The organism is Streptomyces sp. NPDC097640 (assembly GCF_040302705.1).
GTDB lineage: Bacteria > Actinomycetota > Actinomycetes > Streptomycetales > Streptomycetaceae > Streptomyces.
In genome coordinates, this window is the sequence record NZ_JBEOSB010000008.1 from 123,311 (window position 1) to 345,590 (window position 222,280).

At 71.9% G+C, this 222,280-nt stretch carries 206 protein-coding genes, 2 tRNA genes, 5 pseudogenes and 1 riboswitch (1 of these 214 only partly in view); of the genes and pseudogenes, 111 read left to right on the forward strand and 102 right to left on the reverse strand.

The features are described from left to right. Positions 1-307: 307 nt before the first annotated feature. The gene (locus tag ABTY62_RS14425) at positions 308-847 is read right to left on the reverse strand and encodes a hypothetical protein (RefSeq protein ID WP_352129734.1); all 540 of its coding nucleotides are present in this window, start codon (positions 845-847) and stop codon (positions 308-310) included. 102 nt (positions 848-949) lie between these two features. On the opposite strand from ABTY62_RS14425, the gene ABTY62_RS14430 reads away from it, so the two are divergent. Further along, the gene (locus tag ABTY62_RS14430; RefSeq protein WP_352129735.1) at positions 950-1,894 is read left to right on the forward strand and encodes a DMT family transporter; all 945 of its coding nucleotides are present in this window, start codon (positions 950-952) and stop codon (positions 1,892-1,894) included. Positions 1,895-1,921: 27 nt separating this feature from the next. Here the strand turns inward: ABTY62_RS14430 and corA are convergent, their stop codons facing one another. Beyond that, entirely contained in the window at positions 1,922-3,022 is a 1,101-nt protein-coding gene (gene corA / locus ABTY62_RS14435) for a magnesium/cobalt transporter CorA (protein WP_352129736.1), read from the reverse strand. A 472-nt stretch (positions 3,023-3,494) separates the two neighbouring features. Here corA and ABTY62_RS14440 point away from each other — a divergent pair, with 472 nt between their 5' ends. The 3 genes from ABTY62_RS14440 (at position 3,495) to ABTY62_RS14450 (ending at position 5,838) form a co-directional block, all read left to right on the forward strand. Beyond that, positions 3,495-4,100: a suppressor of fused domain protein gene (locus ABTY62_RS14440; protein WP_352129737.1), complete on the forward strand. Its 606-nt coding sequence runs from the start codon at positions 3,495-3,497 to the stop codon at positions 4,098-4,100. Between the two features lie 117 nt (positions 4,101-4,217). After that, entirely contained in the window at positions 4,218-4,856 is a 639-nt protein-coding gene (locus ABTY62_RS14445) for a DUF6758 family protein (RefSeq protein ID WP_043486859.1), read from the forward strand. Between the two features lie 70 nt (positions 4,857-4,926). After that, complete coding sequence (locus ABTY62_RS14450) at positions 4,927-5,838, forward strand: PHP domain-containing protein (RefSeq protein WP_352129738.1); 912 nt, start codon at positions 4,927-4,929, stop codon at positions 5,836-5,838. A gap of 87 nt (positions 5,839-5,925) precedes the next feature. On the opposite strand, the gene ABTY62_RS14455 is transcribed toward ABTY62_RS14450, so the two are convergent. Then, complete coding sequence (locus ABTY62_RS14455; RefSeq protein ID WP_014176661.1) at positions 5,926-6,078, reverse strand: DUF8834 family protein; 153 nt, start codon at positions 6,076-6,078, stop codon at positions 5,926-5,928. Between the two features lie 207 nt (positions 6,079-6,285). On the opposite strand from ABTY62_RS14455, the gene ABTY62_RS14460 reads away from it, so the two are divergent. Next, the gene (locus tag ABTY62_RS14460; protein ID WP_352129739.1) at positions 6,286-7,221 is read left to right on the forward strand and encodes an NYN domain-containing protein; all 936 of its coding nucleotides are present in this window, start codon (positions 6,286-6,288) and stop codon (positions 7,219-7,221) included. 29 nt (positions 7,222-7,250) lie between these two features. On the opposite strand, the gene ABTY62_RS14465 is transcribed toward ABTY62_RS14460, so the two are convergent. Further along, positions 7,251-8,144 (reverse strand): alpha/beta fold hydrolase, encoded by an 894-nt coding sequence (locus tag ABTY62_RS14465; RefSeq protein WP_352129740.1) that lies wholly within the window; start codon positions 8,142-8,144, stop codon positions 7,251-7,253. 152 nt (positions 8,145-8,296) lie between these two features. Beyond that, complete coding sequence (locus tag ABTY62_RS14470) at positions 8,297-10,054, reverse strand: DEAD/DEAH box helicase (RefSeq protein ID WP_352129741.1); 1,758 nt, start codon at positions 10,052-10,054, stop codon at positions 8,297-8,299. Between the two features lie 455 nt (positions 10,055-10,509). Here ABTY62_RS14470 and ABTY62_RS14475 point away from each other — a divergent pair, with 455 nt between their 5' ends. Further along, the gene (locus ABTY62_RS14475; RefSeq protein WP_352129928.1) at positions 10,510-11,289 is read left to right on the forward strand and encodes a ferritin-like fold-containing protein; all 780 of its coding nucleotides are present in this window, start codon (positions 10,510-10,512) and stop codon (positions 11,287-11,289) included. A 106-nt stretch (positions 11,290-11,395) separates the two neighbouring features. Here the strand turns inward: ABTY62_RS14475 and ABTY62_RS14480 are convergent, their stop codons facing one another. The 4 genes from ABTY62_RS14480 to ABTY62_RS14495 all read right to left on the reverse strand — a co-directional run bounded on the left by ABTY62_RS14480 (position 11,396) and on the right by ABTY62_RS14495 (position 13,264). Next, positions 11,396-11,662 carry a hypothetical protein gene (locus ABTY62_RS14480; protein ID WP_311727660.1) on the reverse strand — a complete coding sequence of 89 codons (267 nt, stop codon included), beginning with the start codon at positions 11,660-11,662 and terminating at the stop codon, positions 11,396-11,398. Between the two features lie 210 nt (positions 11,663-11,872). Next, a complete protein-coding gene (locus tag ABTY62_RS14485) occupies positions 11,873-12,100 on the reverse strand; it encodes a DUF3107 domain-containing protein (RefSeq protein WP_311727661.1) in 228 nt (75 codons plus the stop codon). Between the two features lie 156 nt (positions 12,101-12,256). Next, on the reverse strand, positions 12,257-12,898 hold the full coding sequence (locus ABTY62_RS14490) for a TetR/AcrR family transcriptional regulator (protein ID WP_311727662.1): 642 nt from the start codon (positions 12,896-12,898) through the stop codon (positions 12,257-12,259). A gap of 135 nt (positions 12,899-13,033) precedes the next feature. Then, positions 13,034-13,264: an Rv3202a family protein gene (locus tag ABTY62_RS14495; RefSeq protein ID WP_352129742.1), complete on the reverse strand. Its 231-nt coding sequence runs from the start codon at positions 13,262-13,264 to the stop codon at positions 13,034-13,036. Between the two features lie 210 nt (positions 13,265-13,474). Here ABTY62_RS14495 and ABTY62_RS14500 point away from each other — a divergent pair, with 210 nt between their 5' ends. The 6 genes from ABTY62_RS14500 to moeZ all read left to right on the forward strand — a co-directional run bounded on the left by ABTY62_RS14500 (position 13,475) and on the right by moeZ (position 21,825). Beyond that, a complete protein-coding gene (locus ABTY62_RS14500) occupies positions 13,475-14,551 on the forward strand; it encodes an alpha/beta fold hydrolase (protein WP_352129743.1) in 1,077 nt (358 codons plus the stop codon). Continuing rightward, positions 14,535-16,052, forward strand: a complete 1,518-nt coding sequence (locus ABTY62_RS14505) for a DUF3152 domain-containing protein (protein ID WP_502997460.1) — start codon at positions 14,535-14,537, stop codon at positions 16,050-16,052. The genes ABTY62_RS14500 and ABTY62_RS14505 overlap by 17 nt, the downstream gene beginning before the upstream one ends. Positions 16,053-16,273: 221 nt before the next feature. Then, the gene (locus tag ABTY62_RS14510) at positions 16,274-18,154 is read left to right on the forward strand and encodes a DUF3492 domain-containing protein (protein WP_352129744.1); all 1,881 of its coding nucleotides are present in this window, start codon (positions 16,274-16,276) and stop codon (positions 18,152-18,154) included. Next, on the forward strand, positions 18,151-19,503 hold the full coding sequence (locus ABTY62_RS14515; protein WP_352129745.1) for a hypothetical protein: 1,353 nt from the start codon (positions 18,151-18,153) through the stop codon (positions 19,501-19,503). Before ABTY62_RS14510 ends, ABTY62_RS14515 begins: the two co-directional genes overlap by 4 nt. Positions 19,504-19,548: 45 nt before the next feature. Continuing rightward, positions 19,549-20,517: an SDR family oxidoreductase gene (locus ABTY62_RS14520; RefSeq protein WP_352129746.1), complete on the forward strand. Its 969-nt coding sequence runs from the start codon at positions 19,549-19,551 to the stop codon at positions 20,515-20,517. Positions 20,518-20,646: 129 nt separating this feature from the next. Continuing rightward, positions 20,647-21,825, forward strand: a complete 1,179-nt coding sequence (moeZ, locus tag ABTY62_RS14525) for an adenylyltransferase/sulfurtransferase MoeZ (protein ID WP_311727668.1) — start codon at positions 20,647-20,649, stop codon at positions 21,823-21,825. Between the two features lie 80 nt (positions 21,826-21,905). Here moeZ and ABTY62_RS14530 read toward each other — a convergent pair whose 3' ends face one another. From ABTY62_RS14530 to ABTY62_RS14540, 3 genes are all read right to left on the reverse strand, one after another. Then, the gene (locus ABTY62_RS14530) at positions 21,906-23,519 is read right to left on the reverse strand and encodes an alpha/beta hydrolase (RefSeq protein ID WP_352129747.1); all 1,614 of its coding nucleotides are present in this window, start codon (positions 23,517-23,519) and stop codon (positions 21,906-21,908) included. Between the two features lie 109 nt (positions 23,520-23,628). Next, complete coding sequence (locus ABTY62_RS14535) at positions 23,629-25,149, reverse strand: alpha/beta hydrolase (RefSeq protein ID WP_352129748.1); 1,521 nt, start codon at positions 25,147-25,149, stop codon at positions 23,629-23,631. A 118-nt stretch (positions 25,150-25,267) separates the two neighbouring features. Further along, positions 25,268-28,162, reverse strand: coding sequence for a flippase-like domain-containing protein (locus ABTY62_RS14540; RefSeq protein ID WP_502997461.1), 2,895 nt, complete (start codon positions 28,160-28,162; stop codon positions 25,268-25,270). A 185-nt stretch (positions 28,163-28,347) separates the two neighbouring features. On the opposite strand from ABTY62_RS14540, the gene ABTY62_RS14545 reads away from it, so the two are divergent. From ABTY62_RS14545 to nudC, 5 genes are all read left to right on the forward strand, one after another. Further along, the gene (locus ABTY62_RS14545; protein WP_352129749.1) at positions 28,348-28,740 is read left to right on the forward strand and encodes an MGMT family protein; all 393 of its coding nucleotides are present in this window, start codon (positions 28,348-28,350) and stop codon (positions 28,738-28,740) included. A gap of 156 nt (positions 28,741-28,896) precedes the next feature. Next, complete coding sequence (locus tag ABTY62_RS14550) at positions 28,897-32,646, forward strand: ATP-dependent helicase (RefSeq protein WP_502997462.1); 3,750 nt, start codon at positions 28,897-28,899, stop codon at positions 32,644-32,646. Positions 32,647-32,818: 172 nt separating this feature from the next. After that, positions 32,819-36,394 (forward strand): ATP-dependent helicase, encoded by a 3,576-nt coding sequence (locus tag ABTY62_RS14555; protein WP_352129750.1) that lies wholly within the window; start codon positions 32,819-32,821, stop codon positions 36,392-36,394. 62 nt (positions 36,395-36,456) lie between these two features. Then, positions 36,457-37,860 (forward strand): dipeptidase, encoded by a 1,404-nt coding sequence (locus ABTY62_RS14560; RefSeq protein WP_352129751.1) that lies wholly within the window; start codon positions 36,457-36,459, stop codon positions 37,858-37,860. Positions 37,861-37,911: 51 nt separating this feature from the next. Further along, the gene (gene nudC, locus ABTY62_RS14565) at positions 37,912-38,847 is read left to right on the forward strand and encodes an NAD(+) diphosphatase (protein ID WP_311729736.1); all 936 of its coding nucleotides are present in this window, start codon (positions 37,912-37,914) and stop codon (positions 38,845-38,847) included. 69 nt (positions 38,848-38,916) lie between these two features. On the opposite strand, the gene ABTY62_RS14570 is transcribed toward nudC, so the two are convergent. Continuing rightward, positions 38,917-39,159, reverse strand: a complete 243-nt coding sequence (locus ABTY62_RS14570) for a mycoredoxin (protein ID WP_352129752.1) — start codon at positions 39,157-39,159, stop codon at positions 38,917-38,919. Positions 39,160-39,374: 215 nt separating this feature from the next. Between ABTY62_RS14570 and ABTY62_RS14575 the strand changes: the two genes are divergently transcribed. The 4 genes from ABTY62_RS14575 to ABTY62_RS14590 all read left to right on the forward strand — a co-directional run bounded on the left by ABTY62_RS14575 (position 39,375) and on the right by ABTY62_RS14590 (position 42,864). Then, positions 39,375-41,651 (forward strand): ATP-dependent DNA helicase UvrD2, encoded by a 2,277-nt coding sequence (locus ABTY62_RS14575; protein WP_352129753.1) that lies wholly within the window; start codon positions 39,375-39,377, stop codon positions 41,649-41,651. A 159-nt stretch (positions 41,652-41,810) separates the two neighbouring features. Further along, the gene (locus ABTY62_RS14580; RefSeq protein WP_311729739.1) at positions 41,811-42,080 is read left to right on the forward strand and encodes a hypothetical protein; all 270 of its coding nucleotides are present in this window, start codon (positions 41,811-41,813) and stop codon (positions 42,078-42,080) included. Positions 42,081-42,196: 116 nt separating this feature from the next. Then, a complete protein-coding gene (locus tag ABTY62_RS14585) occupies positions 42,197-42,559 on the forward strand; it encodes a WhiB family transcriptional regulator (RefSeq protein WP_043486847.1) in 363 nt (120 codons plus the stop codon). Then, positions 42,556-42,864 (forward strand): putative WhiB-interacting protein, encoded by a 309-nt coding sequence (locus ABTY62_RS14590; RefSeq protein ID WP_352129754.1) that lies wholly within the window; start codon positions 42,556-42,558, stop codon positions 42,862-42,864. The genes ABTY62_RS14585 and ABTY62_RS14590 overlap by 4 nt, the downstream gene beginning before the upstream one ends. A gap of 72 nt (positions 42,865-42,936) precedes the next feature. Here ABTY62_RS14590 and ABTY62_RS14595 read toward each other — a convergent pair whose 3' ends face one another. Both ABTY62_RS14595 and ABTY62_RS14600 read right to left on the reverse strand, forming a co-directional pair. Then, on the reverse strand, positions 42,937-44,424 hold the full coding sequence (locus tag ABTY62_RS14595) for an ABC1 kinase family protein (protein WP_352129755.1): 1,488 nt from the start codon (positions 44,422-44,424) through the stop codon (positions 42,937-42,939). Positions 44,425-44,500: 76 nt separating this feature from the next. Further along, entirely contained in the window at positions 44,501-45,643 is a 1,143-nt protein-coding gene (locus ABTY62_RS14600) for a ThiF family adenylyltransferase (RefSeq protein ID WP_352129932.1), read from the reverse strand. 189 nt (positions 45,644-45,832) lie between these two features. Between ABTY62_RS14600 and ABTY62_RS14605 the strand changes: the two genes are divergently transcribed. The 4 genes from ABTY62_RS14605 to ABTY62_RS14620 all read left to right on the forward strand — a co-directional run bounded on the left by ABTY62_RS14605 (position 45,833) and on the right by ABTY62_RS14620 (position 49,725). After that, positions 45,833-46,447, forward strand: a complete 615-nt coding sequence (locus ABTY62_RS14605; RefSeq protein ID WP_352129756.1) for a M48 metallopeptidase family protein — start codon at positions 45,833-45,835, stop codon at positions 46,445-46,447. Between the two features lie 107 nt (positions 46,448-46,554). Further along, positions 46,555-48,255, forward strand: a complete 1,701-nt coding sequence (locus ABTY62_RS14610; protein WP_352129757.1) for a TerD family protein — start codon at positions 46,555-46,557, stop codon at positions 48,253-48,255. Positions 48,256-48,265: 10 nt separating this feature from the next. Continuing rightward, positions 48,266-48,949 (forward strand): AIM24 family protein, encoded by a 684-nt coding sequence (locus ABTY62_RS14615; protein ID WP_311729744.1) that lies wholly within the window; start codon positions 48,266-48,268, stop codon positions 48,947-48,949. 17 nt (positions 48,950-48,966) lie between these two features. Beyond that, positions 48,967-49,725, forward strand: a complete 759-nt coding sequence (locus ABTY62_RS14620; protein WP_352129758.1) for an AIM24 family protein — start codon at positions 48,967-48,969, stop codon at positions 49,723-49,725. Positions 49,726-49,812: 87 nt separating this feature from the next. Here ABTY62_RS14620 and ABTY62_RS14625 read toward each other — a convergent pair whose 3' ends face one another. Both ABTY62_RS14625 and ABTY62_RS14630 read right to left on the reverse strand, forming a co-directional pair. Beyond that, a complete protein-coding gene (locus ABTY62_RS14625) occupies positions 49,813-50,340 on the reverse strand; it encodes an NUDIX hydrolase (RefSeq protein WP_352129759.1) in 528 nt (175 codons plus the stop codon). Beyond that, entirely contained in the window at positions 50,337-51,797 is a 1,461-nt protein-coding gene (locus ABTY62_RS14630) for a zinc-dependent metalloprotease (protein WP_352129760.1), read from the reverse strand. Before ABTY62_RS14630 ends, ABTY62_RS14625 begins: the two co-directional genes overlap by 4 nt. A gap of 190 nt (positions 51,798-51,987) precedes the next feature. On the opposite strand from ABTY62_RS14630, the gene ABTY62_RS14635 reads away from it, so the two are divergent. The 4 genes from ABTY62_RS14635 (at position 51,988) to ABTY62_RS14650 (ending at position 55,268) form a co-directional block, all read left to right on the forward strand. Then, positions 51,988-53,121, forward strand: a complete 1,134-nt coding sequence (locus ABTY62_RS14635) for an SDR family oxidoreductase (RefSeq protein ID WP_385348433.1) — start codon at positions 51,988-51,990, stop codon at positions 53,119-53,121. A 74-nt stretch (positions 53,122-53,195) separates the two neighbouring features. Continuing rightward, positions 53,196-53,654 carry a molybdenum cofactor biosynthesis protein MoaE gene (locus tag ABTY62_RS14640; RefSeq protein ID WP_352129761.1) on the forward strand — a complete coding sequence of 153 codons (459 nt, stop codon included), beginning with the start codon at positions 53,196-53,198 and terminating at the stop codon, positions 53,652-53,654. A 276-nt stretch (positions 53,655-53,930) separates the two neighbouring features. Next, positions 53,931-54,101 carry a hypothetical protein gene (locus ABTY62_RS14645; RefSeq protein ID WP_311729750.1) on the forward strand — a complete coding sequence of 57 codons (171 nt, stop codon included), beginning with the start codon at positions 53,931-53,933 and terminating at the stop codon, positions 54,099-54,101. A 78-nt stretch (positions 54,102-54,179) separates the two neighbouring features. Then, a complete protein-coding gene (locus ABTY62_RS14650; RefSeq protein WP_352129762.1) occupies positions 54,180-55,268 on the forward strand; it encodes a YlbL family protein in 1,089 nt (362 codons plus the stop codon). Positions 55,269-55,345: 77 nt separating this feature from the next. Here the strand turns inward: ABTY62_RS14650 and ABTY62_RS14655 are convergent, their stop codons facing one another. Next, positions 55,346-55,912, reverse strand: coding sequence for a PPA1309 family protein (locus ABTY62_RS14655; RefSeq protein WP_352129763.1), 567 nt, complete (start codon positions 55,910-55,912; stop codon positions 55,346-55,348). A 133-nt stretch (positions 55,913-56,045) separates the two neighbouring features. Between ABTY62_RS14655 and ABTY62_RS14660 the strand changes: the two genes are divergently transcribed. The 4 genes from ABTY62_RS14660 (at position 56,046) to ABTY62_RS14675 (ending at position 61,340) form a co-directional block, all read left to right on the forward strand. Continuing rightward, entirely contained in the window at positions 56,046-59,036 is a 2,991-nt protein-coding gene (locus ABTY62_RS14660; protein WP_352129933.1) for a UPF0182 family membrane protein, read from the forward strand. Between the two features lie 75 nt (positions 59,037-59,111). Further along, positions 59,112-59,185 (forward strand) — tRNA-Met (locus ABTY62_RS14665). 182 nt (positions 59,186-59,367) lie between these two features. Further along, positions 59,368-61,158, forward strand: coding sequence for a tetratricopeptide repeat protein (locus tag ABTY62_RS14670; RefSeq protein ID WP_352129764.1), 1,791 nt, complete (start codon positions 59,368-59,370; stop codon positions 61,156-61,158). A gap of 105 nt (positions 61,159-61,263) precedes the next feature. Beyond that, positions 61,264-61,340, forward strand: a tRNA-Met gene (locus tag ABTY62_RS14675). Between the two features lie 96 nt (positions 61,341-61,436). On the opposite strand, the gene ABTY62_RS14680 is transcribed toward ABTY62_RS14675, so the two are convergent. The 3 genes from ABTY62_RS14680 to hisN all read right to left on the reverse strand — a co-directional run bounded on the left by ABTY62_RS14680 (position 61,437) and on the right by hisN (position 63,406). Next, positions 61,437-61,853, reverse strand: a complete 417-nt coding sequence (locus ABTY62_RS14680; protein WP_352129765.1) for a Fur family transcriptional regulator — start codon at positions 61,851-61,853, stop codon at positions 61,437-61,439. Between the two features lie 114 nt (positions 61,854-61,967). Beyond that, on the reverse strand, positions 61,968-62,369 hold the full coding sequence (locus ABTY62_RS14685) for a CBS domain-containing protein (protein ID WP_311729855.1): 402 nt from the start codon (positions 62,367-62,369) through the stop codon (positions 61,968-61,970). 242 nt (positions 62,370-62,611) lie between these two features. Next, positions 62,612-63,406 carry a histidinol-phosphatase gene (hisN, locus tag ABTY62_RS14690; RefSeq protein ID WP_352129766.1) on the reverse strand — a complete coding sequence of 265 codons (795 nt, stop codon included), beginning with the start codon at positions 63,404-63,406 and terminating at the stop codon, positions 62,612-62,614. A 156-nt stretch (positions 63,407-63,562) separates the two neighbouring features. Between hisN and ABTY62_RS14695 the strand changes: the two genes are divergently transcribed. After that, a complete protein-coding gene (locus ABTY62_RS14695) occupies positions 63,563-64,186 on the forward strand; it encodes a TetR/AcrR family transcriptional regulator (protein ID WP_352129767.1) in 624 nt (207 codons plus the stop codon). A gap of 204 nt (positions 64,187-64,390) precedes the next feature. On the opposite strand, the gene ABTY62_RS14700 is transcribed toward ABTY62_RS14695, so the two are convergent. The 4 genes from ABTY62_RS14700 to ABTY62_RS14715 all read right to left on the reverse strand — a co-directional run bounded on the left by ABTY62_RS14700 (position 64,391) and on the right by ABTY62_RS14715 (position 68,126). Next, entirely contained in the window at positions 64,391-64,714 is a 324-nt protein-coding gene (locus ABTY62_RS14700) for a DMT family transporter (RefSeq protein ID WP_311729757.1), read from the reverse strand. Between the two features lie 138 nt (positions 64,715-64,852). Then, complete coding sequence (rsgA, locus tag ABTY62_RS14705; protein WP_352129768.1) at positions 64,853-65,860, reverse strand: ribosome small subunit-dependent GTPase A; 1,008 nt, start codon at positions 65,858-65,860, stop codon at positions 64,853-64,855. 12 nt (positions 65,861-65,872) lie between these two features. Beyond that, positions 65,873-67,258, reverse strand: coding sequence for a 3-phosphoshikimate 1-carboxyvinyltransferase (gene aroA, locus ABTY62_RS14710; protein WP_352129769.1), 1,386 nt, complete (start codon positions 67,256-67,258; stop codon positions 65,873-65,875). 154 nt (positions 67,259-67,412) lie between these two features. Next, the gene (locus ABTY62_RS14715; protein WP_352129770.1) at positions 67,413-68,126 is read right to left on the reverse strand and encodes a M50 family metallopeptidase; all 714 of its coding nucleotides are present in this window, start codon (positions 68,124-68,126) and stop codon (positions 67,413-67,415) included. Positions 68,127-68,245: 119 nt separating this feature from the next. On the opposite strand from ABTY62_RS14715, the gene ABTY62_RS14720 reads away from it, so the two are divergent. From ABTY62_RS14720 to def, 8 genes are all read left to right on the forward strand, one after another. After that, complete coding sequence (locus tag ABTY62_RS14720) at positions 68,246-69,079, forward strand: SOS response-associated peptidase (RefSeq protein ID WP_352129771.1); 834 nt, start codon at positions 68,246-68,248, stop codon at positions 69,077-69,079. 168 nt (positions 69,080-69,247) lie between these two features. Then, a complete protein-coding gene (locus ABTY62_RS14725; RefSeq protein WP_352129934.1) occupies positions 69,248-69,886 on the forward strand; it encodes an alpha/beta hydrolase family protein in 639 nt (212 codons plus the stop codon). 306 nt (positions 69,887-70,192) lie between these two features. Further along, positions 70,193-70,882, forward strand: a complete 690-nt coding sequence (locus tag ABTY62_RS14730; RefSeq protein WP_311729762.1) for a sigma-70 family RNA polymerase sigma factor — start codon at positions 70,193-70,195, stop codon at positions 70,880-70,882. After that, the gene (rsrA, locus tag ABTY62_RS14735) at positions 70,879-71,196 is read left to right on the forward strand and encodes a mycothiol system anti-sigma-R factor (RefSeq protein WP_089504922.1); all 318 of its coding nucleotides are present in this window, start codon (positions 70,879-70,881) and stop codon (positions 71,194-71,196) included. The genes ABTY62_RS14730 and rsrA overlap by 4 nt, the downstream gene beginning before the upstream one ends. Before the next feature lie 348 nt (positions 71,197-71,544). Further along, positions 71,545-72,999: an HD-GYP domain-containing protein gene (locus tag ABTY62_RS14740; protein WP_352129772.1), complete on the forward strand. Its 1,455-nt coding sequence runs from the start codon at positions 71,545-71,547 to the stop codon at positions 72,997-72,999. Continuing rightward, positions 72,996-74,606 carry an HD-GYP domain-containing protein gene (locus ABTY62_RS14745; RefSeq protein ID WP_352129773.1) on the forward strand — a complete coding sequence of 537 codons (1,611 nt, stop codon included), beginning with the start codon at positions 72,996-72,998 and terminating at the stop codon, positions 74,604-74,606. The genes ABTY62_RS14740 and ABTY62_RS14745 overlap by 4 nt, the downstream gene beginning before the upstream one ends. A 219-nt stretch (positions 74,607-74,825) precedes the next feature. After that, entirely contained in the window at positions 74,826-75,812 is a 987-nt protein-coding gene (locus tag ABTY62_RS14750; protein ID WP_043486837.1) for a tetratricopeptide repeat protein, read from the forward strand. Between the two features lie 96 nt (positions 75,813-75,908). Continuing rightward, a complete protein-coding gene (gene def / locus ABTY62_RS14755; RefSeq protein ID WP_311729765.1) occupies positions 75,909-76,538 on the forward strand; it encodes a peptide deformylase in 630 nt (209 codons plus the stop codon). Between the two features lie 86 nt (positions 76,539-76,624). Here the strand turns inward: def and ABTY62_RS14760 are convergent, their stop codons facing one another. The 4 genes from ABTY62_RS14760 to ABTY62_RS14775 all read right to left on the reverse strand — a co-directional run bounded on the left by ABTY62_RS14760 (position 76,625) and on the right by ABTY62_RS14775 (position 83,219). Continuing rightward, complete coding sequence (locus ABTY62_RS14760; RefSeq protein ID WP_352129935.1) at positions 76,625-77,581, reverse strand: ribonucleotide-diphosphate reductase subunit beta; 957 nt, start codon at positions 77,579-77,581, stop codon at positions 76,625-76,627. 62 nt (positions 77,582-77,643) lie between these two features. Then, positions 77,644-80,043 carry a ribonucleoside-diphosphate reductase subunit alpha gene (locus ABTY62_RS14765; RefSeq protein ID WP_352129774.1) on the reverse strand — a complete coding sequence of 800 codons (2,400 nt, stop codon included), beginning with the start codon at positions 80,041-80,043 and terminating at the stop codon, positions 77,644-77,646. A 124-nt stretch (positions 80,044-80,167) separates the two neighbouring features. Further along, positions 80,168-80,290: riboswitch (cobalamin riboswitch) on the reverse strand. 310 nt (positions 80,291-80,600) lie between these two features. Next, complete coding sequence (locus ABTY62_RS14770) at positions 80,601-82,079, reverse strand: FGGY family carbohydrate kinase (RefSeq protein ID WP_352129775.1); 1,479 nt, start codon at positions 82,077-82,079, stop codon at positions 80,601-80,603. Positions 82,080-82,169: 90 nt separating this feature from the next. After that, entirely contained in the window at positions 82,170-83,219 is a 1,050-nt protein-coding gene (locus ABTY62_RS14775; protein ID WP_352129776.1) for a 2-hydroxyacid dehydrogenase, read from the reverse strand. A 109-nt stretch (positions 83,220-83,328) separates the two neighbouring features. Between ABTY62_RS14775 and ABTY62_RS14780 the strand changes: the two genes are divergently transcribed. The 5 genes from ABTY62_RS14780 (at position 83,329) to ABTY62_RS14800 (ending at position 88,348) form a co-directional block, all read left to right on the forward strand. Further along, positions 83,329-84,018 carry a histidine phosphatase family protein gene (locus tag ABTY62_RS14780; RefSeq protein ID WP_352129777.1) on the forward strand — a complete coding sequence of 230 codons (690 nt, stop codon included), beginning with the start codon at positions 83,329-83,331 and terminating at the stop codon, positions 84,016-84,018. Then, positions 84,015-84,815 carry a DeoR/GlpR family DNA-binding transcription regulator gene (locus ABTY62_RS14785; protein ID WP_352129778.1) on the forward strand — a complete coding sequence of 267 codons (801 nt, stop codon included), beginning with the start codon at positions 84,015-84,017 and terminating at the stop codon, positions 84,813-84,815. Before ABTY62_RS14780 ends, ABTY62_RS14785 begins: the two co-directional genes overlap by 4 nt. A gap of 129 nt (positions 84,816-84,944) precedes the next feature. Further along, positions 84,945-86,399, forward strand: coding sequence for an FGGY-family carbohydrate kinase (locus tag ABTY62_RS14790; protein ID WP_352129779.1), 1,455 nt, complete (start codon positions 84,945-84,947; stop codon positions 86,397-86,399). A gap of 174 nt (positions 86,400-86,573) precedes the next feature. Further along, the gene (locus ABTY62_RS14795; protein WP_352129780.1) at positions 86,574-87,851 is read left to right on the forward strand and encodes an alginate lyase family protein; all 1,278 of its coding nucleotides are present in this window, start codon (positions 86,574-86,576) and stop codon (positions 87,849-87,851) included. Between the two features lie 101 nt (positions 87,852-87,952). Further along, a complete protein-coding gene (locus ABTY62_RS14800; RefSeq protein WP_352129781.1) occupies positions 87,953-88,348 on the forward strand; it encodes a hypothetical protein in 396 nt (131 codons plus the stop codon). Between the two features lie 82 nt (positions 88,349-88,430). Here ABTY62_RS14800 and ABTY62_RS14805 read toward each other — a convergent pair whose 3' ends face one another. Further along, on the reverse strand, positions 88,431-88,931 hold the full coding sequence (locus ABTY62_RS14805; RefSeq protein ID WP_352129782.1) for a GNAT family N-acetyltransferase: 501 nt from the start codon (positions 88,929-88,931) through the stop codon (positions 88,431-88,433). 23 nt (positions 88,932-88,954) lie between these two features. After that, positions 88,955-89,557: a sigma-70 family RNA polymerase sigma factor gene (locus ABTY62_RS14810; protein ID WP_352129783.1), complete on the reverse strand. Its 603-nt coding sequence runs from the start codon at positions 89,555-89,557 to the stop codon at positions 88,955-88,957. A 78-nt stretch (positions 89,558-89,635) separates the two neighbouring features. On the opposite strand from ABTY62_RS14810, the gene ABTY62_RS14815 reads away from it, so the two are divergent. Continuing rightward, entirely contained in the window at positions 89,636-90,463 is an 828-nt protein-coding gene (locus ABTY62_RS14815; protein ID WP_352129784.1) for an alpha/beta fold hydrolase, read from the forward strand. Positions 90,464-90,478: 15 nt separating this feature from the next. On the opposite strand, the gene ABTY62_RS14820 is transcribed toward ABTY62_RS14815, so the two are convergent. The 5 genes from ABTY62_RS14820 to ABTY62_RS14840 form a co-directional block, all read right to left on the reverse strand. Continuing rightward, positions 90,479-90,979, reverse strand: a complete 501-nt coding sequence (locus ABTY62_RS14820) for a hypothetical protein (protein ID WP_352129785.1) — start codon at positions 90,977-90,979, stop codon at positions 90,479-90,481. Beyond that, positions 90,963-91,454 carry an RNA polymerase sigma factor gene (locus ABTY62_RS14825; RefSeq protein WP_352129786.1) on the reverse strand — a complete coding sequence of 164 codons (492 nt, stop codon included), beginning with the start codon at positions 91,452-91,454 and terminating at the stop codon, positions 90,963-90,965. The genes ABTY62_RS14820 and ABTY62_RS14825 overlap by 17 nt, the downstream gene beginning before the upstream one ends. 90 nt (positions 91,455-91,544) lie before the next feature. Beyond that, positions 91,545-92,201, reverse strand: coding sequence for a class F sortase (locus tag ABTY62_RS14830; RefSeq protein WP_352129787.1), 657 nt, complete (start codon positions 92,199-92,201; stop codon positions 91,545-91,547). Then, complete coding sequence (locus ABTY62_RS14835; protein WP_352129788.1) at positions 92,198-92,584, reverse strand: sortase-dependent protein; 387 nt, start codon at positions 92,582-92,584, stop codon at positions 92,198-92,200. Before ABTY62_RS14835 ends, ABTY62_RS14830 begins: the two co-directional genes overlap by 4 nt. 772 nt (positions 92,585-93,356) lie before the next feature. Then, on the reverse strand, positions 93,357-93,734 hold the full coding sequence (locus ABTY62_RS14840) for a winged helix-turn-helix transcriptional regulator (protein WP_352129789.1): 378 nt from the start codon (positions 93,732-93,734) through the stop codon (positions 93,357-93,359). A gap of 208 nt (positions 93,735-93,942) precedes the next feature. Between ABTY62_RS14840 and ABTY62_RS14845 the strand changes: the two genes are divergently transcribed. From ABTY62_RS14845 to ABTY62_RS14870, 6 genes and pseudogenes are all read left to right on the forward strand, one after another. Next, complete coding sequence (locus ABTY62_RS14845; RefSeq protein ID WP_352129790.1) at positions 93,943-94,674, forward strand: SDR family NAD(P)-dependent oxidoreductase; 732 nt, start codon at positions 93,943-93,945, stop codon at positions 94,672-94,674. Positions 94,675-94,930: 256 nt separating this feature from the next. After that, positions 94,931-95,761, forward strand: a complete 831-nt coding sequence (locus ABTY62_RS14850; RefSeq protein ID WP_352129791.1) for an alpha/beta fold hydrolase — start codon at positions 94,931-94,933, stop codon at positions 95,759-95,761. A 71-nt stretch (positions 95,762-95,832) separates the two neighbouring features. Further along, complete coding sequence (locus ABTY62_RS14855) at positions 95,833-96,300, forward strand: cupin domain-containing protein (RefSeq protein ID WP_352129792.1); 468 nt, start codon at positions 95,833-95,835, stop codon at positions 96,298-96,300. 146 nt (positions 96,301-96,446) lie between these two features. Continuing rightward, positions 96,447-96,845 (forward strand): ArsR/SmtB family transcription factor, encoded by a 399-nt coding sequence (locus tag ABTY62_RS14860; protein ID WP_352129793.1) that lies wholly within the window; start codon positions 96,447-96,449, stop codon positions 96,843-96,845. Beyond that, a complete protein-coding gene (locus tag ABTY62_RS14865; protein ID WP_502997463.1) occupies positions 96,727-97,596 on the forward strand; it encodes an aquaporin in 870 nt (289 codons plus the stop codon). The genes ABTY62_RS14860 and ABTY62_RS14865 overlap by 119 nt, the downstream gene beginning before the upstream one ends. Next, a pseudogene (locus ABTY62_RS14870) lies at positions 97,596-98,019 on the forward strand (arsenate reductase ArsC). The gene ABTY62_RS14865 and the pseudogene ABTY62_RS14870 overlap by 1 nt, the downstream one beginning before the upstream one ends. A 6-nt stretch (positions 98,020-98,025) precedes the next feature. On the opposite strand, the gene ABTY62_RS14875 reads toward ABTY62_RS14870, so the two are convergent. Continuing rightward, the gene (locus ABTY62_RS14875; RefSeq protein ID WP_352129795.1) at positions 98,026-98,226 is read right to left on the reverse strand and encodes a DUF397 domain-containing protein; all 201 of its coding nucleotides are present in this window, start codon (positions 98,224-98,226) and stop codon (positions 98,026-98,028) included. Position 98,227: 1 nt separating this feature from the next. After that, a complete protein-coding gene (locus ABTY62_RS14880; RefSeq protein WP_502997464.1) occupies positions 98,228-99,088 on the reverse strand; it encodes a helix-turn-helix domain-containing protein in 861 nt (286 codons plus the stop codon). A 151-nt stretch (positions 99,089-99,239) separates the two neighbouring features. On the opposite strand from ABTY62_RS14880, the gene ABTY62_RS14885 reads away from it, so the two are divergent. Further along, on the forward strand, positions 99,240-99,749 hold the full coding sequence (locus tag ABTY62_RS14885; RefSeq protein WP_352129796.1) for an ATP-binding protein: 510 nt from the start codon (positions 99,240-99,242) through the stop codon (positions 99,747-99,749). A gap of 864 nt (positions 99,750-100,613) precedes the next feature. On the opposite strand, the gene ABTY62_RS14890 is transcribed toward ABTY62_RS14885, so the two are convergent. Then, the gene (locus ABTY62_RS14890; protein WP_352129797.1) at positions 100,614-101,381 is read right to left on the reverse strand and encodes an MBL fold metallo-hydrolase; all 768 of its coding nucleotides are present in this window, start codon (positions 101,379-101,381) and stop codon (positions 100,614-100,616) included. 74 nt (positions 101,382-101,455) lie between these two features. Beyond that, positions 101,456-101,878, reverse strand: a complete 423-nt coding sequence (locus ABTY62_RS14895) for a winged helix-turn-helix transcriptional regulator (RefSeq protein ID WP_352129798.1) — start codon at positions 101,876-101,878, stop codon at positions 101,456-101,458. A gap of 86 nt (positions 101,879-101,964) precedes the next feature. On the opposite strand from ABTY62_RS14895, the gene ABTY62_RS14900 reads away from it, so the two are divergent. Further along, entirely contained in the window at positions 101,965-102,780 is an 816-nt protein-coding gene (locus ABTY62_RS14900) for an NAD(P)H-binding protein (protein WP_352129799.1), read from the forward strand. A 60-nt stretch (positions 102,781-102,840) separates the two neighbouring features. Here ABTY62_RS14900 and ABTY62_RS14905 read toward each other — a convergent pair whose 3' ends face one another. After that, positions 102,841-104,394 carry a DHA2 family efflux MFS transporter permease subunit gene (locus tag ABTY62_RS14905; protein WP_352129800.1) on the reverse strand — a complete coding sequence of 518 codons (1,554 nt, stop codon included), beginning with the start codon at positions 104,392-104,394 and terminating at the stop codon, positions 102,841-102,843. A 109-nt stretch (positions 104,395-104,503) separates the two neighbouring features. Here ABTY62_RS14905 and ABTY62_RS14910 point away from each other — a divergent pair, with 109 nt between their 5' ends. Next, complete coding sequence (locus ABTY62_RS14910) at positions 104,504-105,169, forward strand: TetR/AcrR family transcriptional regulator (protein ID WP_352129801.1); 666 nt, start codon at positions 104,504-104,506, stop codon at positions 105,167-105,169. 90 nt (positions 105,170-105,259) lie between these two features. Here the strand turns inward: ABTY62_RS14910 and mctP are convergent, their stop codons facing one another. The 3 genes from mctP to ABTY62_RS14925 all read right to left on the reverse strand — a co-directional run bounded on the left by mctP (position 105,260) and on the right by ABTY62_RS14925 (position 108,213). Next, positions 105,260-106,894 (reverse strand): monocarboxylate uptake permease MctP, encoded by a 1,635-nt coding sequence (mctP, locus tag ABTY62_RS14915; protein ID WP_352129802.1) that lies wholly within the window; start codon positions 106,892-106,894, stop codon positions 105,260-105,262. Then, positions 106,891-107,172, reverse strand: coding sequence for a DUF3311 domain-containing protein (locus ABTY62_RS14920; protein ID WP_352129803.1), 282 nt, complete (start codon positions 107,170-107,172; stop codon positions 106,891-106,893). The genes mctP and ABTY62_RS14920 overlap by 4 nt, the downstream gene beginning before the upstream one ends. Positions 107,173-107,373: 201 nt before the next feature. Next, on the reverse strand, positions 107,374-108,213 hold the full coding sequence (locus tag ABTY62_RS14925; RefSeq protein ID WP_352129937.1) for a GntR family transcriptional regulator: 840 nt from the start codon (positions 108,211-108,213) through the stop codon (positions 107,374-107,376). A 239-nt stretch (positions 108,214-108,452) separates the two neighbouring features. Between ABTY62_RS14925 and ABTY62_RS14930 the strand changes: the two genes are divergently transcribed. The 6 genes from ABTY62_RS14930 (at position 108,453) to ABTY62_RS14955 (ending at position 116,238) form a co-directional block, all read left to right on the forward strand. Continuing rightward, positions 108,453-109,724: an extracellular solute-binding protein gene (locus tag ABTY62_RS14930; protein WP_352129804.1), complete on the forward strand. Its 1,272-nt coding sequence runs from the start codon at positions 108,453-108,455 to the stop codon at positions 109,722-109,724. A gap of 5 nt (positions 109,725-109,729) precedes the next feature. After that, positions 109,730-110,746, forward strand: a complete 1,017-nt coding sequence (locus tag ABTY62_RS14935; RefSeq protein WP_352129805.1) for a carbohydrate ABC transporter permease — start codon at positions 109,730-109,732, stop codon at positions 110,744-110,746. Beyond that, a complete protein-coding gene (locus ABTY62_RS14940; protein ID WP_352129806.1) occupies positions 110,743-111,573 on the forward strand; it encodes a carbohydrate ABC transporter permease in 831 nt (276 codons plus the stop codon). The genes ABTY62_RS14935 and ABTY62_RS14940 overlap by 4 nt, the downstream gene beginning before the upstream one ends. A gap of 8 nt (positions 111,574-111,581) precedes the next feature. Beyond that, positions 111,582-113,135 (forward strand): glycoside hydrolase family 3 protein, encoded by a 1,554-nt coding sequence (locus ABTY62_RS14945; RefSeq protein ID WP_352129807.1) that lies wholly within the window; start codon positions 111,582-111,584, stop codon positions 113,133-113,135. 65 nt (positions 113,136-113,200) lie between these two features. Continuing rightward, complete coding sequence (locus ABTY62_RS14950; protein WP_352129808.1) at positions 113,201-114,271, forward strand: SIS domain-containing protein; 1,071 nt, start codon at positions 113,201-113,203, stop codon at positions 114,269-114,271. Positions 114,272-114,768: 497 nt separating this feature from the next. Continuing rightward, positions 114,769-116,238, forward strand: coding sequence for a sensor histidine kinase (locus ABTY62_RS14955; RefSeq protein ID WP_352129938.1), 1,470 nt, complete (start codon positions 114,769-114,771; stop codon positions 116,236-116,238). 195 nt (positions 116,239-116,433) lie between these two features. Here ABTY62_RS14955 and ABTY62_RS14960 read toward each other — a convergent pair whose 3' ends face one another. Together ABTY62_RS14960 and ABTY62_RS14965 are read right to left on the reverse strand one after the other, a co-directional pair. Further along, positions 116,434-116,691, reverse strand: a complete 258-nt coding sequence (locus ABTY62_RS14960) for a WhiB family transcriptional regulator (RefSeq protein ID WP_003953983.1) — start codon at positions 116,689-116,691, stop codon at positions 116,434-116,436. 318 nt (positions 116,692-117,009) lie between these two features. Continuing rightward, on the reverse strand, positions 117,010-117,978 hold the full coding sequence (locus tag ABTY62_RS14965) for a diacylglycerol/lipid kinase family protein (protein ID WP_311729804.1): 969 nt from the start codon (positions 117,976-117,978) through the stop codon (positions 117,010-117,012). Positions 117,979-118,128: 150 nt separating this feature from the next. Between ABTY62_RS14965 and ABTY62_RS14970 the strand changes: the two genes are divergently transcribed. Continuing rightward, positions 118,129-118,605 (forward strand): hypothetical protein, encoded by a 477-nt coding sequence (locus ABTY62_RS14970; RefSeq protein ID WP_502997465.1) that lies wholly within the window; start codon positions 118,129-118,131, stop codon positions 118,603-118,605. Positions 118,606-118,629: 24 nt separating this feature from the next. On the opposite strand, the gene ABTY62_RS14975 is transcribed toward ABTY62_RS14970, so the two are convergent. The 3 genes from ABTY62_RS14975 to ABTY62_RS14985 form a co-directional block, all read right to left on the reverse strand. Further along, positions 118,630-119,514 (reverse strand): RNA polymerase sigma factor SigF, encoded by an 885-nt coding sequence (locus ABTY62_RS14975; RefSeq protein WP_502997466.1) that lies wholly within the window; start codon positions 119,512-119,514, stop codon positions 118,630-118,632. Between the two features lie 40 nt (positions 119,515-119,554). Continuing rightward, complete coding sequence (locus ABTY62_RS14980; protein WP_089511125.1) at positions 119,555-119,968, reverse strand: ATP-binding protein; 414 nt, start codon at positions 119,966-119,968, stop codon at positions 119,555-119,557. A gap of 383 nt (positions 119,969-120,351) precedes the next feature. Continuing rightward, positions 120,352-120,612, reverse strand: coding sequence for a UBP-type zinc finger domain-containing protein (locus ABTY62_RS14985; RefSeq protein WP_352129810.1), 261 nt, complete (start codon positions 120,610-120,612; stop codon positions 120,352-120,354). Between the two features lie 44 nt (positions 120,613-120,656). Between ABTY62_RS14985 and ABTY62_RS14990 the strand changes: the two genes are divergently transcribed. Next, positions 120,657-122,261 carry a Na+/H+ antiporter gene (locus ABTY62_RS14990; protein ID WP_352129811.1) on the forward strand — a complete coding sequence of 535 codons (1,605 nt, stop codon included), beginning with the start codon at positions 120,657-120,659 and terminating at the stop codon, positions 122,259-122,261. Positions 122,262-122,292: 31 nt separating this feature from the next. Here the strand turns inward: ABTY62_RS14990 and ABTY62_RS14995 are convergent, their stop codons facing one another. Further along, positions 122,293-122,883, reverse strand: coding sequence for an N-acetylmuramoyl-L-alanine amidase (locus ABTY62_RS14995; protein WP_352129812.1), 591 nt, complete (start codon positions 122,881-122,883; stop codon positions 122,293-122,295). A 166-nt stretch (positions 122,884-123,049) separates the two neighbouring features. Between ABTY62_RS14995 and ABTY62_RS15000 the strand changes: the two genes are divergently transcribed. From ABTY62_RS15000 to ABTY62_RS15010, 3 genes are all read left to right on the forward strand, one after another. After that, positions 123,050-123,961: a glutaminase gene (locus ABTY62_RS15000; RefSeq protein WP_352129940.1), complete on the forward strand. Its 912-nt coding sequence runs from the start codon at positions 123,050-123,052 to the stop codon at positions 123,959-123,961. A gap of 78 nt (positions 123,962-124,039) precedes the next feature. Next, entirely contained in the window at positions 124,040-124,264 is a 225-nt protein-coding gene (locus ABTY62_RS15005) for a hypothetical protein (RefSeq protein ID WP_311729809.1), read from the forward strand. After that, complete coding sequence (locus ABTY62_RS15010) at positions 124,261-125,031, forward strand: DUF6597 domain-containing transcriptional factor (RefSeq protein WP_352129813.1); 771 nt, start codon at positions 124,261-124,263, stop codon at positions 125,029-125,031. Before ABTY62_RS15005 ends, ABTY62_RS15010 begins: the two co-directional genes overlap by 4 nt. Positions 125,032-125,079: 48 nt before the next feature. Here ABTY62_RS15010 and ABTY62_RS15015 read toward each other — a convergent pair whose 3' ends face one another. Continuing rightward, the gene (locus tag ABTY62_RS15015) at positions 125,080-125,484 is read right to left on the reverse strand and encodes a VOC family protein (RefSeq protein ID WP_352129814.1); all 405 of its coding nucleotides are present in this window, start codon (positions 125,482-125,484) and stop codon (positions 125,080-125,082) included. A gap of 68 nt (positions 125,485-125,552) precedes the next feature. Next, a complete protein-coding gene (locus ABTY62_RS15020) occupies positions 125,553-126,509 on the reverse strand; it encodes a beta-ketoacyl-ACP synthase III (protein ID WP_352129815.1) in 957 nt (318 codons plus the stop codon). A 326-nt stretch (positions 126,510-126,835) separates the two neighbouring features. Between ABTY62_RS15020 and ABTY62_RS15025 the strand changes: the two genes are divergently transcribed. The 3 genes from ABTY62_RS15025 (at position 126,836) to ABTY62_RS15035 (ending at position 129,175) form a co-directional block, all read left to right on the forward strand. Then, complete coding sequence (locus tag ABTY62_RS15025) at positions 126,836-127,999, forward strand: DUF2330 domain-containing protein (RefSeq protein ID WP_352129941.1); 1,164 nt, start codon at positions 126,836-126,838, stop codon at positions 127,997-127,999. 137 nt (positions 128,000-128,136) lie between these two features. Continuing rightward, entirely contained in the window at positions 128,137-128,529 is a 393-nt protein-coding gene (locus ABTY62_RS15030; protein WP_311729813.1) for an STAS domain-containing protein, read from the forward strand. A 229-nt stretch (positions 128,530-128,758) separates the two neighbouring features. Then, positions 128,759-129,175: an anti-sigma factor antagonist gene (locus ABTY62_RS15035; RefSeq protein ID WP_352129816.1), complete on the forward strand. Its 417-nt coding sequence runs from the start codon at positions 128,759-128,761 to the stop codon at positions 129,173-129,175. Between the two features lie 23 nt (positions 129,176-129,198). On the opposite strand, the gene ABTY62_RS15040 is transcribed toward ABTY62_RS15035, so the two are convergent. Together ABTY62_RS15040 and snpA are read right to left on the reverse strand one after the other, a co-directional pair. Further along, positions 129,199-129,417, reverse strand: coding sequence for a hypothetical protein (locus tag ABTY62_RS15040; RefSeq protein WP_352129817.1), 219 nt, complete (start codon positions 129,415-129,417; stop codon positions 129,199-129,201). Positions 129,418-129,572: 155 nt separating this feature from the next. After that, positions 129,573-130,235, reverse strand: a complete 663-nt coding sequence (gene snpA, locus ABTY62_RS15045) for a snapalysin (protein ID WP_352129818.1) — start codon at positions 130,233-130,235, stop codon at positions 129,573-129,575. A 289-nt stretch (positions 130,236-130,524) separates the two neighbouring features. Between snpA and ABTY62_RS15050 the strand changes: the two genes are divergently transcribed. Next, positions 130,525-131,523, forward strand: coding sequence for a LysR family transcriptional regulator (locus tag ABTY62_RS15050; protein ID WP_352129819.1), 999 nt, complete (start codon positions 130,525-130,527; stop codon positions 131,521-131,523). 46 nt (positions 131,524-131,569) lie between these two features. Here the strand turns inward: ABTY62_RS15050 and ABTY62_RS15055 are convergent, their stop codons facing one another. Further along, positions 131,570-134,104 (reverse strand): SpoIIE family protein phosphatase, encoded by a 2,535-nt coding sequence (locus ABTY62_RS15055; RefSeq protein WP_352129820.1) that lies wholly within the window; start codon positions 134,102-134,104, stop codon positions 131,570-131,572. A gap of 444 nt (positions 134,105-134,548) precedes the next feature. On the opposite strand from ABTY62_RS15055, the gene ABTY62_RS15060 reads away from it, so the two are divergent. Beyond that, entirely contained in the window at positions 134,549-135,487 is a 939-nt protein-coding gene (locus ABTY62_RS15060) for a nitroreductase/quinone reductase family protein (RefSeq protein ID WP_352129821.1), read from the forward strand. A 62-nt stretch (positions 135,488-135,549) separates the two neighbouring features. On the opposite strand, the gene ABTY62_RS15065 is transcribed toward ABTY62_RS15060, so the two are convergent. Next, entirely contained in the window at positions 135,550-136,212 is a 663-nt protein-coding gene (locus tag ABTY62_RS15065) for a dihydrofolate reductase family protein (RefSeq protein ID WP_352129822.1), read from the reverse strand. 106 nt (positions 136,213-136,318) lie between these two features. On the opposite strand from ABTY62_RS15065, the gene ABTY62_RS15070 reads away from it, so the two are divergent. Beyond that, entirely contained in the window at positions 136,319-137,146 is an 828-nt protein-coding gene (locus tag ABTY62_RS15070) for a COG4705 family protein (RefSeq protein WP_352129823.1), read from the forward strand. A 166-nt stretch (positions 137,147-137,312) separates the two neighbouring features. Next, a complete protein-coding gene (locus ABTY62_RS15075; RefSeq protein WP_352129824.1) occupies positions 137,313-138,233 on the forward strand; it encodes a COG4705 family protein in 921 nt (306 codons plus the stop codon). On the opposite strand, the gene ABTY62_RS15080 is transcribed toward ABTY62_RS15075, so the two are convergent. From ABTY62_RS15080 to sodN, 3 genes are all read right to left on the reverse strand, one after another. Further along, the gene (locus tag ABTY62_RS15080; RefSeq protein WP_352129825.1) at positions 138,214-139,617 is read right to left on the reverse strand and encodes a sensor histidine kinase; all 1,404 of its coding nucleotides are present in this window, start codon (positions 139,615-139,617) and stop codon (positions 138,214-138,216) included. The two genes, ABTY62_RS15075 and ABTY62_RS15080, sit on opposite strands and share 20 nt — an antisense overlap. Further along, positions 139,614-140,276 (reverse strand): response regulator transcription factor, encoded by a 663-nt coding sequence (locus ABTY62_RS15085; protein WP_352129826.1) that lies wholly within the window; start codon positions 140,274-140,276, stop codon positions 139,614-139,616. The genes ABTY62_RS15080 and ABTY62_RS15085 overlap by 4 nt, the downstream gene beginning before the upstream one ends. 207 nt (positions 140,277-140,483) lie before the next feature. Beyond that, the gene (gene sodN / locus ABTY62_RS15090; protein WP_311729825.1) at positions 140,484-140,879 is read right to left on the reverse strand and encodes a superoxide dismutase, Ni; all 396 of its coding nucleotides are present in this window, start codon (positions 140,877-140,879) and stop codon (positions 140,484-140,486) included. A gap of 246 nt (positions 140,880-141,125) precedes the next feature. Here sodN and ABTY62_RS47505 point away from each other — a divergent pair. Beyond that, positions 141,126-141,296: pseudogene (locus ABTY62_RS47505) on the forward strand (S24 family peptidase); the annotation flags it as partial. A 98-nt stretch (positions 141,297-141,394) separates the two neighbouring features. Here ABTY62_RS47505 and ABTY62_RS15100 read toward each other — a convergent pair. Further along, positions 141,395-142,087 carry a CGNR zinc finger domain-containing protein gene (locus ABTY62_RS15100; RefSeq protein WP_352129827.1) on the reverse strand — a complete coding sequence of 231 codons (693 nt, stop codon included), beginning with the start codon at positions 142,085-142,087 and terminating at the stop codon, positions 141,395-141,397. Positions 142,088-142,175: 88 nt separating this feature from the next. Here ABTY62_RS15100 and ABTY62_RS15105 point away from each other — a divergent pair, with 88 nt between their 5' ends. Next, positions 142,176-142,964, forward strand: coding sequence for a class I SAM-dependent methyltransferase (locus ABTY62_RS15105; protein WP_352129828.1), 789 nt, complete (start codon positions 142,176-142,178; stop codon positions 142,962-142,964). Positions 142,965-143,059: 95 nt separating this feature from the next. Here the strand turns inward: ABTY62_RS15105 and ABTY62_RS15110 are convergent, their stop codons facing one another. From ABTY62_RS15110 to ABTY62_RS15120, 3 genes are read right to left on the reverse strand one after another with little or no spacing between them, the layout of a single operon-like run. Next, positions 143,060-143,812, reverse strand: a complete 753-nt coding sequence (locus ABTY62_RS15110; RefSeq protein WP_352129942.1) for an amino acid ABC transporter ATP-binding protein — start codon at positions 143,810-143,812, stop codon at positions 143,060-143,062. A 5-nt stretch (positions 143,813-143,817) separates the two neighbouring features. Continuing rightward, the gene (locus ABTY62_RS15115) at positions 143,818-144,768 is read right to left on the reverse strand and encodes an amino acid ABC transporter permease (RefSeq protein WP_352129829.1); all 951 of its coding nucleotides are present in this window, start codon (positions 144,766-144,768) and stop codon (positions 143,818-143,820) included. Between the two features lie 45 nt (positions 144,769-144,813). Beyond that, positions 144,814-145,776 (reverse strand): ABC transporter substrate-binding protein, encoded by a 963-nt coding sequence (locus ABTY62_RS15120; RefSeq protein WP_352129830.1) that lies wholly within the window; start codon positions 145,774-145,776, stop codon positions 144,814-144,816. A gap of 531 nt (positions 145,777-146,307) precedes the next feature. Here ABTY62_RS15120 and ABTY62_RS15125 point away from each other — a divergent pair. Together ABTY62_RS15125 and ABTY62_RS15130 are read left to right on the forward strand one after the other, a co-directional pair. After that, positions 146,308-147,540 carry an NAD(P)-dependent malic enzyme gene (locus tag ABTY62_RS15125; protein ID WP_352129831.1) on the forward strand — a complete coding sequence of 411 codons (1,233 nt, stop codon included), beginning with the start codon at positions 146,308-146,310 and terminating at the stop codon, positions 147,538-147,540. Between the two features lie 140 nt (positions 147,541-147,680). Beyond that, entirely contained in the window at positions 147,681-148,643 is a 963-nt protein-coding gene (locus ABTY62_RS15130; protein WP_311729831.1) for a zinc-binding dehydrogenase, read from the forward strand. Positions 148,644-148,681: 38 nt separating this feature from the next. On the opposite strand, the gene ABTY62_RS15135 is transcribed toward ABTY62_RS15130, so the two are convergent. The 4 genes and pseudogenes from ABTY62_RS15135 to ABTY62_RS15150 form a co-directional block, all read right to left on the reverse strand. Further along, the gene (locus tag ABTY62_RS15135) at positions 148,682-149,398 is read right to left on the reverse strand and encodes an antibiotic biosynthesis monooxygenase (RefSeq protein ID WP_352129832.1); all 717 of its coding nucleotides are present in this window, start codon (positions 149,396-149,398) and stop codon (positions 148,682-148,684) included. Between the two features lie 90 nt (positions 149,399-149,488). Then, positions 149,489-150,268: pseudogene (locus tag ABTY62_RS47510) on the reverse strand (SCO6745 family protein). A 173-nt stretch (positions 150,269-150,441) separates the two neighbouring features. Beyond that, the gene (locus ABTY62_RS15145) at positions 150,442-151,515 is read right to left on the reverse strand and encodes a PadR family transcriptional regulator (RefSeq protein WP_352129834.1); all 1,074 of its coding nucleotides are present in this window, start codon (positions 151,513-151,515) and stop codon (positions 150,442-150,444) included. After that, positions 151,515-152,399, reverse strand: a complete 885-nt coding sequence (locus ABTY62_RS15150) for a DUF4097 family beta strand repeat-containing protein (RefSeq protein ID WP_352129835.1) — start codon at positions 152,397-152,399, stop codon at positions 151,515-151,517. Before ABTY62_RS15150 ends, ABTY62_RS15145 begins: the two co-directional genes overlap by 1 nt. Positions 152,400-152,716: 317 nt before the next feature. On the opposite strand from ABTY62_RS15150, the gene ABTY62_RS15155 reads away from it, so the two are divergent. From ABTY62_RS15155 to ABTY62_RS15165, 3 genes are read left to right on the forward strand one after another with little or no spacing between them, the layout of a single operon-like run. Further along, on the forward strand, positions 152,717-155,551 hold the full coding sequence (locus tag ABTY62_RS15155) for an AMP-binding protein (RefSeq protein WP_352129836.1): 2,835 nt from the start codon (positions 152,717-152,719) through the stop codon (positions 155,549-155,551). Positions 155,552-155,608: 57 nt separating this feature from the next. Further along, the gene (locus tag ABTY62_RS15160; protein ID WP_352129837.1) at positions 155,609-156,553 is read left to right on the forward strand and encodes an NAD-dependent epimerase/dehydratase family protein; all 945 of its coding nucleotides are present in this window, start codon (positions 155,609-155,611) and stop codon (positions 156,551-156,553) included. A 43-nt stretch (positions 156,554-156,596) separates the two neighbouring features. Beyond that, positions 156,597-156,995 (forward strand): nuclear transport factor 2 family protein, encoded by a 399-nt coding sequence (locus ABTY62_RS15165; protein ID WP_352129838.1) that lies wholly within the window; start codon positions 156,597-156,599, stop codon positions 156,993-156,995. Positions 156,996-157,055: 60 nt separating this feature from the next. Here ABTY62_RS15165 and ABTY62_RS15170 read toward each other — a convergent pair whose 3' ends face one another. Beyond that, positions 157,056-157,679: a malonic semialdehyde reductase gene (locus ABTY62_RS15170; protein ID WP_352129839.1), complete on the reverse strand. Its 624-nt coding sequence runs from the start codon at positions 157,677-157,679 to the stop codon at positions 157,056-157,058. Positions 157,680-157,816: 137 nt separating this feature from the next. Here ABTY62_RS15170 and ABTY62_RS15175 point away from each other — a divergent pair, with 137 nt between their 5' ends. The 3 genes from ABTY62_RS15175 to ABTY62_RS15185 all read left to right on the forward strand — a co-directional run bounded on the left by ABTY62_RS15175 (position 157,817) and on the right by ABTY62_RS15185 (position 161,734). Continuing rightward, positions 157,817-158,500 carry a TetR/AcrR family transcriptional regulator gene (locus ABTY62_RS15175; RefSeq protein ID WP_352129840.1) on the forward strand — a complete coding sequence of 228 codons (684 nt, stop codon included), beginning with the start codon at positions 157,817-157,819 and terminating at the stop codon, positions 158,498-158,500. Between the two features lie 23 nt (positions 158,501-158,523). Further along, positions 158,524-159,339, forward strand: a complete 816-nt coding sequence (locus tag ABTY62_RS15180; protein WP_352129841.1) for an AfsR/SARP family transcriptional regulator — start codon at positions 158,524-158,526, stop codon at positions 159,337-159,339. Positions 159,340-159,571: 232 nt separating this feature from the next. After that, on the forward strand, positions 159,572-161,734 hold the full coding sequence (locus ABTY62_RS15185) for a DUF6571 family protein (RefSeq protein WP_352129842.1): 2,163 nt from the start codon (positions 159,572-159,574) through the stop codon (positions 161,732-161,734). A 63-nt stretch (positions 161,735-161,797) separates the two neighbouring features. Here the strand turns inward: ABTY62_RS15185 and ABTY62_RS15190 are convergent, their stop codons facing one another. Then, on the reverse strand, positions 161,798-161,980 hold the full coding sequence (locus ABTY62_RS15190) for a DUF6104 family protein (protein WP_014176503.1): 183 nt from the start codon (positions 161,978-161,980) through the stop codon (positions 161,798-161,800). Positions 161,981-162,108: 128 nt separating this feature from the next. Between ABTY62_RS15190 and ABTY62_RS15195 the strand changes: the two genes are divergently transcribed. Further along, positions 162,109-163,170: a methyltransferase domain-containing protein gene (locus ABTY62_RS15195; RefSeq protein ID WP_352129843.1), complete on the forward strand. Its 1,062-nt coding sequence runs from the start codon at positions 162,109-162,111 to the stop codon at positions 163,168-163,170. A gap of 1 nt (position 163,171) precedes the next feature. Here the strand turns inward: ABTY62_RS15195 and ABTY62_RS15200 are convergent, their stop codons facing one another. After that, positions 163,172-163,774 carry a hypothetical protein gene (locus ABTY62_RS15200; protein ID WP_352129844.1) on the reverse strand — a complete coding sequence of 201 codons (603 nt, stop codon included), beginning with the start codon at positions 163,772-163,774 and terminating at the stop codon, positions 163,172-163,174. 172 nt (positions 163,775-163,946) lie between these two features. On the opposite strand from ABTY62_RS15200, the gene ABTY62_RS15205 reads away from it, so the two are divergent. Together ABTY62_RS15205 and ABTY62_RS15210 are read left to right on the forward strand one after the other, a co-directional pair. Then, positions 163,947-164,417, forward strand: a complete 471-nt coding sequence (locus ABTY62_RS15205; RefSeq protein WP_352129845.1) for a Pycsar system effector family protein — start codon at positions 163,947-163,949, stop codon at positions 164,415-164,417. A 90-nt stretch (positions 164,418-164,507) separates the two neighbouring features. After that, entirely contained in the window at positions 164,508-165,368 is an 861-nt protein-coding gene (locus tag ABTY62_RS15210; protein WP_352129943.1) for an alpha/beta fold hydrolase, read from the forward strand. A gap of 34 nt (positions 165,369-165,402) precedes the next feature. Here ABTY62_RS15210 and ABTY62_RS15215 read toward each other — a convergent pair whose 3' ends face one another. Genes ABTY62_RS15215 through ABTY62_RS15225 form a run of 3 tightly spaced genes read right to left on the reverse strand, consistent with a single transcriptional unit; the run spans position 165,403 to position 167,448 of the window. Further along, positions 165,403-166,254, reverse strand: a complete 852-nt coding sequence (locus ABTY62_RS15215) for an SDR family NAD(P)-dependent oxidoreductase (RefSeq protein WP_352129846.1) — start codon at positions 166,252-166,254, stop codon at positions 165,403-165,405. Positions 166,255-166,285: 31 nt separating this feature from the next. Further along, the gene (locus ABTY62_RS15220) at positions 166,286-167,089 is read right to left on the reverse strand and encodes an NAD-dependent epimerase/dehydratase family protein (RefSeq protein WP_352129847.1); all 804 of its coding nucleotides are present in this window, start codon (positions 167,087-167,089) and stop codon (positions 166,286-166,288) included. Beyond that, positions 167,089-167,448 (reverse strand): DUF6204 family protein, encoded by a 360-nt coding sequence (locus tag ABTY62_RS15225; RefSeq protein ID WP_352129848.1) that lies wholly within the window; start codon positions 167,446-167,448, stop codon positions 167,089-167,091. Before ABTY62_RS15225 ends, ABTY62_RS15220 begins: the two co-directional genes overlap by 1 nt. A 64-nt stretch (positions 167,449-167,512) precedes the next feature. On the opposite strand from ABTY62_RS15225, the gene ABTY62_RS15230 reads away from it, so the two are divergent. The 3 genes from ABTY62_RS15230 (at position 167,513) to ABTY62_RS15240 (ending at position 170,809) form a co-directional block, all read left to right on the forward strand. Further along, positions 167,513-168,331, forward strand: a complete 819-nt coding sequence (locus tag ABTY62_RS15230; protein ID WP_352129849.1) for a DUF4037 domain-containing protein — start codon at positions 167,513-167,515, stop codon at positions 168,329-168,331. Positions 168,332-168,388: 57 nt separating this feature from the next. Then, on the forward strand, positions 168,389-169,105 hold the full coding sequence (locus tag ABTY62_RS15235; RefSeq protein WP_352129850.1) for a bleomycin resistance protein: 717 nt from the start codon (positions 168,389-168,391) through the stop codon (positions 169,103-169,105). 168 nt (positions 169,106-169,273) lie between these two features. Beyond that, positions 169,274-170,809, forward strand: a complete 1,536-nt coding sequence (locus ABTY62_RS15240; protein ID WP_352129851.1) for an alpha/beta hydrolase — start codon at positions 169,274-169,276, stop codon at positions 170,807-170,809. 73 nt (positions 170,810-170,882) lie between these two features. On the opposite strand, the gene ABTY62_RS15245 is transcribed toward ABTY62_RS15240, so the two are convergent. Then, a complete protein-coding gene (locus tag ABTY62_RS15245) occupies positions 170,883-171,032 on the reverse strand; it encodes a hypothetical protein (RefSeq protein ID WP_352129852.1) in 150 nt (49 codons plus the stop codon). A gap of 64 nt (positions 171,033-171,096) precedes the next feature. On the opposite strand from ABTY62_RS15245, the gene ABTY62_RS15250 reads away from it, so the two are divergent. Next, positions 171,097-171,582 (forward strand): hypothetical protein, encoded by a 486-nt coding sequence (locus ABTY62_RS15250; RefSeq protein WP_352129853.1) that lies wholly within the window; start codon positions 171,097-171,099, stop codon positions 171,580-171,582. Between the two features lie 118 nt (positions 171,583-171,700). Here ABTY62_RS15250 and ABTY62_RS15255 read toward each other — a convergent pair whose 3' ends face one another. Further along, complete coding sequence (locus ABTY62_RS15255) at positions 171,701-172,471, reverse strand: transposase (protein WP_352129854.1); 771 nt, start codon at positions 172,469-172,471, stop codon at positions 171,701-171,703. Between the two features lie 112 nt (positions 172,472-172,583). Here ABTY62_RS15255 and ABTY62_RS15260 point away from each other — a divergent pair, with 112 nt between their 5' ends. Both ABTY62_RS15260 and ABTY62_RS15265 read left to right on the forward strand, forming a co-directional pair. Then, positions 172,584-173,297, forward strand: a complete 714-nt coding sequence (locus ABTY62_RS15260) for an SAVMC3_10250 family protein (protein ID WP_352129855.1) — start codon at positions 172,584-172,586, stop codon at positions 173,295-173,297. A gap of 143 nt (positions 173,298-173,440) precedes the next feature. Further along, positions 173,441-173,838: pseudogene (locus tag ABTY62_RS15265) on the forward strand (transposase); the annotation flags it as partial. Between the two features lie 66 nt (positions 173,839-173,904). Here the strand turns inward: ABTY62_RS15265 and ABTY62_RS15270 are convergent. Both ABTY62_RS15270 and ABTY62_RS15275 read right to left on the reverse strand, forming a co-directional pair. Next, positions 173,905-174,114: pseudogene (locus ABTY62_RS15270) on the reverse strand (helix-turn-helix domain-containing protein); the annotation flags it as partial. A 55-nt stretch (positions 174,115-174,169) separates the two neighbouring features. Continuing rightward, on the reverse strand, positions 174,170-174,613 hold the full coding sequence (locus tag ABTY62_RS15275) for a nuclear transport factor 2 family protein (protein ID WP_352129856.1): 444 nt from the start codon (positions 174,611-174,613) through the stop codon (positions 174,170-174,172). A gap of 148 nt (positions 174,614-174,761) precedes the next feature. Between ABTY62_RS15275 and ABTY62_RS15280 the strand changes: the two genes are divergently transcribed. Beyond that, a complete protein-coding gene (locus ABTY62_RS15280; protein WP_352129857.1) occupies positions 174,762-175,205 on the forward strand; it encodes a hypothetical protein in 444 nt (147 codons plus the stop codon). Positions 175,206-175,433: 228 nt separating this feature from the next. Beyond that, positions 175,434-175,988, forward strand: coding sequence for an SUKH-4 family immunity protein (locus ABTY62_RS15285; protein WP_352129858.1), 555 nt, complete (start codon positions 175,434-175,436; stop codon positions 175,986-175,988). Here ABTY62_RS15285 and ABTY62_RS15290 read toward each other — a convergent pair. From ABTY62_RS15290 to ABTY62_RS15305, 4 genes are all read right to left on the reverse strand, one after another. After that, positions 175,960-176,184, reverse strand: a complete 225-nt coding sequence (locus ABTY62_RS15290; RefSeq protein ID WP_352129859.1) for a hypothetical protein — start codon at positions 176,182-176,184, stop codon at positions 175,960-175,962. The two genes, ABTY62_RS15285 and ABTY62_RS15290, sit on opposite strands and share 29 nt — an antisense overlap. A gap of 139 nt (positions 176,185-176,323) precedes the next feature. Next, entirely contained in the window at positions 176,324-178,414 is a 2,091-nt protein-coding gene (locus ABTY62_RS15295; RefSeq protein WP_352129860.1) for a tetratricopeptide repeat protein, read from the reverse strand. After that, complete coding sequence (locus ABTY62_RS15300; RefSeq protein ID WP_352129861.1) at positions 178,411-178,821, reverse strand: hypothetical protein; 411 nt, start codon at positions 178,819-178,821, stop codon at positions 178,411-178,413. The genes ABTY62_RS15295 and ABTY62_RS15300 overlap by 4 nt, the downstream gene beginning before the upstream one ends. A gap of 135 nt (positions 178,822-178,956) precedes the next feature. Beyond that, positions 178,957-179,805, reverse strand: a complete 849-nt coding sequence (locus ABTY62_RS15305; RefSeq protein ID WP_352129862.1) for a helix-turn-helix domain-containing protein — start codon at positions 179,803-179,805, stop codon at positions 178,957-178,959. Positions 179,806-180,351: 546 nt separating this feature from the next. Between ABTY62_RS15305 and ABTY62_RS15310 the strand changes: the two genes are divergently transcribed. Continuing rightward, entirely contained in the window at positions 180,352-181,491 is a 1,140-nt protein-coding gene (locus ABTY62_RS15310; protein ID WP_352129863.1) for a methyltransferase domain-containing protein, read from the forward strand. Positions 181,492-181,582: 91 nt separating this feature from the next. Here the strand turns inward: ABTY62_RS15310 and ABTY62_RS15315 are convergent, their stop codons facing one another. Continuing rightward, positions 181,583-181,798, reverse strand: coding sequence for a DUF397 domain-containing protein (locus ABTY62_RS15315; RefSeq protein WP_352129864.1), 216 nt, complete (start codon positions 181,796-181,798; stop codon positions 181,583-181,585). Between the two features lie 277 nt (positions 181,799-182,075). Here ABTY62_RS15315 and ABTY62_RS15320 point away from each other — a divergent pair, with 277 nt between their 5' ends. Next, a complete protein-coding gene (locus tag ABTY62_RS15320) occupies positions 182,076-182,591 on the forward strand; it encodes a cupin domain-containing protein (protein ID WP_352129865.1) in 516 nt (171 codons plus the stop codon). Positions 182,592-182,667: 76 nt separating this feature from the next. After that, a complete protein-coding gene (locus ABTY62_RS15325) occupies positions 182,668-183,036 on the forward strand; it encodes a hypothetical protein (RefSeq protein WP_352129866.1) in 369 nt (122 codons plus the stop codon). 50 nt (positions 183,037-183,086) lie between these two features. Here ABTY62_RS15325 and ABTY62_RS15330 read toward each other — a convergent pair whose 3' ends face one another. Next, entirely contained in the window at positions 183,087-183,284 is a 198-nt protein-coding gene (locus ABTY62_RS15330; RefSeq protein WP_311728903.1) for an antitoxin, read from the reverse strand. A 321-nt stretch (positions 183,285-183,605) separates the two neighbouring features. Here ABTY62_RS15330 and fxsT point away from each other — a divergent pair, with 321 nt between their 5' ends. Continuing rightward, positions 183,606-187,439, forward strand: coding sequence for an FxSxx-COOH system tetratricopeptide repeat protein (gene fxsT, locus ABTY62_RS15335; RefSeq protein ID WP_352129867.1), 3,834 nt, complete (start codon positions 183,606-183,608; stop codon positions 187,437-187,439). Positions 187,440-187,534: 95 nt separating this feature from the next. Here fxsT and ABTY62_RS15340 read toward each other — a convergent pair whose 3' ends face one another. The 4 genes from ABTY62_RS15340 to ABTY62_RS15355 form a co-directional block, all read right to left on the reverse strand. Continuing rightward, positions 187,535-191,353: a multifunctional oxoglutarate decarboxylase/oxoglutarate dehydrogenase thiamine pyrophosphate-binding subunit/dihydrolipoyllysine-residue succinyltransferase subunit gene (locus tag ABTY62_RS15340; RefSeq protein ID WP_352129868.1), complete on the reverse strand. Its 3,819-nt coding sequence runs from the start codon at positions 191,351-191,353 to the stop codon at positions 187,535-187,537. A gap of 294 nt (positions 191,354-191,647) precedes the next feature. Beyond that, positions 191,648-192,901, reverse strand: coding sequence for a sensor histidine kinase (locus ABTY62_RS15345; protein ID WP_352129869.1), 1,254 nt, complete (start codon positions 192,899-192,901; stop codon positions 191,648-191,650). Continuing rightward, complete coding sequence (locus ABTY62_RS15350) at positions 192,898-193,638, reverse strand: response regulator transcription factor (RefSeq protein ID WP_311728899.1); 741 nt, start codon at positions 193,636-193,638, stop codon at positions 192,898-192,900. The genes ABTY62_RS15345 and ABTY62_RS15350 overlap by 4 nt, the downstream gene beginning before the upstream one ends. Before the next feature lie 100 nt (positions 193,639-193,738). Then, positions 193,739-194,482, reverse strand: a complete 744-nt coding sequence (locus ABTY62_RS15355) for a spermidine synthase family protein (protein ID WP_352129870.1) — start codon at positions 194,480-194,482, stop codon at positions 193,739-193,741. Positions 194,483-194,664: 182 nt separating this feature from the next. Between ABTY62_RS15355 and ABTY62_RS15360 the strand changes: the two genes are divergently transcribed. After that, positions 194,665-195,528: a rhomboid-like protein gene (locus ABTY62_RS15360; RefSeq protein WP_352129871.1), complete on the forward strand. Its 864-nt coding sequence runs from the start codon at positions 194,665-194,667 to the stop codon at positions 195,526-195,528. Here the strand turns inward: ABTY62_RS15360 and ABTY62_RS15365 are convergent. The 5 genes from ABTY62_RS15365 to ABTY62_RS15385 are packed head-to-tail and all read right to left on the reverse strand — an operon-like array spanning position 195,480 to position 199,750. Continuing rightward, entirely contained in the window at positions 195,480-196,091 is a 612-nt protein-coding gene (locus tag ABTY62_RS15365) for a hypothetical protein (RefSeq protein ID WP_352129872.1), read from the reverse strand. The two genes, ABTY62_RS15360 and ABTY62_RS15365, sit on opposite strands and share 49 nt — an antisense overlap. Further along, complete coding sequence (locus tag ABTY62_RS15370) at positions 196,088-197,395, reverse strand: hypothetical protein (RefSeq protein WP_352129873.1); 1,308 nt, start codon at positions 197,393-197,395, stop codon at positions 196,088-196,090. The genes ABTY62_RS15365 and ABTY62_RS15370 overlap by 4 nt, the downstream gene beginning before the upstream one ends. Then, positions 197,392-198,222, reverse strand: a complete 831-nt coding sequence (locus tag ABTY62_RS15375; protein WP_352129874.1) for an ABC transporter ATP-binding protein — start codon at positions 198,220-198,222, stop codon at positions 197,392-197,394. The genes ABTY62_RS15370 and ABTY62_RS15375 overlap by 4 nt, the downstream gene beginning before the upstream one ends. Beyond that, positions 198,219-199,154 carry a zf-HC2 domain-containing protein gene (locus ABTY62_RS15380; protein ID WP_352129875.1) on the reverse strand — a complete coding sequence of 312 codons (936 nt, stop codon included), beginning with the start codon at positions 199,152-199,154 and terminating at the stop codon, positions 198,219-198,221. The genes ABTY62_RS15375 and ABTY62_RS15380 overlap by 4 nt, the downstream gene beginning before the upstream one ends. Then, a complete protein-coding gene (locus ABTY62_RS15385) occupies positions 199,151-199,750 on the reverse strand; it encodes an RNA polymerase sigma factor (protein ID WP_352129876.1) in 600 nt (199 codons plus the stop codon). The genes ABTY62_RS15380 and ABTY62_RS15385 overlap by 4 nt, the downstream gene beginning before the upstream one ends. A 738-nt stretch (positions 199,751-200,488) precedes the next feature. On the opposite strand from ABTY62_RS15385, the gene ABTY62_RS15390 reads away from it, so the two are divergent. Beyond that, positions 200,489-203,554 carry a LuxR C-terminal-related transcriptional regulator gene (locus ABTY62_RS15390; protein WP_352129944.1) on the forward strand — a complete coding sequence of 1,022 codons (3,066 nt, stop codon included), beginning with the start codon at positions 200,489-200,491 and terminating at the stop codon, positions 203,552-203,554. After that, on the forward strand, positions 203,551-204,279 hold the full coding sequence (queC, locus tag ABTY62_RS15395) for a 7-cyano-7-deazaguanine synthase QueC (protein ID WP_352129877.1): 729 nt from the start codon (positions 203,551-203,553) through the stop codon (positions 204,277-204,279). Before ABTY62_RS15390 ends, queC begins: the two co-directional genes overlap by 4 nt. Before the next feature lie 56 nt (positions 204,280-204,335). On the opposite strand, the gene ABTY62_RS15400 is transcribed toward queC, so the two are convergent. The 8 genes from ABTY62_RS15400 to ABTY62_RS15435 all read right to left on the reverse strand — a co-directional run bounded on the left by ABTY62_RS15400 (position 204,336) and on the right by ABTY62_RS15435 (position 210,873). Further along, positions 204,336-205,004, reverse strand: a complete 669-nt coding sequence (locus ABTY62_RS15400) for an HAD family hydrolase (protein ID WP_352129878.1) — start codon at positions 205,002-205,004, stop codon at positions 204,336-204,338. Beyond that, complete coding sequence (locus ABTY62_RS15405; protein ID WP_352129879.1) at positions 205,001-205,528, reverse strand: phosphoribosyltransferase; 528 nt, start codon at positions 205,526-205,528, stop codon at positions 205,001-205,003. Before ABTY62_RS15405 ends, ABTY62_RS15400 begins: the two co-directional genes overlap by 4 nt. After that, positions 205,525-206,544 (reverse strand): adenylosuccinate synthetase, encoded by a 1,020-nt coding sequence (locus tag ABTY62_RS15410; RefSeq protein ID WP_352129880.1) that lies wholly within the window; start codon positions 206,542-206,544, stop codon positions 205,525-205,527. The genes ABTY62_RS15405 and ABTY62_RS15410 overlap by 4 nt, the downstream gene beginning before the upstream one ends. Continuing rightward, on the reverse strand, positions 206,541-207,914 hold the full coding sequence (purB, locus tag ABTY62_RS15415; RefSeq protein ID WP_352129881.1) for an adenylosuccinate lyase: 1,374 nt from the start codon (positions 207,912-207,914) through the stop codon (positions 206,541-206,543). The genes ABTY62_RS15410 and purB overlap by 4 nt, the downstream gene beginning before the upstream one ends. Then, positions 207,911-209,074 (reverse strand): IMP dehydrogenase, encoded by a 1,164-nt coding sequence (gene guaB, locus ABTY62_RS15420; protein ID WP_352129882.1) that lies wholly within the window; start codon positions 209,072-209,074, stop codon positions 207,911-207,913. The genes purB and guaB overlap by 4 nt, the downstream gene beginning before the upstream one ends. A gap of 54 nt (positions 209,075-209,128) precedes the next feature. Continuing rightward, positions 209,129-209,725 carry a GTP cyclohydrolase I gene (gene folE, locus ABTY62_RS15425; RefSeq protein ID WP_352129883.1) on the reverse strand — a complete coding sequence of 199 codons (597 nt, stop codon included), beginning with the start codon at positions 209,723-209,725 and terminating at the stop codon, positions 209,129-209,131. A gap of 1 nt (position 209,726) precedes the next feature. Then, entirely contained in the window at positions 209,727-210,407 is a 681-nt protein-coding gene (locus tag ABTY62_RS15430) for a 7-carboxy-7-deazaguanine synthase QueE (protein WP_352129945.1), read from the reverse strand. A 100-nt stretch (positions 210,408-210,507) separates the two neighbouring features. Further along, positions 210,508-210,873 carry a 6-pyruvoyl trahydropterin synthase family protein gene (locus ABTY62_RS15435; protein WP_311728883.1) on the reverse strand — a complete coding sequence of 122 codons (366 nt, stop codon included), beginning with the start codon at positions 210,871-210,873 and terminating at the stop codon, positions 210,508-210,510. A 218-nt stretch (positions 210,874-211,091) separates the two neighbouring features. On the opposite strand from ABTY62_RS15435, the gene lon reads away from it, so the two are divergent. Together lon and ABTY62_RS15445 are read left to right on the forward strand one after the other, a co-directional pair. After that, positions 211,092-213,512, forward strand: a complete 2,421-nt coding sequence (gene lon, locus ABTY62_RS15440; RefSeq protein ID WP_352129884.1) for an endopeptidase La — start codon at positions 211,092-211,094, stop codon at positions 213,510-213,512. A gap of 132 nt (positions 213,513-213,644) precedes the next feature. After that, the gene (locus ABTY62_RS15445) at positions 213,645-214,235 is read left to right on the forward strand and encodes a Uma2 family endonuclease (RefSeq protein ID WP_352129885.1); all 591 of its coding nucleotides are present in this window, start codon (positions 213,645-213,647) and stop codon (positions 214,233-214,235) included. A 92-nt stretch (positions 214,236-214,327) separates the two neighbouring features. Here the strand turns inward: ABTY62_RS15445 and ABTY62_RS15450 are convergent, their stop codons facing one another. Beyond that, a complete protein-coding gene (locus tag ABTY62_RS15450; RefSeq protein ID WP_352129886.1) occupies positions 214,328-215,167 on the reverse strand; it encodes a lysozyme in 840 nt (279 codons plus the stop codon). Between the two features lie 275 nt (positions 215,168-215,442). Here ABTY62_RS15450 and ABTY62_RS15455 point away from each other — a divergent pair, with 275 nt between their 5' ends. Then, positions 215,443-215,925, forward strand: coding sequence for a MarR family winged helix-turn-helix transcriptional regulator (locus ABTY62_RS15455; protein WP_311728880.1), 483 nt, complete (start codon positions 215,443-215,445; stop codon positions 215,923-215,925). A gap of 117 nt (positions 215,926-216,042) precedes the next feature. Here ABTY62_RS15455 and ABTY62_RS15460 read toward each other — a convergent pair whose 3' ends face one another. Beyond that, positions 216,043-216,816 carry a hypothetical protein gene (locus ABTY62_RS15460; RefSeq protein WP_352129887.1) on the reverse strand — a complete coding sequence of 258 codons (774 nt, stop codon included), beginning with the start codon at positions 216,814-216,816 and terminating at the stop codon, positions 216,043-216,045. Between the two features lie 359 nt (positions 216,817-217,175). Between ABTY62_RS15460 and ABTY62_RS15465 the strand changes: the two genes are divergently transcribed. The 5 genes in view from ABTY62_RS15465 to ABTY62_RS15485 are tightly spaced (at most 13 nt apart) and all read left to right on the forward strand, a layout consistent with a single transcriptional unit that may run on beyond the window. Beyond that, on the forward strand, positions 217,176-220,349 hold the full coding sequence (locus tag ABTY62_RS15465) for a sensor histidine kinase (protein ID WP_352129888.1): 3,174 nt from the start codon (positions 217,176-217,178) through the stop codon (positions 220,347-220,349). After that, entirely contained in the window at positions 220,346-220,840 is a 495-nt protein-coding gene (locus ABTY62_RS15470) for a roadblock/LC7 domain-containing protein (RefSeq protein ID WP_352129889.1), read from the forward strand. The genes ABTY62_RS15465 and ABTY62_RS15470 overlap by 4 nt, the downstream gene beginning before the upstream one ends. Continuing rightward, positions 220,837-221,214, forward strand: coding sequence for a DUF742 domain-containing protein (locus ABTY62_RS15475; protein ID WP_311728876.1), 378 nt, complete (start codon positions 220,837-220,839; stop codon positions 221,212-221,214). Before ABTY62_RS15470 ends, ABTY62_RS15475 begins: the two co-directional genes overlap by 4 nt. Before the next feature lie 4 nt (positions 221,215-221,218). Continuing rightward, a complete protein-coding gene (locus ABTY62_RS15480; RefSeq protein ID WP_311728875.1) occupies positions 221,219-221,845 on the forward strand; it encodes a GTP-binding protein in 627 nt (208 codons plus the stop codon). Positions 221,846-221,858: 13 nt separating this feature from the next. Beyond that, positions 221,859-222,280, forward strand: partial view of a styrene monooxygenase/indole monooxygenase family protein gene (locus ABTY62_RS15485; RefSeq protein WP_352129890.1) — the beginning only. 943 nt of this gene lie beyond the right edge of the window; the window shows 422 of its 1,365 coding nt (coding positions 1-422); the start codon lies at positions 221,859-221,861; the stop codon falls past the right edge of the window.

A 222,280-nucleotide genomic window follows, 5' to 3' on the forward strand; every position in this document is an offset into this window, starting at 1 on the left:
AGGCCCCGCGGTGGAGGCCCCGCGGTGGAGGCCCCGCGGTGGAGGCCCCGCGGTGGAGGCCCCGCGGTGGAGGCCCCGCGGTGGAGGCCCCGCGGTGGAGGCCCCGCGGCGGAGTCCCGCAGCGGAGTCCTGCGTGCTGGCGCCGCGTGCGCTGGCGCCCAGCATGGTGGTGCCCCGCGTGCTGGCGCCCAGCGCGGTGGCGCCCCGCGTGCTGGACCGGTGCGCTGGAGCGCCGTTGGGCTGGAGTTTCGTGCGGCGGGGCCGGGCCCGGGCGGGGGAGTCGGGTGTGACGCGAATCGACGGGGGCTCAGGCGCGCTTGCGGGTGCGGGGGCGGCGGGTCAGGAGTTTGGGGAGCGCGGCGGGCATCGGGCGGCGGGTAGTGGCCGGGCTCGGGGGCGGCGTCGCGGCCAGGGAGCCGGACGGCGGCTCCACCAGCGGGCCCGGAGCCGGTTCCAGGCGCAGCACCCGGCACTCACGGGCCCAGCGCTCGGCGATCCGCTCGGCGTCCGGCGCGTTCAGCCGCTTGCCCTTGAGCTCCTCGACGGCGGCCGTCCATGCCTCGCCGCCGGGCGCCAGCTCGGCCACCCGGGCGGGCCAGGCGACGAGCCGTCCGCCCTTGTCCTTGCTGCGCACGGTGACGGTGGCGGCGCCCCCGTCCACCAGACCGAGGCCGCTCAGGGGCTGCTCCCCGGGGCCGTCCCCGACCAGACACACCGCGCCCTCGTGCCACACGTGCCACAGCGCGCGCTCGGTGTCCCGGGCGCCGTCCGCGCCCCGGACCCAGATGAGGGCGGACTTCTTGGCCGCCTCCTCGATGAGGGCGCGGTCCATCGGGGTCTGCGTCATGCCGACAGCCTATGACCACCCCCGACGGCCGCCGGACGGACGGCCGTCCCAGCACGTGGGCCGACAGTTTCGAAGCGGACCCATGCCCCTTACCCTGAGGCGGTGTCCAGCGCCAGTTCCAGCCGCACCGGAGCCGCCACCCGTGCCGGGTCGGCCGCTGAGCCCGTCGCTCACCGCGCTGCCCCACTCGATGTGGCGCTGCTGGCGCTCGCCGTCGTCTCGGTCTCGTCCTCGGCGCCGCTGGTCGCCGCGACGGCGGCTCCGGCCCTCGCCGTCGCGTTCTGGCGCAATGCCATGGCCGTCGGTGTGCTCACCCCCTTCGCGGCGCTGCGCCATCGCCGGGAGCTGCGCGGGATGGGGCGCGGCGGGGTGCTGCTGTCCGTGGGGGCGGGGGCGCTGCTGGCGCTGCACTTCGGGACGTGGCTGCCCAGCCTGCACATGACCTCCGTCGCCTCGTCGACCGCGCTGGTCACCACGACCCCGATCTGGACCGCGCTGCTGCTGCGGCTGCGCGGGCAGCGCCCGCCGGCCCTGGCCTGGGCGGGCATGGCGGTCGCCATGCTCGGCGTGCTGCTGCTGACCGGGGTCGACCTGGCGCTGTCCCCCCGCGCGCTCGCGGGCGACGCGCTCGCGCTGGTGGGCGGCATCGCGGGCGCGGGGTATGTGGTGCTCGGCGCGGAGGTGCGGCGGACGGTGAGCACCACGGCGTACACCTATGTCTGTTACGGCACCACCAGCGTGCTCCTGCTGCTCACCTGCCTGGCCTCCGGCACGGCCCTGGGCGGCTACAGCGGCGCGACGTGGCTGAAGCTGGCCGTGCTGACGGTCACCGCCCAGCTGCTGGGCCACTCGCTCATCAACCGCGTGGTCAAGGGCCTGGGGCCGTCCATCACCTCGACCGCGCTGCTGCTCGAGACGCCGGGCGCGGCGCTGATCGCCGCCCTCTGGCTGGGCCAGACGCCCGAGGCGGTCGCCTACCCGGCGCTCGCGGTGATCCTGATCGGCCTCGCGCTGGTGATCCTGGCCGACCGCAGGAAGCCCGGCTGAGGGCAGGGCTGCCGGGCCGCGGACAGGTCAGAGCCAGCCGTTGCGCTTGAAGCCGCGGTGGATCGTGACACAGATCGCGACCGTGACGACGAGCACCGCCGGGTAGCCGAACTTCCAGCGCAGCTCCGGCATGTAGTCGAAGTTCATGCCGTAGATCCCGGCGATCATCGTGGGCACGGCGAAGATCGCCGCCCAGGAGGTGATCTTGCGCATGTCCTCGTTCTGGGCGACCGTGGCCTGCGCCAGGTTCGCCTGGAGGATCGAGTTGAGCAGGTCGTCGAAGGCCAGCACCTGCTCGTTGACCCGGGCCAGGTGGTCCGCGACATCCCGGAAGTACTTCTGGATGTCCGGGTCCACCACCCGCATCGGCCGCTCGCTGAGCAGTTGCATCGGCCGCAGCAGCGGCGAGACGGCCCGCTTGAACTCCAGCACCTCGCGCTTGAGCTGGTAGATCTGCCCCGCATCGCCGCCCCGCCGGGAGCTGGCCGCCGAGAAGACGTCGATCTCGACCTCGTCGATGTCGTCCTGGACCGCGTCGGCGACCGCGAGATAGCCGTCCACGACCTGGTCGGCGATCGCGTGCAGCACCGCAGAGGGGCCCTTGGCGAGCAGCTCGGGGTCCTCCTGGAGGCGGTGGCGCAGCGCGCGCAGCGAGCCCTGGCCGCCGTGCCGGACGGTCACGATGAAGTTCCGGCCGGTGAAGCACATCACCTCGCCGGTCTCGACGACCTCGCTGGTGGCGGTGAGCTCCGCGTGTTCGACGTAGTGGATCGTCTTGAAGACGGTGAACAGGGAGTCGTCGTACCGCTCCAGCTTCGGCCGCTGGTGCGCCTGGACCGCGTCCTCCACGGCCAGCGGGTGCAGCCCGAACTCCTGCGCGATGCCGGCGAACTCGCGCTCGGTGGGCTCGTGCAGCCCGATCCAGGCGAAGCCGCCCTCGGCGCGCACCCGCTTCATGGCCTCGGCCGGGGAGCAGTGGTCGCTGACCCGCCGCCCCTCGCGGTAGACGGCGCAGTCGATCACCGCGCTGGAGACGGACGGGTCGCGGGTGGTGTCGTAGTTGCTGGTGGCGCGGGTGCGGCGCAGGGCGGGGCGGACGGCTGCGCGCAGGTCGCGGATCATCGACATGACGGGCTCCTTCACAAGCGGGCCGTCAGCGGCGGGCGCGCGGCGCAGCGCGGCCCGGAAGGTGGACGTACGGGCTTCGGTGGCCGTACGTCCGCAAAGCGGGCGGCGCTCCGTGCGATGGCGCTGACGGAAGTTCGCGGAAAATCGCGGAGACGCGATAAAGAAAGGGGCAAAGCGTTACGAAGGCGCTCTACCGTCACGTGCCCTGGATGCGAAATCACTTCACGTGTTTCACCGCGAGGCGGTGGGGTACGGAAGGTTTCAGATCACCAACAGACGCATACCAAGGGGAAGAGGACGGGAGAACTGTCGGTACTGCACGGTCGACTCGGATCCACCGCAGCCCCACCTCCTCCAGCCGGTCCCCCTTGAGGGATGACGTGTAACACCCTGGGCAGGCGTCAAGGCTATCAGCCGCCTGAAGCGTTCAGCCGTCGCTTTGCCTGTTCGATACGCGATCTATGCTCGCCGCATGTCAGACGTTCTTCAGCTGGTCGAGGCCCGGTTGCGTACGGCGCTGGGCGAACCCGACGCCCGCGCGGCCGTGACCTTCGTCGGCACGGACCGCATCGAGGTGCTCCGCTTCCGGGACGGGGACGTCGTCCGCTACGCCACGCTCGGCATGTCCGACCGGCCGATGGCCGACCCCACCGCCGTCCTCGCCGACCCGCTGCGCGGCCCGCGCGCCGAGCTGGTGCTGACGGTGCGGACCGGCGAGGACGCCGGCCCCGGGCTGCCCGTGCTCGACGAGGTGCTCCGCCCGCTGGCGGTCCTCGCCGCCTCCCCTCAGGTCGAGGGGGTGGTGGTGACGCCGGGCGCCTCGCTCGACCTGGGCGGGCCGCTGTGGCCGGGGGCGCCCTTCAGCTCCGTACTCGTGGCCGAACCCGGCGGGCTGGTCGAGGACGTGGAGCTGGACCTGCCGAGGGACCCGGTCCGGTTTCTGCCGCTGCTGCCCATGACCGGGAACGAGGCGGCCTGGAAGCGGGTGCACGGGGCTGGGGCGCTCCAGGACCGCTGGCTCAGGCACGGCACGGATCTGCGGGACCCGGCCCGCTCCGCGGTGCCGCTGGCGAGCTGAGGGACACGCCGGTCTGTCCTGGGCCGGGCCCCGGTCGATCCGGGCGCGTCCACGCGTCGCATCCGGACGGGTGATCGTCCTTGACGTGGCGGTTTCCGGGGAGGACCGTGGGGCCCTATGAGGGGCGAACCCAGTTGCCCGAAGTGCGGTGGCCGGGTGCGGGCGCCCGGTCTCTTCGCCGACTCCTGGCAGTGCGGGGTGCATGGCACGGTGCACCCCCTCCAGCCGGTCGTCCCGCCGAGCGTCGAAGCACTCGTGGTGGTGACCAACCGTGCCCGGGTGCCCGTGTGGATGCCGTGGCCGCTGCCGGTGGGCTGGCTGTTCACCGGTGTCGCGTGCGCGGGCGACGACCGCAGCGGCGGCCGGGCCACCGCCGTCGCCTGCTCAGGACCCGGCCCGCTGGGCGGGCCCGGGGAGCTGCTGCTGGTCGCGGAGGAGCTGGGGGTGGGGCTCGGGGCGCGCTACGCCGGGATCCGCGGCCCTGACCCGGGGCCGGGGATGCGGGTCGACCGCGCGCCGCAGGTCAAGGTGTTGGCCGCGGGGCGGCCCACCCCGCTGTGGCTGGTCGAGGGCACGCCGGACGACCGCGCGGTGTTCGCGGGCGAGGCGTGCGGGCTGTGGCTGTGGGCGATCGTCTGGCCCGAGCAGACCGGTCTGATGATGTACGACGAGATGGTGCTCACCGATCTGCGGGACGCCGGGGCCGAGGTGGACCTGGTGCCGTGCGGGGCGCTCTCGCCGCGGATCCTGGGCTGATCATCCCGGTCGCGGCCGGTTACCCTGGAGCGTCCGCTCCGTTCCACCGCCGTAGCCGGGAGTCCGCGTCGTGCGCATCGATCTGCACACCCACTCCACCGCGTCCGACGGCACCGACACCCCCGCCGAGCTGGTGCGCAATGCCGCCGCGGCCGGGCTGGACGTCGTCGCGCTCACCGACCACGACACGGTCGGCGGATACGAGGCGGCGAAGCGGGCGCTGCGCAGTTGTTCATCGGGGTTGACCCTGGTGACCGGCGCCGAGCTGTCGTGCCGGCTGGCGCTCCCGCCGTCCGGCGGAGGCTCGGGCGCTTCGGAGGACGGCGCGGCGGGCGTGAGCCTGCACATGCTGGCGTATCTCTTCGACCCGGCCGAGCCGGAGCTGGCGCGCGAGCGCGAGCTCGTCCGCGACGACCGGGTGCCACGCGCCCGCGGGATGGTCGACAAGCTGCGCGAGCTGGGCGTGCCGATCACCTGGGAGCAGGTGGCGCGGATCGCCGGTGACGGGGCCGTGGGGCGGCCGCATGTGGCCACCGCGATGGTCGACCTGGGTGTCGTCGAAAGCGTCTCGGACGCGTTTACGCCGCAGTGGCTCGCCAACGGCGGCCGGGCCTACGTCGAGAAGCACGAGCTCGACCCGTTCGACGCGATCCGGCTGGTCAAGGCGGCCGGCGGGGTGACCGTCTTCGCGCATCCGCTGGCCCTCAAGCGCGGGCTGTGCGTGCCCGAGAGCGCGATCGCCGAGCTCGCCGCCGCGGGTCTCGACGGCATCGAGGTGGACCACATGGACCACGACGAGCCCACGCGCGCGCGGCTGCGCGCCCTCGCCGCCGACCTCGGACTGCTCACCACGGGCTCCAGCGACTACCACGGCAGCCGTAAGACCTGTCGTCTCGGTGAGTACACGACGGATCCGGAGATCTACGGAGAGATCGCCCGCCGGGCGACCGGGGCGTCCCCGGTGCCGGGCACGGCGGGCTGAGCCCGGCACCGGGCCGGTCCGGACGCACAAGCGCCCCCGTGCGACGAGGCACAGGGGCGCTGAAAGCTGCGTACTACATGCGGGGCGTTACCGGGCTGAACTTTCGGCGGGGCGGATGTAGATGCGCTGACCGATTGCGGCGGCCTGCTGCACGATCCGGTTGACGGAGGCGGCGTCTACAACGGTGCTGTCCACGGCGGTGCCGTCGACGTCGTCAAGGCGCATGATCTCGAAGCGCATGGCTTCTCCCTTCGTCTGATCCTCCTGAGGAGAACTGTGATGATGAACGGACGCCGGCGGCGTCTCTGCCGTGAGCGTCTGTACGGTTCAACAGAGGGTCTACGGAAAACATTCCCTACGCTAAAGAAAATTTTCGGGAGCCTAATTACCGTCTCGTACCAGGTCCGGTTGTGTCCCTAGCGCGCTGGCCCGGACAATGAAGCGCGTATGAGTGACGTCACGCCTGCGGGCCAACCAGACCTCGCCTCGATCGTCTCGGGCATTGAGCGCACCAACGAGCTGTTGCAGCGTGTGCTCGCCGAGGTCGCGACCACACCCTCCACCCACGCGATATTCGTGGACGCCGGCTACGTCTACGCGGCAGCCGGCCGACTGGTCGCCGGGACCGAGGACCGCAGAGCCTTCGAGCTCGACGCCGAGGGGCTCATCGAGGCGTTCATCGACAAGGCCCGCACGATCTTCCCGGACAGCAGACTCCTGCGCGTCTACTGGTACGACGGCGCCCGGCGCCGTATCCACACCTCCGAGCAGCAGGGCATCGCCGAGCTGCCCGACGTCAAGGTCCGGCTCGGCAACCTCAACGCCAACAACCAGCAGAAGGGCGTCGACTCGCTCATCCGCACCGACCTGGAGTCCCTCGCCCGGCACCGCGCCATCGGCGACGCGGCGCTGATCGGCGGGGACGAGGACCTGGTCTCCGCGGTCGAGTCGGCGCAGGGGTACGGCGCGCGGGTGCACCTGTGGGGCATCGAGGCCGTCGAGGGGCGCAACCAGGCCGAGCCGCTGCTGTGGGAGGTCGACAGCCAGCGCACCTTCGACCTCGACTTCTGCAAGCCGTACGTCACCCGCCGCCCCATGGGCTTCGAGCCGTACGGGGCCGGCGACCCGGTCCCGGGCGGCCCCGCCCCCAGCCGCGACGATGTGCGCTTCGTCGGGGCGCAGATCGCCGCGCGATGGCTGTCCTCGCGCGGCCGGGAGTCACTCGCCGAGCTGCTGCCCGGCCACCCCTATCTGCCGGGCTCGGTCGACCAGGAGCTGCTGATCGACGCGGAGGCGCTGCTGCGGCTGTCGCTGCGTACGCACGCCGATCTGCGCCGGGCGCTGCGGGACGGCTTCTGGGAGCACCTACAGGCCCAGTACTGAACCCAGTACTGAAGGCCCGGCGCCGGGGGTCAGCCCTGGCGGGGTGCGACGCCGCACCAGAAGTCGATCAGTGCCTCGGCGGTGGGACGCGGTCGCTCGGCGTTGGGGGAGTGCCCCGCGCCCTGGATCACGGTGCGGCGGGCGGCCAGCCGCTCGGCCATCCCGTCCATCAGCGACACCGGCCAGGCGTCGTCCACCACCCCCGACAGCACATGCTTGGGCAGCGTCACCGCGGCCAGCTCCGCGACCCGGTCCGGCTCCCGGTTCAGCTGCCGCCCGGTGGCCATCAGCTGCTCGGGCACGGTGCCGAGCCAGCGCTGATGCAGAAACTCCTCGATGCCGGGCGGCGTCGTCTCCTCGGGCGCCTCCTGCGGGTCCAGCTCGCGCATCGCCCGCCAGACGCTCTCCATGTCGGTCACGGACAGCGCGTCGATCAGCAGCTTGGTGCGGGCCTGCTGCGGCTCGGAGATGGCGGCCGGGCCCGAGGACATCAGCGTCAGCGAGGCGAAGGCACCCGGGTCCAGCAGCACGGCGGCCCGTACGATCAGCCCGCCCAGGGAATGCCCGAGCACATGCGGCGGAGCGGGGTCCCCGGCGGCGTCGGCGTCGGAGTTCAGCGCGGCCGCCTGCGCCAGTACGTCCCGGGCCAGCTCCGGCTGCGCGTACGCCGCCTCGTCCCGCGGCCCCTCGCTCTCGTGCTGCCCCCGCCCGTCCAGCGCGACCGCCCGGAACCCGGCGCGGGCCAGCGGCTCCAGCAGCGCGATGAAGTCCTCCTTGCTGCCGGTGAACCCGGGCACCAGCAGCACCGTGCCGCGCGGCGCCCCCTCGGGGCGCGCGTCGTGTACGGCGAACTCGCCGCGCGCGGTGCGAAGGCGGTACGCGCGGGCGCACCCGGGCAGCGTGAGGAACGGCGGCCTGCTCATGCGCCGAGGCTAGCGCGTACACGGAAAATCCCGGCCAACCCACCGTGACGAGTACCCCGTGCCGCGGGCCGCTCGAGGGCCCGGCCGGGGGACACCGAAGGGCCCGGTCCGCGGGGAGCGGACCGGGCCCTTCGGCGGTTGAGCGGGTGCCGTCAGCTCGCCTCTGTGGCCTCGGCGGTTTCGGCGGCCTTGGAGGCCGCGCCGCGGGTGCGGCGACGGCGGCGGGCCGGCTGGGGCTCGCCTTCCTCGGCTGCTGCCGGGGACGCCTCGGCCTCGGCGGACGGGGCCGCCGCTGCCGCTTCCGTGGCCTTGGCGGCCGTGGTGGAGCGGGTGCGGCGACGGCGCGGCTTGGCGGGGGCCTCGGCGGGCTCGGCGGCCGCCTCCGCGCCCGGCTGGGCCGGCGCGGTGTCGGCGACGGCCGTGTCCGGGCCCTCGGCCGTGGCCACGCCTGCCTCGGCCGTCTCGGCCGCCTTGGCCGTGACCCCGGCGCGGGTACGGCGACGGCGGCGCGGCTGCCTCGGCTCGGCCGGCGCGGTCTCGGCGTCGGCGGGGGACTCGACCGCCGCGGTGTCCACGGCCGTCTCGCCCGTCGTCCCGTCGACCGCGACGCCGCCGCGCAGCCGGCGCCGCTGGCGCGGCGTGCGGGTGCGGGCGGGGCGCTCCTCGACGGGCGCCGCCGAGCGGCGGCCACCGCGGCCGCCCCGGGGTCCGCGGGCGCCGGTCTCGCCGAGGTCTTCGATCTCCTCGGCGTCCAGGCCCGCCCGGGTGCGCTCGGCGCGCGGCAGGACACCGGTGGTGCCCTCCGGGATGTTCAGCAGCTCAAACAGGTGCTCGGAGGTGGAGTAGGTCTCCTCCGGCTCGTTGAAGGGCAGGTCCAGCGCCTTGTTGATCAGCTGCCAGCGCGGGATGTCGTCCCAGTCGACGAGGGTGATGGCGGTGCCCGAGGCGCCCGCGCGGCCGGTGCGGCCGATGCGGTGCAGATACGTCTTCTCGTCCTCGGGGGACTGGTAATTGATCACATGCGTGACGCCCTCGACGTCGATGCCGCGCGCGGCGACGTCGGTGGCCACCAGCACATCGACCTTGCCGTTGCGGAAGGCGCGCAGCGCCTGCTCGCGCGCCCCCTGGCCGAGGTCGCCGTGGACCGCGCCGGAGGCGAAGCCGCGGCGGGACAGCTGGTCGGCGATGTCGGCGGCGGTCCGCTTCGTACGGCAGAAGATCATGACGAGGCCGCGGCCCTCGGCCTGGAGCACACGCGCCACGACCTCGGGCTTGTCCAGGGAGTGGGCGCGGAACACATGCTGCGTGATGTTCGCGACGGTCGCGCCCTCGTCGTCCGGCGCGGTGGCGCGGATGTGGGTGGGCTGCGACATGTAGCGCCGGGCCAGCGAGATGACCTGGCCCGGCATGGTCGCCGAGAAGAGCATCGTCTGGCGCTTGGCGGGCAGCATCTGGATGATCTTCTCGACGTCGGGCAGGAAGCCCAGGTCGAGCATCTCATCGGCCTCGTCGAGGACGAGGGACTTCACGGCGGAGAGCCGCAGCTTCTTCTGGCCGGCCAGGTCGAGCAGCCGGCCGGGGGTGCCGACCACCACGTCGACGCCCTTCTTCAGGGCCTCGACCTGCGGTTCGTAGGCCCGGCCGCCGTAGATCGACAGGACGCGCACGGCGCGCACCTTGCCGGCGGTGAGCAGGTCGTTGGTGACCTGCTGGCAGAGCTCGCGGGTGGGGACGACCACGAGCGCCTGCGGGGCGTCGGTCAGCAGCTCGGGCGCGGCCCGGCCCGCCTCGACGTCCGCGGGGACGGTGACGCGCTCCAGCAGCGGGAGGCCGAAGCCCAGCGTCTTGCCGGTGCCGGTCTTGGCCTGGCCGATGACATCGGAGCCCGAGAGGGCCACCGGGAGCGTCATCTCTTGGATGGGGAACGGGGACGTGATGCCGACGGCCTCGAGGGCCTCGGCCGTCTCGGGGAGGATCCCGAGTTCTCGGAAAGTGGTCAGGATGCTTGCCTCTTCTGTGAGACGCGGCGTGAGGCGGCGAAGGGGGTCGCACGGCGCCCCGAGTACAACCGGCCTTGGGGTGGCCGGTCCGGCGCGGGACCACTGCCCTCGCTCGAGCGCTCATACCGCGAGCGGGTCCCTCCTGCCGTGCGCACGATTCCATGCGCGCCGCGCGGAGGGCGGTCGGTTTGGAGCCGATCGGGCCACCGACCGGGCATCCGTATTCGTGGAACGACCCGCCGATACTCGACGGGCGCCAATAGCACTGTACCCCGAGAGCGCGCATCTGTGACCGGGATGCCGGTTCCGCCCTGTGGTCGGCCATGGCTGACCAGGGCCTTCCCAGGGGCGCTCAGCGGGCTATTGTGCGCTGCATGGAGACGTCTGACACACCGGATAACGCCCCCGCCGCCGGGGAGACCGCAGAGGGACACACCGGCGAGGAGCCCACCGGGATCGCCGCCCAGGACTGGGATCGGGCCGCCGCCCACCCGCAGTACCGGGCCGCCGTCGTGGATCTGCTCGGCGCCCTCGCCTACGGCGAGCTGGCCGCCTTCGAGCGCCTGGCCGAGGACGCCAAGCTGGCGCCGACGCTGGAGGACAAGGCGGAGCTGGCGAAGATGGCGTCCGCCGAGTTCCACCACTTCCAGCAGCTCAGGGACCGGCTGGCGGAGGTGGGCGAGCAGCCGACGGCGGCCATGGAGCCCTTCGCGGCGGCGCTGGACGGGTTCCACCGCCAGACCGCTCCGTCGGACTGGCTGGAGGGCCTGGTCAAGGCGTACGTCGGCGACTCGATCGCCAGCGACTTCTACCGCGAGGTGGCGGCCCGGCTGGACTCGGACACCCGAGGGCTGGTGCTGAGCGTGCTCGACGACACCGGCCACGCCACGTTCGCGGTGGAGAAGGTGCGGGCGGCCATCGAGGCGGACCCGCGGGTCGGCGGGCGGCTGGCGCTGTGGGCGCGGCGGCTGATGGGCGAGGCGCTGTCGCAGGCGCAGCGCGTGGTCGCGGAGCGGGACGCGCTGTCCACCATGCTGGTCGGCGGGGTGGCGGACGGCTTCGACCTGGCGGAGGTCGGCCGGATGTTCTCCCGGATCACCGAGGCGCACACCAAGCGGATGGCCGCGCTGGGCCTGGCCTCCTGAGCCGGCGGACGGAACGGCAGCGGCGGCCCGTGCCCCAGGGGGGTGCGGGCCGCCGCTCATGTCGGACGGATGGGCCGGTGGACGTGGTGTGCCGCGCGGCCGGGTCTCAGGCCGGGGCGGAGCGGCGCAGCCCGCTCGCCGGGCGGACCAGCAGCGACAGCAGCGCCACCGCGAAGCCGAGCGCGACGATCAGCACCGTCGCCGTGTGGCCCGCGCCCAGCACGGCGTGGGCGAGCAGGGCGCCGAGCAGTGCGGCGCCGGGGCCGGTGGACAGCAACAGACGCCTGGAATGGAACCTCCGGGGCTGCCATCGGCCCGCCCCGTAAGCGATGGCGAGACCGATCAGTACGGAGGCGAGCGCTTCCAAGATCATGGTGCGTCCTTCCCGTGGGCGGGGATCGGGACCGGGGCCCGGGGTCACATCGGTCCGTGCCCTGGTCGAGGCCGTCCTACCCCCGGCCGGGGGTAGGCAACCCTGTCGGCCCGAGCCGCACCCGAAGGTGGCCTTCCGCACGGAAAGCGGCGGGGCCCGGTGAGGTTTCCCCACCGGGCCCCGCCGCTGTTGGCGCGGACGCTCGGACGCTCAGAGCGCGCTGAAGCCGACCTTGCGGGCGGTCGGCTCGCCGATCTCGACGTACGCCAGCCGGTCGGACGGGACCAGGACCTTGCGGCCGTGGTCGTCCACCAGGGTCAGCAGCTGCGCCTTGCCGGCGAGCGCCTCGGCCACCGCGCGCTCGACCTCCTCGGCGGTCTGCCCGCTCTCCAAGACGATCTCGCGGGGCGCGTGCAGCACGCCGATCTTGACCTCCACGGCTTTGTCCCTCCGACGGTCAGTTGGGTGCGCGGCCAGCCGCGCCGTACGCAGCACACATTAGCCCGGTGCGGAGACCGAGCGGGCCGCCCGGGCGCACGCCCGCAGCGAACACGCGCGGCCGTCCGCGGGGAATACGCGGCGGGGCCGTGCCGTTCAGTGGCCGCCTTCGGTCCCGTGCAGAGGGAAGCCCGCGATGCCCCGCCAGGCCAGCGAGGTGAGCAGCTGCACCGCCGTGTCGCGCGGGACGGAGCTCTCGCTGGAGAGCCAGTAGCGCGCGACCACCTGCGAGACCCCGCCGAGGCCGACCGCCAGCAGCATCGACTCGTCCTGCGACAGCCCGGTGTCCTCGGCGATCACCTCGCTGATCGCCTCGGCGCACTGGAGCGCGACCCGGTCCACGCGCTCGCGCACGGCCGGCTCGTTGGTCAGGTCGGACTCGAAGACGAGGCGGAAGGCGCCGCCCTCGTTCTCGACATACGCGAAGTAGGCGTCCATGGTGGCGGCGACCCGCTGCTTGTTCTCGGTCGTCGACGCCAGCGCGGTGCGCACCGCCTGGAGCAGCGCCTCGCAGTGCTGGTCCAGCAGGGCCAGATAGAGGTCGAGCTTGCCGGGGAAGTGCTGGTAGAGCACGGGCTTGCTGACCCCGGCGCGCTCGGCGATGTCGTCCATGGCCGCCGCGTGATAGCCCTGTGCGACAAAGACCTCCTGGGCGGCCCCCAGGAGCTGATTCCGTCGGGCTCGGCGCGGCAGGCGCGTGCCACGCGGGCGCGCCTCGGTCTGCTCGATGGCTGTCACGCCGCCTCCCAAATGAGTGTTCCGTACACGGTGTCCACCGCGCCGCCATCGTACTTTTGGGTAACAGGCCGGCGCGCGGTCCGTACGGAGAATTTCACGGACCGGACTCCATGAAAAGCTGACAAATGGCGCAGGTCATTGATAGTCGTCCTCGTTCACCTCGACGACCCGGGTCTGTTCCACCCGGTCCGCCTCGTTCGCCTCCACCAGTCTGTCGGTGATCCGGGGCGGAGGCTCGTCCCGGTGCGGAAGGAGATCGTGGCGCTGCTCCGCGGCGTCCACTTCCGGCGCCTCGACGTCCTCCACGGCGGATTCGGTGACGTCGGTTTCCTCGAAGGTCTCGGGGTCGCTGGGGTCGACGGACATCTCTCCCCTTCCCTGGGGCGCGTTCTCCTGGGGCGTTCCTGAGTTCCTGCGTTCCCCGGGTCCCCGGATCCGGGCGCCTGTCCCGCCCGCTTCCGGCCCGGGTGATCGTCCCTGTGTATTACGAGCCTAGGAGAGCTCACTTTCGGACGCTACGCGGCCTGTGAGGCCGAACACAGAGCTCCGTACGTGATCGTCTCGTAACATTGCCGCATGTCTTCGACCGAGCAGCCGGATGCCCGCACTGTTTCCGCGGTCCCGCCCGCCCGGCCCGTTCGTGTCGGAGCGGGGGAGAAGCTGCGCACCGCGCGCCTCCCCGGCCTCACTCTCACCGTACGGTCGCGTCCGCCGGTGCGGGACGGCCTGCCGCCGGCGCTGTATGTGCACGGGCTCGGCGGCTCCTCGATGAACTGGTCGCTCCTGATGGAGCCGCTCGCCGACCTGGTGGACGGGGAAGCCCTGGACCTGCCCGGCTTCGGCGACTCCCCGCCGCCGGACGACGGCGACTACTCCATAGCCGGCCACGCCCGCGCCGTGGTCCGCTATCTCGACGCGAGCGGGCGCGGGCCCGTCCATCTGATCGGCAATTCGCTGGGCGGCGCGGTCACCACCCGGGTCGCCGCGCTGCGGCCGGATCTGGTGCGCACGCTCACCCTCGTCTCGCCCGCGCTGCCCGAGCTGCCCCCGCAGCGCACCGCGGTCCCCACCGCGCTGCTCGCGATCCCCGGCGTCACCCAGCTGTTCACCCGGCTGACCAAGGACTGGGACGCTGAGCGCCGCACCCGCGAGGTCATGGCGCTCACCTACGGCAACCCGTCGCGGGTCGGCCCGGAGCACTTCGCGATGGCGGTGGAGGAGTTCGAGCGGCGGCTCGCCCTCCCGTACTTCTGGGACGCGCTGTCCCGTTCGGCGCGCGGCCTCGTCGATTCGTACACCCTCGGCGGCCAGCACTCGATGTGGCGCCAGGCCGAGCGGGTGCTGGCGCCGACGCTGCTGGTCTACGGCATGCGTGATCAGCTGGTGTCCTACCGGATGGCGGGGCGGGCCGGCGCGGCCTTCCGCGACTCGCGGCTGTTGACGCTGGTGGACGCGGGGCACGTGGCGATGATGGAGTGTCCCGAGGCAGTGGCGCGGGGGATCCGCGAGCTGCTCGACGATGTGACAGGCAGAGAACCCAGAGAAGTCAGAGAAGGCCTGGAGGGCCGGGAGGACGGCGGCCGCCGGGGCGACCCGGGAGAGCCGGCCACCCCGGTGCCGGGCGCGGACGGGAGCGGTGCGGCGCGTGGGTAAACACAGCGCACGTGGCAGCCAGGAGGGCCGCGACCGCCCGTCCGGGCAGGCGGGCCCGGGCTCGGCCTCCGGCGGCGGGCGCGGCCCCGGCGCCGGTCCCGGCTTCGTGGAGTACACGGCCTCCGGCGCGGCTCCGGGCACCGGCCGCAGACGGCGGGTGGCGCCGGGGACCGGCGCGGACCCCGGGGTGACCCCGCCGCAGGGCGTGCCGCGGATGCGTCCGCAGGGGCCCGCGGTGCCGCGGGCCAGGGGCGGGCACCCGGAGCACCGCGAGCCGGGCGGCGGCTGGGGCGCCCTGGGCGCGCCGAGCGGGCCCGGCGGCCAGATGGGCCCCGGCGGTCCGATGGGCCCCGGCGGTCCGGCGCGGCGCGGCGGCGGTCCCGGTGGTGTGCCGGGCGGGGCGCGGGCGTCCTTCGGGGCGCGGACCGCGGGCCCGCCGGCGGGTGCGGCGGCGGGTGGCCTGATGCCCGGCCCGCGCAAGGAGTTCGTGGACGCGTTCGACACGGCCGACGCCCTCGACTGCGACGGCGAGGACGTGTTCGCGGCGGGCGCCCCGGGAGCGGAGCGGAGACCGCGCCGCACCGACGTCGGCGGCGGCGCCGAGCCCGATGCCGACGACGGCGCGGAGGACGAGCCTCAGGACGTGGGCGGCAAGGGCGGCAAGGGGCGGACGTTCACCGGCGTCGCCGCCGCGGCCGTGACCACCGTGCTGGCGGTCGTGGTCGCCGGGCAGGTGGCCAACGGGCCGCAGGACGGCGGCAACACCGCACGGGCCCAAGGCGGCGCGGAGCGCACCGACGCCGCGGGCGACCGCGACGACGGGCGGGCCGGGCGGGCGGCGCCCTCCACCGCCACCCCGAGCCCGAAGGCCACCTCGTACGACGCGCTGATGGCGCGGCAGTTCCCGCTGGACCCGAAGCTGAGCGGGTCCGGGGCGTTCACCACGGTCCCCGGGCAGGACAAGGGGACCGGCCGGGGCCGGGTGTGGCGCTACCGCGTGGACGTGGAGAAGGGCCTGCCGCTGGACGGCGAGCTGTTCGCGAAGGCCGTGCACAAGACGCTCAACGACGACCGCAGTTGGGCACACGCCGGGATGCGCTCCTTCGACCGGGTCTCCTCGGGCCGGGCCGACTTCGTGATCACGCTGGCGAGCCCCGGCACCACCGCGGACTGGTGTCTGAAATCCGGCCTTGACACCACCCAGGACAACGTCTCCTGTGACTCCGCCTCCACCGAGCGCGTCATGATCAACGCCTATCGGTGGGCGCAGGGCGCGAAGACCTTCGGCGACGACAAGATGCACGCCTACCGGCAGATGCTCATCAACCACGAGGTGGGCCACCGGCTCGGCCACAACCACGAGGCATGCTCCCGGCAGGGCGCGCTGGCGCCGGTGATGATGCAGCAGACCAAGTTCCTGTCCACGGACGGGGTCACCTGTCGGCCGAACGCCTGGCCGTACCCCGCCGGCGCCTCGGGCGGCGGCACCGCGAACCGGTAGCGGCGGGCCGGCGAACCCGGCCCGGCCCCGCCCCCGGCTGACGCATCGCCGCCGAGCGGCATTTGACAACGCCTGACGTCAGGGAAGGTCACGGGCGTTCACCCCTTCCGGTGGTGCGACGGACAACCGTCCGCCGCACCACCACCCCTCCCGCATAACGTGCTCCCGCTGCCGGACGGCGGCGCGACGGCTTGCCGACATGGGAGATCGGGGGTGCGCTCATGCGCGTGGGACTGCTCACGGAGGGTGGATATCCGTACGCGGGCGGTGAGGCGGGGCTGTGGTGCGACCGGCTGGTGCGGGGGCTCGCCCAGCACGAGTTCGAGGTCTACGCGCTCAGCCGCGGCGCCCGCCAGGCGGCGGGGGGCTTCATGGAGCTGCCCGACTCGGTGCGGCGGGTCCGTACGGCGCCGCTGTGGGGGGAGCGCCGGGACGGGGGGTCCTACGGGCGGCGCGAGCGGCGGCGGTTCGCCGAGTGCTTCGGGGAGCTGGCGGCGGCCATCAGCGCGCCGGGCGGGCCCGGCAGCGCGGGCGGTCCCGACGCCCCTGACGGTCCCGGCGTCTCCGGGGCCGCCACAGGCCAGGCGGACCGTTTCGCCAGCGGCCTGTACGGGCTCGCCGAGCTGGCCCGGGAGCGCGGCGGGCTGCCCGCCGCGCTCCGCTCCGAGACGGCCGTGCGCGCCCTGGAGCGGGCCTGCCACACCCCCGGTGCGCTCCAGGGCGCGCACCGGGCCCGGGTCGCCGACCTGCTGACCGTGGCCGGAGCGCTGGAGCGCGCGCTGCGCCCGCTGTCGCTCGACTGGTACGGCGACGGGTCCGCTCCGGCCGGGGCGGGGGCGGACGCGGGCCTGTCCGGGGTGGATCTGTGCCACGCCGCCTCGGCGGGCCCGGCCGCGCTCCCGGGGCTGCTGGCCGGGCGCTTCTTCGGCACCCCCCTCCTGATCACCGAGTACGGCGTCCGGCTGCGCGAGTACTACCTGGCGACCGCGGCCCGCCCCGCCGCGCCCCGAGGCGCGGCCCTCTCCGGGCCGGTGCGGACGCTGCTCGCCTCGTTCCAGGGCCGGCTGGCCGCCGAGGCGTACGCCCGCGCCGCGCTGATCACCCCCGGCAACGCCCATGCGCGCCGCTGGCAGGAGCGCTGCGGCGCCGCCCCGGAGCGGCTGCGCACCGTCTACCCGGGCATGGACGCCGGCCGCTTCGCCGAGGTCGGCGAGCGCGGCACGGGCACGGAATCAGGCGGGGGCCGGAGCGGGGGCGCCGGCCGCGGCGCCGACGACGGCTGGACGCTGGTGTGGCTGGGCCGCCTCGAACCCGCCAAGGACGTCGTGGCGCTGCTGCACGCCTTCGCGCAGGTGCGGCGGGCGGTGCCCCGGGCGCGGCTGCGCCTCGTCGAGACCGGGCCCGCCGCCCCCACCGTCGGCGGCTACCCGGCCCACTGCCGCGCCCTCGCCGCCCACCTCTTCCCCGACGAGGCCGCGGACGCCCACACGGTCGGCGACAACCCCGTCTCCTTCGAGCGCCTCGGCGACCCGGAGCTGCCGACCGCGGCGGACGCCTACGCGGCGGGCAGCGTCGTGGTGCTGTCCAGCGTCGTCGAGGGCTTCCCGGTCGGGCTGGTGGAGGCCATGTTCTGCGGGCGCGCCACGGCGTCGACCGACGTCGGCGCGGTGTGCGAGGTCATCGGCGGCACCGGCCTGGTGGTGCCGCCGCGCAATCCGCGGGCGCTCGGCGACGCCTGCCTGGAGCTTCTCGCCGACCCCGCCCGCCGGGAGCGCCTGGGCGCCGCGGCGCGCGCCCGTGCGCTGGAGCTCTTCACCGCCGAGCAGAACGTGGCGGCGTTCCGCGGCATCTATCTGGAGCTGATGTCGCACTGCCCGGTGCGCCGTGAGGAGTTCGGCCCGGACGGCGAGCCCGTGCCCTTCGCCCGCCCGGCCGAGGCCCATATCCCCGGCCGCTGGGCGGCCGTCCGCCGCCCCGGCCCCGCGCCCGAGGACCACATCCCCAGCTGGGCCGCCGCACGGCCCGGCACCGACACAGGACCCGGACCCGAGCCCCTGGGCGTGGGCCCGTGCGCCCCCCTGCCGGGGGAGGCGCGCCCATGACCCGGCCGGGCCCCGCCGCCCCGGGGGACGTCCCGCGGCCGTCGGACGCCGCTGCCGAGGCGGCCCCCCACCTTTCCGGGGACGCCGCGCCCGTCGGCCGGGGGTCGGCGGATCCGGTGCGGGCGTTGATACACCGTCACCACGAGCTGTGCGCGTACGCCGTCGACCCGCTGGAGATCGCCGCCGGTCTGGAGGCCCACGGCGTGACGGACCGCACCGCCGCCCGCTTCCGCCACCGCGACGTCTTCTCGCTCGCCGAGGAGCTGTACGCGCGCGTCCCCCGCGAAGACCGCGAAGACGATGTTCCAGGTGTCCCAGGTGTCCCAGGCGTCCCAGGAGCCCCGGGCGCCCCGGGCGGCCCGGCGGCCGCGCCGCCGCGCGGGCGGGCCTGCGGCGGGCCGGCGCTGGGCGCGCTGCACCTGGTGCCCGGTGTGCTCGGCGCGGCGGTCGTCGTCTGGCTCGCCAGGGCGCAGGACGCGGCGCCGGGGGCGCGGGTGGCCGCCGGGGCCGGTGGGGCGGTGCTGGCGGGGGCCGCGCTGTGGCTGTGCCTGGCGCGCGGGCCGCTGAAGGCGCGGGGCGGCGGGTTCGCCGGGCGGCCGGCCGGGCTGCTCCGCGCCGGCTGGCTCGTCGCGTACGCCCTCTGCGGCGACTGGCTGCTGGCCGGGGTGCGCACCGGTGTGTGGCGGCCCTACGGCACCGCGCCCGCCGACTGGCCCCTCGCCGCGGAGGCGGTTGTCGTCCTCGCCCTCGCCGTCGCGCCCGCCGCGTGGTGCGCGCGCTGGTTCGCGCGGCGGGCACGCCGGAGGCTGGCGGCCAGCCGTGGGCTCGAGGAGTTCGCGGCGGGGGCGCGGCCGCTGCTCGCGGGCACGGTGGCGCTGTTCCTCTGCGCCCTGCCGCCCCTGGTGTTCGCGGTCCGGCTCGCGCTGCCGCTGCCCGGCCGCCCGCCCGGGGACGTCCCGGCGGCGGAGGCGGCCGCCGCGTCCGACAGCGCTGTGGTGACCGTGTGCGTCCTGCTGTTCGTCGCCCGGCTGCTCGCCGTCCACGGCTTCCGCGGGGCCGCGGCCGCCGGCACCGCCGTGGCCTGTGCGGCCGAGGCGGCGGTGCTGGCCGGTGCCGCGGCCGGCCGGCTGCCGGGCGGCGGGCGGTTCGCCGAGGCGGCGGCGCGGGTCTCGGCTGCCTGCGCACCCGCCACCGTCCCGGCCGTGATCTGCGGCGCCACCGCCCTCGCGCTGCTGGCGTACGCGTTCGCCGCGCTCTCACGCGCCTCGGCCCACCCCCCGTACGCCCCCGCCTCCGACGTTTCCGAACTCGCCGCCCCCCTCCGCCCCACCACCACAAGGAGCACATGACATGCGCGACGACATGACCGACCCACAGCCCCGGGAGCGTGGCCGATGAGAGTTCTGCTGCTCGGCTCCGGGGGTTATCTCGGCCGCTATGTCGCCGAACACCTGCTCGCCGACCCCGCCGTCCAGCTCACCGCGCTCGGCCGGGGCGACGACGCGGATGTGCGGTTCGACCTGTCCACCGGCAGCCCCGGCGCGCTGACCCGCTTCCTCAACGCCGTCCACCCCGGAGTGGTGATCAACTGCGCGGGCGCGACCCGCGGCGGGGCGCGCGAGCTGACCCGGCACAACACCGTGGCCGTCGCCACGATCTGCGAGTCGCTGCGCCGCAGCGGCTGCGGCGCCCGCCTGGTCCAGCTCGGCTGTTCCGCCGAGTACGGGCCGTCCCAGCCGGGCTCGTCGACGGCCGAGGACGCGGTGCCGCGCCCCGGCGGCCCGTACGGGGTGAGCAAGCTGGCCGCGACCGAGCTGGTGCTGGGGTCCGGCCTGGACGCGGTGGTGCTGCGCGTCTTCTCGCCGGTCGGGCCCGGCACCCCGGCCGGTTCGCCGCTGGGCCGGCTGGCCGAGGCGATGCGCCGCGCCATGCAGGCCGGGGACGGCGAGCTGAAGCTGAGCGGCCTCGGGGTGCAGCGGGACTTCGTGGACGTACGGGACGTGGCGCGGGCGGTGCACGCGGCCTCGCTCTCGGCCGCGCAGGGGGTCGTCAACATCGGCACCGGGCGGGCCGTCCGGCTGCGCGACGCGGCCGCGGTGCTCGCCCGGGTGGCGGGCTACGGCGGCACCCTGCACGAGATCGACGGCCCGCCCGGCCGCGGGCCGCTGCACCACATCCCCGCGGCGGGCCCGGCCGGGCCCGGGGCCGAGCATGTGGGCGGCGGGTATCCGTACCCGGACGGCTGCGGCAGCTGGCAGCAGGCGGATGTGCGCACCGCGCGGGACCGGCTCGGCTGGCGCTCCAGGATCGGTCTGGAGGAGTCGCTGGCCGACATCTGGATGGAGGCGGCGTGCCGCATCTGACGGCCGGCGGCGCTGCCCGGGTGCTGGGACGGGTCCGTCTCGCGGACCGGACCGCCCGTCTCGGAATGAGATGGGCCATGGCAGTGTTACGAGGAGAAGAACCCTGCTCCCACTCATTACGGAGTCCCCGTGTCGCTGCCACCCCTGGTCGAGCCGGCCGCCGAGCTCACCGTCGACGAGGTCCGCAGGTATTCGCGCCATCTGATCATCCCTGATGTGGGGATGGACGGGCAGAAGCGGCTGAAGAACGCCAAGGTGCTGTGTGTGGGCGCGGGCGGTCTCGGCTCGCCCGCGCTGATGTACCTCGCCGCCGCCGGTGTCGGCACCCTCGGCATCGTGGAGTTCGACGAGGTCGACGAGTCCAATCTGCAGCGCCAGATCATCCACAGCCAGGCGGACATCGGCCGCTCCAAGGCGGAGTCCGCGCGCGACTCGGTGCTCGGCATCAACCCGTATGTGAAGGTCGTGCTGCACGAGGAGCGCCTCGAGGCCGACAACGTGATGGAGATCTTCTCCCAGTACGACCTGATCGTGGACGGCACCGACAACTTCGCCACCCGCTATCTGGTCAACGACGCGTGCGTGCTGCTGAACAAGCCGTATGTGTGGGGGTCGATCTACCGCTTCGACGGCCAGGCGTCGGTCTTCTGGTCCGAGCACGGTCCCTGCTACCGCTGCCTCTACCCGGAGCCCCCGCCGCCCGGCATGGTCCCTTCCTGCGCCGAGGGCGGCGTGCTCGGCGTGCTGTGCGCCTCCATCGGCTCGATCCAGGTCACCGAGGCCATCAAGGTGCTCACCGGCACCGGCGAGCCGCTGGTCGGCCGCCTGATGATCTACGACGCCCTGGAGATGACCTACCGCCAGGTCAAGGTCCGCAAGGACCCCGACTGCGCGGTCTGCGGCGAGAACCCCACCGTCACCGAGCTCATCGACTACGAGGCCTTCTGCGGCGTCGTGTCGGAGGAGGCCCAGGAGGCGGCGGCCGGCTCGACGATCACTCCCAAGCAGCTCAAGGAGTGGATCGACGACGGCGAGAACATCGACATCATCGATGTCCGCGAGCCGAACGAGTACGAGATCGTCTCGATCCCCGGCGCCCGGCTGATCCCGAAGAACGAGTTCCTGATGGGCAGCGCCCTCCAGGACCTGCCGCAGGACAAGAAGATCGTCTTGCATTGCAAGACGGGTGTCCGATCGGCGGAAGTCCTGGCCGTCCTGAAGTCCGCGGGCTTCGCGGACGCGGTCCATGTGGGCGGCGGCGTCATCGGCTGGGTCCACCAGATCGAGCCCGAGAAGCCCGTCTACTGACCCGAGGCCGACCCGAGGCTTTTGTGCCACAGGGGCCCGCACCGTCGAGGACGGTGGGGGCCCCTCCCTGTGCACAGGCGCTACGAGCAGACCTTGCCGTCCGCCGGCACCTTCCCGTTCAGCAGGTAGTCGTTCACGGTCTTCGTGGTGCACGTGTTGCCGCCGCCGCCGTTGTACGCGCCGTGGCCCTCGCCCTTGTTGGTGAGCTCCACGCCGACGCCCTTGCCCAGCTCCTGGACCATCTTCCGGGCGCCCTCGTACGGCGTGGCCGGGTCACCGGTGTTGCCCACGACGAGGATCGGAGCCGAGCCCGGGGCGCTGACCTCGGGGTGCTCGGTCTTGCCCGTCACCGGCCAGTCCATGCACGAGAGCATGCCCCAGGCCAGGAACTCGCCGAAGACCGGGGAGGCCTTGCGGTACTCGGGCAGCTTCGCCTTCACATCGGCGACCGTGTAGCGCTGCTTGTCGTCCGCACAGTTGATCGCGACGTTGGCGGCGTTGATGTTGCTGTAGCCGCCGTTCTCGTCGCGGCCGGCCATGGAGTCCGACAGCAGGAGCAGCATGTTGCCCTGCTTGGCCTGGAGGGCCTCGGTCAGCCCCAGCGTCAGGTACTGCCAGGTGTCCTTGCTGTACAGCGCGGCGGCGATGCCGCCCACGGCCTGGTCCTGGGTGAGCTTACGGCCGCTCCTGGTGGGCAGCGGCTGCTTGTCGAGCCTGGCCAGCAGCGCGGTGATCGTCTTCTCGGCCTGGTCGGGGTCGTCGCCGACCGGACAGGCGAGCCCCTTCTTGGCGCAGTCCTTCAGGTAGTTGTCCAGGGCGAGCTGGAACCCCTTCGCCTGGCCGAGGTTGCTCCGCTCCGGGTCCTCGGTCGGGTCGACCACGGCGTCGAAGACGGCGCGCCCCACGTTCTTGGGGTAGAGGTGGGCGTAGACGCCGCCCAGCTCGGTGCCGTAGGAGATGCCGAAGTAGTGCAGCTTCTTGTCGCCGAGCACCTCCCGCATCAGATCCATGTCGCGGGCCGCGCTGACGGTGTCCACATGCGGGAGCACCTTGGCGGAGTTCTTCTCGCACGCGGCTATGAAGTTCTTCTGCTCCGCCGTCGCGGCCGCCGTCTCGGCGGCGTCGTCGGGCGAGCCGTCCACGGCGTCGGAGGCGTCGAGTTCCTTGTCGCTCAGGCACTTCACGCCCGCGCTCTCCCCGACCCCGCGCGGGTCGAAGCTCACCAGGTCGTAGCGGGTGCCCAGGCGTTCGTAGTCGGCGGCGAAGCCGGGGAGGGTGGAGACCCCGGAGCCGCCGGGGCCGCCGAAGTTGAAGATGAGCGAGCCGATCCGCTTGCCCGGATCGGTGGCCTTGGAACGGATCAGGGCGAGGTCGATCGTCTCGCCCTCGGGCTTGGCGTAGTCCAGCGGGGCGCGCAGGGTGGCGCACTGCCAGTCGCTGCCCGGGGCCTCGCCGCTGCCCTGCATGGTGGTCGGTGCGGGGCAGGACTTCCAGTTCAGCTTCTGTCCGGTGAGCGAGGTGGGCAGGCCGGAGGCGGATGGTCCGTCGGACGACGAGGAGGGAGCGGAGGAGGCATTGTCCTTGCTGTTCTCGCCGCCGTTGTCGTCGTTGCAGCCGGCGACGGCGGTGAGTGCGACCACGACGGTCGCGCAGACCAGTGCCCTGGCCCGTATGGTGCGTATGGAACTCGACATAGCCGAGGATCCTATGAGCACGATATGACCTGGAAGGTTCAGGTCCCTTCTCGATTCGGTCACAGGTTCCGGAACGTCGGGTGCGGATTCCGGTACGGAACCGGGCCCGCTAGCCACAGACCTTGCCGTTCGCCGGCACCTTGCCGCGCAGCAGATAGTCGTTGACCGTACGGCGCACACAGGCGTTGCCGCTGTCGTACGCGCCGTGCCCCTCGCCCCGGTACGTCAGCTCCACCCCGACGCCGGGGCCCAGCTCCTGGGCCATCTTGCGGGCGCCCGCGTACGGCGTGGCCGGGTCGCCGGTGTTGCCGACGACCAGGATCGGCGCGGCGCCCGGGGCGCTGACGTCCGGGGTGCGCCAGGCGCCGTGCACCGGCCAGTCGGAGCACTGGGTGAGACCCCAGGCCAGGGAGTCGCCGAAGACCGGGGACGCCTTGCGGAACTCGGCCAGCCTCGCCTTCACATCGGCGACCGTGTAGCGCTGTTTGAAGTCGGCGCAGGTGATGGCGGCGAGCGAGGACTGAAGGGTGCTGTAGCGGCCGTCCGGGCTGCGGCCGTTCATGGCGTCGCCGAGGGCCAGCAGGATCTTGCCGTCGCCCTGTTCGGCGTCCGCCATGCCCTCGGTGAGGTACGGCCAGAAGTCGCGCGAGTACAGCGACTGCGCGATGCCCCCGCCGGCCAGCGACTCGGTCAGCTTGCGCCCGCCGATGCCGGGCAGCGGGCGCTGGTCGAGCTTCTTCAGCAGCCCGCGGATCTCCGCCTGGGTGGGGCAGCTGGAGCCGCCGCCGCCGCTGCCGCCGGCGCACGCCTTCATGTAGTCGCCCAGCGCCAGCTGAAAGCCCTTCGCCTGGCCGAGGGCGCCCTGCTCGGGGTTCTGCGTCGGGTCGACCACGCCGTCGAAGAGCGCGCGCCCCACCTTCTTGGGGAACAGATGGGCGTAGACGCCGCCCAGTTCGGTGCCGTACGAGACGCCGAAGTAGTGCAGCTTCTTGTCGCCGAGGACGCTGCGCATGAGATCCATGTCACGGGCCGCGTTGGCGGTGCCGACATACGGAAGCACTTTTCCGGAGCGCTTCTCACAGGCCGCGGCGAAATTCTTGCCGCGGCCTACAAGGGCGTTCACTTCCGTCTTGTCGTCCGGGGTCGAGTCGGCCGCGAAGAAGGCGTCGAGCTGCTTGTCGCTCAGACATCTCACCCCGCTGCTGAGACCGACCCCGCGCGGATCGAAGCTGACCAGGTCATAGCGGGTGCGCAGCTCCTTGTAGCCCCTCGCGAAAGCGGGCAGGGCCGCGACGCCGGAGCCCCCGGGGCCGCCGAAGTTGAAGATGAGCGAACCGATGCGGCGGCGCTGGTCGGTGGCCCTGGCGCGGATCATGGCGATGCCGAGGGTCTCCCCGTGCGGCTTGCGGTAGTCCAGCGGGACGTGGAGCGTCGCGCACTCCCACTGCTTGCCGGGGGCCTTGGTGGTGGCCCCGTCCTCGCTGTTGTCGGGGGCGTGACAGGTGGACCACTTCAGCTTCTGGTGGGCCGAGGTGTCCGGCCGCTCGTCGCCGCTCGTTCCGCAGCCCACGGCGGCGGCCAGCAGCAGGGCAACGGCGGCCGGCGCACTGGCGCGTACGGGTCGGGACACGGCGCTCTCCGGGGGTGGGGGCGTGGTGCCATCCTCCGGCGCGCCCGGGCCCGGCGCGCGCGGTGCGGGCGTACGGGTGATCCGTGCCCGGGCGCTGAAGGGCTCCGTGCCCGGGCCCCTACAGGGCCTCTTTGCGGGTGAGGTGGGTGAAGGCCAGCCAGCCCGGCAGCACCGGCAGCCAGAAGACCATCAGCCGGAAGAGGAGCACCGCGGGCGCGGCGATCTCGTACGGCAGCCCGGCCAGCGTCAGACCCGCGATCAGCGCCGCCTCGACGGCCCCCACGCCGCCCGGGGTGGGCGCCGCCGACCCGATGGCGTTGCCCGCCAGGAAGACCACCGCGATGCTCGCGTAGCTCATGTCGCCGCCGAACGCCCGGATCGAGGAGTCGAGGCAGAGCACGTTGGCCGCGGTCAGCAGCAGCATCCCGCCGATCCCGGCCAGCAGCTTCCTGGGCCGCTGGAGCACGTCCAGCATGCGCGGGACGACGCCCGCGAACAGGGACCGCAGGCGGGTGGACACAAACTTCCGCAGCACCGGGATCGCGGCCACCACGAGCGCGAGCACCGCGGCCGTCAGCAGCCCGGCGATCACCGTGCGGGACGGTGAGAGGGTCGGGGTGCGCTCGGTCCCGGTGATGTAGCCGAAGGCCAGCAGCAGCAGGATGTGGCTGGCGAGGCCGAACAGCTGGGACGCGCCGACGCTGGCCACCGCCAGCCCGGGCCGCACCCCGGCGCGCTGGAGGAAGCGGGCGTTGAGCGCGACCCCGCCGACCGCGGCGGGCGCCACCAGCTTCACGAACGACGCGGCGACCTGCGCCAGCACGGTGCGGCCGAACGGCACCTTCTCCGGCACGAAGCCGAGCAGGGCCAGCGCCGCCGCGATGTACGTCAGCGCCGAGGACAGCAGGGCGGCGATCACCCAGATCCAGTTGGCCTCGCCGACCACCGTGCCCAGCTTGATGTGGGTGAACTGGGACAGCAGGAAGTACGCGGCGAAGGCGCCCGCGCAGAAGCTGACCAGCGTGCGCGGCTTGATGCGCTCCAGCCGCACCGGCTCTATCGGCGCCTGCGGCCTGATCAGCAGCACCTGGCGGCGGATCTGGGAGAGCAGATCCTCCTCCCTGGCCACCTCCACGGCCTCGTCGATCGCCCGCTTCTCGGCCTGCTTCTCGGCCTTGAGCGCCTTGCGGTCGACCGCCGCCGTGTCCACCCGGCGCCCCGCCTCCTCGGCGGGGACGGCCTTGGCCGCCTCCTCGGCCTGCTTCGCCTCCTTGGCCTCCTTCGCGGCGCGCGAGGCCTCCACGACGGCTTCCCGGTAGCGCTGGGCGCGCTCGCGCGCCAGCTGGCGCAGCGTCGCGCGGGTGCTGCGGTGGAGGGCGAGGGGCTGGAGCAGCGGAAGGCTGTCGGCGACCGCGTCCGGGCCGAGGACCGCGACCGCGGCGGCGACGGACCGCTCCGCGCCGACCCGCAGGCCGAAGGTGGTGAGCAGCTGCGCGACGTCCATCCGCAGCACCACGTCGCCCGCCGCGATCTCGCCGCCGCGCAGATCGGTCAGCACGATGGTGCCGGAGCGGTCCACCAGCAGCGCGTCGCCGTCCAGCCGGCGGTGGGCGATGCGGCGCGACTGGAGGGCCTGGACCTGGCGCCAGGCCCCGGCCATCAGCTCGTCGGTGACCGCCGCGTCGGGCAGCGCGTTGAGCGGGCGGCCGCCGATGTGTTCGTAGACCAGCATCACGGCGTCCGGGCCGAGCTCGGAGGTGGCGATCAGCTTCGGCGCGTTGGCGCCGGCCGCGATGGCCGCGTAGGACAGCAGCGCCTCCTGTTCGAGGGCTTGGCGCAGCGACTGGAGGCTGCGCGGCGGGGTGATGGTGCGCAGCGTCAGCCGCTGCCAGAGGCGGTAGAAGAAGCCCTGGGCCTGCTGCTCGCGGTCCACGACGGTGACGTCCAGCGGCGGGCCGTCCTCGAGGGTGACCAGATAGCGGCGGCCCCGGTCGTTGTGGTTCCCGTGCTCGCCGTCGGCGGAGTCCTCATACCGCAGCGCGCTGACCGGCGCGAAGCCGACCCGGCGCAGCCCGGCGAGCAGATGCTGGCCGGTGGGGCGCACGTTCGGGGAGCCGACGGCGTACAGCGTGCCGTAGGCCACGGTCCAGCCGATCAGCACCGTGATGATGATCGAGAACGGTGTGGTGTAGCCGCCCACCAGCACCGCGAAGGCGTCGAGCAGCAGCACGAACCACATGGCCACCCGCCAGCGCGGGCGGCGGGCCATGCCGACGGCCGTCATATAGGCGATGACGGGTGCGAGATAGCCGTGGACGGGGTCGCTGAGGGTGCCGCCGGGCGCGGGCTGGGTGAGTGCCTCGCGGATCGAGTCGGGGGCGCCGCGGGCCACCCACAGATCGGTGGCCAGGGACACGCCATGGGCGAGGACGGCGGCCAGCACGCCGTCGGCGATCCGCAGCCCGTCGCGTTTGATCAGCCGCTCGATGGCGAAGGCCATCGGGAGGAGGAGCACCGCGACGCTGGCCGCCAGGCCCGCGAAGTCGATCAGCAGCGTGGGCGCCTGGTTGGCGCCGTGGCCGATGTCCTTCTCCAGGCCGGCGGTGGTGCCGTGGGCGAAGGCCGCGACGGCCAGCACGACGCCGATGCCCAGCATCCCGAGCAGCAGCCGCATCAGGTCGAAGGGGCGGTGGACCCGGGCGGGGAGCAGCGGCTCGTCGCCCGACACGCGGTCGACGGGCGGCTGGGGGTTGTCGCAGTCGTGCATCTCGGAGGTCTTGTCGCCGGTCTCGCGAGCTTCAGGAGCCTCAGGGGTCTCGGGAGCCTCAGGGGCGGACGGCTCCGGCTCGGGCGCCTCGGGCCGTGACGCTTCGTGGTCGGACGTCTCTGGCTTCGGCTCTCGCTTCGAGGGCTCTCGCTTCTTGGCGCGGGGCAGCGCCTTGGGGGAGCGGGCCTCCCCTTCCGGAGGCTGCGCACCCTGCTGCTCGGCCGTCTCTTCTTGATCTCGTATCACCAGTCACCGCCCGGAAGATGGTGGCATGCCCGGGCTGAGCAGGTGGGCATCAGGGTGCATATCGGGGACGTGAAATTCGGATGGTACGTCGCGTATGGGGTTTGCGCACGCTTGATGGCCGGGTCGGGGGAGAACGCTGTGGAACACCGGCGGGGCTGTCGGTGGGGTGCGGCAGGATGTACCGGATGAGCCGGATTCCCGATCAGAGCGGTGAGCACGCCGAGGGCGAGCGGACGGGGGACGCGCACCAGCTGCCCGACTACGCGGAGCGAGTGCTGGAGGTCGCCGAGCTGATTCCGCCCGGCCGGGTGATGACCTATGGCGATGTTGCCGAATGGCTGGACGAGGGTGGCCCGCGGCAGGTCGGCCGCGTCATGGCGCTCTACGGCGGCGCCGTGCCCTGGTGGCGCGTGGTGCGCGCGGACGGCGCGCTGCTGCCCGGCCATGAGCTGCGGGCGCTCGGCCACTACCGGCAGGAGGGCACGCCGCTGCGCGAGGCGGCGCGCTCGGCCGAGGGCCATCTGCCGCGCATCGACATGGCCCGGGCCCGCTGGGACGGCGGGGCCGGTGCGGACTGACCCCGGGCCGCACGTCCGCCGGCCGCCTGGCCGGCGGGGCCCATGCCGAAGCGGCGCGGCGCGCCCGCGGCCGTATCCACAGCCATTCGGGTGACGCCCCGCGTCACATGAGAGGCTGTGCCGCACCCAGCACACCCACCAGGACCGGCGATCCACGTGAGCTCCTCCTCCTCGTCCGTTCCGCGCCAGCGGCAGGCCCGACAGCCGTCCTCACGGCAGCCGTCCCCGGGCACGTACCGGCTGGTCCGCACCCGGCCGGACCCGGTGGCGCCGCCTGCGCTGGACGCACGGCAGCGCGCCGTGGTCGACCACCCCGGCGGCCCGCTGCTGGTGCTGGCCGGTCCGGGCACGGGGAAGACGACGACGCTGGTGGAGGCGGTGACCGAGCGGGTGCGGGGCGGTGCGGACCCCGAGCGGATCCTCGTGCTCACCTTCAGCCGCAAGGCGGCGGTCGAGCTGCGCGATCGGATGGCGGCGCGCCTGGGGGGCGCCCGCGGACCGCAGGCCACGACCTTCCACTCTTTCTGTTATGCCCTGGTCCGCGCCTACCAGGACATGGACATTTTCGCCGATCCGATGCGTTTGCTGTCGGGTCCCGAGCAGGACGTCGTGGTCCGCGAGCTGCTCGCCGGCCAGGCGGAGCTGGAGCGCGAGGGGCGCGCCGCAGTCCGCTGGCCGGACGAGCTGCGCGCCTGCCTGACCACCCGCGGCTTCGCCGACGAGGTGCGCGCGGTGCTCGCGCGCAGCCGGGAGCTGGGGCTCGACCCCGGCGCGCTGGGGGACTTCGCGGCGCGCCAGGGGCGGCCGGACTGGCGCGCGGCGGCGGCCTTCCTCGCCGAGTACCTGGATGTGCTGGACGCGCAGGGGGTGCTGGACTACGCGGAGCTGGTGCACCGGGCCGTGCTGCTCGCCGAGGGCCCCGGCGCGGCGGCGGAGCTGGCCGCGCGCTACGACGCCGTCTTCGTCGACGAGTACCAGGACACGGACGTGGCCCAGCTGCGGCTGCTGCGCGCGCTGGCGGGCGGCGGCAGGACGCTGGTCGCCTTCGGCGACCCGGACCAGTCGATCTACGCCTTCCGCGGCGCCGACGTGGGCGGCATCCTCGACTTCCCCCACAGCTTCCCGCGGCGGGACGGCCGGCCGGCCCCCGTCGGGGTCCTCACCACCTCCCGCCGCTCCGGCGCTGCGCTGCTCGCGGCCACCCGCCTGATCACCCACCGGATGCCGCTGACCCGCCTCCCGGCGGCCGCGGTGCGCGCCCACCGGGAGCTCGCGCCCGCCCGCGCGGGCGGCCGCGTGGAGGCGTACACGTATCCGACCGCGGGCTCCGAGCTCGACAACATCGCCGACATCCTGCGCCGCGCCCATCTGGAGGACGGCGTTCCGTGGCGCGAGATGGCCGTGCTGGTGCGCGCCGGAGGCCGCTCGCTCCCCGGCGTCCGCCGCGCCCTGACCTCGGCGGGCGTGCCCGTGGAGGTCGACGGCGACGACATCCCCCTGCGCCACGAGCCCGCGGTGGCCCCCCTCCTCACCGCCCTGCGCGCCGCCGCGACGGCCGCGCTGCGGGGGCCCATGGGGCGGGGCGGGCCCATGGCGGCTCGCCGCCACGGGCCCGCCGGGCCCGCAGGAGCGCCGGCTTCCCCCGCCCCGGGCGAGGCCGAGGCCGCGGACGCGGCCGGTGCTGCACGGGGCCTCGCGCCTGGCGACCTCGGGCTGACCGACGCCGCGGTGGTCGACCTTGCCTACTCGGAGGCCGCCCCGGCGGATGTCGCCCCGGTCGATTCCGGTCCGGCGGAGGCCGGAGGAAGGGTGCGCGCGGCCGGCCCGTCGCCCGAGCCGACGGCTGGCGGCCGAGCGTCCGAAGAGCTCGCAGGGGCGGCGGCTTCCCCCGGCGAGACCGCGGACGCGGCCGGTGCCGCCGGCCCGGGGTTGGCCGACGCGGCCGTGCCCGGCGCGGACGCGGGCGCGCCGTCTGCCGGGGGGCCGGGCGCTGGTGGGCGTCCCGGGGCCGCGGGCGGCGCCGGGAACGCCGCCGGTCTCGACGTCGAGACCGCGCTCACCCTGCTCACCTCGCCCCTCGGGGGCATGGACGCGGCCGATCTTCGGCGGCTGGGCCGGGCCCTGCGGGAGGAGGAGCGGGCCGCGGGGCGGGGGGTGCCGCGCCCCTCCGACGTCCTGCTCGCCGAGGCGCTCGCCGAGCCCGAGCGGCTGGTCGCGCACGACCCGGCGTACGCGCGCGGCGCGCAGCGGCTCGGCCTGCTGCTGGGCAAGGCGCGCGAACTGCTCGCGGGCGGCGGCACCGCGGAGCAGGCGCTGTGGGAGCTGTGGGACGGCACGCCCTGGCCGCAGCGGCTGGAGCGGGCCGCCCACCGCGGCGGCGCCGCCGGGCGCAACGCGGACCGCGACCTGGACGCGGTGTGCGCGCTGTTCGAGACCGCCGCGCGCGCGGAGGAGCGCGTCGGCGGCCGCGGCGCGCTCAACTTCCTGGAGGAGATCGACGCACAGGACATCGCGGCCGACACCCTCTCCCGCCGTCTGGTCCGCCCCGACGCCGTACGGCTGATGACCGCGCACCGCTCCAAGGGCCTGGAGTGGCGGCTGGTCGTGGTGGCGGGGTTGCAGGAGGGGCTCTGGCCCGATCTGCGGCGCCGTGGCTCGCTGCTGGAGGCGGACCGGATCGGCCGGGACGGGCTGGCCGAGCCGCTGCCCGCGGGGGCGCTGCTGGCCGAGGAGCGGCGGCTGTTCTACGTCGCGGCGACGCGGGCCAAGGAGCGGCTCGTGGTCACGGCCGTCAGGGCCGCCGCGGAGGACGGGGACCAGCCCTCCCGGTTCCTGGCCGAGCTGGGCGTCGAGCCGGTGGACGTCACGCAGCGCCCGCGCCGCCCGCTGTCGGTCGCGGCGCTGGTCGCCGAGTTGCGCGCCACCACCGTCGACCCGGCGGCCCCCGACGCCCTGCGGGACGCCGCCGCGCGCCGCCTCGCGCGGCTGGCGGCGCTGCGCGACGAAGACGGTCAGCCGCTCGTCCCTTCGGCGCACCCCTACCGCTGGTGGGGGCTGTACGAGCCGACGCACAGCGAGGTGCCGCTGCGCGACCGCGACCGCCCCGTGGCGCTGTCCGGCAGCGCGCTCGACCAGCTGGTCAACACCTGCTCGCTCCAGTGGTTCCTGGGCCGGGAGGTGAAGGCCGACACCCCGGCGACGGCCGCCCAGGGCTTCGGCAACGTCGTCCACGTCCTGGCCGACGAGGTGGCGTCCGGCCGCACCCCGGCCGATCTCGCGGTCCTCATGGAGCGGCTGGACTCCGTATGGGAGGCGCTGGCCTTCGACGCGCCCTGGAAGTCGCGGCAGGAGAAGGAGCAGGCGCGGGGGGCGCTCGAACGCTTTCTGCGCTGGCATGTGATGGAGCGCGGCGGCCGCACCCCGGTGGCCACGGAGCACGAGTTCGACGTCACCTTGGAGGCGGACGCCTATCTGGTGCGGATCCGCGGCAGCATGGACCGGGTCGAGGCGGACGGGGAAGGCCGCGCCTATGTTGTCGACTTCAAGACGGGCAAGCAGTCGGTGACCCGTGACGCCGTCGCCCACCATCCCCAGCTGGCCGTGTACCAGCTGGCGGTGCGGGAGGGCGCGGTCGACGGCCTGTTCGCGGATGGCCGCCCCGAGCCGGGCGGCGCGGAGCTCGTACAGCTGCGGCAGGGCGCGGCCCGTAAGGAGGGCGGGGACACCGCGCCCAAAGTGCAGGCGCAGGAGCCGTTGCAGGGGGAGTGGGTGGGCGAGCTGCTGGCCGCGGCGGCCGGGCGCGTCCTCGACGAGCGCTTCTCCCCGAGCGCGGGCGACCACTGCAACCGCTGCTCGTTCCGCGGGGCGTGCAGCGCGCGGGCGGAGGGGCGGCACGTCGTGGAGTGAGTGAGTGAGTGAGTGAGCGCGCGAGCGATGTGGCGTTCGCTACACCGGTTCTGATTGATTCTGGTTGCTGCCGATTGATGCCGATCGGTCCCGTCCGCTGGGGCCCGCGTACGGACCGGCGCCGACCTCGGTGTTGACGTCGGTGTCAGCGGGCGCGGATAGCCTCACTGGAATGTCCGCCCGCATCACCGACCCCGAGCAGCTCAAGGAGCTCCTCGGTATTCCGTTCACCCCGGAGCAGATCGCGTGCATCACCGCGCCCCCCGCCCCTCAGGTGATCGTGGCCGGAGCGGGCTCGGGCAAGACCACGGTGATGGCCGCGCGGGTGGTGTGGCTGGTGGGCACCGGGCAGGTCGCCCCGGAGCAGGTGCTCGGCCTCACGTTCACCAACAAGGCGGCCGGGGAACTGTCGGAGCGGGTGCGGAAGGCGCTGGTCAATGCGGGGGTGACGGACCCGGAGCCGGTGCCGCCGGGGGCCGCGCGGAGCGCCGGGGCCGAAACCACCGCGGGCGAGCCGCACATCTCCACCTACCACGCCTTCGCCGGGCAGCTGCTCAAGGAGCACGGGCTGCGCATCGGCCTCGAACCGGGCGCCCGGCTGCTCGCCGACGCCACCCGCTTCCAGCTCGCCGCGCGCGTGCTGCGCACCGCCCCTGGGCCGTTCCCGGCCCTCACCCGCCCCTTCGCCGACCTGGTCACGGATCTGCTCGCGCTCGACGCCGAGCTGGCCGAACACCTCGTCCCCGCCGAGCGGCTGCGCGCGTACGACACCGAGCTGCTGCGCACCCTCGACGGGGTGAAGCTGACCAACGCCGAGCTGCGCAAGGTGCCCGAGGCCGCCCACGCCCGCCTCGAACTCCTGCGCCTCGTCGAGACGTACCGGGCGGACAAGCGCGGTCGCGATCTGCTGGACTTCGGCGACCAGATCGCGCTCTCCGCCACCCTGGCCGGCACCCGCCCGGAGGTCGGCCGGATCCTGCGCGAGCAGTTCGCGGTCGTCCTCCTGGACGAATACCAGGACACCTCGGTCGCCCAGCGCCTGCTGCTCTCCGGCCTCTTCGGCGGCGGCACCGGCCACGCCGTCACCGCCGTCGGCGACCCCTGCCAGGCCATCTACGGCTGGCGCGGCGCGTCCGTGGCCAACCTCGACGACTTCCCCGAGCACTTCCCGCACGCCGACGGCAGCCCCGCGCGCCGCTTCGCGCTGAGCGAGAACCGCCGCAGCGGCGGCCGCCTCCTGGACCTCGCCAACGGGCTCGCCGCGCCCCTGCGCGCCATGCACGAGGGCGTCGAGGCGCTGCGCCCCGCCCCCGGCGCCGAGCGGGACGGCGTGGTGCGCTGCGCGCTGCTGCCCACCCACGCCGAGGAGCTGACCTGGCTCGCCGACTCCATCGCCCACCTGGTGCGCACCGGCACCCCGCCCGGCGAGATCGCGGTGCTGTGCCGTACGGCCGGCGACTTCGCCCGGATCCAGGGCGCCCTGGTGGAGCGGGAGGTCCCGGTGGAGGTCGTCGGCCTCTCCGGGCTGCTGCACCTCCCCGAGGTCGCCGACCTGGTGGCCGTCTGCGAGGTGCTCCAGGACCCGGGCGCCAACGCCGCTCTGGTGCGCCTGCTGACCGGCCCCCGCTGGCGGATCGGCCCCCGCGACCTGGCGCTGCTCGGCCGCCGCGCCCGCGCGCTCGTACGGTACGGGGCGGCGGGGCCGACGGCAGACGCAGATGGGGGCGAGGACTCCGACCGCCGGCTCGCCGAGGCCGTCGAGGGTGTGGACCCCGCCGAGATCGTCTCGCTCGCCGACGCCCTGGACACCTTCCTCACCCCGGACGGCCCGGACGACGGGCTGCCGTTCTCGGCCGAGGCCCGGATCCGCTTCGCCCGCCTCGCCGCCGAACTGCGCGAGCTGCGCCGCTCGCTGGGCGACCCTCTGATGGACGTGCTCCACCGGGTGCTGGCCGCCACCGGCCTGGAGGTCGAGCTGTCCGCCTCGCCCCAGGCCCTGGCCGCCCGCCGCCGGGAGACGCTCGGCAACTTCCTCGACGTCGCGGCGGGCTTCGCGGCCCTGGACGGCGAGGCCACGCTGCTCGCGTTCCTCGGCTTTCTGCGCACGGCCGCGCAGTACGAGAAGGGGCTCGACAACTCCCTCCCCGGCGGGGAGAACACGGTCAAGGTGCTCACCGCGCACAAGTCCAAGGGTCTTGAGTGGGACGTGGTGGCGGTGCCCGGTCTCGTCGCCAAGCAGTTCCCCAGCGACCAGGCCCGCGAGTCCTGGACGGCGAACGCGCGGGTGCTGCCGCACGGGCTGCGCGGCGACGCGGAGACGCTCCCCGAGGTCGCCGACTGGAACGCCAAGGGGCTGACCGCCTTCAAGGAGTCCATGAAGGCGCACCAGAGGACCGAGGAGCTGCGGCTCGGCTATGTGACCTTCACCCGCCCCCGCTCCCTGCTGCTCGGCTCCGGCCACTGGTGGGGGCCCACGCAGAAGCGGCCGCGCGGCCCCTCGGCCTTCCTGGAGGCCCTGCGCGAGCACTGCGAGGCGGGCCACGGCGAGGTGGAGGCGTGGGCGCCGCCCCCGGAGGAGGACGAGGAGAACCCGGCCCTCGAAGCCGCGGCCGCCGACCGCGCCTGGCCGCTGCCCCTCGACCCGGACGCGCTCGCCCGCCGCCGCCGCGCCGCGGATGTGGTGCTGGCGCACCTGGACCGCCTGGAGGCGGCGGAAGGCGAGCCGACCGCGGCGGACGGCCCGTCGGCCCACGACGCGGGACACCCGTCGGCCGACAGCCCCCCGTATGACGACCCTTACGACGACGCGTACGACGACGACGCGTACGACGACCCGTACGACGACCCTTATGGGGAGGACCAGGACCCGTACGACACCAGGGGAGAAGACCGCCCCGACGACGACCTCTGGACAGGCTGGCCCGCCGAAGCCGACACGGACCCCGCCCCAAAGGTGAGGGAGAGGGCGACCGCATCGCCCGGCGGCGGCCTGTCGCCGGAGGAGGCGCGGCTGGTCGGCTCCTGGGACCGGGACCTGGACGCGCTCGCCGGCGAGCTGCGCCGCGCCCGCGCGACCGTCCGCGACGTGCCGATGCCGTACACCCTCAGCGCCTCGCAGCTGCTGCGCCTCGCCGCCGACCCCGACGGCTTCGCGCGGGAGCTGGCCCGCCCCATGCCGCGCCCGCCGCGCCCCGCCGCCCGCCGCGGCACCCGCTTCCACGCCTGGGTGGAGTCGCGCTTCGAGGCGCTGCCGCTCCCGTTCCTCGGCCCGGACGAGCTGCCCGGCGGCGAGGACGACGAGCCGGAGATCGCGAACGAGCGGGACCTGGCCGAGCTCAAGGAGGCGTTCGCGCGCACGCCGTACGCGCGGCGCACCCCTTACCGCGTCGAGGAGCCGTTCCAGCTGGCCCTGGCGGGCCGGACGATCCGGGGCCGGATCGACGCGGTGTACCGGGTGCCGCGGGCCGCCGGGGCCGGGCCGGGCGTGCGGTACGAGATCGTCGACTGGAAGACCGGCCGCTCGCAGGACGCCGACCCGCTCCAGCTGGCGGTCTACCGCCTGGCCTGGGCGGAGCAGCGCGGTCTGCCCCTGTCGGAGGTCTCGGCGGCGTTTCTCTACGTGCGCACCGGCGACGTCGTCCGCCCGGCCGACCTGCCGGGCCGGGCCGGGCTCGAGCGCATCCTGCTCGGCGAGGAGCACGAGCCCCACGCCGAGGAAGCCGAGGAACACGTGACGGAGAACACATAGCGGCGGCGGCCGCGCGTGGACCCCGGCCCTGGCACCCCTCCGGGCCGGATAGGCTCAAGTGCATGAGTAATACCCCGGACACGGACATCGCCGTCCGCACCTACGTGGAAGGCAACCGCGCCGCGTTCCTCGATGATCTCGCCGAGTGGCTGCGCATCCCGTCCGTGTCCGCCGACCCCGCCCGCGCCGATGACGTCCGGCGGAGCGCGGAGTGGCTGGCGGCGAGCCTGACCGCCACGGGGTTCCCGGTGGTCGAGACCTGGCCGACGGCCGGGGCGCCGGCCGTGTTCGCGGAGTGGCCGTCCGGTGATCCGGACGCCCCGACCGTGCTGGTCTACGGGCATCACGACGTCCAGCCCGCCGCCCGGGAGGACGGCTGGCACACCGAGCCCTTCGAGCCCACAGTCAAAGACGGCAGGCTGTACGCGCGCGGCGCCGCCGACGACAAGGGGCAGGTGTTCCTGCACACCCTGGGCGTACGGGCCCACCTCGCGGCGACCGGCCGTACCGCCCCCGCGGTCAACCTGAAGCTGATCGTCGAGGGCGAGGAGGAGTCCGGCTCGCCGCACTTCGCCGAGCTGATCCAGGCCCACGCCGACCGGCTCGCCTGTGACACCGTGATCGTCTCCGACACCGGGATGTGGTCCGAGGACACCCCGACCGTCTGCACGGGCATGCGCGGCCTCGCGGACTGCCAGATCGATCTCTACGGCCCCGACCAGGACATCCACTCCGGCTCGTTCGGCGGCGCGGTCCCGAACCCGGCCACCGAGGCGGCCCGGCTGGCCGCCGCCCTGCACGACGCCGACCGCCGCGTCGCCATCCCCGGCTTCTACGACGGGGTCGTGGAGCTGACCGACCGCGAGCGCGAGCTGTTCGCCGAGCTGCCCTTCGACGAGGGCGCCTGGCTGCGCTCGGCGCACTCGCACGCCACGCTCGGCGAGGCGGGCCACACCACCCTGGAGCGGATCTGGGCCCGTCCGACCGCGGAGGTCAACGGGATCGGCGGGGGTTACCAGGGGCCGGGCGGCAAGACGATCGTGCCGTCGTACGCCCAGCTGAAGCTGTCCTTCCGGCTGGTGGCGGGCCAGGACGCGGACAAGCTCGAGCCGGCGGTCCGGGAGTGGGTCGCGGCCCGGCTCCCGGCGGGCATCCGCCATGAGATCGCCTTCGGGAACGCGACCCGCCCCTGTCTGACCCCCCTCGACCACCCGGCGCTCCAGTCGCTGGCGCGGGCCATGGAGCGGGCCTTCGGCACCGGGATCCGCTTCACCCGGGAGGGCGGCTCGGGCCCGGCCGCCGATCTTCAGGAGGTGCTCGGGGCGCCGGTGCTCTTCCTGGGCATCTCGGTGCCCTCCGACGGCTGGCACGCGCCGAACGAGAAGGTCGAGCTCGACCTGCTCATGAAGGGCGCCGAGACGGCCGCGTACCTGTGGTGCGATCTCGCGGAGAGACGCCCCGTGTAGCACGCATATGTATGTAAGAAACCCGTTCCTCAGGGGGAGTTGGAAGCAGCCGTGACCACCTGGACCGATCGCACCGACGACTTGCCGATCGCCCTCAGCGGCGCGAGCGGCATCGACCGTGCCGCGCACCACCGTCTGGACGAGGCGTGGCTGGCCGCGGCGTGGAGCCACCCGACGACGCGGGTCTTCGTGGTCTCCGGCGGCCAGGCGCTGGTCGACGACACCTCCGACGGGCGCACCGAGCTCGTCATGACCCCGTCCTTCGAGGCCCCGCTCACCGAGAACCACCGCTACTTCCTGGGCACCGACGACGACGGGGTGCGCTACTTCGCGCTCCAGAAGGACGCGCTGCCGGGCCGGATGGACCAGTCGGCGCGCCCTGCGGGGCTGCGGGAGGCGGGCGCGCTGCTGTCGGCGCGGGACGCCGGGCTGCTGGTGCACGCGGTGGCGCTGGAGAACTGGCAGCGGCTGCACCGCTTCTGCTCGCGCTGCGGCGAGCGCACGGTGATCGCGGCGGCGGGGCACATCCGCCGCTGCCCGGCCTGCGGGGCCGAGCACTATCCGCGGACGGACCCGGCCGTGATCATGCTGGTGACCGACGAGCAGGACCGGGCGCTGCTGGGCCGCCAGATGCACTGGCCCGAGGGGCGCTTCTCGACGCTCGCGGGCTTCGTCGAGCCGGGCGAGTCGATCGAACATGCCGTGGTGCGCGAGGTGGCGGAGGAGGCGGGCGTCACGGTCGGCCAGGTCGAGTATGTGGCCAGCCAGCCGTGGCCGTTCCCGTCCAGCCTGATGCTCGGCTTCATGGCGCGCGCCACCACCTCCCGGATCCAGGTGGACGGGGAGGAGATCCACGAGGCGCGCTGGTTCTCGCGGGACGAGCTGCGGGCCGCGTTCAAGTCCGGGGAGGTGCTCCCTCCGTCGGGTATCTCGATCGCGGCCCGTCTCATCGAGCTCTGGTACGGGGAGCCACTGCCCAGGGCCTGAGCCCGCGCCCGAGGTCGCGCCCGAGGCCGGGTGCGAGCCCGGGTGTGAGGCTGGGCACAGGCGCCGGGCTCAGGCGCCGACCTTCGCCTTGACCTGGGCGAGGGAGGGGTTGGTCAGGGTCGAGCCGTCGGCGAAGAGCACGGTGGGCACCGTCTGGTTGCCGCCGTTCGCCTTCTCGACGAAGGCCGCCGACTCCGGGTCCTGCTCGATGTTGACCTCGGTGTACGCGATTCCCTCGCGGTCCATCTGGCTCTTCAGCCGGCGGCAGTAGCCGCACCAGGTGGTGCTGTACATCGTCACAGTGCCGGACATCGGTCCTACTCTCCTTGGGGCTCGGCCTCTCCGTGAGGCTCGGCATGATGGCAGTGGTGGAACGTCCGCCCGGCCCCGGAGATTCCCCCGCCGCCGCGCGACCCTCGCCGCCGTGCGACGGGACACACCCCGTCCCCAGGCAGATGAGATGACCGGGCGGTCACGGCTGTGGACAACCGTCCCGGCGGTCTCAGCGGACCTGGCAGCATGGCGGGGTGACAGCAGCAACGCCCTCCCCTCTCTTCCCGCGAGTGCCCACGCCGGCCGAGTACGCGGCGGTTCCGCGCGACGCCGACGCGGTGCTCGAAGGGCTCGACCCGGAGCAGCGCGAGGTGGCCACGGCCCTCCAGGGCCCGGTGTGCGTGCTGGCCGGAGCCGGCACGGGCAAGACCCGTGCCATCACCCACCGGATCGCCTACGGGGTGCGTGCGGGAGTCTTCCAGCCCGCGAGCGTGCTCGCCGTCACCTTCACCAACCGCGCGGCGGGGGAGATGCGCGGGCGGCTGCGGCAGCTGGGCGCGGGCGGGGTGCAGGCACGCACCTTCCACTCGGCCGCGCTGCGCCAGCTCCAGTACTTCTGGCCCAAGGCGGTGGGCGGCGAGGTGCCGCGGCTGGCGGAGCGCAAGGTGCAGCTGGTCGCGGAAGCCGCGGCGCGCTGCCGGGTCCGGCTGGACCGCAATGAGCTGCGGGATGTGACGGGCGAGATCGAGTGGTCGAAGGTCACCCAGACCGTGCCCGAGGACTATCCGGCCGCGGCCGCCAAGTCCGGCCGGGAGGCCCCGCGCGACGCCGCCGAGATCGCCCGGATCTACGGCATGTACGAGCAGCTCAAGCGCGAGCGCGGGGTGATCGACTTCGAGGATGTGCTGCTGCTGACGGTCGGGGTGCTCCAGGAGCGGCATGACATCGCCGACCAGGTGCGCCGCCAGTACCAGCACTTCGTGGTCGACGAATACCAGGACGTCAGCCCACTCCAGCAGCGGCTGCTCGAGCTGTGGCTCGGCGACCGGGAGACCCTGTGCGTGGTCGGCGACGCCAGCCAGACCATCTACTCCTTCACCGGCGCCACCCCCGACCATCTGCTGAACTTCCGCACCCGCCACCCGGGTGCCACGGTCGTCAAGCTGGTCCGCGACTACCGCTCCACGCCCCAGGTCGTGCACTTGGCCAACGGGGTGCTGGCCCAGGCCCGGGGCCGGGCGGCCGAGCACCGGCTGGAGCTGGTGTCGCAGCGCGAGCCGGGACCCGACCCGGTCTATTCGGCCTACGCGGACGAGCCGGCCGAGGCCGAGGGGGTGGCCCGCAGGATCCGCGAGCTGATCACCCCCGTGGAGCGGGGCGGCGGCGGGATCCCGGCGAGCGAGGTCGCCATCCTCTACCGGGTCAACGCGCAGTCGGAGGTGTACGAGCAGGCGCTGGCCGATGCCCAGGTGCCCTACCAGCTGCGCGGCGCCGAGCGGTTCTTCGAGCGCCCCGAGGTGCGTGAGGCCGGGCTGCTGCTGCGCGGCGCGGCCCGCGCGGGAAGCGCCGACCCCGCGCTGACGGACGCGGATGTCCCCTCCCAGGTGCGGGCCGTGCTGGGCACCCGCGGCTGGACGCCGGAGCCCCCGGCCGGGTCGGGCGCGGTGCGGGACCGCTGGGAGTCCCTGGCGGCGCTGGTGCGGCTGGCCGAGCAGTTCTGCGCGGGCCGTCTGGCGGAGGGCCACCAGGTCACCCTGGCCCACCTGGTGGCGGAGCTCGACGAGCGGGCGGCCGCCCAGCACGCGCCCACGGTGGAGGGTGTGACACTCGCCTCACTGCACGCCGCCAAGGGGTTGGAGTGGGACGCGGTCTTTCTGGTCGGGCTCACCGAGGGCATGGTGCCCATCACCTACGCCAAGACCGACGCGCAGGTGGAGGAGGAGCGTCGGCTGCTCTATGTGGGGGTCACCCGCGCCCGCCGCCATCTGGCCCTCTCCTGGGCCCTCTCGCGCTCTCCCGGGGGCCGCGCGAACCGCCGCCCCAGCCGTTTTCTGAACGGGCTGCGCCCCGGCTCCGCGGCCTCCGTCCCCCGCGCTCCGGGCGGGGGCGGCGGCATCGAGCGCGGCGGCAGCGGCGGCGCGACCGGCCCGGTCCGCAAGCGGCGTGTCCCGGTCCACTGCCGGGTCTGCGGCAGGACGCTGACGGACGGGGGCGAGATGAAGCTGAGGCGCTGCGAGGACTGCCCCTCCGAGATGGACGAGGCGCTGTACGAGCGGCTGCGGGAGTGGCGGGCCGAGCAGGCCGGACAGCTGAGTCAGCCCGCCTATTGCGTCTTCACCGACAAGACGCTGCTGGCGATCGCCGAGGCCGTGCCGGGAACCGAAGGGGAGCTTGCCGGCATCCCTGGGGTGGGGAGGCGGAAGCTCGACAAGTTCGGTGCCGACGTCCTCATGCTCTGCTCCGGGCGGGAACTCACCCGAGTGGAGGATGCCGACGGGACCGGCGGAAGTGGTCCCGAAGACACCGCGTAAAACTCGACGGAAAAATAGTTTGCGCGCGCGGAGCGCATACCCATAGCCTTCCGAGCACGGAGACAACGGCCCTTCCGGGATCCGATGAATCCGTGTTGTACTGAACTAGCCGGACCGGATTCGAGACGGTCCCTGAGACGCCGAGAGGAGGCGAGCCCAATGATCAGCTTCATGAAGACCATCAAAATGACCGATCGTTCGGTCGTCGCCGCCTGCCCGCTCGGCTTTGAACTGCCTGGCACCGGTCTGTCCACCGGCGCCAATGAAGCACGTCTCAGCGAGCGACCGATCCAGGCACCTGCGGTAGCAGCGACCGCGCGGGCGATTGCCTATGCGTTTGCGGCCAATGGTGCCGGATCCCGGACGACGCAGCAGCACCACCAGAAGTGGGCCCTCCGCGGGCTTGGACCCTGGAGTTATCCAGCCTGATCCACGATCAGGTCGGCACCTTCCAGGGCCGCGGAACCCACACCGGGATCCGCGGCCCTTTTGATTTGCCCGCGTCCGGCCACCAGCCGGACCGAAAAGACGAGGAACTGACGACCGTGCAACTCAAGGCACACACGCCGTCCGTAGCGACCGACCTGATCCCCCCGCCCGACCCTTCGGAGGACTCCTTGACCCCGCTTACCGCCCTCACCGAGTTGGATGAGGCCATCGAGAACCTCGGCGTGGCCGTACCGTGCCGCTCCTACGACCCGGAAGTCTTCTTCGCCGAGTCCCCGGCCGACGTCGAGTACGCCAAGTCGCTCTGTCAGACCTGCCCGCTGCGTGAGGCCTGCCTCGCCGGGGCCAAGGACCGCCGTGAGCCCTGGGGTGTGTGGGGTGGCGAGCTCTTCGTCCAGGGCGTCGTCGTCGCCCGGAAGCGGCCGCGTGGTCGCCCGCGCAAGAACCCGGTCATGGCATGAACGCCACCGGCACCATCGATCGCCCAGCGACGCACGACCCGATGAAACAGGTCCCGATGACCCCGTCCGTCTCCGACACCTCAGCCCGCAACACTTCGGGTGCGACCGAGTCGCGCCAGAACAGGACCCGTGAAATGCAACTCATCCCAGAAGCCCTGGCCCGTGCGCATATGCGTGAACGACTGCACGAGGCCGAGTCTCAACGCAGCGCGCTCCGGCTCGTAGCCGCGCGGCGGATGCAGCGCCGTGCGGAGCGCGCCTCGCTCCGCGCCCGCCGCGCTCTGGCCATGGCGGTCATGCAGTAACACAGGGGGGATACGAAGGGGCCGGTCCGATCGGACCGGCCCCTTCGGCTGTCCGCCATGAGGGCGGACGCTTCAGGCAGATGCCTCGGCCGTCTTCCCGGGCACCTCAGCGACGATCTCCGACGGACCCTCGTCCGCTTCCTCCGCCTCTGTGGTCTCGACGGCCTCGACCGTCTCGTGCGCCTCTGCTGCTTCTTCTGAGGATTCGGTGTACTCCTCGTCTCGCTCGGCGAAGCCGGACACCCAGTCCTCGAGCTCATTGCGCAGCCGCACCTCCGCGCCCAGCTGGCACAGCACCCCGATCGTGCTCAGGCACACCCGGTGGATCAGCAGATAGGCGGGCGGCAGATTGAGCTGGTTGCCCAGCTCATAGACCGGCGAGCGGCGATCGGCCACCCGCGCCGCCTGGCGGCGCAGCCACTGGCGGTCGAAGGTGAACTCCTCCACCTGGGCCGGCTCCAGCATGGGCAGCAGGAAGTCCAGCAGCGCCTCTGGGTCGAGCTCGATGGTCGGCTTGACGAACCCCTCGCCGCGCAGCAGGTCATAGACCCCCTGGGCATCGCCCTCCAGCGCCATCCGCAGGGCGATGCCGATGGGCTCGGGAAGCCCGCCCGGGAGCCGGTCCATCGAACCGAAGTCCAGCACCCCCAGCTTCCACTTCTCCGGCGGCCCGTCCGGGGCGTCACCGGTCAGCAGCCGGAAGTTGCCCGGGTGCGGGTCGGCGTGCAGCAGCCCGGTGCGGGAGGCGCCCGAGAAGAGGAAGCGCGCGAGCAGCTGTCCGGCCCGGTCCCGTTCCTCGGGCGTGCCCTCGGCTATCACCTCGGAGAGCGGTATGCCGTCCAGCCATTCCGTGATCAGCACCTGGTCGCTCTGGTGCACCACCTGCGGGACCACCACGTCCGGATCGTCCGCGTACTCCTCGGCGTGGATGCGCTGAGAGCCGGCCTCCAGCTCGTAGTCCAGCTCCTCCGACACCCGCTCGCGCAGCTCGGCGATGAGCGGCTTGACATCCAGGCCGGGCACCAGCGGCCCCAAGACTCGGGCAAAACGGCTCAATTGGTTCAAGTCGGATATCAGCGCCTCGCCCGCGCCCGGGTACTGCACCTTGACCGCGACCGTGCGCCCGTCGTGCCACACCGCCCGGTGCACCTGCCCGATCGAGGCGGACGCCGCGGGCTTGTCGTCGAACTCGGCGAACAGCTCGCGCCACTCCGGGCCCAGCCGCTGCTCCAGCGCGCCGTGCACCGTGCGGGTCGGCATGGGCGGCGCCGCCTCCTGGAGCTTGGTCAGCGCCGCCCGATAGGGCTTGGCTATCTCTTCCGGCAGCGCCGACTCGAAGACCGACATGGCCTGGCCGAGCTTCATCGCACCGCCCTTGAGCTCGCCGAGCACCTTGAACATCTGCTCCGCGGTGCGCTGTTGCACCTCCCGCGCGACGATCTCCGCCGGCCGTCCCCCTATCCGCTTCCCCAGACCCCAGGTGGCGCGCCCGGCGAACCCCAAGGGCAGCGTCGCCAGCTTGGCGGTACGGGTGATCGCCTTGCGCGGCAGATCGGACATGCGCCCCTCCAACTACAGCTGAGCCATTCCCGGGAGGTGGCCCCCGGGCCCCCGTCGCCCACTTGGCGGACGCCGGTCACCCGGACATTGTCGCGTGCGGCTCCTCGGCAACCGAGGCATATACCGCATCAGTCCGCTCCGCCGCACCGCAGCCGCATTCCGCATGGGGCTCGATCCGCCGCATGTCCCAGGTGAGAGCCGGTAGCGCCGCCTCCAACCGGGCTCCGGCGGCGGCCGGCAGCCGCCCGTCCAGAAATCCCAGCGCATGCACGGCCGTGACCCCCGCGACCACCGTGGCCAATGCGGTGTCGCAGGCCCAGGTGGGCCGGCGGCGGCCGGACCGCCACTGCGCCAGCATCCTCGGCCAGGCCGGCTCCCGCTCGGCGCGCCCCGCCGCGACGCACCCCGCACACGGGGTGATCCCCGGGCACACCAGCGGCCCGACCACCCCCGTCGCCTCCAGCACCCCCGCGTACAGATGAGGTGTCCCCGAGGCCAGCAGCGGCCCGGCCTCCGCCGGATCCGGTGCATAGGCCGCGAGCCCGTCGCGCGGGGCGAACACCACCAGGCTCAGCCCCGGCTCGCCCGAGGGCATCGGCCCCGCCGCCGGCCGGCGCGGCATCGGCCCCGGCGCGGACCGCCGCACCAGGCCGCGCACCGCCGCGTCCCGCCGCTCCCCGATCCGCTCGGGCGGCAGCCCGCCGGGCGTCACATCCCACGGCTCGACACAGCCGCCGTCCACCACATCGACCCGCCCGACCCCCGAGGCCGACAGCAGCGCCGCCACCGCCGCCCCGACCCGGCCCGCGCCCCTCACCTGCACGCGCATCGCACCGCGCGCGGCCAGCAGCCGCGCCCCGGCCCCCGGCTCGGGACACAGCACCGACAGCGCCGCCAGATCGGGCCGCAGCCGATCGAGGGCCGCCCCGCGGCCCCAGGCCGCGGCCGCCCGCTCACCGCCCTCCACCGGGTCGTCGAGCAGACCGGCCGCCGCCAGCCGCTCCACCAGCGCGTCGGCCCGCCCCTCCGGCAACCCCAGGGCCCTGGCCTCCTCCCGCAGCAGCGGCAGCCCGCGCGTGCCGTCCAGCAGCTCCAGAAAGCTGCCCGTCGCCGTGTCCAGCGGCCCCACCACCACCGCATGCGCCCGGGCCACCCCGAACTGCACGGTGTCCCGGCTTCGCCAGCCGCGCCGCAGCGCGGGCTTGAGCATCGGATGCATCGCCACCCCCGTGGTCACAGTCCCCGTCTCCGAACTGCACCCAGCTTGCGCGACCCCGCCACGCCGCCGCCGAAAGTTGTCCACAGCCCCGGGGGATAGTCGTACAAGCGATGACCACGGTGGAGTGGTTCGCCCCGCGACCCGGTGCGCGGCGGGACTTCCCCGGCTGCCAGCGGGTAACGTCAAGGGGTGTCTGCCGACCGTTCCCCCCGTCTCGCCGGGGAGACTTCTTCGCACAGCGCCGCCAGGACGCGCGGCGCCCAGAGCCCGCCCGGCCGGGGCCCGGGCGCGGTCGAGGTCCGCCGGAGCACACGGCGGCGCAGAACGGTCTCGGCGTACCGCGAGGGCGACCGCACCATCGTCCTGATCCCCGCCCGCATGTCCGAGGCGGAGGAGCAGCGCTGGGTCGGGGTGATGCTCGACAAGCTCGCCGCGCAGGAGAGCAAGCGGATGCTCGGCGACACGGAGCTCGCGGACCGCGCCGAGTGGCTGTCCGAGCAGTACCTGGCGGGGCGGGCCCGCCCCGCCACCGTCCGCTGGGTCACCAACCAGAACACCCGCTGGGGGTCGTGCACCCCGTCCGAGGGCAGCATCCGGCTCTCGCACCGCCTCCAGGGGATGCCGGAGTACGTGGTGGACTACGTCCTCGTCCACGAGCTGGCCCATCTGCTGGTGCCCGGCCACGGCCGGCGCTTCTGGCAGCTGCTGGAGTCGTATCCACGGACCGAGCGGGCGCGGGGGTATCTGGAGGGCGTGGTGGCCGCGGGAAGACTGCCGCACCTCCCCCCGGCCCCGGCCGAGTAGTCACCGGAACCACACGTCGCTCCCCGGCGTCGCTCCTTCTCGGCGGCAGCGGTTAGCCTGGCGCGCAATGCATTCTCCGCTATCGGGATGGGGGACGGTCGTTACGTATGGCCAGGGAATTCCAACGCGGCCACAAGGCCAAGCTCAGTGATCTGACCGCGGGGAGGGATCTGTATGTCGGTGTGCAGATCGCCGGGCCCGGCCTGACCTTCGACATCAGCTGCTTCGGCCTCGACGCCGACGAACGGCTGTCGGACGACCGCTACTTCATCTTCTTCAACCAGCCCAAGTCCCCCGAGGAAGCGATCCAGCAGCTCGGGGCGCAGGCCGGCGACGCCGAGTCGTTCCGCGTCACCCTCGACGGCATCCCGGCCCACATCCACAAGCTCTCCTTCACCGCCACCATCGACGGCGCGGGCCAGATGTCCCAGGTCGGCCCCGGCTACATCCGGGTCGTCGCGGGCGGCGAGGAGGTCGTCCGCTACGCCTTCACCGGCGCGGAGTTCAGCACCGAACGCGCCGTGATGCTCGGTGACTTCTACCTCAAGGACGTGTGGCGGTTCGCCGCGGTGGGCCAGGGCTTCGACGGCGGCCTCGACGCGCTCCTCCAGAACTTCGGCGGCGAGGTCGCCGAGGAGGAGCCCGCCCCCGCCCAGGGCGCGGCCCCCGGCTTCGCGCCGCCCGGCCAGGCCGCCCCCGCGCCGGGCTTCGCGCCCCCGGCGGGCTCGCCCCCGGCCGCCGCGCCGCAGCCCGCCCCGGACTTCGGCCCGCCGCAGCCCGCACCGCAGGCCCCGCAGCCCGCGCCCGCGCAGGGCTTCGCGCCGCCGCCCGGCAGCACGCCCCCTCCGGTGGCCCCCAACCCGCCGCAGATGCACGCGGCACAGACCATCGCCGCGCCGATCGTGCCCCCCGGCCAGGTGCCGCCGCCCGGCCAGGTGCCGCCCCCGGGCCAGCCCGCGCCGTACCCCGGCCAGCCGCAGTTCGGCCAGCAGCCGCAGTTCGGCCAGCCGCCGGGCCAGATGCCCCCGGCCCCCGCCCCGTACGGCCAGCCCGGCCAGCCCGCCCCGTACCCCGGCCAGCCCGCCCCGTACCCCGGCCAGCCCGCCCCGTACGGCCAGCCGGCCCAGCCGCAGGGCGGCGGCGCCGCCCCCGGCGTCCAGGCCGCGCTCGCCAAGTACCGCGAGGCGCCCACCGGCCAGCGCTGGACGCCGCAGAACCCCCGGCTCATCCGGGCCGACCTCGGCGTCGGCGGCCAGCCGGTCCTGGCCCGCCAGGGCTCGATGGTGCTCTACCAGGGCAAGGTCGACTTCAGCTACAAGGGCGCCGGCTTCCGCGGCCGGATCACGGGCAACGCGACCGGCCAGGAGATGCAGCTGATGCGCTGCACCGGCCAGGGCCAGGTCTTCCTCGCCGAGGATGCCGCCGAACTCCACCCCATCGAGCTCCAGGGCGACGCGATCTGCGTGTCCGCCGAGAGCGTGCTGGCCTTCGACGAGGGGCTGCACCACGAGGTGCGCCGGATCGAGGGCCACGGGATCCCCGGCGGCGCGCTGTTCACCATGCAGTTCCAGGGCACCGGGACCGTCGTCGTGAAGACCCTGGGCACGCCCGTCGTGCTGCCGGTCACCCCCACGACCTTCGCCGACGCCAACGCCGTCGTCGCCTGGTCCGCCGCCTCACAGGTGATCATCTCCAGCCAGGTGCGGCTGCGCCGCAACGCCTACCCCGGCCACAGCGGGGAGACCGTGAACCTCCAGTTCCGCGGTGCGCCCGGCAACTTCATCGTCGTCCAGCCCTACGAGGTCTAAAGGGACCGCCATGGACCAGCAACTGATCAACGGTTACGCGCCGGCCCCGGTCTCCGCCCGAATGGAGAACCACGGCAGCAGCATGCTCAAGGTCGCCATGCAGAGCGGCCAGGACCTCTTCGCCCGCACCGGCTCGATGGTCGCGTACGAGGGCTTCATCCAGTACGAGCCCAACCCGCCCGCGGTGCGCCAGATGGCCTCCCAGTGGTTCACCGGGGAGGGCGCCCCGCTCATGAAGTGCAGCGGCGACGGCCTGCTCTATCTCGCCGACTACGGCGCGGACGTCGTGTGCGTCAACCTCAACGGCGACTCGCTGTCGGTGAACGGGACCAATCTGCTCGCCTTCGACGCCCACCTCCAGTGGGGCGTCGAGCGGGTCAAGGGCATCGCCAAGTTCGCCGGGCAGGGCCTGTTCAACGTGGGCGTCTCCGGCACCGGCTGGGTCGCCCTGACCTCCCGGGGCACCCCCATCGTGGTCGACTGCGGCCGCGGCGAGGACGAGACCTATGTGGACCCGGACGCACTCGTGGCCTGGTCCACCAACCTCAAGGTGAAGGGGAAGCGCAGCTTCAAGGCGTCGTCCCTGATCGGCCGGGGCAGCGGCGAGGCCTACCAGCTCGGTTTCTCCGGGCAGGGCTTCGTCGTCGTCCAGCCCAGCGAGGACAGCACTGACCGGCTCCGGGCGCGGGGCTGAGGGGGAGCGAAGACACCATGCAGAGCCCGCTTTTCGGCTTCACCGAGGCCCAGACCCAGGACCGCTACGCGCTTCAGAACCCGCAGCTGCTGCGGGTCGCCCTCAACGGCCATGAGGACGTACTGGCCCGCAAGGGCGCCATGGTCGCCTACCAGGGGCTGATCGAGTTCGACGGCGAATACCAGACGCAGGGGCAGCAGCGCGCCCGGGCCCGCACCGGCGAGGCGCTGGACCTGATGCGCTGCTCCGGCCAGGGCACCGTCTACCTGGCCAACCTCGCGCAGCACGTCCACGTCCTGGATGTGGACCACGAGGGGCTGACCGTCGACAGCGCCTATGTGCTCGCGCTCGACTCCACCCTGCACTGGGAGTCGATCGCGGTGGACAGCCAGTACGGCATCTCCGGCTCGGGGAAGTACAACCTCAACATCTCCGGCCGCGGCAAAGTGGCCCTGATGACCTCGGGCCAGCCGCTGATGATGCAGGTCACCCCCGACAAGTACGTCAATGTGGACGCGGACGCCATCGTCGCCTGGTCCACCTCGCTGCGGGTCCAGATGCAGGCCCAGACGCACTCCAGCGGAGTGTGGCGGCGCCGCGGCAACACGGGGGAGGGCTGGGAGCTCAGCTTCCTCGGCCAGGGCTATGCGCTGGTGCAGCCCAGCGAGCTGCTGCCGCCGCAGAACGCGACGATCGGCGGCGGGGCGGCCGCCCAGTTCGGCATGGGCCAGCAGGGCGCCCGTGGGCAGAACCAGGGCAACATCTTCAGCAACTGACGGCCACCGACGGCCGCTGATGCCGGCCGACGGCAGTCGACGCCCCGGGTGTGGCGGCCCGGGGCCCGCCGTACCCGCGCGCTTCCCTCACACCAGCGCGCGGGTACGGGCCACCAGGCGGTGCACCGACTCGTCGGCCACGCCCGCCACCTCGTCATAGCCGAACCAGCGCAGATCCAGCGACTCCTCGCTGATCGCCGCGACCGCGCCCCGCGGGGCCAGCGCCGCGTACTGCACATCCAGGTGCCAGGCGCACGGCGTCCGATGGCGGTCGAGACGCACCGGGCCGCCCGGCAGCAGCGTCAGCCCCTCGATCCCGGACTCCTCGGTGGCCTCGCGCAGCGCCGCGCCCGCCAGGGTGGCGTCCTCGGGCTCGCAGTGGCCGCCCATCTGGAGCCACATCTTCAGTTTGCGGTGCAGCGTCAGCAGGACCCGCTCCTGGGACGGGTCGATCACCAGCGCGCTGGCCGTGATGTGCCCGTCCTGGCAGGCCTTCCACATGCCGTCCGGATACGCGGCCAGATGGTCGCCGTAGTCCTGCCGCAGCCGCTCCTGCGTGGCGTCCGGCGCGGGCCACTCGCGCAGCACGCGCGCCGCGTCCTGGTGCAGACTCACCGGCCGCTCTCGCCCTTGCCGCCGTCCTTGTCGCCGCCGTCCCCCTCGTCCTGGGCGTCCTGGGCGCCGCCGGCCTGCTGAGGGCCGCCGGTGCCCTTCTCGCCGCCCGCGGCCTCGCCGAGCATCTTGTCCAGCTCGGAGAAGTCCAGCTGCTCGCGGTGGACGAAGCCGTCCGGGTCGTCCAGGTCCTCGGCCGTCGGCAGCATGTCGGGGTGCGCCCACAGCCCGTCGCGCCCGTCCACACCGCGGGCGTCGGTCAGCGAGGCCCACAGCCGCGAGGCGTCGCGCAGCCGGCGCGGCCGCAGCTCCAGGCCGATCAGCGTGGCGAAGGTCTGCTCGGCGGGGCCGCCGCTCGCCCGGCGCCGCCGCAGCGTCTCGCGCAGGGCGTCGGCCGACGGCAGATGGGGCGCCGCGGCGGCGTGCACCACCGCGTCCACCCAGCCCTCGACGAGCGCCAGGGCGGTCTCCAGACGCGCCAGCGCGGCCTTCTGGGCCGGGGTGTCCTCCGGCTGGAACATGCCCTGCTGGAGCGCCTCCTGTAGCTGCTCCGGGTGGGTCGGGTCGAGCTGGCCGACCGCGTCCTCCAGCTTCGCGGTGTCGACCTTGATCCCGCGGGCGTACCCCTCGACCGCGCCGAACAGATGCGAGCGCAGCCACGGCACATGCGAGAACAGCCGCTGGTGGGCGGCCTCGCGCAGCGCCAGGTACAGCCGGACCTCCTCCTCGGGGACGCCGAGCCCGGAGCCGAACGCAGCGATGTTGATCGGGAGCAGCGCAGCCTTGCCCACGGGGCCCAGGGGCAGCCCGATGTCCGTTGAGCCGACGACCTCGCCGGCCAGCACGCCCACCGCCTGCCCGATCTGGGTGCCGAACATCGCGCCACCCATGGAGCGCATCATCCCGAGCAGCGGGCCGGCCATGGCCTGCATCTCCTCGGGGAGCACATCGCCCATGGCGGCGCCGACCCGCTCAGCGACCGGGTCCACCAGGTCCTTCCACACCGGCAGCGTGGCCTCGACCCACTCGGCGCGGCTCCAGGCCAGCGCGGTGCCCGAGCCGGAGGGCAGCGACGTGACGCCGTCCAGCCACAGGTCGGCCAGGCGGAGGGCCTCCTGGACCGCGGCGCGCTCGGCCGGGCCGACGCTCGAGTCCTTGGTGCCGTCCGCCGTGCCGCGCGCCACCGTCTGCCGCGCGATGTCCTTGGCCATGTCCCAGTTCACCGGGCCGCCCTCATAGGAGAGCATCTGGCCCAGCTGCTGGAAGGCCGCGCCCAGGTCGCCCGGGTTCAGCGACCCGAACATCGCGGCGAACGGATTCTCACCGCCGCCACCGCCCGCGCCGAACCCGAACGGATTCGCGGGGCCCTGACTGCCGCCGTGGCCGCCCTTCTTCTTGCCGTCGTCGCCGTCATCCGGCTCCTCCGGCGGGAGGCCGAATCCGAATGGGGTGTCACTCACGGGTTCCCTCGGCTCGTAGGGCCGCCGGCCCGGGCCGGCGGCGAATGCCTTGCATCACCACCCAGCCTAGACACCTCGCCGGTTTGCGGGCTCAGTGCTTCGCTGATAGCGGGCCTGCGGCAGGATGGACGTCACCTGGTACGTATGCGTCAGTGCGCTGCGTACTGAAGACAACCGCTGGAGACGCCCGGTGAGTTCCCCAGACCGAGAAGTTCGCGCCGCTGACCGAGAAATTCGCGCAGCGCGAAACGATACGCCGCGCACCGCGCGACGCCCCGTCGTCGCGGTCACCGGCGCCGCGTCGGGCGCCGGAGCCCTGCTCACGCAGCGGCTCGCCGAATCCGACGAGATCAAGCACGTCCTGGCCATCGACGAGCGCCGCGGCGAGGTGACCGAGGCGCAGTGGCATGTCCTGGACGTGCGCGACCCGGCCATCGCCGAGAAGCTGAGGGGCGCCGACGTCGTCGTCCACCTCGCCGTCGACCTCGACCTGGGCACCGATCCGGCCGCCCGTACGGCCTACAACGTGCGCGGCACCCAGACCGTCCTGACCGCCGCCGCGGCCGCCGGGGTGCGCCGCGTGGTGCTGTGCACCTCCGCGATGGTCTACGGGGCGTTGCCCGACAACGACGTGCCGCTCGCCGAGGACGCGGAGCTGCGCGCCACGGCCGAGGCCACCGGTGTCGGGGACCTGCTGGAGATCGAGAGGCTCGCCCAGCGCGCGCCCAGGGCCCACCCCGGGCTGAACGTCACCGTCGTACGCCCCGCCATCCTGGTCGGCGGCACGGACACGGCGCTCACCCGCTACTTCGAGTCGCCGCGCCTCCTGGTGGTCGCCGGATCCCGGCCCACCTGGCAGTTCTGCCATGTCGAGGACCTGGTCGAGGCGCTGGAGTACGCCGCCCTGGAGAAGGTCGAGGGCGAGCTGGCGGTCGGCTGCGACGGGTGGCTGGAGCAGGAGGAGATCGAGGAGCTGTCGGGCATCCGGCGGATGGAGCTGCCCTCCGCGGTCGCCCTGGGCGCGGCCTCCCGGCTGCACCGGCTGGGCCTGACCCCGTCCCCGGCGGGCGACCTGGCGTACACCATGCACCCCTGGGCGGTCAGCGGCAGCAGGCTGCACGAGGCGGGCTGGCGCCCGCGGTGGACCAATGAGGAGGTCCTCGCCGAGCTGCTGGAGGAGGTCTCCGGGCGCCACACGGTCGCCGGGCGGCGGCTCGGCCGCAAGGACGCCGCCACGACGCTGGGCGCCGCCGGCGCGACGGTGGCCCTGGTGGGCACCGCGGCGATCGTCCGCCGCGCCCGTAGGGCACGCCGCAGGGCCTGAGCGGAAACCATGTTCCGCCATCCGGCAAGATCCGGCATTCCGTGGAGTGCGTGCGGTGGGGCACGATGGGGCGCATGGGACGTAGGTACGACCATCCGGGCGAGCTCGCGGCCGCCGATCCGATCCGCCTGCTCGCGATCCGTGACACCCCCCTGTCCGTCGACGAGGTGTTCGAGGCGGTCGGCGACGCCGCCGCGGGGGGCACCGCGCTGTTCGTCGGCACGGTGCGCGACCACGACGGAGGCGCCGACGTGGGCGCCCTCGGCTACTCGGCCCACCCGTCCGCCGAGGCGGAGCTGCGCCGGGTGGCCGAGAAGGTCGCGGCGGACTTCCCGGTGCGGGCGCTCGCGGCGGTGCACCGGGTCGGGGACCTCGCGATCGGGGACCTGGCCGTGGTCGTGGCCGTGGCCTGCCCGCACCGGGCCGAGGCCTTCGCGGCCTGCCGCCGCCTGATCGACGACCTCAAGAGCGAGGTCCCCATCTGGAAGCACCAGACCTTCAGCGACGGCACCGATGAATGGGTGGGCGCGTAGCGCCTCGTTGGGGGGTGGTGGTCGGGTGACGGGTGGGCGGGTGGGCGCGTAGCGCCTCCGTGGGGGGTGGTGGTCGGGTGACGGGTGGGCGGGTGGGGGCGTAGTGCCTCGTTGAGGGGGGCGCGTAAGGGGCGCTTAGGGCGGGCGGGTGGAGGTGTACCGCTGAAGGATGTACTCCGGTTGCGTAACCCGCACCCTGCCCCGAGCGTTGACATGGCGGAGGATTAATCTGCTCATCTGTCAGTCGCGGTTGTGTCATGGGGATGGGAGGCCGCTATGAGTGTGCTTCTGTGGTTGCTCATTCCGGTTCTTGCCGCACTGGCCGCCGTGCTCTATACGGGCTGGGCCTCGCGCACCCGCAAGACCGGGGACGTTGCCGAGCTCGCCGGGTACGCGCGGTTCCGTGAGGCGATGGAACGCGCACATTCCGATTCGGACGCCGCCTAGTCGTCGCCGCCCTCGGCCGTCGGCTCGTACGGACGGCCCGGGCGGTGCACTGACGGGCGTGTCCCGTACTGTCGTTCCATGCCACGCCGCACCGCGACGATGCTCGCTTCCCTCCTGATGCTGATCGCGCTGCTGTGCGCCGGGCTGCTGATCCCGGTGCCGTACTCCGAGATGTCGCCGGGGCCGACCTACAACACCCTGGGGTCGCACGAGGGCGAGTGCGTGCTTCAGATCTCCGGCCAGAAGGGCTGTGAGACCACCGGCGGGCATCTGAACATGACGACGGTGCGCGTCACCGGCTCCGAGTACAAGATGAACCTCGTGGAGGCCGTCTACGGCTGGCTGGCGCATGACGAAGTGGTGGTGCCGCACAGCACGCTCTACCCGGACGACAAGACGGCGGACGAGGTGAACCAGGAGAACGCGGAGGAGTTCACCCAGTCCCAGGAGAGCGCGAAGGTGGCGGCGCTCAGGCAGCTGGGCAAGAAGGTCAAGGCCCACGTCATCGTGGCCCGCGTGGAGCGGGACAAGCCGGCCCAGGGCAAGCTGCACGCGGGTGATGTGATCAAGGAGGTGGACGGCTCGCCGGTGCGCAGCGCTGAGGACGTCGCCAAGCTGATCACCAAGCACAAGCCCGGCGAGAAGGTGGTCTTCACGGTCGTCCCGGCCAAGGACGCGGCCGCGGCGGAGAAGCAGAACAAGGAGGCCACGCGCCGCGAGTCGGTCACCGTCACCACCGAGAAGGCGAAGGACGGGCGGGCGATCGTCGGCATCGGGCCCGGAGTCGACTACACCTTCCCGCTGAAGATTGACATCAAGCTGGCCGACGTGGGCGGGCCGAGCGCCGGGCTCATGTTCGCGCTGGGCATCGTGGACCGGCTGTCGCCGGGGGACCTGACCGGCGGCAAGTTCATCGCGGGCACGGGCACCATCGACGACATGGGTACCGTCGGCCCGATCGGCGGGATCCAGATGAAGACCATCGGCGCGCGGAAGGCGGGCGCGGAGTACTTCCTCACGCCCCAGGAGAACTGCGCGGCGGCCGCCGCGGACAAGCCCGGCGGCCTCACGCTGGTGAAGGTGCACACCCTCGACGGGGCGATGAAGGCCCTGAAGCAGATCCGCGCGGGGGACACCGCCGCACTGCCCAAGTGCGCCAAGGGCTGAGCCCGGGCGGGGGCTGAGCGGAGGCCCGAGGCCCCCGCAGCCCCGGGCCGCCCAGGCCCGCCCCGGTCCCGCGGCCGTCAGTCGGCGAAGGTGGCGGACAGCGCCTCGGCCAGCCCCGGCACCAGGTCGGCGCCGGTGAGCACGTCGGTGGGCGAGTCCTTCTCGCGCAGCCGCACCGCCGCGTCGCGCGACCCGTTCCGCAGCACCGCGACCGTCATGCGGACCTCCTGGCGGTCCGGATGCTTCGCGACCCAGGCGGCGAGCTGCTTCTCGCTCAGGTTCTGGGGCACGGAGTCCTCGGCGGACGGCGGCAGCATCAGGCGCTCGACGGTGAGTGCGCAGCCGGCCACCGCGTCGGGCCAGGCGATGGTGGCCAGGAACTCGTCCAGGGGGGTGCCGGCGGGCAGCTCGTCCTGCTCGATGGGGGTGAGGGTGGCGGCCTCCGTGGTGCCGGTCTCCTCGTCGAGCCCGAGCTGGGCGGCCAGGCCGGGCTCCTGTTGGCGCAGCCGCGCGGTGTCGACGAGGGCGAAGAGGCGGGCCGGGCGGTCCCAGCCGAGCCCGGCGGCGTACTCGTCGATCTCGAGGACGGCACGGGTCAGCGGATTGGCGGCCAGGGGCCCGGAGGAAGGGGGAACGTTCGACATGGGTCATATCGTGCCCTGATCGGACCCGGAAACGGGAACTGAGTAAAGCCTGGGTAAGTTGCTCCATTGGGTCCTACTGCCCGGACCCGCTCAGTCGACAGCGAACTTCGAGGTGCACACCTTGGCTTTCCAGATGCCGGACCGCGGCGGAGGCCCGACAGGGCCGCGGATCAGAGTCGGCCGACCGTCCCGGCGAGTCCGGACCCTGCTCATGACCCTGGGTGTGCTGGCCGTGCTGGCCATGCTCTTCGTCATGTTCGCGGGGTATTGGACCGACTGGCTCTGGTACCGCTCGGTCCATTACTCCTCGGTCTTCACCACCACCCTGTGGACCAAGATCGGTCTGTTCTTCGTCTTCGGCCTGCTGATGTCCCTGGCCGTCGGCGTCAACATCTGGCTGGCGCACCGGCTGCGGCCGCCGCTGAGCGCGATGTCGCTGGAACAGCAGAGCCTGGACCGCTACCGCATGGGCATCGCGCCCTACAAGAAGTGGGTGCTGCTGGCGATCACCGTGGTGGTCGGGCTGATCGCGGGAGCTTCCGCGTCCAGCCAGTGGCGTACCTGGCTGCTGTGGGTCAACGGCGTGCCGTTCCACCAGTACGACCCGCAGTTCCACCTGGACGTCAAGTTCTACGCCTTCGACCTGCCCTGGTACCGCTTCCTGCTGAGCTTCGGCTTCGCGGCGACGGTGCTCTCGCTGGTCGCCGCCGCGCTGGTGCACTACCTCTACGGAGGGCTGCGCGTCACCAGCCCGGGCGCCCGCGCGACCGGCGCGGCCACCGGCCATCTGTCGGTGCTGCTGGGCATCTTCGTCAGCCTCAAGGCCGTGGCGTACTGGCTCGACCGGTACGGGCTCGCGGTGAAGTCGAGCGACTTCAAGTCGTCCAGCAACTGGACCGGTCTGCGCTATGTGGACGCCCACGCCTATCTGCCCGCGAAGACGATCCTCTTCTGCATCGCGGCGATCTGCGCCGTGCTGTTCTTCGCGACGCTGTGGCGGCGCACCTGGCAGCTGCCTGTCATCGGCTTCGGCCTGATGGTGCTGTCGGCGATCCTGATCGGCGGGCTCTACCCGGCGATCGTGCAGAAGTTCCAGGTCCAGCCCAATGAGCAGGCCAAGGAAACGCCGTACATCAAGAAGAACATCGAGGCCACGCGCAAGGCGTACGGCATCGACGAATCCACGGTGACGGACTACAAGGGCGAGGCGCCCAAGGACGCGGACCGCAAGCAGCTGCGCGCCGACGCCGACACCACGGCGAGCCTGCGGCTGCTCGACCCGAATGTGGTCTCCCCGACCTTCCAGCAGCTCCAGCAGGTCAAGGACTACTACGGCTTCCCGTCCACCCTGGACGTGGACCGTTACAAGACCCCGGACGGCAAGGACCAGGACACCGTCATCGGTCTGCGCGAGCTGAACGTGAGCGGTATCCCCGAGCACAACTGGATCAACGACCACTTCAAGTACACCCATGGGTACGGCGCGGTCGCGGCCAAGGGCACCACGACGTCCCAGACGCGGCGCGGCGCTCCGGACTTCATAGAGGAGGACCTGCCGTCCCAGGGCCAGCTCCCGAAGTACGAGCAGCGCATCTACTACGGCGAGAAGACCACCCAGTACTCGATCGTCGGCGGTCCGCAGAAGGAGCTGGACTACTCCAGCGACAAGGGTGAGAAGACCTACCGGTACCAGGGCGACAGCGGCGTCAAGCTGTCCAACCCGATCACCCGCGCGGCGTACGCGCTGACCTTCAGCGAGCCCCAGATCCTGTACTCCGGGGCCATAGGGGACGGTTCGCGGATCCTCTACAACCGCACGCCCAAGGAGCGCGTCGAGGCGGTCGCCCCGTGGCTGACCATCGACGGCGACGCCTACCCGGCGGTGGTCGACGGCCGGGTCAAGTGGATAGTGGACGCCTACACGACGACGGACGGCTATCCGTACGCGTCGCGCACGACGCTCGGCGACACGACGGCGGACTCGCTCAACGACCACGACGGCGAGCGGTCGGTGGTCGCGCAGCAGAACAAGGTCAACTACATCCGGAACTCGGTCAAGGCGACCGTCGACGCGTACGACGGCAAGGTCACGCTCTACGAGTGGGACACCAAGGACCCGGTGCTGAAGACCTGGAAGAAGGCGTTCCCGGGCACGGTCAAGCCGAAGAGCGCGATCAGCGGCAGCCTGATGGAGCATCTGCGCTATCCGCAGGACCTGTTCAAGGTGCAGCGCGAGCTGCTCACCCGCTACCACGTCACCAACCCGGTGACGTTCTACAGCGGCAGTGAGGTGTGGCAGGTCCCGGACGACCCGACCAACAAGGGCACGTCGGTACCGCCGTACTACCTGAGCATGAAGATGCCGGACCAGAAGGAACAGACCTTCTCGCTGACGACGACGCTCACGCCCAAGGGCCGGGACAACCTCGGTGCCTTCGTGGCGGTGGACGCGGATTCGGAGAGCAGCGGCTACGGCAAGATCAGAATCCTGAAACTGCCGTCCAATACCGGTGTGGCCGGTCCACAGTTGGTGCAGGCCAAGTTCAACTCCGATGACAAGATCGCCGAAACGCTCAACATTCTCAAGCGGGGCGATTCGGATATCGAGTACGGCAATCTGCTCACCGTCCCGCTCGGCGGCGGCCTGCTGTACGTGGAGCCGGTCTACCTGCGCGGCGCCAGTACCGACCTTCCGCTGCTGCGGCAGGTGCTGGTCAGCTACGGGGACAAGACCGCCTTCGAGAGCTCGCTCAGCAAGGCGCTGGACGTGGTCTTCGGCCAGAGCGAACCATCCGACTCCCCGGGTGGCCAGGACGGCGGCGGTGGCGGTGGCGGCGGCGGTGGCGACACCTCCAAGCCGCCGGCGGCCGGTAACGCCACGGTCGAGCAGGCCCTGAAGGACGCCCAGAAGGCGTACGAGCAGGCCCAGGAGGCGCTCAAGAAGGACCCGCAGGACTGGGAGGCCTACGGCAAGGCCCAGCAGGACCTGAAGGACGCGCTGGACCGGGCCGCCAAGGCCGAGGAGAAGGCGGCCGAGAAGAAGGGCCAGAGCCAGGACGGCGGACAGCAGGACCAGAAGCAGGGTCAGTCCGCCGACGACAAGGCGAGACGGGAAGACGCCTGAGTTGACGCCCCGGCCGCTCGGGTGAATATCCGGGCGGCCGCCACTCCGCGCCGTGGTAACCTTGAGAAACAACGGCGCGGGGTGGAGCAGCTCGGTAGCTCGCTGGGCTCATAACCCAGAGGTCGCAGGTTCAAATCCTGTCCCCGCTACTGACAGACAAGGCCCGGATTCGAAAGGATCCGGGCCTTGTCGTGTGTCCGCCGGACGTCTACCCAAGGAATCGCGATACAAGCGTTTGGGTTGTCTCTCTGTGGGCATGTCGACAAAACGCTGAAGTGACCTCATCGGCTGCGGTATACCAAGGTGTACCCGGGTTGCAGGTGATGCCACGATGGAATTTATGGGGGACAGGGTCAGTCTGTTGGAGACAGGGCGTTTTGCGCACACTCACGACGATGCCGAGGAGGAGACCCGGCACCGCCGGGCCGCCGAGTCCGGCGACATCGCGTCGATGAGCGCCCTGGGCGCACTGCTGCTGCGCCGCGGCGACCTCGACGGTGCCGAGGCACAGCTGCGCGCGGCCACCGCCGCGGGCGACCGGGCCGCTGCCAACAACCTCGGTGTCCTCCTCCATCAGCGCGGCTACGCGGACGAGGCGGCCGGCTGGTGGCGCATCGCCGCCGTCGCCGGGTCCGCCGCCGCGGCCCACGCCCTCGGCCGCCACCACCGCGAGCGTGGCGACGAGCCCGCCGCCGAGTACTGGCTGCGCCAGTCCGCCGAGTCCGGCCACGCCCTGGGCGCGTACGCCCTCGGCGACCTGCTGGAGCACCGCACCGACATCGGCGCCGAGCGCTGGTTCCGGTCCGCCGCGGAGCGCGGCCACCGAGAGGCCTCGTACCGCCTCGCCCGCATCCTCGACAAGCGCGAGGACGAGGCCGTCAGAGGCCGCGCCGGTCCCGGCGCCGAGTCGGAGGCCGAGAAGTGGTACCGGCAGGCCGCCGCGCGCGGCCACCGCCGCGCCGCGCTCCACCTCGGCACGCTCCTGGAGAAGCGCGGCGAGATCCAGGAGGCGGGCCGCTGGTACCTGACGTCCGCCAAGGACGGCGAGGCCCGCGCCGCCTGCGCGCTCGGCTTCCTGCTGCGTGACGCGGGCGACACCGACAGCGCCGCCGTCTGGTGGCACCGCGCCGCCCAGGACGGCGACGGCAACGCGGCCAACGCGCTGGGCGCCCTGCACGCCGACCGCGGTGAGACCCAGACCGCCGAGCGCTGGTACCGCACCGCCCTGGACGCCGGGGACATCAACGGCGCGTACAACCTCGGGCTGCTCTGCGCCGAGCAGGGCCGCGCCGCGCAGGCCGAGCAGTGGTACCGCCGCGCCGCCTACGCGGGGCACCGCGAGGCCGCCAACGCGGTGGCCGTCATGCTGCTCCAGCGCTCCGACGCGGCCGGCGCCGAGCCCTGGTTCTCCAAGGCCGCCGAGGCCGGGAGCGTGGACGCCGCGTTCAACCTGGGCATCCTGTACGCCGGGCGGGGCGAGGAGCGGGCCGCCCACCAGTGGTACGAGCGGGCCGCCGCCGCCGGGCACACCGAGGCCGCGCTCCAGGTCGGCATCGTCCTGCTGCGCGAGGGCGACGGCCGCGAGGCCGAGCGCCATCTGCGCTGCGCGGCAGGGGGCGGCAGCGCCGAGGCCGCCTTCCGGCTGGGCGCGCTCCTGGACCGGCCGTCCGCCGACGGGGGCGCGCCCCGCGGGTCCCTCGGCCGCGCCGAGATGGAGCCCGCCGTGCCCGAGTACGAGGAGTGGTACGAGCGCGCCGCCCGGCAGGGCCACCGGCGCGCGCAGGTGCGCATGGGCATGCTCGCGGCCGGCCGGGGCGATGTGGTGGAGGCCGCCCGCTGGTACCGCGAGGCCGCCCAGGCCGGCAGCAGCAACGGCGCCTTCAACCTGGGCCTGCTCCTCGCCCGCGAGGGCAGCGAGCCCGAGGCCGCCCTGTGGTGGACCCGCGCCGCCGAAGCGGGCCACGGCCGCGCCGCGCTGCGCCTGGCCCTCCTGGCCGCCCGCCGGGGCGCGCTCTCCGAGGGCCAGCGGTGGTGCGCCCGGGCGGTCGAGCTGGGTCCTGCGGAGGTCGCCGAGCGCGCGGCGCGGCTGCGGGACGCCCTCCAGCAGGAGCTCACGGCGTAGCCCCGCCGTTCCCCGGCCCCCTCCTCTCTTCCCCTCCCCGCTGATCGCTCTCTGCTCGCGATTTGCCCTGGCCGTCGCCCTGTGGTTACTATTTCGACACACCGACGCGGGGTGGAGCAGCTCGGTAGCTCGCTGGGCTCATAACCCAGAGGTCGCAGGTTCAAATCCTGTCCCCGCTACCAAAGCGAAGGGCCCGGATCCTCAAGGATCCGGGCCCTTCGTGTCGCGCCCGTACGCTCTTTTCACGGCTCGGTTCGCGACCGGGCGGTCGCCTGGGGTCAGGCGGCCACGCAGTCGGGGCAGAGCCCGCGGTAGGTGACCTCGACCGCCGAGACCGCGAAGCCGAAGCGCTCCTCCGAGGGGAGGTCGGCCAGCGGGTCGCCGGAGGGGTGGACGTCGCGGATGGTGCCGCACCGCGCGCACACCAGGTGCTGGTGGGCGTGGTGGGCGTTCGGGTCGTACCGCTTGGCCCGGCCGTCCGTGCTGACCTCGATCACCTCGCCGAGCGAAACCAACTCCCCGAGGGTGTTGTATACGGTCGCGCGCGAGATCTCGGGCAGACGTCCGGCCGCGAGGGCGTGAACCTCATCGGCGGTGTAGTGCACATGGTCCCCGTCGAGGACCTCGGCGACGACGCGCCGCTGTGCCGTCAACCGCCAGCCGCGTCCCCTGAGTCGTTCCAGCAGGTCACTCATGCCATCACCTATCAGTCAGATAAGGCAAGGGTAGCAGTGGACGCGTCCATGACCAGATCTGGTATCACTCTGAAGACATTATTGAGTTAGACGTTGTCCAGAGTGGGCTTCGTCTCAGCCTGCCAGCGCTGGTGCCGGCCGCCGTGCGCCGGTCCAGCAGCGGATGATGTCGCGCACCGACACCACGCCCACGGGGTCGCCCGCGTCCAGGACGATCAGATGGCGGAAGCCGCCGTGGGACATCGCGCGCGCCGCCTCGTCGAGCGTCCACTGGGGCGCGGCGAAGACGACGTCGGAGGTGGTGTGGGCGTGGGCCGGCTCATGGTCCGGGTCCTGGCCCGCTCCCAGGGAGTTGAGGACGTCGCGCTCGGTCAGGATGCCGAGCCCGCTGGTGTCGGGGTCCAGCACGATCGCCGAGCCGACGCATCGCGCGGACATCAACCGGGCGGCCTGGCGCAGGGTGTGGGTGGGGCCGATGGTGAGCACCACTGAACTCATGGCGTCGCGGACGAGCATGGGTGGGGACATGGTCGTCGTCGCCTCCTTGGCGAATCCTTACTGCGGGGGGTTGAACGCGCGCGGGTGAACGATTGCGGGGGTGAGCGGAACCGCGGCGACTGCACAAGTTCACAAGCGCGCGGATTCACATGTTCACATGGGGGCGCGGGCGTCAACAAGGGGCGTGCGGAAGCCGATCTACCGCCTGGTGCGCCCCCGCGCTCCGGGATGTACGAGCCGGTCCGGGCCCGTCGGCGGCCCTAGCCGCCCAGATAGTTCAGCAGTTCGCCGTGCAACAGGCCGTTCGACGCCGCCGCGTCACCGCTGAGCACCCCCGGCACCCCGTCGAGCCCCGTGAAGCGGCCGCCCGCCTCCTGGACGATGACCGCGGTCGCCGCCATGTCCCACAGCGACAACTCCGGCTCGGCGCAGATGTCCACCGACCCCTCGGCGACCATCATGTACGGCCAGAAGTCGCCATAGCCGCGCGTCCGCCAGCAGGCCCGCGTCAGATCGAGGAAGCCGTTCAGCCTGCCGCGCTCCTCCCAGCCGCTGAGCGAGGAGTACGCGAACGACGCGTCCGCCAGCCGCGACACCTGCGACACCCCCAGCCGGGACGCGGACGACAGGCTCCGGCCGGTGTACGCCCCCAGCCCCTCGGCCGCCCACCAGCGGCGGCCGAGCGCGGGGGCCGACACCACCCCGACGACCGGCCGGTCGCCGCCTGCGCCGCGCTCCATGAGCGCGATCAGCGTGGCCCAGACGGGCACCCCGCGCACGTAGTTCTTGGTGCCGTCGATCGGGTCCACGATCCAGCGGCGCGGACCGCTGCCCTCGCTGCCGAACTCCTCACCCAGCACCGCGTCCCGCGGCCGGGCGCGCTGGAGCGAGGTGCGGATCAGTTCCTCGGCCGCCTTGTCGGCCTCGCTGACCGGCGTCATATCAGGTTTCGTCTCGACCTTGAGGTCGAGCGCCTTGAATCGCTCCATGGTGGTGGCGTCGGCGGCATCGGCGAGTACATGGGCGAGACGCAGGTCATCGTGGTAGTCGGGCATGGCCGAACAGTATCGATACGGATTCGGCCGATCCACACGACTACGGCCGGACGGGGGCGCCCGGGGCGTACGCCGTGGCCATTGACATCACCTGGCGGTGCGTCAATTCTGTCCGCACGTGCCGCTGAAGAGGGACGCATGGCCTGGGAGGCGACGATGCCCGCAGCACGTGAATCCTTGCTCGACGCGGCCTTCACCGCGCTCGCCGACCGCCCGTGGGCGTTGATCCGCATGGTCGATGTGGCGTTGGCGGCCGGGGTCTCGCGGCAGACGCTCTACAACGAATTCGGCAGCAAGGACGGCCTCGCGCGCGCTCTGGTGCGCCGGGAGGCGGAGGCGTATCTGACCGGCGTCGAGCGGGCGCTGTCCGGAGCGTCCGGCGCCGCCGGCCCGGACGAGCGGCTGGCGGCCGCGGTGGTCTGGACCCTGCGGGCGGCGGCCGCGAACCCTCTGGTGCGGGCGGTGCTCACCGGCTGCTGGAGCGAGCGGCTGCCCTCGCCCGCGCACGCGGGGGCGGGGGCGGGAGCCGGTACCGGTGCCGCTCCGGTGCGGCCGTCGTGGCGCCCGGACCGCCCGGACGATCCGCTGCCCTCGCCCGTCGAGGTCCTGGCCCAGATCAGGGACCGCGCGGTGCGCCTGCTGGCGGGCGACTGGCCGCAGGGCGGGGCGGCGGACCTCGGCCGGGCCTGTGAGACGGCGGCGCGCCTGGCGCTGTCGTACGTGGTCGCGCCCGTGTCGGAGGAGGAGGCGGAGAGCGCGGTACGCGGCGTCCTGGCCTAGGCCCTGTCCGGCGGACCTTGACGCCTGCGGCGGCCACGCTGCGGAGCAGCACATCGACGCAGCCCCCACCCCGCCCCTTCCCGGCCCCTGCCGATGTGCGGCTCCGCCGCGTGGGGGGCTTCGCCCCTGGACCCCGGGGCCTGGGGCGCAGCCCCAGTTGCGGGAAGGGGCGGGGAGGGGAAAGATCCGCCGGACAGGGCGGCGCTAGTGGGCCGAGCCGGAGAGCTGGAGGCCTATCACGCCGGCGATCACCAGCGTGATGGAGATGATCTTGAGCGTGGAGACCAGGTCACCGAGGAAGACCATGCCGTAGATCGCGGTTCCGGCCGCCCCGATGCCCGTCCACACCGCGTACGCCGGGCCCACGTCCAGCTTCTTCAGAGAGAGCGTCAGCAGGCCGAAGCTGCCCAGCGCGAAGGCGCAGAAGGCGATGGTCGGCCAGAGTCTGGTGAAGCCGTGCGAGAGTTTGAGACAGACGGCGAAGCCGGTTTCGAGTAGCCCGGCGACCACGACCAGCAGCCACGCCATACAAGTCCTCCCGCGCCGGTGTCGGCTGCTTCCGCCTCGCTCGCCCGGAGCCGGTCTCGCGATCTGGACCGGCCCGGTGTGATTATCCAGTTACCTCCCATGTGATGGGGGGTGGCAAACGTCGCGCGGACGGGCGGATCAGTCGCCCTCGCGCCGCTCCCGCGTGGCCAGCAGCCGCCGCAGGGAGTAGAGCCGGGCCGGGTCGGCGTGGCCGTCGGCGACCCACTGGTCCAGCGCGCAGTCCGGCTCGTCGTGGCTACAGGCCCGCGGGCAGCCCTCGGTGCCGGGCTCCAGGTCCGGGAAGGCGTGGATGACCCGCGCGGGGTCGACGTGGTGCAGCCCGAAGGACCGTACGCCCGGGGTGTCGATGACCCATCCGTCGTCGCCGGGCAGCGGCAGCGCGAGCGCGGAGGTGGTGGTGTGGCGGCCGCGGCCGGTCACCGCGTTGACCCGGCCCGTGGCCCGCTTGCGCTCCGGCACCAGGGCGTTGACCAGGGTGGTCTTGCCGACGCCCGAGTGCCCGACGAAGACCGTGACCTGGTCCGCGAGCCGCTCGCGCACCCGGTCGGCCGCGGCGCCGTCGGCCAACTCCTCGCGGTTGGTGACGACATAGGGGACGCCGAGCGGCTCGTAGGTCTCCAGGAGCGGGGCCGCCGGAGCCAGGTCGGACTTGGTGAGGACCAGCAGCGGGGAAAGACCGGCGTCGAAGGCGGCGACCAGACAGCGGTCGATCAGCCGCGGGCGCGGCTCCGGATCGGCGAGCGCGGTGACGATCGCCAGCTGGTCGGCGTTGGCCACGACCACCCGCTCGAACGGGTCGTCGTCATCGGCGGTACGGCGCAGCACCGACGAGCGCTCCTCGACCCGCACGATCCGCGCGAGGGTGTCCTTGGCCCCCGACAGATCCCCGACGACCGCGACCCTGTCCCCGACCACCACGCCCTTGCGGCCCAGCTCGCGGGCCTTCATGGCGATGATCGTGCGGTCCTCGACCAGGACGGTCAGCCGACCGCGGTCGATGGTCAGCACAAAGCCCTCGGCGGCGTCCTCGTGCTTGGGGCGGATGCTGGTGCGCGGCCGGTTGCCCTTGCGGTTGGGGCGGACCCGGACGTCGTCCTCGTCGGTGTGCTTGCCGTAGCGGCGCATGGCGGGGGCGCCTCAGGCTCTCCGCGCCGGGGCCGTCGCCGCGTCGAGCATGCCGCTCCACAGGCCGGGGAAGTCGGGCAGGGTCTTGGCCGTGGTGGCCACGTTCTCGATCTGTACGCCCTCGACGACCAGGCCGATGACCGCGCCCGCGGTGGCCAGCCGGTGGTCCTCGTAGGTGTGGAAGACCCCGCCGTGCAGCGGGCGTGGGCGGATCCGCAGCCCGTCGGCGGTCTCGGTGACATCGCCGCCCAGCTCGTTGATCTCCTTGGCCAGGGCCGCGAGCCGGTCGGTCTCGTGCAGCCGCAGATGCGCGATGCCGCTCAGCGTGGACTCGGAGTCGGCCAGCGCCGCCACCGCCGCGATCACCGGGGTGAGCTCGCCCACCTCGTGCAGATCGGCGTCGATGCCGGTGATCCGGCCGGTGCCGGTGAAGGTCAGCCCGGCTTCGGTGAGCTCGCAGGAGCCGCCCATGTCGGTGAAGATCCGGCGCAGCGAGTCGCCGGGCTGGGTGGTGCGCTCCGGCCAGTCCGGGATCGTCACCCGGCCGCCGGTGACCAGGGCGGCCGCCAGGAACGGCGCCGCGTTGGACAGGTCCGGCTCGACCACCAGGTCGCGGCCCAGCAGCGCGCTGGGCGACACCCGCCAGACGTTCGGCTCGCCGCCCGCCTCCGGGGCGTCCACGGCCGCGCCCGCGGCCCGCAGCATGTCGACGGTCATCCGGATGTGCGGCAGCGAGGGCAGCGCGGCGCCCACATGGCGCACCTCGACGCCCTGGTTGAAGCGCGGCGCGGACAGCAGCAGCGCGCTGACGAACTGCGACGAGGAGGAGGCGTCGATGCGCACCGGGCCGCCGTCCAGCGCCCCGCCGCCGTGCACGGTCATGGGCAGCGAGCCGCGGCCGTCGTCGTCGATCCGGGCGCCGAGCGCGCGCAGCGCGTCGATCACACCGTGCAGCGGGCGCTCGTGCGAGCGCTTGTCGCCGTCGAACCGGACCGGGCCGTCGGCCAGCGCCGCGACCGGCGGCAGAAAGCGCATCACGGTGCCCGCGTTGCCGACGTCCACGGTGGCCGGGCCGTGCAGCCCCGCCGGGATGACCCGCCAGGCCTCGCCGCCGCCCGCGGAGCCCGGCGCGCCGTGGGAGCCGGGGGAGTAGTCCGGGACCGTCTCCTCGATGCCCACGCCCAGCGCGCGCAGCGCCTCGGCCATCAGGAGGGTGTCGCGGGAGCGCAGCGGGCGGCGCAGCCAGCCGGGCTCGGCGGCGAGCGCCGCCAGGATCAGGCCGCGGTTGGTGACCGACTTGGATCCGGGCACGGTGACGGTCGCGTCGACCGCTCTGTCGGCGAGCGGAGCGGGCCAGAGGGCGGAGTGCGCGCCCGAAGAGGTCTCAATGCCGGTCATGGCTCTCACTTTAGTGGCTCGCCGAGAGTGAGATTCCTGATAAAAAGTGGCGAAACCCAGTCGAAACACGCCGCTGGTATGAACAGCTCGCGGTTGGCTCGCGGTTGGCTCGGGGCCCGCTCGCGGCCGGTTCGAGGACCGGCGGGACCTCGGGTCACACCCCCAGCAGCCAGCGGCCGCCGCCGATCAGCGAGGTCAGCGAGACGACGTGGAAGAGCAGCAGCCAGACCGTGGCCGGCACATTGGTCAGCCGGGCCAGCTGATCGGGGTCGGAGTCGTGCGCCCCCGAGTAGCGGCGCTTGCGCTGAAGTTCGAACGGGGGGCGTACGCCGCCGAGGAGCAGAAACCAGACCACGCCGTACGCGAAGGCCGCCTGGACGTCCGGTCCGGTCAGCCAGGAGACCAGGAAGAAGGCGGCCCCGGAGAGGACCACGGTGAGCACGCCGTACGCGTTGCGGATCATGACCAGCATCGCGGCCAGCAGCGCCGTCGTCCCCCACAGCAGCGCGGTGATGTGGCCCGCGGCCAGCAGCCACGCGCCCGCCAGGCCGAGCAGGGACGGCGCGGTGTATCCGGCGGCCGCGGTGAGGATCATGCCGAGGCCGGTGGGCTTGCCGCGCGAGACGGTCAGCCCCGAGGTGTCCGAGTGCAGACGTATCCCGTCCAGCCGCCGCCCGCTGAGCAGCGCCACCAGGCCGTGGCCGCCCTCGTGGGCGATGGTGATGGCGTTGCGGGCGATCCGCCAGGCGATCTGGGAGACGACCGCCGAGAGCGCGATGAGCCCGGTGGCGGCGACCAGCCAGGGGGTGGGGTCCGGCTGGGTGCCGACGACGCGGTCCCACAGATCGGCGGCGTTCGTGCTGTCCATGTGCGGGAGGCTCCTCGCGTCCGAGTGCGGTGCTTCTTCTGTTCAGTACGTTCTTCTTGGTCGCGCGGTTTCGACGGCCCGGCGTCACCGGCCCCGGGCGTCGTGGCAGTGTGGCACCTATGTGCGGTCGATACGCAGCGAGCCGGAAGCCCGAGGACCTCGTGGGCCTCTTCGCGGTGCAGAAGTGGGAGCCGGAGGAGACGCTGGCCCCGGACTGGAACGTCGCGCCCACCAAGGACGTGTACGCGGTTCTGGAACGCCCTTTGAAGGACTCCGGCGAGCCGGGCCCGGTCCGCCAGCTGAGAGCGCTGAAGTGGGGACTGGTCCCGTCCTGGGCCAAGTCGCCGGACACCGGCGTGAAGATGATCAACGCGCGGGCGGAGACGGTCCACGAGAAGCCCTCGTACCGCCGCCCCTTCGCCTCGCGCCGCTGTCTGCTGCCCGCCGACGGCTACTACGAGTGGGTCACCGCCCCGGCGGAGCGGCAGCTGGAGGAGCAGGGGAAGCGCAAGCGGCCGCGCAAGCAGCCGTACTTCGTGACCCCGGTGGACGGCTCGGTGATGGCCATGGCCGGGCTGTACGAGTTCTGGCGGGACCGGACGCTGCCGGACGACCATCCGCGGGCCTGGTGGGTGACCTGCACGGTCATCACGACCGAGGCGGAGAAGGAGCCGTTCCCGCTGCCGGGCGAGGGCGGCGACGACATCGGCGCGGGGCCGCGGTCGCTCGCCGACATCCACCCGCGGATGCCGCTCGTGCTCACCGAGGACCGCTGGACGGACTGGCTCGACCCCTCCCGCACCGACCCCGACGAGCTGCGCCCGCTGCTCGCCCCGCCGCCCGCGGGGCTGCTGCGCGCCTACCCGGTCGCCACGGCCGTGAGTGACGTTCGCAACAACGGGCCGGAGCTGGTGGCCGAGCTGGAGGCCCCCGAGGCGGGCACGCTCTTCTGAGCCGCGTTCCGCGCGGCCGGTCTTCCGATCGGCGCGGGGTCGGCGGGGTCGATACCGCGGCGCGCCGCCCGGAGGCGGCAGGATGGGCCTGTGAGCGCCGAGCAGACCCAGCAGACCGCACAGACCGGTGAGCCGTCCGGAGCGACGACGGCCGGGACCGGCGAGACCGTGCCGACCCCCGCCGGTGACGCCCGCATCACCTGGCACCGCGCCACATCCGCCTCCGCCTCCGGCGCCCGCGCCGTGCTGGCCGTGAGCCATGGCGCCGGGGGCGGGATCGAGGCCCGGGACCTGCGGGCGCTGGCCGTCGCGCTGCCGCCGCTGGGCGTCGACGTCGCGCTGGTCGAGCAGCCGTGGCGGGTGGCGGGGAAGAAGGTCGCGCCCGCGCCCAAGACCCTGGACACCGGATGGCGCGCGCTGTGGCCCGCGCTGGAGAAGCCCGGGCTGCCGGTCGTCGCGGGCGGGCGCAGCGCCGGGGCGCGGGTGGCCTGCCGTACGGCGCGCGAGCTGGGCGCGAGCGCCGTGCTGGCGCTGTCCTTCCCGCTGCACCCGCCGGGCAGGCCGGAGCGGTCCCGGGCCGAGGAGCTGCTGGGCGCCGGCCTGCCGACGCTGGTGGTCCAGGGCGACCGGGACCCGTTCGGCCGCCCCGAGGAGTTCCCCGAGCTGCCCGCCGGCATGGAGCTGGTCGGGATCCCGCACGGCGACCACGGTTTCGCCGTGCCGAAGAGGGCGGACATCGGCCAGGAGGAGGCGCTGGCGCTGATCACCGGAGCCGTCGCCGACTGGCTGGCCCGCCTACCGGGCTGAGCTGCGCGGACGCGCCGTATCGAGCGGCGGAGGCGGCCCGGGAATGCGATCGGGACGCTGTGTGTTGTACCGCGCGTAGAAAAGAAACAGGACAAGGCACAGGCTCAGGTACCCGCACCAGGAGAAGGAGTCCCCAGTATGGGTTCGCTCGCTTGCCCGGCCCGCCCGCGCGCCGCCGACCTGGACTGGTCGCAGCCGCAGCCGGGGTGGACCGCCCGGAACGAAGCGGCGGGCGGACCGGATCGTCGTCTATTCTCCGATTCGAGTGGGTCCGCATTCGGCGGTCCCGACACGAAGGCGGAGGAGGTGGGTCAGGTCACTGGCACCGACGCGGGGACCGACGGCGTGACCGAGGGCCGGCCGGCCGGGCAGCCGCACGAGACTGACGCCGAGCGCAACGCGCGCTTCGAGCGGGACGCCCTCACGTTCCTCGACCAGATGTACTCCGCGGCATTGCGTATGACGCGCAATCCGGCCGATGCCGAGGACCTGGTCCAGGAGACGTACGCGAAGGCCTACGGGTCGTTCCACCAGTTCCGTGAGGGCACCAACCTCAAGGCGTGGATGTACCGCATCCTGACCAACACCTTCATCAACTCGTACCGCAAGAAGCAGCGGGAGCCCCAGCGCAGCGCGGCCGAGGAGATCGAGGACTGGCAGCTCGCGCGCGCCGAGTCGCACATGTCGACCGGTCTGCGCTCCGCCGAGTCGCAGGCGCTCGACCACCTCCCCGACTCGGATGTCAAGGAAGCGCTCCAGGCCATTCCCGAGGAGTTCCGCATAGCGGTCTATCTCGCGGACGTCGAGGGGTTTGCCTACAAGGAGATCGCGGACATCATGGGGACACCCATCGGTACCGTGATGTCGCGGCTGCACCGTGGGCGCCGCCAGCTGCGCGGACTGCTCGAGGACTATGCCCGTGGGCGCGGGCTGGTCCCGGCCGGCGCGCCCGCCGCGGCGGACGAGTCGCACGATCGGAAAGGCGCGGACTCATGAGCTGCGGAGAGCCGCACGAGACGGATTGCTCCGAGGTCCTCGACCACCTCTACGAGTTTCTCGATCGCGAGATGCCCGACGTGGACCGCGCCAAGCTGGAGGTGCACTTCCACGAGTGCTCCCCCTGCCTGGAGAAGTACGGGCTGGAGCAGGCCGTCAAGAAGCTGGTCAAGCGGTGCTGCGGCCATGACGACGTGCCCAGCGACCTGCGCTCGAAGGTCATGAACCGCATCGAGCTGATCCGCTCCGGCGAAGTCGCGCCGGAGCGGGAGGTCGTCGCGGAGGCGAACGCGCCGACGCCCGCGCAGGACTAGGCACCCTCCGGCGGACCTTTCCCCTTACCCGCTTAGCCGCCCCTTCCCGGAACTGTGGGCTCCGCCCCAGACCCCGGGGTCCAAGGGGCGGAGCCCGCCCGGGCGGGGAACCGGCGCCCACCTGCGGCTCTGCACCGCAGGTGCCGAGTTCGCCGAGGCAGGGCCGAGGCCCTGCGCGCTGTCCGGGCAGCCCGGCCCGGCTCGCGCGTTCGTACAGTACGGCCGCCCGATCATCACCCGAAGGTGTGCAATCGGGCGGAGCACACGGACGAACCCCGCGCGCCCGGCTCTATCCTCCCCAATCTGACGGCCCCGACCGGGGCCGCCGACGGACGGGGAGGAGGGGGCATGCGGGCGGTTCCTCTGGCGGCGCGCGTCTACATCCTGAGCGCCGCGCTCCTGGCCGCGGTGTGCGCCGCCCCGGCCCTGTGGCCCGCGGCGCATGTCTCATGGACCACGGCCGCGCTGCTCGCCGCGATCCACGCGGTCGTCGTCCGCAGGCCGCCCGGCTCCCTCCTGCTCAGCCCCGCGCTTCTGGCCGGGGCTTTTCTGCTGCCCGCGCCCGCCGCCGCGCTCGTGGCGGTGCCCGGCGCGCTGCTCGGACCCGTCGAGCGGCGCCCCGCCGGCGTACGGCGGGGCTGGCGCGCCGCGCGGCTCGCGCTCGCCGGATACGCCGCCTCGGGCGCCTTCGCGCTCTGTGGCGGCCGGGAGGCCCTGGCCGCCCCCGCCACCGCAGGTGCGCCCGATGTGCCGGGCGGCTTTCCGTACGTCCTGGTGCCCGCGGCCGTCGCCGCGCTCGTCCTGGGGCTGACCGCCGCCGCCCTGGAAGGCGGTGTGCTGATCACCGCCGAGGACCGCTCGCCGCGCGCCGCCTGGCGCGGCCGGGTGCTGTGCTCGGTCGTCCCCCATCTGGCGCACGGCCTGGCCGGACTGCTCATGGCGGCGCTGTGGCGCAGCCCGTACGGGCCGCCCGCCGCGCTGCTGGTGCCGGTGCCGATGTACGTCTGCGCCCGCGCCTTCGCGCTGTGCCACCAGGAGCGCGCCGCCCACCAGGCCACCGTCCGCGCCCTCGTCCAGGCCGTCGACATCAAGGACCGGTACACGCGCGGCCACTGCGAGCGGGTCGGCCGCGCCTCCGTCATGATCGCCCGCGAGCTGGGGATGGGCGGGGACCGGCTGGAGGCGCTGCGCGTCGCGGGCGTCCTGCACGACGTGGGCAAGCTCGGCGTCCCCACCCGGCTGCTGCGCAAAAACGGTCCGCTGACTCCCGAGGAGCGCCGCGTCATCGAACTCCACCCCGAGTACGGGCACGAGATGGTGCGCGGCATCGGCTTCCTGGGGGAGGCGCGGGAGGCGATCCTGCACCATCACGAGCGGCTGGACGGGAGCGGCTATCCCTATGGGCTCGCGGGGGCGGAGATTCCGGAGTCGGCGAGGGTGGTGGCGGTCGCGGACGCCTTCGACGCGATGACCTCGACCCGCGCGTACCGGCGGGCGCGGCCGGTGCCCGTGGCGATGGAGGAGCTCGAGCGGTGTGCGGGGGCACAGTTCGACCCGCGGATGGTGGGGGCTCTGGCCCGCGCCCTGGACCGGTACGGCTGGCCTGTGCCTGCCCCGTCCCCGGCCCCGGAGGAGACGCGTCACCTCGCCCCGGCCGGCCGGGAACACGCACCGGGCCATTCGCGGGACCGGCGCGGAAACGTCCCGCCTGCGGCCCCGGAGACCGTGCCGGGCCGGGGCCCGGGCGGCTCCCGGCCCCGGGGGCTGAGCGCCTCCCGGCCCGGGCCGGGCGGTGGCGCATGAGCCCGTGGCGGTACGCCGTGCCGTGGCCGGGCGCGGGCGCGCGCAGGACGGCCGTCGGTGAGGGAGGTGCCGCGGCCCCGGGCCGGGCCGGTCGCCGCGGCGGACGCGAGGCCGGGCCCGGGCCGGAAGCCGGGCACCGGCCATGGCCCGGCCGCTCGGCGCGGCGGGGCGGCCGGGGAGCGCTCACTGCCGTCGCGGTGTACGGCGCGGCCGGCGCGCTGGCCGTCGCCGCCGTCGCCTGGACGCAGTGGCGGGGCGTGCGCGAGCCGGGGACGGCGCTCGCCTTCGGGGCGCTGGTCGCCCTGGGGGAGGCCCTGCGGTGGGACGGGCGCGCGGGCCCGGCCGGGGCGCCCGGGCGGCCGGACGAGCCGGAGGCCGGGGAGCGCGAGCCCGCGCCCGTCGCCGCCGCCGGCGCCCTCGGCTACGCCGCCGTACTGGGGCGGCTGGACGGCCAGCCGGTCGCGCACGGCGTCCTCCAGGCCGTCGCCGTCGTCGGCGCCGCCTCCCTCGTGGCGCTGCTGCCGCGCGTCGCGCTCGGGCGCCCGGTCGGCCTCGGCTTCGGCCTGGACACCGACCGCGCCGCGCGCCGGGTGCTCGCCGTCGCCTTCGTCGCGCTCTGCTGCCAACCGCTCCACCGCACCGGCCGGTTGCCCGCCTGGCTCGACGGTCTCGACCGGCTGAGCGAGGGCTCGTATCTCGTCGTCTCCTCGCTACTGGTCCTGGCCCTGGCCGCGCTCGGCGACGCCGCCCTGGCCGCGGCCCTGACCCGGGCCCGTACGGGCCGGGCGTACGCCCTCCTGCTGCGCGACGAACTGCGCGCGCTGCCCGGCGTGGGCGCCGCGGTCTGCGCGACGGCGGCGGCCACGGCCCCGGCGGTGGCCGTGGCCGGGCTGTGGGCGCTGCCGGTGCTCGGGGTGCCGCTGCTGCTCGTCCAGCACTCCTTCCGCCGCCGCGCGGCGATCCGGGCCACCCGCCGCCAGACCGTCGCCTCGCTGGCCAGGACGACGGAGACGGCCGGGTACACCCCCGCGGGCCACGCCCGCCAGGTCGCCCTCCTCAGCCGCGCCGTCGGCCGCGAGTTGCGGCTTTCCGGCCCGTCCCTGACCGTGCTGGAGTACGCGGCGCTGATGCACGACATCGGCCAGCTGTCGCTGCTCGACGCGGTGCCGGCCGGGGCCACCGAGCCGCTGCCGGAGGCCGAGCGGCGGCGGATGGCGCTGCTGGGCGGCGCCGTCGTCCGGCAGACGGGGGTGCCCGACGAGGTCGCGGAGATCGTGGAGCGGCAGGCGGACCCGTATCGGGAACAGCCGCTTCCGGCCCGTATCGTGCGGGCCGTGAACGCCTACACCGAGCTGGTGAACGCCTACACCGAGCCGGTGGGAGGTTCCCCGGGCGGCTCCCTGGGAAGCCCTCAGAAGGGCCGGGGCGCGGCCGGGCCCAGGGCCCTGGAACGGCTGCGGCGGGGCACGGCCCACGACTTCGACCCGGCCGTGGTGGAGGCCCTGGCCACGGTCGTGTCGCGTCCGTCGCCCGACCCGGTGCACGGCCGCCGATCCGGCCGCGTACCAGGTCACCCGAGGTCCCGCGAAGCGAGAACTCGCGGGTAATGAGCGGCTGCCCCGAGAGGCATGGTTGGATGCGAAGAGAGGGGGTGTCGGGCCTATGGCCGGCGGCAAGGAGGTGTGGTGGGCATCGTCCCCGGGCCGATGCGTGAGGGGCCGGGCTGAGATGTCCGCGAATGTGTGGCAGGTTGTCGTCGAGGGAGGGCTTGTCCGTCCGCGAAGGCATCTGGTGCGGTACTACTTCGATACCGGCAGGCGGGAATCGTGAAGATCTTCGGCAAGGTGCGGCACCGGCCGTCCGCGTCATGGCGGCAGGCCACGGACCGCGCGTTCACGCTCATCGGAGACGGCCGGTACGAGGACGCGGGAGCTCTGCTGACCCGCGCCGCCGACCTGGAACCGTGGCTGTCGGAGTCCTGGTTCAACCTGGCGCTGCTGCACAAGTTCCGGCACGACTGGGAGCAGGCGCGCGCGGCGGGGCTGCGCGCGGTCGCGCTGCTGGACCGCGAGACCGGCGCCCCGGACTGGTGGAACGTGGGGATCGCCGCCACCGCTCTCCAGGACTGGCCGCTGGCGCGCCGCGCCTGGCAGGCGTACGGCCTGAAGGTGCCGGGCGAGGCCTCCGCGTCCGGTGAGCCGCTGGGCATGGAGCTGGGCAGCGCGGCCGTGCGGCTGTCGCCGGAGGGCGAGTCCGAGGTCGTCTGGGGCCGCCGGCTCGACCCGGCCCGGATCGAGGTGCTGTCCATCCCGCTGCCGTCCTCCGGGCGGCGCTGGGGCGAGGTGGTGCTGCACGACGGCGTTCCGCACGGCGAGCGCGTCACCTCCGCCGGCCCCGCGTATCCGGTCTTCGACGAGATCGAGCTGTGGGCGCCGTCCCCGGTGCCGACCTGGGTGGTGCTGCTGGAGGCCGCGACGGAGGCCGACCGGGACGCCCTGGAGCGGCTCGCGGCGGACGCGGGCTTCGCCGCCGAGGACTGGTCGTCCTCGGTGCGGCTGCTGTGCCGCTCCTGTTCGGAGAGCCGGATGCCCAGCGACGAGGGCGAGGGCGAGCACCTGGACCCGCACGACCACAGCGAGCCCGGCCAGCCCGGCCCGCTGGGGCACCGCATGGCGGGCTCGGGCTCGCTGTGGGTGGCGGAGCGGGAGTGCGGGATCGCCGCGCCGAGCGGGCTGGTGCGCGGGCTGCTGGACGGCTGGGTCGCGGACAGCCCGGACACCCGCGAGTGGCGGGACCTGGAAGAGGTCTGCTGACATACCCGCTCATCCGCCGCGGGCCTTACGACCTGGGGTGTGGCCGTTACCCTGTAGGGCGACGAGTCCGGTTTTGAGGAAGGCGTGCGGCGGACGATGGCGCAGCAAGGTACTGAGCAGCGGGTGGACGACGAGTTCATCGTGGACACGGAGGACTGTGAGGAGCGCGAGCGCGCGTATCGCGAGCGCGGCACGGCCCGCCCGATCACGGTCGTCGGCAATCCGGTGCTGCACAAGGAGTGCCAGGACGTCACCGAGTTCGACGACAAGCTGGCCGCGCTGATCGACGACATGTTCGCCAGCCAGAAGGCGGCCGAGGGCGTGGGCCTGGCCGCCAACCAGATCGGCGTCGACCTGAAGGTCTTCGTCTACGACTGCCCGGACGACGACGGCGTCCGCCATGTGGGCGTGGTCTGCAACCCGGTGCTGGACGAGCTCCCGGCCGACCGCCGGGTGCTGGACGACTCCAACGAGGGCTGTCTGTCGGTGCCCACCGCCTACGCCGCGCTGGCCCGCCCCGACTACGCGGTGGTGCGTGGCCAGGACGCCCAGGGCAAGCCGATCGCGGTCCAGGGCACCGGCTACTTCGCGCGCTGCCTCCAGCACGAGACGGACCACCTCTATGGCCGTCTCTACATCGACCGCCTCTCCAAGCGCGACCGTAAGGACGCGCTGCGGCAGATGGCGGAGGGCACGCCGCGCTACGAGACGGTGCCCAACGACTGACGCCCGACAGGGCATGCATACGGCGCGGCGCCCCCGGGAGATCCCAGGGGCGCCGCGCCGTATGCCGGGTTTGCATCAGAAGCGGCTCAGAAGTCGTCGTCGAAGGAGACCGAGCCCTCGACCGCCACCTGGTACGCGGAGGCGCGGCGCTCGAAGAAGTTGGTCAGTTCCTGGACGTTCTGGAGCTCCATGAAGGAGAACGGGTTCTCCGAGCCGTAGACCGGGGCGAAGCCCAGACGGGCGAGCCGCTGGTCGGCGACGCACTCCAGGTACTGGCGCATCGACTCGGTGTTCATACCCGGCAGCCCGTCGCCGCACAGGTCGCGGGCGAACTGCAGCTCGCCCTCGACGGCCTCCCGCAGCATGTCGGTGACCTGCTGCTGGAGTTCGTCGTCGAAGAGCTCGGGCTCCTCCTCGCGGACCGTGTCCACCACCTGGAACGCGAAGTTCATGTGCATGGTCTCGTCGCGGAACACCCAGTTGGTGCCCGTCGCCAGGCCGTGCAGCAGGCCGCGGGAGCGGAACCAGTAGACGTAGGCGAAGGCGCCGTAGAAGAACAGGCCCTCGATGCACGCCGCGAAGCAGATCAGGTTGAGGAGGAAGCGGCGGCGGTCGTCCTTGGTCTCCAGCCGGTCGATCTTGTCGACCGAGTCGATCCAGCGGAAGCAGAACTCCGCCTTCTCCCGGATGGACGGGATGTTCTCCACCGCGGCGAACGCGGCGGCCCGGTCGTCCGGGTCGGGGAGGTAGGTGTCCAGCAGCGTCAGATAGAACTGGACGTGCACGGCCTCCTCGAAGAGCTGCCGGGACAGATACAGCCGCGCCTCGGGCGAGTTGATGTGCTTGTAGAGGGTGAGCACCAGGTTGTTCGAGACGATCGAGTCACCGGTCGCGAAGAAGGCGACCAGGCGGCCGATCATGTGCTGCTCGCCGGGGGAGAGCTTGGCGAGGTCGGCCACGTCCGAGTGGAGGTCGACCTCCTCCACGGTCCAGGTGTTCTTGATCGCGTCGCGGTAGCGGTCGTAGAAGTCCGGGTACCGCATCGGCCGCAGGGTCAGCTCGAACCCGGGGTCCAGGAGGTTCTTGACGCGTTCGGGGGCGGTGGTCACTGGCAGGCCTCGCAGGACTCGGGGTTTTCCAGGGAGCAGGCGATGACCTCGGGGTCGACGGGCGCCTGCTGGGTGGGGACGGGCACGGTGGCGGGGGCGGCGGCGCGGGCCGACTGCGCGATCCGGGTCGCCGGGCGCGAGCGCAGGTAGTACGTGGTCTTGATGCCGCGCTTCCAGGCGTACGCGTACATCGAGCTGAGCTTGCCGATGGTGGGCGAGGCCATGAAGAGGTTCAGCGACTGGCTCTGGTCCAGGTACGGGGTGCGGGCGGCGGCCATGTCGATCAGGGCGCGCTGCGGGATCTCCCACGCCGTCCGGTACAGCCGCCGCAGGTCCTCGGGCACCCAGGAGAAGTCCTCGACCGAGCCGTTGGACTCGCGCAGCGCCTCACGGCTCTGGGCGTCCCACACGCCGAGCTTCTTCAGGTCGTTCACCAGGTAGGAGTTGACCTGGAGGAACTCACCGCTGAGCGTCTCGCGCTTGAAGAGGTTGGAGACCTGCGGCTCGATGCACTCGTAGACGCCCGCGATCGAGGCGATGGTCGCGGTCGGCGCGATGGCGAGGAGGAGCGAGTTCCGCATCCCGGACTTCGCCATCCGCTCGCGCAGCGCCGCCCACCGCTCGGGCCAGGTCGCCACCGCGTCCGTGTAGTGGTCCGGGTGCAGCACGCCGCGCGCGGTGCGGGTGGCGGACCACGCCGGGTGCGGGCCGTGGCGCTCGGCGAGGGCGCAGGACGCCTCGTACGCCGCGAGCATGATGCGCTCGGAGATCTGGGTGGACAGCGCCTGCGCCTCGGGCGAGTCGAAGGGCAGCCGCAGCCGGAAGAAGACGTCCTGGAGGCCCATCAGGCCCAGGCCCACCGGCCGCCAGCGGGAGTTGGACGCCCCGGCCTCCTCGGTCGGGTAGAAGTTGATGTCCACCACGCGGTCGAGGAAGGTGACGGCGGTACGGACGGTCGCGTCCAGCCGCTCCCAGTCCATCCGGCCGTCCTTGCCCAGGTGCGCGGCCAGGTTGACCGAACCCAGGTTGCACACGGCCGTCTCGCCGTCGTCCGTGACCTCCAGGATCTCGGTGCACAGGTTGGAGGAGTGCACGACCCGGCCGGGCTCGGCGGTCTGGTTGGCGGTGCGGTTGGCGGCGTCCTTGAAGGTCATCCAGCCGTTGCCGGTCTGCGCGAGGGTGCGCATCATCCGGGCGTACAGCTGGCGCGCCGGGACGGTCTTGACGGCCAGCCCGTCCGCCTCGGCCTTCCGGTACGCGGCGTCGAACTCCTCGCCCCACAGGTCGACCAGCGCGGGCGCGTCGACCGGCGAGAACAGCGACCAGTCGGCGTCGGCCTCCACCCGGCGCATGAACTCGTCCGGGATCCAGTGCGCGATGTTGAGGTTGTGGGTGCGGCGGGCCTCTTCGCCCGTGTTGTCCCGGAGCTCCAGGAACTCCTCGATGTCCGCGTGCCAGGTCTCCAGGTACACACAGGCCGCGCCCTTGCGCCGGCCGCCCTGGTTGACGGCGGCGACGGAGGCGTCGAGGGTGCGCAGGAACGGCACGATGCCGTTGGAGTGGCCGTTGGTGCCGCGGATCAGCGAACCGCGGGCGCGGATGCGCGAGTAGGACAGGCCGATGCCGCCCGCGTGCTTGGAGAGCCGCGCGACCTGGTGGTAGCGGTTGTAGATCGAGTCCAGCTCGTCCAGCGGCGAGTCCAGCAGATAGCAGGACGACATCTGCGGGTGGCGGGTGCCGGAGTTGAACAGCGTGGGGGAGCTGGGCAGGTAGGACAGCGTGCTGGTGAGCCGGTACAGCTCGGCGACGTCGTCCAGCGCCCGCTCCGAGTGGTCCTCGGCCAGCCCGCAGGCCACCCGCAGCAGGAAGTGCTGCGGGGTCTCGATCACCTGGCGGGTGATCGGGTGGCGGAGCAGATAGCGGCTGTGGAGGGTGCGCAGCCCGAAGTAGCCGAAGCGGTCGTCGGCGCCGTCGGCCAGCGCCCGCTCGACCAGCGCGTCCAGGCGGGCGGCGTGGGCGGTCACGAACTCGGCCGTGCCGTCCGCGATCAGGCCCTCGCGGTGGCCCACGGCCACCGAGGCGGAGAAGGAGACCGCGCCCTGCCCGGCCGCCTCCTCCGCGATGGCGAGGGTCAGCAGCCGCGCGGCGAGCTTCGAGTACTCGGGTTCTTCGGCGATCAGACCGGCCGCCGCCTCGGTCGCGAGGGTGCGCAACTCCGCCTCGTCCGAGCCGGGATGGCGGCCGCGCAGGGCGGCGGCCGCGACCTTGCCGGGGTCGGTGGCGGACAGGTCGGCGGTGAGCTCCGTCAGGGTCCGCAGCAGGGCGGTCCCGGGCGCGTCGTCCGCTGCCTGAGTAGCCGCTGCCTCTGAAACCGGATCGGCTGGCGCGATGGTCACTGAAGTGTTCTCCCTCGCTCGGCTGGGGGCCGGGCGGGTGGTACGCGATGGGCGCGTGCGGGCATGCCGAAACCGCCAAGGGCATACCGCACAGCGTCCATCGGCCCAACCCGCGGGGCCCGGACGTATGAGACGGCTGTCGGCAGGTCCTCGGACTCGCGGGTACGCAAAAGCGTACGCGTACACCGTTGCGGGACAGTTCCGGATTCGCACCGGATTCCCCTGCGGCGACAGCGAGCATGAGCATACATCTTGTGGTGGCGAGCGCACGCGCCCCCACATGTTGTGTCGCGAGGTGGAGTGTTTCGTACGAATGTGCTATTCAGTGCCGGACTTGGCGCGGTCTTGGCGCGCACTTGGCACGGGCCTGACGCAGGCCCGGGACGGGCCTGACGCGGGCCCTGGGGCATGCCCCGAGGCGGCCCGGCAGAGGCCGGCAGGGGGCCGGTACGGCCCCGGCGCGGCCCTGGTGCGGGTCCGGCACGGACGGTCGGGCGCGAGCCCGGCAGGGGCCCGGCAAGGGCCTGCGCCGGGCCCGGCGCGGCGCCGGGTCGCTTTTAAGCGGGCGCCGTTGCCCGCCACTCCGCGAGGGTACGGGCCAGCCTGGCCCGGTAGTCCGCGTAGCCGCGCTCGTATGCCTCGGCGCGCTCCGCGTCGGGTACGACAGTACGCGAATCGGCTCGCCATTGTGCCGCGTCCACCGGGTCGCCCAACGCGCGCCAGGCGACCGCGACCGCGCCGCGCGCCCCCACCTCGGGCTCGTCCGGGATCCGCACCGGCCGCCCCAGGACGTCCGCGAACAGCTGGGTCCAGGCGGCGGACCGGGTACCGCCCCCGCAGGCCGCGAGCGTCGCACTCAGCCCCGCGGCCTCCAGGCAGTGGCGTGCGGCGTACGCCACGGCCTCGCAGGCGGCCCGGACGGCGTCCGCGCGGGTCGTGGCGAGGGTCAGGCCGTCCAACCGGCCCCGCGCGGCGGGCTCCACGAACGGGGCGCGCTCGCCCGCGTCCGACAGGAAGGGCAGCGCGGTCACCCCGCGCGCCCCCGGCGGGCTGTCGGCGAGCAGCGTCTCCAGGTCCGCGGTGGTCGCCCCGGTGAACTCCAGGACCCACTCCAGGGCCGCCGTGCCCACCATGGCGGGCATGCCGCGCAGCCAGCGGTCCCGGTCGGGCGTGCACAGCCACATGCCCGCCGGGTCGGCCGCCGGGTCGATCCGCGCGCTGTCGGTGAGGACCTGGCTGGCGAGCGTGGTGCCCACGATCAGCAGCCCGTCGCCCACCTCCGTCACGCCGCTGCCGATCGCGCAGGCCGGGAGGTCGTACGGGCCCGCCGTGACGGGCAGTCCGGCCGGCAGCCCGAGCAGCTCCGCGCCCGCGTCGTCGAGCCGCAGGACGGTGCCGGGCGCGGCGGGCGTCGGCAACAGCCGGGCGTATTCGGCGATTCCGCACGCTTCCAGGGCATCGGGGACGTATGTGCGTGTGGTCACGTCCAGGAAGGGCATGGACGCGTCCGAGGCGTCCACGCCGATGACGCCGGTGAGCCGCTGGGCCACCGCGTCCACGCAGTAGCCCGCGACCTCCGCGCGCGCCAGGGCCTGCGGCTCGTGGTCGGCCAGCCAGCGCAGCAGCGGCGCGTGGCAGCCGGGGAACACCCCGGAGCCGGTGAGCCGGTAGAGGTCGCGGATGGTGCCGTCCTCGCCCCAGCGGGCCACGGTGTCGTTCGCCCGGCCGTCCATCCAGGAGATCGGCGGGCGCACGGCGCGGCCCGCCGCGTCGCGCAGCCACAGCCCGTCGCCCTGCCCGGTGAGCGCGAGCGCCACGGGGGCCTCGCGGCCCTTCGCGGCCAGGGCGGCGGTCACCTCGCGGACCACCTCGGCGACCGTGCGCAGCACGTCCTCCAGGTCCTGCTCCACCCGCCCGCCGGGCAGGCGGTCGAGCCGGCTGGGACGGCTGGCGGCCGCCAGGGACCTGCCGTCCCGGCCGAAGGCCACGGCCTTGGTGACGGAGGTGCCGACGTCGACTCCGAGGACGATGCTCATGACGTGGGCCCTCCTTGGGGGCGTCGACTGCGCGGGTTTGTGCGGGGCTGTTGGGCGGGGGCCGGGCTGGGCCTGTCCGCCGGACACCGCCTAGCTCGTGGGGTGGTTCGCGGGGTGGGCGAGCTTTTCGCCGCGGGCGTAGCGGCCGACCTCGGCGGCGGTGATGGCGGCCGCGCGGTGCGCGGTCTGCCGGGTGGCGCCGGCGAGGTGCGGGGTGGTGACGACGTTGGGCGCGGAGTGCAGCGGCCAGTCGGCGGGCGGCGGTTCGAGGTCGTACACGTCGAGGGCGAGGGCGCCGAGCCGGCCGGAGCGCAGCGCCTCGGGCAGCGGGGCGTAGTCCAGCAGGCCGCCGCGCGCGGTGTTCACCAGCACCGCGCCGGGCCGCATCCGGGCGATCCGGTCGGCGTCGATGAGCCCCTGGGTCTCGGGGGTGAGCCGGGCGTGCAGGCTGACCACGGAGGAGCGGGCGAGGAGTTCGTCCAGCTCGACCGGCTCGACGCCGTCCGCGCGGGCGGTCTCGGGGTCGGTGTACGGGTCGGCGATCAGCACCCGGGCGCCGAACGCGCGCAGCACGCGGGCGACGATCCGGCCGATGGCCCCGTAGCCGACCAGGCCGACGGTCGCGCCGTCCAGCTCGATGCCGCCCTCCTCGTACGCGTAGAAGTCCCCGCGCCAGCGGCCCGCGCGCAGCTCGGCGTCCGCCGTCGGGATGCGGCGCATCGCGGCGAGCATCATGCCGACCGCGAACTCGGCGGCGGCGGTGGCGTTGCGGCCGGGCGCGAAGCTGACGGCGACGCCGGCGCGGGTGGCGGCCGGCAGGTCGACGTTGACCGGGCCGCCGCGGGAGACCGCGACCATGCGCAGCTCGGGGCGGGCGGCGAAGACCTCGGCGGTGAACGGCGCCATCTGCGTCACGCACACCTCGGCCCCGGCCAGCGCCTCGATCAGCTGCTCCTCGGTGCCGCTGGCCTCGATCACCCGGCTCGCCGGGCCGCCCACCGGGCCGAAGGGCTCGTGCGGCCACGGCAGCGTCAGCTCGGCGACATCGACGTCGACGCCTTCGAGCCCCGGCTCGTCGCGGAGCGCGGCGATGATGAGGTCGGGGCGTACGAAGTGGTCTCCGGCGGCGAGGACGCGCATGGGTGGCCTTTCTTCGGCGTTCCATCACAGAGGCGACGCTAGATTTAACATCGTTGACGTGACAAAGCAATGGCCCGCGCGTCGTGCGGGCCGAGGGGAGGAACATCCTGTGACGGCTCGCCTACTGCTCGTCCGCCATGGAGAGACGGTGTGGCACGCCGAGAACCGGTATGCCGGGATCTCGGACGTGGCCCTGACGGAACGGGGATTCCGGCAGGCGGAAGCGCTCGCCCATTGGGTGAAGGGGCGCGAAGTAAACGTGGTGGCCTGCTCCCCGCTGAGCCGCGCCCGGCTGACCGCGCGCCCGGCCGCGGACGCGCTCGGGCTCGTCCCCGAGGTCGTCGAGGACCTGCGCGAGGTCGACTTCGGCTGGGGCGAGGGCCGCACCATCGCCGAGATGGAGGCGGAGGACCCGGCGGCCGTACGGGCCTTCCGGGCGGACGCGGAAGCGGGCGCCTTCCCCGGCGCCGAGCCCCCGGGCGCCGCGGCGGCCCGCGCCGCGTCCGCCCTGCGCGGGCTGGCCGCCGCGCACCAGGGTCGTACGGTGCTCGTCGTGGCGCACAACTCCCTGCTGCGGATGGCGCTGTGCGCGCTGCTGGGCATCCCGGTCGGCCGCTACCGGCAGGTCTTCCCGCGGCTGGACAACGCGGCGGTGAGCGAGATCGAGGTGGCGGGCGAGCGGACGGCGCTGCGGTCGCTGAACGTACCGACGGGCGCGGTGGCGACGAGCGCGGCGGCCGCGGGGGCCGCGCCCGCCGGGGACGCGTCCACCGGCCGTGGGGGAGAATCCGCCCCATGACCACGACCGGCGCGTCCGACGTCCCGCCCCGCTCCCAGGCCGCACGCAGACAGACCATCACCGAGTACGTGCTGGAGCACTCCACCGCCACCGCGGCCGCGCTCGCCGAGCTGACCGGCGTCAGCCTCATGACCGTGCACCGGGACCTGGACGAGCTGGCCAGGCTCGGGGTGGTGCGCAAGTTCCGGGGCGGGGTCTCGGCGCTGCCGTCGTCGGTCTTCGAGTCCAGCCTGGACTACCGGATGGGCGTGAACCGGGCCGAGAAGGAGGCGGTGGCCGCGGCCGCCGCGGAGCTGGTCGAGCCCGGCATGTCGATCATGCTGGACGACTCCACGACCGCCCTCGCCCTGGCCCGGCTCCTCGTCGACGCCGCCCCGCTGACCGTGGTGACCAACGCCCGGCGCGTGGTGGAGGTGTTCGCGGGGGTGGAGCAGACCCGGCTGATCGGCCTGGGTGGGGAGTACTCGCACACCCACGACTCCTTCCTCGGCGTGCCCTGTGTGGCGGCGATCGAGGCGCTGTCGGTGGACATGGTGCTGGTCTCCACCTCGGCGGTGGACGCGCACACCACCTACCACCAGGAGCAGGACGTGGTGCTGGTGAAGCGGGCGATGCTCGCGGCCGGAAGCCGAAAAGTGCTCCTTATGGACGCGTCGAAGACCAGGCGCACAGCCCTGCACCGCCTCTGCCCGGTGGACGAGTTCGACCACCTGGTGGTGGACGGCGGAGTGGACGCGGCGCTGCTGGTGGAGCTGCGGGAGCGCACGGATGTGAGGGTGGCGGGGGCGCGCTCTTAACGTCTTCCGTGTTAACTTCACTTCACCCATGAGGCTGGTGGGCCTTGGGCGCGCCGGGGAGCCCCCAAGGCCCACCGTTGTACGGCCGCGGTTGTACGGCCGCGCTGCGCATCGAAGGAGCCGACCGCTATGAGCACAACGTCGCCCTCCCCGGAGGTCGTGGCGGGCATCGACATCGCCACGGCGGCGGTCCGCGTGGTGTGCGTCGACGCGCAGGGCCGGATCCGCGCGGAGGCGCGCGAGCCGCTGCCGCCGCCCCGGCGCGGCGCGGGCGGGCGCAGCGAGCAGGACGCGCGGGCCTGGTGGCCCGCCGTCGCCGCCGTGCTGCGGCAGGCGACCGCGGCGCTCCCGGCGGGCGGCCGGGAGGTGGTGGCGGTCGCCACGTCCGCGACCTCGGGCACGGTCGTCCTGGCCGACGGCGCGGGCGAGCCGGTCGGTCCGGCCCTGATGTACGACGACCGCCGCGCGGCCGAACTCAACGCCCGCGCCCAGCGCGTCGGCGCCCCGCGCTGGCAGGCCCTCGGCCTCTCGGTCGGCCCGACGGCGGCCCTGGGCCGCATCGCCTGGCTGGCGGCGGAGGAGGAGGGCGGCGACGGCAAGCTCCTCCACACCCCCGACCTGATCGGCTGGCGGCTCACCGGAGGCCCGGTGGCCACCGACTGGAGCCACGCCCTCAAGACCGGCTACGACGCGCGCCTCCGCGAGTGGCCCGCCGAGGTCCTGGACGCGCTCGGCGTACCTCCCGGGTGGCTGCCGCCCGTGCAGCCGCCCGCCACCGAGGTGGGCACGGTGTGCGTGGCCGCGGCGCACGAGACCGGGCTGCCGGTCGGCTGCTCCGTCCGCCTGGGGATGACGGACGGCTGCGCCGGGCAGATCGCCACCGGGGCCGTCCGGCCCGGCCAGTTCGTGGGCGTCCTCGGCACCACGTACGTCCTCAAGGGCGTCACCCGCGAGCTGGTCCTCGACCCGACCGGCGCGCTCTACAGCCACCGCCACCCCGACGGCTGGTGGCTGCCGGGCGGCGCCTCCAACACCGGCGGCGAGGCCCTCGCGCACGTCCCCGCCGACCGCCTCCCCGCCCTCGACCGCGCCGCGGCCGCCCGCGGCCCCGCCTCCGTGGTGACGTACCCCCTGCGCCGCGAGGGCGAGCGCTTCCCGTTCGTCAGCGGCGAGGCCCGCGGCTTCGTCCTCGGCACCCCGGCCGACGAGGCCGACCGCCACCGCGCCGAACTGGAGGGCGTCGCCTTCCTGGAACGCCTCGCCATCGAGCGCGTACGGGAGCTGGGCGTACCCGTCGAGGGGCCGCTGTGGGCTGCGGGCGGCGGCAGCCGCAGCGCCCTGTGGACCCGCGTCCGCGCCACCGCCCTCGGCATGCCCCTGCGCGTCGCCGACCACGCCGAAACCGCCTTCGGCGCCGCGCTCCTCGCCGCCTCCGGCACCCTCCACCCCGACCTGGCCGCGAGCGCCGCCGCGATGGTCCGTACGGGCCGGGACATCGACCCGGACGAGACCGAGCGCGCCGCGCTCGACGAGTCGTACGCGGCCTTCACCGCCGCCCTGCGCGAACGCGGCTGGCCGGCGTAGTCCGGCAGGCACTCGGAATTCCCTTACGCGTGCCTGAACGGAGTCAGGTCAGCCCCCTTGACGGGGGCTTGGTCTATACCTAGCTTCTCCTCCGCCCCCACTTGTCATGTATGTGACTGGGGTTCGGGTCCACAGACAGATGCCCCGGCATCTGCCGCCGAGAGGAGAACCCTCATGCGCGAGACCGCTCAGCGCCCGACCCACCCGCGAAGCCCCCACCCGCGAACCCTCCGCCGGCGAAGGATTCCCGCGCTCACCGCCGCCGCCCTGTCCGCCGCCTGCCTGGCCGGTGCCCTCGTCGGCCCGGCCCAGGCCCAGGCCGCCAAGTCGGAGCCCGAGCCGCGCTCCGGAAGCGCGATCGCCGCGCCCGCCGCGTTCACCCACCCCGGCGTTCTCGTCGGCAGCTCCCAGCTCGACTTCATCCGGGGCAAGGTGCAGTCGGGCGCGGCGCCGTGGAAGGGCGCGTACGACGAGATGATGGCGAGCAAGTACGGCTCGCTGTCGTACGCGCCGAAGCCGCGCGCGGTGGTGGAGTGCGGCCCGTACTCCGACCCCAACTACGGGTGCACCGACGAGCGGCAGGACGCCATCGCCGCGTACACCCACGCGCTGGCCTGGTACGTCACCCGCGACGACCGCTACGCGAAGAAGGCGATCGAGATCATGGACGCCTGGTCGGCCACGATCAAGGACCACACCAACAGCAACGCGCCCCTACAGACCGGCTGGGCCGGATCCGTGTGGCCCCGCGCAGCGGAGATCATCCGCTACACCTACACCGGCTGGCCGAACGTCAACCGCTTCGCGACCATGCTGCGCAACGTCTATCTGCCCAAGGTGATCAACGGCTCCAACAGCAACGGCAACTGGGAGCTGTCCATGATGGAGGCCGCCGTCGGCATCTCCGTCTTCCTGGACGACCGCGCGAGCTACGACAAGGCGGTCGCCCGCTATCTGAACCGCACCCAGGCGTACGTCTACCTCGACACCGACGGCGCCCTGCCCAAGACCGTGCCGGGCAGCGGGCTGGACACCAAGGACAAGATCGTCAATTACTGGCAGGGCCAGTCCACGTTCGTGACCGGCCTGACCCAGGAGACCTGCCGCGACTTCACCCACACCGGCTACGGCATCTCCGCGATCTCGCATGTCGCGGAGACCTCGCGCATCCAGGGCGAGGACCTCTACCCGAAGGTCGGCGAACGCCTGCGCCAGGCCCTGGGCTTCCAGTCCAAGTACGAGCTCGGCACGGCCGTGCCGTCCTGGCTCTGCGGCGGGACGGTCAAGCGCGGCCTGGGCCCGGTCACCGAGGTCGGGTTCAACGCCATGCACAACCGCCTCGGCTACCCCATGGACAACACCCAGAAGCTCACCGAGCAACAGCGCCCCGCCGGCACGAACAGCCTCTTCGTGGCCTGGGAGACCCTGACCCACGCCGACAACACCAACTGAGCCTGAGGGTTGACGCACGCCGGGGCGGGAGCCTTTAGTGATCGCGACCGCCCTGGAACGATCACTCGTGTAGTGATGTGCGACCACCCTTGGGGGAATTGATGCGCACTCTCATATCCGCCGGAGCCGGCCTTGCCGCTGTCGGCCTCACTTTCGGCCTGATGTCCGCACCGGCATTCGCGGCGCCCGCCTCGACCGCATCGGCGGCACAGGCCGCCCCGCCGAAGTCGGGGAAGGACAGCATCAAGTGCAATGAGTCCAACGCCCGGGTCAACTTCTCGTGGAAGACCGGCTGGACGACCACCACGGTGTACTACAACAACCACTGCCTGGGGGGCACGCGCATCACCGCTGCCTTCGTGTTCTACAACGACGGGTCGACGCCCATGTACAAGTGCGTCACTTTCCAGGGAATGACCCAAGGAAAGTACAAATTCGGGCACATCAACGAGATTATCGACATCAACAAGGACACCAGGAAGTGCGAGAACAACTAGCAGATCCAGGTGGATCTTGGGTTTCGGTCCCGCTGTGTGAGCAGCGGGGCCCGACTCCCCGACCAGCCGGGAACGTGATCCCTCACACCTCCACCGTGAACGCCCACAGCGTGATCCCCGGTATCGGCTGCCAGTCCCGCTCCGGGGCCCGTACGAACCCCAGCCGCCCGTAGAGCCGGTGCGCGGTGGTCATCTTCTGCTGGCTACAGATCACGATCCGTTCGAGGCCCAGCTCCCGCCCCCGCTCCAGGCACGCCCGCACCAGCGCCTCCGCCGCTCCCCGCCGCCGTGCCTCCGGCCGCACGGCCAGCATCCGGAACTCCCCCTCGCCCGGGCGGGCCAGATCCGTGTACGCCCCGCCGTGCCAGGTGAAGGCCACCGCCCCCAGCACCTCGTCGCTCGCCGCGTCGGCCGCGACCAGGACCTCCGCCTGCTCGGCCCGCCGCCGGACGTCGCGCAGCTCGCCCTGATACCAGCCGCTTTCATCGAATTCCAGCAGCCCGTCCGCGAGGTACGCCCGCGCCGTGAACTCGCCGATTTCGTCGAGCTCCTCGTCCCGCGCCCGCCTGATCATGATGTCCATACCAGGCAGTGTGCCGCACGGCCTCAGGCGCCGTCCCGGAGCCGGTCGCGCTGGATCTGGTGGGCGAGGGCGCGGCGTACGGAGGCCGATGCGGTGGTGGTGGCCCCCGAGGGGAGGTCGAGGGCGCGGCTGATCTCGTCGTACGCGGCCCGATAGCCGCCGGGCAGCTCCGCCTGATGCGTCAGCAGATCCTCTTCGACCAGGCGCCTCAGCTCGTCGACGTTCTCGGGCGTGAAGCGCTTCTTGCCCCGGGCGATGGCGTTCACGTAGCGGGTGCAGCGGGCGGTGTCGTAGAAGGTCTCGGAGATCTCCTCGGCGAGGCCCCACAGGCGTCCTTCGAGCCATGGGATGTCGCGCTGGTCCAGGGTGAGCGTCACCGGGGGCGGCGGGTCGCCCGCCTTGTACTTCGCGACCTGCTTGGACACGGCGGGCTGGCTCATGTCGGTGAGCCGGGCGATTCTGTCCTGGGTCCAGCCGAAGCCGGCCAGCACTTTGATCATCTCGGCGCGCAGCTTCCGCATCTCCTCGCCCGCGCGGATGACCTCGTTCATGGCGGCGAGCATCCGCTCGGCCTGTTCCTCGGTCAGCGCGTCGGGGATCCGGTCTGTGCTCTCCTCACCTGCCACAACACGGTTATACACCCAGGAGCAGCCAGGCCATAACCGGGTTGTATAACCGGGTTATGGCGTGGCAGGGTGCGACCCATGCCCACCTTCTCCGCACCTGACGGAACCGAACTCGCCTACCGCGTACACGGAGACGGCGACCCGGTCGTCTGCATCCCCGGGGGTCCCACGGACTCCAGCTACCTCGGCGATCTCGGCGGCCTGTCCGCGCACCGCCGGCTGATCGTTCCGGACCTTCGCGGCACCGGCCGGTCCGCGATCCCCGAGGACGTCTCCTCGTACCGCTGCGACCGACTGGTCGACGACGTCGAGGCGCTGCGCGCCCACCTCGGGCTCGCCAGGATGGACGTGCTCGCGCACTCCGCGGGCGTGAACATCGCGGCGCAATACGCGGCCCGGCACCCGAAGCGCCTCGGCAGGCTCGCCCTGATCGGCCCCAGCACCCGAGCCGTCGGCATAGAGATCACCGGGGAGACGCGGCGCGAGCTCGCGCGGCTGCGGAAGGACGAGCCGTGGTTCCCGGCGGCGTTCGCGGCCCTGGAGGCGATCACCGAGGGCAGGGGCGGCGATGGGGACGCCATCGCCCCGTTCTTCTGGGGCCGGTGGGATGCCGCGGCGCGGAAGCATCATGCGGCCGCCCGGCCGAGCAACAAGGAGGCCGTCGCCCTCTTCGGCGCCGAGGGCGCCTTCGACCCGGAGGCCACTCGCGCGGCGCTCGCGGCCTGCGAGGCTCCCGTCCTGCTGCTCGCCGGTGAGTACGACCTGAACAGCCCTCCCGAGTCGGCGGCCGAGTTCGCGGGGCTGTTCCCCGACGCCACGCTCGTCGTGCAGCCGGGGGCGGGGCACTATCCCTGGCTCGACGACGCGGACCGGTTCACCGCGGCCACCGCGGCGTTCCTGGGCTGAGGACGGAAGCGCCGCCTACGACCGGGGCTCCGGTTCGGCGGGGGTGGAGGTCCGGCGCTTCGTCGGCTCGTCCAGTGGCGTGGTCGGCCGCACCGGTACGCGGGTGGGGTCGGCCCGGCCGCTCGGAGTGGCGGTCGTGCCGGGGGCGTCGGGGATGTTGCTCTGGGGCCGTTGCGTGGGACGCGGGCTGACGTGCTCGGGCGACGACGACGGGGTGGGGGTCGCCGACGGGGCCGGGGTCGCGGTACGGCCGCTCGCCGGCGGGGCCAGGGGGACCGGCGGGGACGCGGGCGACTCGCGCGTCGCCAGGTGGAGCGGCAGCGCGACCAGGGCCGCGACGGCACAGGACACGCCGACCCCGGCCGCCGTGCGGAGCACCCGACGGCGGGTCGCGGTGCGGCGGATCGCCTCGTAACGGCCGGGGGGCGGCGCGAGGCGGTCGGAGGCGGGCCGGAGGATCACCGCGAGAGGGTCGTCGGGTTCGAACTCCGGGCCGTCGTCAAGGCGTGTGGTCAAGGCTTCTCCTCAGGTGGGCGCGGAGCAGTTCGCGGGCCGCGTGGAGGTCGGCCTTGACGGTTCCTTCCTTGCGCCCGGTCAGTACGGACACGTCCCGGACCGGCATGTCAGCGTAGTAGTGCAGCAGGATCGGGACACGCAGCCGTTCCGGCAGCGACTGCACGAGCAGCCGCACCGACGGGTCGCCCTGTTCGGCGTGGGGGCGGACGGCGGCTTCGGCGGTGACCCGGCGCAGTGCCTTGCGCTCGCGCTCCAGCTTGCGCCAGTGATCCCGGACGAGGTTTGCCGCGGTGACATAGAGGAAGCCGCGGGGTTCCTCCACGGAGGTCCACCGGGCCCAGAGCCGGGTGAACGCCTCCGAGGCGATCTCGTGCGCCGTCTCGTCGTCGTCGACGAGCCTGCGGCACCAGCCGGCGAGGCGCGGGTAGAAGGCGGCGAACAGCTCGGACGCCGCCTTGTCACGGGACCGTTTCAACGCTCTCCATGGCCGTGATGGCACTCGTAGGGGAGGACCCCGGGCCCGGCGGCGTACGTTCCGCGGGCCCGGGATCCGGTGGGGGGTGGGTCAGGGGCTGGTGGGGCTCAGAGCGGCGAAGACGATCACGTTGTCGCGGTACACGCTGCCGCTACGAGGGCCACCACATGTGATCAGCCGCAGCTCCGGGCGGTCCACGTTCCCGTAGACGTCGTCCGCCGGGAAGTCCGCCTTGGCGACCGTCCGTACGCTGCTGACGGCGAACACCGCCGCGGTGCCGTTCTCCAGGCGCGCCTCGATCCTGTCCCCCCGGCGCAGCCGCGCGAGGTGACGGAAGACGCCGTCCCCGTACGCCCCGACCGTGACATGGCCGAGGATGACCGACGGGCCGAGCTGCCCCGGTGTCGGCGAGTCCCGGTACCAGCCCGCCCGGTCGTGCGCCGTGACGGGGGGCACCTGCACGGTGCCGTCCGGCGCCAACCCCAGCCGCATGACCGGGGTGTCCACCCCGATGGCGGGGATCCGCAGCCTGACCGGGGCCGAACGCGCCAGGGCGCGCCCCGCCTTCACGGGGTTCGAGGAAGGCGGCGGCGCGCTCCCGGAGCGCCCGCCGGTCCGCGCGCCCTGCGCGTCCTGCGTGGCCTGCCCGTCCTGCGCGGCCTGTTCGGCCTGGTGACCGCCGCCGCACCCCACGAGCAGCGAGGCCATCGCCGCAGTGGCGAACGCGCGCCTGGAGACCAGGGTCATGCCCCGGTCGCCCGCCGGCGACGTACGACGAACACCGCCGCGCCACCCGCGACGAGCACCCCGGCGGCGCCGCCGCCGATCAGCCCGGCGCCGACCCCGGAATCCGAGGACTCCTCCGCCACTCCGGTGTTCGGCGCGCCCTTCGGCACCGCACGGACCTGGGGCTCGGCCGGCTTCTGGCGCGATTCGTCGCGGGGAGTCGGGACTGCGGTGGCGGGCGCGGGGGTTTCCCGGGTCTTGGTCGGCTCCTCGCGGGGGGACGGCACGCTGGTGGCCGGGGTCTTGCTCGGGACCGGGGTCGCCTCGTCGGCGAACGCGGGCACCGTGCTGGCCAGTACGGCGGTGGCCGCGAGTGCCACGGCACTGAGGACGGTTCGGCGCATGGGATCGCTCTCTCTCGTCGGTCCGCCCGGCCGGTACGGGTACGCGGCGGGCTGAGTTACTGATCGAGCGGAGAGACGAGGGGGCGGTGGGGCGGGTTGTAAAGAGAAGGCAAAGTCATCGTCGGCGCACGGGCCAGGCAGTGGCCACCCCCCCCCGATCTGGCTCCAGTCGTACGTGCCCTCCCTCAGGTGGATGCGGCGTTCGACGCAGGATTCCGGCAGTACGAGCGGCCGACCCCCCCGGGCTGGTGGCTCACGTCGTGGAGGTATCGCCCCGGAGCCGGTCACGCTGGATCTGACAGGCGAGGGCGCGCCGCACGGAGGCCAGTGCGGTGGCGGTGTCCCCTGAGGGGATGTCGAGACCGCGACTGATCTGGTCGCACGCGGCCCGGCAGCTGCCGGGCAACTCCGCTTGGCGCAGTCTCAGGTCTTCTTCGACGAGGCGTCACAGCTCGTCGACGTTCTGGGGCGGGGTTCTCCGTCCCAGTAGCCGGACCCTCTGCGGCGCCCGGTATCGCAGCCATACCCCCAGACGGTCGTTACACCGCACGAATCGTAGGCCCGGCCTCCAGCACGGAGACTCAACCGACCGTGAAGGCGGTACCGGATGCGGCGTAGTCGACGGGGCCGTCGAATCGGGCCGAGGCCCGGGTCACTGCTTGCTGCGGGGTGAGGAAGCAGTGCTCTCTGGCGCGCCGAGGGCTCAGCGCCGGTTTTCGTTCCGGTGTCTCGGGCCGGTGTAACGGCACGACAGCGGCAGCCTTGGGGTTCGTCAGTCCGCTTCCAACTCATGTGCAACGGCCGCATACGGAACCGGACGCCCGTCCTCGTCGACGGGCGCACCCGCCCACACCCGCAGGGAGTCCATCGCGGGCCCCAACCCCTGACCGTGCTCAGTCAACCGGTAGGTGACGGCCACCGGCGGGCCGGGGTCGACCTCGCGCTCCACCAGCCCTGCGCGCTGAAGTTCCGACATGCGGTCGCTGAGCACCTTCTTCGACAGCCCCGGAACGGCGTCGGCCAGCTCGCTGAAGCGTGCGGGTCGCTGCAGCAGCAGGTCGATCAGCAGTCCGACCCAACGTTTGCCGAGCAGGCGGAAGACCTCCTCGGTATAGGAGCAGGCATGTAGCGGCAGGCGCGTCTCGGGCATGCCTCCGAGTGTAGGCCACTCCCACATCTTGCGATACCTGGTTTTAAAAAGTAACCTGGTGATATCGCGGGAGCTGCAGGGCCGCTGTCACGCCTCCATGGCGTCGTCGGCGGCGACGACGGCCAAGTCGGCGCAACGTCGATCGCTGCACTGTCACGGGATCGCAAATGAAGGAAGTGCAACCATGAACGCTGGGAATTCGTCCAGCATGCGCAACACCCTGCCGCTCGAGGGCCAGGTAGCCGTCGTACCGGGGGGCACGGGCAACGTCGGTGAGGGAATCGTCCGCGCCTTTCTCACAGCAGGCGCGACCGTAGTCGTGCCCAGCCGCAGCCAGAAGCGTCTGGAGACCCTCACTGAGCTGGTGGGCCCCGATCTCGCCAAGCGGCTGAGCGGGACGACCGCCGCATACGGCACGTTCTCCGAGGCGACAGAGCTCGCTGAAAGTGTCATCGCCGAGCATGGTCGAGTGGACCATGTCGTCCCCGCCATCGGCGGATGGTGGATGGGCAAGGCACTGTGGCAGACCAGCGAAGGCGAGTGGGAAAAGTACTTCGTCGAGACCACGACGTCGCACGTGGCTGTGGCGCGAGCCTTCGTGCCTCGGCTCCACGAGGCGGGCAGCTTCACTCTCGTCACCGGCTTTTCGGCGCGCGAGCCCTACCCGCGAGCCGGCATCGTCAGCATGCACGGCGCCGCTTTGCTGATGATGCGCCAGGTTCTCAGCGTTGAACTGGGCGGGCAGCGCCGGGTCAACGACCTCGTGCTCGGACCGATCATCAACCGCAGCCGTCCGGCGGGTTCTCCCTCGTGGCTCACCGCCGACCAGGTCGGTGAGGCGGCCGTGGCCGTGGCCCTCAACCCGTCCGTCCGGGACGAATCCATCAGCCTCAACACCATCGATGACCTGAACAGGGAGCTGGACCGGCTCGGTGCCTGATGTCGGCCGCTGAGGACTGCCAAGCCGGTAGGCGGGCTTCGACGAGGCGCCCAACCGAGAGCCACCCGCGCCGAACCTTGCCCAGCGCCGCGTGTCCCACCGCACCATCCGCCGCGTCTCCCGGCGCCGGCGGCACAGGAACCCATTGGAGACAACAGTGACCAGAACCACTCCGCAGCCTCCGGACCCGGTAGCGCGCCACGGGCAAGCCGGGCAGCCCCTCGACGAAGACCTCCCCGAGGGATTCACACACGTCATGCGGGAGGTGAACGGCACGCTTATGCACAGCGTGATGGGCGGCACAGGCCGGCCCGTCGTACTGCTGCACGGCTGGCCGCAGACCTGGCGGGCATGGCGGCACCTTCTGCGGCCCCTTGCCGACCTGGGGTACACCGTCCTGGCTCCCGACCTGCGCGGTACGGGCGGTTCGGCGTTCGCGGAGACCGGTTACGCCAAGGACGACCAGGCACGCGACGTGCACCAGCTGCTCCAGGACCTGGGGTTGCACGGGCCGGTACGCATGGTCGGGCACGACATCGGCGGCATGGTCGCCTTCTCCTACGCCCGCCTGTACCCCGAGCAGGTTCACAGGCTGGCCCTGATGGACTTGGCCGTCCCCGGGTACGGGCTGGAGGAGATCATGAACCCGGCGGCAGGCGGTTACTTCCACTTCGGGCTCTTCATGACCCCCGAGGCGCCGGAGCTGCTGTTCCAGGGCAACGAACAAGCCTTCCTGCGCTGGTGGTTCCCGCGTATGACCACCGCCCCTGGGGCCTTCCCACCGGAGGAGATCGACCGCATCGCCGCATCCCTGCGCGACCCGGACACCTTGCGGGGCGGCTTCGAGCACTACCGGACCCTGCTCGGCGACGGCCGGGCCAACCGTGCCTGGGGTGAGGCCGGCGGCGTCCTCACCATGCCAGTACTGGCCGTCGGGGGTGAACACAGCGTTGGGAGCCACCTGGCGGACAGCCTGCGCTCCGTCGCACCCCGCCTCACAGAGGCCGTGATCGCCGACAGCGGGCACTACATCCCCGACGAACGCCCCGAAGCCCTCCTCACCGCAATCTCGTCATTCCTGGCCTAGTCGATCGCAGCCACCGGTCGCACATCACCAAACCGCCACCCGAGGTGGCCGAGTCAAGAAGGAACCACACCATGACCATGGCGTACCTGGCCCAACCCGACCAGCAGCAGACACTTGAATGGCTGGACGGCGGCACGTTCTCCGTCCTCCTCGACAGCCAGGCCACGAACGGCCAACTCACCGTGGGGCGGTTCGCGGTCAACAAGGGTGAGGCACCCCCCTTCCACATGCACACCCGTGAGGATGAGATCCTCATGCTCATCAAGGGCGCAGCGTTGCTGTGGCTCGGCGAGGAGCAGATGGAGCTGTCCGAAGGCGGCATCGTCTACCTGCCCAGGAACATCCCTCACGGCTACCGCATCACCTCGGACACAGCCGACCTCCTGATGATCGCCACACCCGGGGGCATCGAGGGAATGTTCAGGCAAGCCGGCCGCGACATCAGCACGCCCCGGCCGGATGACTTCACCATCCAGCCCGAGAAGCTGGCCGAAGCCGCCAACCGCTACGGGCAAGTGCTGCTCGGCCCGCCGCGCTGAGGCTGTGACCGCTCCGCCCGTGGCGGCGGTGCCACCGAAGAGCCACGCCCGTTCCATGTCGCCTCCCTGGACCTGCCCCTGCGACGCGCCCGGGGTCGATGCAGTCGAGGTTGCCCGCCCGATTAGATGGCTGTCAATATAGATATATGCCAAAGCAAGCTGGTCTGCCGCTGCTCGACCAGGACTCGGCGTGCTGCGCGCCGATGGTCCGCGAGCCGCTGGGCGAGGAGGCCGCGGCCGAGCTGGCGCGGATGTTCAAGGCGCTGTCCGACCCGGTCCGGCTGCGGCTGCTGTCGCTGATCGCCTCGTACGAGGGCGGCGAGGCGTGCGTATGCGACCTCACCGGCCCCTTCGACGTCTCCCAGCCGACGATCTCCCACCACCTGAAGGTGCTGCGCGAGGCCGGTCTGGTCGGCTCGGAGCGGCGTGGGACATGGGTGTACTACTGGGTGCTCCCCGCGGCCCTGGCGAAGCTGTCCGCCCTGCTCCAGGCCGGGGCCGTGCCCGTGGCGGCCGGGGCCGTGCCCGCCGAGGCCGGGGCGTGAGCGCCGCGGTGCCGCTGCCGCGGTGCCGCTGCCGCGGCGCGTGGGCGCCGAGGCGGTCGGTACGGCGACGCTGGTCGCGGTGGTGGTCGGCTCCGGCATCCAGGCCACCGAGCTGACCCGCGACGTCGGCGTGCAGCTACTGGCCAACTCCCTGGCCACGGTCTTCGGCCTCGGCGTGCTGATCGTGCTACTGGGGCCGGTGTCCGGGGCGCACTTCAACCCGGTGGTCTCCCTCGCCGCCTGGTGGACCGGCCGCCGGACCCGCGACGGCCTGAGCCTGCGGGAGCTGGCCGCGTACCTGGCCGCCCAGACCGCCGGGGCGGTCGGCGGCTCGGTGCTCGCGGATGCGATGTTCGGTCGGCCGCTGGTGAAGTGGTCCGCCCACGACCGATTCGCCGGACACCTGTGGCTGGCCGAAGCGGTGGCCACCGCCGGGCTGATCTGGCTCGTCTTCGGCCTGGCCCGCGTCGGCCGGGCGCACCTGGCTCCGGCAGCGGTCGCCGCTTACATCGGCTCGGCGTACTGGTTCACCTCGTCCACCAGCTTCGCCATCCCGGCGGTGACCATCGGGCGGGCGTTCACCGACACCTTCGCCGGCATCGCCCCCGCTTCCGTCGCCCCGTTCCTCGCCGCGCAGCTGTGCGGCGGCGTGCTCGGTCTGGGGCTGGTCGCCGTCACCTTCGGTCGCCCGGCCCCGGCCCCCGAGGCCGTCGTGGTTTCCCGCCCCGCTGAAGAAAGCGCCCTGAGCTGATGAGTACTCCTGCCGTTCCCTCCGTGCTGTTCGTCTGTGTGCACAACGCGGGCCGGTCCCAGATGGCCGCCGCCTTCCTCACCCACTCACCTCGCCGCGGGCCGCGTCCAGGTCCGCTCGGCCGGTTCCGCTCCCGCCGACGCGGTGAACCCGGCCGTTGTGGAAGCCATGCGCGAGGTCGGTATTGACATCTCCGCCGAGACGCCGAAGGTCCTCACGGTGGAGGCGGTGCAGTCGTCCGACGTGGTGATCACGATGGGCTGCGGGGACGCCTGCCCGTACTTCCCCGGCAAGCGGTACCTGGACTGGTCGCTCGACGACCCCGCCGGTCAGGGCGTCGAAGCCGTCCGCCCGATCCGGGACGGGATCGAGCGGCGCATCCGTGGCCTGCTCGCCGAGCTCGGTGTTCCGGTGGCGGTGTGACGCGCCTTACGCCTTGCCGAGGTGGTCGAGGTGACCCGCCTTGGCGCTGCGTATGAGGGCGCGCAGGGTGGTGGGGGTGGTGGTGAGGATGGTGTCGGGGTCGTCGCTCTCGCGGAGTCGGATGGTGGCGTTGTCGGTCGAGGAGATGTAGAGGCAGGCGTTGCCCTGGGCGCTGTACGAGGACTTCTGCCAATCGTGGACGGACATTTCATTCCCCCTTCAGGGTGCGGATGATGGTCTGGATGAGGTCACGCGACTTGCGCTCCGTGAGGGCGACCGCCTCCATACGGTCCAACACGACGCGGTACCCCTCCAGTTGGGCGGGAGCATCGAGCAGTTCGGAGCCATGCTCCGTATCGAACTGCACGGTGTCCAGCTGTGGGACGGGACCGACTGCGTAGAGGATCGACTGTCCCGAGCCGGGGAAGGACCCGGCCTCGAAGGGAATCACCAGCACCTCGATGTGGGCGTGTTCGCTCATCTCGAGGATGTGCTGCAACTGCCCGCGCGCGGTTTCCGGTCCACCGAAGCGCATCCGCAGTGCGGCCTCGTGGACGATCGCCGTATACGGGGTGGGCTTGTCCCGATACAGAACCGCCTGCCGTTTGACCCGATGCGAGACATGGTGCTCTACGTCCGGTGGAGAGAGCGGCGGTACGGCCTGCCGGAAGATCTCACGGGCGTGATCGATGGTCTGCAGCAGGCCCGGCATGTGTGCGACGTAGGCCGTGCGCAGCGCTACGGCGTGGTGCTCCAGCTCGGCCAGGTCGAGCAATCCGGCATGCAGGGTCTCCCGGTACTCCTCCCACCATCCTCGCTTCCGCTCCGCCGCCATGTCGATGAGTGCCGTGATCAGTGCGTCGTCCGCGCAGCGGTAGTTGCGTGCCAGCGCGCGCAAGCGATCCGCGCTCACACCCAACCGGCTGGCCTCGATGTTGCTGATCGTCGTCTGGTTGGTGCCGAGCAGGCGCCCGGCCTCGGTCGACGACATTCCGGCACGCTCACGAAGTCTGCGTAGTTCAGTGCCGAGGCGCAGTTGACGTGCAGTGGGAAGACTTCTCATGGGCATCTGCCGATTCTCTCTACTCACCTGCAACAGGTGTGTCACTCACACGAGTGGAATCTGAAGTCCTTTTCGGGCAACGGTGAATACCTTAACCGGCAGGGGCTACGGTGTGAGCCCGGACACAGTCAACTTCACCTCCAGACGGGAGACTTCCGTGCCCACCGTAGCCCCGGACACCCCGGAAAACCCCGAAAACCCCTGGTCGTACTCGCTCCGACTGCCCCACGACCCCCGCGCCGCCGCCATCGCCCGCACCACCCTCCGGGCGGTCCTCGCCCGCCACGACTTGGGCGAACTCGCCGACCCGGCAACCCTGGTGACCAGCGAAATGGTCACGAACGCCTACCGTCACACCACCGGCCCGGCGGAGATGCGCATCCGGGCCGTTGAAGAGGGCCGTCTCCGCGTCAGCATCTGGGACACCAACCCCGATATCCCGCCGCCCTTCGACAAGCCACCGGCCCTCTTCGACCGCTCGGCCGCCCTTGCCGAAGCCGCAGCGAACACCGAGGCCACGTACGGGCGGGGGCTGCTCATCGTGCGGATCTGCGCGGACAACTGGGGCGGCTACGCCCTCGCCGACGAGCTATTCGGGATCAGCGGCAAGCTGCTGTGGTTCGAACTCGCGCCGACGCCCTGCGATGCCTTCGACATCGCGGCTTGAGCGCTGCGCTTGCGCCTATGCGCCGTCTCGCGGCATTCGGCTCAGGCGGGTGCGGGTTTCGTCTCGGACCCTCCGGGTCCAAAGCGCCAGCAGGAGGGGGGAAGGGGGGCGGCCGGGCCCGGTGCCCCGATTCCTGGGCCCGGCGGGCGGCTGGGCTCAGGACAGGCTCCGCTGCGCTCCGCCGCAGCTGCTGCCGCGCGGTGGCCGACCTGTCGGTCCAACGGTGCGCTGGGCTGGAGCTTGGGAGCGCGACGGACGGTCGGGCACCGGGGGACGGGATCGGCTCCCCCCACCTGCTCTCAGAAAAACGTTTGATGCAGTACTTGATGCGGATCAAGTGTTTTTTTGAGAGCAGGCGGGTGGAGGCCCTAACCGGACTGGCCTCCACCGCTCTTGGGGATCATCCGCCGTCCCGCTGGCCGCCGCCCGTCGGCCGGTGAGGACCCGTTGGGCTGGACGGCGACGATGCCTCCGGCCCGCCCCTACCCTTTCCCGTTGCTGGCCGCTGTGCGCCGAAGGCGCGAGACGATGCTCGCACGCGGCAATCGGACCATGCCGTCCAACGACGCTGGCCCGTTCGTCACGCTCCCACACTTTCGGCCCAGCGCACCGTTGGGCTGATCGGTCGGCCACCGCGCGGCAGCAGCTGCGGCGGAGCGCAGCGGAGCCTGCTTTGAGCCCAGCCGCCCGCCGGGCCCAGGAATCGGGACACCGGGCCCGGCCGCCCCCCTTCCCCCCTCCTGCTGGCGCTTTGGACCCGGAGGGTCCGAGACGAAACCCGCACCCGCCTGAGCCGAATGCCGCGAGACGGCGCATAGGCACGGCAAAGCGAACTGGGGCGACCCGCGGCGGCGAACAAGCGAGTCAGCCGACCACAAACGTGGCGCCGGGTGCGGCGTAGTCGACGGGGCCGGTGAAACGGGCCGAGGCCCGGGTCACTGCCTGCTGCGGGGTGAGGAAGCGGCCGACATGCGTGACGATCAACCGTCCCGCTCCGGCCGCACGGGCGGTGTCGCCCGTGTCTTCGGGGGTGTGGTGGACCTGTTCCCCCGAGCTCGGCCGCTCCGCGCTCTCGGCCTCGCACAGCAGCACATCGCACCCCTCGGCCAGGCTGGTGAGGCTGGGGCACGGGGCGGTGTCCCCGGAGTAGACCAGCGACCTGCCGTCGGCCTCGGCACGTAGGGCGAAGGCCGGGATGCCGTGTGCCACCGCGCGGCTGGTGAGGGTGAGCGCGCCGACGCGCACCTGGTGTCCGTCGTGCAGTTCGTCGACGGCGAAGGCGGACTCGACCGGGCTGCGCTCGGCTGTGTTGGTGAGGAAGTGCGCGAGCCGGTCGGCGATACCCGGCGGGCCGTACAGGGGGATGGGCGCGGCGAGCTGGATGTCCGCGAAGAGCGCGCCGTAGTAGGCGGTGAGCAGGTCAGCGCTGTGGTCGGCGTGCAGATGTGAGATCCAGATCGCGTCCAGCTCGTCGAGCCGGACATGACGTTGCAGCGGGGACAGCGTCCCGGTGCCCGCGTCCACCCATATGCGGGTGCCGCCACTGGATACGAGGTAGCCGGAGCAGGGGTTGTCGACAGTCGGGTACGGCGTGGCACAGCCAAGGACGGTGAGACGCAGTTCTGCGGACATGGTTACGCCTTGTCGAGTCGGGTGGGGTGGTGGCCGAACAGTATCGAGCTGTGGCACCGGGCCGCCGATCTTGGTTAACGCATGTCGTGATCGGGGTGGATGCGGTCGTACTCGCTTCGGGCTTCGGCGATGACGGATCGGTGGGCCAGGGACCACTCGGCAAGCGCCTTGACCAGGTGGGTGAGGCTCGCGCCGGTTTCGGTGAGGCGGTAGTCGACCTGGGCCGGGACCGTGGGGTACACGGTGCGGAGGACGAGCCCGTCGCGCTCCAGTCTGCGCACCGTGAGGGTCAGCATGCGCTGGGAGATGCCCTCGATCGCGCGTTGCAGTTCTCGGAAGCGCCGGGGCCCGCCGGCGAGCTCGACGATGACGAGGACCGACCACTTGTCGCCGACCCGGTCCAGTACGTCCCGGATGCCGCAGTCGGGGTGGTCCTTCTGGCCGCAGGGGCTGAGTTCGGCGGGCCCAGGGGTTACACCGGTGTGCGTGGGTGACATCAAAGTGCCTTCTTGTGGCCGATTTGCGGGCGGGTCAGGATCCGATCGTAGTTACTGAAGAGAACCACGAAGGAGGCTTCGGCCCCATGATCCTGGTGACCGGCGTGAACGGAAACCTCGGCTCACTCACCCTCGCGGCGCTGCGTGCCCGCGGTGTGGAGGCGATCGGCGGCAGCCGTACGCCCGGCGAAGGAGTACGGCTCCTCGACTTCGACCAGCCGTCCGGTATCGGCCTGACCGGTGTCTCAACGCTGGTGCTGGTCTCCGCGGGCTACGCGGAGGACGATCAGGTGATCCGCCGGCATGCGGCCGTGCTGGACGCCGCAGCCCGCGATGGCGTCCAGCACGTCATCTACACGAGCCTGACCGGCGCCGGTGACCACCTCGGCTTCGCACTGGCGCATCGCGCGACGGAACGACTGGTCAAAGAGAGCGGCCTGAGGTGGACGATCCTGCGCAACGGTCTGTACGCCGAGCTTTTCGGCGCCCTCTTGATGTGGAACGGCGATGCGGTGGAGTCCGCGTTCGGTGAGGGCGCGCTGTCCGCCGTGGCTCGTGAGGACCTGGCCGACGTGGCGGCGATCGTCGCAGGCGATCCGGAGCGACACAGTGAGCGCGTCTATGACCTCGTCGGCGCGCCGATCACGGCGCCCGTTGTCGCCGATGGCCTTGGAGTGGCCCACCGCCCCATCGGATTGGGCGAATACCGGCGCAGGCTCCTGGACGCACCTGGGCTGTTGCCGTTCCAGCCGCCGATGCTCTCCTCGATCGCCACCAGCATCCGCCACGGCTTCCTGGACAACACCGGTACGGATCTTCAAGCCCTCCTCGACCGCCCTTCACGCGACCCGCTCGCCGTTGCCGTCGCCGCCGCGGGCGCCGCGCGCCCGGGTCCGAGCTGAACTGCAGGGCTCACCGCCGCGGCGCCGGGCGTGCCCGAGCAAGAGCCTGCCGCCAAGCAGCTACGACTTGTCGCCGCTGTGACGACTACGCGCGCGCCGCGACAGCAGCGCCACCGCCGCGACCGCGCCCAGCGTGACGACCGCGATGCCGCCGAGCAGCGCGTTGGCCATGCCGCTGTTGAACGCCTCGCGGGCCGCGTCGGCCAGTCGGGTACCGGTCCGGCCGTCCAGTTCGGCGGCGGCGCGCAGCGCGCCGGCCAGGGAGTCGCGGGTCGCGTCCGCCGCCTCGGTCGGCAGGCCGTGGGTCGTGTCGGCGACGTCGGAGCGGTAGGTGGTGTTGAAGACGCTGCCGAGAACGGCGATGCCGAGGACTCCGCCCAGTTCGCGGGTGAGGTCGTTGAGCGCGGAGGCGACGCCCTGCTTTTCGGGTGGCAGTGCGGCGACGATGGCCTCGGTGGCGGGGGTCGCGGCGAAGGCGATGCCCGCACCGAGGAGGGTGGTGCTGGCGAGGAAGGACCACAGGCCGCCGCCGTCGACCGTGGCGGCCAGGACGCCGAGCCCGGCGGCGATCAGGGCCATGCCCAAGCCCATCACGGCACGCATACCGCACCGCTTGGCGAATCCGGGGGCGACCGGGGAGAACAGCATCGCGCCGAGGGCCATGGAGACCAGGGCGAGCCCGGAGCGTATGGGGGAGTAGCCGAGGATCTGTTGCAGATACTGCAGGCCGAGGAAGAAGAAGCCGAACATGGCGATCGACTCGGCCGTGATGATCAGTGAGCCCGCCGAGACGCCCGGCAGCCGGAACACCCGTACGTCCAGCAGTGGGTGCGCGGTCCGCAGCTGCCAGCCGACAAAGGCCGCGAGCCCGACGCCGCCCAGCGCGAAGCCCGTGATCACCGCGCCGTCGGACCAGCCGAGCTCCGGGCCCTCCACGATGCCGAAGACCAGCGCCCCGATGCCGACCACCGACAGCAGGGCGCCCACGACATCGAGCCGCGCCGACTCCGGCTGCTTCGAGGCCGGGGCGATCGCGGCGGCGACGACGAGGGCGAGGGCGGCGAGCAGGGCGTTCGTCAGGAACACCGAGCGCCAGGAGTACGCCTCCAGGAGGCCCCCGGCCATCAGCACGGCGAGCAGACCGGATCCGAAGCTGACGCCGGACCAGATGCCGACGGCGCGGCCGCGCTCCTCGGGCGGGAAGACATGGGTGATGATCGACAGGGTCATCGGCATGACCAAGGCCGCGCCCACGCCCGCCAGGCCGCGCAGGCCGATCACCAGCGTCACATCGTCGGTCCAGACGACGGCGCCCGAGGACAGCGCGAAGAGGGCGAGCCCCACGAGCAGGACGCCCTTGCGGCCGTAGCGGTCGCCGAGGGCGCCGCCCAGGAGCAGCAGACCGGCGAAGGCCACACCGTACGCGTTCATGATCCATTGCAGCTCGGACTCGGTGGCCCGCAGCTCGCGGGCCATGTCGGGCACGGCTACCAGGAGCGAGGCGAGCATCCCGACCACGACGGCGAGGGCCAGGCACATCACCGTCAGGACGGCCGTCCGTCGGGCGGTGCCGGGGCGCGGCGGTGCGGTGGGCGGGGCCGTGGACTGGTGCATCGCGATCACTCCGTTTAAGCGGGCGTTTCAATCGAGTGTTTCAATCGGGCGTTTCAAGTGGAGCATGGACCGCTTGCTTGAATCAAGCGCTCGTTTTACTTTGGTGTCGATGAATGAGCTTCAGGCCGCCCCGACCCGGGACCGGCTCCTCGACGCCGCCGAGCGGCTTTTCGGCGAGCACGGCTTCGCCGCCACCTCGCTGCGGACGGTGACGGTCGCGGCCGACGCCAATGTGGCCGCGGTCAACTACCACTTCGGGTCCAAGGAGGGGCTGCTGCGCGCGGTTGTCGAGCGCGCCATGGCCGCGGTCAACGGCGAGCGCCTGGGCCTGCTGGAAGAGTTGCGCGCATCCGGCGACCGGCAGCCCACCGTGGAGGAGCTGGTACGCGCCTTCGTCATGACGGGCGCGCGGCTCGTGGAGCGGAGCGGGGAGCGGGGGATGTCGGTCGCGCGGTTCCTGGGCCAGGTGATGTCCGAGCCCGACCCCGCGATCCGGCGCCTCTTCGCGACGGAGGTCGGCCCGGCGGAGGGGCAGTACCTCGACGCCTTGCGGGCCGCGCTGCCGCAACTGCCCGCGGCGGAGGTCTCGTTCCGCTTCCGTGCCATGGTTGGGCTGCTGGGCCTGTATCAGTCGAGCGCCCTCGGCGATCTCCACCCGGGCGACACCGCCGAGGGCGTGTCGCCGGGGGACGACGCCGGGCGGCTGGTCACCTTCCTGACCGCGGCCTTCCACGCGCCGCCCACGACCGACGAGCACACCGCCTCGCCCGGCTGACGGCTGCACAGCCGCCGTGCGCGCATACGAACGGGCCGCCGTCCCCCATCAAGGAGGACGGCGGCCCGTCGATGCGAAGAAGCCGAGGTGTCAGTGGCCGCCGGGGGCGCCCGCCGTGGCCGGGGGGAGGTCCGCCTTGACGCCCGGGTCGCCCGCGTCCGCCTTGTAGTCGGCGGCCGTCGTCTCGTCGACGCCGTCCGGGGCCTTCACGGCGCGCAGGACGAGGGTGAGGACAACCACCACGGCGGCGTTGAGCACAAAGGCCGTGAAGCCGATGTAGCCGATCTCGCCGATGCCGGGGATCTCCTTCTGGCTGCCGCCGAAGTGCTTCTGGGTGGGGGTGGTCACGCCGTACGCCGCCATCGTGCCGTAGACCATGCCGACCGCCCAGCCGGCCAGCAGCGCCCAGCGGTGGAACCAGCGGGTGAACAGGCCGCCCACCAGGGCCGGGAAGGTCTGGAGGATCCAGACGCCGCCCAGCAGCTGGAAGTTGATCGCGACGGACTTGTCCATGCCGAGGACGAAGATCAGCGCGCCGACCTTGACCAGCAGCGAGACCAGCTTGGAGACCTTGGTCTCCTGCTCGGGCGTGGCGTTCGGCCGCAGGAAGTCCTTGTAGATGTTGCGGGTGAAGAGGTTCGCCGCCGCGATGGACATGATCGCCGCCGGGACCAGCGCGCCGATGCCGATGGCGGCGAAGGCCACGCCGGTGAACCAGTCCGGGAACATGTCCTCGAACAGCTGCGGGATGGCGAGCTGCGGGTTCCCCACCGTCACGCCCGCCGCGATCGCCATGAAGCCGAGCAGCGCCAGCAGGCCCAGCATCAGCGAGTACAGCGGCAGGATCGTGGTGTTGCGGCGGATCACCTCGCGGCTGCGGCTGGAGAGCGTCGCGGTGATCGAGTGCGGATACATGAACAGCGCGAGCGCCGAGCCGACGGCCAGGGTGGCGTAGGCCCACTGCGCCTTCTCCCCGGGGGCCAGGGAGCCGCGCGGCGCCCCGGTCGTCGGATTGTCGCTGGAGAGCCAGGCGCCCGCCTTGGCGAAGATGTCGTCGAAGCCGCCCAGCTTGATCGGGATGTAGATGATCGCCACCACGATGACGATGTAGATCAGCGTGTCCTTGACGAACGCGATGAGCGCGGGGGCGCGCAGACCCGAGGAGTAGGTGTACGCGGCGAGCACGCCGAAGGCGATCAGCAGCGGCAGGTCCTTGATGAACCAGTTGGTGTTCTCACCGCCGCCCACGCCCATCACGTCCAGCACGGCCTGGATGCCGACGAGTTGGAGGGCGATGTACGGCATGGTGGCGAGGATGCCGGTGACCGCGACGGCCAGCGACAGGCCCTTGGAGCCGAAGCGGCCGCGGACGAAGTCCGAGGTGGTGACGTACCCGTGCTTGTGCGACACCGACCAGAGCCGGGGCAGGAAGAGGAAGATCAGCGGGTACACCAGGATGGTGTACGGGACGGCGAAGAAGCCGGACGCGCCCGCCGCGTAGATGGCCGCCGGGACGGCCACGAAGGTGTACGCGGTGTAGAGGTCGCCGCCGAGCAGGAACCAGGTGACCCAGGTGCCGAAGCTGCGGCCGCCCAGGCCCCACTCGTCGAGGTTGTTGGCGTTCTCGGCCGCCCGCCAGCGCGCGGCCATGAATCCCATGACCGTGACGGCCAGGAAGAAGAAGATGAAGACGCCGAGCGCGACGCCGTTCACGTCGTTCTTCATTCCGCCGCACCTCCCTTCTGCGCCCGCTCCGCCTCGCGCAGCGCCCGCTTCTCACGGCGGACCAGCACATACGCGACCGCCGTCAGCACAGCTGAGACGGGCACCCAGAGCATCTGGTACCAGTAGAAGAACGGGATGCCGATGAAGGTGGGCTCGACCTTGGCGTACGAGTCGACCCACAGCAACGCCACGAAGGGGGCGACCAGGCACAGACCGATCACGACGCGCGTGGGCGTGATGACCGGTCTCCTGCCTTGTGTTTCGGATGTTCCTGACATTGGCGGCTGCTCCGTCCCGTCCGTCCCGTGGCTGAGCACCTGCGCTGAGCACCTGTGTATACAGACTGATCGTTTGCTTAATGCGCAGGAAATCTAAGCCAGAGGCCGGGCGGACGTCACTACCCGTCCGTATATCGGTATGGGAAAGAAAGGGCGTCGGGGGCGACTCGGATGACGTGGGCTCAGCCGATCGGCGTGGGCTCAGCCGTTCGGCCGCTGTAGCCGGGCCACGAACTTGTAGCGGTCCCCCCGGTAGACCGACCGCACCCACTCCACCGGCTCGCCGGCCGCGTCCAGCGAGTGGCGCGAGAGCATCAGCATCGGCAGCCCGACGTCCGTGCCCAGCAGCCCGGCCTCGCGCGGGGTGGCCAGCGAGGTCTCGATGGTCTCCTCGGCCTCCGCGAGGTGGATGTCGTACACCTCGGCCAGGGCGGTGTAGAGCGAGGAGTACTTGACCAGGCTGCGGCGCAGCGCGGGGAAGCGCTTCGCGGACAGATGGGTGGTCTCGATGGCCATCGGCTCGCCGCTGGCCAGCCGCAGCCGCTCGATGCGCAGCACCCGGCCGCCGGTCGCGATGTCCAGGAGCCCGGCGAGCCGGTCGTCGGCGGTCACATAGCCGATGTCCAGGAGCTGGGAGGTGGGTTCCAGGCCCTGGGCCTTCATGTCCTCGGTGTACGAGGTCAGCTGGAGGGCCTGGGAGACCTTGGGCTTGGCCACGAAGGTGCCCTTGCCCTGGATCCGCTCCAGGCGTCCCTCGACGACCAGTTCCTGGAGGGCCTGGCGCACGGTGGTGCGGGAGGTGTCGAACTCGGCGGCGAGGGTGCGCTCGGGGGGGACCGGGGTGCCGGGCGGCAGGGTTTCGGTGATCTCCAGCAAGTGCCGCTTGAGCCGGTAGTACTTGGGCACGCGCGCGGTGCGCGTCCCACCGGAACTGCTGCCGGAACTGCTGCCGGAGCTGTTGGCGCTCTCGGCCGTGGCCGACCTGGCCGTCGTAGCCGCCGTGGCCGTGCCGGCCGTCGCCGTTGCCCCCTCGGTGTCCATCGCGCGCCCTTCCGACTCCTGATCTGCTGCCGTCACCGGCTCCTCCGTTTTCAGCGGCTCACATCGTGGCACGGCCCTGGCCTCGGACGACTGCTGCGCCCGGATGTCGTCAGGTGTCGGTCCGATAACGGAGCCTACGGCGGCTCTTGGGCACCTTGACACCCCAAAAGGTCTAGGCCAAGCTGCGGGCACTGGTCTAAACCATTAAACCTGTCTTCCGGTCCTTTGGGGAGTGTGCTGTGAAGCGTGGGCTGATAGCGGCGACGGGCGTCGCGGCAATGCTGGTGACCGTCGCGGCCTGCGGGTCCGGCGATGACGACGAGAAGACAGGGGCGGACGGCTTCAAGGGCGAGACGCTCACCGTATGGGCGATGGACGGATCCACCCCCGACGGCTGGACCAAGGACGTCAAGGCGGCGTTCGAGAAGAAGACGGGCGCCAAGCTGAAGCTGGAAGTCCAGCAGTGGAACGGCATTCAGCAGAAGGTGACCACCGCGCTCTCGGAGTCCGACCCGCCGGACGTGATCGAGATCGGTAATACCCAGACCCCCGCCTACGCCCGGACCGGCGGTCTGGCCGAGCTGACCGACCTGAAGGAGTCGATCGGTGCCGACTGGGCCGAGTCGCTCAACAAGTCCGCGGTCTACGACGGCAAGCAGTACGCCGCCCCGTGGTACGCGGCCAACCGGGTGGTGCTCTACAACAAGAAGATCTGGGCCGAGGCCGGGATCAAGGACACCCCCAAGACTCGGTCCGAGTTCTTCCAGGACCTTGACGCGATCAAGAAGAAGACGGACGCCGAACCGATCTATCTGCCGGGCCAGAACTGGTACTTCTTCGACGGGCTGACCATCGGAACCGGCGCCGACCTCGTCAAGAAGGAAGGCGACAAGTGGGTCTCCAACCTCGCCGACGCCAAGGTCGCCAAGGCCATGGACATCTACAAGCAGTACCAGTCCTTCAGTGAGGCCCCCAAGGACAAGGACGAGGCCACCCCGCAGCAGGCCGAGGTCTTCGCCAAGGGCAAGACCGGCGCCTTCATCGGAATGGGCTGGGAGGCGGCGACCGCGATCAAGGCCAACCCGAAGATCGAGCAGGACATCGGCTACTTCACCATCCCCGGGGAGACCGCGGACAAGCCGGAGGGCGTCTTCCTCGGCGGCTCCAACCTCGCGGTCGCGGCGGGCAGCAAGAAGCAGGAACTGGCCAAGGAGTTCCTGAAGATCGCGCTGTCGGACACCCACGAGGGGCAGCTGGCGAAGGAAGGCGGCGTGATCCCCAACAAGGAGTCGCTCCAGTCCCAGCTCAAGGGCAACGCCGCGGCCGAGGCGGCGGCGCCCGCCGTCGCGGGCGGCGGCACCACCCCGCTGATCCCCGAGTGGGCCCCGGTGGAGAACGCCCCGAACCCGGTCAAGGCCTATATGACCGCCGTGCTGAAGGGTAAGTCCCCGGCGGACGCGGCCAAGTCGGTCGAGGACGAGATGAACAAGCGCCTCAGCCAGGAGCAGTAACGGCGATGGCTGTAGCGACCACACGTAAGGACCCCGGCCGCCCCGCGGCGGCCGGGGTCCCCGGGCGCGGGGCGCCGCCGGGCCGTACGGGTACGGGCCGCGGGACGCCCCCGGGGCGCGGCCGGCTCATCGGCACCGCGCCCTATCTGCTGCTTCTGCCCGCGCTGGCCGCCACCGTGGTGCTGCTGGGCTGGCCGATGGTGAAGAACGGCATGCTGTCGTTCCAGAACCTCAATATGCGGCAGCTGATCCAGCACCTCACCGAGTGGAACGGCGTCGACAACTACCGCGAGGCGCTGACCAGCGAGGACTTCTGGCGGGTCACGGCCAGGTCGGTGGCCTTCACCTCCGTCAACGTCGTGCTGATCATGCTGCTCGGCACGCTGGTCGGGCTGCTGCTGGCCCGGCTCGGGACGAAGATGCGGCTGCTGCTGTCGACCGGTCTCGTACTGGCCTGGGCCATGCCGCCGATCGCGGCGACCACGGTCTACCAGTGGCTGTTCGCCTCCCGCTTCGGGGTGGTCAACTGGGTCCTGGACAAGCTCGGCTGGCACTCGATGGCCGACTACAACTGGACCGGCAGCCAGTTCTCGACCTTCTTCGTCATCACCCTCCTGATCGTCTGGCAGTCGATCCCCTTCGTGGCGATCAACCTCTACGCGGCGACCACGACGATCCCCAAGGAGCTGTACGAGGCGGCCTCGCTGGACGGCGCCGGGGCCTGGCGCTCCTTCACCTCGGTGACCCTGCCCTTCCTCAGGCCGTTCCTCCTCGCGACGGTCTTCCTCGAGGTGATCTGGGTCTTCAAGGCGTTCCCGCAGGTCTTCGCGATCAACGAGGGCGGCCCGGACCGGCTCACCGAGACCCTTCCCGTCTACGCGTTCATCGAGGGCGTGGGCAATCAGCACTACGGCATGGGCGCGGCGATCTCGCTGCTGACCATCGTGATCCTGCTGGCCCTGACCTCCTACTACCTTCGGATCGTGCTCAAACAAGAGAAGGATGAGGGGGACGAGCTGTGAAACGCTCGGCGGCCGGGCGGCTGTGGCCCAATGCGACGGCGATCGTCCTCTTCATCGCCTTCGTGTTCCCCGTCTACTGGATGTTCAGCACGGCCTTCAAGCCGACCTCGGACATCATCTCCGAGGACCCGGTGTGGTTCCCGACCAACGCCACCTTCGAGCACTTCAAGACGGCGACGAACGCGGAGAACTTCTGGACCCTGGTGCGGAACTCCCTGACCGTCACCGTCTCGGCGGTGGCGTTCTCCCTGGTGCTCGCGCTCCTCGCGTCCTTCGCCCTCGCCCGGATGCGCTTCAAGGGCCGCCGCGGCTTCCTGGTGACGTTCATGATCGCCCAGATGGCGCCCTGGGAAGTCATGGTGATCGCGATCTACATGATCATCCGCGATGGCGAGATGCTGAACAGCCTGGTGCCGCTGACCCTCTTCTACATGGTCATGGTGCTGCCCTTCACCATCCTCACCCTGCGCTCCTATGTCGCCGCCGTGCCCAAGGAGCTGGAGGAGTCCGCGATGGTCGACGGCTGCACCCGGCCGCAGGCGTTCATCCGGGTGATCTTCCCGCTGCTGGCGCCCGGACTGATGGCCACCTCGCTGTTCGGCTTCATCACGGCCTGGAACGAGTTCCCGCTCGTACTGATCCTGAACAAGGACCCCGAGGCCCAGACGCTGCCGCTGTGGCTGTCCAAGTTCCAGACGAACTTCGGCGACGACTGGGGCGCCACCATGGCGGCCGCCTCGCTCTTCGCCATTCCCATCCTGCTTCTCTTCCTGTTCCTGCAACGCAAGGCGGTCGGTGGTCTCACTTCCGGCGCTGTGAAGGGATGATCCCTCTCATGACGACCTTCGCCCGCGGCTCGGCCACCCTCACCAGGGACGCCCTGGCCGTACTCCAGCCCGGCTTCGCCGGCACCACCGCCCCCGACTGGCTGCTGCGGCGGCTCGGCGAAGGCCTTGGCTCCGTCGGCATCTTCGGCCGCAACGTCGTCTCGTCCGAGCAGCTCGCCGCCCTCACCGCCCAGCTGCGGGCGGAGCGCGACGACGTCATCGTCGCCATCGACGAGGAGGGCGGCGACGTCACCCGGATGGAGGTGCGCACCGGCTCCTCCTTCCCCGGCAACCTGGCGCTCGGCGCCGTCGACGACACCGCCCTCACCGAGGCCGTGGCCCGGGAGCTGGGCCGCCGGCTCGCCGAGTGCGGAGTGAACCTCGACTGGGCGCCGTCCGCCGACGTCAACTCCAACCCCGACAACCCGGTCATCGGCGTACGCGCCTTCGGCGCCGACCCGGGGCTCGTGGCCCGCCACACCGCCGCGTACGTCCGGGGCCTCCAGGGCGCCGGGGTCGCCGCCTGCACCAAGCACTTCCCCGGGCACGGCGACACGGCCATCGACTCCCACCACGCCCTGCCGCGCATCGACGCCGACCTCGACACCCTGGCCGCCCGCGAACTGGTCCCCTTCCGGGCCGCCGTGGCCGCCGGCACCAAGGCCGTGATGAGCGCCCACATCCTGCTGCCCGCGCTCGACCCGACCCTCCCCGCCACCCTCAGCCCGGCCGCCCTGCACGGCCTGCTGCGCGCCCCCGCCACCGAGGGCGGCCTCGGCTTCGAGGGGCTCATCGTCACCGACGGCATGGAGATGCGGGCCATCTCCGCCGCCTACGGCATCGAGCGCGGCAGCGCGCTCGCCATCGCCGCGGGCGCCGACGCGATCTGTGTCGGCGGCGGGCTCTGTGACGAGGACACCGTGCTGCGGCTGCGCGACGCGCTGGTGGCCGCCGTACGGGCGGGGGAGCTGCCGGAGGAGCGGCTCGCCGACGCCGCGGCCCGGGTGCGCGCCCTGGGCGACTGGGCGCGCGACGCCGGGGGGCCGGGTGCGGCGCAGGGGATCGCACCCGCCCCCGAGGCGGGGCTGCGCGCGGCCCGCCGGGCGCTGCGGATCACCCGCGGCGAGCGGCCCTACGAGCCGCCCGCCGGCCCGGTGTTCGTCGCCGCCTTCACCCCGGTGGCCAACATCGCCGTCGGCGACGAGACCCCCTGGGGCGTCGCCGCCGAACTGGCCCGGCTGCTCCCGGGCACCGGCACGGCCACCTACGGACGGCAGGACGCTGAGGCTGAGCCTGAGGGTGCGCCCGCATTGATCGCAAATGTACTCGGCGAGGCGGCGGATCGTAGGATCGTCGCAGTGGTACGCGATGTCCACCGCCACCCCTGGATGGCCGGTGCCCTGGACACCCTGCTCGCCGCACGGCCGGACACGGTCGTCGTCGAGATGGGCGTGCCCCAGGCGCCGCCGACCGGGGCGCTGCACATCGCGACTCACGGCGCCGCCCGGGTCTGCGGGGTGGCCGCCGCGGAGGTCATCACCGGCGGCGTGGCCGGGCGATGACACCACCGCCCAGCCGGACCCGCACCGCGGGCCCGGCACAGCACAGCAAACTGGAGGCACCCAGCATGTCCGCCACGACTCCGGCCCAGCACAGCGACCAGCCGGGCCGGATCATGTCCGGGGAGATGGCCGAGCAGCCCGCGGTGCTGCGTCGGATCCTCGACGAGGGCGCGCCCCGCATCCGCGAGATCGCCGAGCGGATCGCCGCGCGCGACCCGCGCTTCGTGCTCCTCACCGCGCGGGGCACGTCCGACAACGCGGCGCTGTACGCGAAGTATCTGCTCGAGGTCCTGCTGGGCAAGCCGTGCGGCCTCACCTCCATGTCCACCACCACCGCGTACGGGGCCGAGCAGGACCTGACCGACGTACTGGTGATCACGGTCAGCCAGTCCGGCGGCTCCCCGGACCTGGTCGCCTCCACCAAGGCCGCCCGCGAGGCCGGCGCGATCACCCTCGCTGTCACCAACAACCCCGACTCCCCGCTGGCCGCCGTCTCCGAGTTCCACATCGACGTGCTGGCCGGCCCGGAGAACGCGCTCCCCGCGACCAAGACCTACACCGCCGAACTGCTCGCCCTCTACCTCTTCGTCGAGGGCCTGCGCGGCGGCGACGGCGCGGCCGCCAAGGTCCTCCCCGAGCTGGCCCAGCAGATCCTGGACCGGGGGGACGAGGTGAAGCAGCTCGCCGGCCGCTACCGCTTCGCCGAGCGCATGGTGATCACCTCCCGCGGCTACGGCTACCCGACCGCGAAGGAGGCCGCGCTGAAGCTGATGGAGACCAGCTACATCCCCGCGCTGTCCTACTCGGGCGCCGATCTGCTGCACGGCCCGCTCGCCATGGTCGACAACATCTCGCCGGTGATCGCGATCGTCACCGACGGCAAGGGCGGCCAGGCGCTTCAGCCGGTCCTGGAGCGGCTGCGCGGCCGCGGCGCGGACCTGGTCGTGATCGGCGCCCAGTCGGAGGTCGACCGCGCGTCGGCGGGCTTCGCCCTGCCCACGGAGGGGGTGGCCGAGGAGGTCCAGCCGATCCTGGAGATCCTGCCGCTCCAGCTGCTCGCGTACGAGGTGACGATCGCCCGAGGCCAGGACCCGGACGCGCCGCGCGCCCTGGCGAAGGTCACCGAGACCCGCTGAACGACGCCGCCGGTCGGAGGCCGATCAGGGCTTGGCCCCGCCCCGCGCGCTCGCGAAAGGTGACCGAGACCCGCTGAGTCACCGCATACGGGCCGCCACCCCCCACCGGCTCCCGCGCCTCCCCGCGAGGCGCGGGAGCCATCCGTTTCGGAGCGGGGGAGCCCCTGGACTCTCGGGGTCTGGGGCGGAGCCCCAGTTGAGGGAAGGGGCGGGGTGGGGAAAGGACCCCCCAAAACCACCCGCGGGCCGCGGCGCCAAAGCGGGACCCTCAGCCCGCCCGGCACCGCAGCCCGGAGTTGCATCGGCCGCAGCGGGCCGACCTGAGGCGCCCGGAGCGGTCAGGGCAGAGCGCCCCGCGTGCCTCGATCCACCCTCCTGTGCGGGGAGAGTGGAAGATCGTAGTGGGGCCCATTCTGGACTAGACCAGTCTTGCCTGTCCACGGCTCTGCGCGGAAAGGCTGAATCCGCCGTCCGGGTAGGCTCACAGCGTGCCCTCCATGAACGACCTCGTACGCGAGCACACCGCACTCGGCGACACCGACCTCGAGTGGCTCCACCTGCTGGTATCGGAGTGGCAGCTGCTCTCCGACCTGTCCTTCGCCGATCTCGTCCTGTGGGTCCCCACCCGCGACGGCACCCGCTATGTGTCGGTGGCGCAGATGCGCCCGAACACCGGCCCCACCTCCTACCAGGACGACATGGTCGGCCATCTCGCCCCGCGCGGCCGCCGCCCGATGCTCGACGCCGCCCTCGACGAGGGCCGGATCGTCCGGGAGGGCGACCCGGAGTGGCGGGAGGAGGTTCCGGTCCGGGTCGAGTCCATCCCGGTCCGCCGGGAGGGCCGGGTGCTCGGGGTGATCGCCCGCAACACCAATCTGCTGACCGTACGGACCCCCAGCCGGCTGGAGCTCACCTACCTCCAGAGCGCCTCCGACCTCGCTCAGATGATCGCCGCAGGATCGTTTCCCTTCCCCGAGCAGCAGGTCGACATGGACGCCTCGCCCCGCGCGGGCGACGGGCTGATCCGGCTCGACGCGGACGGCGTCGTCCAGTACGCCAGCCCCAACGCCCTGTCCGCCTACCACCGCCTGGGCCTGGCCGCCGACCTGGTCGGCCACCACCTCGGCCAGACCACCGCCGAACTCGCCCCGGTACGCGGCCCGGTGGACGAGGCGCTGGTCAAGCTGGCCAGCGGCTGGGCGCCGCGCGAGTTCGAGGTGGAGGGCGACGAAGGCGTCATCCAGCTGCGGGCCATCCCACTCAAGCCCAAGGGCGTCCACATCGGTTCGCTCGTCCTCCTCAGGGACGTCACCGAGCTGCGCCGCCGCGAGCGCGAGTTGATCACCAAGGACGCCACCATCCGGGAGATCCACCACCGGGTGAAGAACAACCTCCAGACCGTGGCCGCCCTGTTGCGCCTCCAGGCCCGCCGGATGGACTCCGACCAGGGGCGGGAGGCGCTCAACGAGGCGGTGCGCCGGGTCGGCTCGATCGCGATCGTGCACGAGACACTGTCCCAGAACCTGGACGAGCGGGTCGAGTTCGACGAGATCGCCGACCGGGTGCTGGCCATGGTCGCCGAGATATCCCCGGGCAAGGTCACCGGCCATCGCACCGGCCGGTTCGGCATCCTGGACGCCGAGGTCGCCACCCCGCTGTCCATGGTGCTGACCGAGGTGCTCCAGAACGCGCTGGAGCACGGCTTCGGGCCGGGGGAGCTGGGCACGGTCGAGGTCTCGGCGGTGCGCAGCGGCACCGGCGCGGACGGGCGGCTGATGGTCACCGTCGAGGACGACGGGCGCGGGCTGCCGGAGGGGTTCGACCCGCAGCGGGCGGGCAACCTGGGCCTTCAGATCGTACGGACGCTGGTGGAGGGGGAGCTGGGCGGGACGTTCGACATGGTGCCCGCGCCCGAGCGCGGCACCCGGGTGGTCCTGGACATCCCGGTGCGGGCCGAGAAGCACTGACCCGGCGCCGGTCGCGCCGGTCGCGCCGGGCGGAATTCCCGGTGAGACCTTCAGCACACGCTCACATTCTGAGCACAGCACTGAGCCGCACAGCACTGAGCCCCGGACCGTTTCCGGTCCGGGGCTCAAAGCTCACGTTGCTGTGCGCATCGGGGTTACTGCGCGCTGCGGCTCGGGGGCCACGGGGTGTGGGCGTCAGGCGCTGGCGTTGCGTGCCCGGTTGCGAGCGGCACGGCGCTTCATTGCGCGGCGCTCGTCCTCGCTGAGTCCACCCCAGACGCCGGAGTCCTGGCCGGACTCAAGCGCCCACTGCAGGCACTGCTCCATGACGGGGCAGCGGCGGCAGACGGCCTTGGCTTCCTCGATCTGCAGCAGCGCAGGACCGGTGTTGCCGATGGGGAAGAACAGCTCGGGGTCTTCCTCGCGGCAAACGGCGTTGTGACGCCAGTCCATGGCTGCTCCATCTCCTCGTGTTGCGGAAAAGTTGCTTGTGAATGTGAACGCTTTCACGAACCCCTCGACAAGGGTAGGGACATCAACCAGTTGGGGCTGGTGCGGTCCCGTGGAATGAGGAGGGGGATTCGGGCTCTCAAGGGGGCCTTCTGGAGGCCGTCCCGATCGCCAAGAAGAGACTCGCAAACCTCGGCGGCGGATACAACCCCTTCCGGAAAGTTTTTTTTGATTCCTTGGTGTCGGCTCTGTCACAGCCCTACTTCCGGGGGGTGGAAGCCAGGCTAAACGTTCGACTGGAAGGACTTTTTGCGGTCTCACTCACACAATCACACGCAGTGCACGGCGTACGCCTGTGAACGTCACGCTCGTACGCAGTCCCAGATGGTCACCGTCCATCTGAAACGGCAGTGGCGCCTGCGATTGCAAGGTGAAGTCCGTCAGGTCGTGCAGTGAGACCGCGTGCTTGCCGCGGGGCCCCCGTTCGGGGCTGGAAGTCAGCAGCTGGGTCACATAGCGGGTGGCCGCCGGCGTGGACAGTTTGGAGAGTCCGAGCACGTCAAGAGCGGTGTCGAAGGACGCGTCCGGCAGGGCGTAGATCGGGCGGTTGCCCAGATACGTCCACGGGACGGTGTTGCAGACTATGGACACCACGAGCCCCTCGACGGGGTCCTCGTCCGGGCGCTTGAGGGTGATGGTCCCCTCGCGGCGGTGCGGGTCGCCGAGGAACTGCCGCGCAACCTGACGTATATAGAGCGCGTGTGTTGACCGCTTGCCGCGTTCGCGCTGTTGTTCGACGCGGCCGATGACGCCCGCGTCGAAGCCGAAGCCCGCGCAGAAGGTGAACCACCGGGCCGGCACCGACTCGTCCGCGGTGCCCGGGGTGCCCGCGGCGAGGCCGAGGCCCACGGTGCGCTCGGTGCCGTCCCGCAGCGCGTCCAGCAGGGCGCCGGTCGCCTCCACGACGTCGTTGGGCAGACCGAGGGCGCGGGCGAAGACATTGGTGGAGCCGCCGGGCACGACGGCCAGGCGGGGCAGCGCGTCCGGGTCGGGGCCACTGTGCAGCAGCCCGTTGACCACCTCGTTGACCGTGCCGTCGCCCCCGAGGGCGACGACCAGCTCGTGTGTGCCCCCCTCCGCGGCCTGCCGGGCCAGGTCGCGGGCGTGTCCCCGGTACTCCGTGGTCGCGACGTCCAGCTTCAGGTCGCTGGCGAGCGCGTGGATCAGGACGTCGCGAGTGCGGGCACTGGTGGTGGTTGCTGCCGGGTTGACCACGATGAGTGCGCGCATGCGCAGCAGCCTACCCACTGATGATGAACCGCCCGCAATCCCGGGCCCGCCCCGGCCGGAGCGGGCGGCGGCTAGGCTGCGGGGGTGAGCAGTAAGAAGTCCGCATCTGCCAAGACCTCCGCCAAGAAGGCCAGGCCCGCGAAGACGGCGATGCCGACGCCGAAGGCGACGACGGCCCCGAAGCCGACCACGGCCAGGGCGACCACGCAGGCCCCCGCCGACGCGGCCCCGTCCGGCCCCCGCCCGACGCGGCTGACCGCGGCCGCGGTGCTCGCCGCGGCCGAGGCCGTGGTGCTGGTCGGCCTGGGGGTGTATGTGCTGATCATGGGGGTGACCGGGGATCCGGACAGCCCGCAGCAGGCCGAGATGCTCGGGGTGACCGTGCTGGCGCTGGCCCTGCTGCCGCTGGCCGCCGCCCGCGGGCTGTGGCTGCGCCGGCGGTGGAGCCGCGGGCCCGCGATGATCACTCAGCTCATGGCGCTGCCCGTGGCCTGGACGCTGGTGCAGAACGGCGGCGGGCTGATCGCCGTCGGGGTGGCCACCGCCCTCGCGGCGTTTGCCGTGCTGGCACTGCTGATCAACCCGACGGCGACGGAAGCGCTGGGCATCGGCCCGCGCGACGCCTGACGCCCGTTACTCCCCTTGCTCCCCTTACTCCTCCACCAGCAACCGCTCCCGCAGCTGGGCGAGGGTGCGCGCCAGCAGCCGCGAGACATGCATCTGCGAGATGCCGACCTCCTGCGCGATCTGCGACTGGGTCATATTGCCGAAGAAGCGCAGCAGCAGGATCTTCTTCTCGCGCGGCGGCAGATCCTCCAGCAGCGGCTTGAGCGACTCGCGGTACTCGACGCCCTCCAGCGCCTCGTCCTCCGCGCCGAGGGTGTCCGCGACCGCCGGGGACTCGTCGTCCGTGTCCGGCACGTCCAGGGAGAGCGTGCTGTACGCGTTGGCCGACTCCAGGCCCTCCAGCACCTCTTCCTCGGAGATGCTCAGATGCTCGGCCAGCTCATGGACCGTGGGGGCGCGGCCGTGTCGCTGGGAGAGCTCGGCGGTGGCCGTGGTCAGCGAGAGCCGCAGCTCCTGAAGCCTGCGCGGCACCCGCACCGCCCAGCCCTTGTCGCGGAAGTGCCGCTTGATCTCGCCGACGACCGTCGGCGTCGCGTACGTCGAGAACTCGACACCGCGGTCCGGGTCGAACCGGTCCACGGACTTGATCAACCCGATGGTGGCGACCTGGGTGAGGTCGTCCAGCGGCTCGCCGCGGTTGCGGAAGCGCCGCGCCAGATGCTCCACCAGCGGCAGATGCATCCGCACGAGGGTGTTGCGCAGCTCGGCGCGCTCCTCGGAGCCCTCCGGGAGCCCGCGCAGCACGACGAACATCGCCCGCGCTCCGCTGCGGTCATGCGGATCGGGCCGTTCGTGCCGCTCGTGCTGATGCTGATCCATGTGGTCCGCCCGCTCTGGTCGGTCTCCTGCCGCCTCCGGGTCCGCGGGATGCGGCTGGGCCGGCGGGTGCGGGATGGCCGGGGTACGCACTCCCCGCGATGATGCGGTGCTCACGGAGCCCCCCTTTCCTTCACGGCTGTCCGGGGCCGGCGCCGCGCTCCTTGTACAGGCTGATACTGACCGTGCGGTCCTCGGCCACGGTCGAGTCGACCTTGCCCGCGAGCGCGGAGAGCACTGTCCAGGCGAAGGTGTCGCGCTCGGGGGCGCGCCCGTCGGTGGTCGGAGCCGAGACGGTCACCTGAAGTGCGTCGTCGATCAGGCGGAAGACGCAGCTCAGCACACTGCCGGGCACGGCTTGCTGGAGCAGGATCGCGCACGCTTCGTCGACGGCGATGCGCAGATCCTCGATCTCGTCGAGGGTGAAGTCCAAGCGGGCTGCGAGGCCGGCCGTGGCCGTCCGCAGCACCGACAGGTAGGCACCCTCAGCGGGCAGCCGGACTTCTACGAAGTCCTGGGTCCCGGGCTCGCCTGCGATCTGGGACACCCTCACCTCCAAGGTGACACAAGCTGATTGAGCTGAGCTGATTGGAGCGCCGGTCGTGAGCCCTTATGGTGGAGGGGGAAACGGACCGGCGCGGCACGTGGTTCGGCTGCGACGCTATCGCGATCTGCGGCTCGGTGTCGCCCGGACGAAGCACGGCCCCCGTCATGGGTGAACGCCGACCCGAAGGTCCTCGATATCACTCATAGTAAGCACATGAGTACGCACAGTGGCTAGAGGTTTGCGGCCTCAATTCGAAAGAGATGTCGCCCCGTTGAAGGAACCGCAGGTGACATGGCTCCTTTCCCCTCCTCTCCCCGCTGAAGGCGTCGCTGTTCGGATCATGTGGTGAAGGCTAGCGGGCCACACCGTCCATGGGGCAGTCCTTAGAGGATCATGTGGTCCACATAGCACCAGCGCCAGCTCTCGCCGGGCTCGAAACTGCGCATCACCGGGTGTCCGGTCTCCTTGTGGTGCTCGGTGGCGTGCTGGAACGGCGACGAGTCGCAGCAGCCGACGTGGCCGCAGGTCAGGCACAGCCGCAACTGCACCGGATGGCTGTCGACGGCCAGGCACTCCCGGCAGGTGTCGTACCTCGGCTCCGGCTCGGGCACCGGCAGCTCGGGAACATGCGGACACTCGTTCATGATTGCCAGACTAAACCGACAAGACGAGCGGGACGGGCTGGCTGATGGACGTATTTCCCCTGTTGATGCTGGTGGCGGGCAGCGCGGCCGTGGCGGGCGCGGCCCGCCGCACACCCGTGCCCGCGCCACTGCTGCTGGTCGCCGCCGGGCTCATCGCCTCGTATGTGCCCGGGGTCCCCGAGTACGCGCTCGACCCGCATATCGTGCTGCCCCTCGTGCTGCCGCCCCTGCTGCACATGGCGGCGTTCGAAAGCTCGTATCTGGACCTGCGCGCCAATATCCGCCCCGTCGCGCTGCTCTCGATCGGGTATGTGCTCTTCGCGACCGTCGCGGTCGGCTGGATCACCTATCTCCTGGTGCCCGACCTGCCGCTGACCGCCGCCCTCGTCCTCGGCGCGGTCATCGCCCCGCCCGACGCGGTCGCGGCGACGGCCATCGCCCGGAAGGTCGGCCTGCCCTCCCGGCTGACCACCGTCCTCCAGGGCGAGTCCCTGGTCAACGACGCGACCGCGATCACCGCCTACAAGGTGGCGCTGGCCGCGGCGGTGGGCGAGGGGGCCACCTGGGCGGGCGGCCTCAAGGAATTCGCCCTCGCGGCCGTCGGCGGCGTCGGGGTCGGGCTGATCCTGATGGTGCCGCTGCACTGGCTGCGCACCCGGCTGCGGGATCCGCTGCTCCAGAACACCCTCTCGCTGCTCATCCCCTTCGTCGCCTACGCGGCGGCCGAGCAGGTCCATGCCTCGGGTGTGCTGGCGGTCGTCGTGGTCGGCCTCTACCTGGGGCACCGGTCCTGGCAGGTGGACTTCGCCACCAGGCTCCAGGAGTCGGCGGTGTGGAAGATGATCACCTTCATCCTGGAGTCCGTGGTGTTCGCGCTGATCGGGCTCCAGCTGCCGGTCGTGGTGCGCGACCTGGGCGAGTACGGGCCCTTCGAAGCCGGCTGGTACGCGGCCATGCTCCTCCTCGTGGTCGTGTGCGCGCGGTTCGTCTGGGTCTTCCCCGCGACCTTCCTGCCCCGCGCGCTCTCCAAGCGGATCCGCGAGCGGGAGCCGGAGACCGACTGGACCGCGCCGGTCATCGTCGGCTGGGCCGGGATGCGCGGCGTGGTCTCGCTGGCCATCGCCTTCTCCATCCCGCTCACCGTGCACGGCGGACACCCCTTCCCGGCCCGTAACCTCGTCCTCTTCCTGACCTTCACGACCGTCATCGGCACCCTCATCCTCCAGGGGCTCACCCTGCCCGCGCTGATCCGCGTGCTGCCGCTGCCCGGCCGCGACGTCCAGGCCCAGACCCTGGTGGAGGCCCAGGCCCAGAACGACGCGTCGAGGGCGGCCGAGCGCCGCCTCGACGAGCTCCTCGCCGACGAGCGCAACGCCCTGCCCCAGCCGCTCGCCGACCGGCTGCGCACGGTGCTGGAGAGACGCCGCAACGCGGTGTGGGAGCGGCTCGGGGCGGTGAACGCGGTGACGGGGGAGTCGGCCGACGACACGTACCGCAGGCTCGCCCGAGAGGTGATCAGCGCCGAGCGCGCGGTGTTCGTGGAGCTCCGCGACGCCCGGCGGATCGACGACGAGATGCTGCGGACCCTGCTGCGCAGGCTGGACCTGGAGGAGGCGGCGGCCTACCGCGAGGAGAGCGAGGACGGCTAGCCGGCGCCCGGACTCCGGGCAGGGCGCGGGGTCACTTCAGGCGGTCGCGGACGCGGGCGCGCATCGCGTCCATGGTGAAGCCGCGCGGGTCCGTCTTGCCCGGCTGCCATTCGAGATGGCCGATCACCGAGCGCTCGGTCCAGCCGTGATGGCGGCAGATCGCCGCCGCGGCCCGCTCGATCGCCGCCAGTTGCTCCTCCGGCCAGGGATCCTTTCCGTCCCCGAGGTTTTCGCATTCGAAGCCGTAGAAGCAGCGATTGCCGTCGGTGTTCGCCTCGTTGTCCGGGGGCAGGGCCTTCTCGGCGATCACGGCGCGCAGCACCTCGTCGTCGCCGAGCCCCGCGTGGTTGGCGCGGCCGTAGCCCACCAGGTGTACGGCGCCGTCCTTGGCGATCACGCCGTGGCACAGCGGGCCGGGCAGCGAGTCGAAGCCGTCCCGGCAGATCCGCACGGTGAGGTCGGTGCCGGAGGTGACCGTGTGGTGGATCATCACGCCGTGCACCTCGCCCCAGGGTCCCTTGTGGTTTCTGTTGTGGTGGCGCCAGTCGCCGACCTGCACCACACGCAGGCCCTCGCGCTCCAGAGCCGACAAAAAGTCCCCTGCGGACATGGGTGAGGCCATGGCCGCCTCCGTTCGCGTCGTGCGGGGCCGCCCCTCGCGGCCCGACTGTCACCCCGTGCATACCCACGAAAACGCTCGGTGACGAGTCCTGGTGCAAACGATGTGAAGCACTCCGGTTATCGTGCGTTCCGAGCCGCTCGACGACGCGCAGGAGTACCACGGAACCATGGACTACCAGGGACTTCTCGACGAGGTCGCGGCCCACGTCGCACCGCAGATCGGCCAGGGCGAGGTGGCCCAGTACATCCCCGCGCTGGCCTCGGTGGACCCGCGCCGGTTCGGCATCGCCGTAGCGGACGTGGACGGCACGGTGACCGGGGTCGGCGACTGGGAGGTCCCGTTCTCGGTGCAGAGCATCTCCAAGGCGTTCAGCCTCGCGCTCGTCCTCGAACAGGACGGCGAGCGGATCTGGCGGCGGGTCGGCCGGGAGCCGTCCGGCAACCCCTTCAACTCCCTGGTGCAGCTGGAGTACGAGAACGGCATCCCGCGCAATCCGTTCATCAACGCCGGCGCCCTGGTCGTCACCGACCGGCTCCAGACCCTGACCGGCGACGCCAGCACCACCATGCTGGAGTTCCTGCGCGCCGAGAGCGACAACCCCGGGCTCGCCTTCGACCAGTCCGTCGCCGCCTCCGAGTCCGAGCACGGCGACCGCAACGCCGCCCTCGCGCACTTCATGGCGAGCTACGGCAATCTCGACAACCCGGTCCCCACGGTCCTCGAGCACTACTTCTGGCAGTGCTCGATCGAGATCAGTTGCCGCGACCTGGCCTTGGCCGGCGGCTTCCTGGCCCGGCACGGGCTGCGTGCGGACGGCTCCCGGCTGCTGTCGCCGCGCCAGGCGAAGCGGATCAACGCGGTCATGCTCACCTGCGGCACGTACGACGCGGCGGGCGACTTCGCCTACCGCGTCGGCCTGCCCGGCAAGAGCGGCGTCGGCGGCGGCATCCTCGCGGTGATACCGGGCCGCTGCACGCTGTGCGTCTGGAGCCCCGGGCTCGACGCCCGCGGCAACTCGGTGGCCGGAATGGCGGCGCTCGACCACTTCACGACGCTGACCGGCTGGTCGGTGTTCTAGCCGGGGTTTCGGGCACGCGGACCCCGGTGGCGTTCGGCCGGGGCGGGCGGGACCATGGAGGGAGCAGGAGGTGTACGCATGCAGCACGAGATGCGCGCCGAATACGAGGAGGGCAGCTCGGGGCGGGTGGCCGGCGCGCCGGTCAAGATCTGGCACATGGTGCGCGGCATCGGCACGACCGCGATGTGCGGACGCGAGCTGAACCCGGACGCGGAGACGCAGTCGGCGGAGGTCTGGGCCACGGACGACTCGGTGCCTTTCTGCCATTCTTGTGGCGCTATGTATCTGCGCGAGGTGCCTTGAGCGAGGTGCCGTACCAGGAGTGGCGATCAGGGCTGCTGGGCGGCAGGGCGGTGGTGTGGTCCCGTACGGCCGGGGCCGGGCCGCAGCGTGTGCTGCCGGACGGCTGCACCGACCTGATCTGGAGCCATGGCGACCCGGCCGCCCCCGCCGGGGAGCTGTTCGTAGCCGGGCCCGACACCCGGGCGCACCTCGCGGAGGCCACCCCGGGCACCGGCTGGGTCGGGCTGCGGTTCGCGCCCGGCACGGGTCCGGCCGTGCTCGGTGTGCCCGCGTACGAACTGAAGGACCAGCGGGTGCCGTTGGCGGCGCTGTGGCCGGGCGCCGAGGTGCGGCGGCTCGCCGAGCGGCTGGCGGAGGAGGCGGGCCGGGCCGGTACGGGGCGGAACGGCGCGGGCCGGGGCGGTGCGGGCCAGGGCGGCGCGGGCCGGGCGCTGGAGGCCGTGGCGCTGGACCGGCTGCGCGGCGCCGAGCCGCCCGACCCGGCGGTCGGCGCGGTCGTGGCGGGGCTCTCCGGCGGCCGGACGGTCGCGGAGGTCGCCGCCGAGGTGGGCCTGGGGGAGCGGCAGCTGCACCGGCGGTCGCTCGCGGCGTTCGGCTACGGCCCCAAGACCCTGGCCCGGGTCCTGCGGCTGAACCGCGCGCTGGACGCGGCGCGGGCGGGGACGGCCTTCGCCGAGATCGCGGCCGTCACCGGCTACGCCGACCAGGCCCACCTCGCCCGCGAGGTCAGGGCGCTGACCGGGGTGCCGCTGAGCCGGCTGCTGTAGCCCCGGCCCGCGTCAGTGCCCGCGTCAGTGCCCGCGCCCGCGCCCCGGTCAGTCGGTGGCCAGGGGCGCGAACAGGTCGACGCCATTCCCGTCCGGGTCGAGGACGGTGGCGTACCGCTGGCCCCAGAACGCGTCCCACGGCTCCCGGTGCCCGCGCCCGGCGCCCGACTCGACGAGCTCGGCGTACGTCTTGTCCACGTCCGCCGGGCTGTCGCAGAGGAAGGCCAGGCCGATGCGCCCGGACCCGCTCGGCGACGGAGTCCAGTCGGGGTCGAAGGAGCGGACCACCTCGACGGTGTCCCACAGCAGGCGCAGCCCGCCCGGCAGGGTGGCCTCGACATGCGGATGGGTATCGGCGTCGGCGGGGATGTTTACGCCGAGCCGACGATAGAAGGCGAGCGAGGCGGCCAGGTCGGTCGCGACCAGGCCGACCGCGTCAAATCGTGCTGTCATGCGGGCAGCGTAGGCACCGGGCCGGTACCCGGTCTTGAACGAATCGGACACCGCCCGGCGGCGCGCCCTTACGGGCAGCGGATGACCTGGCCCGCGTACGAGAGATTGCCGCCGAAGGCGAAGAGCAGCACCGGTGCGCCCGGCTCGATCTCCCCCCGCTCGACCAGCTTGGACAGCGCCAGCGGCACGCTGGCCGCCGAGGTGTTGCCGGACTCGACGACATCACGCGCGATGACCGCGTTCGTCGCGCCGAGCTTGCGGGCGACCGGCTCGATGATCCGCAGATTGGCCTGGTGCAGCACCACCCCGGCCAGCTCCTCGGGGGTGACCCCGGCCCGCGCGCACACCTCGCGCGCGATGGGCGGCAGCTGGGTGGTGGCCCAGCGGTAGACGGTCTGGCCCTCCTGGGAGAAGCGGGGCGGGGTGCCCTCAATGCGCACCGCGCGGCCCATCTCGGGCACCGAGCCCCAGACGACCGGCCCGATCGCCCGGACACCGTCCGTGTACGTCGTGTCGTCGGCCACCACGACGGCGGCGCCCGCGCCGTCCCCGAGCAGCACACAGCTGGAGCGGTCGGTCCAGTCGGCCGCCTCGGTGAACTTGTCGGCCCCGATGACGAGGGCGGCGGTGGCCGACCCGGCCCGGATGGTGTGGTCGGCGGTGGCCAGGGCGTGGGTGAAGCCGGCGCACACCACGTTGAGGTCCAGGGTGGCGGGGGAGCCGAGACCGAGCCGGGCGGCGACCCGGGCCGCCATGTTGGGGCTGCGGTCGATCGCCGTGGACGTGGCGACGATCACAAGGTCGATGCGGGCGGGGGCGAGCCCGCTCGCGGCGAGGGCCTTGCCGGCCGCCGCGGCGGCCATCTCGTCCACCGTCTCGTCCGGGCGGGCGATGTGCCGGGTGCGGATCCCCACCCGGGTGCGGATCCATTCGTCGCTGGTGTCGACGATGGCCGCCAGGTCGTCGTTGGTGACCACCCTCGTGGGCTGGTAATGGCCGACGGCCGCTATGCGTGAACCCGTCATGCTGTCTAGCCCTTCGCCCGGGTGTCCATCCGGCCGCCGCCCGGATGTGCGGGTGAGCGGGGAGCCGGTCGGCTTGGTCGCCTTCAGTCTTGTGGGGGCGCGCGTCCACTGGACACGCCGGTACGTGCCAATCTTGCGCCCCGAGTTCTGGAGCTTACGGCCTTTCCAGCCGAGGAACCGGATCCCTCATGGCCGCCGTCTGAGGTCATGTCCGCCGGTAGGGCGGGGGAACGCGCGCATGGCGACATGCGGGCACGGTGTGATGCGGCACGGCGGAGCCGGGCGCCGCGAGCGGGGAGTACGGAGTGCGGTACGTCGGGGGACGGATGGCCTGGCCGGGGTGGCGGCGGACGTGGCTGGTGGTGCTGGCGCTGGTGACGTTCCAGCTCGGATCGCTGGTGTGGCCGGCGTACGCCTGCGGCTGCGGCGGGCTGGTGCCGGGCCGGAACACCACCATGGCGGTGGAGCGCGAGGCGTCGGTGGTGCGCTGGGACGGCCGCACCGAGGAGATCGTGATGAGCCTGACCGTGGGCGGCGACGCCCACGAGGCGGCCTGGATCATGCCGGTGCCGAACCGGGCGACGGTCCGGCTCGGGGACCGCGCCCTCTTCGACGAGGTGCGCGAGCTCACCGCGCCGGTGCGCCGGACGCGTCACTACTTCTGGCCGAGGCCGGGCGACTGGCCCTTCGACGACCGGAAGATCGAGTACGTGGGCGGGCCCCGGGAGGGCGCCGGGGCCGGCGCGCCCCCGCGCGTGGGCGTCGTCAGCCGTGAGCGGCTCGGCCCGTTCGACGTCGCCCGGCTCACCGCGACCGACCCGGACGCGCTGCGCGACTGGCTGGAGGCGCACGGATTCGAACTGCCCGACCGGCTGGCCGAGGGGCTGAAGCCGTATGTGCGCGCCAAGTGGGAGTACGTCGCGGTGCGCCTGGCGCCCGCGGTGGCCGGTGACAAGGGTGACGGCGCCAAGGAGGTGCTCGGCGGGACGCTCGACCCGCTGCGGCTCACCTTCGACTCGTCCCGCCTGGTCTATCCGATGCGGCTGTCGCGACTGGCGAAGACGCCACAGGCCCTGGAGCTGTATGTGCTGGCACCGCACCGCATGGAGCCGCGCGGCGACATCGGGGGCGGGGCGCCGCAGGTGACCTACGCCGGGTGGTTCACCCCCGGGCAGGCGCCGCTGGGGGAGCTGGCGGAGGTCGCGGGGCGGCGGATGTTCCTGACCGGCTTTCAGCAGTCGTTCGCGCGTCCGGAACTCATCGATGGGGACCATGAGTTCCGGCGCGCCGCGGAGGACACCACCTTTCAGCGCGTCACCTATGACCACCAGTTGCTGAGGGTGGGGGGCGTCCCCGCCTGGCTGCTGACCGTGGGCGGCGTCCTGCTGGCCCTGGTGGCCGCGGCGTTCTGGGCGCTGAAGGCCGGGCGCCGCAGGCGGGCGGAGCGCTACTGGGGGCCGGGAGGCCCGCCCGCGCCACGGCTCGGGTGACCCGGGCGGGGCGGTGTTCATGTGGTCGGCGCAAATACGCCAACGACACTTGCCGCCCCGTTCGTTGACTGGTGAGCGGATAGATGGGTATGTCATGTACTGACGTGGTCGCGCCTCCATCACCCCAAGGGGGCTTCATGTTTGACGATCGGCCCGCGTTCGGCGTGCGCGTGCGTGTGCTCGGCGGTGTCACGGTGGCGGAGGTCTCGGGCGAGCTGGACATCTTCGCCGCGGCGAGGATCTCCGCCCGGCTCGATTCCCTCACCCGCGCGGCCCGCCCGAACCTGGTGCTGGACCTGCGGATGGTGACCTTCCTGGACTGTGCCGGGGTGTCCCTGCTGTGCCGGTTGCGCAACCGCGTGCTGGAGCGCGGCGGGCGGCTGCGGCTGGTGATCGTCGACCCGCGGTTCACCCGGCTGCTGCGGATGGTCCGGCTCGATGAGGCCTTCGAGGTCGTGGACGACCTGGCCTTCGCGGTCGCGCGGTCGGGGGAGGTGAGCGCCGGAGGGAGCAGCGGCGCCATTGCGTAAGAGTGTGTCCGACCAAGTGTCAATAGTAAGAGCAGAAATTCACTCGCACGAGCGCATTTACTCCGGCAAAAATCGGGTCCCTACCTCCGTAACCGGCGGTCACCCGTCTACGCTCGCGGGCACATCACCCAGGACCCCGGTGGTATCCGTCCCGGTGCCGACCCTGCCCGCTTCCGGGACCCTCATGAGGGTGAAAGGGGGCAGTGTGCCGTTCCGAGGTGATTTCGCGATGACGCAGCAAGGCCCTCCCCGCCGGGAGGTGCCCGCGCCTGCCATCACCCCCGGGCGCCTCCGCGCGGACCGCGGCGCGGCGCCCCGCGCCTGTACATACAAGGCCGCCGGGTACACCGTCGTGGAGCTCCACGGCGAGATCGACATCGTCGGCCGGGAGCGCATCGGCCTGGAGCTGGACCGGGCCACCTCCCCGCCCGCGCCCTCCGTCGTCATCGACCTGACGCCGACCCGCTTCTTCGACTGCTCGGGGTTAGAGCTGCTGTGCCGTGCCTACCGCCGGGTGCGGGACCGCGGCGGGCGGCTGCGGCTGGTCTGCGACAGCCCGCTGATCCTGCGCACCCTGCGCGTGGGCGGGCTCCTGGACGTGCTGTGCCCGGCACCGACGCTGGCCGACGCCTTGCGAGAGGACTGACCGGGGAGGCGGCGCGGGGCCGCTCAGACCCGCCGGCCCCCGTCATGGGTGACGCGGTGGTGGCTCGCCCGCCGGCGGGCGAGCAGCCGGTGGTGGCGCAGGGGGCGGCGCTGTCCGGGCGGGTTGTCGCCGTAGCGGAGCGCGGAGACCCGACTGCCGTGCTGGGCGTTGAGCCGGTGGATCACCACCACGCCCGTGGCGATCAGCACGACGATCACGGCCACCATGACGACGGTCTCCATGGCGCTCACTCCCACGGGCCGGGCCCCAGCCTGGAGGGAATCCGGCCGTTATGCGCTGAATGCTCTCGTGGCCTTCACGGTACTCCCCGCGGACACCTGACCGCACCCGGCGTGGCGCGAGGTGCCGGGTGCGGTCAGGGGTGCCGGTCGCGGCCCTACCGGGCGCTCGCTCCGTACGTCTTGCCGAGGGCGGCCAGGCCGTTCGCCCACAGCTGGTTCACCCTGCTGATCTCGGCCGCGTTGGGCTGGGAGTTCTTGCAGGACGTGCCCGGCCCGCCGCCCGACATCAGCTCGCTGCACGGACCCGAGTAGTGGTCCGGCAGCCCGAGCACATGGCCGGTCTCGTGCGCGGTGACGCGGGTGGAGTCGTACTGCTGGTTCTGCGCGAAGTCCAGGAAGATGTAGCCGTTGCCGTGGCCGTCCGTGCTCGCGTACGAGCCGCTCGGGTCATTGCCCTCGCGGTACTCGAAGTCGGCGTTGCTGCCTTCCTGAAGCTTCACATTGCTGACCGAGGAGTTCCAGATCTGGGTGGAGCGGGCTATCACGGACCTGAAGCTCGGTGCCCTGCTGGTGCTGTAGGTGACGGTGACGGCCTCCGCGCCGGGCACCACGCCCCGCTTGTCCAGCACCGACTTGATCACGGCCTTGAGGAAGGCGTCGGTGTCGGCGCGGCTCTCGCCGCTCGCGACGTACGCGGACTTGGCGGTGGGGCTGACGGCGCCGCCGTCGGGTGTGGCGGCGGAGGCGGGTACGGCGGACAGAGTCGAGGCCAGGCCGAGGCCCAGCGTCGTCACGAGCGCCGACGTGGAGAACTTCATGTGGGGGGCTCCTCATCGTCCGTCAGGCCCCGTCCGCCGACGGTGAGGTGGCGGCCCGAGGCCATGGGATGAACGCTTGGTGCCCCGAAGTCTTGGTCAGATCCGGCGCCACGCGGAGATATCAACCGGCGATAGCACCATCACATAACCCCCGTGCGCCCCCGTGTTTTTGGCCGCGCTCCGGCCGCGCTCCGGTCGTCTCCCGGACCTCGATCGACCGTCCGGGATGCGGTGTTCGTGTGCATTGAGTGTCTGGTGTGACCTCCTGAACGGCCGTTATGCTCGCGCCGTGGAGCTCGAGGTCAGGCACCTTCGCGCACTGTGCGCCATCGCCGACACCGGCAGCTTACGCAAGGCCGCACGTCAACTGGGCATGAGCCAGCCCTCGTTGACAACCCAGCTCAGGCGCATCGAGAACGCCATCGGCGGCCCGCTGTTCTCGCGCGAGCTCACCGGCAGCCGGCCGACCCCCCTCGGGCGCTCCGTGCTCTGCCGGGCCCGGCCCATCGTGGCCGAAATGAACGCCCTCGTCGCGGAGGCCAAGCAGGAGGCCGGCCGGTGCGGTCCGACCACGGGTGCCCGGCTGCGCGTCGGCAGCACCGGCGGCCAGGCCGTGGCGGGCTGGCTGCGCAGACTCCGCGCCCGCTTCCCCGACGCGGACACCACCATCCACATCGACGTCTGGGCCGACTCGCTGCTGCGGATGGTCGCCGGCAGCCAGCTGGACGTCGCCTTCGTCCACGAGGCCGAAGGCGCCCCGCTGCGCGTCCCCGACGGCGTGCGCAGACGCGTACTCGTCGCCCGCGAGCCCCAGTTCGTCGCCCTCCCCGCGACCCACCCGGCCGCCGCCCGCCCCGTCGTCCCGCTCGCCGACCTCGCCGCGGAGCAGTGGATGCTCGACCCCGCCCACGAGGGCCAGGAAGCCACCCTCCGCCGGGCCTTCGCCACCGCGGGCCGCAGCCCCCGAGTCGTCTACGGCGACTACCCCACCGCCGCCGACCTGGTCGCCTCCGGCGAACTGGTCACCCCCTGCCGCCCCACCGCGACCCCCCGCCCCGGCCTCGCCATCCGCCCCCTCCTCGACGACCCCCTCACCCTGCGCCTCTCCCTGGCCTCCCGCCCCACCGACCCGCCCGACGCGGACGCGCTCTTCCACGACCTCAGGGACTCCTACCTGGAGCTGGCCTGGGCGAGCACGGCGTACCGGCAGTGGCTGCGGCGCAACGACAGCCCGCTGCCGCGCGCCGCGGAGGGCGGCAACCCCACGAAGAACCGGTTGCCCGCGTGAGCCTTGTCCGGCCCCTGCCGAAACCCCGCGCCGCAGAGCCCCCTCGCTACAGCGACGGCAGCGCCTGCTCCGCCCAGATCGTCTTCCCGGTGGCCGAGTGCCGGCTGCCCCAGCGCCGGCAGAGCTGGGCGACCAGCAGCAGCCCGCGGCCGCCCTCGTCGAAGACGCGGGCGCGGCGCAGATGCGGGGCGGTGTTGCTGCCGTCGGAGACCTCGCAGATCAGCGTGTGGTCGTAGATCAGGCGCAGCTGGATGGGCTCGGCGGCGTGCCGCATGGCGTTGGTGACCAGCTCGCTGACGACCAGTTCGGTGGTGAAGACGGCCTCGTCGAGCCCCCAGGCCAGCAGCCGGTCCGTCACGTCCCGGCGGGCCCGGGCGACGAGGGCCGGGTCGTCGGGCACGTCCCAGGTCGCCACGCGCGAGGCGTCCAGACCGCGGGTCCGGGCCAGCAGGAGGGCCACGTCGTCGGAGGCGCCGTGCTCGGGGAGCAGCGTCCGCAGCACGCTGTCGCACCCAGCCTCCAGGGAGGGGGCGGGATGGGCCAGCGCGGCGGTGAGCGCGGCCAGCCCGTCGTCGAGGTCACGGCCCCGGCCGCCGATCAGGCCGTCGGTGTAGAGGGCGAGCACCACGCCCTCGGGGACGTCGAACTCGACCGCCTCGAAGGGCAGCCCGCCGACGCCGAGCGGCGGTCCGGCCGGCGCGTGGACGGCGCTCGCCGTGCCGTCGAGGGCCACCAGAACCGGCGGCGGATGGCCCGCGCGGGCGAGCGAGCAGCGGCCGGCGACCGGGTCGTACACCGCGTACAGGCAGGTGGCGCCGACGTCCCCGGTGGGGGTGCCCGCGCCGCCCTCGGCGGACAGGTGGATGACGAGGTCGTCGAGGTGGGTCAGCAGCTCGTCGGGCGGCAGGTCGACGTCGGCGAGCGTGCGCACCGCCGTACGCAGCCGCCCCATCGTGGCGGAGGCCTGGATGCCGTGGCCGACCACATCGCCCACGACCAGCGCCACCCGCGCCCCGGACAGCGGGATCACATCGAACCAGTCGCCGCCCACCCCGGCGTAGGTCCCCGCGGGCTGGTAGCGGAAGGCGATGTCCAGCGCCGTGGGCCTGGGCAGGGTCTGGGGCAGCAGGCTGCGCTGGAGCGCCAGGGCGGTGTCGCGCTCCCGGGTGAAGCGGCGCGCGTTGTCCAGGCAGACGGCCGCCCTGGCGGTGATCTCCTCCGCGAGCAGCACATCGTCCTCGGTGAACGGCTCGGGCCGGCTGTGGCGGGAGAAGGCGGCCACGCCGAGCGTGACCCCACGGGCCCGGATGGGCACCGACATCATCGAGTGGAAGCCGTAGGTGCGCAGCGTGGCGGCGCGGGCCGCGGACTCGGCCGCCCAGCGCCTGATGGCGGCGTCGGTCTCGCGGTGGATGATGGGCCGGCCCGCCGCCAGGGACGCGGCCTGCGGGGAGTACTCCGGGTAGGTGTCCACCTGCCCCAGCTTCACCACGGCCTCCGGGGCGCCCGGGAGGACGGACTGGTGGGCGGCCCGGCGCAGTACCACCGGGCCGGCCGGCGGTCCGGGCGGCGGCTCGCCGATCCCCTCGGCCCCCTCGACCGACTCGGCCCCTTCGGCCCCCTCGTTGTGGCCTCGCGGCTCCAGCAGATCGACGCTGACGAAGTCGGCCAGGCCGGGGACGCCCACGTCGGCCAGTTCCTGCGCGGTACGGGTGACGTCGAGCGTGGTGCCGATGCGCACGCTGGACTCGCTGAGCAGCAGCAGCCGCTGCCGGGCACGGTACTGCTCGGTGATGTCATGGGCGGCCAGACAGACGCCGTGCACCTCGCCGTCCGGCGTCTTGAGCGGGGCGAGGCGGGCCGACCAGGCGTGGGCGCGGGTCTCGGCGCCGACGCGGCGGTACGTCTCCACATTGCGCCGCTCCCCGGTGCGCAGCACCTCGGCCATGTTCCGTTCGAGGTCCTCGCTCTCCAGCTTCCCGCCGATCTCCGACAGCCGCAGGCCGCGGATCTCCTCCTCGGGCAACCCGATGACCTGGGCCATATGGTCGTTGATCTTGCGCAGCCTGAGCAGCCGGTCGTAGATCGCCACGGGGCAGGGGGCCTGCTGGGACGCCAGCGCCAGCAGGGCGTCGTCCTCCGCCTGCCCGATGACGTCCTCGGCGACGTCCTTGGTGACGTCCTCGGTGTCCCCGGTGCCCTCGCCGGGACCCGGGAGCGCGGAGACCAGCAGCCAGTCGCCCGGCCCGTCCGCGCTCGGCGCGCCGCGGTGGGCCAGCAGCCGGACCGGTACGGTGCGGCCGTCACGGTGGCGCAGGGTCAGCGTGCCGCTCCAGCGGGGAAGGGCCGCCGCGGCCCGGACGTCCTCGGGGGAGAGCTCCTCGGCGAGCAGCGCGGCCGCGTCCCGGCCCACCACCTCCGCGGGAAGGTGGCCGAGCAGCCGTCGGGCGCCCTCGTTCCAGCTGGTCACGACGGCGTCAGCGCTGATCGTGGCCCTCGCCGTGGCCGCCTCGTCGAGCGGGTCGCCCCGCCGGTCGCCGAGCCCGTCGCCAAAGGGAAGGGCGCTCTCCTGGCCCGTCATCGTCGATCCGTCCCACTTTCACCGCGCCCGGCCCGGCCTCCGAGCGGGAGGCCACAAGGGCGCGCAGATCCAGCGTCGTGCACATCCGGCACGACATCAACCGGGATGCCGCCGCCGACCCCCTGGTCAGGGCCGATGCCAGGGCCGATCTTCCGCGTTGACAGGGGGATGAACGCCCGGCTGTAATGGCGCCCGGTGCCACGTGGCGTCGGCCAGAGAGCAGTGGGCAGGCCGACAGCCGGGCGAGCACCATCACGAAGGGACCACGTCATGAGCGCCTACTCCGCGCTGCGCGTCTGACCTGAGCACCGCCTCCGCGCGTCGTCCCTCGTCCCGTCACTTCCGCTCAGCCGACTGAGCACACAGACGTCCATTTCCGGGCCTCCGGACCAGGGGCGCGCGCCTCACCGTCGTCACACACCTTTTCCGGAGATTCGACACCGTATGCCCACATCCTTCAATCAACAGATCATCGAGGAGTTCCGAGCCAACGAGGGAAAGGTCGGCGGCCCCTTCGAGGGCGGCGATCTCCTTCTGCTCACCACCACGGGGGCGAAGTCGGGGGAGCCCCGCACCGTGCCGCTCGGCTACGTCCGCGACGGCGACCTGCTGCTCGTCATCGCGTCCAACCTCGGCGCGCACCGCCATCCCGCCTGGTACCGCAACATCCTCGCCCACCCCGTGGTGGGGGTGGAGATCGGCGCCGAGGCGTTCGAGGCGATCGCGGTCCCCGCCGAGGGGGCGCGGCGGGACGAGCTGTTCGAGCGGGTGGTGCGGGTGGCGCCCGGATACGGCGACTACCAGAGCCGTACCGAGCGTGCCCTGCCGGTCGTGGCGCTGGAGCGCCCCGACCACGGAGCGGCGGGGGAGGTGCCCCGTGAGATCAGGACCCTCGCCGACAAGGTCCTGGAGATCCACACCTGGCTGCGCGGCCAGCTGGGCCACATACGCCATGAGGCCGACGCCCACCTCGCCGCCCGCGCCGCCCACCAAGGGCCCGGCGAACCCCCGGCACCGGGGCTCGGCCTTCAGATCCGGCAGCACTGCCTCGCCTTCTGCGAGGCGCTGACGCACCACCACACCGGCGAGGACACCGCCGTCTTCCCCGCCCTGGCGACCCACCACCCGGATCTGCGCGAACCCCTCGACCGCCTGCGCGACCAGCACCGTACGGTCGCCGTCCTCAAGGAGCGGCTTCTCGCGCTCCTGGCCGACATCACCACCGCCGACCCGGCCCGCTTCCGGGCCGAGCTGGACCGGATGACCGAGGAGCTGACCCGCCACCTCGACGACGAGGAGGCGGAGCTGCTCCCCGTCCTGGAGCGGATCCCCTTCCCGCCGGCCGCACCGGGCCCCCGGGCGGCGGAGGGCGCCACCGCCTGACGGCGGCCGGTGGGCGGTGCCCCCTCGTTCCGGCCCCCGGGCCGGGACGCGGGGGCGCCTCGTCATGCGCGCGGAGCGCGTTCCTTTCGCCAGAAGAGGTGGTGCGTCATCCCGCTGGGGCTGGGCACGACATCGAGGTGGAACCGGTCGAGCAGCTCATCGGGCGACTCCCAGAGCCGTACCCCGGATCCGAGCTTCACCGGCGAGACCGCCACATGCAGGGTGTCGACGAGGTCGGCCTCGAGGAACTCCCGGATGGTGGTGGCCCCGCCGCCGAGCCGGACGTCCTTGCCCCGCGCCGCCTCGCGCGCCTGCCGGAGGACCGTGGCCGGATCGCCGTCGACGAAGTGGAACGTGGTGTCGGAGAGCGTGAACGAAGGACGCGGGTGGTGGGTCATGACGAACACCGGGGTGTGGAACGGGGGCTCGTCACCCCACCAGCCGCGCCACTCCTCGTCCTGCCAGGGCCCGCGCTGGGGCCCGAACTTGTTACGGCCCATGATCTCGGCGCCGATGTTGCGCGCGAAGTCCCGAGTGAAGTAGTCGTCGAGGCCGCGGCTGCCTCCGGGGTCGGTGCGCATGGGCCAGCTCGCCGTGGCTCCGGCCCAGGCGAACAGCCTCCCGGGATCGACGTGACCGAACGGATTTTCGAGGGTCTGGTTCTCGCCGGCGGCGATTCCGTCGCTCGAGACAGTGAAGTTCTGGACTCTCAGCAGCTGATCCATGCGTCTCCTCCTGCGTTATGGACAACAGTGAGACCGTCCGCGCCGGGAAAACTCATCGTGCGGCAGTCAGGATGCGTTCAGGTGTCCGATGGCACGGTCGCTGCCCATGACCCATGAAACGTCCGAGACATCAGCGATGTCCAAGGCAGGCCGACCCGCCGCTCCGACGCGGCATCGGCTGAGCTGGAACAAGGTGCCCGAGGTCACCGTCTACTTCTGGATCATCAAGGTGCTGTGCACGACGGTCGGCGAGACCGCGGCCGACCTGCTGAACGAGAAGGCCGGGCTCGGCCTGACCGGCGTGTCGGTGCTGATGAGCGCGCTGCTGGCCGTGGTGCTTGTGGTGCAGTTCCGCACGAGCGCGTACCGGGCGGGCGTCTACTGGCTCGCCGTGGCCCTGATCAGCGTCGTCGGCACCCTGATCAGCGACAACCTCACCGACAACATGGGCGTGCCGCTGGAGGCGAGTACGGCGGTGTTCGCGATCATCCTCGCGGTCGTGTTCGCCGTCTGGTACCGGCGCGAGCGGACGCTGTCCATCCACAGCGTCGACACCACCAGCCGCGAGTCCTTCTACTGGCTCGCGGTGCTCTTCACCTTCGCCCTGGGCACCGCGGCCGGTGACCTGGTCTCCGAGCGCATGAGCCTCGGCTACTGGCTGGCCGCCGTGCTGTTCGCCCTGGGCATCGCCGCGGTCGGCGTCGCGCACTTCGCACTCGGCCTCGACGCGGTGTGGAGCTTCTGGATCGCGTACATCCTCACCCGGCCGCTCGGCGCCTCGATCGGCGACTACCTCTCCCAGCCCACCGGAGACGGCGGCCTGGGCCTGGGCACCGTCGTCACCAGCGCGCTGTTCCTGGCCGTCATCCTCGGCCTGGTCGTCTACCTGGGGGTGACGCGCAAGGACGTCACCGACCCGGAGCGGGCCGCCTGACACCCGGCCTGACCTGCCGGGCGGTCCGCGTTCAGGATGCTTTCAGGCTCTCTGTGCCACGGTCGGAGATCCCGGCCGCCACCGGCGGTCGGCTCATCTCAACAGGGCGCTCGTCCCGGTCCCGGGAGCGAGCGCTCTGTTGTTCGACCGGACAGGAGAAGCCGAGTTGGCGAAATCGGAGATCCTCACCGAACTCGACGTGGCGAGTACGTCGAACACGTCGAGCATGTCGAGCACGACCAAGTCGGTGATGAAGAAGCTGCCCGAGGTCACGCTGGCCTTCTGGATCATGAAGATCGCCGCGACGACCCTCGGCGAGACGGCGGGCGACCTCTTCTCACAGACCCTGAAGCTGGGCTACTTCCTCACCACGATCGCGCTGTTCCTGATCTTCGTGGTGACGCTGGTGGTCCAGCTGCGATCCCACCGCTACAACCCGTTCTTCTACTGGACCGTGATCCTGTCGACCAGCATGGCCGGCACCACGATGTCCGACTTCATGAATCGCGACGCCAGCGCCAAATACCTCTCGAACGGCGCCGCTTCGCTCGGCTGGGGCCCGCAGGGGCTGGGCCTCGGCTACCCGGTCGGAGCGGCGATCCTGATCTCGATCCTGCTGGCGATCTTCCTCGCCTGGAAGGTGAGCGGGATGACGTTCCGGATCCGCGACATCGTCACCTTCAAGGGCGAGGCGCTGTTCTGGGCGGCGATCCTCGTGTCGAACACCCTCGGCACGTCCATGGGCGACTTCCTGTCCGACAGCTCGGGCCTCGGCTACGCCGGCGGCGCACTGCTCGTGACCGGGGTGCTCGCCGTGCTCGTGGCGCTGATGAAGGTGTCCGCGGTGCCGAACGTGCTGCTGTTCTGGTTCGCCTTCGTCCTCACCCGCCCGCTGGGCGCCACCGCGGGCGACTTCCTCACCAAGCCGGTCGCCAAGGGCGGCCTGGATCTCGGCACCGCGGGCTCGTCCGCCGTCCTGCTCGCCGTACTGTTCGGCCTGATGGCCTTCGCCCAGGTGCGGGAGCACCGGACCGCCGCCCCACCGGCGAAGCGGGAGCGGGAGCCGGTCATCCGGCGGGCAGGCTGACCGTGAACCTGGCGCCGGGCGCGGGTCCGGGTTCGTAGGACACGTCACCGCCGACGGCGCGGGCCAGGCGTCGCGCGAGCGGCAGCCCCAGCCCGGCGCCGTCGTGCCCGTCGCCGGTGTCGGCGCGCCTGCCGGGCTGGAACAGCTCGCCCACGAATGCCTCCGGCACACCGGGGCCGTCGTCGACGACGTCGATCCGCACGGCGCCGGGGACGGGCCGCGCGGACACGGTCACGCGGGAACGGGCGTAGCGGACGGCGTTGGCGAGCAGGGGGCTGAGGATGCGTTCGAGGAGAGCGGGCGCGACCCCCGCCGCCAGCACCGGGGCTCCCGGCTCCATCGAGGTCCGCACCTGATCCGGTGTGTCGAGGCGCTGGAGCAGGCGGTCCAGGACGGGCACGACGTCGGTCGTCCCCGGGGCCGTCGCCGGGTTCAGCGCGTTCTCGCGGGCGTCGTCCAGGAGGGTGTCGCAGATGGTGCGTATGGACTGGGCGGCCTCGGCGATCACCTCCTGGGTGGCGCGGGCCTCGGCGTCCGTGCGGGGGCGGGCCCGCAACCAGTCGAGCTCGATGATGATCCGGGTGAGCGGGGTGCGCAGCTCGTGGGACAGCTCCGCCGTCAGTTGCTGTTCGTGGCGCAGCACGGTGCGGATGCGGTCCAGGAGCTGGTCCAGTGAGGCTCCGAGGCGGGCGAGCTCGGCCGGGCGGTCCTCCGCGCTGAAGCGCGCGTCGGAGCCCACGGCGCTCCACTGGGTGGCCTGGTCGGTCATCGTCCGCACCGGGCGCAGCGCCCGGCCGACGGACAGGCGGGTGAGCACATAGGTGCAGCCGAGCATCACCGCGTCCAGGATGAGCGACCCCAGCAGCAGGGTGTCGGCCGAGTTGCGGTACGGAGTCAGGTCCAGCGCGGTGACGACGGTGGCGCCGGCATGGCGGCCGGGGATGGGCTGGGAGCACAGCCGGACCGGCGGGTGACCGCGGGCGTCGACGGTCGCGCAGGCATGCTTCGGCTGCGCCGCCAGCCGGTCGGCGGCCTGGGTGAGCGGGCTGTCGGCCGTGACGGACGGCGGCTTCTCCAGCGGACGGGTTCCGTCGTACGTCCAGACGTTCGCGTCGAGGAGGCGGTCGTTGACGGTTTCCAGGACCCGAACCCGGGGGCCGCTGGTGTCGATGGTCGTGGCCACGGCCGCCGCCCGGTTGCGCAGTTCGTCGTCCGCCTGGTGCCGCAGATGCCGGTCCATCGCGACGTTGAACGCGACGGTCAGGATCGTCATCAGCAGTGTGGCGGTGGTCAGCGCCACGAGAGACAGCCGGCCGCGCAGGGTGCGTGGGACAAGGCGACGGAAGACCCGGGAGACACGGAAGGCACGGAAGGCACGGCTCATGACAGGCGGTGTCCCGTGCCCCGCGCCGTGCCGATCGCCAGGCCGCTGCCCGCCTCCCGCAGCTTGCGGCGCAGCCGGCTCAGATATTGGTCCAGGGTGTTGTCGCTGACCTGCGCGCCCTCGGGCCAGCCGGCCCGCACCAGCTCGCGGCGGCGCACCAGCGTCCCGTCCGCGGCGACGAGCGTGGCCAGCAGCCGGAACTCGGTGGGGGACAGCGCGACGCGGGCACCGCGCACGGTCAGGCTGAGGTCCACCGCGTCCAGGACCAGGTCCCCGACGGAGGCCACCGCCGTCGCGGTGGCCCGTTTGAGTACGGCTCTGAGCCGGGCGGCGAGCTCGGCGAGGTGGAAGGGCTTGGGCAGGTAGTCGTCGCCTCCGGCGGAGAATCCGGACAGGCGGTCGGTGAGCTGGTGCCGGGCGGTGAGGAAGATCACGGGGGCGAGGAAGCCATTGGCGCGCATCGCCTGGCATACGTCCCGTCCGTCCGCATCCGGCAGGCCGACGTCCAGGACGGCCGCCGAGATGTCGGCGGTGGCCAGCCGCAGGGCGGTGGCGCCGTCGGCGGCCAGGACCGGGTCGAAGTCCTCGTCGCACAGGCCACGGCGCAGCACGTCCCGCAGGGCGTGATCGTCCTCAACAACCAGGATCTTGGGGTGCATGATCCTCCGTCGGAACACCGTTCGTCTACGGAACTGTAGACGAACGGTGGCCAAGGAGCGTTCCCGGACGAAGGGCGCCGCGCGAGAAACATCGGCACTCAGCCGTACTCATCCGCACAAAAGACCGCACCCGGACCGCCAGGGCCGCCGTGGTCGGCGGCCCGCGGACCGGGTGCGGACGAAGAAGGTGCCGCGATCAGAGCAAGATCAGGCCTTCTTGGTCTCCCAGAAGATCTTGTCGATCTGGGCGATGTAGTCCAGAGCCTTCTGACCCGTGGCCGGGTCCGTGGAGGCCTTGGCGGCGCTGAGCGCCTTGAGGGTGTCGTTGACCAGCTGGTGCAGTTCCGGGTACTTCTCGAAGTGCGGCGGCTTGAAGTAGTCGCTCCACAGCACCGAGACGTGGTGCTTGGCGAGCTCCGCGCGCTGCTCCTTGATGACGGTGGCGCGGGCCCGGAAGTGCGGGTCCTCGTTGGCCTGGTACTTCTCCTGGACGGCCTTGACGGACTCGGCTTCGATACGGGCCTGGGCCGGGTCGTACACACCGCAGGGCAGGTCGCAGTGGGCGCTGACCTTGACCTTCGGGGCGAACAGGCGGGAGAGCATAGAGCTGTCCTTCCTTAAGTGATCGTCTTCTCAGGTGCGAGATTACTCCGTGGGGGAAGGCTTTTCCCGGGTGCCCCGGGGGGCTTAGGTCAAAAGTCCAGTGGCAGCCTGGGACGCCTGGGATGCTGAATGTACGTGACCGGAGGTGTCTTGATGCCAGAGCAGCTGCACGATCGCGGGCAGGAGCAGGACCGCGAGCGCCGTGGGCTGCTGCGGATCGGGCTCGCCGAGGTCTACAACCCGTCGATGGTGCCGACGCTGAACCCCGGAGATCAGCTGGTCGTCCGGTACGGCGTGGCCGTCCGGGCGGGCGATGTGGTGCTGCTGCGGCATCCGTTCCGCCAGGACCTGCTGATCGTCAAGCGCATCGTGGAGCGGCGTGACGGCGGCTGGTGGGTGATGGGGGACAACCCGTACGTGGAGAACGACAGCCGGGAGTTCGGCGTGGTGCCGGACGAGCTGGTGGTGGCCAGGGTCTGGGTGCGGCTGCGGCCGCTGCCGGGGGCCGGGTCGGGTCAGCGGTCGGTGGCCGGGATGCTGTCGTGGGTGCTGTCCGCGGTGCGGCGGGTGGGGTCGGCGCGGTCGGCGCGGTCGGCACGGTCTGGGGGGGTGCTGCCGGGCCGGCGCGGGGCGGTCTCGGAGCGCTCGGTGTCCAGGCGCTTGCGGGCGCGGTAGGCGGCGACGTTGGCGCGGGTGGCGCAGCGGTCGGAGCAGTAGCGCCGGGACCGATTTGTCGATGTGTCGAGATAGGCGTTGCGGCAGGGCGGTGCCTCGCAGATGCCGAGGCGGTCGACGCCCAGTTCGGTGAGGTGGAAGGCGAGCCCCATGGAGGCGGTCGCGGCGTAACCCGCGCTCGCGTTGGCGGCGTAGTCGGCGATGTGCATATGCCATTTGGGGCGGTCGTCCTCGTCCCGGTACTCGTGCCCGGAGATCTGCGGGCTGACCGGGAACTCGATGAGCAGCGCGTTCAGCAGGTCCACGGCCAGCACCTCGTCCCCGCCCGCCGCCGCCTCGAAGACGGCGCGCAGCCGGGCGCGCACCGACCTCAGCCGGGTGACATCGGAGTCGGTGGCGCGCCGCGCCGCCTGCTGGCTCTCCCCGAAGAGTGCGCGCACCGCATCGACCGAGGTGAGGGCGTCGGTGCCGCGCGCGGGCTCCTCGCTGTTGACCAGGCGCACGGCGAGATCCGAGTAATAGGCCAGTTCCACTTGTGGTCCTTACGAGGGTCGGGCTATCGTCGGTAATGGCTGATATGGCTACGAGGGTATTACGACGGAGCAGGCGGGGAGAGAATTGATGACCGACACCGTCGCCGCGCCGAACTGGCGGGCATGGCAGCAGAGCTGGGACCGGCAGCAGGAGTGGTACCTCCCCGACCGCGAGGAGCGGTTCGGGGTGATGCTGGACATGGTCGAGGCGCTGGTCGGCCCGGAGCCGAGAATTCTGGACCTGGCCTGCGGCACCGGCAGCATCACCGACCGGGCGCTGCGCAGATTCCCCCGCGCCACCAGCACGGGCGTGGACCTCGACCCGGCGCTGCTGACCATCGCGCGCGGCCACTTCGCGGCGGACGACCGGGCCGGGTTCGTGACGGCGGACCTGCGCGACCCGGGGTGGACGGACCGGCTGCCGCACCGCTCGTACGACGTCGTGCTCACCGCCACCGCGCTCCACTGGCTGCCGGACGACGCGCTGCGCGTGCTGTACGGGCAGCTGGCAGGGGTGGTGCGGGACGGCGGGGCGTTCCTGAACGCCGACCACATGCCGGGGCGGGACACGCCCAGGATCGACGCCGCCGTGCGCGCGTTCGAGCACGCCCGGCGGGAGCGGGCCAGGGCCGAGGGCGCGCAGGACTGGGCGGCGTGGTGGCAGGCGGCGGCCCGGGACGAGGCGCTCGCCGCGCCCGTCGCCGAGCGGTTCAAGATCTTCGGCAACCCGGCCGACGGCGCGGACCACGCGGACGGCGTGGCCGAGGCGTTCCAGCCCGTCGGCTGGCACGCGGCCACGCTGCGCGAGGCGGGGTTCGGGGAGGCGCGGGCCGTGTGGTGCTCCCCGTCGGACGCGATGGTGCTCGCCCTGAAGTAGCCGGCGTAGCCGGAGGAGCTGAAACAGGCGCGGGTGGTACGGGCCGGATCCGGCCCGTACCACCCGTTGCGTACCTCTGTGTTCCTCGAGCAGCGCTACAGGACCTTCGACAGGAACGACTTGGTCCGCTCGTGCTGCGGGTTGGTGAGCACCTCGCGCGGGTGCCCGGACTCCACGACCACCCCGTCGTCCATGAAGACGATCGAGTCCCCGACCTCACGGGCGAAGCCCATCTCGTGGGTCACCACGACCATGGTCATGCCGTCCTCGGCCAGCCCGCGCATCACGTCCAGCACATCGCCGACCAGCTCGGGGTCGAGCGCCGAGGTGGGCTCGTCGAAGAGCATCAGCTTCGGCTCCATGGCCAGCGCCCGCGCGATGGCGACGCGCTGTTGCTGGCCGCCGGAGAGCTGCGAGGGGTAGTTGCCGGCCTTGTCGGACAGGCCCACCCGGTCCAGCAGCCGCAGCGCGCGCTCCCGCGCGACCGCCTTGGCCTCGCCCTTGACCTGGACCGGCGCCTCCATGACGTTCTCCACCGCGGTCATGTGCGGGAAGAGGTTGAAGCGCTGGAAGACCATGCCGATGTCCCGGCGCTTCGCGGCGACCTCGCGGTCCTTGAGCTCGTAGAGCTTGTCGCCCTTCTGCCGGTAGCCGACCAGCTCGCCGTCCACGTACAGCCGCCCGGAGTTGATCTTCTCCAGGTGGTTGATACAGCGCAGGAAGGTGGACTTCCCGGAGCCGGACGGGCCGATCAGACAGAACACCTCGCGGGGCGCGACCTCCAGGTCGATGCCCTTGAGGACCTGTACCGCGCCGAAGGACTTGTGGACGCCTTCGGCCTTCACCATGGCGTTCATGACGTGCCCACACCTCCGGAGGGTCGGTTGGAGAAGGAGAAGAGATTGACCCGGACCCGCTGGAACGGGGTCATCGGCAGGCTGCGGCTCGAGCCGCGGGCGTAGTACCGCTCCAGGTAGAACTGGCCCACGCTCAGGACGGAGGTCAGGATGAGATACCAGAGGGCCGCGAGGAAGAGCATCTCCGCGGGCGCGCCGGAGGTCTGGCCGACCTCGCTGGTGGCCTGGAGCAGATCCCAGTACTGCACGGCGACGACCAGCGAGGTGGTCTTGAGCATGTTGATGAACTCGTTGCCGGTCGGCGGCACGATCACCCGCATCGCCTGCGGCAGCACCACCCGGCGCAGCGTCTTGGTGTGGCTCATGCCCAGCGCGTGCGCCGCCTCGGTCTGGCCCTCGTCGACGGCCTGGATGCCCGCGCGGCAGATCTCCGCCATGTACGCGGCCTCGTTCAGGCCGAGCCCCAGCAGGGCGGCCAGGAACGGGGTCATGAAGTCCGACCACTCGTCCTGGTAGATCGGGCCGAGGTTGATGTAGTCGAAGATCAGCCCGAGGTTGAACCACAGCAGCAGCTGCACATAGACCGGCGTGCCGCGGAAGAACCAGATGTAGCCCCAGGCGATGGAGGCGGTCACCGGGTTCTTGGACAGCCGCATCACCGCGAGGATGACGCCGAGGATCACGCCGAGCGCCATGGAGGCGATCGTGATCCAGATGGTCTTGCCGACGCCCTTGAGGATCTCGTCGTTGAAGAAGTAATCCGGGATGGCTCCCCAGTTCACCTTCCCTTGGGAGAAGGCGTACACGAGCGACGCCAGAAGGGCGATGACGACGATCGCGGTGACCCAGCGCCCGTAGTGCCGGACCGGGATGGCCCGGATGGTTTCCGGCGCGGGTGGGGGAGGTGGGGCGTCCTGAGGACCCACCTTGTCGATCTCAACAGTCACGGAAAGAGCCTTTCGGTGGGAGCGCGTGAGCGAGGGGAGGCCGGGTCACTTGCCGCCGTTGACGACGGCCTTGAGGACCGCGCCGTCCTGGACGCCCCACTTGGCGATGATCTTGTCGTATTCGCCGTTCGCGATGATGAAGGCCAGCGCCTGCCGCAGCGCATCGCGCAGCTCGGTGTTCCCCTTGGCCACGGCTATGCCGTACGGGGCCGCCTCGACCTGCTCGCCCACCAGCTGGAAGTCATTGCCGCCGCCCGAGGTCTTCACGGCGTAGGCGGCGACCGGGAAGTCGCTGGCGCCGGCGTCACCGCCGCCGCCGAGCAGCCGGGTCTGGGCCTCGGTGTCGTTCGCGTAGGCCTCGATCGAGATCTTGCTCTTCTGGTTCTTCTCGCAGGTCTTGCTCTGGGCCTTGGCCAGGTCGTGGGAGGTGGTGCCGCGCTGGACGACGACGTCCTTGCCGCACAGGTCGTCCCAGGTCTTGATGCCCTGGTCCTCGCCCTTCCTGGTGTAGATCGACACACCGGCCGTGAAGTAGTCCACGAAGTCGACGCCCTCGCCGACCGGCTTGCCGGTCGCGGGGTCCACGCCGTCCTGGCGGCTCTTGTTGTCGGTCATGGCCGACATGGCGATGTCGTACCGCTTGGAGCGCAGGCCGGTCAGCAGACCGTCGAACGTGCCGTTGTTGAACTTGAAGTCCACGCCGAGGACCTTGCCCATCGCGGCGGCGAGGTCCGGGTCAATGCCGACGACCTGGCCGTTCTTCCTGAACTCCACCGGCGGGTAGTTGATGTCCGAGCCGACCTTGATCACGCCCGCGCTCTGGATCTTCTTCGGCAACATGCTGAAGAGCGGGGCCGTGCTGGCGCCTCTGGTGGTGGTCGTCTTGTCCCTCTGGTCGCCACAGCCCGTCAGGAGCAGGGCACCGGTGACCGCGATCGCGCCGGCCGCGGCCGCCTTGGACTTCATGCCGGTCCGTCGGCTGCGTCGGCGCGTAATGCTGGCGGTCATGCTCGTTCCTCCTGCGGGGTGAGAGGCTCTCCGAATGGGCCAGAACACGTTTGTGGGTGTCGCGACCCTGTGTGATTGGGGCATCTTGCCACCGGACTGGCTCGATCAGACGCGCAGCCATGTCAAAATCGGGTAACGGGCGACCCCCGTGGTGCACAGGGGCGGAAACGCCTGGCCGGAAGAGTGCGGCCAATGAGCGGAACGAGACGTTCATCACGTTTGATCACATAGGGAAACGTCTCGAGTGGTGGACGTTCAAGGGTGATTCAATCGCTTTCGCAGGTAACGCGAGGTATTCGAACACCACACATCCGACTGCGGCGGGAAACCGTTCGTCCCCGGAGGAGTCCTTCCGGTAGAACGGACGGTTACCCCCCTCACCCGGGGCTCGGGGCGCGTGTGCGGCGCGCCCGGCGTTCGAATCTGGACCCGGCGGCGGATATCCGCCCAGTGGGACCCGGACGCGGTGCCCGCCCGCTCCCCAACCAGGGGCGGATACCCTCAATAGAAATACGACAAAGGGGTCAAATAGTGGCAGCGGAGATCGCGAATCCTCGCAGCGACAGCACGAACGGAAGCGCCGGAGACGTGGAGGGAGTCACGGACGGCGAGCCCTTCGATCCGGCCTTCGCGCTGCACCGGGGCGGCAAGATGGCCATCGAGGCGACGGTGCCGGTGCGGAACAAGGACGATCTGTCCCTCGCCTACACGCCGGGCGTCGCGAAGGTCTGCAGCGCCATCGCGGAGAAGCCCGAGCTGGTCGATGAGTACACCTGGAAGTCCCACGTCGTCGCGGTCGTCACGGACGGCAGCGCGGTGCTCGGGCTCGGCGACATCGGCCCGGAGGCCTCCCTGCCCGTGATGGAGGGCAAGGCCATCCTCTTCAAGCAGTTCGGCGGCGTCGACGCGGTGCCGATCGCCCTCGACTGCCGCGGGGTGGACGAGATCGTCGAGACCGTCGTCCGGCTCGCCCCCTCCTTCGGCGGCGTGAACCTGGAGGACATCTCCGCCCCGCGCTGCTTCGAGATCGAGCGCAAGCTCCAGGAGCGCGTCGACATCCCGATCTTCCACGACGACCAGCACGGCACGGCGGTCGTCACCCTCGCCGCGCTGCGCAACGCGGCCAAGCTCACCGACCGCTCGCTCGGCCAGCTGCGCGCCGTCATCTCCGGCGCCGGCGCCGCGGGCGTCGCCATCGCCAAGATCCTCGTCGAGGCCGGGATCGGTGATGTCGCGGTCTGCGACCGCAAGGGCATCGTGTCCGCCGACCGCGAGGACCTCACCGACGTCAAGCGGGAGCTGGCCGGCTTCACCAACAAGGCCGGTCTGACCGGGCCCATGGAGGCCGCGCTGGACGGCGCCGATGTCTTCATCGGCGTCAGCGGCGGCACCGTCCCCGAGCAGGCGGTCGCCAAGATGGCGCCCGGCTGCTTCATCTTCGCCATGGCCAACCCGACCCCGGAGATCCACCCGGACGTCGCGCACAAGTACGCCGCCGTGGTCGCCACCGGCCGCAGCGACTTCCCGAACCAGATCAACAACGTGCTGGCCTTCCCGGGCATCTTCGCCGGCGCGCTTCAGGTCCGGGCCTCCCGGATCACCGAGGGCATGAAGCTCGCCGCCGCCGAGGCGCTGGCCGCCGTGGTGGCCGACGAGCTGAGCGCCGACACGGTCATCCCCTCGCCGTTCGACGACCGGGTCGCCCCGGCCGTGACCGCGGCCGTCGCGGCGGCGGCGCGCGCGGAGGGCGTGGCGCGCCGCTGAGTCCCGCAGGGCGCGCGTCGTATACGACGGCCGGGCCGTCGCCTCCCACGCGAGGCGGCGGCCCGGCCGTCGTACGCGCGGCGCGTGTCACACCGCGGCGTGGTTCCGCCGCCCGGCCCGCCGCCCCTATCGTCGGGATCATGTTCGCTGCCTACGCCGCACGTATCGACCGTGACCAGCCGCTGAACGGCCTCGAACTGGGCGAACGCCCCGAGCCCGAGACACGCCCCGGCTGGACGACCATCACCGTCAAGGCCGCCTCGCTCAACCACCACGACCTGTGGTCGCTGCGCGGCGTCGGCCTCGGCGAGGAGTCGCTGCCGATGATCCTCGGCTGTGACGCGGCCGGGATCGACGAGGACGGCAACGACGTCGTCGTCCACTCGGTCATCGGACAGACCGGGCACGGGGTCGGCGCGCGCGAGCCCCGCTCCATCCTCACCGAGCGCTACCAGGGCACCTTCGCGGAGAAGGTCGCCGTCCCCACCTGGAATCTGCTGCCCAAGCCCCCGGAGCTCTCCTTCGAGGAGGCGGCCTGCCTGCCGACGGCCTGGCTGACCGCCTACCGCATGCTGTTCACCAACGCGGGCGTGCGCCCCGGCGACAGCGTCCTCGTCCAGGGCGCGGGCGGCGGCGTGGCCACCGCGGCCATCGTGCTGGGCGCGGCGGCCGGGCTGCGGGTGCTGGCCACCAGCCGGGACGAGGCCAAGCGCAAGCGCGCGGTCGACCTGGGGGCCGAGGGCGCGTACGAGCCGGGGGAGCGGCTGCCGCGGCGCGTGGACGCGGTGATCGAGACGGTGGGCGCGGCGACCTGGTCGCACTCGGTCAAGTCGCTCAAGCCCGGCGGAACGCTGGTCATCTCGGGCGCGACCAGCGGGCCGAGCCCCAAGTCCGCCGAGCTCAACCGGATCTTCTTCCTGGAGCTGAAGGTCGTCGGCTCCACGATGGGCAGCAAGGAGGAGCTGGAGGACCTGCTGAGCTTCTGCGCGGCGCGCGGCGTGCGGCCGGTCATCGACTCGGTGCTGCCGCTGGACCGGGCCCGCGAGGGGTTCGAGAAGATGGCGAGCGGGGACCTCTTCGGCAAGGTCGTGCTGACGGTCTGAGGGCTTTTACGGCTTCACAGCTTTACGGCTTCGCGGCTTTACGGCCGTACGAAGCTCCGTGCGAAGCGGTACCGCTTGGCCGTGGTGCCCTGGAACCCCGGGAAGTGCCGGACCCGCTCCCACTCGGGGGTCGGATCGTCGGCGGCGATGGCCGCGTCGTACGCCTCCTCGCTGGTCCACTGGGCGTAGTTGAGCACCTGCGCCCGGTCGTTGGCCAGATGGCGGGCGCCGTCGACGATCAGGTGGAAGTCGGCGGAGATGAGGTCGGGGCTCGGGGCGGGGTCGGTCTCCAGGGCCTCGATGACCGCGTCGATCCACCTCCGGCGCAGCTCCGGGGCGGGGTCGTCGAAGTCGGCCTTGATGACGACGATGCACCCGGGCACCCGGGGATCGCCCTCGGCCCGGGTGTCGAAGCCGCGGTAGCGGCGGTAGTTGGCGATGCCGTGGCGCTCGATGCCCGGCACGGCGGCGTCGACCTCGTCCACCCGCTCCTGGCGCTGGGCGCGGACGAAGGCGAGGTACGCCTCCTCGCTCGCCCACTGGGCGTGGTGCATCAGCGTCTTGCCGTCCATTCCCACATACACGTTCTGTGAGAACAGCTCCGGGCTCGGCCAGGGACGGGAGTCCCAGGAGTGGGCGAGGGCATCCACCGTCGCCCGCTGCCGCTCGGGGGTGCCGACGCCCCAGGTGGAGAACAGGGCGGCGCCGACGTCGGGGCGCGTGAGGTCGGGGAGGGGGCTGGTGGGGCCGGGCATGGGGGGCTCCTTCGGGATCGCGGGAGAAGGCCGCTTCGCCTTCGCCCGCGATCCTGATACCTCAACCGAGGTTGAGGTCAAGGCCGTTCGCTACGCGTACGCGACCTGGACCGCGGCGATGCCCAGCGTGCTCTGCATGGGCAGCATGCCCGCCTCGAGCACCGCTGCGAGCAGCGGGTGGACCAGGCTCGCCAGCCGCTCGGCGCGCTCGGGGCCGAGCGCGCGCCAGGGCTCGGCGGCCAGCTCGTCCGTCAGCCGCTCGATCGCGTCGCGGCCCTGCCGGCCGCGCTCGGTGGCGTTCCCCTCCGCGTCGAGCCAGCCGCGCTCGGCCAGTCGGCCGGCCGCGGCGCTCCACTCCTCCGCGGTCCAGCCGCGGCCGCCGAAGTTGGCCGTCGGAGCGGCGCCGATCCCCGCGAAGGACACCAGCGACTCGCACGGGTCGAGACCGGCGGTGAGCAGCGCGGCCAGGTGGCCGTCGCCGCGCCACGCGGCGGAGCCGCAAATCGACGCTGCCCCGCAGCACGGCGGTGGCCTGCCACAGGGCGAGGTGCGGCTCGTCGGACCAGCCGAGGTCGCAGTTGGCGGCGGCGATGGGGCGGGCGGCCAGGGTCGCGGCCTCGGCCGCCTCCTTGGCCAGGGCCGCGGCCTCGGCGATGTCCGGCCCGTCGATCCGGTCGCCGAGCAGCGCGCGGTACGTACGGTCGACCGCCCGCAGCCGGGCCGCTGCCACCTGTCGGGGCCGACCGTGCCCAGCGGGGCGGTTCGCCGGGCGAAGCAGGTGGGTCAGCGGGACTCGACGTCGCAGCCGAGCGCCGCGGCCTCCTCGAATGCCTGTGGGGCGAAGTGGCGGCTCGCGCGCACTGGCCCCAGCCAGGGCCCGTCTCCAAAGGGGCACCCTGCCCGCGACGCATGGCATGGCGCCTCGCCACGTTGTTGGATTGCCCAACTACACTCAGTACGCGGGCGTTCCTCACCCCCTGTGGTGGGCGGAAGCGGGGGAAAGCCGAGGCCGAAGGATAGCCAGAGCATGGGGAGGGTGAGGCCTATTCCTCCGTACGTCCCCGCAGCAGCGCGTTGATCCGCGCCGCGGTGGCCGCGAGCCGCCGCCGGGCCTCGGCCGCCTGGTCGGCGTTCACCCCGTGGTCGCGGGCCGTGTCGCGGATGTCGTCGCGGAAGCGGTCCAGCAGCCGGTCCAGGTCGCGGGCGGGGTCGCCGGACGGGCTGAAGTCCCGGGCCCACTCCGGCTCGGGCCCGGCCTCCGCCGCCGTCTCCGTCTCCGTCTCCTTCTCCGGCAGATCCACGCGCTCGACGACGACCTCCGGCTCGGCCCGCTCCGCGCCCCCGGCGTTCTGCCGTGAGATACGGCCCATGCCGCGCGACACCTCGGCCAGCCCCTCCCGGACCGCGCGCTGCCAGTCGCCCGCCCGCAGGTGTTCCTGCGTCTGCTCCTGGAGCCGCCGGGCCATCCGCTGCATCTCCTCGCGCGCGAAGTCCTGGGCGTCCTTGGCCTGTTGCCGGGCGCGCTGGGCGTCCTGCCGGGCCCGGCGGCTCTCCTGCTTGGCCCGGCGCGCCTGCTCCTTCCACTCGTCCTTGGCGCGCCGCATCTCCTCCTTCGCCAGCCGCCACGCCTCCTTGTCCCCCCACGGGCCCTCCCACGACGGCCCCGGCTGCTCGGCGGAGCCACCCGAGCCGCCCGGCCCGCCGGAGCCGTTCGAGCCGTTGCCGGAGGTGCGGGCCTGCTGCGCCGCCTCCCGCATCTCGCGCCGCAGATCGCTGGCGGAGCCGCGTACGTCCTCCCGGATCTCGGCGGCCAGCTCGGCGACGGACTCGCGGATCTCCACCTCCAGGTCGGCCAGCTCGCCGCCGCGGTCGGCCAGTTCGGCGCGGCCGGCGTCGGTGATGGAGTAGACCTTGCGGCCGCCCTCGGTGGTGTGGGTGACCAGGCCCTCGGCCTCCAGCTTGGCCAGCCGGGGGTACACGGTGCCGGCGGAGGGCGCGTACAGGCCCTGGAAGCGCTCCTCCAGCAGGCGGATGACCTCGTAGCCGTGGCGCGGCGCCTCGTCGAGCAGCTTGAGGAGGTAGAGGCGCAGTCGGCCGTGGGCGAATACGGGCGGCATCAGAGGACCTTTCCTTCGGGGCGGTCAGGGCCTTGCGCCGGGCCGGCCGCATCCTCTTCTTCGGTGGGCGGGCGGCGCAGCAGCGCTATCGCGCCCGAGACGGTGGTGGCCTTGAGCCTGCCATGGCCGGCGCCGAGCCGGCCGGAGATCTTCTTGGCCCCCCACTGCCCGCTGACCCGCAGACTCTCGAAGGCGTTGGAGACGGCGCCGCTCGTGGTGTGTGCCTCGACCTCCGCGTCGGCGGGGTGCGGCAGCCGGATCGCGATCTCGCCGGACACGGTGGTGAGGGCGATGTCCGCGCCGCCCGGGGCGGCGACGGGGGCGAGGTCGAGGAGGATGTCGCCGCTGACGGAGTCGGCGCGCACGGAGGCGCCCGAGCCCTCGATGACGGTCAGGTCGCCGGAGACGGAGTTGAAGCGCAGCCGCCCGGTGACGGCCTGGGTCTCGACCCGGCCCGAGACGGTGTCGGCACGGACCGGGCCGGTCAGCCCGACCAGGGTGAAGTCGCCGGTGACGCCGTGCACATCGGTGCGGCCGCCGAGCCCGGAGAGCACGGTGCCGGCGCCGACCGTGCCGATCGAGGCGCTGGTGCCGGTGGGCACGGTGAGGGTGAGATGGACGGTGCGGTTCCAGCTCTTGTGGTCGAGCCACTTGAGCCAGCCCTTCCACGGGACGTCGTCGTATCCGACCCGCAGTACGCCTTCCTCGTGGGTGACGATCAGCGGCGGCCCGTCGATCTCCGCCAGCTCCAGGCGGGTGGGCCCGGTGTCGGTTCCGACGACGTTGACGGTGCCGCCGACGACGCGCACCTGGAGGGTGGACACGGGGTCGTCGAAGGTGAGCTTCTGCGGTTCGGTCAACGACCACTTCGACCCGGCTGACATCCCTGGCCTCCCCTGGGCTGGACGCTGACGGGATCCCGGACCGGACCCCGTGACGGAGGCGACGCAACATATCGCGTCTCCTGCTAGACACGATATATCGCGGATCCGGAGAGTCAAGCGGCGGCGGCGACGGGGGCGGGGGCGGGTCCGGGCGCGGGGCGGCGGCGAGGAGCGGAATGGCTGATTCCTGACGAGGGCATCGTCCGGGGATTCCGCTAGAGCGCCGCTAGAGCCTTGCTGGAGAGTCATGGAGTGCGAATGTTCGAGGCTGTTACCTTCAGGGCCTCGGAATCGGGGGGGAAGGGTCAAATTGGGTCATGCCGGCACAGCCCTTGAAATACATCACACCCGAAGACGCTCGGGATCTGCGATCTGTGGCCCAGCTGCTGGTCAGGGCAGCGGACGAGTACCCCTATTCGGGGGTAGGTTACTTGGCCGAAGGCGCGGAGAGCGAATCAACACGCCAGTCCTATCCGGAGCTGCTCGATTCCGCGCTCCGACTGCTCACCGCACTGCGATCCCGCGGGCTGAAGCCGCATGACAAGGTCGTGCTGCTGCTGGACGGCCAGCGGGAATTCCTCACCGTTTTCTGGGCCTGTCTGCTCGGCGGATTCGTCCCCTGCCCCATGGTGCCGGTGCCCGGCGACCCCGCCCGCTGGGCCGCGCAACTCGCCCACGTCAACCGGCTGCTCGACGGACCGCTGCTGGTCACCACCGAGGCGATGCGCGCCGAGCTGCCCGCGGTGCCCGGGCTCGCCGTGGCGTCCGTGGAGGAGCTCGGCGGCCGCGAACCCGCGCCGGACATCCACCGGGCCGCGCCGGAGGACCTCGCGCTGCTGGTGCTGACCTCGGGCTCCACCGGGAATTCCAAGGCCGTGATGCTCTCCCATGGAAACGTGCTCGCATCCATGGCCGGAAAGGCGGAAAAACAGCGGCTGACCGCCGCCGACACCACTTTCAACTGGATTTCCTACGACCATGTCGCGGCGCTTCTCGAAGCGCATATGCTGCCGCTTCACACAGGCGCGAACCAATTGCACGCCCCGGCCTCGGTCATCCTCGAGGAGCCTCTGCGGTTTCTCCGCATCATATCCCGCCACCAGGTGACGATGACCTTCACGCCGAATTTTCTCCTCGGCCCGCTGAATGCCGCGGCTCGGGAACTCGCAGAGGCGGAGGAGGCGGAGGAGGCGGCGGAGGCGGGTGAGGAGGCCGAGTCGGGCGGGGAGCGGCTCGACCTGAGCGCCCTGCGCCACATCGTGAGCGGCGGCGAGGCCAATGTGGTCGCCACCGGTGAGGCGTTTCTCGCCAACTACGCCCCGTACGGCCTGCGGAGGTCCGCGCTCTGGCCCGCGTTCGGCATGACCGAGACCTGCGCGGGCAGCATCTACAACCGCGACTTCCCCGCCGCCGACACCGGCCAGGAGTTCGCCAACCTCGGCACCCCCGTCATGGCGCTGTCCATCCGGGTGGCCGACGACGAGCATCGCGCGCTGCCCGCGGGCGAGGTGGGGGAGCTCCAGCTCAGCGGCCCGATGATCACGGCGGGCTACTACAACGACGCGGAGGCCACCGCGGAGGCCTTCACCCCCGACGGCTGGTTCCGCAGCGGCGACCTGGGCCGTATCGACGACGGCCGGCTCACCCTGGTCGGGCGCAGCAAGGACAGCGTCATCGTCAACGGTGTCAACTACTTCAGCCATGAGATGGAGGCCGTGCTGGAGCAGCTGGACGGCGTGGCGGGCGGCTACGCCGCGGCCTTCCCGACCCGGCGGCCCGGCAGTGACACCGAGCAGCTGGTGATCGCCGTCCACCCCGAGGCGGCGGAAGGCGACGAGGCGGGGCTGTACCGGCTGCTCACCGCCGTGCGCTCGACCGTGGTGATGCACTGGGGGTTCCGCCCCTCCCTCATCCTGCCGCTGCCCAAGGAGGCGTTCCCCAAGACCAGCCTGGGCAAGACGCTGCGCCGGCGGATGCGCACGCGCCTGGAGTCCGGCGGCTTCGACGACGTCATCGCGCGCGTCGCCGAGCTGACCACCCGCAGGCTCGGCGGATACACGGCGCCGGAGGGCGGGACCGAGCGGGTGCTCGCCGAGATCTACGCCGAGATGTTCGACCTGGCCCCGGACCGGGTCAGCGTCACCGCGAGCTTCTTCGACCTCGGCGGGACCTCGCTGGACATCCTGCGGCTGCGCCGCCAGGTGGCCCGCCGCCTCGGCGGCGCCGACCTGCCGGTCATCGCCGTGCTCACCGCCCCCTCGGTGCGGCAGCTCGCCGCCCGGATCGACGGGGGCGGCTCGCCCGCCGCCACGGCGTACGACCCGGTGGTGCCGCTTCAGGCTGTCGGCGACAAGACGCCGCTGTTCTGTGTCCACCCGGGCGTCGGCGAGGTCCTGGTCTTCGTCAACCTCGCCAAGTACTTCGTCGGCGACCGGCCCTTCTACGCCCTGCGCGCCCGGGGGTTCAACGAGGGCGAGCGGCCCTTCGGGAGCTTCGAGGAGATGGTGACCACCTACGTCGACGCCATCCGCGCCACCCAGCCGCACGGCCCCTACGCGGTCGCCGGCTATTCGTACGGCGGCGCCGTGGCCTTCGAGATCGCCAAGGCGCTGGAGGCTCAGGGCGAGCGCGTCGACTTCGTCGGCAGCTTCAACCTCCCCCCGCACATCAAGTACCGCATGGACGAGCTGGACTTCGTCGAGACCGCGACCAACCTCGCCTTCTTCCTCGACCTGATCAACAAGAAGCAGTCCCTCGACCTCCCCGGGCAGCTGCGCGGGCTGCCCCGGGAGGAGCAGCTGGCGCACCTCCTCGAGCTCGCCCCGGCCGGCCGGCTGGCCGAGCTCGATCTGGGCCTGGAGAGGTTCGCCGCCTGGGCCGCGCTCGCCAGCGGGCTCACCGACCTCGGCCGCGGCTACACGCCCACCGGCACCACCCGGTCGATGACGGTCTTCTACGCGATCCCGCTGCGCGGCACCAAGCAGGACTGGCTCGACAACGAGCTGCGCAGATGGGACGAGCACAGCACCGAGGCCAACCGGTACATCGACGTGCCGGGCGAGCACTACACCCTGATGGGGCCGCAGCACGTCGCGGCCTTCCAGGCCATCCTGCGCAGGGAGCTCGACCGGGCGCTGGGCGACGGCACGTAGTCGACGGCACGTGGTCGACGGCAGGCAGTCGACGGAGAGCAAGAGGAGAAGAGCAGGTTGGAAGGCAAGAAGATCCTGGTCACGGGCGGCACCGGACAGGTCGCCCGCCCGGTGGCCGAGGCGCTGGCCGGGCACAACGAGGTCTGGTGCCTGGGCCGGTTCGGCGCCCCGGGCGTCGAGGAGGAGCTGAACGCCCGCGGGATCAGGACGCACCACTGGGACATGGACGACCTGAGCGGGACCGGGTACGACGGGCTCCCCGACGACTTCACCCACGTCATCCACTCGGCCGTGCGGCGCGGCGAGGACGGTGACGTCAACGCCGCGATCGAGGTCAACTCGGTCGCCTGCGGCCGGCTGATGACCCACTGCCGAGGTGCGGAGGCGTTCCTCTACGTCTCCACGGGCGCGCTCTACAAGCGGCAGACCCTGGACCACCGGTACGCCGAGGACGACCCCGTGGACGGGGTGGCCGACTGGCTGCCCGCCTATCCCGTGGGCAAGATCGCCGCCGAGGGCGCCGTACGGGCCTTCGCGAGCGTGCTGGACCTGCCGACCACCATCGCCCGGCTCAACATCGCGTACGGGCCCGGCGGCTATGGCGGGGTGCCGATGCTCTACTTCAAGCGGATGCTGGCCGGCCAGCCGATACCGGTGCCGCTGGAGGGCCAGAACTGGTGCTCGCTGCTCCACACCGACGACCTGGTCGACCAGGTGCCCAAGCTCTGGGCGGCCGCGTCCGTGCCCGCGACGCTGGTCAACTGGGGCGGCGACGAGTCGGTCGGCATGACCGACTGCGTCCGCCATCTCGAGGAGCTCACCGGCGTCGCGGCCCAGCTGGTGCCCAGCCAGGTCACCCGGGAGACCTACCAGTTCGACCCGGCGCGGCGCCTGGCGCTCACCGGCCCCTGCCGGGTGCCCTGGCGCGAGGGGGTGCGGCAGACCCTGGAGGCGCTGTACCCCGACCACGTCAAGCCGCGTCCGGCCGCCCCGGCAGCCTGATCCCAGAAGAGACCAAGAAGACACCGAGGAGATTCGAACCACCGTGGCGTCACAGAACATCAAGGCCATCCAGGGGTGCTACGCGGGCTTCCGCGACCGGGACGTCGAGGGGATCCTCTCCGGGATGCACCCGGACGTGGAGTGGGTCCACCCGGACGGGATGGCCAAGTACGGCCTCGGCGGCACCAAGCTGGGCCATGCGGGGATCAAGGAATTCCTCGCGCATGTCCCGACGGTGCTCGGCGGGATGAGACTCAGACCCGAGGAGTTCATCGAACAGGGGGACCGGGTGGTCGTCTTCGGCACCCGCGAGGTGACCTCGCGCACCGGCACCACCGTGACCCTGGAGTTCATCCACTCCTGGACGATGCGGGACGGCAGGGCGACGAGGATGGAGGACATCTTCGACACCGTGGCGTTCCATGAACTGATCGAGAGCTGACCGCCGCATGATCGGACCGCCTGTGCCCCACCGCCGGAGCACAGGCGGTCCGTTCGTGCGTCACGCCGTGGTGACGACCTCCGCGTAGTCCAGGCGCGGCAGCCGGCCCATCCAGGCCTCGGGCCCCGGCCGGCCGATGTTGACGACGCACAGCGCCCGGTGCCGGCCGTCCTCGAAGAACTCCTTGGACACGCCCTCGGGGTCGAAGCCGATCATCGGCCCGGCGGCCAGCCCCGCCGCCCGTACGCCCAGGATGAAGTAGCCCACCTGGAGCGCGGTGTTGAACCGCGCCGAGGCCTCGCGCAGGCCCGGCTCCGCGAAGAGGTCCTGCGGGCTGGCCATGAACGGCACCAGCCGGGGCAGCTCCTCGTGGAAGTCCAGGTCCGCCGCGAGGATCGCCACCAGCGGCGCCTTCGCCGTCTTCTCCTGGTTGCGCCCGGTCATGTACGACACGAGGCGGGCGCGGGCCTCCGGCGAGCGCACCAGGACCACGCGCAGCGGCTGCTGGTTCATCGAGGTGGGGGCGTACTTGACCAGTTCGTAGATGGCGCGGACCTGCTCGTCCGTGACCGGCTCGTCAGTGAACGTGTTGGCCGTACGGGCCTCCAGGAACAGCTGGTTCTGCGCCTCGGGCGCCAGGGTGAGGTGGCTGAGGGCGGCGTCGCTGTTCTCCGGTGTGCTCATGGAGCTGTCTCCTCATGGGCCGGGTCGTAATTTATTGGACTGGACTGACTAGTCCAGTGAAGTGATGGAAGGCTAGACTCGCAAGTCCATTGGGGGCAAGAGCGCACCGAAACCGGGGGAGTCAGGAGGACGGGCCTGTGCGGACGGACAGCGCGCCGCGGCGCGGCACCGTGGGCCGGCCGGCGGGCCCTCAGCCCGCCAAGCGCCAGGCCATATTGGAGGCGGCCGTCGCCGTCTTCCTGCGCGAGGGATACACCCGGGCGAGCGTGGACGTCATCGCCGACGAGGCCAGGGTGTCCAAGCAGACCGTCTACAACCACTTCGGCGACAAGGAGCGGCTGTTCCTCGCGGCCGTCGAGGGAGAACGCGAGCGGGTGGCCGCCGACTTCGCCCCCGTCCTCGGCCCCGTCCTCGGCCCCGATTCCGCCGACGCGCCGGGGGGACAGGACGACACGGACGCCGAGACCGCCCTGGTGACCTTCGGCCACCGGGTGCTCCACGTACTGCTCGACGAGCGCGCCTCCGCGCTGCGCCGCCTGGTCATCGCCGAGGTGGCCCGCCACCCGTCGCTGCGCCCGGCCTGCGCCGAGGGGGAACCCAGGCAGCTCGTCGAACACCTCGTCGACCTGCTCACCCGCCGCGCCGAGCGCGGCGAGCTGACCGTCGACGACCCGGCCACCGTCGCCCGCCAGTTCGTCGCCCTGCTCGTCCAGCAGGGTCTGCACCAGTCGATGTACGGCACCCGCCCGCTGCCCGGGCACGAAGCCGCGGCCATCTGCGAGAAGGCCGCAGACCTGTTCGTACGCGCGTACCGCAGGTGATGTGTGAGGAGGTGGCACCACCTATGCATGTGAGCGTCCTCGGACCGCTGACGCTGCGCCTCGGCGAACAGTCGGCGGTGCCCAGCGCGATGAAGCCGCGGAAGGTCCTGTCCCTGCTGCTGCTCCACGACGGCCGGATGGTGCCCGTACAGACCCTGATGACCGAGCTGTGGGGCGAGCGGCCGCCGCGCACCGGGCTGACCACGCTCCAGACCTACGTCCTGCATCTGCGCAAGCTGCTCGCGCAGGCGCTCGGCGTCCCGTCGACCGCGGTCGCCCGGGACGTCCTCCAGACCAGGCCCGGCGGCTACGCCATGGTGCTGCGCTACGGCCAGCTCGACGTCCACCGCTACCGCGACCTCGTCGCCGACGGCGAGCGCGCCCTGGAGATGGGCGACGAGCGGGCCGCCGACGCGGCGCTCCGGCGGGCGCTGTCGATCTGGCAGGGCCCGGCCCTGGTCGACGTCACGCCGCACGGGCGCCCCCTCCAGGCCGAGGTCGCCCGGCTCGAACAGTCCCGGCTCACGGTCACCGAGCGGAGCATCGAGACCCGGCTGCGGCTCGGCGGCCACCAGGAGGCGCTGAGCGACCTGGCCTCCCTCGTCGTCGAGCACCGCTTCCACGAGGGCATCCACGGCCACTACATGCTCGCGCTCCACCGCTCCGGCCAGCGCACCCGCGCCCTCGCGGTCTACCAGCGGCTGCGCATGGCCATGACGGAGGAGCTGGGGCTCGAACCGTCGGCCAGGCTCCAGCGCCTCCAGCAGGCGGTGCTGGCCTCCGACCCCCGCCTGGACTTCGAGTCGGGGGCGGCTGGGCGGGGGCCGGTCGTGGCGTAACGGGCGTTAACCCAAGGGGATATGCGGATCCACCGCCTGGCCGTCGTACACCCCCTGGGGGCATTCGGGTGTGAGCGTGCTAGCTTCTGCGCAGCAATTGCCGTCTGCGACGTGCAGCTTGAGAAACAGCCACGGGGGAAGCAATGCAGTTCATCCCGCCCGTTCACGCTCAAATACCCGCAAGACGCGCCCTCTCGGTCCCGTGCTTCCACATGCCGCCGAAGGGGGAATCGTGCTCACGTACCGCCAGGTCATGACCACCGATCTGTCCCTCCTCGAAATGGCCGCCACCAAATGGGACGAGGCCGCCAAGAAGTTCGAAGCGGTCCAGAGGGTCTACGACAGCAAGGTCAAGTCGGTAGGGCTCGACGGGAGCTGGTCCGGCCAGGCGAACCTGGTCGCGCGCCCCAATATGCAGCTGACCGATAACCAGTTCACCGCGGCGCCCAAGGAGGCCCGTGCCATCGCCTCGATTCTCCGGGACGCGCACAGCCAGTTCGTGGAGCTGCGCGGGAAGGTGAAATCGGCGGTCGCGGACGCGGAGAAGGCCGGGATGAAGGTCTCGGACGCCGGTGTCGCGAGTTACGACTACTCGAAGGCCAGCGCGAGCGCGGTCAGCGCGGCGCGGCACGACCCGGGAATGCATGAGGCCGAGGAGACCTGGACCCGGCACATCGACGCGGCGGTCAAGGCCGTCGACGACGCCGACCAAGGCGTGAAGCTCGCGCTCAAGGCGGCCGTGCAGGACCCTGATCTGATCGACGGCGCGGTCAACGGGTTCAACGACAAGGCCGAAGGCGACATCGAGAAGGTCGAGGCCAAGGAAGCCGAGGAGCTCTCGACCAGAATCAACTCCGGCGACAAGCTCAGCGACAAGGAGATGGCCGAACTCCAGCGGCTGTTCCGGGACAACCGGCACGACAAGGCGTTCAGCCAGACTTTCCTGGACGCCATGGGCCCCAAGGCCACCATCCAGCTGAACAACAAGTTCAACAGCCTCGCCAAGGACGGCGACGACAAGGACTTCCGCGTCCTCCAGGAAGGCGTGGCCACCTCGCTGGCCACCGCGACCAAGTCGCCCTCCGACCCCTTCTACAAGAAGTGGCAGGAGGGGCTGCGCAAGGTGGGCACCGAGAACTTCGGCCGCATCGGGGAAAACCTCTACGGCTACCAGTCGTTCCTCAACCTCATGACGCACGGCAAGAACTACGGGAAGAAGTTCCTGCTCGATCTCGGGAACGATCTCATCGCTCTGGAGAAAAAGGACGGCACCGACAAGTGGCAGAAGGGCGCCGGGCACAGCCTCGAATCCACCGACCCGCTGGATGATCTGCTCGGCATCATGGGCAAGCAGCCCGACGTCGCCAAGGCATTCCTCGATCCGGGCGTGGACGGCTCGAACGATCACTTGCGCTATGTGCTCCAGGACCGCAACTGGCCCAAGATCGTGATGCAGACCCCGGACGGCGACATCTACTACCGGGACGACCCCGACAGCCGTCAGGGGCTGGGGCCCGCGCTCGAAGCGGGGGCCACCGGAAACGTCCCCGGCACGGACCACGTTCTCGGCTATCACACCGATGCCGAGGCCCGCATCATGCGCGACACCATCAACTTCCTGGACGAGGGCCGCCGCGGGGGCGATCTGCACCCGAACCTGCGCGACAACATGGGCCGCATGCTCGTCGACTACACGCCCGAAACCCATGAGATCCTGACCCGCACGGGCATGTACATGGACAAGGACGGCGTGTGGAACGACGGCACGAGCGACCCCAAGGACTCCCATATGTCCGTCCCCCGGGAGAGCCTCGTCCGCATCATGCGCGGTGTGTCGGAAGACGGTAAGGCATTCGACGAGATGTACGAGGCCGAGCGCTTCTACGCCGCCGGGACGCTGACCAAGACGGACTTCCACGACCCCAATGAACGCGCCTCGGCCATCGAAGGGGCGTCCTCCGTCTTCGGTTTCTACGACGGAATCAGCTCCGATATCGCCCGCGACAAGAAGGACGACGCCGTTTCCTGGGCCAACCACGCCCAGACCGGCGAATTCGTCATCACCGGCGGTATGCAGGCCGCTGCCAGCGCCGGCGCCTCGCTCGCCGGCAAGGGCCCGGCCACCGGCTTCGTCACGGACGCCGTCTACCGCATTCTCTACGCGGGCGTCTACGACTGGAAGGAAGACCAGATCGCCCAGGCGGGGCAGGCGGCGGCGCGGGACACGGAGTATCACTTCACCACCGGCCAGAAGCAGGTGAACCATCTCGTCGCGGGCTGGGCCAAGGAGAACGGCTACAGCACCGAGAGCGGGCTGTCGCGACACCTCGTCGGCTCCGGGCAGGAGCGTTACGACAGTGCCCGGACGGAAGGCCTCATCTACCTGGACGGCTGAGCCGCGGGCCCGGGTCCGGGCCTCGGCTCGGGCCTCGGCGGGCCCGGCGTCGGCCGAGGCGGGCTACTCGTCCTCGTCCTCGTCGTCGAGCCGGGCTAGCCAGGTCGCGAGGCGCTCCACCGGGACCTCGAAGTCCGGGTTCAGGTCCACGAACGTGCGCAGTTGCTCGGCGAGCCACTCGAAGGTGATCTCCTCCTCGCCGCGCCGCTTCTCCAGCTCCTCGATGCCGCGGTCGGTGAAGTACAAGAGGGTGCTCCGGGTCGGGTTGGGTCGGGTCAGGTGTGCGGGTGCGTACGGCCCCAGGATAGAGCGGCCGGGGCCCTCTTTTCGCTCATACTACGCGCGGCGTACTACGCATTGCGTAGTATGGGTTCATGCGGACCAACGACGCTCAGATGCTGGTGCTCTGCGCCCTGGCCGACGGGCCCCTGCACGGCTACGCCATCAACACCGCCATCGAGAAGCTGTCGGGCGAACGCCTCGGCCCCGGCAGCCTCTACGGAGCCCTCGCACGCCTGGAGTCCAAGGCGCTGATCGAGCCCCTGGAGGGGGAGGGCCGCCAGCGACCGATGCGGCTCACGGCCGAGGGGCACGAGGTGCTGGAGCGGGAGGTGCGGTCCATGGCCGAGGTCACCGGGCGGATGTTCGAGGCCGCCGTGCCCGACCGGATCGGCTACCTGGACCGGCTGGCCGGGACCGATCAGGCCCGCTCGTACAAGCAGGTCATGCTCGACGCGCTGGCCGTCCGCCCCGGCCACACCGCGCTCGACCTGGGCTGCGGCCCCGGCACCGATCTGACCGTCCTCGCCGAGGCGGTCACCCCGTCCGGGACGGTGATCGGCATCGACACCGACCCCGAGATGGCGGCCCGGGCCCGCGAGCGTACGGCGGACCTCCCCGCCGTGGACGTACGGATCGCGGACGCCCACGCCCTCCCCCTCGCGGACGCGAGCGTCGACCGCGCCCGCACCGACCGCACCCTCCAACACGTGGCGGACCCCGCCCAGGTCCTCGCCGAGGCGCGGCGCGTGCTGCGGCCGGGCGGGCGGCTGGTCATGGGCGAGCCCGACTGGGACTCGCTGGCGATCGACCACCCCGACCCCGAGATCTCCCGCGCCTACACCCGCCACATCACCGAGCGGATCGTCCGCAACGGCGTCATCGGCCGCCAGTTGCCCCGGCTCGCGGCGGAGGCCGGCTTCGCGGTGCCGGCGGTCGTCCCCGTCACCTCCGTCTTCCGGGACGCCCGGTCCGCCGACCGGATCCTCGGCTTCCAGCGCAACGCGGAGCGCGCGGCGGCGGCCGGATACCTCAGCGAGGAGGCGGCGCGGCGGTTTCTCGACCACCTCGCGGAGGGGCCGTTCTTCGCGGCGGTGACGCTGTACGTGGTGGTGGCGGAGGTTGCGGAGGCGGGCGCTCAGCCCTCTTCGCGGTGACTCAGAAGTCGGGAATATCGTCCAGCCGGCTCAGGAAGCGGCCCGGCCACGAGTACAGCGCGCCGCTGAAGGAGAGATTCCGCGTGTAGACGCCCTCCAGCAGGATCGCCAGCCCGACGTCCAGCCCGTCGGCACCGCCCTGCCCCGTACCCGAGATGGTGCGCGGATACCGCCGGCCCGAGCGCGACATCGTGACGACAGCCCCCTCGCGCCGCAGCTCGTGCCGGAGCTTGCCGCCCAGCACCTGGTAGCGGTACGAGCGCCCGGCGACCTCGATCCGCAGCGCCCGCCCGCCCGCCGTCACTGCGAGGTGGCGGCGGCGCAGCGTGCCCGTCCAGCCGTCGACGGTCAGCGTCATCGTGGCCAGGCGCGGCAGGTCGCGGAATTCGTAGCCGGTGAACGACATGGGAGGTATCCCGTGTCCCGACACCCAGGCGGTGAGGGTCTCCTGGAGGAGATCCTCCTCCGCCGGACACGCCAGCTCGACCGGCCCGAAACCGGGCACGGTCCCGGCCCAGGTGTGGGTGGCCCTCAGCCTGAGACGGGCCCGGGCGGAGCCTCTGTGGGTGAGTTCGAACTGGACCGAGTGCTGGACCGTGCTCATATGCCGTTTCCCCCTGAACAACTGGCCTGGTGAGACTACCTGCCGTGTCTCAAGCGGCCGGGCTGGGGCAGGCCGGCTCGTCGAGCGGAAACGGAGCGACGGTCCGCGGCGTCTCAGCTCTCAACAGACCGCGCTCGGCAAACCCGCCGACGCGAGGGGAGAGGGCACACCGATGGCAACCACCACCACACCTGACCCGCGACAGGACCGCGCGCAAGACCGTGTCGCCGCGACGGTGACGTCCTTACAGGCCGACCTGGCCCGCTCCGAATCCAAAGCCAGCCTGTTACTCGCCCTGGCCGGAGCCGCGCTCGTGGCGCTCGGCTCCATGGCGTCCGACCTCCACCCGACCGTCCCGGCCGCCGTGGCCGGCGCCCTCGGCACCGCCGCGCTGCTGGCCACGACCGTGATCCTGCTGTTGGCGGTGCGTCCGCACGTCGGCGGCAACGACTGGACCAGCTGGCCCGCGTTGAGCGACGACCAGTTGGGCGAGCGGCTGTCCGTCGGCTACCAGGTGGAACACGTCCGGTTCATGGCCGAACTCGCCGCACGGAAGTTCCGCCTCATCCGGGCCGCCGTCGACTGCCTGCTCGCCGGGCTCGGCCTGCTGGCTCTCGCGACCGTCCTCGTCGCGGCGGCGTAGGACGCCCGCCGGTGACACCGACGTTGCCCGGCCGGGCCGCCGCCGAAAATCCGGAGGTCAGGCCGCGGTGTGGTCATTACGATCCGGATCATGAGTACTCACCCTGACGGCCCCACGTTTGTGCTGGTCCACGGCTCCGGCTCCAGTTCGTTCATGTGGGCGCCCGTCCAGCGGGAACTTGCGCTGCTCGGCCATTGCAGCTTCGCCGTCGACCTGCCGGGCCACGGCTTCGACGCGCAGTACCCGGTGGCCTATCAGGCCCCGCAGGACCTGGACGCCTGGGCGGCCGAGCCCTCGACGCTGGCCGAGGTCACCTTGCGGGACAACGTGGACACGGTGGTTGACGTCGTCCGCCGAGTGGCCCGGTACGGACCCGTGGTGCTGGTGGGCGCAAGCCTTGGCGGGACCACCATCACGGGAGTGGGCAACGCGGTGCCCGACTTGGTGGACAGGCTTGTGTACATTTCCGCGTGGTCCTGCGTACAGCGGTCCAGCCCTGTTGAGTACATGCAGGAGCCCGAGTTCGCCGACAACCTGTTGGCCCCGCTGGCCGCGTTGAACGTGGGCGACCCGGCCGGACTCGGCGTCGGGCGGGCGAACTACCGCACGGCCGATCCCGACCTGCTGGCCGCCCTCAAGGCGGCGATCATGGCGGATGCCACCGACGAGCAGTTCCGTGCCTTTCTCAACATTCTGCAACCCGATGAGTCGCTCGCCGTGATGACGGCCGACGCTCGCGGGCAGGTCGACACCTGGGGAACGATCGCCCGCACGTACATCCGGCTCACCGGCGACCGCACGCTTCCGGTGGCGATGCAGGATCGTCTGATCGCCGAGGCCGACGCACTGACGCCCGATAACCCTTATGACGTGCACACCCTGGACACCAGCCATGTCGGCTTTCTCCTGCGCCCGGCGGAGGTGGCGGGAATTCTGGATCGGCTGACCTGACCGCCTGGAGACTCACCGGGCGGGCGCAGGCCCTTCAGCGAAGGGTGATGACATTGCCGGTGACCAGGGCCGCATCGGCGGAGGTGAGGAACACGATGGTCTTCGCGACGTCCGCCGGGTCGGCGACATGGAAGTGCGTGGCGCTCGACGCGACGAATTGCCGCACCTCGTCCGTGACCCATCCGGTGTCGGTCACGGGCGGGTGCACGACGTTGGCGGTGATGCCGAGAGGGGCCAGCTCCACGGCGGCAGACAAGGTGTAGTTGGTCTGGGCCGCCTTCGCGGCCCCGTACGACACCTCTCCCGGAAAGCCGAGGTCGCCGCCCGAGGTCAGACCGACGATCCTTCCCCAGTCGGCACCACGGGCCCTGTGCCGACGGGCCATTTCGCCGATCAGCAGCGCCGGGGCCATCGCGTCCACCGAGAACTGCCGGGACCAGGTGTGGGCGGTGACCGGTTGCAGCGGTCGGCCGAACTGGTCGGCCGGATTCGGGGTGAAGGTGTCCTGGATCCACCCCGACGCGTTGTTGATCAGGATGTCGACCGGCCCCAGACGTTCCTCGGCGATGTCGAAGAGTGTCGCGGGGGCGTCGGGGTCGCTGAGATCCGCTTCGAATGCCTCGGCCCGGCCCCCGGCTCGGCGGATCTCGTCCACCACGTCCGTGCCGTCGAGGGATCGCTGGCTGTGGTAGCGGTCCGTGGTGTCCGTCGCCTCCGTCGCGTCCGTCGCGTCCGTCGCGTCCGTCGCATCGGCGTCGCGTAGCCGCAGGTAGGTGCAGAGCACCGCAACGCCCCGGGCGGCGAGGGCCTTTGCCGTCGCGGCCCCGATGCCCTGATTCGCGCCGGTCACGATCGCGACATGGCTGGTCCCCGGTGTTTCCGGCATGCCGTCACTCCTCGCAGGTGAATGATCTCGGTCAGGGCCGGAGGTGTTCGAGAGTGAACTCCGGCAGGGCGTACGCGCCGGCCTGGGGCGCGGCGGGGTCGGTGGGGTGGTCCGAGCCGGGGATGTCGCCGGCGTGGAGTTCCGCGTCGTCGACGGGGACGTAGTCCAGCACCGCCGGGTCGGGGAGTTCCCAGAAGCGGCGGGTGTTGGCGGAGACGGCGTACACCGTGGCGAAACGAGTGGACGCCGGGGCGGTCAGCGCGGCCCGGACGAAGCCGATGGCATCGCGCGGGCTCAGCCAGGTCGCCAGATGCCTGGGCTCGGTGGGCGCGTGCTCGAAACTGCCGATACGCAGACACACCACGGACAGCCCGAACTTGTCCGCGTACAGCTGCCCGAGAGCCTCGACGGCCACCTTGCTCACCCCGTAGAGGCCGTCCGGGCGTGCCGGCTCCTGCGGCCCGGTGAGATGCCCGGCCGGATAGAAGCCCGTCGCGCGGTTGCTGCTGGCCAGCACCACCCGACCGATCCCCGCGCGCCGCGCCGCCTCCAGGACGTGGTGCGTGCCGAGCACATTGGCCTCGAGTAGATCCGGAAGCGGCGCCTCATCCGGCACACCGCCGAGATGCAGCACGCGATCGGCCCCCGCGAGCGCCGACTCCACGGCGGCCGCGTCCCGCAGATCGACGGTGCGCACCTCCTCGTTCCCGGCCTCCGGCCGGAGCGACACCCGGTCGAGCAGAATCAGCCGCTCCGCCTCGCCCCGCAGCGCCTCCCGCACCACGGACCCGATGTTCCCCGCCGCGCCCGTGACCGCTACCGTCCCGAGATCCACTACGCCCCGTTCCGGGCGGCTTCGCGGCGCTGCCGCTTGCCCAGGGGCGCCTGGGAGAGGTCCTCGGCGCTGGACCTGAGGTTCTTGAAGCCGTAGCCGCGCTGCCCCAGCCACTCCCTCGCCGCGTCCTCGGCGCGCTCGGTCGCGTCCAGGATGTCCTCCTCGGCCTCCCCCGAGTCCAGGAAGCGGAACGTGAAGGCGGGCCGAGCGGCGATGTCGTAGCTGAGATGCCCCTCCGGTGTGAACGCCGCGCGCAGTACGTCGTGCTCGGCGGCGCGGGCCAGGAGCTCCGACCGCTGATCGGTGCTCAGCCCGTCGAAGACGCCACGGACGGTGATACGGAAGGTGCGAGTGGCCATCCGGCGAGCCTATGCAGCGAGGTCGGTGTGGCTCCACCGAGTTTTCGCGGCGGAGGATGGGCCGATGACGATCGGGATTACGGACATGGCGGCGCGGCTGGTGAAGGTGCCGGGCGTGGTCGGGGTGATGCTCGGGGGAAGCCGGGCCCGGGGCGAGCATGCGCCGGACTCGGACTGGGACCTGGGCGTGTACTACCGGGGCCCGCTGGATATGGAGCGGCTGCGGGCGTTGGCGGCCGAGGTGGTCGGCGGGCCGGTGGAGGTCGCGGGGCCGGGCGAGTGGGGGCCGTGGGTGAACGGCGGGGCGTGGCTGGACGTGGACGGCCAGGCGGTGGACTGGATCCTGCGGGACGTGGACCGCGTACGGGCGGTGTGGGAGGACTGCCGCGCCGGGCGGTACGAGGTGGGGACGCAGGCCGGGCATCCGCTCGGGTTCTGGTCGCCCTGCTACGTGGGCGAGGTGGCCCTGGGGCGGGTGCTGGCCGACCGGGGCGGGGAGCTGGGCGAGTTGCGGGCGGAGGCGGGGCGCTATCCGGAGCCGCTGCGGGAGGCCCTGACGGCGGGGGTGGTGTGGGAGGCAGGATTCCTGGTGTCCAACGCCGCGAAGTCCGCCCGGCGGGGTGACGTCCTGCACGTCTCGCTGTCTCTGTCCCGGGCTGTTGGGCTGCTCGTCCAGGCGCTGTTCGCGCATCACCGCCGCTGGTGCCTCAACGAGAAGGGCGCGATGGCGGCGGTGGCGGGGATGCCGGACACGCCTGCCGGGTTCGCCGGGCGGGCGGAGTCGCTGCTGGGGGAGTTGGGCGCTGGGGCGCGGGAGTTGGGGGAGCGGGTGGCCCGGGCGGGTGGGCTGGTGGATGAGGTGCGGGCGGTGTTGGCAGGGTAGCGGCATGGGCTCTAATCAACTTTGACTAGAAGAATTCTGCGCCCTACCGTCTGGAGCATGGTCGAGAAGATGATCCCCATCCTCCCCTGCCCATCGATCCCCGAACTGGTGGAGTTCTACGAGCGCCTCGGCTTCGCCGTGGACCACCTACAGACCCGCCCCAACCCGTACGCGGCACTCAGCTACGGCGACAACATCGAGTTGCAGTTCTTCGGCACCAAGTCGGTTGTCCCGGCCGAGTCCTGGTCCACCTGCTACATCGCCACCGACCGGGTCGACGAGCTGTACGAGACCTTCCGGTCCCGGCTCAAGGCCTCCCTCGGCCGCATCCCGACCCGTGGCCTCCCGCGCATCGGGCAGCTGAAGGACACCTCGTACGGCATGCGGCAGTTCCTGATGACCGACCCGGGCGGCAACTGCCTCCGCATCGGCCAGCCCACCGGCGCCTCCCTCGAACACGCCCCCGCACCGAAGGAGCCCTTCGCCCGCGCGGTGCACAACGCCTCGCTGATCGGCACCTCCAAGGAGGACCCCGCCCAAGCCGCCCGCATCCTCGATCGCGCCCTCGCGAAGGAGACCCCGTCCGGCCCCGCCGAGCACTACCGCGCCCTGATCCTGCGCGCCGACCTCGCCGCCCAACTCGACGACCCTGCTACGGCCCGCGCCCATCTCGCCGATGCCGCTGCCCTCACGCTTACCGAGGGGGAGCGGACGGAACTGGCGGACGAGCTCTCGCGCGCGGCGGACCTCGCGGCCGATCTGGGAAAGGTCTAGGGCGCGTAGCCCCCTCGCCGTACTGGTTCTTGCGGCAGCTGTCAGCCGACTGCCGAGGCGGACGGGGAATCTCAGGGCTGTGGGCTGAGTTTTTTGGGGGACGACCCTCACCCGGTTCTGGGGCTTTCCCGGAGTGTGCTGAGGTGTCCGCCCTCCTAGCGTGCGGGCATGTCAACTTCCCGACACATCAAGGCCTTCGTGGCGTGTGCGGCGGTGCTCGCCGCCACCGCGACGACCGCCACCGCCACCACCACCGCCCCGGACCCGGCCCCGTTGGCCCGCTTCCACGACCAGCACGTCGACTGGCACGCCTGCGCACTGGGCCCCGATGACGAGCTCGGCCAGGCGTTGGACGCCGCCGGTGCCGCCTGCGCCGACATCACCGTGCCGCTGGACTACGCCAACCCCGGTGGTCGCACCATCACCGTCGCCATATCGCGACTGAAGGCCACCGACACCGCCCACCGCGTCGGTCCGCTGCTGCTCAACGACGGGGGACCGGCCGGCCCCAGCCTCCACATGCCGCTCTCCAAGTCGGAGGTGATGGGAGAGGTCGCCGACCGCTACGACCTGATCGGCATGGACCCGCGCTTCGTCGGCCGGAGCACCCCGCTGGACTGCGGCTGGAACCTCGGCTCCGCCCCCCTCCGCTCCGCGGGCGCCGACTCGGCGGCCTACCGCGAGGAGGTCGCCGTCGCGCGCAGGCTGGCCGGGCAGTGTGAGCGCGCCCATGGCGATGTGCTGCCGTATGTCACCACCCGAAACACCGCCCGCGACATGGACGTCATCCGCGCCGCCCTCGGCGCCGACACCCTGTCCTACCTCGGCTACTCCTACGGCACTTACCTCGGCGAGGTCTACACACAGCTCTTCCCCGGCCGCACCGACCGCATGGTGCTCGACGGCGTCATGTCCCCGGCGCGCTACGGCCCCACCCTGCTGCGCGGCGCCGAGGCGGCCAACGAGGGGGCCCTGCGCGCGTGGGCATCGTGGGCCGCCGCGCGGCACGGCACCTATGGGCTGGGCACCACGCGCGGCCAGGTCCTGGCGACGGTGCGGCACATCCTCGACGCCGCCGCACAGGAGCCGCTGCGGATCGGCGAGGAGTACCTGCTGGACGAGCACGTGCTGCCCTCCGTCTTCATCGGTGGCCTCGGCAGCGACCTCGACGAGCGGCGCGCCGACCTGGCCGGCACCGTACGTCTCCTGGCGCGCGCTGCGGACCGGGAACCGGTCGAGCCGTCCGAAGCGCTCGCCGGGCAACTGGAGTTCCTGCTGACGGGGGCAGGCTCGGCCTCCTCCAGCCAGATGACCGCGATCATCTGCGGCGACGTCGCCGAGCGGCGCGGCGTCGGCAGTTACTGGCGCGCGGTCGAGCAATCCCGCGAGCGGTTCCCCCTCGCCGGGCCGCTGGCCAACAACATCAACCCCTGCGAGTTCTGGCACCGCCCCGCCGAGGCACCGACCGCGCTCGACAACGACGCCCCGGCCCTGCTCGTCGCCGCCACCGGCGACCCCCGCACCCTCTACGCCGGCGCCGAGGCCATGCGGGAGCAGTGGCCGAGCTCCCGGCTGCTCACCGTGGAGGGCGCCCGCCAGCACGGCCTGTACGGCGAGTACGGCAACGCCTGCGTCGACGAGCGCGTCAACGCCTACCTGCGCACGGGGCGGCTCCCCGCGCACGACCTGACCTGCGAGGCGTAGCGCTGACAGCGCTAGCCCTTGCAGCGGTACCCGGCGGCGCGGGCGATGCCGGCGTCGCCGGGGCGCACACACGTCACGTCGCCGTGGCTTCGGAAGCGACGGGCCGACGCCCGGCGGCGTCGCCGCCGAGCCGGGCGATGCCGACCGGTGAGATGCGTATCTCCGCTTCGCCCTGCCGCAGCCGCTCCTGAAGCCGCGCCGAATGGGCCTGCCAGTGCCGCATGGTCGCAAACCCATGCCGGTCCCCTGACAAAAGATGTCAGCGGACCGGACCTAGCGTCTGCGGCATGACGAACAACGACTTCGCGTTCTTCACCGGCACCTACGACGTCGCCAACCGCTGGCGCAAGGACTTCCTGGACCCCATCGAGGGTGACGACCGCTGGGAGGAGTTCCCCGGCATCACCTGCGCCTCCGTTCATTTCGACGGCGCCGCCAGCTTCGACGAGATCGAGTTCCCGACGAAGGGCTTCTCCGGGCTGACGCTGCGGCTGTACAACCCAGCGACCGCACAGTGGTCGCTGTACTGGGCCAGCAAGCGCACCGGCACCCTCTTCCCACCCGTCACCGGCAGCTTCGGCGCGGACGGCACCGGTGTCTTCCACGGCGACGACGAGCACGACGGCCGCAAGGTCCGGGCGCGCTTCATCTGGTCCGGCATCACCGCCGACCGCGCCCACTGGGAGCAGGCGTTTTCCCTCGACGACGGACAGACCTGGATCACCAACTGGCACATGGACTTCACCCGGCGCACAGCCACAGACCGTGCGTAACGGCGTCCAGGTCACGAAAGGACTGTTGCATGACGACCGCTGATACGTCGGCTAAGAGCTGTCCCGTAAATGATCTCCGAGATGTCTCGGGTGGTTGATCGCAATGAAGCCCTTTGATCTATCCGGCGAGGGCGAGGTTGTGCATCTGTGCGATTCCGAGCATGGCGTGGTGGACGCCGTCGCCTCTGAGGCGGCAGTCGCGGAGGATCTTCCAGGTCTTCATGCGGGCAAAAACGTGCTCGACGCGGGCACGGACCTGCTTGTGAGACCTGTTGTGGTCCTCTTTCCAGCCCGGGAGCTCGGTCTGGCCGCGCTCGCGACGGTGTGGGATGAGCAATCCGGTGCCCGGGTAGCCGCCGTCGGCGATCGTGAGGGTCTTACCGGCGGCGGCCTTGGTGCCGGATTCCTCCCATGCCTTGCAGTCGTTGCGGTTCCCGGGGAGCGGCTGGCCGACCACGACGACACGCCGGGTGTCGGCGTCGATGACGACCTGGTGGTTGGTGGAGTACCGGTAGTTCTTCGACCGCTCGGCGACGGTGTGGTCACGGGTGGGGACCAGGGTGCCGTCGACGATGAGCACCGTGTCCTTGGCGAACCGCTTGCGAGGGCGAAGCGCGAGCAGCGGTCCAAGGTGGTCGATGATCCGATCCGCCGCCGACTTGGATACCCCGAAGAGCAGCCCAAGCTGGCGCATCGTCAGGTTGGTTCTCCAGTACGCCGCGACCAGCAGGGCCCGGTCCTCCAGTGGGAGGCTCCATGGCCGGCCCTTGCGGACCGCGTCCGCGCCTTGGCGCCGTAAAACCGTCACCAGCTTGCCGAAGCAGTGCGGGCTCAGCCCGGTGAACGGGGCTATCCAGGAAGGCTCCGACGCCGTGATCACACCAGCCACACCAAGATCATCTCATCGCGTGACCTGCGGTTACAGAACAACCCTTAGAATGCGTCGAGTTGGTGTGGCATCTTCATGTGCCTCACGCGTCTAGAGGGGCAGCGGGGCGGGCGTGAAAGAGATTCTGTACTGGTCACCCAGGAAACTCGAACATTTCTACCTTCCGGGCAGGAAATGGGGCGTGGTGCCGAGTGAGGTGGAGCTCTCTGGGCTGGGCGCCTCGGTCCGCATGGCTTCCTCGCCTTCTATCGAGGGCGGGGAAGGAGATCAGTTCCCAAAATTGGCGCGTGTGGCTAAGCACTTGACGAAAAAATCGGCACCTCTATCTGAACTGCGACGTCCATGGGAGGTGGGGGACTGGTTCCAATTTGACTACAAAATGCGCTACGGTCGAGTCGCTAATTTTTCGGGCGAGCATGCGGCGATTTTTTACACCTCAAGAATCTTTGAGGCTGGCGGTCTGTTCCTGTTCGGCAGTGCCCATCACATGGTTGGGGAAGCGCCGCAGGCAACGACGCATGGCACCTCGGCACTAGAATGGCTGTCATCTACTGCGGATCACCTAGAGGATGACCCCGATTATGTGGTCGGAGATGGGCGTAGGCTCCGGGTCTACTGGGAACTGCCGCGGTTGGCACTTGAAACGACTATCCGTCGACTTCATAGAGAAAAGAAACTTCTCCCTGCTGTGCGACTTAGCGGCCTAGCTCGTATCCTCCTCCTTCAGCCTCCCTGTACCTGGCCGAACAGCGGACATCAAATTGGTCCACTCATCATAGGGAGCCCTCTCTACGTAGAAATTGGACCGTGGAATCCGAAGTGGTAGATCCAGCCGAAAAGGAAAAGGTTCTCACGGCTCAGGTGGGCGCCTCGTGATGAGCGTCAGTTCTGAATGCGGTCCTCGGTGTAGTTGTTGCCGGCCACGGCCGTGCAGCCCAGGAGCTTGATCCTCGTGTTCGCGCCTGCCCGGAACACTACCGCTACTCCACCAACCATCAGATCGTCATCGACGCCGACACCCGGCTGGTCGTCGTGGTCGGTCGCTGCCCGGTAACCGCAACGACTGCAAGGCGTGGGCGGAATCCGGCGCGAAGGACGCCGTCGGCACGACGATGACCATCGCGGACGGCGGCTATCCGGGCACCGGTCTGGTGATGCCGCACCGCCGGGCGAAGCGCCAGGACCAACTCCCGGACTGGAAGCAGAAACACAACCGCTCCCACAAACAGGTGCGGGCCCGCGTCGAGCACACCTTCGCCCGCATGAAGGGCTGGAAGATTCTCTGCGACTGCCGCCTGAAGAGCGACGGCGTGCACCACACGATGCTCGGCATCGCCCGCTTGCACAACCTCGCCCTGGCGGGCTGAGCGAACAACCCGACCTACGGGCATCCTCGTCACCACTTCAGCGAAGATGATTTACGGGACAACCCTTAGCCAGGCGCGTTCCCCGGTGCGCTTGGCCTGGGTGATGCGCAACCGGGAAAGTTCTGCCGACTTCACATACGGCAGCCCCGCCGCGTGCGCTTCCCTGCGGTCACGCAGACAGTCGTTCCACACCACGCGAGCGCACCCGAGCGCCTTGGCCAGCGCACGGCGCTGAGCGGCATCCGGGTAGGCCCGGTAGTTGTAGCGGAGCCGCATAACCAATTGCGTTTCTGATCAGCCCTCGCAAAGCCCACCGCGTGAAAGCGCGGAGTCAGGAAACATCCTTGCGCAACGACGCGATGAGGAGGTCAAGGTCCCCGCGTGCCGTGTACGTACGGATCGGGTCGATGTAGTCGCGTGACTCGATGATCTGGCCGTCCCGGACACGCATGACGAAGACACAGGGCACCTTGGCCGTGGAGCCGTCCGGCAACGTGAACTCATAGGCGAACTCGGCGACGATCACTTCAGGATCGGCGGTCTCGTGAACGACGACATCGACTACCCGCCTCTTCGGCGCGGACTCCCGAACCTCCGGCGGCACCGTGAAGTGCTCCTGGAGCGCCCGCCGACTCGTCAACGGCTCGGACTCGGGCGTTGCCATCGGATGCCGGACATCGGTGACCTCGCCGTACAGGTCGGGCAACTCGTTCAAGTTGCCGCCGGCGACACCATGAACAAGCCGCAGAAACACCTCGCGCGGACTCAGACTCACAAGACCCCCCAAGTAATACGCACAGGTAGCTGGTGATCATTATCGCCTGATTCCGGCCGGTCTTGCGGACTGTTTGGTGGTCTCACCACATCGTTCACCGACTTGGGCAACCGAACCTCGACGCGCATGGGGCGGTAATCTCTGGGCAATGGGCGTTGCGCGGCAGGTCAGGACGGAGCCGGGGTCGGAGAGAGATCCGAGTCTGCTGTCGGTGCTCGGGGTGTTTATCGTGCTGGCCGCAGTACTGGAACGCTGTCTGTCGCTGTTCGATGGACCGAAGACGTACATACTCTGCGATGACCTTGTAGAGCTGTCCAAACGACTCGACCAGGAAGCAAGCACGAACCGGTGGCTCCTGCTGGCCGGCCTCGTGCTGTCCGTGGCGGCACTGGTCATCTCACGCGTACGCCGCGGACGAGCTCTTCCCGTGCTCATGCTGTCTTCGGTTCTGATCTTGGTGGTTCTGGCGGACGACTACGCGGCGCGCGCGGATGACGTCGCGCTACAGATCTCTACATCCCAGACTTGCGACGAACCCACAGACCTCTACGAAACCTCCCGAGGTTGGTTCAACTGGAATCCACTCGGCTAGGGCCCCTGTAATTCTCTTTGGCTCACGTTGTGTTGATGGTTCGTGGAGTTGGCAGTGGCCTGGGGTCGATGGTGGGTCAGTAGGCCGACCTGCGTGATTTGGTCAGCAGTCCCGACGTGGGTGGCAGGTCAGCGGCGCGCCAGCCGATCCGCGTAACCCTGGGGGACCGATCACTGGGGACCGGAGCCGCTACGGTGAGCCGGCCGACACCCGGCTGAGGAGCCCGCGATGGTCACGCACGAGGAAGTGGCCGAGGCGTTCGGCGACGACTGGGTCATGCGGATGCCGCCCGAGGTGGCCGGGCGGCGTGTCTCCCGCGAGGCGGACCGGCGCGTCCTGACGGAGATCGGCCTGCCGAAGATGTTCACGGATCTGCTGGTCTTCGGGGACATCGCGACGGACGAGCCGCGTGCGGTGGCCTCGGTCTTCTCGAGCGCCGCCGAGGACCGGGTGGACTTCGGGGACGACCTGGTGATCGCCAGCGGCATGGGCGGCCTCACCTGCCTGTCGGGCAAGGACGGCCGGGTCTACTGGTACAAGCCGGGCGACGCGAAGCGCAACGGCGCTCTGATCAACAGCACGCTCGAGCGGTTCGTCGAGACGCTGTACGAGGTCTGGCTGCTCCTGGCCGACCTGCACCCCGAGGACGAGTCGGAGGTCGGCGAGCTGCTGCGGGCGCTGATCCCCGAGGTCGGCGGGATCGACCCGCCGTCGTTCGAGAGCCCGGTCCAGTACTGGCAGCTGCTGCTGATGTTCAGCCTGCGCTCGATCGCCGCGGAGTAGGGCCTATCGCGAGCCGACGTACCTCCTTGAGGAAGAGCTCGCGGTTGTCCCGGTTGGTCTGTGACTTCGCCTCGCCTCCTCCGAGGCCAGCAGGGTTGTCGGCCGCGTCGGTCGGGTTGGGGTGGCCGAGGCCGAGTGCGGCGCCGCCCAGCGCGGTGACGGCGATGGCGTGAGCCCGCAGGATCGCCAGGCTCACTCGGCCGGGAGCGGTAACTACCACCCCATACGGGACAACCTTGGCTTCGTCCCAACGTCCTGAGCAAGTCGCTGTGCTGGTCGCGGTCCGTTGGGCGTGCTCGTCCAGGTGCTGTTCGCGCATCACTGCTGTTGGTGCCTCAACGAGAAGGGTGCGGAGAGGCGTTTCTTTGTGAGCGTCGATGTTGTTCCAAGAGGTCCTTGGCGAAAAGTGTCCAGGGATGAACTGGCCCAAGCGCTCCGGTTCGTCTTTCCACAAGGTTCTCCGCGTGCTCGATAGCCTCCGCGTATTGGCCTAGTGCTGCCAGAATCATGCTGAGTGTTGCCCGGGAGTTCAGCGCGATCGGGTAATCAGGGCCGAAGCGTCGCACATACTCCGCGAAGGCGGAGCGAATGTGTGGTAGGGCCTCCGCGGATCGCCCTCCTTGATGGAGAGCGTATGCATAGTTGAGCTGTGTATCAAGCGTGATGGAATGGTCTTCTCCGACCTCACGAAGGCAATCCGCGACCAGGGCCGAGCCTGCGGCTACGTCGGTCGGCCGGGTGGATACCTCCAGGAGAGACGACCTCGCGAGAAGCGTAAGGGGGTGCGTAGGTCCCAAGGCTTGGGTGTGGCCCTCGGCCGCTCGACGCATCAGCGAGGTGCCATCCTGCTCTCGACCAAGGTTGAAGAGTGGACCGGCTAGCTTCAAACAAGTTTGCAGGGTATCCGGTGCTGTTGGGCCTAGGATGCGTTCGCAGTCTTCCAGCACGTGCAGATATAGGGCCTCGGACTCCTCGAATCGGCCAAGCCGAAAAAGGGCCCGCGCCACACGCTGACGCAACCTGATAACCAAGACATGGCTCGCGCCCAGCCGGGGAGTTACCAGCTCCACAGCCTCGCTGCCCAAGCTGAGAGCTGAGGCGTAGTCGCCAGCTCTGTGGACAGCAGTCACAAGACGTAGCGCGCACTCCGCCGCCGCTTCCACTGTCGATTGACCAGATGCCCAATTCGCTGTTCTCCGCAATAGCGCGATCACATGCGGCGCGAGCAGGTTCACCCGGGGTTCCTGCGCCCCTCGGTCGGGCACCGCCGGCAAGGCAGCGAGAAGTAGGCGGGCGGCTGCGGCCGAGAGCTGCTCGCGCTGGTCAGCAGGCGTGGTTCGGGCCACGCTGTCGAGGAGTACGCCGTGGGTGCGCAGGCAGCGCATCTCCCCAGAAACGAGCTCGGTAAGGGAGTGATCAAGGAGTCCGCGCAGCGCTGATTCCACGCGAAATGCCGGGAGTACCGGGTCGAGTTCGGCCCCGGAGAGAACCGACAGTGGCAACGGATCGCTGGACCAGCAAGCGAGGAGGCTCAGAAGGCGCCCCGCTTCGGGCAGGCCTTGGGTGGCGAGGGCATCGAGAGATAGCTGCCAGGTGTGGCTGAGACCGGAGCCGCCGCCGTCCAGTCGGCGACTGTAGTCCGCGAGAGTCCATGGGTCGATCACCTGGTGGGCAAGGAATCCTCCGGCGAGGGTGAGCGCCAGGGGCAGTCGTCCGAGGCGGTCGGCCACCTCCCCGGCGTCTTCGACCGACCCGGCATGTGGCGCGAGGTCGCGGAGAACGAGAGCGGCATCCTCGCGTGGAAGTACGCCGAATTGAAGGAGTTCGGCGCCGGGCCACCAGTGAGCTGCTGCTTGCCGGGTTGTGACGACGACAGTGCCGGCCGGACTGGTACGCAGCCAGCCACCGTCGCGGAGGATGGCGGGGGTATCGGCATTGTCGAGGACCAGCAGCCAGGGCTCGTCGGAGTGGTCGAGGTAGTGCCAGACGAGGTCGGCGGCGGGGCGCAGTCCGCTACGTGCCCCCACCAGTTCACCGTCGGTCGCTCCGCGGTCGGCTGCGACGGCGAGCATCCCGGACCGCAGAGAGGCGGGATCGGACGCGTTGACCCACAGCCCGAGTCGACCGGCCTCGCCAGTGGCGTGGTGGAAGAGCGCGTAGGCAACAGCGGTCTTTCCGCATCCGCCCAGGCCGTGGAGGACGTAGACGCGGTTGCCGACGCCGGGTTCAACGGCGGCGCGCAGCCGGTCCATCTCGCCCACCCGGTCGCGAAGCACTGCGGGAGCACGGCCGACCGCCGGGCGGCGTACGGAGTCGGGCCCCGACCAGTCGGGGGCGTGATGGTGGTGCTCGATGATGTGCTGGTCACCGGAGGCTTGGTAGACGCGGCCTTGGCCATCGGCCCAGGCGTCATTGCGGCCGCTCACTGCTGGCCGAAGTTCTGGTCGCGGCCGGCCTGGTAGACCCGGGCCTGACCTGAGGCGGTGGCGTGCTGAGTCACCGATGGACCTTCGGGCGTTTGCGGGGCCAGTTCGTTCAACAGCGTCCGCAACGCCTCCATCTCCTCGGGATGTGTCACGAGCAGCCGCCGGACGCGCCCCTGCCACTCTGCGCCCAGTTCCTCGCGGGAGTCGAGGTCACCATTAGCCTGCGCAGCGAGCAGGTCGCTGCGCGTCGCGTCGAGCTCGGCGGAAATTGCGTCGGCCCGGTCCGGCTGAGCGCGGCGCCACAACGAGGCGAAGCCTTCTCTGACGCTCTGCCACGCCTCGGTTGTCAGCATCGTGACCAGGGTCGTCCCTGCCGTACTCGCCAGCGCGACCATCTCCGGATCCACGAACTTGCCCCCTCCGACCAGCCACTATCCGTCGCCTCAGACTAGCCAGCGAGGCGGGCGACCGCACCGCAGCCCGGGCGACTGATCTTTATTCGGCTCGAATGCTGTAGCTGGACGTGCGCCAGACATCCGTGCTCAGATCCGGGGTGGTTGGCATGGCTCGCAGACCTCCATGACCGTTCGGATCAGCCTTGCGGATTCCTCGGGTGGCAGGGCGTACGCCCGTAGCTCATCGTAGGCCCGCTGGCGCTCCTGCACGGAGCCCTTTTCCTCGTACAGATGGCCGACATCGATGCCCTCTTCGTACGCCACGGTGAAGCTACCGGGGACGCTGAGGAGGGTGAGTGCTCCGCCGCTCAACCGGTGTGCGCCATGACTAAAGGGCAAGATCTGGATCTTGGTGTTGGGAGTGTCTGCCAGAGACAGTAACTTGGCTAGTTGCTTGCTCATGACCTCCGGCCCGCCGATCTGCCGCCAGATCACTGACTCGTCGCAGATGGCCCATACGTGAGGGGGCTCTCCGCCGAGCAGACGCTGATGACGGCTCATGCGCGCAGCGACCCGCTGCTCGATCTCCTCCTCTGTCGCGGCGGAAGCGCCAGCCCGGAGCAGCGCACGTGCGTACGCCTCGGTCTGCAACAGGCCCGGCACCAGGGACTCCGACCACTCTTGGACAGCCTCGGCCCGCGCCTCGAAGTCCAAGTACCGCCGGTACTTGTCCGGGTGTACCTCGTGCCGCGCCAGTTCGTACAGCCTGGTGAAGTGGCCGTCTGTGCCGAACGCTGCGTCCAGCTTCTCCGACAGGCCCTCCGGGATCATCGACTCCGCCGTCTCGATGCGCCCCAGGTGCGGCTTGCTGTACTTCAGGACCTCGGCCAGCCGGGCCAGGGACATGCCCGCCTCGCCCCGTAGGCGGCGCATCTCCGAGCCGTAGAAGTGGCGGACTGATCGATTCGGGTTCAGCGGCCTCGGTTGGAACGTCATAGATCCTCCCCTGTCTGCTCCTGAACGGGCTTAACGACGGAGCGACATGCGCTGTCTCTCACCCAACCGCGAGACAGCGTCCCCCTGTCCAACAGTACGCACTGAGCGCGACGCTCACACTGCACACGGTAGTCAGTGCTGGATAACGGCACGCAAGGAAAGCAGGTTCGGTGAAGGACGGCCGTATCGAGCAACCGCTCCGCAATCTCCGTCTGATCAGGTCCGCGATGACGGTCACGGTCTACAAGATGAACCCCACGACACGATCGCGGACGGAAGTCTCCTCGTGGTCGTGCCCGCCGATGGCTTACGGCGATCCCTTCAGCCTGTCGTCCGTCTGGCCGCCGTGCGAGTGTCCGCGCTGCCGACAGCGGGGCAGGTGACCCCGCCTGGAGCAGTGCGTTGGAATCGACGAAAGGAAGGAAAGCCGATGGGCAGCCACGGAAAGCCACCAGCCCCCAACCCTCAGCCGAAGGAGCCGTCACCGCGTGACAGCGACAGTCAGCACCCCGATGTGTCGAATCCTGGGGGCGGGACGCACCGCAAATGACCCTCGATGAACTGCACGTTCAGGCCGCCGAGACCCTCGACGGCCTGGACGGGTTTCCCGAGCCCTGGATGCGCGAGACCTTCCTCAAGGTGCCGCGCCACGTGTTCGTACCCGACACCGTGTGGGTCTGGCGGGAGGACGCCTACCGGCCGGTTCGCGCTTCCGACGAGCCGGACACGTGGGCCTCGTTGGTGTACGACCCGGGGCACCCCTTGGTCACACAGGTGGACGACGGGCAGGTCGTCGGCGGAGACGCGGACGCGCTAGGGGCCCTGCCCACCAGCTCGATCAGCGCCCCGAACGCGGTGTTCACCATGCTTGCCGCCGCCGATGTATGCCCCGGCCTGAAGGTGCTCGAAATCGGCACCGGCACCGGCTACAACGCCGCGCTGCTCTGCGAGCGGGCCGGGGAGGCGAACGTCGTATCGATCGAGGTGGACGCCGGGCTGGTGGAGGGGGCCGTTCGTCGGCTGGCCGCAGCCGGGTATCTGCCGCGCGTGGTGGCGGGCGACGGGGAGCGCGGTTGGGCGCGCGGCGCACCGTACGACCGGGTGCTGTGTACGGCGTCGCTGCACCGCGTTCCGTTCGCGTGGGTGGAGCAGACCCGGCCCGGTGGCCTGATCGTCACCCCGTGGAAGACGACGCTCCAGCCTCACGGAATGGCCTGCTTGCGGGTGTCGGAGGACGGCGGCTCCGCGAGCGGACACTTCGGGCACCCGATGTCCTTCATGGATCTGCGGGGTCAGCGTCGGCCGGAGTCCCCGCTCAAGGACGTGTACGCCCCCGAGTCCTGGGAGGAGAGCCGCGGCAGTCATACAGACCTCGACCTGTCGTTCCTGGACGACAACTTTCACGCACGGTTCGCGCTGGGCCTCCGGCTTCCCGGTGTGCATGCCGACCGGGAGGGCGACGCGCGGTGGTTCGCCACGGCCGACTCGTGGGCTTACGTACGCGACGGAAGCGTCCAACAGTGGGGCCCGCGCGACCTCTTCGCGGAGGTGGCGGGCGCGTATCGGTGGTGGCGGGCCGCTGGTGGGCCAGAGCTGTACGAGTTCGGGCTCACGGTGACCGCTGACCGGCAGGTCGTATGGCACGCGGACCCGGATCATGGCCATCAGTGGGAGCTGCCCGCCTGAAGTGGTGGTCGCCCGACCAGGACGCGGACACGCCGATGCCACGGCGTGTCCGCGTCTCGTATCCACTACGAAGTCGCCCGCGGTTCAGGGCTCAGGCGGCGTGGAACTCCCCGCGCTTGACGGCCTGCACGAACGAGGTCCAGGTTGCAGACTCGAAGACCAGGGCCGGGCCCGCGGCGTTCTTGCTGTCGCGGAGGGGGATTATCCCGGGTATGCCTTCGGCGACCTCTATGCAGTTGCCCCCTTGGGTGTTGCTGTAGCTGGACTTGCGCCACACAGCCGTGCTCAGGTCCGGCGTGGTTGGCATGAGTCGCAGACCTCCATGGCGGCTTGGATCAGCCTCGTCGATTCCTTGGGCGACGGTCGTACGCCCGTGCGAATGGTAGGTCTGCTAGTGCCCATCTCGTAATAGATGTGCGACGGAAGCATTCAACAGTGAGGCCCGCGCCACGGCCGGGGAGCTGCCGCCGCCCGCCGAATTGACCCATGGAATCGGCGCCTGAATGAACCATTCAATGGGTCTTTTGGCGGCCTAGCTTTGTTGGTGTCAAGGGGACAACCGCCACAAGCAGCTAGGAGCCACCATGAGCAGCAACACCACCACCGCCGCCGCCCCCTTCCTCGTCCGCGCCGAGCGGGCCGAGACCCTCCAGGACGGCGCCACGAGCCTGATCACGCTGCTCGCCGACGCGGGCGTGACCGGCGGGGCGCTGACCGCCAACAAGGCGACCTTCGAGAAGGGGTCCCCGGGGGCTCCGGCGCACTTCCACACCAAGGCCACCGAGATGTTCTTCGTGCTCGACGGCACCATGCGCATCCTGGTCGGAGACGAGGTGCACATCCTCGGCAAGGGCGACTTCCTGACCGTGCCGCCGACCGTCCCGCACGCGTTCGCGCCGGCCGCGGGCAGCACCGCGGAGCTGCTGGTGGTGTTCACGCCGGGGCTGCACCGCTTCGACTACTACCGGCTGTTGGAGCGGGTGTACCGCGGCGAGGCGAGCGTGCGGGAGATCCGCGAGAGCTCCGAGACGTACGACAACCACTACTTCGAGAGCCCGGTGTGGCAGGACGAGCTCGCCGGGCGCCGTACTGCCAACTGAGCCACGCGTGTTACTGTGCCCGTCCGCGCTCCGGTCGCCATCGTCCCCAGGCGGAGCAGGCTCGCGAAGGACCGGTATGAGCGCGCCCAGCCCCTTCTTGGTCGTACCCGCAACGCTGTGGACCGTGGCGGCCGCCGTCTCGCTGATCGCGGCGATTGCGCTTTCCGTACGAACCAAACGTCGGGGGGCGGCTCCCGACGGCTGGCATCCGTTCGGCGCGGGCTTCCCGGTCACCGCGATGGCAGCGATCACCGGGTACGCGGTCGCTGTCGTCGCCACGGATCACTTCTATCCCAGCACCGCCGCCTTCAGCGTTCTGTGGCCCGCCATGGCCGCCGTGGCCCTCGCCTATGTCGCGGGACGACGCGCCCGCGGCTGGCCTCAGTGGGCCACGGCGGCCTTCGCCGCCGTGGGAGCGGGCCTGTACGGCGCACTGCCGATATGACGGGGTGGGCAGGGATCGTCCGCTGAGTTTCCGGGCTCGTCCCGAGCGGATCAGTCCTTCTTCTCGCCCAGCTTTTCGACGAAGCCCTGAGCCTTGTCAACCGCGGTGTCGATCTTGTCGCTGTGCTTGCCGCCGGTCTTGTCATCGACGAAGTCGCCGACCTTTTCGAGCCCGTCAGAGATCTTGTCGCTGTGGGCTTCGGCGAGGTCCTCTGCCTTCTCCTTGAGGTTCTTCAGGGCGTCGAACATGTGCGGGCCTGTCTCCTTCGGTGGACTGCCTGGTCAGGGACATGATCCCACGGAGGGCGCGGCGGACAAGAGCGAGCCGGACGGACGCTCAGTCCACCGTCCGCTCCAACAGCCAGCCCACCAGGGCTCGTACGGCGCCCGAGACCGCGGCGGCGGCGAGGGCGAGGAGCGGGCGGGGGGTGGGGCGGTTCGCGGGTGGCATGAGATGCGTCCTTCCGTGCGGCCGGTCGGTTCGCCGGGTACGTTCACCTTGCGCGGGGCGCCGGGTGTTGCGGCAGGTGTCACGCGTTGCCGAGTCGCCGCAACGGGGGAGGGGCGTGCGTGGAGGACGAGGACGGGGAGCCGCGCGGGGAGTTGGTGCCGCTCTCGGGGGACACCGGGCGGGTCGGGGACCTCAAGCCGATACCGGACCATGTGGAGCCGTCCTGCGCCGAGTTGGCGGCGGGGCTGCGCGGGCTGTTCGGGGCGGTCGGGGTGTCCCTGCGGGTGTTCGCGCTGCGGGTGCACTGCGACCCGGGGACCGTCTCGCGCTATCTGAACGGGACCGTGGTCGCCCCCGCCGAGTTCGTGGACACGCTGCTGACCCACGCCGCCAAGGCCACCGGACGTCTCGCCTCGCCCGAGGTCGTCGCCCATGTGCACGGCCTGCAACGGCGGGCGTTGCAGGCCACCAACAGGTCCCGCTGGGAGCTCCAGAACCTGCGTGACCAGCTCGCCGACGCCGACCGCCGGCGCCAGCAGGCCGAGGTGCGCGCGGAGGCGCTGACCGAGGCGTTGCAGGCGCGGAAACAGCGGATCGCGGAGATGGAGCTGGAGCAGCGGCAGCTCGCGGTGTCGATGTCGGTCGAGCGCGATGGCCGCGGCGCCGAGGTGGAAGTGGAGCGGGGTGAGCAGCAGCGGTTACGCGGTGAACGGGACCGGCTGAAGGAGGAGGTCGCCCGGCTCCAGGGCGAGTTGGAGCATGCGCGGCGGCAGGCGCTGGAGGCCGAGCGGCGGTGCGAGGATCTGGAACACCAGCTTCAGACGGGGGAGGAGGCGGCGGCCGAGCAGGCCGGGGCCGAGGACCCCGTGGCGCACCGGCTGTGGATGGCGGAGGAGCAGGCCAGCGCCGCGGAGGACCGGGCCCGGCGGCTGGAGGGGGAGCTTGCCCGGTTGCGGGGCGAGGAAGACGGTCGGGCCTCCTCCTCGCGGGACCGGGTGGTCGCGGTGCGGCACGGGGACGCGGTGCACGTGTCCGCGCCGCCGGGTCCGGGCCCGGCCGGCGGGCCCAGGGCCGGGCTCCCCGGCCATCTGCCCGTCATCGTGACGTACGCCGGGCCCAACCGCCCCTGGGCGACCTGGGTCGCTCAGCGACTGGAGGCGACGGGCGTCGCGCGCGAGGAGATCACCGTCCGGCGCTGGGATCCCGCGGCCGAGCCGTCCCTGGACCTGCTGATCGACGATGCCTTCCATCTGTTGCTGCTGAGCGAGCATTTCTTCGCCCCCGACTCGGCCCCCATCGAGGCGGAGTGGGAGGCGGCGCTGGGAAGGGGCGCCGTACGCGCGGACCGGATCGCCGCCTTCGTCGTCAGCGGTCACCCGCTGCCGCTCGTGGTCGCCCGGCTGGGGGCCGTCGGGCTGTTGGGGGTCGACGAGGAGGAGTGCGAGTGGCGGCTGTTGCGCGGGCTCGGGGGGAGCGGGACCCCGGCCAGGGCGAACGGTGATCGGCAGCGGTCCCGGCTGCCCGGAGACCCGCCCGAGCTGTGGGACGGGGTGCCGCGCCGCAACCCCCGCTTCACCGGCCGGGACGCCCTCCTTGAGCGGATCAACGACCGTCTGCGAACCGCCCCCGCCGAGGCCGCGGTGTGCGCGCTCGTGGGGCTGCCGGGCATCGGCAAGACCCAGCTCGCCACCGAGTACGCGTATCGCTTCGGCGCCGAGTACGACGTGGTGTGGTGGGCCGCGGCGGATGACCGCGGGGTGCTGGAGGAGCGGCTCGGCGGGCATCTGGCGCACCTCGGCAAGGACGTTCAGGGGTACGCCGCCTCAGCCAGGGCCGGGGCCGCGCTGGACAATCTGCGCCGGGGCGTGCCGTCCGACCGCTGGCTGCTGGTGCTCGACGGCGCCGACGCCCCGGAGGCCGTCGCCGATCTGCTGCCGGGCGGGCGCGGGCATGTGCTGATCACCTCGCAGAACCGCGGCTGGGCCGACCACTACGTCGAGCTGCTGGAGGTGCCGCCGTTCAGCAGGGACGAGAGCGTGGCGTTCGTACGGGCCCGCGCCCCACGGCTGGGCCGCGAGGACGCGGACGGGCTCGCCGCCGCCGTGGAGGACCTGCCGCTGCCGCTCGACCAGACCGCGGGGTGGCTGGACGGCTCGACGATGCCCGCCGAGGAGTACAGCCGCAGGCTGCGCGAGGGCGGGACGGTGCCGGTGAGGTCCGGGGCGGCGTACCCGGAGCCGTACGCCTCCGCGTACAAGGAGCTGATCCGGCGGCTTCAGGCGCACTCACAGCTCGCCGCCGATCTGCTCCAGCTCTGCGCGGTCTTCGGGCCGGGCCCGGTGCCGCTCGCGCTGCTGCGGGCCGTTCCGGGAAAGCTGGTCTCCCCGGCGCTGGCGTCGCTGCTGGAGGACCCCACCCACGTCGAGGTCACCATCGCCAGGCTGGTGCAGCACTCCGTGGTCCGGCGGGAGGCGGAGGTGCTGCATCTGCACCGCTTCGTCTGTGACGCGGTGCGCAGAAAACGGCCTGAGGACCGCCGGGAGAAGGACGCCCGGCTCGTCCGCCGTGCCCTCGTCGCGGCGCGCCCGGGGTGGCCTCAAGAGCCTGCCACCTGGCCGCGTTACGCCGAACTCATGCCGTATCTCGACGGGTTGGGGGCGTCGGAGTCCGCTGAGGCCAGGGGCGAGACGCGTCCGCTGCGGCGCGACTGCCTGACGTATCTGACGCTCAGCGGTGATTACGCGACGGCCCTGCGCCTCGTCGACAAGGAAATGGACGTCACGGACTGGGAGCTGACCCTGTGCCGCACCGCGCTGCTGCGGGCGACCGGGGACTACGCCCGGGCCGAGCGTCTTGACCGGGCGCTCCTGGGGCAGTTGAGCCACCCCAGCGCGCTCGCCGCGATGAACGCGCTCTCCGCCGACCTGCGGGGCCTGGGCCGCTACGCCGAGGCGTACGAGCTCTGCCGGCGCCAGTCCGACTTCCACCCGGTGCTCGACCACCGTAAGGAACTCCACAGCCAGGCCGAACTGGCCGCCACGCTGCGGGCGCTCGGCCAGTACGGAAAAGCGCTGGAGCTGGACAAGACGGTCCTGGGGCGCCGGAGGGGGATCTTGGGGAGCGACCATCTCGAGACGCTCACCTCCGAAACGGACTACGCCTGGGATCTGTTGCTGACGGGCCGCTATGCGGACGCCCTGGCCCACCAGTCCCGCAGCGTCGAGCGGCACCACGCGGCTGTGGGGAGCGAGGCCCCGCACACGCTGGCGGCCGAGTGCGCGCTGGCGATGTGCCGACTCAACCAGGGGAAGGAGGAACTCGGCACGGTCCAGCTCGCCGTGGTGCTGGAACGCGCGCGGCGGCTGCTGGGCGAGGCCGCGCCGCTGTCCCTGATGATCGCCTCCCTCTACTCGTGCGGGCTGAGGCGGACGGGCCACCTCGAAGAGGCGGGATCGCTCGGGAATTTCGTCCTGGACGCCTACCGGGTGACCCTGGGGGAGTCGCACCCCTACGCCATCGGGGCAGCGGCGAACAACGGGCTCGTGCTGCTGGAGCGGGGCGAGGGCGCTGCGGCGGGGGTGGTACTGGACACGGCGCTGACCGATATGACCGCGGCGCTCGGTGAGGATCACGCCTGGACGCTGGGGGTCGCCGTCAACGCGGCCGCCGCCTACCAGGCCACGGGCGGCCAGACGCACGCCTGTGCGCTGAGCCGGGGGGCCGCGCGGCGGGCGGAGACGGTGCTGGGCCAACTGCATCCGCTGACCCTGGTGGCGCGGCTCGCGCTCGCCGCGGGCCTGCGGGAGATCGAGGGCGGCCGGGACGAGGCGTGGGCGATCGAGCGGGCGGTCATCGACGATCTGCAGGCTGCTCTGGGGCCGGATCACCCTCAGGTCACGGCGGCACGCGAACACGTCCGCATCTTGTGGGACTTCGCGCCGCTGCCCGTCTGACCGCCGTACGGGACCCGTACGCCGGAAGGCCCGGTCCCCGCATCGCGCGGGGACCGGGCCTTCCGTACAGCTACAGCTGACAGCCTCAGGGCCGGTCAGATCTCGAAGACCTCGTTGACCAGCGCCTGCTGCTCCGCCTGGTGCCGCTTGTTCGACCCCACCGCCGGGGACGAGGAATGCGGCCGGGACACCCGGACGAGCCGCTCGGAGGCCGGCAGGTCCGCGCCCACCGAGAGCTCCAGGTGGTCGATCAGGTTGAGCGCGACGAACGGCCACGCACCCTGGTTCGCCGGCTCCTCCTGCGCCCAGACGAACTTCTGGACGCCGGAGTACTTGGCGATCTCGGCCTGGAGCTCGGCGCCCGGCAGCGGGTACAGCCGCTCCAGCCGGATGATGGCCGTGTCCGTCGCACCGCGCTTGCTCTGCTCGGCGGCCAGGTCGTAGTAGACCTTGCCGGAGCAGAAGACGACCTTGCGGACCGCGGCCGGGTCGACCGTCTCGTCGCCGATGACCGGGCGGAAGGAGCCGTTCAGGAACTCCTCGGTCTTGGAGGCCGCCGCCTTCAGACGCAGCATCGACTTCGGGGTGAAGACGACCAGCGGCTTGTGGTGCGGGTTGTGGACCTGCCAGCGCAGCAGGTGGAAGTAGTTCGACGGCAGCGTCGGCGCGGCGACCGTCATGTTGTTCTGCGCGCACAGCTGGAGGAAGCGCTCGATGCGGGCCGAGGAGTGGTCCGGGCCCTGGCCCTCGTAGCCGTGCGGGAGCAGCAGCGTGACGCCGGAGGTCTGGCCCCACTTCTGCTCGGCCGAGGAGATGAACTCGTCGACGATCGTCTGCGCACCGTTGACGAAGTCACCGAACTGGGCTTCCCACATGACCAGCGCGTCCGGCCGGGCCAGCGAGTAGCCGTACTCGAAGCCCATCGCCGCGTACTCGCTGAGCAGCGAGTCGTAGACGTTGTAACGGGCCTGCTCCTCGGACAGGTAGAGCAGCGGGGTGTGGTCCTCGCCGGTCTGCCGGTCCACCAGCACCGCGTGGCGCTGGCCGAAGGTGCCGCGGCGGGAGTCCTGGCCGGCCAGGCGGACCGGGGTGCCCTCCATCAGCAGGGAGCCGATGGCGAGGGTCTCGCCCATGCCCCAGTCGATCGTGTCGTCCTCGATCATCGCCGCGCGCCGCTGGAGCTGCGGGTACAGCCGCGGGTGGACGGTGATCCGGTCGGGGATGTTGACCTGGGACTCGGCGATCCGCTTGACGACCTCCTGGCTGACGGCCGTGGTGACCGCCACCGGGAACTCCGCCTGCGGCTCGGGGACCGCGGTCGGGGCCGGGTGCGAGGTGGCGTCGCGGACCTCGGTGAAGACCTTCTCCAGCTGGCCCTGGAAGTCCTGGAGCGCCTGCTCGGCCTCTTCCAGGGTGATGTCGCCGCGACCGATCAGGGACTCGGTGTAGAGCTTGCGCACCGAGCGCTTCTTGTCGATCAGGTCGTACATCAGCGGCTGGGTGAAGCCGGGGTTGTCGGTCTCGTTGTGACCGCGGCGGCGGTAGCAGATGAGGTCGATCACCACGTCCTTGTTGAACGCCTGGCGGAACTCGAAGGCGAGCCGCGCGACGCGGACCACGGCCTCCGGGTCGTCGCCGTTCACGTGGAAGATCGGCGCCTCGATCATGCGCGCCACGTCGGTGGCGTACATCGAGGAGCGGGACGCGGCCGGGGCGGCGGTGAAGCCGACCTGGTTGTTGATGACGATGTGCACGGTGCCGCCGGTGCGGTAGCCGCGCAGCTGCGACATGTTCAGCGTCTCGGCCACCACGCCCTGGCCCGCGAAGGCGGCGTCGCCGTGCAGGGCGACGGGCAGGACGGTGAAGTCGGTGCCGGCCTTGCCGATGATGTCCTGCTTGGCGCGGACCACGCCCTCCAGGACCGGGTCCACCGCCTCCAGGTGGGAGGGGTTGGCGGTCAGCGAGACGGCGATCTGCTCGCCGTCCAGGCCGGTGAAGGTGCCCTCGGCGCCCAGGTGGTACTTGACGTCGCCGGAGCCGTGCATCGACTTCGGGTCGAGGTTGCCCTCGAACTCGCGGAAGATCTGCGCGTACGACTTGCCGACGATGTTCGCCAGGACGTTGAGGCGGCCGCGGTGGGCCATGCCGATGACGACCTCGTCCAGGCGCGACTCGGCGGCCGCGTCCAGCACCGCGTCGAGCAGCGGGATGACGGACTCGCCGCCCTCCAGCGAGAAGCGCTTCTGGCCGACGTACTTGGTCTGGAGGAAGGTCTCGAACGCCTCGGCCGCGTTGAGCCGGCGCAGGATCCGCAGCTGCTCGTCGCGCTCCGGCTTGGCGTGCGGGCGCTCCACGCGGTCCTGGATCCACTTGCGCTGCTTCGGGTCCTGGATGTGCATGAACTCGATGCCGGTGGTGCGGCAGTACGAGTCGCGCAGCACGCCCAGGATGTCGCGCAGGTTCATCATCGTCTTGCCGGCGAAGCCGCCGACCGCGAATTCGCGCTCCAGGTCCCACAGGGTGAGCCCGTGCTCGATGATGTCCAGGTCGGGGTGCTTGCGCTGGCGGTACTCCAGCGGGTCGGTGTCGGCCATGACGTGGCCGCGGACCCGGTAGGAGTGGATCAGGTCGAAGACGCGCGCGGCCTTGGTGACGTCGTCGTCGTGCGAGACGTCGATGTCGCGCAGCCAGCGGACCGGCTCGTACGGGATCCGCAGCGCCTTGAAGATCTCGTCGTAGAAGTCGTTCTCGCCGAGCAGCAGCTGGCTCATGATCCGCAGGAACTCGCCGGAGGCGGCGCCCTGGATCACCCGGTGGTCATAGGTGCTGGTCAGCGTCATGACCTTGGAGATGCCCAGCTTGTTCAGGGTGTCCTGCGACGTGCCCTGGAACTCGGCCGGGTACTCCATGGCGCCGACGCCGATGATCAGGCCCTGTCCGGGCATCAGCCGCGGCACGGAGTGCACGGTGCCGATGCCGCCCGGGTTGGTGAGGGAGGCCGTGACGCCGGTGAAGTCCTCCATCGTCAGCTTGTTCGCGCGGGCGCGGCGGACGATGTCCTCGTAGGCCTGCCAGAACTCGAAGAAGTTGAGCGTCTCGGCCTTCTTGATCGCCGCGACGACCAGCTGGCGGTCGCCGTTGGGCTTGACCAGGTCGATGGCGAGGCCGAGGTTGATGTGCTCGGGCTTGACCAGGGTCGGCTTGCCGTCCTTCTCGGTGAACGAGTAGTTCATCGAGGGCATCGCCTTCAGCGCCTGCACCATGGCGTAGCCGATCAGGTGCGTGAAGGACACCTTGCCGCCGCGGGCGCGCTTGAGGTGGTTGTTGATGACGATGCGGTTGTCGAACAGCAGCTTCACCGGGACGGCGCGCACGGAGGTGGCCGTCGGCAGCTGGAGGCTGGCGTTCATGTTCTTCGCGACGGCGGCGGAGGGGCCACGCAGGGTGACGTACTCCGGGCCTGCCGACGGGGCGGCCGGCTCGGCCGCCTTCGCGGGCGCGGCCTTGGCCGGTGCAGCCTTGGCCGGCGCGGCGGCGGCCGCGGCGGGCTTCGCCGGGGCCGGGGCGGCCGGGGCCTTCGCGGCCGGCGGCGCGGCCGGGGCGGGCTTCACCGGAGCCGGAGCCGGAGCCGGGACCGGAGCCGGAGCCGCGGCAGCGGTACCGGCCGCCCCCGCGGCGGCCGGGCCCGGCGGTGCTGCGGACTCTGCCACGGCAGAGGTGGTGTCCTGGCCCGGCTTGTAGTCGGCGAAGAAGTCCCACCAGGCTCGGTCGACCGAGTTCGGGTCCTGGAGGTACTGCTGGTAGATCTCGTCGACGAGCCACTCGTTGGGACCGAACGCGGCGGCAGGGTTACTCCCCTGACCGTCCTGCTGGTCGGTCGAGACGCTCGAACTGTTGGGGGACTGTGGCGACACGGCGGCAACCGCCCTCTTCCGCTTCCTAAGGTGGTGGACAGCGGGAATAAAGGCTACGCCTCTCAGGGCCTTACGTGCAGGCCGCACTGGTCATCGTCGCGCAAGTCACATTGATCGGCTGGTTTCGGGGCCTGAGGTGGCGGGAATCACCGCTGGTTCGGACCGGCGACAGGAACGCTGAAAAGCGCCCACACCCGCTCGGATGTGCGCGTCCCTCGACGTCTGTGCGCCTTCGTTGACGACTTTACGTCAATTTTGATCTCTGTGGGGGTGCGGTTCGCACTAGAGATCGCCCTAGAGATCGGCGCGTCCCGGCAGGCTGACCTTGATCCGGCAGCCGCGGGGGGACTCGGCCACGCCGATCCGGCCCCCGTGCAGATCGACCGCCCACCGCGCGATGGCGAGACCGAGCCCCGTACCGCCGTCGCTGCCCTGCCCCGGCCCGCGCGGCGCCCCCGGCTCGCCGCCCTGCGCGGACGGGCCGCCCCGGTTGAAGCGCTCGAAGACCCGGTGCCGCTCGGCCTCCGGGATCCCCGGGCCCTCGTCCAGCACCTCCAGCTCCAGGCTCTCCGGGCCCTCGCCGCGCCGCGCCCGCACCGTCACCCGGCCGTGAGCCGGGGAGTGCTTCACGGCGTTGTCGATCAGATTGGCGACGACCTGGTGCAGCCGCTCCACGTCGGCGTGCGCGGACAGGTCGGACGGGAAGACGTCCAGGTTGAGGTGGACGTCCTTGCGGGTGTGCGAGCCCGAGCCCCCGTACGCGCCCTTGGCCATGCCCGCCTCCTTGAGGATCCCGGCCAGATACGGCCAGACCTCGAAGCGCCGGGCGTACAGCGGCACCACACCCTTGTCCAGCCGCGACAGGTCGAGCAGCTGTTCGACCAGCCGGCCCAGCCGCTCGGTCTGGCGCAGCGCGACGCGCATCGTCTCCGGGTCGGCCTCCGAGACCCCGTCCACCACGTTCTCCAGGACCGCGCGCAGCGCCGCGATCGGGGTGCGCAGCTCATGGGAGACGTTCGCGACCATCTCCTTGCGCTGGGTGTCCACCGCCTCGAGATCGGCGGCCATCCGGTTGAAGGAGGTGGCCAGGGCGCCGAACTCGTCGCGCCGCTCGGCCGCGCTCACCCGCCGGGTGTAGTCGCCGTGCGCCATCGCCCGGGTGACCTCGGTCATCTCGTCCAGCGGGGCGGTCAGGCCGTGCGCCACGAACTGGGTGATCAGCAGCGAGGCGATGATCGAGAAGATGGTGATGATGCGCAGCTCGGTGTCGGAGTGCATCGCCGCGAACACCAGCAGCGTGGTGATGATCACCGAGCCGATGACCAGCGCGCCGAGCGCGGCCTTGACCGACCGGTACGGGTCGAAGGGCTTCAGCGCCTCCCACAGACGGTCCCAGTGGCGGGCCCAGGCGGCGCGCCGGGTCTCCGGCCAGATCCCGCGCCAGACCCTGCGACAGACCCCGAGCCAGCTCTCGCGCCAGCTCTCGCGCCAGGTCTCGCGCCAGGGCCCGCGGCTCCAGACGGCCGTCCGGCGGCCGGATGGCCTCATGCCGCCGGGGTCTCCAGGGCGTATCCCACGCCGTGCACCGTACGGATCCGTTCCGCGCCGATCTTCCGGCGCAGCGCCTTGATATGGCTGTCCACGGTGCGGGTGCCCGAGGCGTCAGCCCAGTCCCAGACCTCCGCGAGCAGCTGCTCGCGGGAGAGCACCGCGCGCGGCGTATTGGCCAGGCAGACCAGCAGATCGAACTCGGTCGGGGTGAGATGCACATCCGTGTTGCGCACCCGAACCCGGCGCTGCGCGTGGTCGATCTCCAGCTCGCCCAGGCGCAGGATGCCGCTGCGCGGGGTGTGCGCGGCCAGCGCCGCCCGCTCGACGCGTCTGAGCAGCACATGCACCCGCGCGGCCAGTTCGCGCATGGAGAACGGCTTGGTCATGTAGTCGTCGGCGCCGACCCCCAGGCCCACCAGCATGTCGGTCTCGTCGTCCCGCGCGGTGAGCATCAGCACCGGCACCGGCCGCCTGGCCTGCACCCGGCGGCAGACCTCCAGGCCGTCGAAGCCGGGCAGCATCACGTCCAGTACGAGCAGGTCAGGCTGCCAGGCCTCGGCCGTGTCGACGGCCGCCGGGCCGTCCCCGGCCGTCTGCACCTGGAACCCCTCGGCGCGGAGCCGGGCCGCGATGGCGTCCACTATGGTCGGGTCGTCCTCGACGACCAGCACCCGGCGCTGTGCCCCCGGGGTGGTCGTGGCGGCCCCGTTGTGGCTGCTGTGAGTCTGCTCCATGCGCCCGCCCCTGCTTGTTCCGTGAAACCGCGGCTCTGGCTGGTCAATTGCCCGGCCGCGCGCGCTGGCAAGCAGCGTAAAGGCAGCGTACGCGGCTCGGCTACGCGCCTCGAACCGCGAGGTGAACGACGTCCGGGACACCTCGGGCAACACTGATCTCTTCCGTCCGCACCCCTACGAACCCGGCATTCCGGAGTGCCTCCTCGAACGCGGACGAGGGCTGGGCGGACCACACGGCGAGGACCCCGCCGGGGGTGAGGCGGGCCCGGCAGGCGGCGAGACCTGCGGGGGAGTAGAGGCCGCCGTTGCCCTCGGTGACCGTCCAGTCGGGGCCGTTGTCGATGTCCAGGCAGAGGGCGTCGTACGGCGCCGCCCCTTCGCCGGCACGGAGATGGGCGACCAGATCGGCCCGGATCACCTCGGTGCGCGGATCGGCGAGCGCGGCCGCGGAGATCCGCCCCAGCGGGCCGGTGCGGTGCCAGTCGACGACCGCCTCCTCGCGCTCCACCACCGCGATCCGCCCCCACCGCGGCTCGGCCGCCGCCTCGGCCAGCGAGAACCCGACGCCGAGGCCGCCGATCAGCAGCGCCGGCGCGCTCCGGCCGGCGGGCAGCGCGTCCAGCGCGGCGCGGATCAGGAGCCGCTCGGAGCGGCCGTCGGAGGTGTCCATCAGGAAGCACCCGTTCGCGATGATCTCGAAGACCGGCGCCGGGGCGGCGGGGCCCCCGGCCGGACCCGTCCCGCCCCCGCCGCGCCGCCGCAGCACCACCTCGCCGTACGGGCCCTCGCGCCGGTCGAGGGTCACGGGGCGGTCGGCGTCGGCGGTGTCGTACGGCGGGAACACGGGGCGGGTCCTTCCGGGTGAACTCGGGATGCGGCCGAATCTACCGGGGCCCGACCCTGGGACGGCGATCCTCGCTGCGGCCTCACTGTGGCCTGCTTCACAACCGGCGCTCAGGCGACATGAGGTGCGGACCGTTTGTTGTTGTGCGTGAGACGGGGGCGGTACGAGGAAGGAACCCCGGTGTGACGTGGACGCGAGCGGTCGACACCGCGGCCGGTGACCCACGGCGGGCGGCGCGCCCGCCGAAGCGCTGCCGCCACGCCGCCGCGCGCCGTACGGCCGCGGCTCCCTCCCCCGGCCCCTCCTCGGGCCAAGCCGGTTACGCCGGCCCGGCCGCCCCGGACGCCGACACCCCACAGCTCCGTTCCGAGAACCGGGCCCTGGTAGCGGGGGGATGGGCGCGGTTCCTGCCGAGCCCCTCACGGACCCCGTTCACGTTCGGCTACGCCCTGCTCCTGGTCGCCACCGGGATCTTCACCCAGCTCGCGGACCCGGACCTCGTGCGCGACGTGCTGGCCCACTCCAGCACCGATGTCGCGAACCTCGCCGAGCGGCCCGTGCTGGTGCTGGTCGCCAGCGGGGCCTGGCTCGTCGGCGGGCTGCCGTACCTCCTCGCCTTCCTCGTCGTGCTCAGCTCCCTGGAGCGGCGGCTGGGCGCGCTGCGGACCGCCGGGGTGTTCCTGCTCGGGCACGTTCTGGCGACCCTGCTGACCGAGCTGTTCGTGGCCGCCTCGGTCGCCGCCGGGCAGCTGCCCGACAGCTCGCTGCGCCGCCTCGACTACGGCATCAGCTACGGGCTGCTCGCGTGCGCCGGCGCGCTCGCCGGGCTGCTGCGGCCCTGGCTGCGCTGGACGGTGCTCGGCGCGGTCGTGCTGGGCCTCGTCGTGGACCTGCTGGAGTTCACCGACCCGCTCACCGACTGGGGCCATCTGCTCGCCCTCGCGATCGGCGCCCTGTGCTGGCCGCTGGTCCGGCGGGCCGCGGTCCGCCGGGTCGCTCAGCGGCGCGAGCCGGGGCCCTCCGGGCGGGCGCCGCGCAGCGCGTAGAGGCAGATGCCCGCGGCGAAGAGGACGGCCGTCGTCCACCACGCCGCCGGCTGCGGTCCGGACTGGACCGACCAGGCCCAGACCGGGCCGGGGTCCTCCGGGCCGGTCTGCGCGCCGAGGTAGACCGCGCTGGTGTGCACCAGCATCGGCAGCCAGCTCAGCCGCGCCCCGATGAACGTGGCGGCCAGCGCGGTGACCCCCACCGCGCCCAGGAGGTTGCGGACCATGGCGGGCGCCCCGTACAGCTCCGGGTCGCCGGGGACGGCGGCCGCGAGCAGCCCGGCAGCCACCGCCGTGAGCAGCAGCAGCTGGCAGGCGCGCCGCGGCCACCACGGGCGTACGGCGGTCCGGTCCAGCTCCTCGCTGTGGGTGTACAGGCTCGCCCCGATCGCGGCCGAGGCCAGCACCGGCGCGAGGACGACGACGGGCAGCCGGGCCCGGGGGCCGAGGTCGGAGTGCGCCACGATCCAGTCCGCGAGCCAGGTGGTGGTGGGCCAGGCCGCGGCCAGGACGGCGACGGTCGTGGGCAGGGCGCGCGAGCGCGCGTACAGCGGCAGGCTCATGGCGCTGTCACCTGCTCCAGCCGGCAGGAGCGCGCCGCGGCGAAGTAGGTGCCGAGCCAGCGGGTGCGCTCGCGGTCGGGCATCGCTTTCAGCCTCTCCAGATCGCGGGTGAAGGCCGGGGCGTCCTGGCCGGCGGGCGGCTCGGGCCGGGGCATGGGCGCCAGCCATTCGGCCACGGCCTGGCTGAGGTCGCTGTAGCGGTCCTCGTCCGAGACGCCCGGGCAGGACGGCGCCGTCGCGCCGAGGGCGGCGTTGGCCGCGAACATCTCCGGCTCGACGATCCGGTTGCGCCGGAAGTAGTAGTCCCAGCCGAACAGCGCCGCGTCGGTGCGGGGCCCCCGGTTCTGGTCGCCCCGGCTCTCGACGATGCGGGTCGGGGCGTTCGGCACGCCGCGCAGCTTCGCCGACAGCCCGGCCAGCGCCGCGGACGCGTCCGGCAGCATCCCGTCGTGCGCCCGCGACGCGCAGACGCGCGGCGTCCCGTCGTCGCAGACCAGCGCCGCGCTCGCCGGGTCAGGGCGCCATACGCCGTCGCCCGTCTGCACGATCAGGACGGCGGCGGTGGCCGCGGCGGCCAGCGGCGCGAGCGCCAGGGCGCGGGCGCCGCGGCGGGCGGCGTACGCCAGCAGCGCAGCCGCCGCGAGCCCGGCCGTCCACACCATCGAGGCCGGGCCGAACCACCACACCGGTCGGTCCCAGGAGAAGATGTGGTTCTTGCCGGGGCTCAGCCAGGCGACGGGGGAGTCCTGGTTGGCGACAAAGGGGTCGACGGCGAAGACGACGAAGGCCACCAAGGGCGGGGTCAGCCGCCACGGCACCAGCCGGCCGGCGATGAACCCGAGCGCGGCGAGCGAGCCGATCGCCATCGCGTCGGCCGCGATCATCGACGGGTACGGGCCGCCGACGTCGCTCGCGTAACGCCAGGTCGCCGCCAGGCACACGGCGGCCGTGAGCAGATACCCGACCACCGGCCACAGGATGGTGGGCGCCGCGGTCAGCAGGGTCCGCCGGAGGCGGCCGCGCGCCACGGTCGCCAGCAGTTCCTCCGTCCCGCGCCGCCGCTCCCGGCCGCCCTGCCAGCACGCGGCCGCGGCCGCCAGCGGCGCGCCGACCAGCACCCCGGCCGAGCGCAGCATGTCGGTGGTGTCGGTCCAGCCGGTCAGCCAGCTGTCGGCCCGCCCGTACATGGCGAGCAGCAGGGCGGCCAGCGTCGCGGCGCCCGTGGCCGGGCCGATGCCGCGGCGGAGTTCGGTGCGCAGGGGGCGCGCGGTGCGCGGGGGGCGGATGGTGGTGGTCCGGCTCATCGGGTCACCGTCCATCCGGTGGTCTCCGTGCCGGACCGCTGGCGGCGCAGGGCCACGGCGTAGCCGCGCTCGATGGGGTTGTCGCCGAAGTCCGCCGCCCCCGCCTCGGCGCCCAGCCCGGCCAGCGTCTGCGGCGTGCCCCGGTAGGCCACCCGGCCCGCCGCGATGAGCGTGACCTCCGTGCACGCCGCGGCGACGTCCTCGACCAGATGGGTGGAGACGATCACCGTCGCGTCGCGGCCCAGCTCTCGCAGCAGGGCCCGGAAGTCCACCCGCTGCTCCGGGTCGAGACCGGCCGTCGGCTCGTCGAGGAGCAGCAGCCGCGGGTCGTTGACGATCGCCTGGGCGATGCCGACGCGCCGCACCATGCCGCCCGACAGGGTGCGGACCTTCGCGTCGATGCGGTCGGCGAGCCCGACCCGCGCGACCGCGCGCTCCACGGCGGCGGGGGCGTCGGCCCGCGGTATCTCCTTCAGCCACGCCATGTAGGCCACGAACTCGCGCACCGTGAAGCCCGGGTAGTAGCCGAACTCCTGCGGCAGATAGCCGAGCCTGCGCCGTACGGCGGTGCGGTGCGCGGGCGCCGAGATGTCGCCGCCGAGCAGCTCCACCCGCCCGGAGGTGGGCGCGGCGACCGTCGCGAGCACGCGGATCAGGGAGGTCTTGCCCGCGCCGTTGGGGCCGAGCAGGCCGTGGACGCCGGGGCCGAAGGCGAGGTCGACGGCGTCGAGGGCGGTGGTCCTGCGGTGCCGGACCGTCAACCCATGGACGGAGACGGAGACGGAGACGGAGACGGAGACGGAATGGACGGGGACGGGGCTGTTCACATGCGCTCCAGGTGGTCGAAGGAGGTGCGGCGCAGGGCCAGCAGCCCCGCGCAGACGGCCGCCGCGGCTGCCCAGCCGCTCTGGGCGGCGGGGCCGGAGAGTACGGCGGTGAGGGAGTGGGTCAGGGCGTCGGCGAGCGAGCCGCGCTCGCCCTGGACCGGGCCCGCGAGCAGCGCCGGGGCGCCGACCGCCAGCAGCCAGCCCGCGCCGACCGCCAGGGTGGCGATCCGGCAGCCGACGTACGAGGCGAGGGCGAGCGCGGCGAGCGTGAGCGCGAGCCCCGGCAGCAGCCAGGCCGAGGCGGCGGGCGCTCCGGCGGCGGCGGGCAGCAGCAGCCCGGCGAGGGTCAGCAGCGGCACGGACACGGCGAGCACGGCCGCCGTACGGGTCAGCAGCAGCCGCAGCCCGCCGGACGGCGTGGACGCGGTCAGCTCGTGCATCGGGTCGGCGTGCCGCCCGTACGAGACGGCCACCCCGGCGGACGGTAGTACGGGCGCGAGCGCCAGCAGGAGCGGCCGCACCCCGGAGACCCCGGCGGCCCGCGCGGCCCCGGCCGCGACCAGGCCCGTCACCACCAGCGCGACCAGCCAGGGCCCCCACAGCGCGGGCCCCGCGGCCCACGCCATCCACACCCGGGACCCCCGGACCACCCCGAGCCGCCCGGCGGGGGACGCTTCCGCGTCCGGTGCCGCGTCCGGCGCCGCGAAGGCCAGCACCGCCGTGCGGATCTCGGCCAGCGCGGGGGCCGCCGCGCCCGTGCGGACAGCCGCCGAGACGCGCTCCGCGCAGGCCGTGCAGGACTCGACGTGTTTCTCGACCGACCACGCGTCGGTCTCCGGCAGCGAGCCGTCGGCGTAGGACGCCGCGTGGGCGGGCGTCACGTGCCAGGCGGTGGCGGGGCCGCCGCGCTTGATCAGTCGCCGGGGCGTCATGCGGTGCCTCCGAGGGCGTCCAGGAGGTGCGGGGGTGTGGTGCGCAGCTGGGTGAGGGCGGCGCGGAGTTCTCTTCGGGCGCGCTGGGCGCGGGTCTTGACGGTGCCTTCGGGGATGCCGAGGAGCTGTGCCGCCTCGCGCGTGGTGAGCCCGTCGACGACCGTGGCGCGCAGGACGGCGCGCAGCTCGGGGGAGAGCCGGTCGAGGGCGGCGCCGACGTCGCCGTACTCCAGCGCGTCGAGCGCCCGCTCCTCCGCGGAGGGCGCCGTGGCGCGGGCCGCGTCGGGCTGGTGGCGGGCGTGGGCGGCCTGGGCCTCGGCGGCGCGGCTGGCTGCGCGCTGGGCGTCGACGAGCCGCCGGGCCGCGATGGTCCACAGCCAGCCGCCCGCCTCGCGCCCGCGGTGCGCGCCGGCTGTGCGCCAGGCCGCCACGAACGTGTCCTGAAGGACCTCCCGTACGGTCTCGGGGTCCTGGCAGCGGCGCGTGAGCCGCGCGTGCAGCCAGCCCGCGTGCCGGTCGTAGAGCGTGGCGAGCGCCTGTGAGTCCCCCCGCGCGACGGCGCGCAGCAACTCCCCGTCGCTTCGGTCTGGCCCCATGGGGCGGAACAGTTTCACGCCCCTCTATCGCTCCCCGGAGGGGCGGCGGTTCACGGGTGGCCGACTTCCCTCGGCCGGGCAATCGGCGCGGCGGTGGCTGATCGCTCAGAGCGAACAAGGAGCCGGGAACGACGGCAGGCGGGCCGAGGGCAGGCGGGTCGAAAACGGTCGTCCCGGATCCGCTTTCGGTCAGGGATCGACGGAAAGCGGGCAGCGTCCGGCACGGCGCGTCCACTCATGGGGGCGTGCTTCCGCGCCGCCGCCGAACCGGGCCGATGAACCAAGGGGCGGATCGCGACACCGGACCGGAGCGTCGGCGCTTTGTCCGCGGTGCCCTGTTACCACTGGTCACCGGCGCGCGGACGGCGCCGGTACGTCCGCGCCCGCCGTGCCGGACCCGCTCGCCCGAACCGCCCCCCACAGCGGACCGGCCACCCCGGGCGCGACCGGGCACATATCCACCGCGGAACCACGTTTGATAGGGCGAAGCGCCGGGACTTCCGGCCGGTTCGGGGCGCTCGCGAGATCCTGGTCCTTACATCATGATGTCCGCAGGGGAAACGTCGACATACGGACATGCTGGCCTGATTGTTGCCTTCTCCGTCACCCTCCCTGGATTTAGCCTTGGCGACGTGCCCGGCATCAGCTGGAAAAGGGAATCTGACACCGGGCTGCGTCATCCAGGACCGGAGGGTTTCAGCAATGGTTCATGCGAACGAGAAACTACTACGGGATTTCATGGGGCGGCAGGCGGAAATGCGCCTGCTCCGCCGAGCGCGTCACGACGGCACGGATCGTCTCCCGGCCCGGTACGCGGTGACGGGCGAGGCGGGGATAGGGCGTACGTCGCTGCTCCGCGCGTTCGCCCTCACCTCGCGCCACAAGGGGTGCGCTGTCGTCGATCTGGTCTGCACCGAGCAGCGGCATTACATTCCGTGGGCCTTGCTGGATGATTTAGTCGGAGGTTTTACAGACTGTTTGCCACCCGGATGTGAACAGGGGGTGGAACTCCACGACATTTACAAAAAATTGTCGCAGGGTCCCGTTCCCGACGGTGCTGTTCCGCGGGTATGGGGGGCGGAGATAGCGGTCGCGGTGCAGAATGTGGTGTCCCGGCTGACCGTGAAAGCGCCGCTGGTCATCACCATCGACGACGCGGACCGGGCCGACGCGTTGTCGCTGAGCTTTCTGCGCTGCGTGGTGGAGGCAAGCTCCCACCTTCCGGTGATGCTGGTGGCCTCCGTGCAGAACGGCGTGCCCGCCGAAGCTCCCTCGGAATTGGCCGAATTGCTCGTCGGCGCACAGCAGGTGCACCTCGGGGGGCTGTCCGAGCAGGAGACGGCCGCCCTCGTACGCTCCCGGCTGCCGCGCCCGCCGGGCACCGGGTTCGCCGACGCCTGCCGGCGGCTGACCGCCGGCAACCCGTTCATGCTGGTGGAGCTCGTCCGCTGGGTCCGTGACACCGTCCGTGACACCGGGGGCGTCCCGGACCCGGAGGTGCTGGACACCGCGGTGCTGCCGGCCGTCGCCGAGGTGGTGACCAGGCGGCTCAACCGGATCGACCCGCGGGCCGGGCGGCTGGCCGAGGCCATCGCCATCGCCGGGGACGGCGGTGCCGACATCCCCCTCATCGCCCATCTGGCGGGCACCGGGCTCGGGGACACGCTCACGGCCGCGGACCTGCTGGTCCGCATGGGGCTCGTGGCGGACGACAACACCCTGCTGCTGCGGCACTCCCTGGTGCGCAACGCCCTGGTCGGCGGAATGACCCTGATGGCCCGTAACGCGGCCCATCTGGCCGCCGCCACCTATCTTCACGAGCGGAGGGCCCCGGCCGAGCGGGTCGCCGCCCATCTCATCGCCTCCGCCGTCCCGCTGGACGGCTCCTGGCCGGCCGGCGTGCTGCTCCAGGCCGCCCGGTCCGCGCTGGCCGCCGACGACACCGACACCGCGCTGCGCTGCCTGGAACACGCCGCGCAGGTGGCCTCCGGCGACGAGCACCGCCAGGCGGTGCTGGGCATCGCCGACATCCGGATCCGGGCCGACCGCGCCCGCGGCCTCGACGCGGCGGTGGCGACCCTGGCCGGTACAACCGACGAGGTCATCCGCGCGCGCCTGCTGGAGCGCGTCGGGAGCGCGCTGTACGGCGTGGACTCCCCCGAGGAGCGGCAGCGGGTGCTGGACGCGACCGCCGTGGCCGTCGCCGGGACCGAAGTGGCCCACTGGCCCCGGCTGCACCGCATCGCGTGGCATCTGTACGACCGCCTACCGGGGCTGACGTCGGAACTCCTCGACGAACTCATCGCGTCCCGGCCGGACCCGCTGGCCGACGCGGACGGCACGGACGGGCTGCGTGCGGCGGCCACGGCCGTGGCCGCGCTCTGCCGGCATCTCACCGACCAGGCTCCCCAGGCTCCTGACGCTGCCGAGTCGGCCGTGGGGCAGGCGCGCCGGGCCCTCGGCCGCCCCGGTGACGAGCTGTGCCTCCATCCGCTGGCCAGGGCGGCGGCGCTGACCGTCCTGGTGGACAACGGCCACCACGAAGAGGCCGCGGCGCGGCTGGGGGACGACGACCAGGCCGGCCTGCGGCCACGCCCGCTGTACCGGGTGCTGCTCTTGCCGGTGGCGGCGCGGATCGCCCTCGCACGAGGGCGCCTGGACATCGCCCGCGAGCAGCTGAGCGAGTGTCTGCGGGAGCTCGCCCGGCACGGCGTGGGCCCGGGGTCCCCGGCCCGGGTGGCCGCGCTGGCCGCGCTCGCGGACGTGCTGATCAGCCAGGGCGAGAACGACCGGGCCCGCATGCTGCTGCGCCGCTACCGGTGCTGGGGCGATCTGCCGCCGAGCTGGCACTACCGGGACGTCCTCATGGCCAGGGCGCGGCTGCTGGCGGCCGACGGCGATCTGCCGGGCGCCGCGCGCGACCTCGCGGAGCTGCACGCCCGGAACAAGGGGGCGGGGCTGCGCGTCGCGGTGACCGCCTCGTGGCGGATGCACGGCGCCATCCTGCTGCACCAGGTGGGGCGGTCGGACGAGGCCCTGGAACTGGCCCGCGAGCAGCTGCGGTTCGCCCACCGCGCGGGCTCGCCGCAGGAGCGCGGCCGGGCGCTGCGGGCGCTGAGCCGGGTTTCCGGCGGGCCACGGGGCGAGCGGCTGCTGCGCGCGGCGGCGCGGCTGCTGAAGGCGGAGGGAAGCGAGCTGGACCTGGCGTACTGCCTGGCCGACCTGGGGCCCTCGCTGACCCGGCGCAACCGGCCGGACGAGGCGATCGCCGTGCTGACCCAGGCGATCGGGCTGGCCGGCCGGTGCGGCGCCCGGCCGCTGGTCGAGCGGGGGCGGCAGCTGCTGGCCCTGGCGGACGACCGCGCCCCGCGCCACTCCTCGCTGCGCGGCGTGCTGGCGCTGACCGCGCGGGAGCGCCAGATCCTGATCGACGCGGCGCGCGGACTCACCAACGAGCGCATCGCGACGGCCCTGCGGATCACCCGCCGCACGGTGGAGCTGCATCTGTCGAGCGCGTACCGCAAGCTCGGCATCACCGGCCGCCGGGACTTCCCGGAGATGTTCCGCGATCCCGGGCTGTGGCCGCTGCTCACCGAGGGGGCGCCGGTCGCGCGGCAGAGCGCACCGGCCGACCCGGGCCGCTTTGTCTCGGAACCGCCGTGCCCGCCCTTCGGCCTCGTACCAGGGGTCCTTCGGCACCGTGCCGCGATGCGCGACCCGCGGGGCGGACACCACCATGAGCGAACACACCCGGCCGTATGCGCCTCGTGTCTCGGCGACTCCCCTATCTCCGGAGGCTCATGATGGAGCAGAACAGCAGCAGTGCCGATCCAACCGATCCGTTCACCGCGTTGGTGGTGCTCTCGGGGGGCATGGACTCCACCACGCTCATGGCGCACTACGCGGCGCTGAGCTACCAGCTGATCGCCGTGACCGTGGACTACGGCCAGCGGCACCGCCGGGAGATCGACTCGGCGCGCCGGATCGCGGCCCACTACGGGGCCCGGCACCATGTGGTGGACCTCAGCGGGCTCGGCTCGGTGCTCGGCGGATCGGCGCTGACGGACGACAGTGTGACGGTCCCCGACGGCCACTACGCGGAGCAGTCGATGAAGGCCACCGTCGTGCCGAACCGGAACGCGGTGCTGGCCAACGTCGCCGTGGCGGTGGGGGTCGCGCACCGGGCCGGGGTGGTGGCGCTGGGCATGCACGCCGGTGACCACTTCATCTACCCGGACTGCCGGCCCGCGTTCCACGCCGCGCTGCGCGAGCTGGTGGCGGTGGCCAACGAGGGTTTCCCCACCCCCTCGGTGGAGGCGCCGTTCATCACCTGGTCCAAGGCGGACATCGCCGCCCACGGGATGCGGCTCGGGGCCCCGCTGGAGGCCAGCTGGTCCTGCTACAAGGGCGGCGAGCGGCACTGCGGCACCTGCGGGACCTGCTACGAGCGGCGGGAGGCGTTCCAGATGGCCGGGCTGGAGGACCCGACGGAGTACCTGGACGCCGTGACCCGGTTCGCCGCGCCCTGAACGGCCGGGGGCCGGGATCCTCCGCGGATCCCGGCCCTCGGCACCGCAGGAACCCGTCAGCCCGGGCCCAGCACCACGTCCACCAGGCCGGCGACCGAGGGCAGCATGGTGTCGGGCCCTTCGGGCGGGGCGTCGGGCAGCATGTGGCCGTTTCCGGTCCGCACCCCCACGACGGCCGCGTCCAGCCCGCGGCCGAGGGCCACGTCGGCCGCGGTGTCCCCGACCACGAACAGCCGGTCGTCCGTGCGGTGGCCGATCCGGACCAGCGCCTGCCGGGCCAGCGTGATCTTGACGTCCGCGTCCGAGGCCTCCTCGCCCCGGCCGGGCAGGTTGTCGCGGGTGACGACCTCCCCGAAGCAGTGCCCCACGCCGTTCCTGCGCAGCAGTTCGACCGTCGGCGCGGTGCCGACCCAGGAACTCACCAGCGCCAGCCGGACCCCCGCGCCGAACAGGGCGGTGATCGCGGGCACGGCACCCTCGTAGAGCGTGCCGTGTGCCATATAGCGGTGGGCCACATCGTCCACCCGGTCCAGGACCCGCACCCCGCCGATGTGCAGACTGCCGCTGGTGATGGCCTTCCAGTACGCGTATCCGAGCACCACCTCGCGCGGCGGCGGCGAGACCCGCTCATCGCGGTGCAGATCGAGCACGAACTGGTGGAACATCTCGTAGAAGTCGAGGAGGGTGCCGTCCCGGTCCAGGATGACCGTGGTGCCGGGGTTCACCGCGGCGCCGCGAGGACGGTGGTGGAGTCCCCGGCCCCCGGCGGCAGTTCCCACGGGAAGACCGTCCAGTCGTCGACCTCGACGGCCTGGAAGTCGGCGCGCCCCCGCGATCCCACGTTGCGCACCACCACGGCCGTGCGGATCTCCGCGGCACCCAGCCCGCGGATGGTGTCCACGGCCAGTGCCATGGTGCCGCCGTCGCCCATGATGTCGTCGACGATCAGTACGTCGGCGCCGGTCACGGGGCGCTGCGGGGTGATGTAGTCGAGCACCGCCTCGCCTCTCTCGCTGTAGCGGGAATTGGTCGTGTTGCGGGGGATACCCAGGATCCGGAAGTCGGTCACCCCCAGCAGGTTGGACAGGGTGACGGCGGGCGGCAGTCCGCCGCGGGCGATGCCCACGATGACCGTGGGGGCGAAGCCGCTCTCCTTGATGTCGTGGGCCAGGCCGGTCAGCATCCGGCCCATCTCGGACCAGCCGATGGTGAGCAGATTGGCGCGCCGCCAGGTGGGGGTCGCGTTCATCGTTCTCCTCCTTGTGCCGTCCATCGGTCGATGAGGTCGTCGCTGGCGGGGCCGGTGCCGATCAGATCCACGGGCCGCCCCAGGCCCTTCTCGACGTGGCGGACGAACGCGGCGGCCTCCGCGGGCAGCGCCCCGCCGCGCACGCCGAGGGCGTCGGGGGTCACATGGTCCAGGAAGGTGAGCGCCAGCCGCGACGGCCGGTTGATCCGGACGGCCTCCCGCGCCTGGTCCAGGTCGAAGGTGCCGGTGCGCCGGCGCCGCCCGGTGACCGTGCCGTACTCCACGATCCCGCGCCGCTCCGCCTCCTCCTCGGGGATCTCGGTGGGGAAGGGGCCGGCGCCGACCCGGGTGGGGTAGGCCCGGAACACCAGGACCACCTCGTCGACGGCGAGCGGCCCCAGGCCCACGTCGGCCGCGGCGGTGCTCGCGGTGGAGTCCTTGCCGACGGTGTACGGGTAGCTGCCGTACAGCACGGACAGGCCGAACCCGTTGGTGCCCTCGACCTGGACCCCGTCCCCGGCGTCGACCGCCGCGTTCACCTCGGCGGCCACATCGGTGAGATACGGGGCGAGTTCGGCCACGTCCTGCGCGCGGCGCGCCGCGCGCATGGCCCGGGCGGCGAGGGCCGGGCCATGCCCGCTGCCGGTGGAGCGCACCGTGTCGCGGAGCCCGGCGTCGGCCTGTTCGGCCTCGACGTGCCCGGGTTCGATGACGGTGGCGCGGTGGTCGACGCCGATGCGGTCGCCGACCCCGGTCTCCTTGATCTCCCGCAGCAGCACTTCGGGGCGGATGAGCACGCCGGCGCCGAGGAGCAGCCGGGTGCGGGGGTTGACCACGGCGCTGGGCACCTGCCGCAGCCGCAGGGTCCGCCCGCCGTGCACCACGGTGTGTCCGGCGCCGGGGCCGAGCCCGGCGCGGACCGCGACGCCGGGGTCGTCACGCAGCGCCAGATAGCTGGAGATCTTGCCCTTGGCCTCGTCGCCCCACTGACCGCCCACCACGATCGTGCAGGTCATGTCCGTCCTCCTGATCCGGAGTTGCGCATCGCCGCTTCGGCGCGCGATACCGTCTCGCGCGCGAGATCCGCACACGCCCCGACGTCGGCCGCGGCCTTCGCCAGGGAGGCCAGCTCCGAGGCCGGGACGACGGCGGTGACCCGCGGGTCCTCGCCCAGCACGGCGAGCAGGTCGCGCCGGTCCCGGGCGGCCGCCGAGCTGGCCTCCTGCAACAGCCGGTAGCCGGCCAGCCGGTCCATGCCGCCCGCGACCAGGGCGAGCAGGACGGCCTCGCTGAGGTGCGCGTTGCGGGACAGGGCCAGGTTCTCCGCCATCCGGTCGGGGAAGACCCGCAGGTCGCGGACGACCGCGGTGGCGGTGGTCAGCATCTCGTCGAGCAGCACACAGCTCTCGGGAAGGGTGAACCGCTCGTTGGCCGAGTTGGCCAGGTCCCGCTCGTGCCAGGTGACCACGTTCTCCAGGGCCGGGCCGACCGCGGAGCGCAGCAGCCTGGCGAGCGAGCAGATCCGCTCGCTGCGGACCGGGTTGCGCTTGTGCGGCATGGCCGAGCTGCCGATCTGGTCGCCCTCGGCGAAGGACTCGGCGAGTTCGCCGATCTCGGTGCGCTGAAGGTTGCGGATCTCGGTGGCCAGGTTGTCCAGGCAGGCGGCGGTCAGGGCGGCCCAGCACACGAACTCCGCGTACCGGTCGCGGGCCACGGCCTGGGCACAGATCCGCGGCTCCGGCAGCCCGAGCCGCTCCAGCGCTTCGTGTTGTACGGGCACCCCGGACGGCCCCAGGCCGCCGAGGGAACCGACCGCGCCGGCCACCTTGCCCATCACGGCCCGGTCCCGCAGCCCGTCCAGCCGCGCCAGGCAGCGCGTCAGCTGGTCCAGCGCGATGGCCAGCTTGAAGCCGAGCGTGATGGGCTGGGCGTGCTGGCCATGGGTGCGGCCGATCATCACCTGATCCCCGTCGGCGGCGATCCGGTCGCGCAGGGCCGCCATCAGGGCGGTCAGCCGGGTCCGCAGGATGCCGATCGCGGCGTCCAGCTGGAGGGCCATGGTGGTGTCGAGGACGTCGCTGCTGGTCGCGCCGTGATGGACGTACCGCCCGTACGGCTCGCACGCTCCCGCGAACTCCTGCACCACGGCGAAGAGTTCGTGCCGGCTCATCGCCTCGATCTCGGCGATCCGGTCCAGGTCGCAGACGTGGTCGCGGGCCTGCCGCGCGATGTGCTCCGCCGCCTCGGCCGGGAGCACCCCGTGCCGGCCCTGCGCCTCGGCGAGCGCGCCCTCGACCGTCACGAAGAACTGATAGCGGGCCCGGTCGGTGAAGAGCGCGCGCATCTCGTCGGTGCCGTACCGCCCGCTGTCCAGGGGGGTGGTCATCCAGTGGCCTCCGTGGCGTAGTCCAGGGGGACCTGGTCGGCGCGCTGGAGCGCGTGCGGGCGGCTCTCGGCCATGCCGGCCGGGGTGATCCGGATGAACTCGGCCCGCTCGCGCAGCTCGGCCAGGGAGTGCGCGCCGGAGTAGCTCATGCCGGACCGCAGGCCCCCGAGGAAGGGCCGCAGGGTGGCGGCGAGGGAGCCGGTGTACGCGAAGGTCGCCTCGACGCCTTCGGGGGTGTACTCGTCCAGCTCCTCGCGGCTCACCTGCTCCCCGCGCGCCCGCTTGAGGGTCAGCCGCATGCCGAAGGTGACGAACCCCGTGCTGACCTTGGCGCGCCGCCCCTCGTGCTCGACCAGCTTCGCCTCGCTCTCGTCGGCCCCGGCCAGGGCGCTGCCGAGCATCACCGAACGCGCGCCCGCCGCCAGGGCCTTGACCAGGTCGCCGGGCGCCTTGATGCCACCGTCGGCGATGACCGGGATCCCGCTGCGATCGGCCTCCTCGGCACAGTCGAGGACCGCGGTGAGCTGGGGCACTCCGCTGCCGGCGACGATGCGGGTGGTGCAGATGCCGCCGGGCCCGATGCCGACCTTGACCGCGTCCGCGCCGGCCTCGATCAGATCCCGGGTGCCGGCCGCGGTGGCCACGTTCCCGGCGATCAGGGTGGTGCCCGGGAAGCGGGACCGCAGCTCCTCGACGGACTTGATCACGTAATCGGCGTGGCCGTGTGCCACATCGGTGACCAGCACATCCGCGCCGGCCTCGACGAGCAGGGCGGCCCGTCGCAGACAGTCGTCCGTCACCCCGACCGCGGCGGCCACCCTCAGCCGCCCGTCGGCGTCGACCGTCGGACGCGCCGGGTCCTGTGGCCCGCCGGGCCCGGGCGGCGCGGCCGCCTTGACCGCCGCGACCTCGGCGGCCTGGTCCTCGGCGGTCTGCATGCGGTGCACCACGCCGAGGCCGCCGCCGCGCGCCATCGCCTCGGCCAACCGGGCGCCGGTGCACCACGGGGTGTTCGCGGACAGCACCGGGACGCTCAGCTCGATTCCGGCGGCGAGTTCGGTGCCCAGGTGTGTCGCCGAGCGGCTCACCACCGAGGTGTGCCGCGGGACCAGCAGCACATCGTCCAGGCTGAGTCCGGTGCGGATTTCACGCAGAGCCATGTGCACTCCTTGAGCGAGGGGTGATGGGTGCCTGACGTGCGGGTCCGGTGGTCGTCACCGTCCGTGGAAGATGGCGGCCACGAGCTCCTGGCGGGCCGGCCCGTGATCCTGGAAGATCCCGTTGAACACCGAGGACGTCATGAGCGCCGGGGTGCGGATGCCGCGCATGCTCATGCACAGGTGCTCGCCGCGGGCCACCACCGCGACATCGGAGGATCCGGTCACCGCGGTGATCTCCTCGGCGATGTCCCGGACCAGCCGCTCCTGCACCTGGAGCCGGTGCGCGTGGCGGTGGGCGATCCGGGCGAACTTCGACAGGCCCAGCACATCGCCCTCGGGCCGGTACGCGATGGTGACGGCGCAGGAGAACGGCAGCAGGTGGTGCTCGCACAGCGACCACAGGTTGATGTCGGAGACCATGACGATCTGCCCCTGGTTGCGCAGCGGGAACAGGGTGCCGACCTCGCCCGGGTCGTAGTTGCTGAACTCCCGCCACCAGCGGGCGAACCGGGCCGGGGTCTCCTTCAGGCCCTCGCGGTCCGGGTTCTCGCCGATTTCGAGGAGGAGCCGGCGCGCCACGTCCTCCAGCGGGTCCGGCATCCGGTCGCGGTCCTCCGCCGTCCCGTTCACCTCCACTGCTCCACTGCTCATGTCACACACCCCTCCTGTCACCCCATACGGCGACATGCAGTCTGGTCGTCAGATTCCAGCCACGGGCGACCACGTCGTCGCCGAGGGCTGCGATGTGCCGGTCCACCTCGTGTGGCGTCTGGCCCTCCGGCATGATCCACACCGGGGTGGTGCCGTACCGGTCGACGATGGACGCCACCTCGTCGAGGTCGTCCCGCGTCCGGCAGACGAACTTGAACGCGGTCCCGGGCACGGCCGCCAGCGCGGCCAGGGCCTCCGGCACGAGCCGGCGCTCCTCCCGGTCGCCGGAGTGCGCCAGCTTGGGCGAGATGTTGAAGCGCACGCCGAGGCGGGCCAGCTCGGGCAGCGGTACGACGGTGCCGTTGCTCTCGATCTCCACGCGATGGCCGGTGTCGATGAGCGCCCGCAGCAGCGGCAGCAGCCGGGCCTGCTGGCTGAGCGGTTCCCCGCCGGAGACGACGATCATGGGGACCTCGTACGCCCGCAGCCGCTCCAGCACCTCGCGCCAGGGCGTCGGGTGCAGCTCGTCACGGGGGCGGTAGGCCACCCCGGAGTCGCCGACACCGGTCCAGTCCCAGGTGTACGGGGTGTCGCACCAGCGGCACGCCAGGTTGCAGCCGCCCAGCCGCAGAAAGGCGCAGCGCTGCCCCGCCGAGGGCCCCTCTCCCTGTACGGCGCTCAGGTGGGGCCGAAGATCTCGTTCACGACGAGTTTCGGTTCCACAGCGGCATCACCTCCTCCGCCCACGCCCCTGCCCGCGCCCGCGGCCGCCCCCGCCCGCGTCACGGCCGGTACTCCGCCCATGTCTTGGGCGTCTCGCTGACGCGTACGGAACTCAGCTCCGGGAACCGCGGCAGCCAGCGCTCGTACAGCCACCGCGCGAGGTTCTCCGCCGAGGGATTGCGATCGGTGAGCAGATCGTTGAGGTGACGGTGGTCCACGTCGTCGTCCAGCCACCGGCTGAACGCGGACAGGTCGCCGTAGTCCCGGACGAAGCCGGTCGGGTCCAGGCCGTCCGGCCCCGCGGCGAGCTCGAGTGCGACGACGTAGTTGTGGCCGTGCAGCCGGCCGCACGGATGCCCCTCGGCCAGCCCGTCCAGCCGATGACTGGCGGAGAAGTGGAATTCCTTGCTGATCCTGAATGCCATCTCGGACCTCCTGCGCACATCGTGGCGACGAGCGCGGGGGCGACACATCACGGCGCGCACCGTGGGGCGGCCGAAGGGGACACCGAGAAGCGGCGGTGAGGGTTCCGAAATATCCGGCCTCCGGGCTGATCGCTCAGAGCGAACAACGGGCCGGGAACATCGGCGGGCCTCCAGGCATTGAGTCTGCATAGCTCAACTTGCCTGCCGAAGGGGAGATCATGGCTTCGATGTCCACACCGCTCACTCTGCCCGTGCTGCCCCTCGACGACGAGGTGGTGCTGCCCGGCATGGTGGTGCCGCTGGACCTGTCCGACAGTGAGGTACGAGCCGCGGTGGAGGCCGCACAGGCCGCCGCCCGATCAAGCGGCAGCGGCGGCGGCAAGCCGCGCGTGCTGCTGGTGCCGCGCGTCGACGGGACCTACGCGGGCATCGGCACGCTCGGCACGATCGAGCAGGTGGGCCGGCTCTCCGACGGCGACCCGGGCGCGCTGATCCGCGGTGTGCGCCGGGTGCGGATAGGGGCGGGGACCACCGGTCCCGGCGCCGCGCTGTGGGTGGAGGGCACCCAGGTCGAGGAGATCGTCCCGGACCCGCTGCCCGGCTCCGTCACCGAGCTGATGAAGGAGTACAAGGCCCTGGCCGCCAGCTGGCTGCGCAAGCGCGGCGCCTGGCAGGTCGTGGACCGGGTGCAGCAGATCGACGACGTCGGCCAGCTGGCCGACAACTCCGGCTACTCGCCGTTCCTCTCCATCCAGCAGCGCGTGGAGCTGCTGGAGACGGCCGACCCGGTGGCGCGGCTGAAGCTGGCCCTGGGCTGGCTGAGCGACCACCTCGCCGAGCAGGACGTCGCCGAGTCGATCGCCAAGGACGTCCAGGAGGGCGTCGACAAGCAGCAGCGCGAGTTCCTGCTGCGGCGGCAGCTGGAGGCGGTCCGCAAGGAGCTGGCCGAGCTCAACGGCGACCCGGAGGACGAGTCCGGCGACTACCGGGCCCGGGTGGAGGCGGCCGACCTTCCCGAGAAGGTGCGGGAGGCCGCGCTCAAGGAGGTCGACAAGCTGGAGCGGTCCTCCGACCAGAGCCCCGAGGGCAGCTGGATCCGCACCTGGCTGGACACCGTCCTGGAGCTGCCCTGGAACGAGCGCACCGAGGACGCGTACGACATCACCGGCGCCAAGGCCGTGCTCGACGCGGACCACGCGGGCCTGGAGGACGTCAAGGAGCGGATCACCGAGTACCTGGCGGTGCGCAAGCGCCGCGCCGACCGGGGACTTGGCGTGGTCGGCGGCCGGCGGGGCGGCGCGGTGCTGGCCCTGGTCGGCCCGCCCGGCGTCGGCAAGACCTCGCTCGGCGAGTCGGTCGCCCGCGCGATGGGGCGCAAGTTCGTGCGCGTCGCGCTCGGCGGCGTCCGCGACGAGGCGGAGATCCGCGGCCACCGGCGTACCTACGTCGGCGCGCTGCCCGGCCGGGTCGTGCGCGCCATCAAGGAGGCGGGCTCGATGAACCCGGTCGTCCTCCTCGACGAGATCGACAAGGTCGGCTCCGACTACCGCGGCGACCCCGCCGCGGCCCTGCTGGAGGTCCTGGACCCGGCGCAGAACCACACCTTCCGCGACCACTACCTGGAGGTCGAGCTCGACCTGAGCGACGTGGTCTTCCTCGCGACGGCCAACGTCCTGGAGGCCATCCCCGAGGCGCTGCTCGACCGCATGGAGCTGGTGCGCCTGGACGGCTACACCGAGGACGAGAAGGTCACCATCGCCCGCGACCACCTGCTGCCGCGGCAGCTGGAGCGGGCCGGCCTGGAGCCGGGCGAGGTGACCCTGGCCGAGGACGCGCTGCGCAGGCTGGCCGCCGAGTACACCCGCGAGGCGGGCGTACGCACCCTGGAGCGGTCCATCGCGCGGCTGCTCCGCAAGGTGGCGGCCCAGCACGAGCTGGGCGAGCGGAAGCTGCCCTTCACGATCGGCGCCGACGAGCTGCGGCCGCTGATCGGCCGCCCGCACCACACCCCCGAGTCCGCCCAGGACCCGGCCGAGCGGCGCACCGCCGTGCCGGGCGTGGCGACCGGGCTCGCGGTCACCGGCGCGGGCGGGGACGTGCTGTTCGTCGAGGCGTCGCTGGCAGACCCGGAGACGGGCGGCGCGGGGCTGACCCTCACCGGCCAGCTGGGCGACGTGATGAAGGAGTCCGCGCAGATCGCGCTGTCCTTCCTCCGCTCGCACGGCGCGGAGCTGGAGCTTCCGGTCGGTGACCTGAAGGAGCGCGGCGTCCACCTGCACGTCCCGGCGGGCGCGGTGCCCAAGGACGGCCCGAGCGCGGGCATCACCATGACCACGGCCCTGGCCTCGCTGCTCTCCGGCCGCCAGGTGCGCCCGGACGTGGCGATGACCGGCGAGGTCTCGCTGACCGGGCGGGTGCTGCCGATCGGCGGCGTCAAGCAGAAGCTGCTGGCGGCGCACCGCGCCGGGGTGACCACCGTGATCATCCCCAAGCGCAACGAGCCCGACCTGGACGACGTCCCCGCCGAGGTCCTGGCCAAGCTCGACGTCCACCCGGTCTCGGACGTCCGCCGCGTCCTGGAACTGGCCCTCACCCCGGCGGCCACCCCGGCCGCCCCGGAGGTCCCGGTGGCGGCGTGACGGACGCCACCGGTACGCCGGCCCGGAGCTCCCGTTCGCACGGGAGTTCCGGGCCACGCGTGTCGTGAGGGCCGTCGTATCGTTGTACTGCGCGGCTGCACGCGATAACGCGGCAGCGGGGAGGAGCGCACGGTGACCATCGAGCTGACCGACAGGATCGAGATGGCCGACAGCGACGAACTCAGCCTGGACGAGCTGTTCGACTGGCTGGAGCGGATCCACGTCCCCGAGGGCTACAAGGTTGAGATCGTCGAGGGGGGCGTCTTCATGTCGCCGCAGCGGGACGTGCACTGGCATGTCATCCGGAGGATCGTGCGTGCTTTCGAAGACCGCTTCGGGATGGACGTGAAGGTGCTGTCAGACGTGCGCATCGACTTTCCCGGGCACAACAACGGCTTCGCCCCGGATGTCGTCAAGCTTTCCCAGGATGCCGAGAAGACCGCCCGAGGACGTTGGCGCAGGGAAGACATCGAGTTCGTGGCCGAGGTGATTTCCAAGGACACGGCGGCGAACGACTTCGGGCCGAAGAAGCGGGCCTATGCAGCGGCCGGTGTCGCGGTCTATTTGATCGCTGATCCGTACACCGGCAAGTGCCATGTCTTCACCGAGCCCAAGGGCGACGATTACCTGCGCGAGTCGACTCTCGCGTTCGGATTGCCGGTCGATCTGACCGGCACGGTGGTCGACCTGGTTCTGGCCACCGACGGATTCCCCCGGGACTGAAACGGGCTGAAAGCCCGTCGCCCCCCGGCGCACGGACAGCGGGGTCCGTGCGCCGGAGGGCGGAAGCGCCGAGGGTGGGGCCGCGGGGGGCGTCAGCCGTTGGCGAGGGCCTGGAGACGGTCCAGGGCGCCGTTGAACTGGTTGTGGTCGCCGACCGTCGCGCCCGACGAGGTGTACTGCCAGATGGTGTGGAAGTCCCAGCCCGCCGGGAGTTCACCGACGGAGGAGCCGTAGCGCGGGATCCACAGCGGGTTGATGCTGCCGAAGGCGCTGGAGTTGCCCGTGCAGCTCTTCCACCAGCTGGTCGAGGTGTAGATCACCGGGTCGCGGCCGGTCAGGGACTTGTAGGTGTTGGTGAAGTCCTTGATCCAGGTGACCATCGCGCTGGCGCTCTTGCCGTAGCAGGTGGCGCCGTACGGGTTGTACTCCATGTCGAGCGCGCCGGGGAGCGTCTTGCCGTCCTTGGACCAGCCACCGCCGTTGCTGACGAAGTACCTGGCCTGCGCCGCGCCGGTGGAGTTGTCCGGCAGGGCGAAGTGGTACGAGCCGCGGATCATGCCGACGTTGTATGACCCGTTGTACTGCTGCGCGAAGTACGGGTTGGTGTAGCTGGTGCCCTCCGTCGCCTTGACGTAGGCGAAGCGGACTCCGCTGTTCCAGAGCGTCGACCAGGCGACATTGCCCTGGTGGCTGCTGACGTCAACGCCTTCGACCGAGGCGAGGAGCCCCGGCGGTTCCTCGCCGCTCGTGGAACCGCCTTCGTGCTTGAGTATCTGGGAGCCCGCCCAGTGGTCCTCGGGGTTGGGTTTCTTCCCGCTGTCCGCGGCCGTGGCCGTACCGGAGAGCGTGAAGCTCGTGGCGAGGAGCGCGGCGAGAATGCCGAACAGCGCGGTGAGGGTGCGCCGGGTCGTGCCAGGTCTGTACTTGGGCATGGCGTGCCTCCGAAGGCCTCGTGTGGGGAGAGGTGCACGTGTCTGTCATTGGTGTGGCCATGTCACTCTGACGCTACGGGCGTAGACGCTACGGGCGTAGATACGCGGCGCGGAAGGGGGTCGGGTTGCTGCCGTTGGTCTAATCCTGCGAAATACTGACGGAGCTGCGGCGACGACCGCGCTTGGAAGAAACTTTCAGGCCATGAAAATCCGGAGAGGGCTCTGACGTGCATAATAACGGGGCATTGCCCCCCGAGGGGGGTGAGGGACGCACCATGGGTGGAATTGGTGTAGACCATGCATTCCTGGCTCTGGAGCGCGAATTGGCGGTTTTCCTTCGCCGAGCCCGCGCCTCTTCGGGTGAATTGGCCCGGGAAGTCCACCCGGAGCTGGAATCCGCCGCGTACGGACTCCTGATGCGGCTGGAAGACGCCGGAGAGCAGCGGGCCACGGATCTCGCGGCCTACTTCGGCGTGGGCAAGGCGACGATGAGTCGCCAATTGCGCGCCTTGGAGGATCTCGGGCTGGTGGCACGAGCTCCCGACCCCGCGGACGGGCGGGCCTTCCTGGTTCAGTTGACGGATGAGGGGCGGGCCCGGTTCCGTCGGGTGCGCGGCGCCCGGCGCACGCGGTACGCGCGCCGCCTCGCGGCGTGGGAGCGCAGCGAGGTGGCCGAACTCGCCCGGCTGCTGCACCGGCTGAACTCCGTACAGCTCACCGACGAGCCCGGCCAGGGCGCACGTCCGCCACAGGAGTAGGGCTCTCATGTACGTCAGGATCGGCGAGGTCCGCCGATCCGGCGACGTGGGTGTGGCGACGGGAGTACGCCGGGCCGCGCGCGGCCCGGCGTACGGGGGTGTCGGATACCCCTACCCCTAGAACTCGGCGAAGACGATCGCCGCGTCGTCGTGGGTCTTGCCGCGCCGGAAGCCCGTCCGCTCCGGGTCGGCGTCCTCCGCCGCCCGTACCCGGTCGATCAGCGACTGCGGGCCCTCCTTGCGCAGCAGGGCGAAGCACTCGGCCCAGTCGCCCTCGCGGAACACCTCCACCCATCGCGCCGCCCCGTCGGTGAGCGCCGCCAGCGCGCGCGTCCCCGCGCGCGGGCGGGTGCCGGTCACGGCCCTGTGGGCGACCGCGGGGTCGGCGGCGGCGGTGAAGAAGCCGCCCTCGACATTGCGCAATGGGGCCAGCGGCCGCCGGCCCGCGGCGCGGAGCCGGTCGATCCGGTCGTCGAGCACGGGAGTCACCGTGCCGTCCGTCCCCTCGATGAGCAACGCGGAGTCGGAGAGCACCAGATGCTCGATCCGCTCCGCGTCCCACCGCACCGCGACGACCGTCGCCTGCGGCGTTCTAACGTGAGAAAGGTCACATTCGGGGCCGTGGGCCGCGGCCGTCCGCTCGATCGCGCGTGAGAGGCAGTCCGTCAGTGGCATATCGCGTCGCGAACCGGACAGTTCGAGCAGCGCCCCGCCCAGCCGGGCGGTGAACCAGGGCACGCCGTGGACGCATCCGTCGTCGTCCTCGGGGGGCGTCACCCCGTCCAGTACCACCAGCGCGCCACCCTGCCCGGATGCCGGCAACGCTACCGACGCGTAGTCCTCGTTGGGGATGCGGGGATCACCGGGGGCGGTGGCGAGTTCGATGCGCATTCGGCCAGTCTGCCGGATCGGGGTCCGTCGGCCCCGGCCGGACGGGTGGCGGAGTCGTTTGCCGGATTGGTCGTGATTGACGGTTTCCGGAACGTGCGGGGGAGCATCCTGTCAGGAGGTCAGGTGATTTCCAACCCGTGAAAGGTTGAAGGAGGGTATGGCCCGCGACCGAAGTTTGGTGGTCAACTACGCAATGCGGTTCACTCGTTCAGGGTGGCTGGAACGGATGATCCGATCCATCCCAAGCCCTCCTGAAAGGGTCGGAACCCCTACCAGAGGTGGGGGAGCGAGCACAATTGTTGAACCGTCGTCACCTCTGGAACCACAGTGGGTCGGGCGAGAAAAGATTGTGAGCACCGGTGCGGAAGAAGCGGCTTCGGGGCAGCAACCACGAACAGGGCGGCGAGCCACGCCAGCAGGAGGCGTCGCCGCAGCGCAGCACCGCACGCGTCCGTAACCGGCTCGCCGTGTCCGTCGCCGTCGTCTCCCTCGCCGTCCTCGGGGCCGGGGCCCCGGCCGTGCTCGGCGCGCTCGACGACACCACCGACGCCCAGAAGCTGGTCGACCTCGCCGAGACCAACCGCGGCGCGGTGACCCTCTCCCACGCCCTCGCCGACGAGCGCGACGCCATGACCGAGTACGTCGCGGCCGGGCGCAACTCCGCCTCCGGCGCCGGGGTCTCCGAGAGCCAGCGGGCCCGGGTGGACCGGCAGGTCAAGGAGGTGGGCCCGAGCACCCCCGCCGAGGTGCGGCGGCTGCTGGACGCGCTGCCCAAGGTCCGGCAGCAGGCGCTGACCGGCAACGGCTCGGCGCTGGACGTGTACGAGAGCTACACCGAGACCATCCAGGCCCTCGGCAGCCTCGCCGACACCCTGGCCCGCAGGCTGGAGGCCGGCGCCGACGACGGCTCCGCGGCCGCGCTGGCCCCCCTCGGCCGCGCCACGGAAGAGGCCTCCGCCACCCGCGGGCTGCTGCTCGGCGCGCTGGCCGCGGGCGGCAGCCAGCCCAAGCTCACCTCGGCGGCCCAGCGCACCAATGTGAGCGAGCAGTCCGCGCTCTCCGACTTCAACCAGCTGGCCCCGTCCTCCGTCCGCGACCGCTTCGCCCGCACGGTCAACGGCACCGAGGTCACCGCGGCCGAGCGCTATATCGCCCGCCTCACCGACCAGCCCCAGCTCTCCGACACCGACCGGTTCCTCAGCGACGAGCGCGTCGAGTCCAGCCTGTCCGCCCGTATCGACCGGATGCGCGGCGTGGAGTCCTCGCTGGCCACCGCCGAGATCGAGCATCTGGAGAAGCTGCGCGACGACGAGGTCACCGACCTCGAGGTGGGCATCGGCATCCTCGGCGCCTGTCTGCTGCTGGCCATCGGCGCCAGCGTCCAGGCCGCCCGCTCGATGACCCGGCCGCTGGCCGCGCTGCGGCTCGGCGCGCGGCGGGTGGCCGCCGACCCGGTGGCCGAGGAGCCGATCGCCTTCAAGGGCCGCGACGACGAGTTCGCGGAGGCCGTACGGGCCGTCAACCAGATGCACCAGGCCGCGGTGCGCGAGCACGAGCGCGCCCTGAAGCTGGATGCCGAGCGGACCCGCCTGATCGAGGAGCGGCGGAAGCTCGCCGACGAGCGGTCCGAACTGCGCCGCGAGCGGGACGCGGTCACCACCCGCCTCGAGGGGCTGCGGGCCCGCGTCCACGGCAGCTTCGTCAGCCTGGCGCTGCGCACCCTCGGCCTGATCGAGCGCCAGCTGACCATCATCGAGCAGATGGAGGAGCGGGAGCAGGACCCGGACCGGCTCCAGACCCTCTTCCAGCTCGACCACCTGGCCACCGGAATGCGCCGCTACGGCGAGAACCTGCTGGTCATCGCGGGCTCCGAGAACAAGGCCGCGCACCCGGGGCCGGTGCCCCTGCTGGATGTGCTGCGCGCCTCGATCAGCGAGGTCGAGCGCTACGACCGGGTGCAGATCCAGTCCCTGCCGCAGCACGCCCAGGTTGTCGGCTACGCCGCGGACAGCATCAGCCACCTGGTCGCCGAGCTGCTGGAGAACGCGACCACGTTCTCGCCGCCCGACACCATGGTCCAGATCGCCGGCTGGCTGCTGGAGAGCGGCGAGGTCATGCTCTCCGTCCAGGACGAGGGCATCGGCATGACGCCCGAGCGCTTCGTCGAGCTGAACGGCCGGCTGGCCGACCCGGTGCCCGAGTACTGCCAGGGCCCGCAGCCCGAGGACCCGCTGGGGCTCGGCCTGTACGTGGTGACCCGGCTGGCCGCGCGCCACGGCGTACGGGTGCAGCTGCGGGAGCAGAAGCCGGGCGGGGTCGCGGCCGTCGTGGTCCTGCCGACCAAGATCCTGCCCGCCGGTCCGCCCGGCGCCGGGCTGCCGCCCGCCGTGCCCGCGGGCTCGTCGTACGGCGGCGCCTCGCTGCCGTCCTTCCCGGGCTCGGTGGCCGAGGCCAACTCCAACACCCTTCCGGGGCAGGCCCGCCCGGCCCTCACCGCCTCGGGGACCTCCGCGGCCGACCTGGAGTCGCCGCGGACGCTGTCGCACCGGCGCGGCGGGCGCCTGGGGCTGCCGCGCCCGGGCGCCGCCACGGAAGGCGCCGACGGCCCGGCTCGTACGGCGGCGACCCCCACCGGTACGCCGTCCGGCGGCCCGGCCCACGACCCACGGCCCGGGACGGCGGACGCCGTCGGGGCGGCCGTCCCCGGCCTCGAGTTCGCCCAGGAGCCGACCCCGCCGCGCGGCCACCCGATGCCGTCCGACGGCGGGACGCTGCCCATGCTGCCGCGGCGCGCCGCGAAGCAGGACCCCGACCCGCTGGTGGAGGCCGCCGAGCGGACCATCCAGCTCTCCGGGCGCCGGGGCGAGACGGTCCCCGACCCGCGCCGGCCGGCCCAGCGCGGCGGCGGTGACACGATCGGCGGCCACGGCATGCGCCCGGTCGGCGCCGACGCCTGGGGCCCGATCGCCGACGCGCCGATCACCGACGCCCCGATCGCCGACGGACCGGCCGCCGACGGACCGGCTCCGGCCGGGCCCGCGGACGCGACGCGGTCGGTCACCGGGCCGTCTCTGATCGAGCGCGCCGAGCACACCCGGCCCGGGATCGAGCCCTCGGCGACCGCCGCGACCGGCCAGGAGGCGGCCCGCCAGACCGAGTTGCCCAAGCGCCGTGCGGCTGCGGACGCCCCGGACGGGGCCGGGGCCGCGCTGTCCGGGGTGCCCGGGCAGCGGGCCCCGGAACAGGCGGCGGCGCGCGAACGGGGCCTGCCCGAAAGGCGCCTCACGGACAAGGGACTTCCCAAGCGCACCCCGAGGAACGTGGCCCTGCCGGAACCGGATCCGCAGGAGCGCACGGGCGCGGTGAGCGCCGAGGAACTTCGGCGCAGGCTCGGCGGTTTCCAGAAGGGCGCGCGCGAAGGACGCCGGGACGCCGAGGCCGAGTTCGCGGGTCGTGGCCCGGCGGGGGAGCGGCAGCGGGGACAATCGGGGGCGCAGGACGAGGGTGGCACGGTTGAGGAGGCACGCAGGTGAATGCGCCCAGTAGCACGTATGGGTTGAGTTCTGAGGCCCGTAATCTGCATTGGCTGCTGTCGAATCTGGTCGAGGAGGTGCCCGGCGTCCGTTCGGTCGCCGTCGTCTCCTCCGACGGGCTGATGCTGCTGTCCTCGGACGCGCGGCACGCCGCGGCGGTCGCGGAAGCCGCGGACCCGACGGCCCAGGACGGCCCGAAGGGGTCGAGCGCCGACCTGGCGACCATCGTCTCCGGCCTCGGCAGCCTGACGCTGGGCGCGGCCAAGCTGATGGACGGCGGGCTGGTCAAGCAGACGATGATCGCGATGGACCAGGGCAGCCTGTTCGTCATGTCGATCAGCGACGGCTCGCTGCTGGGCGTGCACGCCACGCCGGACTGCGACATGACGGTGGTCGCGTACCACATGGCGCTGTTCGTCGGCCGGGCCGGGCATGTGCTCACCCCCGAGCTCCGGACCGAGTTGCGCCGGTCCCTGGAGTCCGCGCAGTGACGTCCGCGTCCCACAAGGCCGCCCGCGTACGCCCGTACTCGCTCACCGGCGGCCGGACCCGCTCCGGCCATGTGCTGCTGGTCGAGACCTTCGTGGCCACGCTGGAGACCCCGGACGGGGCGGTCGAGCCCGCGCTCAGCGGGCCGGCCTCCCGGATGGTGCCGGAGATCCGCGCCATCATCGACCTCTGCCGCCGGATGCGCTCGGTCGCGGAGGTCTCCGCGCTGCTCAAGATTCCGCTCGGTGTGGTGCGCGTGCTCCTCAGCGATCTCGCGGACCAGGGAAAGATCCGCGTGTACGGCACCGGGCGCAGCCCCGGACAGCCGGAACGCGCGTTGCTCGAAAGGGTGCTCAGTGGACTTCGCAGACTCTGAGACGATGACGGTGGCACCGGTGCGGGTGCCGAACATACCCGGGGCCGACGAGGCGCTCCAGGGGTGGCAGACGGACCGTTCGCGGGCCCCCATCGCCACCAAGATCGTCGTCGCGGGGGGTTTCGGCGTCGGTAAGACGACGTTCGTCGGTGCGGTTTCGGAGATCACGCCGCTTCAGACCGAGGCGCTGATGACGCGGGCCAGCGAGGACGTGGACGACCTCGCCGCGACCCCGCAGAAGCTGACCACGACGGTCGCGATGGACTTCGGCCGGATCACGCTCGACTCCGACCTGGTGCTGTATCTGTTCGGCACCCCGGGCCAGCAGCGGTTCTGGTTCATGTGGGACGACCTGATGCGCGGCGCGATCGGCGCGGTGGTGATGGTCGACACCCGGCGGCTGGAGGACAGCTTCCCGGCGCTCGACTACTTCGAGAGCTGCGGGCTGCCGTATGTCATCGCCGTCAACCACTTCCACGGGACGCCGGAGTACGAGCCGGAGGACGTGCGGGACGCCCTCTCCGTACCGGCCAAGGTGCCCGTGGTGAGCATGGACGCCCGTAACCGCATTTCGGTGGCCGACACTCTGCTCGCCCTGGTGAGGTTCGCCGTGGACGTCTCGCCCGAGTGACACGGGCCCGGCCATGCGCAGGATTCTGATCGTCGGGGCCGGTCAGTCCGGGCTCCAGCTCGCCCTGGGGCTCCAGGCCCAGGGGTACGACGTCACCTTGATGTCCAATCGCACGGCCGACGAGATCCGCGGCGGCCGGGTGATGTCCACCCAGTGCATGTTCCACACCGCGCTCCAGCACGAGCGCGATCTGGAGATCAACTTCTGGGAGGAGCAGGCCCCGCGCATCCAGGGCCTCGGCGTCTCGGTCGCCGGTCCCGCCACCCCGCTGGGGCATCCGCGCCTGGTCGACTGGCTGGGCGAGCTGGACGGCCACGCCCAGTCCGTCGACCAGCGGCTGAAGATGGCCGGCTGGATGGAGGCCTTCGAGCGGCGTGGCGGCCGACTGGTCATCCACGGCGCCGCCGTCTCCGACCTGGACTTCCTGGCGGCGCG

What these genes read in the sequence shown, in the direction of transcription:
- ABTY62_RS14425 (WP_352129734.1), bottom strand. Translation starts at nt 847, where the DNA reads ATGACGCAGACCCCGATGGACCGCGCCCTCATCGAGGAGGCGGCCAAG.
- corA (WP_352129736.1), bottom strand. Translation starts at nt 3,022, where the DNA reads ATGTCGATGATCCGCGACCTGCGCGCAGCCGTCCGCCCCGCCCTGCGC.
- ABTY62_RS14440 (WP_352129737.1), top strand. Translation starts at nt 3,495, where the DNA reads ATGTCAGACGTTCTTCAGCTGGTCGAGGCCCGGTTGCGTACGGCGCTG.
- ABTY62_RS14445 (WP_043486859.1), top strand. Translation starts at nt 4,218, where the DNA reads ATGAGGGGCGAACCCAGTTGCCCGAAGTGCGGTGGCCGGGTGCGGGCG.
- ABTY62_RS14455 (WP_014176661.1), bottom strand. Translation starts at nt 6,078, where the DNA reads ATGCGCTTCGAGATCATGCGCCTTGACGACGTCGACGGCACCGCCGTG.
- ABTY62_RS14460 (WP_352129739.1), top strand. Translation starts at nt 6,286, where the DNA reads ATGAGTGACGTCACGCCTGCGGGCCAACCAGACCTCGCCTCGATCGTC.
- ABTY62_RS14465 (WP_352129740.1), bottom strand. Translation starts at nt 8,144, where the DNA reads ATGAGCAGGCCGCCGTTCCTCACGCTGCCCGGGTGCGCCCGCGCGTAC.
- ABTY62_RS14470 (WP_352129741.1), bottom strand. Translation starts at nt 10,054, where the DNA reads ATGACGCTCCCGGTGGCCCTCTCGGGCTCCGATGTCATCGGCCAGGCC.
- ABTY62_RS14480 (WP_311727660.1), bottom strand. Translation starts at nt 11,662, where the DNA reads ATGATCTTGGAAGCGCTCGCCTCCGTACTGATCGGTCTCGCCATCGCT.
- ABTY62_RS14495 (WP_352129742.1), bottom strand. Translation starts at nt 13,264, where the DNA reads ATGTCCGTCGACCCCAGCGACCCCGAGACCTTCGAGGAAACCGACGTC.
- ABTY62_RS14500 (WP_352129743.1), top strand. Translation starts at nt 13,475, where the DNA reads ATGTCTTCGACCGAGCAGCCGGATGCCCGCACTGTTTCCGCGGTCCCG.
- ABTY62_RS14510 (WP_352129744.1), top strand. Translation starts at nt 16,274, where the DNA reads ATGCGCGTGGGACTGCTCACGGAGGGTGGATATCCGTACGCGGGCGGT.
- ABTY62_RS14515 (WP_352129745.1), top strand. Translation starts at nt 18,151, where the DNA reads ATGACCCGGCCGGGCCCCGCCGCCCCGGGGGACGTCCCGCGGCCGTCG.
- ABTY62_RS14520 (WP_352129746.1), top strand. Translation starts at nt 19,549, where the DNA reads ATGAGAGTTCTGCTGCTCGGCTCCGGGGGTTATCTCGGCCGCTATGTC.
- ABTY62_RS14530 (WP_352129747.1), bottom strand. Translation starts at nt 23,519, where the DNA reads ATGTCGAGTTCCATACGCACCATACGGGCCAGGGCACTGGTCTGCGCG.
- ABTY62_RS14545 (WP_352129749.1), top strand. Translation starts at nt 28,348, where the DNA reads ATGAGCCGGATTCCCGATCAGAGCGGTGAGCACGCCGAGGGCGAGCGG.
- ABTY62_RS14555 (WP_352129750.1), top strand. Translation starts at nt 32,819, where the DNA reads ATGTCCGCCCGCATCACCGACCCCGAGCAGCTCAAGGAGCTCCTCGGT.
- ABTY62_RS14560 (WP_352129751.1), top strand. Translation starts at nt 36,457, where the DNA reads ATGAGTAATACCCCGGACACGGACATCGCCGTCCGCACCTACGTGGAA.
- ABTY62_RS14570 (WP_352129752.1), bottom strand. Translation starts at nt 39,159, where the DNA reads ATGTCCGGCACTGTGACGATGTACAGCACCACCTGGTGCGGCTACTGC.
- ABTY62_RS14580 (WP_311729739.1), top strand. Translation starts at nt 41,811, where the DNA reads ATGATCAGCTTCATGAAGACCATCAAAATGACCGATCGTTCGGTCGTC.
- ABTY62_RS14590 (WP_352129754.1), top strand. Translation starts at nt 42,556, where the DNA reads ATGAACGCCACCGGCACCATCGATCGCCCAGCGACGCACGACCCGATG.
- ABTY62_RS14595 (WP_352129755.1), bottom strand. Translation starts at nt 44,424, where the DNA reads ATGTCCGATCTGCCGCGCAAGGCGATCACCCGTACCGCCAAGCTGGCG.
- ABTY62_RS14600 (WP_352129932.1), bottom strand. Translation starts at nt 45,643, where the DNA reads ATGCATCCGATGCTCAAGCCCGCGCTGCGGCGCGGCTGGCGAAGCCGG.
- ABTY62_RS14610 (WP_352129757.1), top strand. Translation starts at nt 46,555, where the DNA reads ATGGCCAGGGAATTCCAACGCGGCCACAAGGCCAAGCTCAGTGATCTG.
- ABTY62_RS14615 (WP_311729744.1), top strand. Translation starts at nt 48,266, where the DNA reads ATGGACCAGCAACTGATCAACGGTTACGCGCCGGCCCCGGTCTCCGCC.
- ABTY62_RS14620 (WP_352129758.1), top strand. Translation starts at nt 48,967, where the DNA reads ATGCAGAGCCCGCTTTTCGGCTTCACCGAGGCCCAGACCCAGGACCGC.
- ABTY62_RS14640 (WP_352129761.1), top strand. Translation starts at nt 53,196, where the DNA reads ATGGGACGTAGGTACGACCATCCGGGCGAGCTCGCGGCCGCCGATCCG.
- ABTY62_RS14645 (WP_311729750.1), top strand. Translation starts at nt 53,931, where the DNA reads ATGAGTGTGCTTCTGTGGTTGCTCATTCCGGTTCTTGCCGCACTGGCC.
- ABTY62_RS14650 (WP_352129762.1), top strand. Translation starts at nt 54,180, where the DNA reads ATGCCACGCCGCACCGCGACGATGCTCGCTTCCCTCCTGATGCTGATC.
- ABTY62_RS14655 (WP_352129763.1), bottom strand. Translation starts at nt 55,912, where the DNA reads ATGTCGAACGTTCCCCCTTCCTCCGGGCCCCTGGCCGCCAATCCGCTG.
- ABTY62_RS14660 (WP_352129933.1), top strand. Translation starts at nt 56,046, where the DNA reads ATGCCGGACCGCGGCGGAGGCCCGACAGGGCCGCGGATCAGAGTCGGC.
- ABTY62_RS14670 (WP_352129764.1), top strand. Translation starts at nt 59,368, where the DNA reads ATGGAATTTATGGGGGACAGGGTCAGTCTGTTGGAGACAGGGCGTTTT.
- ABTY62_RS14680 (WP_352129765.1), bottom strand. Translation starts at nt 61,853, where the DNA reads ATGAGTGACCTGCTGGAACGACTCAGGGGACGCGGCTGGCGGTTGACG.
- ABTY62_RS14685 (WP_311729855.1), bottom strand. Translation starts at nt 62,369, where the DNA reads ATGCTCGTCCGCGACGCCATGAGTTCAGTGGTGCTCACCATCGGCCCC.
- hisN (WP_352129766.1), bottom strand. Translation starts at nt 63,406, where the DNA reads ATGCCCGACTACCACGATGACCTGCGTCTCGCCCATGTACTCGCCGAT.
- ABTY62_RS14695 (WP_352129767.1), top strand. Translation starts at nt 63,563, where the DNA reads ATGCCCGCAGCACGTGAATCCTTGCTCGACGCGGCCTTCACCGCGCTC.
- ABTY62_RS14700 (WP_311729757.1), bottom strand. Translation starts at nt 64,714, where the DNA reads ATGGCGTGGCTGCTGGTCGTGGTCGCCGGGCTACTCGAAACCGGCTTC.
- rsgA (WP_352129768.1), bottom strand. Translation starts at nt 65,860, where the DNA reads ATGCGCCGCTACGGCAAGCACACCGACGAGGACGACGTCCGGGTCCGC.
- aroA (WP_352129769.1), bottom strand. Translation starts at nt 67,258, where the DNA reads ATGACCGGCATTGAGACCTCTTCGGGCGCGCACTCCGCCCTCTGGCCC.
- ABTY62_RS14715 (WP_352129770.1), bottom strand. Translation starts at nt 68,126, where the DNA reads ATGGACAGCACGAACGCCGCCGATCTGTGGGACCGCGTCGTCGGCACC.
- ABTY62_RS14720 (WP_352129771.1), top strand. Translation starts at nt 68,246, where the DNA reads ATGTGCGGTCGATACGCAGCGAGCCGGAAGCCCGAGGACCTCGTGGGC.
- rsrA (WP_089504922.1), top strand. Translation starts at nt 70,879, where the DNA reads ATGAGCTGCGGAGAGCCGCACGAGACGGATTGCTCCGAGGTCCTCGAC.
- ABTY62_RS14740 (WP_352129772.1), top strand. Translation starts at nt 71,545, where the DNA reads ATGCGGGCGGTTCCTCTGGCGGCGCGCGTCTACATCCTGAGCGCCGCG.
- ABTY62_RS14745 (WP_352129773.1), top strand. Translation starts at nt 72,996, where the DNA reads ATGAGCCCGTGGCGGTACGCCGTGCCGTGGCCGGGCGCGGGCGCGCGC.
- def (WP_311729765.1), top strand. Translation starts at nt 75,909, where the DNA reads ATGGCGCAGCAAGGTACTGAGCAGCGGGTGGACGACGAGTTCATCGTG.
- ABTY62_RS14760 (WP_352129935.1), bottom strand. Translation starts at nt 77,581, where the DNA reads ATGCGGTACCCGGACTTCTACGACCGCTACCGCGACGCGATCAAGAAC.
- ABTY62_RS14770 (WP_352129775.1), bottom strand. Translation starts at nt 82,079, where the DNA reads ATGAGCATCGTCCTCGGAGTCGACGTCGGCACCTCCGTCACCAAGGCC.
- ABTY62_RS14775 (WP_352129776.1), bottom strand. Translation starts at nt 83,219, where the DNA reads ATGCGCGTCCTCGCCGCCGGAGACCACTTCGTACGCCCCGACCTCATC.
- ABTY62_RS14785 (WP_352129778.1), top strand. Translation starts at nt 84,015, where the DNA reads ATGACCACGACCGGCGCGTCCGACGTCCCGCCCCGCTCCCAGGCCGCA.
- ABTY62_RS14790 (WP_352129779.1), top strand. Translation starts at nt 84,945, where the DNA reads ATGAGCACAACGTCGCCCTCCCCGGAGGTCGTGGCGGGCATCGACATC.
- ABTY62_RS14795 (WP_352129780.1), top strand. Translation starts at nt 86,574, where the DNA reads ATGCGCGAGACCGCTCAGCGCCCGACCCACCCGCGAAGCCCCCACCCG.
- ABTY62_RS14800 (WP_352129781.1), top strand. Translation starts at nt 87,953, where the DNA reads ATGCGCACTCTCATATCCGCCGGAGCCGGCCTTGCCGCTGTCGGCCTC.
- ABTY62_RS14805 (WP_352129782.1), bottom strand. Translation starts at nt 88,931, where the DNA reads ATGGACATCATGATCAGGCGGGCGCGGGACGAGGAGCTCGACGAAATC.
- ABTY62_RS14815 (WP_352129784.1), top strand. Translation starts at nt 89,636, where the DNA reads ATGCCCACCTTCTCCGCACCTGACGGAACCGAACTCGCCTACCGCGTA.
- ABTY62_RS14830 (WP_352129787.1), bottom strand. Translation starts at nt 92,201, where the DNA reads ATGACCCTGGTCTCCAGGCGCGCGTTCGCCACTGCGGCGATGGCCTCG.
- ABTY62_RS14835 (WP_352129788.1), bottom strand. Translation starts at nt 92,584, where the DNA reads ATGCGCCGAACCGTCCTCAGTGCCGTGGCACTCGCGGCCACCGCCGTA.
- ABTY62_RS14840 (WP_352129789.1), bottom strand. Translation starts at nt 93,734, where the DNA reads ATGCCCGAGACGCGCCTGCCGCTACATGCCTGCTCCTATACCGAGGAG.
- ABTY62_RS14845 (WP_352129790.1), top strand. Translation starts at nt 93,943, where the DNA reads ATGCGCAACACCCTGCCGCTCGAGGGCCAGGTAGCCGTCGTACCGGGG.
- ABTY62_RS14850 (WP_352129791.1), top strand. Translation starts at nt 94,931, where the DNA reads ATGCGGGAGGTGAACGGCACGCTTATGCACAGCGTGATGGGCGGCACA.
- ABTY62_RS14855 (WP_352129792.1), top strand. Translation starts at nt 95,833, where the DNA reads ATGACCATGGCGTACCTGGCCCAACCCGACCAGCAGCAGACACTTGAA.
- ABTY62_RS14860 (WP_352129793.1), top strand. Translation starts at nt 96,447, where the DNA reads ATGCCAAAGCAAGCTGGTCTGCCGCTGCTCGACCAGGACTCGGCGTGC.
- ABTY62_RS14875 (WP_352129795.1), bottom strand. Translation starts at nt 98,226, where the DNA reads ATGTCCGTCCACGATTGGCAGAAGTCCTCGTACAGCGCCCAGGGCAAC.
- ABTY62_RS14880 (WP_502997464.1), bottom strand. Translation starts at nt 99,088, where the DNA reads ATGCCCATGAGAAGTCTTCCCACTGCACGTCAACTGCGCCTCGGCACT.
- ABTY62_RS14890 (WP_352129797.1), bottom strand. Translation starts at nt 101,381, where the DNA reads ATGTCCGCAGAACTGCGTCTCACCGTCCTTGGCTGTGCCACGCCGTAC.
- ABTY62_RS14895 (WP_352129798.1), bottom strand. Translation starts at nt 101,878, where the DNA reads ATGTCACCCACGCACACCGGTGTAACCCCTGGGCCCGCCGAACTCAGC.
- ABTY62_RS14900 (WP_352129799.1), top strand. Translation starts at nt 101,965, where the DNA reads ATGATCCTGGTGACCGGCGTGAACGGAAACCTCGGCTCACTCACCCTC.
- ABTY62_RS14905 (WP_352129800.1), bottom strand. Translation starts at nt 104,394, where the DNA reads ATGCACCAGTCCACGGCCCCGCCCACCGCACCGCCGCGCCCCGGCACC.
- ABTY62_RS14910 (WP_352129801.1), top strand. Translation starts at nt 104,504, where the DNA reads ATGAATGAGCTTCAGGCCGCCCCGACCCGGGACCGGCTCCTCGACGCC.
- mctP (WP_352129802.1), bottom strand. Translation starts at nt 106,894, where the DNA reads ATGAAGAACGACGTGAACGGCGTCGCGCTCGGCGTCTTCATCTTCTTC.
- ABTY62_RS14920 (WP_352129803.1), bottom strand. Translation starts at nt 107,172, where the DNA reads ATGTCAGGAACATCCGAAACACAAGGCAGGAGACCGGTCATCACGCCC.
- ABTY62_RS14925 (WP_352129937.1), bottom strand. Translation starts at nt 108,213, where the DNA reads ATGGACACCGAGGGGGCAACGGCGACGGCCGGCACGGCCACGGCGGCT.
- ABTY62_RS14935 (WP_352129805.1), top strand. Translation starts at nt 109,730, where the DNA reads ATGGCTGTAGCGACCACACGTAAGGACCCCGGCCGCCCCGCGGCGGCC.
- ABTY62_RS14945 (WP_352129807.1), top strand. Translation starts at nt 111,582, where the DNA reads ATGACGACCTTCGCCCGCGGCTCGGCCACCCTCACCAGGGACGCCCTG.
- ABTY62_RS14950 (WP_352129808.1), top strand. Translation starts at nt 113,201, where the DNA reads ATGTCCGCCACGACTCCGGCCCAGCACAGCGACCAGCCGGGCCGGATC.
- ABTY62_RS14955 (WP_352129938.1), top strand. Translation starts at nt 114,769, where the DNA reads ATGAACGACCTCGTACGCGAGCACACCGCACTCGGCGACACCGACCTC.
- ABTY62_RS14960 (WP_003953983.1), bottom strand. Translation starts at nt 116,691, where the DNA reads ATGGACTGGCGTCACAACGCCGTTTGCCGCGAGGAAGACCCCGAGCTG.
- ABTY62_RS14965 (WP_311729804.1), bottom strand. Translation starts at nt 117,978, where the DNA reads ATGCGCGCACTCATCGTGGTCAACCCGGCAGCAACCACCACCAGTGCC.
- ABTY62_RS14970 (WP_502997465.1), top strand. Translation starts at nt 118,129, where the DNA reads ATGCCGACGCCGAAGGCGACGACGGCCCCGAAGCCGACCACGGCCAGG.
- ABTY62_RS14985 (WP_352129810.1), bottom strand. Translation starts at nt 120,612, where the DNA reads ATGAACGAGTGTCCGCATGTTCCCGAGCTGCCGGTGCCCGAGCCGGAG.
- ABTY62_RS14990 (WP_352129811.1), top strand. Translation starts at nt 120,657, where the DNA reads ATGGACGTATTTCCCCTGTTGATGCTGGTGGCGGGCAGCGCGGCCGTG.
- ABTY62_RS14995 (WP_352129812.1), bottom strand. Translation starts at nt 122,883, where the DNA reads ATGGCCTCACCCATGTCCGCAGGGGACTTTTTGTCGGCTCTGGAGCGC.
- ABTY62_RS15000 (WP_352129940.1), top strand. Translation starts at nt 123,050, where the DNA reads ATGGACTACCAGGGACTTCTCGACGAGGTCGCGGCCCACGTCGCACCG.
- ABTY62_RS15005 (WP_311729809.1), top strand. Translation starts at nt 124,040, where the DNA reads ATGCAGCACGAGATGCGCGCCGAATACGAGGAGGGCAGCTCGGGGCGG.
- ABTY62_RS15015 (WP_352129814.1), bottom strand. Translation starts at nt 125,484, where the DNA reads ATGACAGCACGATTTGACGCGGTCGGCCTGGTCGCGACCGACCTGGCC.
- ABTY62_RS15020 (WP_352129815.1), bottom strand. Translation starts at nt 126,509, where the DNA reads ATGACGGGTTCACGCATAGCGGCCGTCGGCCATTACCAGCCCACGAGG.
- ABTY62_RS15025 (WP_352129941.1), top strand. Translation starts at nt 126,836, where the DNA reads ATGGCCTGGCCGGGGTGGCGGCGGACGTGGCTGGTGGTGCTGGCGCTG.
- ABTY62_RS15030 (WP_311729813.1), top strand. Translation starts at nt 128,137, where the DNA reads ATGTTTGACGATCGGCCCGCGTTCGGCGTGCGCGTGCGTGTGCTCGGC.
- ABTY62_RS15035 (WP_352129816.1), top strand. Translation starts at nt 128,759, where the DNA reads ATGACGCAGCAAGGCCCTCCCCGCCGGGAGGTGCCCGCGCCTGCCATC.
- ABTY62_RS15040 (WP_352129817.1), bottom strand. Translation starts at nt 129,417, where the DNA reads ATGGAGACCGTCGTCATGGTGGCCGTGATCGTCGTGCTGATCGCCACG.
- snpA (WP_352129818.1), bottom strand. Translation starts at nt 130,235, where the DNA reads ATGAAGTTCTCCACGTCGGCGCTCGTGACGACGCTGGGCCTCGGCCTG.
- ABTY62_RS15055 (WP_352129820.1), bottom strand. Translation starts at nt 134,104, where the DNA reads ATGACGGGCCAGGAGAGCGCCCTTCCCTTTGGCGACGGGCTCGGCGAC.
- ABTY62_RS15060 (WP_352129821.1), top strand. Translation starts at nt 134,549, where the DNA reads ATGCCCACATCCTTCAATCAACAGATCATCGAGGAGTTCCGAGCCAAC.
- ABTY62_RS15065 (WP_352129822.1), bottom strand. Translation starts at nt 136,212, where the DNA reads ATGGATCAGCTGCTGAGAGTCCAGAACTTCACTGTCTCGAGCGACGGA.
- ABTY62_RS15070 (WP_352129823.1), top strand. Translation starts at nt 136,319, where the DNA reads ATGACCCATGAAACGTCCGAGACATCAGCGATGTCCAAGGCAGGCCGA.
- ABTY62_RS15080 (WP_352129825.1), bottom strand. Translation starts at nt 139,617, where the DNA reads ATGAGCCGTGCCTTCCGTGCCTTCCGTGTCTCCCGGGTCTTCCGTCGC.
- ABTY62_RS15085 (WP_352129826.1), bottom strand. Translation starts at nt 140,276, where the DNA reads ATGCACCCCAAGATCCTGGTTGTTGAGGACGATCACGCCCTGCGGGAC.
- sodN (WP_311729825.1), bottom strand. Translation starts at nt 140,879, where the DNA reads ATGCTCTCCCGCCTGTTCGCCCCGAAGGTCAAGGTCAGCGCCCACTGC.
- ABTY62_RS15105 (WP_352129828.1), top strand. Translation starts at nt 142,176, where the DNA reads ATGACCGACACCGTCGCCGCGCCGAACTGGCGGGCATGGCAGCAGAGC.
- ABTY62_RS15110 (WP_352129942.1), bottom strand. Translation starts at nt 143,812, where the DNA reads ATGGTGAAGGCCGAAGGCGTCCACAAGTCCTTCGGCGCGGTACAGGTC.
- ABTY62_RS15120 (WP_352129830.1), bottom strand. Translation starts at nt 145,776, where the DNA reads ATGACCGCCAGCATTACGCGCCGACGCAGCCGACGGACCGGCATGAAG.
- ABTY62_RS15130 (WP_311729831.1), top strand. Translation starts at nt 147,681, where the DNA reads ATGTTCGCTGCCTACGCCGCACGTATCGACCGTGACCAGCCGCTGAAC.
- ABTY62_RS15135 (WP_352129832.1), bottom strand. Translation starts at nt 149,398, where the DNA reads ATGCCCGGCCCCACCAGCCCCCTCCCCGACCTCACGCGCCCCGACGTC.
- ABTY62_RS15145 (WP_352129834.1), bottom strand. Translation starts at nt 151,515, where the DNA reads ATGCCGCCCGTATTCGCCCACGGCCGACTGCGCCTCTACCTCCTCAAG.
- ABTY62_RS15150 (WP_352129835.1), bottom strand. Translation starts at nt 152,399, where the DNA reads ATGTCAGCCGGGTCGAAGTGGTCGTTGACCGAACCGCAGAAGCTCACC.
- ABTY62_RS15155 (WP_352129836.1), top strand. Translation starts at nt 152,717, where the DNA reads ATGCCGGCACAGCCCTTGAAATACATCACACCCGAAGACGCTCGGGAT.
- ABTY62_RS15170 (WP_352129839.1), bottom strand. Translation starts at nt 157,679, where the DNA reads ATGAGCACACCGGAGAACAGCGACGCCGCCCTCAGCCACCTCACCCTG.
- ABTY62_RS15180 (WP_352129841.1), top strand. Translation starts at nt 158,524, where the DNA reads ATGCATGTGAGCGTCCTCGGACCGCTGACGCTGCGCCTCGGCGAACAG.
- ABTY62_RS15195 (WP_352129843.1), top strand. Translation starts at nt 162,109, where the DNA reads ATGCGGACCAACGACGCTCAGATGCTGGTGCTCTGCGCCCTGGCCGAC.
- ABTY62_RS15200 (WP_352129844.1), bottom strand. Translation starts at nt 163,774, where the DNA reads ATGAGCACGGTCCAGCACTCGGTCCAGTTCGAACTCACCCACAGAGGC.
- ABTY62_RS15205 (WP_352129845.1), top strand. Translation starts at nt 163,947, where the DNA reads ATGGCAACCACCACCACACCTGACCCGCGACAGGACCGCGCGCAAGAC.
- ABTY62_RS15210 (WP_352129943.1), top strand. Translation starts at nt 164,508, where the DNA reads ATGAGTACTCACCCTGACGGCCCCACGTTTGTGCTGGTCCACGGCTCC.
- ABTY62_RS15215 (WP_352129846.1), bottom strand. Translation starts at nt 166,254, where the DNA reads ATGCCGGAAACACCGGGGACCAGCCATGTCGCGATCGTGACCGGCGCG.
- ABTY62_RS15225 (WP_352129848.1), bottom strand. Translation starts at nt 167,448, where the DNA reads ATGGCCACTCGCACCTTCCGTATCACCGTCCGTGGCGTCTTCGACGGG.
- ABTY62_RS15230 (WP_352129849.1), top strand. Translation starts at nt 167,513, where the DNA reads ATGACGATCGGGATTACGGACATGGCGGCGCGGCTGGTGAAGGTGCCG.
- ABTY62_RS15235 (WP_352129850.1), top strand. Translation starts at nt 168,389, where the DNA reads ATGGTCGAGAAGATGATCCCCATCCTCCCCTGCCCATCGATCCCCGAA.
- ABTY62_RS15240 (WP_352129851.1), top strand. Translation starts at nt 169,274, where the DNA reads ATGTCAACTTCCCGACACATCAAGGCCTTCGTGGCGTGTGCGGCGGTG.
- ABTY62_RS15245 (WP_352129852.1), bottom strand. Translation starts at nt 171,032, where the DNA reads ATGCGGCACTGGCAGGCCCATTCGGCGCGGCTTCAGGAGCGGCTGCGG.
- ABTY62_RS15250 (WP_352129853.1), top strand. Translation starts at nt 171,097, where the DNA reads ATGACGAACAACGACTTCGCGTTCTTCACCGGCACCTACGACGTCGCC.
- ABTY62_RS15280 (WP_352129857.1), top strand. Translation starts at nt 174,762, where the DNA reads ATGGGCGTTGCGCGGCAGGTCAGGACGGAGCCGGGGTCGGAGAGAGAT.
- ABTY62_RS15285 (WP_352129858.1), top strand. Translation starts at nt 175,434, where the DNA reads ATGGTCACGCACGAGGAAGTGGCCGAGGCGTTCGGCGACGACTGGGTC.
- ABTY62_RS15305 (WP_352129862.1), bottom strand. Translation starts at nt 179,805, where the DNA reads ATGACGTTCCAACCGAGGCCGCTGAACCCGAATCGATCAGTCCGCCAC.
- ABTY62_RS15310 (WP_352129863.1), top strand. Translation starts at nt 180,352, where the DNA reads ATGACCCTCGATGAACTGCACGTTCAGGCCGCCGAGACCCTCGACGGC.
- ABTY62_RS15315 (WP_352129864.1), bottom strand. Translation starts at nt 181,798, where the DNA reads ATGCCAACCACGCCGGACCTGAGCACGGCTGTGTGGCGCAAGTCCAGC.
- ABTY62_RS15320 (WP_352129865.1), top strand. Translation starts at nt 182,076, where the DNA reads ATGAGCAGCAACACCACCACCGCCGCCGCCCCCTTCCTCGTCCGCGCC.
- ABTY62_RS15325 (WP_352129866.1), top strand. Translation starts at nt 182,668, where the DNA reads ATGAGCGCGCCCAGCCCCTTCTTGGTCGTACCCGCAACGCTGTGGACC.
- ABTY62_RS15330 (WP_311728903.1), bottom strand. Translation starts at nt 183,284, where the DNA reads ATGTTCGACGCCCTGAAGAACCTCAAGGAGAAGGCAGAGGACCTCGCC.
- ABTY62_RS15345 (WP_352129869.1), bottom strand. Translation starts at nt 192,901, where the DNA reads ATGAGGCCATCCGGCCGCCGGACGGCCGTCTGGAGCCGCGGGCCCTGG.
- ABTY62_RS15350 (WP_311728899.1), bottom strand. Translation starts at nt 193,638, where the DNA reads ATGGAGCAGACTCACAGCAGCCACAACGGGGCCGCCACGACCACCCCG.
- ABTY62_RS15365 (WP_352129872.1), bottom strand. Translation starts at nt 196,091, where the DNA reads ATGAGCCTGCCGCTGTACGCGCGCTCGCGCGCCCTGCCCACGACCGTC.
- ABTY62_RS15370 (WP_352129873.1), bottom strand. Translation starts at nt 197,395, where the DNA reads ATGAGCCGGACCACCACCATCCGCCCCCCGCGCACCGCGCGCCCCCTG.
- ABTY62_RS15380 (WP_352129875.1), bottom strand. Translation starts at nt 199,154, where the DNA reads ATGACGCCCCGGCGACTGATCAAGCGCGGCGGCCCCGCCACCGCCTGG.
- ABTY62_RS15385 (WP_352129876.1), bottom strand. Translation starts at nt 199,750, where the DNA reads ATGGGGCCAGACCGAAGCGACGGGGAGTTGCTGCGCGCCGTCGCGCGG.
- ABTY62_RS15390 (WP_352129944.1), top strand. Translation starts at nt 200,489, where the DNA reads ATGGGGCGGCAGGCGGAAATGCGCCTGCTCCGCCGAGCGCGTCACGAC.
- queC (WP_352129877.1), top strand. Translation starts at nt 203,551, where the DNA reads ATGATGGAGCAGAACAGCAGCAGTGCCGATCCAACCGATCCGTTCACC.
- ABTY62_RS15405 (WP_352129879.1), bottom strand. Translation starts at nt 205,528, where the DNA reads ATGAACGCGACCCCCACCTGGCGGCGCGCCAATCTGCTCACCATCGGC.
- ABTY62_RS15410 (WP_352129880.1), bottom strand. Translation starts at nt 206,544, where the DNA reads ATGACCTGCACGATCGTGGTGGGCGGTCAGTGGGGCGACGAGGCCAAG.
- purB (WP_352129881.1), bottom strand. Translation starts at nt 207,914, where the DNA reads ATGACCACCCCCCTGGACAGCGGGCGGTACGGCACCGACGAGATGCGC.
- guaB (WP_352129882.1), bottom strand. Translation starts at nt 209,074, where the DNA reads ATGGCTCTGCGTGAAATCCGCACCGGACTCAGCCTGGACGATGTGCTG.
- folE (WP_352129883.1), bottom strand. Translation starts at nt 209,725, where the DNA reads ATGAGCAGTGGAGCAGTGGAGGTGAACGGGACGGCGGAGGACCGCGAC.
- ABTY62_RS15435 (WP_311728883.1), bottom strand. Translation starts at nt 210,873, where the DNA reads ATGGCATTCAGGATCAGCAAGGAATTCCACTTCTCCGCCAGTCATCGG.
- lon (WP_352129884.1), top strand. Translation starts at nt 211,092, where the DNA reads ATGGCTTCGATGTCCACACCGCTCACTCTGCCCGTGCTGCCCCTCGAC.
- ABTY62_RS15450 (WP_352129886.1), bottom strand. Translation starts at nt 215,167, where the DNA reads ATGCCCAAGTACAGACCTGGCACGACCCGGCGCACCCTCACCGCGCTG.
- ABTY62_RS15455 (WP_311728880.1), top strand. Translation starts at nt 215,443, where the DNA reads ATGGGTGGAATTGGTGTAGACCATGCATTCCTGGCTCTGGAGCGCGAA.
- ABTY62_RS15460 (WP_352129887.1), bottom strand. Translation starts at nt 216,816, where the DNA reads ATGCGCATCGAACTCGCCACCGCCCCCGGTGATCCCCGCATCCCCAAC.
- ABTY62_RS15480 (WP_311728875.1), top strand. Translation starts at nt 221,219, where the DNA reads ATGACGGTGGCACCGGTGCGGGTGCCGAACATACCCGGGGCCGACGAG.